This is a genomic window from Bradyrhizobium algeriense (genome assembly GCF_036924595.1).
Classification (GTDB): Bacteria; Pseudomonadota; Alphaproteobacteria; order Rhizobiales; family Xanthobacteraceae; genus Bradyrhizobium; species Bradyrhizobium algeriense.
This window is the reverse complement of the sequence record NZ_JAZHRV010000001.1, coordinates 3231761-3457681: the sequence shown is the minus strand read 5'-3', so window position 1 is coordinate 3457681 and position 225921 is coordinate 3231761. Positions and strand designations below refer to the sequence as shown.

Here is a 225921-nt window from a genome sequence, read left to right as displayed (position 1 = left end):
GATTTTTCCGGCGCGCTGGTCGAAATCGAGCAGGCCTGAACCCATGGCTTACAATGTCTCCACAGCGCTTGCGATCTACTTCGTGCTCTGGTGGGTCGTGCTGTTCGTGACGCTGCCGTTCGGCGTCCGCAGCCAGCACGAGGACGGCGAGGGCGCGCCCGGCACCGATCCCGGCGCACCGGTGATGGCGCGGATGGGCTACAAGCTGCTCTGGACCACGCTGATCTCGGGCGTGGTTTTCGGCATTGGGATGTGGGCGTATCATCAGGGCTACCTGAACATCGAACGGCTGTCGAAGCTGATGGGGCTGCCGTTTTGACCCCACACCGCGGGGCCCGGACACAAAATCTCGAAAACAACCCCATGCAAAGTAGAATGGGTCCCGCTTCCCAGTACTCACGCCGCTCGCGTCCGGGGCACCAGATGGACCGTCGTCGCGGCCCAGCCTAATCGCATTCCCGGCTAGTCGAACGCGACGCCTATCCGCTTGTCCGTTCGCCAGGCCACCCGGCAGTGGCGGCGCGTATGATCGCCCGAGACCACCAACCAGAAGCTGTCGGGGACGCCGACCGGACTGGCGACTTCGAGTGCAGCGCCGGTGTCCGATACATTCCGGATGGTGCAGTCGATGACGCCGCCGTTGAACTCGATGGAGCCTGCCTTCAATACCCGGTGCCGAGGTGCCGCGCGATGGTTTTCCAGAACCTGGAGCGGTTCAGGTGCCTTGGGCTCCGCGCCCTTCGCCGCTTGTTGCTCAAGCAACCCCTGGGCGTGCCGCGTTGCAGCCTCCATGGTCTCGTTGGTCAGCGTGGGCCTGATTCTGGCCCAGGCTAGCCGGAAGCGGACCTGGCAGTCCTTGTAATTGATGGCGGGCCCTCGGTCATTAGGGCTCGGGGGTAGCCCATAGACGGTGCAAGCCCACCACCAGTGCGGACCATCCGCCTGCTTCATTAACCGTCCGACCGGGAAGCCGCGCCAGACCACCTCATAGTCGTCGTCCTGGCGGGCGCCGCCGATGACGGTGGGCCGCAATGCAATCGCGTCTGGATTGTCACTAGTCACCGGATGTCCCTGATCCGATTTTGAAGGCCGAACGATACCGTTAGTCACATCTAGGCTATCGCGGCAATAGCCCGCTGGAGGGTTCCTTGGGTAGTATTCGGGTTCTGACAAATCCGGCGGGATCGGTTAATTTTGCACCGGTCCGTTCCGGCTGGGGGATATGATGAATTTTCAGCGTATTTTATTATTGCTTGTGGTTCTGCTCGCCGCCGGCCTCGCCGGATCGTTCTACATGAACTGGAAGACGCTGGGGCAGCTTCGGACCGTGAAGGCCTTCGTCGAGAGCTCGGTTTTCGCCGACGCGGTGGTCGCCTGTGAGAGGGCGCCGAGCACGACCCCGTTCAAATGGACCGGCGGCAAGCAGACCGCCGTCATCGGCCTGACTTCCGTCAAGCTGAACAAGGACACGATCTTCCCGAGCTACACGCTGGTCGCCGATAGCGTCTTTTGCGACTATGACCCCGTGAAGAAAAAGGCAGACATCGGATCGAACTTCCTGGAACGGGAAACATTCTAGGCTCGGTCGACTAGTGGTGCGTAAGCCAATGGCGTCGGAAGAAGCCGCAGGGATCATCGATCTCTACCAGCGCAAGGCATCGGACTGGATCGAGAGTCGCGGACGCACCAGACTGATTGAAAAAACCTGGCTCGATCGTTTCCGGGCGCTGCTGCCGCCGGCTGGTCCGATCCTCGATCTCGGCTGCGGATCCGCAGCGCCAATGGCGGCGTATCTGATCGAACTTGGTTATCCCGTCGTTGGCGTAGACTCATCCCCGGCCATGATCGATGTCTGCCGAAAACATTTTCCCAAGCAGGAATGGATCGTCGCCGATATGCGCCAGCTCGCCTTGCAGCGGAAGTTTTTCGGCATCGTTGCATGGGATAGTTTCTTTCACCTCTGCCATGACGACCAGCGCCAGATGTTTTCGGTATTTCGCGAGCATGCGGCACCGGAAGCGACACTGATGTTCACCAGCGGCCCCGCGCATGGGGAGGCGATCGGGAGTCTTGGAGGCGAGCCGTTGTATCATGCCAGCCTCGACCCGGCCGAATATCGTTCATTGCTCGATTGGAACGGGTTTCGCGTGGTGTCGCATGTCGTCGAGGACCCCGACTGCGGCGGCCACACCATCTGGCTCGCGCAGCTCATTTGAGACGCGAGGCGCAAATGCGGACGGTGAACGCTGGTTGCCGACAGCGTTTTGCGATTATGATCCGGTCAAGAAAAAGGCCGATATCGGATCGAATTTCCTGAACGGGAGTGCGTGGACCTCCCGCACCGGCATGGGGGGCAGAGAGGGATGAGTTCACAGCAGCGACCATTGGCTGATCCCCGGCCCGACGAATACCGAATCCTTCATGAAGCCGATCTGCGGGATTACCTTGCAGGGCTCCCGGCGATCGCAGCCCGTCTTGGCGGCGAACCGGCTTCCTGGTCGATCATCGAGGTCGGCGACGGCAACCTCAACCTCGTGTTCATCGTCAGGGGGACCGCGGGCGGCATCGCCGTCAAGCAGGCGCTGCCCTATGTGCGTCTCGTCGGCGAAAGCTGGCCGCTGCCACTGTCGCGCTCGCATTACGAATATCTCGCGCTCACGCATCAGGCGCGGCTGGCGCCCGGACTGGTGCCGGCCGTGCTGCATCACAACGAGGGATTAGCGCTCGTCGTGATGGAGTTGATCGAGCCGCATGTCATCATGCGCAGGGGGCTGATTGCCGGCGCGCTCTATCCGAATTTTGTCGGCGACATCGCCACCTTCATGGCGCGCACGCTGTTTTTCTCGTCCGACCTCGCGCTTCCTGCTGCCCAGAAGAAGGAGGGGATTGCGGCGTTCGCAGGCAACCATGCGCTCTGCAAGATATCAGAGGATCTGATCTTCACCGATCCCTACCGTGAGGCCGAGCAGAACCGCTGGACGCAGCCGTGGCTCGATGCGACGGCGGCCGCTTTTCGGGAAGACCTCGACCTGCACGCCGCGATTTCGCGTCTCAAGCTGAAGTTTCTGAACGCGCCGGAAGCGCTGATCCATGGCGACCTCCACACCGGCTCGATCATGGTGACGGAAGATTCGACGGTCGTGATCGATCCCGAATTCGCGTTCTATGGACCGATGGGTTTCGATATCGGCGCCGTCATCGCCAACCTCCTGATGGCCTATCTGGCCTCTGCCGGCCACGAAAGGTCGCCGGGCGAACGGCGGCTGTTCGAGGTCTGGCTGCTGGAAACGATCGAAAACGTCTGGACGGAGTTTTCCCACGAATTCCTCGAATTGTGGCGCACGGAAAGTCATGGCGACGCCTATCCCCTGACGCTGTTTCCGGGAACTGCCGGCGCGGCCCGCCTGGAGGCCGAACGGCAGGCCTATATGGCGCGGCTGTTCGGCGACACCGTGGGATTCGCGGCCGCAAAAATCATCCGCCGCATTCTGGGGCTGGCGCACAATGCCGATTTCGAACTGATCGAGGATGCAAAGCAGCGGGCGGTGTGCGAGGCGCGCAGCCTGCGGCTGGCGCGGGCGATGATGGTGGAGACGTTCCCAACCATCGGCGCTGTGACGAAGGCAGCGCGCGAGATCCGCGGCTGGCAGCCGGATTTTGCCAAATGAGAGCCGCCAGTGATGAAGAGCTTAACTCGCAGGTTCGGTCTGCTAGATTCTTCAACGCAAAATCGGTAACGCCGGATGGCCTTGGGCCATCTGCGGACATGCAAATGACGAAAGTCCGTCTGCTTCACGTCCAAGATCGCCGCTGCCGAGTCTGAACGGGAGCGAGAAACCAAGACACGTACGCGACAAGACAAGCAAAGATGACCCATGCAATCATCCCCACGGCTTCCCGCTTGGTATCAATTGAATACCAGCCGATCACCAGGAGAGGCAGCAAATAAGCGAGAGCAACCGTCCAAAGCGTCCATAGGCCGGCGCGGGTCAACACGAAGTAGATAAGTCCACCATAAAAGAACTGCACGATTAGGGCCGCACTAATTGTCACCCAACCAAGTCGAAAAATGGCACTCCAGGATCGCAAGGTTCCGTCGTCAAGCCACACCCAGAGCAGCATGAAGCCGATGAAGGCGATTGAAAACGCAGCGCTGGATGCAAGCCACGCGATTACTAGGTCTTTCATGGCAGCTCTAAGTCTCGCATCCTCGTATCCCCCCTTCGCCCCCTCGTGTGTCCTACTTCATACAAGCCGCCGTAGCCACCATGACGGCTTCTGTCCTCTGGAATGGCCATTCTGCTTCCCCAAAGACAGACACCTGTATTTATGAGTGTATGCCTTACTCCACCGCCCGTTCCCGCAATCGCTGCGCATAGACATTGATGATGAGCGCCGCCAGCAGGATCAGGCCGCGGATCAGGATCTTCAGAAAACTGTCGATATTGACGTGGTCGAGCCCGTTGTTGAGGACGCCGAGCACGAACAGGCCGACGATGGTGTTGCCGATGCCGCCGCGGCCGCCGAAGAGGCTGGTGCCGCCGACCACGACGGCGGCGATCGAATCCAGAAGATAAGTGTCGAACTCGTTCTGCTGCGCGCTGCCGAAATGCGCCACCCCGAGCATGCCGCCGATGCCGGCGCACACCGCCGAAATCACCATGACGCTGCCGAGGATGAGCTTGACGTTGAGGCCGGAATATTCCGCTGCCTCGCGGTTTCCGCCGACCATGTAGACGTAGCGGCCGAAGCGGGTGTAGGTCAGCACCAGATGGCCGCCGAGCAGCATCAGGGCTGCCACGATCACGATCCAGGGGATGCCGCCGATCGATGTCGATCCCAAGGTCGTCACCAGCGGGGGCACCTTGTAGGCGATCTGCCCGCGCACCAGCAGCGCCGAGATGCCGGCCGCGATCTGCATCATCGCCAGCGTCATGATGAAGGAGGGGATGCCGATCACCGTCAGCCCGAACGCGTTGACGAGGCCGAGCAGGGCACACAGCGCCAGCGCCAGCAGGATCGCGGCCCATCCGGGCATCGGGACGTTGGCGATGTTGACGTAGGATTCCTGTAGCGTGAAATAGGCGACCGCAATGCCGGTGACGTTGGCGATGGCGGCGATCGAAAGATCGATCTCGGCGCACAGGATCACGAAGGTGAGGCCGACGGCGATGATGCCGGTGACCGAAATCTGGGTGAGGATGTTGCCGAAATTGTCGAGCGTCGCAAACGAGGGGCTTGCTGCCGCGAAGAAGCTGAACAGGCAGATCAGCGTCAGGAACGGCGCGATGTTGCGCATCTGGGAACGCAACATCACGGCTAGCCCGCGAGGCCGTTTCCGATCCGCGGCGACTGTCACGCTTTCACCTGAAGTCATGTCGGTCTCCTCACGCCGCTTCCAGGAGGCGGTCCTTGCTGATCTGTTCGTTGGCAAACTCCCGGACCACCGCGCCGCGCTTGAGCACGATGACGCGGTCGGCGAGCGACAGCACCGTCTCCGGCTCGGTGGAGAGCACGATGATGGCAAGCCCCTTGGCGCGCAGATCTCTGACGATATGGATGACGTCGTTCTTGGCGCCGACATCCATGCCGCGGGTCGGCTCGCACAGCACCAGGAGCCGCGGCGGGTAGCTCAGCCACTTCGCCAGCGCCACCTTCTGCTGATTGCCGCCCGACAGCATGCCGAGATCGAGATCGACGGCTGCGGGCCTGATCCGCAACTGCTCGACCTGCCGGTTGGCGATCGCGCGCTCGCGCGACGGCTTGAGCAGCAGCGATGAAATGCGATCGAGGATGCTGATCGAGACGTTCTTGTAGACCGGCTCCTGCAGAAACAGCATGTCGCGCCGGCTCTCGGGAACGAAGGCGATCCCGGCGCGGCGGGCGCCGGCGGTGCTGCGGAAGGCTTTTTGTTCTCCGGCCACCGCCAGCGAGCCCTGGTCAGGCTTCATCTTGCCGAACAGGATCCGCGCCAGCTCGAGCTGGCCGCATCCCATAAAACCGTAGATGCCGAGCACCTCGCCGGCGCGGGCCTCGAACGAAACCTCGCGCAGGCGCCCGGCCAGCGACAGCCCGTTTGCGTTCAGCACCACCGGCTGATCGGTCGGCGGCGGCAGCATGATGTCGTGGATGTAGGTCTCTTCCAGCGCCTCGCGGCCCTTGCCGATCATCGCCTCGATGAGCGCCGGCTTGCTCGTCTCGGACGCGGCGGTCTCCGCGACCTTCCTGCCGTTGCGGAACACCGTCACGGTGTCGGAGACGCGCAGGATGTCCTCGATGAAATGCGAGATGAAGACGATGCTGGTGCCTTCGTCCCGCAGTCGTTTCAGCGTCGCGAACAGGCGCTCCACTTCGGGCGGCGACAGCGCCGAGGTCGGCTCGTCGAGGATGATGATCCGGGCGCCCGAGGACAGCACGCGGGCGATCTCGATCAGTTGCTGCAGGCCGATCGGCAGGTCGCCGAGCCGCGACATCGGATCGACGTCGATGCCGAACCGCTTCAATTGCTCGCCGGCCTCGCGCGCCATGCGCCGCCATTGCACGAGCCCCAAGCGGTTGGTCGGCTGGTTGCCGAGAAACACGTTCTCGGCCACCGTCAGGTCAGGGGCCACACTGAGTTCCTGATGCACCATCGCGATTCCCGCCGCATGCGCGTCGCGCACCGACCGAAAGCGGGTTTCCCTTCCGTCCAGCACGAGCCGGCCGGAAAAATCCGCATGCACGCCGGCGATGATCTTCATCAACGTGCTTTTTCCCGCGCCGTTCTCGCCGACGAGACCGTGGATCTCGCCGGCGGTGAGCGCAAAATCGACACCACGAAGCGCTTCGACACCGCCGAAAGCCTTCGTGATGTCGTGCAGTTCGAGGATGGGCTCAGGTCCCCTGGACATGCTGGCTCAGATCAGGAAGTGGTCCTCCATCCATTGCATGCCGGCTGCGTTGGCTTTCGTCACCACCGGGCCATCTGTGATCACATGCTTCGGGATACCCTGTCCGCTCTTCTCGCCCGCCGTCACTGCCGCGACGCCGGCGATGATGGCGCCGCCATGGATGCGGCAGGAGGGGTTGCGGACGGTCGCGAACATGCGGCCTTCGCTCACCGCCTGGATCGCCGGCGGCATGGCGTCGACACCGCCGATCAGGATGTTGGTGCGGTTGCGCGCCTTCATGATGTTGTAGGCGGCCAGCGCCATGTCATCATTGTGGAAGAAGGCCGCATCGATTTGCGGGTGCTTCGTCAGATAGGTCTCCCATAGCCGAGCTGTCTTCGAGACGTCCCAATCGGCGGGCTGGGTGTCGAGCACCTCGATATTGGGGAATTGCTTCACCACCGACTCGAAGCCTTTGGCGCGGCCTTGCGCGCCGGTATGGCCGAGCGCGCCCTGCGTCATGATGATCTTGCCCTTGCCGCCCATGGCATTGCAGAGCGCCTGCGTCACCGAAGCGCCCATGAATTCATTGTCGGGCGCCAGGAACGAATGAACCTTGATCTGGTCGAGCGGGGCGATCAGCGTGTCCATGTCGATCACGGGCGTGCCGGCGTCGATCATTTTCTGCACGGGCTGGGTCAGCGTGCCGATGCCGAACGCCTGGATGGCGACGAAGTCCCACTTCTGCGACGCCATATTGTCGATCGCGGCGCGCTGCTTGACCGCGTCGAGCTGGCCGTCGAACCAGGTGACTTCGACGTTGAACAGCTTGCCCCACCATTCCGCCGCCTGCTTGCCCTGGGCGCACCAGGTGGCCTGCAGGCCTGCATTGGAGAACGCCGCCTTCAGCGGTTTCTCCGAACGTGCCGCTGCCGCCAGCGCCGGGCTGACGCCCAACCCGCCGAGCAGGGCGGTTGCCGCACCGCCAGTCGCCGCCGCTTGAAGAAGATTACGCCTTGTCGTTGAGGATTTCTCAGTCCCTGACATCGCTCGCTCCCTCGTTGTCGTTGTTTTTTTACCGACGGCGTCGATTGCACGCACCGCGGATCGAGGCAGTCTTTCACACTCGGCGCCTTTGCGCCACCGGCTGACTTGACCGTCCGTATCAATGAGCTCCAGGAAACTCTAGTGCTCGTCGCTTCACTGCGCTGCAACGAGACTGTCGATGTCACCGAGCAATGTTCGCCACGCCGCATCGATTTCGTCCGACCAGTCCGCCCCGACGATTTCGCGCAGCGTCTGCGCGATGATGCCGAAGAACGCGACGAACAATTCGCGCGGCGTGCCAGCGCATGATCCGCCAAAGTGTGCGCGGTTTGGCGACAAGATCATGCGCCGATTCAAAAGATTAGCGCGCGATCGGACGCAAAATCGGCTTCCACTTTTGCTGATCGCGCGCGGGCATCGTGCGAGGAAACCTCGGAGATGATCTGGCGGAAATGGCCGGTGCGTTCGCCGGCAAAGTCCAGGATCGCGTCGATGGTGAGCGCCAGCATCGAACCCTTGACGAGTTCGCTGCCCTCGGTGCGGAACATCGTTCGTGCTTCGGGATGCGCGTCGAACAGGCGGCGATAGACCAGCGGCGTCAGATCCTCGCAGCGCCCGGCGGCCAGTACAAAACTTCGCTCGATCGGATTTGACGATGCCATCATTGTCGCTTGCGATCGCCGCGAAAAAAACGTCTCGAAAAAAAAGAGCAGGGCGCCAAGCCCTGCTCAAAAATTGTGTCGACCCTTAATTTCCCCGAAAATTTAGATTTGCTCTTGATTGTCGAGGCGACGCTGCTTGTGCGCGTCAGGGCTCCTCCCGAGACTTGGACCACCAAGCTTTGCCTCTCGGCCAGCCTGAGCTTGAATTGGTAGACCATCTTCTTCGCCTTGTCACCATTTTCGGCAACCTTTGTTCAAAATTCCAGCACTCTGCGAAATGATTGGGAATTTACTACTGATGGTTGTGGATTTAGCTGCAATACCCCCGAGGCTTGGTATTGGGGTAGGGCGCCTTGCCTGCGGCGCAAAATGCATCGCTTTTCGACAAGTTTACTCCTTGAAGCCGCAACATAGTTCCGGGAACCTGATCTCGACTTCGGACTCTCATGGTGATTAAGGTCTGAAGCGGATGGGATTGCGATGCGCCGGCGGCTGAAGAATTTTCTGCCAATCGTCCTTATTGCCCTGGCGGTGCAGATTTTCGCACCGATCGGCGCATGCTGGGCGGCGATCTTCGCGGCCTCCGATCCGCTCGCCGGCGCCGTCATCTGCCACGGCAATGGCGCGCCCGGCGCCGGGCAGACCGATCAGACCGGCCACCGCGCCCATGACGGATGCTGTTCGGTTTGCAGCGTGCTGCAGACCGGCGCGCCGGTCGATGTGCCGCAGATCGCGGCGATCGATGTCGATCGGGTTGCCGAGCGGGTGGCCTGGTTCGATTTTGCCTTCCGGCTGACGAACGCTCGCGCTGGTTCGCACGCGCAGGCGCGCGCGCCTCCCTCCATTTCCTGACGACCTGGAACACCCAATGATCGGTGCGGCGACTGCCGTGCCGGTTGGTGCAGTCATTCAAGCCGGCCAAAGAGCTGGCGTCAGGAATATCTTATGTATCGTTATCATGCCTTGGGTGGCGCGAGCCTGCTTGTCCTCGGCAGCGCGCTCTCACTCACGCCGTCGATCGCCGAGGCCCAGACGGCGCTGCCGGCAGTGACCGTCGACGCCCCGCGCGCAACGACCGCCAGACCTGCGGCCCGCAAGCCGGCCGTTCGCGCGTCTGCCCGAACGCAGGCGAGGCCGCCTTCGGCCAATCCGGCGCGATCAGCGTCGCTGACCGCGGGCATTACCCCGAGCGTGGCGCGCGCGCTGCTCTATCAGGCGCCCACCGGCCAGACCGAGACCACCATCGATCGCAGCCAGTGGGACAACCGGCCGGCGGTTACCGTGGCCGACGTGCTGCGCGAAAGCCCCGGCATCTCGGTCAAGCAGGGCAACGGGCCGCGGGATATCGGCATCTCGATTCGCGGTTCTAATGCCCGGAATGGTTTCGGTATCCGCAACCTCGTGATCTTCGACGATGGTTTTCCGGTCACGCAGCCCGACGGGCTTTCCCGCAGCGACCTGATCGATCCGCGCGCCTATGGCGCGATCGATGTCATCCGCGGGCCGTCGTCGGCGCTCTATGGCAATTATGCCACCGGCGGCGCGCTGAATTTTCGCACCCGCCCGGGCGGCACCATCGACGGGGTCGAATACGGCGTCGATGGCGGCAGTTTTGGTTATCTCAACAACTATCTTGCCGCAGGCAAGAAGGTCGGCAATTTCGAGTACTCGCTGTTTGCCAGCGACGCGCGGGGTGATGGATTTATCGGCAATAGCTGGTTCAACACCCAGACGGTGAATTTTCTCGGCACGCTGCATGCCACGCCCGATGACCGGTTTACGGTCAAGTTCATCAACAACAATCTCGATACCCGCCTTCCGCTCCGATACAGGCTCGACCAATTCTACTTAAATCCGTTCCAGCGCGGCTGCACGACGGGCGGAAACGCCGCGCCGGGATGTGCAACGGTTACTCTGAACAAGAACGGGTTCAACACAGCGGCGGGAACCGACGTGGAAACCGCCGTTCAGGCCGGCCTCGGCCGCACCGACCGCCGGACCATCGTGGGTGGGCGATGGGAGCACGATTTCGACAACACGACGACATGGCGAAATCAATTCGTGTTCGACGACCGCAACATCAGCCAGCCGACCGGAGGCACCAGCGCGATCGGCGATTTTCCGTCGTACAACTACATGAGCGACGTCACCAAGCGGGGCGAGATTTTCGGCTTGGAATCCACCACCTATTTCGGTGCGTTCTACAATACGCTCACCGCGTCGAGCGACTCGAGGTTCGTCATGCCGGGCGGCAACGCCACGCTTGGCAGGCTGCAGAGCAATACCTGGAGCGACACCACCAATTACGGTGTCCGCGCGCGCGAGGAATTGAAGCTGACGCCGCAACTGACCGCCATTGCCGGGATCGGATGGGAAACCACGCATCTGAAGGGCATCAATTCCGCCTACAATTACGGGACGTCGCCGGTCCCGAACCCGATAATCACCCCGACGATAGCCGACCGGCAATTCCAGAACACCGCACCCGAGCTGGCGCTGCTCTACAAGTTGAATCCCGAGTGGCTGTTCCGCGCGCGTGTCGCCACCGGATACGGCACCCCGCAGATCGGAAACCTCTTCGTCCTTTCGGACGGTACGCCCGGCAATAACACGCAACTCCAGACGCAAAAGAACCTCGGTTACGATCTCGGCTTCGACTGGACGCCAAACAGCGCACTTAAGTTCAGTGCGACCGGCTTCTACGAGTTCTTCCGCAACGAACTGGTGAGCCAAGCTACACCTGTCGCCGGCGTCAGCTACATGTTCAACGCGCCAAGATCCGAGCATCGCGGGGTGGAATTGGCCGCTGACTGGAAGTTCTATCCCGGTTGGCGCTTCACCGCGGCCTATACCTATCTCGATCAGTTCTACACCGAATATACGGAAGACATCAGAAGCCAGGGCGCAGGCGGTACCGTCTTCAGCTTCAACCGCGCCGGCAACAAGATTCCCGGCATCTCGCCGCACGAACTGACGGCGCGGCTTGGCTATGAACAGATGTGGGGGCCGCTTGCAGGGCTCGGGGCGTTTGTCGAGGTTCAGTGGAAGGATTCGTTCCACATGGACAACGCCAATTTGCAGAAGGCGCCCGGCTACGAACTGGTCAATCTCAACGTCCACTACAACACGGACCTCCAATCCGACTACTTCAAGTCGTTGAGCATGTACGTCGAAGTCAGGAACGTGTTCGACCGGACTTACGTTGCGTCCGCCAACAACATCGGCAATTCGGTCACGGCGGGCGTTCAAGGTCTCAGCAACACCGGTTCGATCTACGCCGGCTCGCCGCGCGCGTTCATGGCCGGCATGAGGCTGGCGTTCAAATGACCGGACAACCCTGCAGGAGGAGTAAGGCCATGCTGCGAATGAGTTTGCTCGCGACGCTCGCTTTCTCGCTTTGCCAGAGCGCAGCGCAGGCGCAAATGAGCCATCACCAGCATGCCTCGGAAGCGGCGTGTGAGGAGGTCGACTTGCGCTGCGCCTCGAAGGTGACGCCGGCCTTCGCGTCAGATGGAACGCTCTGGCTCGCCTGGATGGCCGGAGGCAGGATCTCGGTGGCGAGTTCGAGGGACAACGGGCGCAGCTTTTCGACGCCGGTTCAGGTGACCAAGGAAAAGCTCAAGCTCGATTGGGGACCGGATGCGCGTCCCCAGATCGTCGTCGACAAGCACGGCGGCATCGCACTGGCGTTTTCGATCTTCAGGGACAAGGCGTTCAACGGCCAGGTGCTCGCCACAAGGTCGATCGACGGCGGCCAAAGCTTTGCCGAGTTGCGGCCGATCACGTCGAGTAACGAGAGCCAGCGCTTTGCGACGCTCGGCCTCGATGCGGACGGTTCGGTATTCGCGGCCTGGATCGACAAGCGCAACCGGGTGCCTGCGCAGCAGGAGGGCAGGAAATACGAAGGCGCAGGGCTGTTCTTCTCGTCATCGAAAGACGGCGGCGCTGTTTATGCCGAGGCGCGGCTGGCAAGCGACAACACCTGCGAATGCTGCCGGCTCGGCCTGGCGTTCGCAGGCCCGGGCCGTCCCGTCGTCGTGTTCAGGAACATCTTCGACGGCGGTGTGCGGGATCACGCCGTCATGACGTTCGCCGATCCGGCGACGCCGGGCGAGGTTCGCCGCGTCAGCAACGACGACTGGCAGATTTCCGCGTGCCCGCATCATGGTCCCAGCCTTTCGATCTCTCCCGCGGGCGCCTACCACGTGGCCTGGTACACCAACGGCAAGGCCCGCAAGGGGCTGTTTTATGCGCGCTCACAGGACGAAGGCCGCACGTTCTCCGATCCGATTCCGCTCGGCCGCGCCGACCGCAATCCGACGCGGCCTTACGTGCTGACCGGCCAGCACGGCGCCACCATGGTCTGGAAGGAGTTCGACGGCGAGAAGACCTCGGTCAATGCGATGACCTCGCATGACGAGGGCAAGAGCTGGTCGACGCCGGTCACGATCGCCACGACGACTGATACCTCCGACCACCCGCTGCTGATCAGCGACGGACAGAAGACCTACCTGTCCTGGATGACCAAGGCCGACGGATATCGCCTGCTGCCGATCGGAGATGGATCATGAAACGCTGTCTGCTGGCTGCAATTTTCCTCGTTGCTTCTCTGGCCGCCGCGCCGGCAGCCGAGACGCCGTCCGAACTCAAGCCGTTTGTGCGCGGAAGCTGGCAGGAAATGCTGCGTTCGCACAAGGGGCGTCCGACGCTGGTGCATTTCTGGGGCGTCACCTGCGGCCCGTGCAAGGTCGAATTGCCGCTGCTCGGACAATTCATGAAGGACCATTCCGAGATCGATGTGGTGATGATCAGCGCCGATCTCGTTCCGAATCTACCGGGTGCCGCGCGCACGATGCTGGAGAAGGCGGGGCTGGGGTCGGCGGAGAACTGGATTTTCAACGACGGCTTTGTCGAACGCCTTCGGTTCGAGATCGATCCGTCTTGGCAAGGCGAGATCCCGCGCACGCTGCTGATCGCGCGTGACGGAACGGTCACCACGATCGAAGGTTCGGCCGAAGTATCGGACCTTGAAAAATGGCTCGTTCAGCAAAACGTCGCAGCGAGATGAGAGACATGCATAGTGGGCCGTCCAGCGACTCCGGCGCTTTGGGGTGAACATGCGACGGCGGCTGGAAGTCTTCATTCCAATCGTACTGCTCTCGATCATGGTGCAGTTGCTGGCGCCGATCGGGGCTTTTCGCGCCGTCGCTCATGCGATCTCCGATCCGCTTTATATGGCGACGATCTGTTCCGGCATGGCGTCCTCGCAGGACGCCTCAGAGACGACCACCGCCACGCCGCAGCACGGCGCCAATTGTTGCGGGTTCTGCGGCGTCAGCCACGGCGGCGCTGTTGCGGTCGATCCACCTATGAGATCGGAACGCGGATGAAGCGGCCCGATTACGCCTGGGAGCTCACGGCCTATCGCGCCAATATCCGCAACGAGCTGCAATGTCTCTTCGGCAACCTCACCGGAACCTGCAACGTTGCCAATGCCGATCGCACCATTCACCAGGGCATCGAAGCGGGGGCGGGTGCCGCGATCTTCCGCGGCATCTTCGACAACGGCCCGGCGCCCGACAAGCTCTGGCTGAATGTCGCCTACACGTTCAACGACTTCCGTTTCGACAACGATCCGAACTTCCGCAATAATCTCCTGCCTGGAGCTCCGCGCCACTATCTCCGCGCCGAGTTGCTATACAAGAATCCGAACGGCTTCTATTTCGGCCCCAATGTCGAATGGGTGCCGCAAGCCTATTTCGTCGACAGTGCGAATACGCTGAATACCGAGGCCTATGCGCTGTTGGGAATGAAGATGGGCTTCGACAATGGCGGGCCGGTGTCGGCCTATATCGAAGGGCGCAATCTCCTGAACAAGGCCTATATCGCAAGCACCAGCATCATCAACCAGGCCACCGCCACCTCGACCTTGTTCGAGCCTGGCAATGGAAGGGCTGTTTTTGCCGGGATGAAGTACAGATGGTAGGTATCCATCCGACGCAGACTAATGCGGAACCCGTTTGAACACGAAAGCCGAACCATGAAGAACATTACGCGCACGTTTGCTTGTGCCGCCGCCCTGTTTGCCCTCATGGGCGCGCCCGCGCACGCCCAGGAGGTCAAGGCCGGCGATCTCGTCATCACACAGGCCTGGAGCCGCGCCACGCCCGGAGGCGCCAAGATTGCCGGCGGCTATCTTACGATCGAGAACAAGGGCTCTGCGCCAGATCGCCTGATCAGCGGCTCCGGCGATTTCGCCGGCAAGGTCGAAATTCACGAGATGGCAATGAACAACGGCGTCATGACGATGCGGGCGCTCGACAAGGGGTTGCCGATCGAGCCGGGCAAGACCGTCAAGCTCGCGCCGGGTGGTTATCACTTAATGCTGATGGATCTGAAGAACCCGCTCAAGCAGGGAGAGAAGGTGCCGCTGACGCTGGAGTTCGAGAAAGCCGGGAAGGTCACATTGTCGCTCGACGTGCAGGGCGTCGGCGCGCAGGCGCCAGCGGGCGGCCAGTCGGGGCACGATCATTCCGGCATGAAGAAGTAAGGAACAGCCTATGTCGAAAATTGCTCCTGTCGTCATCACCCTTGCTGCGCTCGCTGTCTCTCCGGCGAGCGCCCACGTCACTCTCGAGAAGCGGCAGGCGCCGGTGGGCTCGTACTACAAGGCGGTGTTTGCCGTGCCGCACGGCTGCGCGGGATCGCCGACGGTCAAACTGCGGGTGCAGATTCCGGAAGGCGTGATCGGCATCAAGCCGATGCCCAAGCCCGGGTGGACCGTCGAGACGGTCAAGGGCAAATACGCCACCGAGTATGAGCATCACGGCAGCAAGGTTTCTGAAGGCGTCAAGGAAGTGGTGTGGAGCGGCGGCAAGGTCGTCGACGACAACTATGATGAATTCGTCTTCTCCAGCTTTCTCACCCCCGGGCTGAAGCCGGACACCACGCTGTATTTCCCCGTGGTGCAGGAATGCGAGCAGGGGGTCAGCCGCTGGATCGATATTCCCTCGGAAGGCCAGAGCGGCCATGGGCCTGGCAGCAAGACGCCGGCACCTGGCCTCAAGCTGATCGCGAAGCCGTAAAGCCATCCCGATGGCGCGCGTGCTCGCCAGCCTTGCCGCGCTGCTGTCGGCTCTGTGCATTGCGAGCGCCGCGTGGGCCCATGCGACGCTGCTGTCTTCGGAGCCGGCCGACGGCAGCGTGCTCACGCTGCCGCCGAAGATGGTGCAGTTGCACTTCAACGAGAGCGTCGCGCCGGCCGTGATCGGCATCATCGATGCCGGCGGCAAGGCGCGCGACGTCGCCACGCGCGCGGTCGGCCAATCCGTGCTGATCGTTCTGCCTGACGACCTGCCGCGGGGCACGCAAATCGTCAGCTATCGCGTGGTCTCGCAGGACGGTCATCCCGTAGCGGGATCGATGGTGTTTTCAATCGGCGCTGTGACCGGAGCCGCGCCGCCGGCGATGAAAAGTCCGCTGGCGGTACTGATCTGGTTGGCGCGGATCGGAGTTTATCTCGGGCTGTTTGCCGGTGTCGGCGGCGCCTTCTTCGCAACCTGGATCGGGCAGGGCCCGAGCGGGTCGATGGTCGGCCGCGGCGCGCTTGCTATCGGTCTCGTCAGTGCCGTGGCCTCGCTCGGCCTGCAAGGTCTTGATCTCCTCAACCTTCCCCTTGGCGGCATCGTGACGTCGGCGCCGTGGGCGAGTGCGCTCGCTACCTCCCTTGGGCCGTCATTGTTGATTGCGATCGTGGTGATGGCCATCGCCTGGTATGCGTGGAAAAGCCCCAGCATCCTGATCGCCGGGGTGTTGACCACGCTCGCGATAGTGGGCGTCGGGCTTTCGCTGGCAACCAGTGGTCATGCCGCGACCGCCTCGCCGCAATGGCTGACCCGGCCGTCGCTGTTCCTGCATGGCATAGCCGTAGCCTACTGGATCGGCGCGTTGGCGCCGCTGGCGGCCATGGTGCATCGGCGCAATGACGACCTGCCGCGTGTGCTCAAGCAGTTTTCAGGCCTAGCAATGCCGCTGGTCGCGCTCCTGGTGCTGAGCGGATTGGTGCTGTCCGTCATTCAGCTTGGAAGCCTGCGTGCGCTGATCGAAACCCAATACGGCATCCTTCTCTTGATCAAGCTGGCGCTGGTGATCCTGTTGCTCGGCCTTGCGGCGCTGAACCGGTTTCTCTGCACGCCTGCGGTCATTGCGAACTACGAGAACATCCGGCCGCTGCTGGGGTCGATCGTGCTGGAATGCGTTCTCGTCGTTGGCATCCTGGCCGTGGTCGCCGGCTGGCGCTTCACGCCGCCGCCGCGCGCCTCGGTGGTTCCAGTGGCGGCGCCGCTCTCGGTCCATATCCATACGGACGCGGCGATGTTTCAGGTGCTGGTTTCGCCGGGCAAGGTCGGCTCCAACGACTTCGTGCTGCAGTTGATGACGGGAGATGCCGCCCTGCTGCCGGCCAAGGAGGCTGTGCTGATCCTGAGCTTGCCGGAGCGCGGCATCGAGCCGATGGAGCGTCGCGCGACGCTCGGGCCGGACGGCTACTGGCATGTGCGCGGCGTGGCGCTGCCGCTGCCCGGCCGCTGGCGGATGCAGATCGATGCGCTGGTCACCGACTTCCAAAAGATCACGCTTCAAGATGAATTGCAGGTGCGTTGACACCGGTTCGCGGGGTATGACGCCGTTGTGAAGGCATGAGGACCACGAAGCCCAAAAACGGCCCGAAAATCCGCCTTTCCAGCTGCTTTTCACCGGCCCCGGCCTTGTATTTTCGCACCCGATCCGGTCTCACTGCACCTCTTCCGGTATCCCACTGATTCCTTGAGTTGTCCCATGCGGTTGTCGCGGTTTTTTCTACCCATCCTGAAAGAGAATCCGAAAGAGGCGGAGATCGTCTCGCATCGGCTGATGCTGCGCGCGGGCATGATGCGGCAGGAAGCGGCCGGCATCTACGCCTGGCTGCCGCTGGGCTTCCGGGTTTTGAAGAAGATCGAGCAGATCGTTCGTGAGGAACAGGACCGCGCCGGTGCGCTGGAACTGTTGATGCCGACGCTGCAGCTTGCCGACCTCTGGCGCGAGAGCGGCCGTTACGATGCCTATGGTCCGGAGATGCTGCGCATCACCGATCGCCACAAGCGCGAATTGCTGTACGGGCCGACCAATGAGGAAATGATCACCGAGATCTTTCGCGCTTACGTCAAATCCTACAAGAGCCTGCCGCTCAATCTCTATCACATCCAGTGGAAGTTCCGTGACGAGCAGCGCCCGCGGTTCGGCGTGATGCGCGGCCGCGAATTCCTGATGAAGGACGCTTACTCCTTCGACATCGACGAGGCGGCGGCGCGCCGTTCCTATAACCGGATGTTCGTGGCTTACCTGCGCACCTTCGCGCGGATGGGATTGAAGGCGATCCCGATGCGTGCCGAGACCGGCCCGATCGGCGGCGATCTCAGCCATGAATTCATCGTGCTGGCGGAAACCGGCGAGTCCGGCGTGTTCTGCAACAGCGACGTGCTCAACCTGCCGATCCCGCCCGATGACGTCGATTATGACGGTGATCTCACTGACATCATCAAGCAATGGACATCGGTCTATGCCGCGACCGAGGACGTCCACGATGCCGATCGCTACGAACGCGAAGTGCCGGCCGACAAGCGCGTCAATACGCGTGGCATCGAGGTCGGCCAGATCTTCTATTTCGGCACCAAATATTCCGACGCGATGAAGGCGCTGGTTGCCGGCGCCGACGGCGTCGACGTGCCGATCCATGGCGGCTCCTACGGTGTCGGCGTATCGCGCCTGGTCGGCGCCATCATCGAGGCCTGTCACGACGATGCCGGCATCAAATGGCCCGAAGCCGTGGCGCCGTTCACGGCTGTGATCCTGAACCTGAAGCAAGGGGATGCTGCCGTCGATGGCGCCTGCGAGAAGCTTTATCGCGAACTTCAGGCCAAGGGCGTCGACGTGCTCTATGACGATACCGACCAGCGCGCGGGCGCAAAGTTCGCTGCCGCCGACCTGATCGGTATCCCCTGGCAGATTCTGGTCGGGCCGAAGGGCCTCGCCGAGGGCAAGCTTGAGATCAAGCGGCGCAGCGACGGTTCGCGCGAAAATCTAAGCCCGGCGGAATTGGTGGCAAAGATAGCGGGATAAGATATCCACCGCGCTTGTAATGTTGGCCATTAAGGCCACATTTGGCCCGAATCATGGGATTATCGAGTAATGGATGAGACCATGAACGAGACAGCCCGCACCCCGCCTTTTGCGCCCTTCGAATGGCTGTTGTCCGGGCGTTATTTGCGCGCGCGTCGCAAGGAAGGCTTCATTTCGGTCATCGCCGGATTTTCCTTCCTCGGCATCATGCTCGGCGTCGCCACGCTGATCATCGTGATGGCTGTGATGAACGGCTTCCGCAAGGAACTGCTGGACAAGATCCTCGGGCTGAACGGGCATTTGCTGGTGCAACCGCTGGAATCGCCGTTGACCGACTGGAAGGACGTCGCCGAGCGCATCAGCCAGGTCGACGGCATCCGCCTTGCTGCGCCGGTCGTGGACGGTCAGGCACTGGCGTCCTCGGCCTTCAACGCCGCCGGCGTGCTGGTGCGCGGCATGCGGTCTGCGGACCTGAACAACCTCACCTCGATCGCCAAGAACATCAAGCAGGGCACGATGGAGGGATTTGACGAGGGGCAGGGCGTTATCATCGGGCGTCGGCTCGCCGATCAATTGTCGCTGCATGCCGGCGACACCATCACGCTGGTCGCGCCCAAGGGCGCGGTGACCCCGATGGGAACCACGCCGCGCATCAAACCTTACAAGGTGGCGGCCGTGTTCGAGATCGGCATGTCGGAATATGACGCCAGCTTCGTGTTCATGCCGCTGCCGGAGTCGCAGGCCTATTTCAACCGCAAGGAGGACGTGACCGCGATCGAGGTATTCACCAGCAACCCCGATCGAATCGACGCGTTCCGCAAGAGCGTGACGGAGGCCTCGGGGCGGCCAGTGTTCCTGGTCGACTGGCGGCAGCGCAACTCGACCTTCTTCAATGCGCTGCAGGTCGAGCGCAATGTGATGTTTTTGATCCTGACCATGATCGTGCTGGTTGCCGCGCTCAACATCGTTTCCGGCCTGATCATGCTGGTCAAGGACAAGGGGCAGGACATCGCCATCCTGCGCACCATGGGCGCCTCGCAGGGCTCGATCATGCGGATATTCCTGATCACGGGCGCTGCGATCGGTGTGGTCGGCACGCTGACCGGCTTCTTTGTCGGCATGCTGATCTGCCTGAACATCGAATCGATCCGGCAATTCCTGTCCTGGATGACCAACACAGAATTGTTCTCGCCGGAACTCTACTTCCTCTCCCGACTGCCGGCGGAAGTCGATTTCGGCGAGACCACCGCGGTCGTGATCATGGCGCTGACGCTGTCGTTCCTGGCGACGCTCTATCCGTCCTGGCGCGCCGCGCGGCTCGATCCCGTCGACGCGCTCCGGTATGAGTGAGGACGAGATGGCCGAGGAGGCAGAAGATGTACCGGTTATCTATCTCCACGAGATAAAACGCGAGTACAGGCAGGGCGAGGCGACGTTGACCATTCTCAACGGCGCCAAGCTCGCGCTGTGGGCGGGACAGTCGGTAGCGCTGGTGGCGCCGTCGGGTTCGGGCAAATCGACGCTGCTGCATATCGCGGGCCTGCTCGAAAGCCCCGATGACGGCGAGGTCTATGTCGCGGGCACGCCGACCTCGCAATTATCAGACATCGACCGCACCCAGATCCGGCGCTCCGACATCGGCTTTGTTTATCAGCAGCACCGGCTGCTGCCGGAATTCACCGCGCTCGAAAACGTGATGCTGCCGCAGATGATCCGCGGCCTCAAACGCGCCGAGACGATCAAGCGCTCGGAGGAGATCCTGTCCTATCTCGGCCTCGGCGACCGCATCACGCACCGGCCGGCCGAGCTATCCGGCGGCGAACAGCAGCGGGTTGCCATCGCGCGCGCGGTCGCCAATGCGCCGCGGGCGCTGCTGGCGGACGAGCCGACCGGAAACCTCGATCCGCACACCGCCGATCACGTCTTCAACGCGCTGATGCAGCTGGTGAAGGCGACGCAGGTCGCGATGCTGATCGCCACCCACAATATGGAACTGGCCGGCCGGATGGACCGGCGGGTGTCGCTGGTCGACGGCCAGGTCGTCGAACTGGAGTAGCGCATGATCCGGACCCGAAGGGCCGCGTTAGAGCAAAGTGGATCCGGTTTTCCGAAGAGATCATGCTCAATTAGAGCGTTTTCCAGCGAAGTGGAAACCGGTTCGCGTCAAGAAAACGCGTCAAAACAAGAATCTAGAGCCCCGTTCCGATTCAATCGGAACGGAAAAGGCTCTAGGGACGTCGTTCAATAAACGCCGCGCCTGCGCACCGGCCGATCCTGATACGCATTTGCAAAATATGGATTGACGACGCATTGCGCCGCGCGGCCCGAGGCTGACGCGTTGCATTGAGGAATCGACGTATAGCTGCACTCATAATAGGTGATCGGGCCGTAGACATGCAGGCAGACCGGATATCCTCCGCCATATGTCTGGGCGCGCGCCGGAGCTGCGGCCGAAATCGTTCCGATTGCGAGAATTGCCAAAGCCAGGATGCGCATCAGTATCTCCTACGGAATTGGCGGCTGCGGTCGGTCTGCATTTCCGCCTTGGCGCTGAAATAGGGATTCGCAGCGCAATACGCATCTCGCCCGGAGGCGGTTGCCTGACACTGCGTGCGCGACAAAAAACTGCATCGCCGAAAATCGCAGCTCTTGTGCTCAAATCAAACAGATAACGCTCAGTAGCCGTTGCGGTAGCGCTTGTAGCGGCGTGCCGAGGGATCTTGAGATGCATGTGCGAAATACGGATTGATCACGCATTGCGCCGGGCGGCCCGAGGCCGACGCGTTGCATTGAGGCAGGGTGTAATAGGTACAGTCGTAATAGCTGAGCCTGCCATAAACATGCAGGCAAACCGGATAGTTGGGATCGTAAGTCTGTGCCTGCGCCGGTACTGCGGCCGAGGCCGCTCCGATCGCCAAAATTGCCAAAGCCAGAATGCGCATCAGAATCTCCTTCCGTGTTGGCGGTTGCGATCGGTCTGCATGTCCGCCTTGGCGTTGAAATAGGGGTTCGCAGCGCAACTCGCATCTCGCCCGGAGGCGGTTGCCTGGCACTGCGCCAGCGTCGAAAAACTGCAATCGCCGACACCGGCGCCGAAATCGCAGCCCTTGATGCAGTAGGGAAATTCGCGCGCCGCAGCCGGCATCGCGACTGCTGCCGACACAGCAAAGGCCACCATTAGCGCCAGCCATGCCCTTCGCATGCATCCTCCGCCGGTAGCCCCAAGAACCTTCACCGGAAATCTTCAGTTGCTGAGCAGACGATCCACCTACGCCCGCGTCAAATCACGTTCCCGCGTTGAATGTCCCTTGACGATGCGCGGCGCGATGCGCTCTCGGCGGGCGCTCAGTATCTGCCGGTGCCGGGGGCGGGCGGCAGCGCACGGCCGGGCAGCGGGCGATACCCGGCGCGCGGCGGCGGTTCGCTCTCGCCGATATAATAGGGATTGGCGATGCAGTAGAGAAACCGTCCCGAAGCGGTCGCCTGGCACTGCTCGTAACTCGTGAAAGTGCAGTTGCTGAGGCCGGGGTGCTCGTCGCCCTGGATGCAGAACGGATATCGGGTGCCGACCGCTTCGGCAGGCGCGGCGCCGAGTGCGGCCAGTCCACTCGCGGCCAGCACGGCTAGTACAGTTTTACGCATTTCGAATCTCCTTGATCGTACTTCCGCGCGTTGCTGGTTCCATTTGCACCGACACAAGCCGCACCGGCGCAATCCCGTCAAGCCACTCTACATTGCAATACCGTCGCAAGGCGAATGTGAATTTTTTGCGGCGGGTTCCGGTGCAAAGTTTCGAGAAACGCCTGCAAGACAACATTAACTTACGTTCACACTGAGGCCATTTGGTGTGGGCTGTTGCAGTGAGGTTACAGCAATTCGAGCGAACGATGCTATGAGCATGCCTCGGCCTTGGGGGCTGTCAAAACGGAACGGGAATAAAAAGTATGAAGAAGGTTTTGCTTGTTACGGCCAGTCTGATCGCGCTCGGCGCGGCTGCGCCGGCACTCGCTGCGGATCTCGCTGCGCGTCCTTACACCAAGGCGCCTCCGATGGTCGCTGCTGTGTATGACTGGAGCGGATTCTACATCGGCGCCAACGGTGGCTATGGCACGAGCCACAACTGCTGGACCAACACCGCGGTCGGCGGCGTTCCGTTCACTCCGGCTTCCGAAGGTTGCCACGACGCTGACGGCGGCACCATCGGTGGTCAGGTCGGTTATCGCTGGCAGGCCGGCAACTGGGTGTTCGGCCTCGAAGCACAGGGCAACTGGGCCGACTTCAATGGTTCGAACCCCAGCAACCTCATTGTGCTGGGTGGCGTCAACCGCACCAAGATCGATGCGTTCGGCCTGTTCACCGGTCAGGTCGGCTACGCCGCCAACAACGTCCTGTTCTACGTCAAGGGCGGTGCAGCGGTCACCAACAACACCTATGAAGGTCTGTTCGCTGGTACCGTGCTCGATCGCGCCGAGGAAACCCGCTGGGGTGGCACCGTTGGCGCCGGCGTGGAATACGCCTTCGCTCCGAACTGGTCGTTCGGCGTCGAGTATAACCACCTGTTCATGGGCACAAACAACTATAACTTCACCGGCGTCGCGTTCGTGGGCAATAGCCGCAACGACGACATCAAGCAGGACGCTGACCTCGTCACCGCCCGTATCAACTATCGCTTCGGCGGCCCGGTCATCGGGAAGTACTGATCTCGCGCACAACTAGCGAAACAGAGAAGCCCCGGGGCGTTGTCCCGGGGCTTTTTTCTTGAGCGGAGCGGCCGATCAACCATCGGGATTTGCCGGCATAACTCCTTCAATCGAAACCTTTGGGTAGTGGGCAGTCTGACTGTGGCGGAGCTCTGGGCTGGAAAACGCGCGGGACGGCGCGCATATTTGGGAGATGGCAGATTTTGAAAAATGCTCCGGCGACCTGCGAAGATTGATTGGAATTGCTGACACCAATGGCGTCCCGATGGCCGAAAGGTCGATTGACGAATATATGGCCGCCACAGAGCCTTCCGATCGGACCGGCGCCCTTCAGGAGGTTCAGCGGGTGGTGCAGACCCATCGCGACGCGGCAACCTCCGGCGATCAGCGTGATTTCGCTGAGGTAGTGAACGATTACATTGAGAAGCTAATGAGGAGCTTCGAATGACCTCGGGTCTGGAATTAACCAGGTCAGTTTGATTATGGCAGAGTTCCGGGCTGGAAAACGGGCGGTTCCGGGCGCATATTTCGGGGATGGCGACAATTGTTCAATGCAATTGCGGCGCCGAGTACAGACGCACCGAAGAGAAGTTCTTGGTACCGCACACGGGTGACGCGATCTGCGTAGTCTGCGGCGCTGCGCTCGAATCGTGGTTGGAGTCTGACCGCGTTCCCTCATACGAACTTATTGAACGTCCACAGACAGAAAGTCGGCAGGACAAGCCGCCCCAAACCTAGGGATCCACCAACTCATCATCGCGATGCTGGAGCAGTGGGAGCTAGCGAACTTCAAGCCGAAGTATCAATTCGTGGTCCGACAATACGCAAAGAGGGCCGATCAAATTAACCACAGGGGCCACTTCTCAAACTGACCCGCTACCGGCCCTTGACTCCCGGAACAAAAAAGGAACAATGTTCCTCATATGTTCTCATATCGTAGGGAGTCGGACGATGTTGCGGATGTTTGTGGAAGAAGCGGCGGCGCTGGCGTCGATTACGCTGTTTGTCGCGATGATCGCGGTCTGGGCGCAGGTGATTCCGCAGCTTTGATGCGGATTGGAAACCTGATCCAGGCCGACCCAAGCCGTCTTGCGGACGGGTTGGGGAAAAGCCGGATGGCGGGCGCGGAAGCTGCGTTCCGCGTGGACTCGGCAAGGCCAAGGCATCACCATCGCGGTGGCGAGTCGGCGCGCATCAGCGGCCGATGATCGCTCCCCACCATGATGCAAGAGCCCGTTAAGCGACATGTCCAGTGCCGGATTCGTTCATCTCCACGTTCATTCGGCGTATTCGCTGCTGAAGGGCTCGATCAAGATCGCCAAGCTCGGCGAACTGGCGAAGGCCGACCGCCAGCCGGCCCTGGCGCTGACCGACACCGACAACATGTTCGGGGCGCTGGAATTCTCCGACAAGATGGCGGGCTACGGCATCCAGCCGATCGTCGGCTGCGAGCTCGCCGTCGATTTCGGCGATCAGGACCCGAACGCGCGCAATGCGCTGGCTTCAGCGCCGTCGCGAATCGTATTGCTGGCGGCGCGGGAGCGCGGCTACCGCAGCCTGATGCGGCTGAACTCGCGGGCGTTTCTGGAAACGCCGGTGCATCAATCCCCGCATATCAAGCTCGAATGGCTGGAAGACGATGCCGAGGATTTGATCGCGCTGACCGGCGGCCCCGACGGCCCGATTTCGCTGGCGCTGCATGCCGATCACTTGGCGCTCGCGACAGGGCGTTGCGACCGGCTGGCGAATCTGTTCGGCGATCGCCTCTATGTCGAATTGCAGCGCCACGGCATCGACAAGGAGCGCCGCGCCGAATCCGGCCTGATCGATCTCGCCTATGCCAAGGGATTGCCGCTGGTCGCGACCAACGAGCCATATTTCGCATCAAACGACGATTACGAAGCCCACGACGCGCTGTTGTGCATCGCCGGCGGCAAGCTGATCGCCGAGACCGATCGCGAGCAGCTCACGCCCGATCACCGCTTCAAGACCCGCGCCGAGATGGCGGTGCTGTTCGCCGACATTCCGGAAGCGCTGGCCTCCACGGTCGAGATCGCGGAGCGCTGCTCGTTTCGCCCGAAGACGCGAAAGCCGATCCTGCCGCGCTTCACGGTCGGCGCCGGCTCGGGCTCCGATGCGGAGAGCGAGGAGGCTGCGGAGCTGAAGCGCCAGGCCGAGGAGGGGCTCGCAAGGCGCCTGCAGGTTCACGGCCTGTCGCCCGGCACCACGGAAGAGGAATACCAAAAGCGTCTCGCCTTCGAGATCGATGTGATCAACCGCATGAACTATGCGGGCTACTTCCTGATCGTCTCGGACTTCATCAAATGGGCCAAGGCCCACGACATTCCGGTCGGTCCCGGCCGCGGCTCCGGCGCCGGTTCGCTGGTCGCCTATTCGCTCACAATCACCGATCTCGATCCGATCCGCTTCGGCCTGCTGTTCGAGCGCTTCCTCAATCCCGAACGCGTGTCGATGCCGGACTTCGACATCGACTTCTGCCAGGACCGCCGCGGCGAGGTGATCGACTACGTGCAAGAGCGCTACGGTCGCGACCAGGTGGCGCAGATCATCACCTTCGGGACCTTGCAGGCGAGGGGCGTGCTGCGCGACGTCGGCCGCGTGCTGCAGATGCCCTATGGGCAGGTCGACAAACTGACAAAACTGGTGCCGCAAAATCCGGCCGCGCCGGTGACGCTGGCGCAGGCGATCGAGAGCGAACCGAAGCTGCAGGCGTTCCGCGACGAGGACCCGGTGGTCGCGCGCGCCTTCGACATCGCCCAGCGCCTCGAAGGGCTGACGCGCCACGCATCGACCCACGCCGCCGGCATCGTGATCGGCGACCGGCCCTTGAGCGAACTGGTGCCGCTCTACCGCGATCCCAAATCCGACATGCCGGTGACCCAGTTCAACATGAAATGGGTCGAGCCGGCGGGGCTCGTGAAGTTCGACTTCCTCGGCCTGAAGACGCTGACCGTGCTCGACGTCGCGGTAAAACTGCTCAGGCAGCGCGACATCCAGGTCGATCTGCCGACGCTGCCGATCGACGATGCGCCGAGTTACCAGATGCTGGCGCGGGGCGACGTGGTCGGCGTGTTCCAGGTGGAAAGCCAGGGCATGCGTCGCGCGCTGATCGACATGCGCCCCGACCGCTTCGAGGACATCATCGCGCTGGTGGCGCTGTATCGCCCCGGCCCGATGGCCAACATCCCGACCTATTGCGCGCGCAAGCACGGCGACGAGGAGCCGGAATATCTGCATCCGATCCTGGAGCCGATCCTGAAGGAGACGTTCGGCGTCATCATCTATCAGGAACAGGTGATGCAGATCGCGCAGGTGATGGCCGGCTATTCGCTCGGCGACGCCGACCTGCTGCGCCGCGCGATGGGCAAGAAGATCCGCGCCGAGATGGAAAAGCAGCGCGCGATCTTCGTTGCCGGTGCGGTGAAGAACGGCGTGCCGAAGGGGCAGGCCGACACGATCTTCGAGCTGCTCGCAAAATTCGCCGACTACGGCTTCAACAAGAGCCACGCCGCGGCCTATGCGCTGGTGTCCTATCACACCGCCTACATGAAGGCGCATTACCCGGTGGAGTTTTTGGCGGCGTCGATGACGCTCGAACTCAACAACACCGACAAGCTGTCGGAATTTCGCGCCGAGGCGCAGCGGCTCGGCATCAAGGTCGAGGCGCCGAACATCAACCGTTCGGGCGCCACTTTCGAGGTCGGCGAGAACACGATCTACTATGCGCTGGCCGCGCTGAAGGGCGTCGGCCCGCAGGCGGTCGAGCAGATCGTGGAGGAGCGCAAGAAGGGCGCCTTCACCTCGCTTGCGGACTTCGCAGCAAGGGTCAATCCCCGCGCGGTCAACAAGCGCATCATCGAAAGCCTTGCCGCGGCCGGTGCATTCGACACGCTTGAATCCAACCGCGCGCGCGTCTTTGCCGGCGCCGATGCCATTCTCGCCGCCTGCCAGCGCAGCCATGAGGCGGCAACGATCGGTCAGAACGATATGTTCGGCAATGCGGCCGACGCGCCGACCATCATGCTGCCGCAGATCGAGCCCTGGCTGCCGGCCGAAAAACTCCGCCGTGAATACGACGCCGTCGGCTTTTTCCTGTCCGGCCATCCGCTCGACGACTATGCGACCGTGTTGAAGCGGCTGCGGGTGCAGTCCTGGGCGGAATTCTCGCGCGCCGTCAAAACCGGCGCGACCGCGGGCAAGGTCGCGGCCACTGTTGTGTCGCGGATGGAACGGCGCACCAAGACCGGCAACAAGATGGGCATCATGGGGCTGTCAGACCCGACCGGCCATTTCGAGGCGGTGCTGTTTTCGGAAGGGCTCGCGCAATACCGCGACGTGCTGGAGCCGGGGGCGGCCGTGTTGCTGCAGCTCGGCGCCGAACTGCAAGGCGAGGACGTGCGCGCCCGGGTGCTGCATGCCGAGCCGCTGGATGACGCCGCGGCCAAGACCCAAAAAGGCCTGCGGATTTTCGTTCGCGACCCCAAGCCGCTGGATTCCATCGCGCGCCGGCTCAACATGCCGGAAGCCGCCACGCCGGGCGGTCCGGCAAAGGGCCTGCCGGCCAAGCCTGCGCCCGCGCCATCGGGCGGCGCCGATGGTGACGTCTCGCTCGTCATCATGCTCGATCTGCAGACCGAGGTGGAAGTGAAGCTGCCGGGGCGCTTCAAGGTCTCGCCGCAGATCGCGGGCGCGATCAAGGCGGTTGCGGGCGTGGTGGACGTGCAGACGCTGTAGGCCGTAGCGTTTCCGGCGGTGCAACTAACCGATCCCGCGGACAATCGCGTAAGTTGTGTTGCAACCTCACCGCATTCCCGGCTATGCCCTTGCAGGGGATTAGTTTTGGGGGCGTTATGTTGGGGCGTGGAATCGCGTTGCTGTCGGGTGCGTTGTTGTTATCGGGGTGTATGACCGCCAAAGTCGGAACAGACTATGCGGCGATATCGCAGAAGATCGGTCCGCCGAAACCAGGGCTGTCCCGGGTGGTGGTGCTTCAGCAAAAGCGCGACGGCCTGTCCATGGCCCTTTGCGCCTGCGACGTGAAGCTGGACGGCAGTCCGATCGGCAAGGTGCTCGTAGGAAGCTACGCCTATGCCGATGTCCCGGCAGGCCCGCATCAGGTCACCGCGACCGAAGTGCTGTTTCCCGGCGAGACCAAGCGCGATTTCACCACGGCGCCCGGACGCACCTATTTCTTTCTGCTCAAGTCGAGCGCGAGGCATGACGCGGTAACCGGTACGACCATCGTTGCCGGATTGGCCGGCGCCGTGGTTGCCTCTGTCGTAACGTCCGGCAGCGACAATACAGGGCCGGCCGACCTCATTCCGCTGGACGAGTCGACGGCGAGAACGACGCTCGCCGAGCTGCAATTGGCAGATTAGGCCTCAGCTCAGGCCTGCCAATAGCCGAAAGCGCATTGTGCGCGGTTGCCCATCCCGCCGCACAATGACGCAGCTCGCAAATTCAAGAAGTTGTCATGCCTTTTGCGATGCCGTCCTGCCCGATCCGGCGTATAATCGAATCTAGGGGGAACTGTTCTGCATCACGTGAATACCACCTGAAATCGCAGTAACGGAGGTCCGCCATGAAAGTCAAAGACGCGATGCACAAGGGCGTCGACTGGGTCAGCCCCGACACGCCCATCACCGAAATCGCCAAACTGATGCGCGCACACGATATCGGCTGCATTCCGATCGGCGAGGACGACAAGCTGGTCGGGATGGTGACCGATCGCGACATCGTCTGCAAAGGGCTTGCCGGCAACGGTTTCGATGCCAGCCGCGCCAAGGCGAGCGACGTGATGACCGACGGCATCCACTGCTGCCGCGAGGACGATGATCTTGCGAAAGCGGTGCATCACATGGAGACGCTGAAAGTCCGCAGGTTGCCCGTGATCAACAAGAGCAAGCGGATGGTCGGCATGATCAGCCTGGGCGACATCAGCCAGTTCGCGCCTAGTGATTTGATGTCCGGGTACGTGAAGAGCGTGGCGGCTCATCATTGAAGCGCCGGCCTGTTGCGATCGAAGCGTCCTGAACGGCGCGCCCGCCCGTTCGACCGCGAACGGGTGCGGAGCACTCTGCTTGAAGCCGCTCGACCGCGCCAGCCCAGTCGGCCGAACGAGCGCTCTCAATCGTGCGTGCTGAAGTGGCCGCGCCAGGCCTTCGCCGTCAGTCGCGCGAATTGCTCGCCCTCCATGCGGATCAGCGTGGCGTGATCGCCGCTTTCCATGTAGATATGCCGTCGCGCATCGATGCTGTCGTCGACGATGACGTCCAGCCCGTAGCACTCGCCGAGCGGCGGTATGGCCCCGCGTTCGCAGTCCTCGAACAGCCGTTCGATTTCGTCTTCGCTCGCCAGGTCGACCTTGTGGCCGAGCTGACTTTTCAGGGCCGACAGATGCAGGTGATGGGAGGCCGGCAGGACGGCCATCATGTAGCCGCCGTCACGGCGCAGCACGACGGCCTTGGCCAGCGCCTCGCCCGGCACATGGCAGGCCTCGGCTGTGCGCGTCGATGACATGGTAGGGGCATGGGGGATCAGGTCGTAGGTGACGCTCTGATCCAGATATTTCTGCAGGGTCGGGGCAACGGTCATGGCAGTTCCTCCATTGCATGGGCAAACCGCACATCGGGAGGAACTCGCGCAGCCGCCTCACGATGCGGGCGAACACGATTAAGGCAAGAGGATACGCCCGCCGGGCGGTCGCGACAATGCGAATTTCGGTGCAGGAACCGGGCGGAGCGGGGACACAAGGCGTGATTTGACCGCGGCATGCCTTGCTGAGAGCGCATTTGTTCAAGACATGTTCAGCTTAACGCGCGTTCCATGCGGCGCTTGGGCGGCGACAGGGTGGAAACCATGCGGTTAGCAAGAAGTTTGTCGATCCTATCGGTGTGTCTCGTTGCAATGTCCGGACTGGCGGGACATTTGAACACCGCCGCAGCGCAGCAGACGGAAAAGCGCATTGCGCTGGTGGTCGGCAACGCCGCCTATGCGAAATCGCCGCTGGCGACCGCGGCCAACGATGCCGGCCTGATCGCGCAGACCTTGCAGGCGGCCGGCTTTGACGTGATCGGCGCCCGCGATCTCGATGGCGATACGCTGCGCAAGAGTTTTCGCGACTTCATCCAGAAAGCCGAAAGCTCGGGGCCGGACACGGTCGCGATGGTGTACCTGGCCGGCTACGGGCTGCAACTGGCGGGAGAGAACTATTTCGTGCCGGTCGATTCCGCGATCAACCGCGATACCGACGTGCCGATCGAGGCGCTGCGGACCGGGGACTACATCCGCCAGCTCGCCTCGCTGCCGCTGAAGGCCGGCATAGTCGTGCTGGACGCGGGGCGGCAACAGCCTTTCGTCAACGGACAGATCGCAAGCGGTCTCGCTTTGGTCGAGGCGGACCCGCACATGCTGATCGCATTCAACGCGGCGCCCGGAACGGTCGCGCCGGCCGAGCAGGGACCGTACGGCATCTACGCCCAGTCGCTGGCCGAGATGATCCGGACCGGCGGATTGCCGCTGCCGGAGGTTTTCAACCGCGTGCGGCTTCGCGTCAACGAGGCGAGCAAGGGCGCGCAGGTGCCCTGGGACAGCCAGAAGGTCGACGCGGCCTTCACGTTCTTCGAGCGCGCACCGGATGCGCCCGCAGCCGCAGCTACGCCGCCGGACCAGGTCGCCGCCGTCCGCAGCAAGCCGATCCGCGATCTCGGCGTGCAGGACGCCTACGCCGCGGTGCTGGAGCGCGACACGCTGCCGGCCTATGAGGATTTTCTCGCCGCCTATCCCGACGATCCGATGGCGAAGCGGGTCAGGGCGATCGCGGCGGCGCGGCGCGAAGCGATCACGTGGCGCCGCACCTACCGCGCCGACACGCCGAACGCCTATTGGTCGTATCTGCAACGCTATCCACGCGGGCCTCACGCCGCCGACGCGCGCCGCCGCCTTGCCATTCTTACCGCGCCGATCGAGCCGCCGCCGACATTTGATGTCATCGACTACGACGTGCCGCCGCCGCCACCGGAAGAGTTCATCTATATCGATCGGCCGGTGCTGGCCTTCGGCGATCCCGAGTTCGATTTTGTCCCGCCGCCTCCGCCGCCGGTCTACTACCTGCCGCCGCCGCCGGAGGATTTCGTGATACTGGAGCCGCCGCCGCCACCGATCGGGCTGTTCATCCTGCCGCAGCCGATCTTTGTGCCGATACCGGTCTATGTGCGGCCGCCGCGCTATGTGGCGCCGCCGCCGAACAACATCATCTTTGCGAACATCCACAACAGGGCCGTCATCAACAACGTGATCAACAGGCCGCAAACGCCTTTGCCGGCGGTCGGGCCTGGCGCCAGACCTATTGGACGCCCCGGCGCCCCGGAGGCGACAGTTGCGCCGGCGCAGCGTGGTGGCGCCACGCCGACATTGCCGCCTGCCGTCGCGCAGAGGGCCACGCTGATTCAGCAGGGCAGAGCGCCGGTACCGCCGAGCGCTACGATCAATCCTGCCGTGAGAACTGGTTTGCCCGGCGCTCCTGCGGGACCGACCGGGAGGCCGAACGCGACGCAGCCGGTGAACGCGCCGCCAGGCACGTCGCCTTCGACACAGCCCTCGCCGAGGATCAACGCCCTGCCGGTTCCAGGCGCCAGGGGCGCGCCGCCCGCGCCTCCAAGTGCTGCGGTATCACCGGGGACCGTGAATCCGAACGCTCGGCTTGCGCCGGGCGCGCCCCGTCCGGGATCGGCCGCACCGACTGCACCCAGCGCAGCTACCGGCTCCAGGCCCGCCATCGGGGCGACTGCTCCGACGGCTCCGGCTGGCCAGCAGCCAAGGGTGGCCGCGCCGCCACCCAGCGCCGCGGCGCCGCCGAAGCCGAGCGCTACCGTCGCTCCGAGACCTCAACTGCAGCCGGAATTGCGGCGAGGCCCGCCGCCGTCGGCCGTACAGGCGGCAAGGCCGCCGCCACCGCCGGCAGCCCGCGTCGCTCCGGCCCCTCCGCCCCCGCGGATGGCCGCGCCGCCGCCTGCACCGAGGATGGCCGCACCACCCCCGCCACCCCCGCGCATGGCCGCGCCGCCGCCGCCACCACCAAGGATGGCCGCGCCAGCGCCGCCGCCCCGAATGGCTGCTCCGCCCACACCGGCGCGCGCGGCGCATCCGGCGGCGGCCCGAGGGTGCCCGCCGGGTGCCCGATGCTGATTGTTAACGGGCCAGATCCTCGGATCTGGCCCGAAGGCGCCCTAAATCGTGGGGCTGGAAGGCCGAAAAACCGGCCTTATTTCCTTGCTTCTGGCTGGAATCCGGCTATACACCGCGCCATCTCACACGGAAACATGGCTCAAAAGGCCGTCCGGTGGCAGCCGGGCCATAAGGCTCGTTTGCTCACACGTTTCCGGAGGAACCAACCGGAGAATCATCACTATGTCGCTACCCGATTTTTCTATGCGTCAGCTGCTTGAAGCTGGCGTGCACTTTGGTCACCAATCGCACCGCTGGAATCCGAAAATGGCGGAGTTCATTTTCGGCGCCCGCAACAACATCCACATCATCGATCTCGCCCAGACCGTGCCGTTGCTGCACACCGCGCTGAAGGCGGTATCTGACACCGTCGCCAAGGGCGGCCGCATCCTGTTCGTCGGCACCAAGCGCCAGGCCCAGGACGGTGTTGCCGAAGCGGCCAAGCGCTCGGCGCAGTATTTCGTCAACTCGCGCTGGCTCGGCGGCACGCTGACCAACTGGAAGACGATCTCGGGTTCGATCAAGCGCCTGCGTCACCTCGATGAAGTGCTCTCGTCCGGCGAGGCCTCCTCCTACACCAAGAAGGAGCGACTGACGCTGCAGCGCGAGCGCGACAAGCTCGACCGTTCGCTTGGCGGCATCAAGGACATGGGCGGTCTTCCCGACATGATCTTCGTGATCGACACCAACAAGGAAGACATCGCGATCCAGGAAGCGCAGCGGCTCAACATTCCCGTTGCCGCGATCGTCGATACCAACTCCGACCCCAAGGGCATCACCTTCGTGGTGCCGGGCAATGACGACGCCGGCCGCGCCATCTCGCTGTATTGCGACCTGGTGGCCCGCGCCGCCATCGACGGCATCTCGCGCGCCCAGGGCGACCACGGCATCGACATCGGCGCCTCCGCTCAGCCGGCCCGCGAGGAAATTCCGGCCGCTCCCCAGCCGGCCGGCTTCCAGGGTCTGGCCGGTCCGCGCGGCACCGCCGACAACCTCAAGAAACTCACCGGCGTGTCGGGTGCGATCGAGAAGAAGCTCAACGACCTCGGCATCTTCCACTACTGGCAGCTCGCCGAGCTCGACCACGATACCGCGCACAAGATCGGCGAAGAGGTTGGTCTTCCGAGCCGCGCCGATGCCTGGGTTGCCCAGGCCAAGACGCTGACTGCGGAAGCGGAATAATCGGTACGCCGCGTGGCCGGGTCTTCCGGCCACCGGTTCTGCTCCCCAGATTACGACATTCCCTGTAGCTGACGGCGGCACGGCGCAAAGCGTGCGCCGCGCCCGCGGCCAACAGGCAAGAAGGATATTCGACGATGGCAACGATCACTGCGGCGATGGTCAAGGAACTGCGCGAGTCGACCGGCGCAGGCATGATGGACTGCAAGGCAGCGCTCACCGAAACCGCGGGCGACATGACGGCCGCGCAGGATTGGCTGCGCAAGAAGGGCCTGTCGAAGGCTGCCAAGAAGGCCGGCCGCGTCGCGGCGGAAGGTCTGATCGGCGCGGTGACCTCGGGCGTCAAGGGCGTCGTGGTCGAGGTCAACTCCGAGACCGATTTCGTTGCCCGCAACGAGCAGTTCCAGGGCCTCGTCAAGATGATCGCGCAGGTCGCGCTGCACAACGGCGCCGACGTCGAGACGATCAAGGCGGCCAAGGTTGGCGATGTCACCGTCGAGACCGCGATTTCGGACGCGATCGCGACCATCGGCGAGAACATGTCGCTGCGCCGCGCGACTTCGCTCGAAGTCGGCAAGGGCGTGGTGTCGAGCTATGTCCATGGCGCCGTGATCGATGGCGCCGGCAAGATGGGCGTGCTGGTCGCGCTGGAATCCACCGGCAAGACCGATGAGCTCACCCATCTCGGCCGTCAGCTGGCCATGCACGTCGCCGCGACCAATCCGCAGGCGCTGGATCCGTCCGGCCTCGATCCCGCGATCGTGACGCGGGAAAAGGACGTACTGGCCGACAAGTACCGCCAGCAGGGCAAGCCGGAGAACGTGATCGAGAAGATCGTCGAGTCCGGCCTGAAGACCTATTACAAGGAAGTCTGCCTGCTGGAGCAGGCGTTCATCCATGACGAAAAGGGCAAGTCGGTCGCCCAGGCGGTGAAGGAAGCCGAAGGCAAAATCGGCGCGCCGGTGAAGATTGCCGGATTTGTGCGCTATGCTCTCGGTGAGGGAATCGAAAAGCAGGAATCCGATTTCGCAGCCGAGGTCGCGGCGGCCAGCGGCAAGAAGTAACCGCTGCGGTCAAAACCTCCCGGCGCCAGCGCGCCGGAAGTCACCTGCGCGGGACAAGGAAGCGATAAGCAATGGCTGAGCCGGTCTATCGTCGCGTCGTGATCAAGCTCTCGGGCGAATATCTCGCCGGCAGCCACTTCTTCGGTATCGACCAGCCTACCGTTGACCGCATTGCCGACGATCTGATCGCGGCCCAGAAGCTTGGCGTCGAGGTGGCCGTCGTGATCGGCGGCGGCAACATCGTCCGCGGCGTGGAAGTCTCCTCGCGCGGCGTGTCGCGCCCGACCGGCGACACCATGGGCATGCTCGCCACCGTGATGAACTGCCTGGCGCTGGAGGCGGCGATCGAGCGCAAGGGGACGCCGGCGCGGACGCTGTCGGCGTTCGTGATGCCCGAGATTTCCGAGCTGTTCACCCGCAGTGCAGCGCACAAATACCTTTCCGAGGGCCGAATCGTCCTGCTCGGCGGTGGAACCGGCAATCCGTTCTTCACCACCGACACCACAGCGGTGTTGCGGGCGGCCGAGATCGGGGCCCAAGCCGTGCTCAAGGCCACCAATGTCGACGGCGTCTACAGCGCCGATCCCAAAAAGGACCCGTCGGCCAAGCGGTTCGATCGCCTGACGCATTCGCAGGCGATTGCCGGCGACTACAAGGTGATGGATGCGACCGCATTCGCGCTTGCCCGCGAGACGTCACTGCCTATCATCGTATTCTCGATCGCCGAGCCGGGTTCGATCGGCGCGATCCTGCGCGGCACCGGCCACGGCACGGTGGTTGCTGGCTGATACGCCGGTGCTGCTTCGAACCGCGGGCTTTAAGGCGCCGGCGGCTGGTTCCTAAGGAGGGGAGAGTGTTATGCCCACGCCCGGTTTTGACATCAACGAATTGAAGCGCCGCATGCAAGGCGCCACCCACTCGCTCAAGCACGAGCTGGGCGGCTTGCGGACCGGCCGCGCGGCGGCGTCCATGCTGGAGCCGGTGCAGGTTGAGGCTTACGGCTCGCACATGCCCCTCAACCAGCTTGCGACCGTCAGCGTGCCCGAGCCGCGCCTGCTCTCCGTGCAGGTATGGGACAAGTCGATGGTGAAGGCGGTGGAAAAGGCGATCGTCGATTCCAACCTCGGCCTCTCGCCCGCGACCGAAGGGCAGGTGCTGCGCTTGCGGATCCCCGAGCTCAACGAGGAGCGGCGCAAGGAACTGGTGAAAGTCGCGCATAAATACGCCGAAGCCGCCAAGGTTGCGGTCCGTCATGTTCGTCGTGACGGGCTGGATATCGTCAAGAAGCTCGAGAAGAATCACGAGATTTCCGAAGACGATCAGGAGCGGCTCGCCCACGAAGTGCAAAAGGCGACCGATGGAACGATTGCGGAAATCGATCAGTTGCTTGCGGCGAAGGAAAAGGAAATCCTCACCGTTTGACGGCAACGTACAAGAGTCGAGATTGGTCCTGGAATTCAGATAATGCCGAACGCCGCCGCCCCCGCCACGGAAGGACCGGATCGATCCGTCCCGTTGCATGTGGCGATCATCATGGACGGAAACGGGCGCTGGGCGGCAGCGCGCGGCTTGCCGCGCGCCGAAGGCCATCGCCGTGGCGTCGATGCGCTGCGTCGCGTCGTTCGCGCCGCCCATGAACTCGGCGTGCTTTACCTGACGATCTTTTCGTTCAGCTCCGAGAACTGGTCGCGGCCGGCGACCGAAATCGGCGATCTGTTCGGGCTGCTCCGCCGCTTCATCCGCAACGATCTGGCGACGCTGCATCGCGACGGCGTGCGCGTGCGTGTGATCGGGGAGCGGGAAGGGCTGGAGCCCGATATCTGCACGCTCTTGAATGAAGCCGAGGAACTGACCCGGGCCAACACCAAGCTCAATCTCGTCGTCGCCTTCAATTACGGATCGCGCCAGGAAATCGCCGGCGCTGCGCAGCGGCTGGCGCGCGAAGTGGCGGAGGGCAAGCGCGATCCGGCGTCGATCGACGCCGATGCGCTCGGCCGCTATCTCGATGCGCCTGATCTTCCCGATCCCGACCTGATCATCCGCACCAGCGGCGAGCAGCGGCTGTCGAACTTCCTGATGTGGCAGGCGGCCTATAGCGAACTTGTGTTCGTGCCGATCCACTGGCCGGATTTCGACAAGGCCGCGCTCGAAAGCGCCATTGCCGAATACGCCAGACGGGAACGCCGTTTCGGCGGTCTGGCCGCGAAAACCGGATCGTGACCGAGCCCGAGGCCGCGCCGGCGGCAGCGAGCCAACCCGAATCGCGCAATCTCGTCATGCGCATCGCCGTAGCCGCCGTGCTGATCCCGCTTGCGGTCGCGATCGCCTATGCGGGCGGCTGGCTCTGGACCGCGCTGGTGACGCTGGCTGCCATCGGCCTGTTCGTGGAATGGCTCGCGATCGTGGGTCTCGCCGGTGCTACCCGCGTGACGGTGCCGGGTGTGGCCGCGCTTGCTATCGCCGGGCTTTGCTTTGCGATTGGCCGGCTCGATGCCGCGCTGATCGTGCTCGGTGTCGGCCTTGTTGCGGTGGTGTCGATTGCGCCGGAGCGGCGAAGCTGGGCCGCGGCGGGATTTCTGTATGCGGCCGCGGCCGAGATCGCCTCGGTGCTGGTGCGTCTCGATCCCGTCAAGGGATTCGCCGCGCTGATGTTCGTGCTGTTGATCGTTTGGGTGACCGATAGCGGCGGCTATTTCGCGGGCCGAGGCATTGGCGGCCCAAAACTTTGGCCGCGCGTCAGCCCTAAGAAGACCTGGGCGGGCGCCGCCGGCGGATTTGCCGCCAGCCTAGCCGTGGCGGCCGGGTTTGCCGCGTTCGATCTAGGCAAAGTAGGGCCGTTATTGCTGCTTTCCGGGGCTCTTTCGGTCGTCTCACAGCTCGGCGACCTCTTCGAATCCGCCGTGAAGCGCCGTTTTGGCGTAAAGGACTCAAGTCACATTATTCCCGGCCACGGCGGGCTAATGGATCGCCTGGATGGATTTGTCGCAGCCGTTGTCGTGGCGGCTCTTTTCGGTCTTCTGCGGGGCGGCGCCGATGGCGTCGGCCGCGGTCTTATGGTTTGGTGAAACGATGAGCGCAGTTCCATTGCGTAACAACAAGGCCGTGGCGGCAGCCGCCCGCACGGTCACCGTGCTGGGCGCCACCGGTTCCATCGGCGACAGCACCATGGATTTGCTGCGCGGGGCGCGCGACCGCTATTCTGTCGAGGCGCTGACCGCGAATTCCAATGTCGAAGCGTTGGCCAAACTTGCCAAGGAATTCGGCGCGCGATTCGCAGCGATCGCCGACCCCGCGCGCCTTGGTGAACTGAAGGATGCGTTGGCCGGCACAGGCATCGAATGCGGCGCCGGCGAAAGCGCCATCATCGAGGCCGCGGCGCGTCCCGCCGACTGGGTGATGGCGGCGGTGAGCGGTGCAGCCGGATTGAAGCCGGCATTGGCCGCGGTCGACCGTGGCGCGGCCGTGGCGCTCGCCAACAAGGAATGCCTGGTTTGTGCCGGCGATTTCTTCATGCAGCGCGCGGCGAAAGCCGGCGCCTGCATCCTGCCGGCGGATTCTGAGCACAACGCGCTGTTTCAGGCACTCTCTTCCGGCAATCGCGAGGAACTGGTGCGTGTGATCATCACCGCCTCGGGCGGGCCGTTCCGCACCTGGGCGCCGGCCGACATCGAGCAGGCGACGCTGGAGCAGGCTCTGAAGCATCCGAACTGGAGCATGGGCCAGAAGATCACCATCGATTCGGCGTCGATGATGAACAAGGGCCTCGAAGTCATCGAAGCCTCCTATCTCTTCGCGCTGAGCGCCGACGAAATCGACGTTCTCGTCCATCCGCAGTCGATCATCCACGGCATGGTCGAATTCTCCGATCGCTCCGTGGTTGCACAGCTCGGCGCGCCCGACATGCGCATTCCGATTGCGCACTGCCTCGGATGGCCCGAACGAATCGTTGGCCCGTCGGCGAGGCTCGATCTCGCAAAAATCGGACAGCTGACCTTCGAGGCGCCGGATTTCGAGCGGTTCCCGGGCTTGCGTCTGGCCTACGAGGCGTTACGTACTGGACGTGGTGCGACCACGGTATTCAACGCTGCCAATGAGGTGGCGGTGGCGGCGTTCATTGCCGGAAAGATCAAGTTCGGGTCGATTGCGCGTCTTGTCGAAGCCACCATGAACGACTGGATTCGCGCCGGGAACCTTGCGCCTTTGAGCTCGGCCGACGACGCGATTGCCATTGACCATAACGCGCGAAATAGAGCCGCCTCCCTATTGCCTCAAATTGCCTTAAAGGCATCCTAGAGGGTTGGGGACGGAGCTTTTGGCTCTTGTCGAGGGGAACCTGATGTCAGAGTTTTTTCTAAGTAGTTTCAATACGTTGGGCCATGGACTCGTCGGCTACATCATTCCCTTCCTGTTCGTCCTGACCATCGTCGTCTTCTTCCATGAACTCGGCCACTTCCTGGTCGCCCGATGGGCGGGCGTGAAGGTGCTGACGTTCTCGCTCGGCTTCGGGCCGGAACTCGCCGGCTTCAACGATCGCCATGGCACGCGCTGGAAGATCTCCGCGATCCCGCTCGGCGGCTATGTGAAGTTCTTCGGCGACGAATCGGAAGCTTCGACGCCGGCCTCGGCCGAATCGCTCGCCGGCATGACCGAGGAGGAGCGGGCGGGCAGTTTCCATCACAAGAAAGTCGGCGCGCGCGCCGCTATCGTTGCCGCCGGTCCGATCGCGAATTTCATTCTGGCGATCGTCATCTTCACCTGTCTCTTCACTTTCTTCGGCAAGCCGAGCACGACGGCGCGCGTCGACAAGATCGAAGCCAGCAGCGCCGCCGAGCGGGCGGGCTTTCAGGTCGGCGACGTCGTCACTGCGATCGACGGCAAGAAGATCGGCAGCTTCTCCGACATGCAGCGCTCCGTCAGCGTTCGCGCCGGCGACACCCTGACCTTCACCGTCAAGCGTGGTGATTCCACGCTGCAATTGAAGGGCACGCCGGAACTGCGCGAAGTGAAGGATCCCTTCGGGAACACGCAGCGCCTCGGGATTCTCGGCATCACCCGCGCAACGTCGCCGGGCGAAGTGACCACCGAGAAAGTCGATCCGGCCAGCGCGCTTTGGCTGGGAATCAAGGAAACCTGGTTCGTCATCGACCAGACGCTCTCCTATATCGGCAACATCTTCACCGGGCGGGCGAGCGCGGACCAGATCGGCGGGCCGATTCGGATTGCGCAGATTTCGGGTCAGGTGGCCACGCTGGGACTGATTCCCTTGCTTCATCTGGCAGCGGTGCTGTCCATTTCGATCGGACTGCTGAATCTGTTCCCGGTGCCCCTGCTCGATGGCGGCCACCTTTTGTTCTACACGGCCGAGGTGCTGCGGGGGCGTCCTTTGTCGGAAAAGTCCCAGGAATACGGGTTCCGAGTCGGGCTGGTGTTAGTGCTGATGTTGATGGTGTTTGCCTTCTATAACGACTTCCATCAGGTGCCGTGGCTGAAGGGGCTGTTCGGGAGATCGTAGAAGCGGCTTTTTTGTGACGTTGCCCATTGGCAACGTCTTGGAATGAAAATGGAATCGCACCGCGATGTCTGGTTTGCCCCCCTGTCGAAATTGGCTACAAGCAATGCAACTTTGGGATTCTGCCGGTTCGTAGGGGTACGAGCCGGCAGTGCAATGACGAGGGCGCGTTGCGCATGATGTTGGGAATGCGAGTGCGGGGGGCTCTGCTGGGCGCTCTGATCATGGTGGCCGCGCCGATGGGGAGCGCGCTGGTGTCTGCGCCGGCTTCGGCCCAGACCGTGGCGTCGATCTCCGTTGAGGGGAACCGGCGTGTCGAGGTCGAGACCATCCGTTCCTATTTCAAGCCAGGCCCCGGCGGCCGGCTCGGGCAGGCCCAGATCGACGACGGCCTCAAGGCCCTGATCGAGACCGGCCTGTTCCAGGACGTGCGAATCAACCAGGTGGGCGGCCGGCTGGTCGTGACCGTGGTCGAAAACGCCGTGATCGGGCGCATCGCCTTCGAAGGTAACAAGAAGGTCAAGGACGAGCAGCTTTCGGCTGAAATCCAGTCCAAGCCGCGCGGCACGTTCTCGCGTCCGATGGTTCAGTCGGACGCCCAGCGCATCACCGAAATCTACCGGCGCTCCGGCCGCTATGACGTGCGCGTCACCCCTGAAATCATCGAGCAGCCGAACAACCGCGTCGATCTGATCTTCACGGTCACCGAAGGCACCAAGACAGGCATCAAGTCGATCGAGTTCGTCGGCAACGTCGCCTATTCGGCCTATCGCCTGAAGGACGTCATCAAGACGCGCGAATCCAACCTCTTGAGCTTCCTCGGCGGCGCCGACGTCTACGATCCCGACCGGGTCGAGGCCGACCGCGATCTGATTCGCCGCTTCTACCTCAAGAACGGTTATGCCGACGTGCAGGTGGTCGCCGCACTGACCGAGTATGACCCCGAGAAGAAGGGCTTCCTCGTCACCTTCAAGATCGATGAGGGGCAGCAATATCGCGTTGCCTCCGTCGACTTCCAGACCTCCATCGCGACCCTCGATGCCGCCTCGATGCGCAGCTTCTCGCGCGTCAACGTCGGCTCAGTCTACAATGCCGAGGCGCTTGAGAAGTCCGTCGAGGAAATGCAGATCGAGGCCTCGCGGCGCGGTTATGCCTTCGCTGTGGTGCGCCCGCGCGGCGATCGCAATTTCGAAGCGCACACCGTTTCGATCGTGTTCGCCGTCGATGAGGGCCCGCGAACCTATATCGAGCGCATCAACGTCCGCGGCAACACCCGCACCCGCGACTACGTGATTCGCCGCGAGTTCGACCTGTCCGAAGGCGATGCCTACAACCGCGCGCTGGTCGATCGTGCCGAGCGCCGGCTGAAGAACCTCGACTTCTTCAAGAGCGTGAAGATCCTGACCGAGCCGGGCTCGTCGACCGATCGCGTGATCCTGATCGTCGATCTCGAGGAGAAGTCGACCGGCGACTTCTCGGTGTCGGGCGGCTATTCGACCACGGACGGTGCATTGGCCGAAGTCAGCATCTCCGAGCGCAACTTCCTCGGCCGTGGCCTGTATGCGAAGGCGGCCGTGACCTACGGCCAGTACGCGCGCGGCGGTTCGCTGTCGTTCGTCGAACCTTATCTGCTGGACTACCGCGTCGCCCTCGGCCTCGATTTGTTTTATCGCGAGCAATTGGCCAACAGCTACATCTCCTACGGCACCAAGACGGCGGGCTTCAGCCCTCGGCTCGGCTTCACCCTGCGGGAAGATCTTGCGCTGCAGTTGCGCTACTCGATCTATCAGCAGGAAATCTCGCTGCCGAACAACCTTGCGAACTGCAACAACAATCCAGCGAACTCGCTGCTCGCGTTCAATCCAAGCCCCGCCTTCGCGAACGCGAACGGGATTGACCTGACATCCACAAACGGTCTCGGCTGCTACTTCGACGGCGAAGCCTCGCTGCCGATCCGCAGGGAACTGCAGAGCGGCAAGGCGCTGACCTCGTCGGTCGGCTACTCGCTGAACTACAACACGCTGGATAACAACAAGAACCCGACCGACGGCTTGCTGGTCGACTGGAAGCAGGACTTCGCCGGTGTCGGCGGCGACGTGAAGTACATCAAGTCGGCGATCGACGCGAAGTACTACAGCCCGCTGGTCGCCGATATCGTCGGACTGATCCATCTCCAGGGCGGCATGCTGAACCAGTTCGGCGGCAGCGAGCTGCGCATGCTGGATCATTTCCAGATGGGACCGAACCTGGTTCGCGGTTTTGCGCCTAACGGCATCGGTCCGCGCGATCTCAATCCGTTCGGCACGCGTGACGCACTCGGCGGCACCAAGTACTGGGGCGCTTCGTTCGAACTGCAGATGCCGTTCTGGTTCCTGCCGAAGGAAGTCGGGCTCAAGGGCTCGGTCTATGCCGACGCCGGCGGACTGTTCGACTACAAGGGGCCGACGTCCTGGGCGCAGACGGGCGAAGTCAATGTGCCTGGTTGCGTGCCGCCGACGCAGGCGACGGCGACGACCAATGCCAATCCCGGAACGTGTTTGGGATTGCAGTACGACAACGGCAATGTGGTCCGCACCTCGGTCGGTGTCGGCTTGATCTGGGCCTCGCCGTTCGGTCCGCTGCGCTTCGACTATGCGGTTCCGCTTACCAAGGGTCAGTTCGACCGCGTGCAAGAATTCAAGTTTGGCGGCGGCACATCGTTCTAAGGTATCTTGAAGCGAACGGACCCGATCGATCCGGCTCGGGTCCGCGTGACGAGAATGCCAGGGAACAAGAGGAGGGTTCGGCTCCGTTTTTCGGAGCCGGCGCTCCGGTGTGAAGGCCGGCCGGACTGCGACGGGTGGAATGGCGCAGCCGATATTTTTCAAGCAACCCCCTTCCTCGACGCTGACCGAGCTGGCCGCGTTGACGGGAGCGGTATTGGTCGACCCCACACGGGGCGGTCATGTGATCAGGGGCCTCGCTTCGCTCGACGAAGCCGGCCCCATGCATCTGGCGTTCTTCGACAACCTCAAATACGCCGATCAGCTCAAGGTGACCAAGGCTGGGGCCGTTCTCGTCAGCCCGCGTTTCGAGGCCCAGGTGCCCGCCCATGTGGCGGTATTGCGGGCCAGCCAGCCGTTCCGCGCCTTCGTGAAGCTGGCGCGCGAGTGGCATGCGGACGCGCTTCGTCCGCAATCCTGGTTCGACAATGACGGCATCGCGCCATCGGCGATCATCGACCCGTCGGCCCATCTGGAGGATGGCGTCATCGTCGATCCGCTCGCGGTGATCGGCCCCAGGGTCGAGATCGGCGCCGGCACCGTGATCGGCGCGGGCGCGGTGATCGGCGCCGACGTCAAGATCGGCCGCGACTGCAATGTCGGCGCTCGCACCGCGATCCAGTTCGCCCTGATCGGCAACAACGTCCTGATTCATCCCGCCTGCAGCATCGGTCAGGACGGCTATGGCTTCATCTTCTTCGGCCCCGAGGGGCACATCAAGGTGCCGCAGACCGGCCGGGTCCTGATCCAGAACGATGTCGAGGTCGGCGCCGGCACCACCATCGACCGCGGCAGCCTGCGGGATACGGTGATCGGCGAGGGCACCAAAATCGACAATCAGGTCCAGATCGGCCACAATGTAACCATCGGCAGGCACTGCCTGCTCGCGGCCCAGATCGGGCTCGCAGGCAGCCTGACGATCGGTGACAACGTCGCGCTGGGTGCGAAGGTGGGCATCAACAACCACCTCAAGATCGGCGACGGCGCCCAGGTAACGGCCATGAGTGCGGTCAAGGACGACATTCCGCCCAATGGTCGCTGGGGCGGCCATTTTGCCAAACCGACCAAGCAGTGGTTCAGGGAGATTGTTGCGGTGGAGCGACTGGCGCAGGGCGGCACGGCCGGTCCGAAAGGCGAGGGGCAGGAGTGATGGAGGAGGCAGCGGTCAGATTCGAACTCGTGGATATCAACGAGATCCTCAAGACGCTCCCGCATCGTTATCCGATGCTGCTGATCGACCGGGTGATCAAGATCCGGACCGATTACAGCGGTATCGGCATCAAGAACGTCACCTTCAACGAGCCGCCGTTCCTCGGCCACTTTCCCGATCGTCCGGTCTATCCCGGCGTGATGATGATCGAGGCCATGGCGCAGACCGCCGGCGTCATCGGCATCAAGTCGGTCGAGGGCACCGAGAAGCCGCGCGCGGTTTATTTCCTCACCATCGACAAGTGCAAATTCCGCAAGCCGGTGATGCCCGGCGACACCATCGAGTACCACATGCGCTCGATCGGCCGCCGCAAGGCGATGTGGTGGTTTCACGGCGACGCCAAGGTGAATGGCAGCGTGGTCGCGGAGGCCGACGTCGGCGCAATGCTGACGGATTGAATTCATCCGTCACACAACGGACGTCTTCCTGCTATCTTTATTCAATCGTTGGTAGTGGGACCCCGCCGAGGTCGCTTGACGACATTTTCCGAATAATTCGGGTTTGGGACCACGCTTCATTTTTAACGGAGGCGTTCCTTGAGCAAGCTTGCGTCTATTATTTCGTGTTTGGTCATTTTTCTGCTGATGTCGCCGCAAAGTTACGCGGCAGATCTGGGCGGCCTCGTATCGTCCCTCAAGGGTGGTGGCTATGTCATCGTTTTTCGGCACGGCGCTACCGACGATAGCCAGAAGGACATCTACCCCTTCAAATTCGACGACATGAGTGCGCAGCGGCAACTGAGCGAAAAGGGCCGCGAGCTGGCGCGCGAGCTTGGGGCAGCGCTGAAGAAATTGGGCGTGCCGATCGGCGAAGTCTACACAAGCCGGCTGAATCGGGCGGTTGAAACCGGCAAACTCATCGGCGGCAAGGATGTGTCGCCCGTGGATGAGTTGACCGACAGCAGCGCCGGCAGCGCGTCTGGAATGGCGAACCCCGACGGCAAGAACGCCAAGGCTGGACGCGCCGTGCGCGATCTCGTCAACGCGCCTCCGAAAGCCGGCGCCAATAATCTGGCGGTGACACACAAGACCAACGTCACCGACGCCTTCGGCAAGGAATTTGCGGATATCCGCGAAGGCGAGGCGCTCGTCTACAAGATCAGCAACTCGGGGCCGGCTGTCCTGGTTACGCGGGTGCAGCCTGGCGAATGGATTGCGCAGGCCGGTAGCTAGATTTCGGTCTCGCCTGGACCGGTGCCTGCGCGGGAGGCGGCCGTGTGATCTCCGATCGATGCACATAATATCTGCTGAACGCGAGGGAACTTCAGCCTCCCGACAGGTTTGTAGGTCGGTGGGTATTGTGGTTGCCGAGACGGGCCGCATGAAATCTCTCAGAACTGCCGTAGCGCTGATGGCCTCAACCGCTGTTCTTGTCGGGGTTGCAACGGCCCGCGATGATGGCCGCTACGCCAACTCCCCGCTAAAGTCCTGGTTCGACAGCCTCAGAAGCGGAAAGGGGCCATGTTGCTCCGATGCTGATGGCTCGGCCGTCGCCGATGTCGATTGGGAATCCAGGGATGGTCACTACCGGGTGCGGCTTGAGGGCCAATGGATCGACGTCCCCGACGATGCCGTCATCACCGAGCCAAACCGCGCCGGCCGGACCATGGTCTGGCCGATCAAGGGAGCCTACGGGATTTCGATTCGCTGCTTCCTGCCTGGTAGCATGACCTGATGACATTCTTGATGCCAGCGTGCCGCAACATGACGTAAAGATACGTCACTGGACAGTATTCGGATGCCGCGCTAACCACCGGAAAACGCGCGATATTCGCGCGTAACGGATGGGCTGGGCTGCTTGATGGGTACGATCGATCCAACCGCGCGGGTTGAGGATGGCGCTGTGATCGGCGAGGGGACGACAATCGGTCCCTATTGCATTATCGGCCGGAACGTCGTGATAGGCGAAAGCTGCAATCTGATTGCGCATGTGCATGTGATGGGTCATACGTCCATCGGCGCTGATTGCACGATCTCGCCTTTCGCGGTGCTCGGAGGGGCGCCGCAAGACCTGAGCTATCGCGGCGAGCCGACGCGGCTCGAAATCGGCTCCGGCTGCACCATTCGCGAAGGCGTGACCATGAATGTCGGCACCGTGAAAGGCGGCGGGCTGACTCGTGTCGGTGATGGCGGCTACTTCATGAACAACAGCCACGTCGGTCACGACTGCATGGTCGGCAATAACGTGATCTTTGCGACCTCGGCGACGCTGGGCGGTCACTGCGAGATCGGCGATTTCGTCTATATCGGCGGGCTCTCCGCCGTGCACCAGCTAACCCGGATCGGGCCGCAGGTGATGGTCGGCGGCGTCTGCGGCGTGCGCGGAGATATCATTCCATTCGGCCTCGCCAACGGTCAGTATGCTGCTCTCGAAGGGTTGAACATCATCGGCATGAAGCGCCGCAAGTTCACCAAGGAGCGGCTGGCGAAAGTGCGCGCGTTCTATCAAAGCCTGTTTCACGGCCCCGGCATCTTTGCCGAGCGGCTGAATTCAGTGCAGCCGCTCGCTGCAGAGGATCCGGCGATCGCCGAAATCCTCGCCTTCATCGCGCAAGGCAAGCATCGCGCGCTCTGTCTTCCGGCCGATAGCGGCAACAAGCATTGATGACGGGATCGCCGCAGCCATGATTTCCGCGGCTTCTGACATTTCATCACCGGTCGGCGTCATCGCAGGCGGCGGCGCCATGCCGTTCGCGGTGGCGGATTCGCTTAGCCGGCGCGGGATCGCGCCGGTGCTGTTCGCGCTGCGCGGCGCCTGCGATCCGGCGCGCGTCGAGCGCTTCCGCCATCACTGGATCTCGGTCGGGCAACTCGGCCGCGCCACAAAACTGTTCCGCAGCGAGGGCTGCCGCGACCTGATCTTCATCGGCACGCTGCTGCGCCCGGCGCTGTCGGAAATCCGGCTGGACTGGGGAACGATCCGCGTGCTCGGCCGCGTCTGGGCGGCGTTTCGCGGCGGCGACGATCATCTTCTGTCGGGGATCGGCCGCATCCTCGAACAGGACGGTTTTCGGATGGTCGGTATCCGGGATGTCGCCCCCGATATTCTGATGCCGGAGGGAAACATCGCCCGCGCCGCGCCCGATGCCGTTGCCGCCGCTGACATCGCCAAGGGGCGGGAGGTGCTCGGCGCGCTCGGGCCCTTCGACATCGGCCAGGCCGTGGTCGTGATCGACGGGCACGTGGTGGCGGTCGAGGACATCGAGGGCACTGACGGGCTGTTGGTTCGCGTGGCGCGGCTGCGTGAGGCCGGGCGCATTCGCGCCAAATCCGGCCGCGGCGTGCTGGTGAAGGCGCCCAAGAGCGGCCAGGATTTGCGCTTCGACCTGCCGGCCGTGGGCGCCAAGACCATCGAGGGCGCAGCCAAGGCCGGGCTCGCCGGCATCGCCGTGATCGCCGGCCATACGATTGCCGCGGACTCGCAAGCCTTGATCGAGGCCGCTGATAGCGCCGGCCTGTTCATCCAGGGCTTATCAGCGTGACGCCGTCTCGCACCACCGCCGGGATGGAGCGGAGGATATTTCTGATCGCGACGGAAGAGTCCGGCGATCGCCTCGGCGCCAATTTGATGAAAGTGCTGCGCCAGCGCCTTGGCGACGGGGTGCAGTTCGAAGGCGTCGGCGGCCGTGCGATGGCGCGCGAAGGCCTGGAGTCGCTGTTTCCGATCGAAGAGCTGTCGATCATCGGGCTTGCCGCCGTCGTCAAGGACCTGCCGAAGATCCTGGGCCTGATCAAGGAAACGGCCATCGCGGTGACGGAGGCGGCGCCGGATATTCTCGTCATCATCGACAGTCCGGACTTCACCCATCGCGTCGCCAAACGCGTTCGCGCCAAGGACCCCGGGATTCCGATCGTCGACTATGTGTCGCCCTCGGTCTGGGCATGGCGGCCCGGGCGGGCGCGCGCGATGGTGAAATATGTCGATCACGTGCTGGCGCTGCTGCCGTTCGAACCCGAGGCCTATCGCAGGCTGCACGGGCCGCCCTGCAGCTATGTCGGCCATCCCCTGACCGAGCAGCTGACTCAGCTGCGCCCGAACGTGGATGAAGCCGCGCGGCGGACGGAATCGCCGCCGGTTCTGCTGGTGCTGCCGGGAAGCCGGCGCAGCGAAATCCGCCACCACATGGCAGTGTTTGGTCAGGCGGTCGCTCGGCTGCAGGAGCAGGGCGTGACGTTCGAACTGGTGCTGCCGACCATGCCGCATCTGCAGGAGGCGGTCGTGGACGCGGTGAAGGGCTGGCCGGTGCAGCCCCAGGTCGTGATCGGCGAGCAGGAGAAGCGGGCCAAGTTCCGGATCGCGCATGCGGCGCTGGCCAAATCCGGCACGGTGACGCTGGAGCTGGCACTGGCCGGGGTGCCGATGGTGACGGCCTACCGGACCGGCACAATGGAGGCCTGGATCCTGCGCCGCGCCATCAAGGTGAACTCGGTGATCCTGGCCAATCTCGTGATCGGCGAGAACGTCATTCCCGAATTTCTGCAGGAAGACTGCACCCCGGAAAAACTCGCAGCCGCGCTGCGCGAGGTGTTGAGCGATTCTGAGTCACGACGAAAGCAACTCGAGGCCTTCGCCAAGATCGACGGGATCATGTCGACCGGCCACCAGCCACCCAGCGCCCGCGCCGCCGATATCGTGCTGGCGACGATGTGGCAGGCGCGGCGGGGGTAGGTTTCGGTAGTTTTGTAGGGTGGGCAAAGCGAAGCGTGCCCACCATCTCTCCTCAAGTGGTCCGCCATGGTGGGCACGCTTCGCTTTGCCCACCCTACAAGAAAAAGCCGGACGCGACGAGCGCATCCGGCTTTTCCGAATTGTCGTGCGACCAGCGCTTACTTCCGCTTCGCGATATCGACGTAATCGCGGCGGGCGACGCCGGTGTAGAGCTGGCGCGGACGGCCGATCTTCTGCTGCGGGTCCTCGATCATCTCGCTCCACTGGCTGATCCAGCCGACGGTGCGGGCGACCGCGAACAGCACGGTGAACATCGAGGTCGGGAAGCCCATCGCCTTCAGCGTGATGCCCGAATAGAAGTCGACGTTCGGATAGAGCTTGCGGTCGATGAAGTACTGGTCGGAGAGCGCGATCTTTTCCAATTCCAGCGCGACCTTCAGCATCGGATCGTCGCCATGGCCGGTCTCGGCCAGCACGGCGTGACACATCTTCTGCATGATCTTGGCGCGCGGATCGTAGTTCTTGTAGACGCGGTGGCCGAAGCCCATCAGGCGGACTTCGCTGTTCTTGTCCTTCACCTTGGCGATGAATTCCGGGATGTTGTCGACCGAACCGATCTCGGCGAGCATCGCGAGCGCGGCTTCATTGGCGCCGCCATGCGCCGGACCCCACAGGCAGGCGATGCCGGCGGCGATGCAGGCGAACGGGTTGGCGCCGGAGGAGCCGGCGATACGCACCGTCGAGGTCGAGGCATTCTGCTCGTGGTCGGCGTGCAGAATGAAGATCTTGTCGAGCGCGTCAGCCAGCACCGGATTGATCTTGTATTCCTCGCACGGCACCGCGAAGCACATGTGCAGGAAGTTCTCGGCAAAGGAGAGCGAGTTCTTCGGGTACATGAAGGGCTGGCCGATGGTGTATTTGAAGGCCATCGCGGCCAGCGTCGGCACCTTCGCGATCATCCGCATCGACGCGATCATGCGCTGCTTCGGATCGTTGATGTCGGTGCTATCGTGATAGAACGCGGCCAGCGCGCCGACGGCGGCAACCATGATCGCCATCGGATGGGCGTCGCGGCGGAAACCCTGGAAGAAGCGGGCCATCTGCTCGTGAACCATGGTGTGATGGATCACGCGGCTGTCGAAATCCTGCTTCTGGGCCGGCGTCGGAAGCTCCCCGTAAAGCAGCAAGTAGCAGGTCTCGAGGAAGTCGCCCTTCTCGGCGAGCTGCTCGATCGGGTAGCCGCGGTATTCGAGAATGCCGGCGTCGCCGTCGATATAGGTGATCTTCGACTGGCAGCTTCCGGTGGAGGTAAACCCGGGGTCGTAGGTGAACATCCCGGCCTGGGCGTAGAGCTTGGCGATGTCGATGACATCAGGCCCCACCGTGCCGCTGAGGATCGGGAAATCGTAGGTCTTGTTGCCTACCGTGAGCGTTGCAGTCTTGTTGCTGGATTTTGCGTCCATCGTGAATCCCCGATGAAATCGTTACGAAAAACCGCGCCGACCCTTGTGCCATTTCGCGGCAGCAGCAAGGGAAGCCGGATTGTCTAGAAGCGGCGCCAAAGGCGTAGCTTATTGCCCTGTGCACTGCAAGATGGCCGCGGACCCCCATATGGTAGGGGCTTAATTCGCCACCTGATCGGCCAGGCGGGCGAGGCATTCCTCCCGCCCCAGCACCGCCAAAACATCGAAAATTCCCGGCGAAGTCGTGCGTCCGGTCAACGCCACCCGGAGTGGCTGGGCGACGGCGCCGAGCTTGAGGTTGTTCTGCTCTGCGAAATTCCGCATGGCGGCTTCCGCGGTCTCGGCGCGCCAGTCGGTGACGGTCTCGAGCGCGGTCCGGAGCTGGCCGATCAGGATGCGGGTTTCCGGCGTCAGCATGGCGGCGGCCTTCGGCTCGACCTCAAGCGGACGGTCGGCGAAGATGAAGTAGGCGCCCGAGATCAGCTCGATCAGCGTCTTGGCGCGCTCCTTCAGGCTCGGCATCGCCCGCAACAATTGCGCGCGGGTGGTGTCGTTGAGTTTTGCCTTCAGCTCGGCGCCTTCGGGGACGTAATCCAGTACGCCCTCGAACTGGGACACCAGTTCAGCGTCATCGGCCTGGCGGATGTAGTGGCCGTTGAGGTTCTCAAGTTTCGCGAAATCGAACCGCGCCGCGGAGCGCCCGATCGCCGACAGGTCGAAGGCGTCGATCATTTCCTGCGTCGAGAAGATTTCCTGGTCGCCATGGCTCCAGCCGAGCCGGACCAGGTAATTGCGCAGCGCCGCCGGTAGATATCCCATGGCGCGGTAGGCCTCGACCCCGAGTGCGCCATGACGCTTCGACAGTTTTGCGCCGTCCGGCCCGTGGATCAGCGGGATGTGGGACATGTTCGGGATGTCCCAGCCGAGCGCGTCGTAGATCTGCTTCTGCCGCGCGGCGTTGATCAGATGGTCGTCGCCGCGGATGACGTGGGTGACACCCATGTCATGGTCGTCGACCACGACAGCCAGCATGTAGGTCGGGTTGCCGTCGCCACGCAGCAGCACGAGATCGTCGAGGTTCTCGTTCTGCCAGACCACGCGGCCCTGAACCTGGTCCTCGATCACGGTCTCGCCGGTCTGCGGGGCCTTGAGGCGGATGGTCGGCTTCATGCCTTCAGGCGCCTCTGCCGGATCGCGGTCCCGCCACAGTCCGTCATAGAGGCGGGTGCGGCCCTCGGCGCGCGCCTTCTCGCGCATCGCCGTCAGTTCCTCCGCGGTGGCGTAGCAGCGGTAAGCCTTGCCGCTGGCCAGCAATTGCTCGGCGGCCTCGCGGTGGCGGGCGACGCGGCTGAACTGGTAGATGACCTCGCCGTCCCAATCGAGCTCGAGCCACTTCAAGCCGTCGAGAATGGCTGCAATCGCAGGCTCGGTCGAGCGCTCGCGATCGGTATCCTCGATCCGCAGCAGCATCTTGCCGCCGGTCTTCCTGGCGTAAAGCCAGTTGAACAGCGCGGTGCGGGCGCCCCCGATGTGGAGGAAGCCGGTGGGCGAGGGGGCAAAGCGTGTGACGACGGGATCAGTCATTTACCGGGCGGGCTGAGGGGTGAATTGGCGGTGGTGTATAGCAGGAACATTGCATAACTAAAGCCTGGCCATTGGCAAAGTAGGCTTGGCTCACAAGGGCGAATTTGGCAGAAGGTTCGCCAATCCCTAACAGGAACCCAGGATGACCACAGAACCGGTAGCGGCAGAGGCGGGGCGCGATTTCATCCGCGACATCGTGCAGGCCGATCTCTCCTCCAAAAAACACAGCCGGATCGTGACCCGATTCCCGCCGGAGCCGAACGGCTACCTGCACATCGGCCATGCCAAGTCCATTGCCCTTAATTTCGGCATCGCGCAGGAGTTCGCCGGCAAGTGCCATCTGCGCTTCGACGACACCAACCCGACCAAGGAAGAGCAGGAATATATCGATTCCATCCAGGCCGACGTGCACTGGCTCGGCTATGACTGGGGAACCGATCTCTATTACGCTTCCGACTATTTCGAGCGCCTGTACGACTGGGCGGAAGGCCTGATCAAGGCCGGCCACGCCTATGTCGACGACCAGTCGCAGGAGGAAATCCGCGTCAACCGCGGCACGCTGACGGAACCCGGCAAGAACTCGCCCTTCCGCGACCGCACGGTGGAAGAAAACCTCGACCTCTTCAGGCGCATGAAGGCGGGTGAATTCCCGAACGGCACCCGCGTGCTGCGCGCCAGGATCGACATGGCCGCCGGCAACATCAACCTGCGCGACCCCGTGCTCTACCGCATCCTGCATGCCGAGCATCCGCGCACCGGCACCAAATGGTCGATCTATCCGAGCTACGACTATGCCCACGGCCAGTCGGACGCGATCGAAGGCATCACGCACTCGATCTGCACGCTGGAATTCGAGGACCACCGGCCGCTCTATGAATGGCTGCTCGACAAGCTGCCGGTGCCCTCAAAACCGCGGCAGTACGAATTCGCCCGGCTGAGCCTGACCTATACGCTGCTGTCGAAGCGCGTGCTGACGCAGCTCGTGCGTGACGGTCACGTTTTGGGATGGGATGATCCGCGCATGCCGACCATTGCCGGGTTGAAGCGGCGCGGCGTGCCGCCGGCGGCGGTGCGCGAATTCGTCAAGCGCATCGGGGTGGCTAAAGCCAACAGCGTGGTCGATGTCGGCATGCTGGAATTCTGCATTCGCGAGCACCTGAACAAGACTGCGCAGCGGCGGATGGCGGTGCTGCGGCCCTTGAAGGTCGTGATCGAGAATTATCCGGAAGGCCAGCTCGAGGAGCTGGAGGCCGTCAACCATCCCGACGATCCCGCCGCCGGCACGCGAAAGATTTCATTCGGCCGCGAGCTCTATATCGAGCGCGACGATTTCATGGAGAACCCGCCGAAGAAGTTCTTCCGCCTGTCGCCGGGAAATGAAGTGCGGCTGCGCTACGCCTATTTCGTCAAATGCACCGGCGTCATCAAGAACGATGCAGGCGAAGTCGTCGAACTCCGCTGCACCTACGATCCCGCCACCAAGGGCGGCAACGCGCCTGATGGACGCAAGGTCAAGGCCACCATGCACTGGCTGTCGGCCGCGCAGTCGGTGCCGGCGGAAATCCGCGTCTACAATCAGCTGTTCGCGAACCCGAGCCCGAATGCTGCGAATTTCGCCGCCGACCTCAATCCGGAGTCGCTGGAAGTATTGCCCGACGCGCGCATCGAACCTTCGGTGGCCGCTGATAATTCGGGCGAGGTGATGCAGTTCGAACGGCAGGGCTATTTCGTGCGCGACAAGGATTCGATGCCCGGCAAGCCCGTGTTCAACCGCACCATCGGCCTGCGCGACACCTTTGCGAAGGAAGTCGGCGGGAAGGGCTGAGGCTGCGTAGGGTGGGTGGGCAAAGCAAAGCGTGCCCACCATCTCTCCGCAAGCGAATGGAAAATCGTCAGCCATCACGTTTCGTCGAAGACGCCGCTGATTGAGCCGTAAGCCGGTTGCGTGTCATGACACGGTCCCTGCGTCATCCCGTTCTAGATGTCGTAATACAAATGAAACTCGTAAGGATGAGGACGCAGCCGGATCGGATCGATCTCTTTCTTGCGCTTGTAGTCGAGCCAGGTCTCGATCACGTCGCCGGTGAACACATCGCCGCGGAGCAGGAAAGCGTGATCGCGTTCGAGCGCGTCAAGCGCCTGATCCAGTGATCCGGGTGTCGACTTCACGTCCTTCGCCTCGGCGGGCGGCAGGTCATAAAGGTTCTTGTCGATCGGGCTGCCCGGATCGATCCGGCTGTTGATGCCGTCAAGGCCGGCCATCAGCATCGCGGCAAAGGCCAGATAGGGATTGCAGGAGGGATCCGGTGAGCGAAACTCAACCCGCTTTGCCCGCGGGTTCGGCGAATACATCGGAATCCGGCAGCAGGCTGAGCGGTTGCGCTGAGAATAGACCAGATTGATCGGAGCTTCGTAGCCCGGCACCAGGCGCCGATAGGAGTTCGTGGTGGGGGCGCAAAGCCCGCACAACGCCCAGGCGTGGGTCAACAGGCCGCCGATGTAGTAGCGGCCGAGCTGGCTCAACTCGGCATAGTCGCCCTTGTCGTAGAACAGATTGGTCTCGCCCTTCCACAGGGACTGGTGAACGTGCATCCCCGAGGCATTGTCCTCGAACAGCGGCTTCGGCATGAACGTTGCGGTCATGCCGTGCTCGCGGGCGGTGTTCTTCACCACGTATTTGTAGATCATCAGATTGTCCGCCATACGGGTGAGCGTAGTGAAGCGCATGTCGATCTCGTTCTGGCCGCCGGTCGCGACTTCATGGTGATGGGCTTCGATCTGTATGCCCAGCTGTTGCATCGTCAGCACCATTTCGGTGCGGAGAGCCTGCATGCTGTCGGTCGGGGGAACCGGAAAGTATCCCTCCTTCGGGCGCGGCTTGTGGCCCAGATTCGGCTCTTCCTCTTTGCCGCTATTCCAACTGCCTTCGCTGGAATCGATTTCGTGGAAGGCGAAATTGATGCCCTGCCCGTAGCGCACGTCGTCGAACACGAAGAACTCCGCCTCAGGGCCGAAGTAGCTCGTATCGGCGAGGCCGCTGCCCTTCAGGTAAGTTTCGGCCTTCTGGGCGATGTAACGGGCGTCACGGCTATAGGGTTGACCGGTCACGGGATCCCTGATGTTGCAGATCAGGACCAGGGTCGATGCAGGGGAATACGGGTCAAGGAAGGCTGTGGTCGGGTCGGGCACGACCAGCATGTCGCTTTCCTGAATTTCCTGGAAGCCGCGGATGGATGAGCCGTCGAATCCAATGCCTTCGCTGAGAGCATCGATATCAGCTGCACCCGGCGGGACGGAAAAATGCTGCCACACGCCAGGCAAGTCGGTGAAGCGCAGATCGATCATCTGCACCTCCTCTTCCCTGATCGCCTTCACGAGATCTTCGGCTGTTGCACACTTCGGAAACATGGCTTCACTCCTGTTATGGAGAGCCGCATCTTGGAGGTCGTGCTGCCATTCAGCCGCAGCGAAGCGGCTTGTGACTGGCTCACGTTCTGCGTTGCCGGCAGCTTCAGCTTTGGTGCGGTCCGCGCATGAGCTTCATGGCGTCTTCGATATGCCGCCAGGTTCTGGCCAGTTCGAGCTCGCCTTTTGCTTCGAGTTCGATGGCGTTCTGGGCAGCTTCGGCAATGGCCTTGGCGCCATGTGCTTCCAGCAATTGCCGCGCATAGTCGTGGATTTCGATTTCTCGCATGGCGTCATCCTCCGCTCGTTCCGCGCGCAACCGTGAATTCCAGTCGGGCCGAGAGCTGTAGACGTTGACACCTAGTCAAGCGCACCCAGTGTGCATCCTGCTGCGGCGCAATTGCAAGAGCGCTTTCCAGGGCGGTGGGCTGCCGGGATTGGATGGTGGCGCCGGCGCCTAGCAGCCCCGGCAAATGCTGCGCAGGGATTTGGCGAGCAGGGCATCCTCCTGCGACACCGGCTCATACGGCTTTTGCTGCGCCTGCTTGGCCTCGTCGGTTTTCTGCCGGGCGGTCCGTTCAGCATCCTGGCGCTTATAGCATGCCTCGCGCTCGGATCTCGCCTCGATGAAACGGCATTGTTCAGCCGCTGCAGCCGTGGTCGCCGAGGCGATAATCATGAGGGCGGATGAAAGGCAGGCGGCAAGCTTCATGCAGCGACTATAGTGCGAGCCGCAGCGCATTTCTTCAGGTTTCTGCCTGAACACGCAAAGCGCATGGAAGCTTTTAACGCAGGTCAATCAACGGCGGCGGAGTGCTCCCGGTGACATCAGATGCATCACCGGAGACGCGCCAGGCTGCTATTCCGAAGCATGCCGTGAGCGTGAGAGCCATCACGAGCAAAAGCATGCAAGAAAACTGGCTCACGTCGTGCTCCGCAACCGGCCTGAATTTCAGAGAACGAGCACGCTTTGCCGAGTCGGAAAATGCAGTTGGGCTGACCTAACGGTGGTTTTCCACGCGATCGAATTATCTTTTGGCGGAAAATCAGTCGGGAGAGGTCCCGTGGGTGTCGCGGCCCATTTCCTCAGGTTTCTGCATCCGTTCCGCTGCGGCCGCAATACACCGTCCGGTAGTCTTGTGATCTCCACGGGATCGTAAGGTGTAGACCGGGGTGGCGGAGCAGGGCGACATTTCGGGCCGGAAGCGGGGCTATGCCGGGACCTGGCCGCCGCGCGCGGCGGCGCCTATCGGCGGCCTCCTGCCGTCGCGTCCCGCTTTCTGGCCGCCGCTTATCGAAACCCTGCGCGTATGGGCTCGCGCCGAGGCTGGCGCCGGCCGCCTGCTGCCCTGGGTGCCCGTCGCGTTCGGCACCGGCATCGCCTTTTACTTCGCCGCCGACCATGAGCCGGTGCTCTCAGTCGCCGCCGTCGTGGCCATCGCGCTATGTGCGGTGGCGATTCTGCTGCGCCGGCAAAAATTCTTTCCGATCGCGGTGATGGTCGCAGCCGTCGCGGCGGGCTTTGCGATCGCGACGTGGAAGACGGCGCGGGTCGCGCATGGCGTGCTGGCGCGGCCGATGTTTTCGGTGTCGCTGACGGGCTTCGTCGAAACCCGCGACATCCGCGAACGCACCGACCGTTTTGTCCTGCGCGTCGTCACCATGGAGAGCGCGCGCGGGACGACCAGGCTCGAACGCGTGCGGCTGTCGGTGAAGAAGGGCACGGCGCCCGCGGTCGGCAGCTTTGTCGAGTTGAAGGCGCGGCTGTTGCCGCCGCTCACGCCGGTGCGGCCGGGCAGCTACGATTTCAGCCGCGACATGTTCTTCGCCGGCATCGGTGCCTCCGGCTTCGTGATGGGCGCGATCAAGACCGCGGAGGCGCCCGCCACCGGCGGTGGGCTGCGCCTGCGCTACTCGGCGTTGATGCAGGGCCTGCGCGACACGATCGACGCGCGGATCAGGACGACGCTGGAGGGCGACAAGCGCGCGATCGCCACCGCGCTGTTGACCGGGCGGCGCGACGCGATCTCGCCGCCGGTGAACGACGCGATGTTCATCTCAGGCCTCGGCCACGTGCTTTCGATCTCCGGCTATCACATGGCCGTCGTCGCCGGCGTCGTGTTCTTCGCGGTGCGGGCGCTGCTGGCGCTGTTTCCAACGCTCACGGTCGGTTACGCCATCAAGAAATGGTCGGCAGTGGCGGCGCTTGCGGCCGCCGCGTTCTATCTGCTGCTGTCGGGGGCGGAAGTGGCGACGCAGCGCTCCTTCTTCATGACGGCCGTGGTGCTGATCGCGGTCATGGTCGATCGCCGGGCGATCACGTTTCGCACGCTCGCGGTCGCGGCCCTGATCGTGCTGACGGTGGCACCGGAAGCACTGGTGCATCCGAGTTTTCAAATGTCTTTTGCCGCCACGCTGGGCCTGGTGGCGTTGGTGCAGATCGGCATGCCGCGCCTGTTCGCGGCGCCGGACAACACCGCAACCGCGCGGGCGGCGCTGTGGGGCGGTCGCGAACTCACGATGTTGTTGCTGGCCTCATTGGTGGCGGGGCTCGCGACCATGCCCTATGCGGCCTTTCACTTCCACCGCGTCACGCCTTATGGCGTGCTGGCCAATCTCGCGGCGATGCCGGTCGTCTCCGCGGTCGTGATGCCGGCGGGCCTGCTCGGCCTCGTCGCGATGCCGTTCGGCTTCGACCGGCTGTTCTGGGCGATCATGGGCGTCGGCATCGACTGGATGATCGCGGTGACCCAATGGGTCGCGGCGTTGCCCGGCGCGGTCGGCCGGGTGCCGGCGTTCGGCATCGGCCCGCTGATTGCGGCGAGCCTCGGCATCATTCTGCTCGGCCTGCTGCGCACGCCGCTGCGCTGGTCGGGCGCGGCGCTGGTGCTATCGGCGGCGCTGTGGGCGGCGAGGGTGCCGCAGCCGGATATTCTGGTCTCCGCCGACGGCCGCAATGTCGGCGTCCGCGGCCAGGATGGAAGGCTGCATCTGATGCATGCGGTGAAGGGCTCCCGGGATGCCTTCCTGCTGAAGGAGTGGCTGGCGGCGGATGCGGACGCACGCACAGCGGCCGATGCATCGCTCACCGCAGGTGTTTCATGCGACGACCTTGGCTGCGTGATGCAATCCGCCGCCGGCGGCCTGGTCGCGCAGGCGCACAAGCCCGAGGCGCTGGCGGACGATTGCGAGCGCGCGGCGCTCATTGTGACGCTGCGGCAGGTGCCCGCTTCATGCGCGGCTTCGGTCATCGATGCCGACCGGCTGCGGCGGCAGGGCGCGATGGCGTTGCGGCGAGGCCGTGAGGGATTTGTCGTCGAGGCGGCAAAACCCAGGGGGATCGATCGCCCGTGGTCGCCGGCCATCGCCGACGAGAGCGAGGCAGACGCCACCGTGCTTGCGCCACGCGTCGTGCCGCGCGCGGTCGACGCCACGCCGGCCGAGGCCGACCTTCAGGCGGAGGAGTAGAGCTCCAGCGAAAGCCTGCCCCGGACTTGATCCGGGGAGGAGACCGGTTCGCGTCAAGAAAACGCGTCAAATCAAAAAATCTAACCCCAGGGCTCTAGATGAATTTCAGTGCTCGTCGAGCGGGGGACTTGAGGGAGTGGCCGGTATTTCGAATGCGCCGAGGTGGAATTCCTCCGGCGCGTCGGGGGTCGACGGCAGGTTGACCAGCGTGAACGACGCCTCGGGGAATTGCCGCCAGATCGCGAGATCTTCGGCCGTGATAGTCAGCCAGCCGTACCGGAACATGTACCGTCCGGGCTCCGTGACGCGACCGGCTTTTTGCCATGTAACCTTGTTGACCACCGACTGCCCCTCGGCGCCCAGTTTCTCACAAAACCATATCACCACGATCCGCCGGCCTGAAACCGGCGGATCGCATGTGCGTCGTTTATCCGGTCACGATGGATCCGGCCCGAGGCGCCTCCGTCACCGCTTCCTTTGCCTTCGCCGACCGTTCGCCCTCGGTCACCGGCAATTGCAGCACGGTCGCGCGCTGGCCTTCGCAAAGCTGCGTCACCAGCACATGGCTTCCGTCAGGAAATTCGATCGCGTCATGATGGCGATCGGACACTTCGGGTTCAATCTGGTTGAACTTGCCGACCCGCCAGTCGGTGGTTCGCGTCCAGATCCATCGGTTGTCGTATCTGACGTCCTCGGTGAACGCCAGTTCGGTGCCGGGAAGCATGCAGACCGCCACTGCGGGCTCGCGTTCCGACGCAAAGCCGCGGGTCGATGTACCGCGGAATGTGGTGGTGATCAGCGTCTCGCCGACCTGGGCCGGTCGCGTTGCCACAGCATGCAGGCTATAGTCACACATCGGATGGCTCCCTCATTTGAGATAGCTGACCCGTGTCTTGAAGGAGGCACAGGCCTCTATCAGAGTAGACTTGGCGCAGAGCCTTTTCTTGTTTCTGGGCATTTCTGCGACGGACGCACTGCGCTTAAATCACAAACGCGATAACGCAGGTTAGTTCCCCACGCCCCACAAAAAACCTCGGCCGAAGGCCGGGGCCGTCGCAGTCCTGTCGGTAACCCGACCATTCAATACTTCCGGTACAGACCGATCAGCTTGCCCTGAATCCGGACCCGGTTCGGCGGCAGGATGCGCACTTCATAGGCAGCGTTGGCGGGCTCCAGCGCGATCGAGGCGCCACGGCGGCGGAAGCGTTTTAGCGTGGCTTCCTCCTCGTCGATCAGCGCCACCACGATGTCGCCGGTGTCGGCGGTTTCGTTGCGCTGGATCAGTGCCATGTCGCCGTCGAGAATGCCGGCGTCCACCATGGAATCGCCGCGCACTTCGAGCGCGTAATGCTCGCCGGAGCCGAGCATGTCGGGCGGCACGCTGATGGTGTGGCTGCGGGTCTGCAGCGCCTCGATCGGCGTACCGGCGGCGATCCGGCCCATCACGGGCACGGCGACCGGGCGGTTGCCGTCGTCCTCGCTGGCCGGCGCGCTTACGGGGCGTTTGCCGAGCGTGCCTTCGATGACGCTCGGCGTGAAGCCGCGGCGGCCGTTGCCGGCGGCAGCCAGCTCCGGCAGCTTGATGACTTCGATGGCGCGGGCGCGGTTGGGCAGGCGGCGGATGAAGCCGCGCTCCTCCAGCGCCGTAATGAGGCGGTGAATTCCGGATTTCGAGCGCAGATCGAGCGCATCCTTCATCTCGTCGAAGGAGGGCGGTACGCCGGCTTCCTTCAGCCGTTCATTGATGAAACGCAGAAGTTCATACTGTTTGCGCGTAAGCATCGCGAGCATTCCCCCGGTTGGTACAGTCTTTCGGTCCCGAATCTCCAGGGTCCATCGCGGGAGTCCCCAAAACTCCCAACCATAGACACTAGCAGTCGAAACAAATCATGAACGGACACTATATGTTCGATATGTGTTCCGCAACCACTTAATTTCAGGTGAACGCATTGCGGCTTCGGCTGAAGACACCCTCAAAGGCGCCGTTCAGGCGTCATTCCGGCAGCCGGAGCAGCTCGCAACGCGAACCCTTCGCGGCAGCCGGCGCGAACGGCGGACGTATCACAAGTGCCCGTGCCGCAGCGAGATTCCCCAATAGCGATGAGTCCTGGTGACTGACCGGCACCGCGATCAGCGTGCCGTCTTCGCGCGCTTCGAGGCGGGCCCGAAGATAGTCTTCACGCTGGTCGTTGGCAGCGAGATCGTGGCCCAGCAGGGCGCTTTCGCGCCGATGATGGACGGCGTCGCGGCCCGATAATGCACGAATCAACGGCACCAGAAACAGGAAGCCGCAGACATAGGAGGAGACGGGATTGCCGGGCAGGCCGATCACCCGCATCGTGCCCAGCCTGCCGTGCATCATCGGCTTGCCCGGCCGCATCGCGATGCGCCAGAACATCATGGCCGTCCCCTCGGCCTCCAGCGACCGCTTGACGAGGTCGTGGTCGCCGACCGAGGCGCCGCCCATGGTGATCAGGATATCCGCGTTTGCCTCGCGCGCACGGCGGATGCCTTGCGCGGTGGCATCGACCGTATCGGCGGCGATCCCGAGATCGACGACCTCGGCGCCCGCCGCCCGCGCCAGTGCTCGGATCCCGTAGCCGTTGGAATAGACGATCTGGCCTGGGCCGGGGGTAGCGCCCGGCATCACCAGCTCGTCGCCGGTGGCGAGCACTGCGACTTTCGGGCGGCGGTGCACCGCAAGCTCCGGATAGTTCATGCCGGCGGCGAGTGACAAATCGCGGTCGGTGAGGCGGCGCCCGCGCGTGAGCAGCACATCGCCCTCACGGAAATCGACGCCGGCGGGGCGGATATGCCGCCCTCGAACGGCGGCTTCGGTGATGGCGATGTGATCGCCGTCGATGGCCGTGTCTTCCTGGATGATGACGGCATCAGCGCCGTCAGGGATCACGCCGCCGGTGAAGATCCTCATCGCTTCGCCTTGGCCTACCTTCCGCTCGAACGGGCGGCCGGCGGCGACCTCGCCGATCACCTTCAGCCGCACCGAAAGATCGGCGGCATCGGCCGCGCGCACCGCATAGCCGTCCATCGCCGACATCGCCTGCGGCGGCTGCGTGCGCCGTGCCGCGACGTCGCGCGCCAGCACGCGATGCCAGGCATCGTCGAGCGCGACCATCTCTTCGGGCAACGGTTCGGCGCCGGCAAGGATTGCGGCAAGCGCATCGGCGACAGGCATCAAGGCCACGGGCAGACCTCCAGCAGCATGATCCGGAAAAGTGGACACCGGTTTTCCGAATAGATCACGCTCAAATCAAAGGGATAGAGCGGGATGACGGTTCAAAGAAACGTCATGCCGCTCTAGATCTCAAGTGCGGTCAGCGCCCTTGCCACGTCATCCGTCGATGTCACGTGGATGGCACAAAGGCCGCGCGCCCGCGCACCTTCGATATTGGCGGCCGAGTCGTCGAAGAACAGGATCCGCGACGCCGGCACACCGATCGCTTTTACCACATGATCATAGGCTTCCGCGTCGGGTTTGCGCAAACCGATGCTCGATGACAGGAATATCTCGCGGAAATGGCTGAGCACGTCGCCATAGGCCTGCGAGAAATGCGCGACATGGGCCGGATTGGTGTTGGAAAAAGCATAAAGCGGCAGGCGTTGTGCTGCGCCGGCCAGCAGCGGCGCAATTCCCGGCATCTCGCCGGTGAAGATCGCGTTCCAGCCTTCCAGGAACTGCGCGTCGGTGAGGCCGATGCCGAGCGACTGGCGCAGGCTCGCAAAGAACGCCGCGTCGTCGATCCGGCCGATCTCGTGATGCTTGAAACTGTCGTTGACGACAAAGCGCCTGGCGAGGTCGGCGGGCTCGCAGCCCGCGTGCCCTGCCCATTTCGCCATCACCTGATCGAAGCTGATGTCGAGCACGACACGGCCGAGGTCGAACAGCAACACGTCGACGGAGGAGGGCGCTGGCGGCAAATTCATGGCCATCGTTTACAAAACTGGTCAGCCATGGGCAACGGGCTGGACTGAATTCGGCCCGATCCGGCGTTTAAGCCGGTGCCGGAGCTGTGCTAAGCCTTGGCGCGAAAAAGGGAGTGCTGGTGGCATGAAAATCCTGGGCAGAATTTTGGGCGCTACATGTGTGATCGCCGCGCTGACCGGGCCCGTCTGGGCTCAGAATCCTATTCCCAGATACGGTGAGACCGACAAGGAAAAGTCGGCAACCGAAAAAGCGGCCGAAAGGGACGCCGAAAGGGCCTACAAGCGCTCGCTCGGCAATATCCCGGAGCAGAAGAGCACCGACCCCTGGGGAACCATGCGCAGCGACAGCGCGCCGCCGAAAGCGGCGGCCAAAGATACTGCCAAGGCGTCGCCGGCCAAGCCGAAAGCCAAATCTGCCGACGGCGCCGCAAAGTAGAAGACACTTCCCGGCGCCGGCACTTCCAGGTGCGATGCCGGGACAATGATGTCCGGGTGCGAGGAAACGACGGATGACGGAAACGCTGCTGTTTTCCCCGATGACGATCCGCGGCGTTACGCTGAAGAATCGCATCGTGGTGCCGCCGATGCATCAATATTCGGCCCAGAAGGGTTTTCCGACCGACTGGCACCTGATGAACGCGGGCAAATTCGCCGCCGGCGGCGCCGGCCTCGTGGTCGTGGAATCGACCAAGGTCGAGCGGCGCGGCTGTGGCACGGTCGGCGATCTCGGCATCTGGGACGACGGCTTTGTCGAACCGCTCGGCCGCCTCGCCAAATTCATCAGGCAGCAGAATTCGGTCGCCGGCATTCAGCTCGGCCATTCCGGCCGCAAGGCGCGCGCGACCCGGCCCTGGGAGGGCGATCGCCCGCTGCAGCGGACGCCCGAAATCGAGGATTGGGACGCCTGGCAGCCGGTGGCGCCGAGCGCCATCGCCCATAGCGAGAAATGGCCGGTGCCGAAGGCGCTGGCTCGGGGCGAGGTGAAAGACCTGGTGCAGGCCTGGGGCAGTGCTGCGTGGCGCGCGCACGAAGCGGGTTTTGACGTGCTGGAGCTGCACGGCGCGCACGGCTATCTCGTGCATCAGTTCCTGTCGGAGCGGTCGAACCAGCGCAGCGACGAATATGGCGGCTCCGAAGCCAATCGCATGCGTTTCATCACCGAAATCACTGAAGCGGTGCGTACGCATTGGCCGGACCACAAGCCGCTGTTCGTCCGCCTCTCGGTCGAGGACAATGCCGGATGGGGACCGGAGCAGAGCGCGCGGCTGGCAAAGATCCTCAAGGTGAAAGGCGTCGACGTCATCGACTGCTCGTCCGGCGGCATCACCGAGATGGCGCCGATCCTGGGCAAGGAAATCAAATACAGCTACCAAGTGCCGCTGTCTGAATATGTGAAACGCCATGCCGACATCATGACGATGGCGGTCGGCCTCATCATCCACGGCGACCAGGCCGAGCAGATCCTGCGCGAGCGCCAGGCTGATCTGATCGCGGTGGGGCGGGAAATCCTCAACAATCCCAATTGGCCGATGGACGCCGCGCTCAAGCTCGGCGTCGAGGGCCCATTCCGCAACGTTCCGCCGCAATTCGGCTACTGGCTGGGCACCCGCGCCAAGCGCGGTTTTGGAACCCGGCCCTCCACCCTGGCAAAACGGGCTGCAGGAAGCCGATTAGGCGACCGAATCCGTAGCCCGCAGGGGGCCACCGGGTCGCGCGAATGCGCGCCCGACGACGAGCGCAATTGCGCTCGCGCAGTGATGACAGGATTCGCGATATGCGGGTATTGGGGGAAGTAAGAGAATCCCGGATGTCGGTAGATTAAACTTGGCTACGCGCCGATCCGCTTCTCGAAGAACACACTGCTCGCAATGGATTGCGGTGCCATCATTGCGTAGGCGCCGAACGCCGGACACTCCCGGAACCCCATTCGCACATAGAGCCGCATCGCCGCGATCTGCCGGTCTCCCGTCTCCAGACGCAACATGGAGATCCCGGCACGACGGACCTCCGCTTCGATGCGGGCCAGGATAGCGTCTGCAACTCCCTGTCCCCGTGCGGTGTGCCGCACGTACATGCGCTTGACCTCCGCGAAATCGGGAAAGAGGGAGACGCCGCCGCAGCCCACCGCCGCTCCGTGTAATCTTGCGAGGAAGAATCGGACGTGTGGTTGAAAGATCGCATCGAGCGTCAATCCATGCCGCTGCTCAGGCGAATACTCCGCAGAGAGCACGGCCTCCAACTCACCGACAAGTGAGCGCACCTCGTCGGTCGCGGTCAGCGCAGGTTCGATCTGCACTTCATCTTTGTCGCCCATGGTTGCCCCCTTCGAACCCTGCGGAACCCGGCTCGGCCCATCCTACATTCGACAGGAAACTCAGCAAATTGTCGTCCACTCCCAATGAGAAAATTTTCCTTTTTTCAGGGTTTCAGATCATTTCGGAGCCGATAAGGCCTCGAAGGCCGTATCGCCCCGGGTCGACGTGCCTTGATCCGACCAAAAAGCCATTGTGAGTTGGCGGTGCCGGGACAGGGGCGCCGATTCACGGGAATCGTGGGCGTCCGCACAAAAGAATAAGGGACGCCCTATAATGCGCAGGAATTTTGCCTTTCTTCTCGGCACGGTGACGGGCGCGTGTCTGACTCTTCTCGTGACGGGACCGCAGGGGGCCAGTCTGGTGGCGGCGGCAAAGGCCGCGGCCCGTTCCGACGCCTACACCCAGCTCAATTTGTTCGGCAACGTGTTCGAGCGGATCAAGACCAGCTACGTCGAGAAGCCCGACGATTCCAAGCTGATGGAAGGCGCCATCAACGGCATGATCTCCGCGCTCGATCCTCATTCGCGCTACATGAATGAGAAGGGCTGGAGCGACATGCAGGAGACCACCCATGGCGAGTTCGGCGGGCTCGGCATCGAGGTCACGATGGAAGACGGCCTCGTCAAGGTGGTGACGCCGATCGACGAGACTCCCGCGGCGAAGGCCGGCATTCTGTCGGGCGACGTGATCACCCAGATCGATGACGAGCAGATTCAGGGCATGACGCTGGAACAGGCGGTGAGCCGGATGAAGGGCCCCGCCAACAGCAAGATCCGGCTGAAGGTCGCGCGCAAGGGTTCCGCCGCGCCGATCGATATTGCCATCGTGCGCGAGATCATCCGGGTGCGGCCGGTCCGCTACAAGACCGACAGCGGCGATATCGGCTACATCAGGATCACCCGCTTCAACGAGCAGACCACCGACGGCCTGAAAAAGGCCATCGCAAGCATTTCGAAGGAGATCCCCGCCGACAAGCTTGCGGGCTATGTCATAGACCTCCGCAACAATCCCGGCGGATTGCTCGACCAAGCCGTTTCCGTGTCGAGCGCCTTCATGACAAGGGGCGAGGTGGTTTCGACGCGCGGCAGAACTTCGGAGGAAACCCAGCGCTTCACCGCGCGCGGCGGCGACATCACCAAGGGCAAGCCGCTGGTCGTGCTGATCAATGGCGGCTCGGCTTCCGCGTCCGAGATCGTGGCCGGCGCCTTGCGCGACCACAAGCGCGCCACCCTGATCGGCACGCGCACCTTCGGCAAGGGCTCGGTGCAGACTATCATCCCGCTCGGCGCCGGCAACGGCGCGCTGGCGCTGACCACCGCGCGCTACTTCACCCCCTCGGGCCGCTCGATCCAGGCCCAGGGCATCGCGCCCGACGTCGAAGTGCTGCAGGAGGTGCCGGATGAACTCAAGAACCGCTCCGAGTTAAAGGGCGAAGCCTCGATGCGCGGCCATCTTGCGGCAGATGGCGCCGAGCAGGCCGGCTCGCAAGCCTGGGTTCCGCCGAACGACAAGGACGACAAGGCGCTGAACGCCGCGTTCAACCTGCTGCGCGGGGTGACGGTGAACGCGAATGCGCCGACGGCGGCGAAGCGGGCGGTGCCGAACTAGCGGCAGCCCGGCGCTAATAACGCTTTCGGAATTGCCTGCGTAGCCTGATGACAGGCTCCGCGATATCCGGGGCTCTGGTCTATCCCGCATGCCGCTGCGTTCATGCGGGCTACTGGCTTTCGTCTGCCCCGGCTACGACATCATGCCGATGCCCTTCGGCGGCACGCCTGAAGCCCCCGAACACAAAATCTCGAAAACAACCCCATGCAAAGTAGGATGGGTGTCCTTTTTTGAAACTCCGCCTCTGCCCCACCCGTAGCTCGCGTGCGAGATCGCTCACCAGGCCGGTTCCCGCCGCCTGCGCGTTCAAACGGAGTTGTCATGTCGAGAAATTGGACTTTGCTGATCCTGATCCTGTTCCTCGGTTCGAGCGGAACGCTGCAGGCAGAACCGCTCGATTCACCCGGCGTCGTGTATATCGACGGACAGCCGTGCAACCGCGCGTGCCAGTCCTACATGGACTGGTCTTACCGGGCATTGTCCGCCCGGCGCCACGAGGAACGCGATACCAGCGTCGCGGGACCGGATGAGGTGGAAATAGAACGGGTCGAACCGGCGGCTCGCCCGCGTTCGGCACGGCATGCCGCGCCGGTCGCCCGCAGTGTGCCGCACGCCGGCAAGGCGGCGTCGAATGGCAAGGCACCCGGCACAAAGGCGTCGAACAGCAAAAAGATCGCTGCACCCAACGCCGCGCCTCAAGCGGCGGGGAAGGAAATTCCGGCGGTCACGGCGGCTGTGACTACGCAAAAGGCCGCAGGCGAGACCGCCGCAGCCGTTCAAAAGCCGGAGCCCAAGGTCGAGGGCGCTGACCAGCCGGCGCAGACAGCCGTGATCGCCGCGCCGCAGCCCGACGAGGCTCCTGTGTCCAAGGCGGCCGCACCCGAGGTCAAGCCCGAGGCGAAGGCCGAGGTCGTGTTGCCGCCGCCGGCGACGCTCGATGTTGCCGCAGCGCCTGCTGCGCCGGCACCCGCCATGGCGTCCAGCAAGGCCAGGGAGATTGGAAAGGCCGCATCCTCATCGCTCGATGATCCGGACAATCTGGTTGCGCTCGTACTGGCGCGCCCTGAGATCAATTCGTTGTCCGACCTGAACAACAAGACCATCGCGATCACCGAGAAGCAATCCGCATCGAGCGGACGCGTCAGCGCCGCGCTGATGGCGGCCGGAGCCGCCGAAGTCCAGTTCAGCGAAGTAAAAGCCAGCGCGATCGACCGGCTGATCAGCGGCGAAGTCCCGGCCGCCGTCGTGCTTGCTACGCGCGAAGTGGCGAACCTGTTTCCCGAGGTCGAGGGGTTCCGGACGTTTCGGGTGCCGCTGAAGGCCCGGCTGTAGCGAGCAGAGCGTGGATGAGCGCAAGCGATATCCGCGGTCTTGGCTTATTCCTGCATATCGCAGCGCTCATTCGGGCTACTTGGTGTCACAAAAATTATCGTTTCTCACTCCAGGGGTGCAGTCCAGTGCACTTAATTCGCAGATGTTACAAAGGCGCGACGCCGCAATTGAGTGGCTTGTTACCGCAATTCATCAAGTTATCGTGAGAGCCCCGGAAACGCACGCGTGGATATGATTGGTAAAGTTGGTTAGCGCAGCGACGGCAAGGCAACGAATTGCATGTATGAGGGGTCAATGCCTGCACCCTGCAAGTTCGAGCTAAGTATCCTGAAGCACGATGAGAAAGCGCTGATGCAGACCTCTCATCACCCCGAAATTGGTGACGCGGATCGCGCGACACTCGAAAACCTGAGATCATCGCTCAGAAAACTCCGGGACAGAGAGCGCACGCTCGCCTTCCACCGGCGTCGGATCAGCAAAGGCACCGCCGAGCCGCGAGGCCAAAGCGCTTCGGGGACTGCCGAGCATTCTCTCCATCGCAAGCAGGTCTTCGTGGCTGCCCTGAAGCGGGTCAACAAGGAGCTCGCGCGTCTGCAAAAATTTGAGGCGAGGAAGGAACTGGGAGAAGCGGCTCGGCGAGCGCTTTCTCTTCGTAGGGCACAGCAGTTCTTCCGTCCGACAAATGAGCCAACTTCCCATGAAGGCATGAAGGCGATTCCGAGTCGCCGGCGAAGTATACTTCCGCGGTCAACAATTGGGCGGGTGTCACAGGCGAACAAGAGAGCGCAGGCCGCAAGAGATTCCCGCCGCTAGACGATCAGCGCCTTAACAAGAAAGCCCGCCGACCAGCGCGCTGGCGGGCTAACTTGATACGATTGTTCTCCTAGCCGTTATCTTTCGCTGACGTGTCGGGGCCTGCTTTTGTCGCGGCTTTCCGGGCAGACCAGCGCGCTCGAAGCCGCTTCAAGGCGCGGAACGTCACAGGGGCGACCGCCTGAAGCGCGAGAGAAGCACCTCCGGCAACCAGTCCCTTGACAAGAGAAAATGCCAAATCGGGCCAAAAGTACCACATGACCCCTGCGTCCTTCTTCACAGGGGCACCGCCGGCAGCCGTGGGCAGAAAAAATAAATAGAAAAGCCCCGTCCGTCGCCGGCGGGGCCCAGAAAATCCCTGTACGCGGTTATTCAGCGCACGCGAAACCTTTGGTTCACCCGCTCAAGGTGGACTCGAGAATAAGAGAGGCGCACATCACAGTGGCCGTGCGATTGAAACCGCGCATGACGATTCTCCTAAACGAAAATATGCGGCCCGTAGCTGAGTTGCATGCTTGATAGCGCAACCGCTCTCGAGACCGCGTGACGCGCTCCTGGCCAAGCCGACCGAGGGCGACCAACCAACTAACACAACCAGACCGAACGACTCCTGTCTGTGTGCCATTTCACAATTGAACGACGAGTTACAGGACCGCAGGACGGATTAGCCGAAGGCGTAATCCGCCGCCTCGTCGCTTAAGCGTCCCGGGGCCTTCCCACCGCGGGAATGCGGACGCATGTCCTCTCGGCTGTTTGAAAATTGAATCGGAGAACTCTCCGCGTCATTGCCTACGACAAACGCGAAGCGTTTGCGCAAGGAAGCGCAGGCGACGATTTGTCCGCCGTAATTCGAAGAGCGAAAGGAAGCGATCCGTTCTTTCTTTGCTCAGCGAGGAATGGGGTGGCTCGCAATGACCATAACAACGTCGCTCGAAAACTTTACGCCGGCTGCCAGGCGATTTTGGAAGTTCATTTCCAAACATTAATTCCCAAGCCAGCATCGTGTAATGCGGGAAACCCCATCTACGGCGGCGTGCGGCTTTGCGCTCAATCATCATCCTGGAGATTTTTTGTGATGGACCAACGTAACCTTGTTTCTCACGGGCAGCGGAAGCGCTCCCTGTTCTCGGCACGAAAAGTGGCATTGATGGCATCGGTCGTGACCGGGCTTGCGATGTATGGCTTCAGCGCGTCGCCCGATCGCATTGATATCCTTGGCAGCGCCGCCCATGCCCAGGCTGCTAACGCCGCATCGGGCGCCACCCAGCAGCCCCTTGGTTTTGCCGATGTGGTGGAGCGGGTGAAGCCGTCGGTGATCTCGGTCAAGGTCACGATGAAGGACAAGGCCGCTGACGCCAGCAACAAGGACGACGTCGACGAACAGGGCTCGCCCATGGAGCGCTTCTTTCGTCAGTTCGGCGGCCCGAACGGCGAATTTCAAAATCCCGAGCGCAACGGCCGGCATGGCACGATGGGACAAGGTTCCGGGTTCTTCATTTCGTCCGATGGATACGCGGTGACCAACAACCATGTCGTTGAAGGTGCCGACAAGGTCGAGGTAACGACGGACGCCGGAAAGACCTACACCGCGAAGGTCGTCGGGACGGATCCCCGGACAGACCTTGCCTTGATCAAGGTCGAAGGCAATTCAGATTTTTCGTTTGCGAAGCTTTCGGCGGGCAAGGCCAGGATTGGCGATTGGGTGCTTGCAGTCGGCAACCCGTTTGGCCTGGGTGGCACCGTAACCGCCGGTATCGTTTCGGCCCGCGGCCGTGACATCGGAAGCGGCCCTTACGACGATTTCATCCAGATCGACGCGCCCGTCAACAAGGGCAATTCGGGCGGCCCGACCTTCAATATGCAGGGTGAGGTCGTCGGCGTAAATACCGCGATCTATTCGCCATCCGGCGGCAGCGTCGGCATTGCATTTTCGATTCCGGCGGCGACTGTAAAGAACGTGATCGCCCAGCTGAAGGACAAGGGTAACGTCAGCCGCGGCTGGATCGGTGTTCAGGTTCAGCCGGTAACCCAAGATATCGCCGACGGCATGGGCTTGAAGCAAGCGCAGGGTGCGTTGGTAGCTGACCCGCAGAAGGACGGACCTGCAGCAAAGGCCGGCGTCGAAGCGGGCGACATCATCACTGCGGTAAATGGCCAGTCGGTCAAGGATGCCCGCGAACTCGCCCGCATCATCGGCGGCTTCGCACCTGGCAGCACAGTCAAGCTGGACGTTCTGCGCAATGGCAAGAGCAAGGTCGTCAGCCTGACCCTTGGCCAGTTGCCGAATGATCGGCAAGCCAAGGCCGACAGTGAAGGCGAGGGCAAAGGGTCGGGCAATGGTACCGACGTTGCGCAGCTAGGCCTTACGGTTGCTCCGGCGGGCAAGGTAGACGGTGCGGCTAAGGAAGGCGTCGTCATCACGAAGGTCGAACCGAAAAGCGCGGCTGCCAATCGCGGGGTCAAGAAGGGCGACGTTATTCTGGAGATTGCCGGAAAGAACGTCGCGAAGCCCGGCGACGTTGGCGCCGCGCTTGAAGCTGCGCGCGCCGACAAGAAGAGCAGTGTGCTGATGCGGCTTCGCTCGGGCGACGGGTCCCATTATGTCGCCGTGCCGCTCGCAAACGGCTAGGCAACTCAAATGGCAGGCGGCGGCTTTTCGCCGCTGCCTGCCACGCCCGTTGCCGCGGCGCCCGGTTCAGCATCTTCGGATATCGCGTATCACCAATGGCCAACAGCAGCGATACTCATTCTGCCGCCCGTTCGGATCTGGGTCAGGCGTGGTCCGATGCCTGGCATCTCTGGCGGATAATCATTCCGAGGCGATCGATTACCGGTCGGCTCGTCTGGGGAATGGTATGGCGGCGCAACCGTGGAGGGCGCTGGGTCTACAAGAAGTTTGTCGAGTATTCGGATGATCGTGATCAGAAATCTGTCTCCTAGACCGAGACCAGGTTGCATGAGAGAGCTTGCAAAGCGGCCCCGACATGCGTCCTGTACTTCACGCCGTCCGCGCCACCGGCTTGCGTCTGCGCGACCGGTTCACCCGCGCCGCCTCCGGGCCCTGCCGATCCGCAAACAGCAGCGGCCTGATGTCGGCCGCCGGCTTCGGCGGGCTGAACAGGTAGCCCTGCATTTCCGAACAGCCGAGTTCGCGCAGCAGTTCGCGTTGCGCCTCGGTCTCGACGCCTTCGGCCGTCGTCGTCATGTGGCGGTCGGCGGCGATGGTCACCACGGCCTGCACGATGCTGGACGATCCGTCCGGCTCGGCGATATCGGTGATGAAGCAGCGGTCGATCTTGATCTTGTCGAACGGAAAACGCTGCAGGTAGCTCAGCGAGGAATAGCCGGTGCCGAAATCGTCCAGCGCAATGCGGACCCCGATGGCGCGGAGGTCGTGCAGAACGGCAAGCGCCGCCTCGTCGTCGCGGATCAAGACTGCTTCGGTGATCTCGAGCTCCAGCCGGCTCGCGGCAAGGCCCGATTCGGCCAGCGCAGCCATCACCTTCAGCGCCAGCGTGCCGCTTCTGAATTGAACCGGCGAGACGTTGACCGCGAGCCTGATATTGCCGGGCCAGCTCACGGCTTCCTTGCATGCGGTGGTCAGCACCCACTCGCCGAGCCGATTGATCAGGCCGGTGTCCTCGGCAAGCGGGATGAACTCGGCGGGCGAAATCATGCCGCGCTGCGGATGGCGCCAACGCACCAGTGCCTCGCAGCCGGTGATCGCGTTGGTCTGCAGGTCGAGGCAGGGCTGGTAATAGACCTCGAAGCCGCCGTCGACGAGCGCCTGGCGCAGGTCTATTTCCAGGCTGCGGCGGGCGCGGACCTCGGCCTCCATGTCCGTTTCGAAGAAGCGATAGGTGCGGCGGCCGGCGGCCTTGGCCGCATACATCGCCAGGTCCGCGTTCTTCAGGATCCGGTCGATATCGGAACCGTCGCGCGGCGCCAGCGCGATGCCGATACTGGCGTCGGTGGTCACCTGATGGCCGAGGCATTGATAGGGCGAGCGGATCGCCTCGAAGATGCGGCTGACCAGCTTCATCACGTCGTCGGTATCCTCGATCCCGGTCTGAACGATGGCGAACTCGTCGCCGCCGAGCCGGGCCACGAAGTCGGTCTTGCGCGCGCAGGCGGCAAGGCTCGACGCGACCGATTTCAAAAGCTCGTCGCCGATCATGTGGCCGAGCGAGTCGTTGACGCTCTTGAATTCGTCGATGTCGATATAAAGCACCGCCAGTTGCCAGTCCGGCGCGGCGTGGGACAGTTCGCGCTTGAGCCATTCGTGGAACAGCGTGCGGTTCGGCAGGTCGGTCAGCGCGTCGTAATGGGCGAGGTGGGTGATGCGCTCCTCGGCGCGGCGGCGCTCGGTAATGTCTTCATGGGTCGCCAGCCATCCGCCGTCCGCCACCGGCTCGTTGACGACCTGGATCGAGCGTCCGTCGGGCGTCGATATGATCATGGCGTTGCGGTGCGAGATGTCGCGCAGCACCATCTCGACGTATTGACCGATGTCGCCGACGAACGAGCCGGTCTCCTTACGGTGGGCGATCACCTCGCGGAAGCTGCAACCCGGCTTCACCACGTCGGCCGAGAGGCCGTACATCTCGAGATACCGCTTGTTGCAGATGATGAGCCGCTGCTTCGCATCGAACAGCAGCAAGCCTTGCGTCATGTTGTTGACGGCGGTGTCGAGGCGCTGCTTCTCCAGCGACAGCCGCTGCTTCGACGTGCGGTGCTGATGCGACAGCTTGCGGACCACGAGAAGCAGTAGTGCGGCGATCGCGAGCACCGAAAGCCCGGTGACCGTGATCAGGATTGCGATCTGCTCGCGCCAGTCGGCCAGTGCAGCCGATGTCGCGGTTGAAGCGACGATCACGATCGGGAAATTCGTCAGCGTGCGCGACGAGATCAGCCGGTCCTCACCGTCTATCGGGCTGGCGAGGCGCGAAGTGCTGTGGGCCAGCTCGAACACCTGCCGCTGGGCGGCCGGGCCGGTCTTGAAGTTCTTGCCGATCATATCAGCCACGTGCGGATAACGGGCGAGCAGCGTGCCGTCGCTGTGGAACATGGCGATGGAGGCGCCGGGTCCGAGCGCTACGGTCGCAAAGAACTTCTCGAAGTTGACGGGTTCGATGCCCCGGCCGATGAGGCCGAGGAATTCGCCCTTCGGCCCGGTGACCTTGCGCGCGATCACCGTGGTCCAGACGCCGGTGACGCGGCTGTAAACCGGCTCGATCAGCATCTCCGGCGATTGCGCGCTCGACTTGAAGGTCCTGAAGAAAGCACGGTCCGCCGAGTTGACCGGCGGCACCGGCCAGGCGGCCGATGCGTTGATCAAATTGCCTTCGGCGTCGAAGACGTTGACGCCGCCGACATAGGACAATGCGTCGATCTTGGATTTCAGCATCAGATGGATGTCATGGCCGGACATGCGGCGCTTGTAGTTCTCGGGCGTCGCGATCCCGCTGGAACGCATGAACGCGATCAGGTCCTTCTGCACGACCTGGAAGTCTTCGAGCTGCTGGTCGAAATGGCCTGCCAGCAGCAGCACGGTGTTTTCCAGCTCGCGTTCGCTGCTGCGCAGCGCGCGCTCGCGGAAATTACCGGCCATGACGGTCGCGCCGATCGCGATGGCGGCGATCAGGAGTGTGCCGCCCAGGATCAACCAGCGGATCGGGCCGCCGCGGAAGGCGGACGCAATCCTGAAGGATGTTGTACCGGTCGAAACCATTGAGCGTGATCGCTGCCGAGAAAATGAACTTCCGGAATCGGAGTTCTCCCACCCCCGGCCCATGACTTCGATATCGCGCCGATATGGAATTGACGTTAGGAAGTCTGGTTAATGAAGCGTTACTCGGTGGTGGCGGGTTCCGTCGGCAACCACAGGGGAGCATGGAACCGGCAAGGTGCAACCAGGAAAAAATCGGCGCACCGCCTGCTCGCGGTCCGCCGATCGGAAGTGTGCGGGCGTGCCGGCCTCGTTAGATCCGGAGCCGTCACTGCATGCGTGTCGTGGATCTGTGCGTGCGTTTCCTCGCGATGCCGACCATCTGGCCGCTGTCCGGCAGGGCGTAGTCTTGGGGGTAACCTTGGGGGTAACCTTGGTTGAACCGCCGCGGATCGGTGTAGGGGTTGCCCGGACCCTTGTTCTGGCAGTTGGCGTTCGGATAGAAGAACGCGCAATAGCCGGGTTCGGAGATGACTTGCTGTGCGATGGCGGGTGCCGTCATCACAGCCAACGCAGCCGCGGCGCCCACAAGCCTGTATCTCGACATCGGATTCCTCCTTGTGAAGGTCCCGAAGGAAACAACCCCGCGCGCCCGGAGCGCATTCCTCGCCGCGCCGGTCACACAAGCGTGACGACGGGGATCCGGTCGCCGGGGCTCACCGCTCCGCGCGATAATGGCCGGACTTGCCGCCGATCTTCTCGACGAGATGGATGCCTTCGATGCGAACGCCGCGTTCGACCGCCTTGATCATATCGTAGATCGTGAGGCAGGCGACCGACACCGCGGTCAGCGCTTCCATCTCGACCCCGGTCGGGCCGGTGACCTTGACGGTGGCGCGGACGATGCAGCCGGGCAGTTTCCTGTCGGGCGTGATGTCGAGCGTCACCTTCGACAGCGCCAGCGGATGGCACAGCGGGATCAGTTCCGAGGTGCGCTTGGCCGCCATGATGCCGGCGATGCGGGCCGCGCCCAGCACGTCGCCCTTCTTGGCGTTGCCGGAGACGATCAGATCGAGCGTCGCCTTGTCCATGACCACGCGTCCCTCGGCCACCGCCGTGCGCTCGGTCGCTGCCTTGGCCGAGACGTCGACCATCCGCGCTTCGCCCGACGCATCGATATGGGTGAGGGCGGAGCCGCCTTTGGAAGCCTTGTCCTTGGAAGCCTTGCCGGCCATCTCTCAATCGGTCCCGGTCGCACGCGGCGTATTGACCCGCGTCAGCAGCGCGCGGGTTGCCGCCGTCACGTCAGCCTGCCGCATCAGGCTTTCGCCGACCAGGAAGGTCGACATGCCGACGCGCTCGAGCCGCGCCAGATCCGCAGGCGCAAAGATGCCGCTTTCGCCGACCATCAGGCGATCGCGCGGGATCAGCGGCGCCAGCGCCTCGCTGGTCGCCAGCGTGGTCTCGAAGGTCCGTAAGTTGCGGTTGTTGACGCCGATCATCGGCGAGCGAAGCTTTAGCGCGCGATCGAGTTCGGCCGGGTCGTGGATTTCGATCAGCACGTCCATGCCAAGCGCGATCGCTGCGTCCTCCAGATCCCTGGCGGTAGCATCGTCGAGCGAGGCCATGATGATCAGGATGCAGTCTGCGCCATGGGCGCGGGCTTCCACCACCTGATAGGTGTCGAACAAAAAGTCCTTGCGCAGTACCGGCAGGCCGGTCGCCGCGCGCGCGGCCACCATGAAGTCGAGATGGCCCTGGAACGAGGGCGCGTCCGTCAGCACCGACAGGCACGCTGCGCCGCCGGCCTCGTAGGCCTTTGCCAGCGCCGGAGGATCGAAATCGGCGCGGATCAGTCCCTTCGAGGGCGAGGCCTTCTTCACTTCCGCGATCAGCGCATAGTCGCCGCGTGCCAGCTTGTCGCGGATCGCGCGCAGAAAGCCGCGCGGCGGCGATGCTGTCTTGGCGCGGGCGTCGACCTCGGACAACGGATGCGCCCGCTTGGCGGCGGCGATTTCCTCGCGCTTGTAAGCCTTGATCTTGGTCAGGATATCGGACATCTCTGGCGCCCCTCGGATCAGCCGCGCGAGACCGCGATCAGGTGTTTCAGCCGCGCCGCTGCCGCGCCGCTGTCGAGCGATTTGGCGCCGATCGCGACGCCGTCCTTCAGGCCCTTGGCGCGGCCAGCCACAATCAGGGCAGCCGCGGCGTTCAACAGCGCGACGTCGCGATAGGCGCTCGGCTTGCCGTTGAGCACGCTCGAGAGCGCCAGCGCATTGGCGTCGGCGTCGCCGCCCTTCAGCGCGTCGACATTGCAACAGGTGAGGCCCGCGTCCTCCGGCGTCACCTCGAACGTGGTGATCTTGCCGTTGTCGAGGCTGGCGACGAAACTTGGCCCGGTGAGCGTGATTTCATCGAGCCCGTCGGAGCCATGCACGACCCAGACGGATTCGGAGCCGAGGTTTTTCAAGACCTGCGCCAGCGGCTGCACCCAGTGCCTGGAGAACACGCCGACCATCTGCCGCTTCACGCCGGCCGGATTGGAGAGCGGGCCGAGCAGGTTGAAGATCGTGCGGGTGGCGAGCTCGACCCGGGTCGGGCCGACGTTCTTCATGGCCGGATGATGCGCGGGCGCGAACATGAAGCCGATGCCGGCCTCGGCCACGCAGCGGCCGACCTGATCGGGCGTCAGGTCGATCTTGACGCCGAGCGAAGCCAGTACGTCGGCCGCGCCCGAGCGCGAGGACAGCGCGCGGTTGCCGTGCTTGGCGACGGGTACGCCGGCGCCCGCGACGATGAAGGCCGCGCAGGTCGAGACGTTGACCGAACCAGAGCCGTCGCCGCCGGTGCCGACCACGTCGACGGCGTCCGCGGGCGCCTGGACCCGCAGCATCTTGCCGCGCATCGCGGCCACCGCGCCGGTGATCTCGTCGACGGTTTCGCCGCGGACCCGCAGCGCCATCAACAGCCCGCCCATCTGCGAGGGCGTGGCCTCGCCGGACATCATGCTGTCGAAGGCGGAGGCAGCCTCCTCACGCGACAGCGTCGCGCCGGTGGCGACTTTTCCGATGATAGATTTGAGGTCGTCCATCGCTTGGGCTTTCAGGATTGGGTGTCGTCTTAGCAAGACCGGCGCAAACCTTGGACTGGTCTTGGCCGATCATGCTCAGTTGTTAGCGCCCGTCACCTGCGCGAAGGCGGCCTGGTTGATGGAGGTGCCGATCTCGGATTCGATCTTCGTCACGTATTGCGCGACCTGTTCGTCGGTCAGAGCGCGCTGCAGCGTGTCCTTCAGTTTCTTCAGTTCGTCAGAGGCGGCGTCGACCGGCGGCACGGTCACGTCGGTGACGCGGTACACGATCCACTCGCTGCCACCGGCACCCGGCGTCTGCCCGACGCCGTCCTTGGGCGTGCGGAACGCGGCCGTGATGGCGGCCGAGGGGACGCCTGAAAGCGAGGCGTCGCGGCGGAAGCCGGTCGCGGTCTCGACCTTCGCTCCGACCGCAGCCGCGACCTCGGCAAGCGTGCCGCCTTGCTCGAGCTTCTGGACCATCTCGGTTGCCTTCGCGCGCAGCTTGTTCGAAATCTGGTCTTCGCGCCATTTCGCCTCGACCTGGCTGCGAACCTCGTCGAGCGAGCGCTCGCGCGAGGGCGTGATGCCGAGCACGTCGTACCAGACATAGCCGCCGGCAAACTGGATCGGTTCATTATCGACGCCGACATCGCTGTTGAAGGCTTGCGAGACCACGTCGAGGCCGCGCGGAATGTTGGCCACCGGCTGGCCGTCGGGCGTGCGGCCGGAGCGATCGACGGCTTCGATCGTGACGGGGGTCAGGCCGAGCTTCTGCGAAGCCTCCACCACATTGGCGCCGCCAGAGCGCTCGTCTTCCATCTTGTTCTGGATTTCGCTAACCTTGGCGCGCGCGCGTTCGGTCGCGAGTTCCTTCTTTATCTGGGCTGCAACGCTTTCAAAGGTCGGCGTCGTGCCCGGCTCGATCTTGCCGACCTTGACCAGCGCCACGCCAAACCGCCCCTGCACGGGCTGGCTGATTTCACCCGATGGCAGCGAGAACGCCGCATCCGCAATCGCCGGATCGATGATCGCACTCTTTGCGATCATGCCGAGGTCGACGTCGGCCAGATTGAGATTGCGCTCTTTGGCGAGGTCATCGAACGACATTCCCGACGTGATGCGGCTGCGCGCGGCCTGCGCTTCGCCTTCGTTGGGAAACACGATCTGCGACACTTCGCGCCTCTCCGGCGTGCCGAGCCGGTCGCGATTTTGTTCGAAGACCTTCTTCGCGTCCTCGTCGGTGACCTCGGTCCATTTGCCGATCTCTTCGGGGCTTATCACGACAAAGGACAGCTTGCGATATTCGGGTGCGCGGAACTGGGTCTTGCGCTCCTCGAAATAGGCGGCCAGCGCCTCGGGCGAGGGGGGATCGATCGTGCCGGCCTGCGCGGCGTCGAGTTTGACGAACTCGATCGAGCGCTGTTCGTTCTGGAAGCGGGTCATGGCCTCGATCAGGACCTTCGGCGGCTCCACCCCGGTCGAGACGGTGCCGACGATCTGGCGGCGCAGCCCGACGCGCCGCTGTTCGGCGAGGTAGCGTTGCTCGGTGTAGCCGAACTGCCGGATCGTGGCCTGGAAGCGGGCGGGATCGAACTTGCCGCCCAATCCCCTGAAATTCGGATCGCTGTAGATCAACCGCATGGTTTCTTCCTGGGACTGGGCGAGCCCCATGCGCCGGGCTTCCTCATCCAGCGCGGCTTCGGCGATGGTCTGTTGCAGCACCTGCCGGTCGAGCCCGAAGGCGCGGGCCTGCTCCGAGGTCAGGGGGCGGCCGAAACTGCGGCCGAGCTGCTGCAGCTTTTCCGTGTAGATCTGGCGGAACTGCTCGGTCGAAATCTCGGTCTTGCCAACCTTGGCGAGCGACGACTGGCCGAACCCCTTGAAGATGTCGGCGATGCCCCAAACTGCGAAACTGACAATCAAAACGCCCATCACGGTGGCCATGACAATCTTGCCGAGCCAGTTTGATGAGGCTTTCCGAATTCCTCGAAGCATGGGTCCAACTTGTTTTTGCAGGAGAGGGGAACCGGGTCGTGCCCGGCGAAAATTCGATTCCGTTCAGGATCGACTTCCGCAACAGAGCGTCACCGAGTTGAAAACGCATCATAAAGTGGCAGCGCCCCCCTCGCAACCTCGCCTGTGGGGGCCATTTGAAGCGGTTAACGGCCTGGGGGATCGCCCAACCGGTATCTGGAACTGGTGGCGTGCCTCTGCTAGCGCATCTTTAACGCTGACATTTGCGGGATAATTGACATGACCGACGCCATCCGGCCCCTGATCGCGGGCAACTGGAAAATGAACGGCCTGAAATCCGCCCTGGGTGAATTCGAAGCAATGATTGCCGGCGCAGGCGCGCTGGCCGGCAAGGCCGACCTGCTGGTTTGCCCTCCGGCCACCCTGATCGCAGGCTTTGCCGACAGGGCGCGCGGTTCAAAACTCACCGTCGGGGCCCAGGATTGCCACGCGAAGGCTTCGGGCGCCCATACAGGCGATCTCTCGGCGGAAATGCTGGCGGATGCCGGCGCCAGCGCCATTATCGTTGGGCATTCGGAGCGGCGTGCCGACCATGGCGAGACCGACGCGCTGGTCCGGCAGAAGGTGGAAGCGGCCTGGCGGGCGGGCCTCGTGGCCATCGTGTGCATCGGCGAGACCCAGAAGCAGCGGGATGCCGGCCAGACGCTGGATGTCTGCGGCGGGCAGCTCGCGGGTTCGTTGCCGGATGGCGCTGCGGCGGCCAATCTGGTGGTGGCCTATGAGCCGGTCTGGGCGATCGGTACCGGGCTGACGCCGACGACCGGAGATGTCGAGCAAGTTCATCGGTTTATCCGGGGTGTTCTCACCGAGCGATTTAAGGCCGAGGGCGGCAAGATCCGAATTCTCTACGGTGGATCGGTAAAACCCTCCAACGCCGCGGAGTTGATGGCCGTCGCCAATGTCAACGGCGCGCTGGTCGGCGGCGCCAGCCTGAAGGCGACGGATTTTCTGGCAATTGCTGAGGCCTGCTGACTCAGGCGGGCACGCCTTGCTCTAGTCGCTTCCAGTAGATCAGCGTGCCCGTAAGTCCGCCATGGGGTTTGAACGCGTAGTCCGGAATCACGCCGGTCAGCTGGAATCCCATCCGCTCATATAGTCCCGCGGCGCCCTCGTCCTCGGCGGTATCGAGTACCAATAGCCAGCGGCCGCGCGCGATCGCGATGCACTCGGCCTCGCGCAAAAGCGCGGTAGCGATGCCGCGGTGGCGGTGACTGACGCGCGTCATCATCTTTGCGATTTCGGCGCGGTGCGGCTGGTTTGGCGGAAGATCGAGCAACAGCGTGACCGTGCCGATCAGCCTGTCGCCGTCAAAGGCGCCGAGGATGATCCGCTCGCCGCGGCCTGCCGCGCTGAGCGAGTTCGACCAGAACGCCTCGGCCGCCGCCTGCGACAGCGGATGCATGAAGCTGACCGAGCCGCCGTTCGCCACGGTTTCGATCAGGATTTCACTGAGCATCGCCCGAGTTTCGGGCGTAGGGTTCAAGGTTTTGATTTCAATATCCGACATCAGGATGAATTTCCGCGAGGTTCAGCTTCGATGATTGCGGGCGCGCGCGGCGCGCGCCTGCTTGATCTCTGCAATCCGTTCGACATCCTTGATCTGCAGGTGACGGCCGCGTTCGAGGATTTCCAGCGTGTATTCTTCGTAGGTGAGGCCCAGCCGCTCGGCTTTCCGGATGCGAAACGCGACGATGCCGGGCGAGGGATTTTTCCAGGCCGCGCGATGCGCCGCCTTCCAGTAGAAGTAATTTCCGATCCCTCCGTCGCCCCATTCCGGAATGTGCTCCTGATCGAGCGGCGGACCGCCATTGTGGCCGGCGGGAGAAGAGCTTGCCGGGCTGGCCGGTTCGATCGCCAAACCTTCGATCTTGAGCTCCGCCATCGCCAGCTAACTCCGGGCAAGGGCAACGACATAGGTGCAGGGCGCGGCGCTCTCGTTGGCAAACGTCACTTCCGCCGGAGGGCCGAACCCGAGACAGTCGCCGGCCCGGAGTTCGTGGCGTTCGCCACCGTCGATGAGGACGAGCGCGCCCGACAACACCCAGAGGACCTGGCGGATGCGTGCGTAGGACGATGCGGGCAGCGTCACGCGCTGCCTCGCCGGCATCTCGACCTTGATGATCTCGACGGGATGATCGGGCCGGTTGAATACCTGCGTGCGCAGATAGCCGGTTTCGGGATCGCGCCACACCGGCTGGTCGACGGCCCTTGAAAGACGTTCTCCCTGGCCTTCGGCGCGCAGCATCAGGCCGGCGAGGGTGAGGTCGAAGGCGCTGGCGAGCCGCACCAGCACGACTGCGGTCGGACTGACCTCGGCGCGCTCGATCTTGCTGATGGTTGCCTTGGACACCCCGGAGCGCTCCGCGAGGTCGGCCAGCGACCAGCCTCGGCTGTCGCGCTCGAGCCGCAGGCGATGGGCGAGCCGGGCGCTAAGATCGTCCACTATAGTATCCATTCGTCTATTATAAGAGAAATTGGTGCGACCTCAAGTCCGGATTCGAGGTCGGCCGGGAGCCGGGGACAACCTTGCCATCGCCCCTGCGGCAATTATCTCCGGGGCTGCGGTTGGGGGTGACAATGCCCCGTCCGATCGTGTAACACCGCGCAACTTCAGGAAAACCCGCAAGCTCTTGGTGCAGCCGAAGTCCGGCGCTGTCAGCTTGTGACGGAAGGTTTTTAAGATGCAGACCGTCATTATCGTTGTTCACCTCATGATCGTTTCGGTGCTGATCGGCGCCGTGCTGCTGCAGAAATCCGAAGGCGGTGGCCTCGGCATGGGCGGCGGCGCCGGCTTTATGTCGAGCCGCGGCACCGCCAATCTCCTGACGCGGACGACGGCGATCCTGGCGGGGATTTTCTTCGTGACCAGCATGACGCTGGCCTGGCTCGCCGGTGTCGACCGCAAGCCGGCATCGATCCTCGGCTCACCGACGACGCAGTCGCAGCCCGGTGGCGCGACGCCGGTCGCTCCGCCGACCTCCGGCGGCGTGCTCGATACGCTCAAGAAGGTGGATGAACAGCAGGGCCAGTCGGGCCCGCAGGCCCCGCGTTCGCAATAAAGCAGGGTGGCTATGCAGGACGGTCTCTACCGTCCTGCATCAGAACTTCCCATTAGTGCTCTGATATCGCTTTAAAATTCACGTCACCCACAGCCCGGCAGAATGTTCGCCCGTGCATGCGATTCGTTTTGGCGAATCGGGGCTGTGGCCTTAAAGGTTGAGTCCCATGGCGCGGTACATATTCATCACCGGCGGCGTGGTTTCTTCGCTCGGAAAGGGTCTGGCTTCGGCGGCACTCGGTGCCCTGCTGCAGGCTCGCGGGTACAAGGTCCGTCTCCGCAAACTTGACCCCTATCTCAACCTCGATCCCGGAACGATGTCGCCGTATCAGCACGGCGAAGTGTTCGTGACCGACGACGGTGCCGAGACCGATCTCGATCTCGGCCATTACGAGCGCTTCACCGGGCGTCCGGCCACCAAGGCCGACAACATCACCACCGGGCGCATCTACCAGGACATCATCACCAAGGAACGCCGCGGCGATTATCTCGGCGCGACCATTCAGGTCGTCCCGCACGTCACCAACGCGATCAAGGAATTCGTGCTCTCGGGCAATGACGAATATGATTTCGTGCTGGTCGAGATCGGCGGCACCGTCGGCGACATCGAAGGCCTGCCGTTCTTCGAAGCGATTCGTCAGCTCAAGAACGAACTGCCGCGGGATCACGCGGTGTATATTCACCTCACGCTGCTGCCGTTCATCCCGAGCGCCGGCGAACTGAAGACAAAGCCGACCCAGCACTCGGTGAAGGAACTGCGCTCGATCGGCATCCAGCCGGATATCCTGTTGTGCCGCACCGACCGTGAAATCCCGAAGGAAGAGCGGCGCAAGCTCGGGCTATTCTGCAACGTGCGCGAAAGCGCCGTGATCGAGGCGAGGGACGTCGATAATATCTACGCCGTGCCGGAGGCCTATCACGCCGCCGGCCTCGACGACGAGGTGCTGGCCGCGTTCGGCATCTCGCCAAAAATTCCGCCGGCGCTGCAGAGCTGGAACGTCATCAACGAGCGCGTGCGCAACCCGGAAGGCGCGGTGACCATTGCCATCGTCGGCAAGTACACCGGCATGAAGGACGCCTATAAATCGCTGATCGAGGCGCTCTCGCATGGCGGCATCGCCAACAAGGTGAAGGTCAATCTCGACTGGATCGAGAGTGAGGTGTTCGAGAACGAGGACCCGGCGCCGTTCCTCGAACACGTCAACGGAATCCTGGTGCCCGGCGGCTTCGGCCAGCGCGGCGCCGAGGGCAAGATCCGCGCGGCGCAGTTCGCCCGCGTGCGCGACGTGCCGTATTTCGGCATCTGCTTCGGCATGCAGATGGCTGTGATCGAAGCCGCGCGCAATCTCGTCGGCATCGAGGAAGCCAACTCCACCGAGTTCGGCCCGACCAGGGAGCCGCTGGTCGGCCTGATGACGGAATGGCTGCGCGGCAACGAGCTGGAGAAGCGCTCGAAATCCGGCGACCTCGGCGGCACCATGCGGCTTGGCGCATACCCTGCGGCGCTGAAGCGCGGCAGCCGTGTGTCGCAAGTCTACGGCGGCGCCACCGAGATTTCGGAACGCCATCGCCATCGCTACGAGGTCAATACGGCCTACAAGGACCGGCTTGAACAGCACGGCCTGCGCTTCTCAGGGCTTTCGCCCGACGGCGTGCTGCCGGAGATCGTCGAATACGAGGACCATCCCTGGTTCATCGGCGTGCAGTTCCACCCCGAGCTGAAGTCACGGCCGTTCGAGCCGCATCCGCTGTTTGCGTCGTTCATTCAGGCGGCGATGGCACAGTCGCGGCTGGTATAAGATCTGGTAGGTGGGCAAAGCGGCAGCGTGCCCACCATCTGGCCGCCTGCCCGGTTTTGGATGAGGTGCCATTTCTTCACCCGCCCCTTGAGGGGGCGGGTCGACGCGCGCAAAGCGCGCGGCGGGGCGGGGTGACGGTCGCTCCACATCAAACAGTGTGCGTGTTGAGAGACCGTCACCCCACCCCGTCTCACATTACGCTGCGCTCCATGTGAGCCGACCCGCCCCCTCAAGGGGCGGGTGAAGTGGGCTCTGCCTTTGACGAAGGCGCGGATTGTTGCGACAAACCCCCGCCGTGAACGGCAAGAACAATAATTGAAGGAGCAAAGCCGATGATCATGGAAATGCGCGTCTACCGCTGTCTGCCGGGCCGCTTGCCAGCGCTGATGAAGCGCTTCGATACGCTGACGCTGAAACTGTGGGACAAGCACGGCATCAAGCAGGCCGGCTTCTACACCACGCTGATCGGCACCTCCAATCAGGAACTGACCTATTTCGTCGCCTGGGATTCGCTCGCCGATCGCGAAAAGAAATGGACCGCATTCCAGTCCGATCCCGACTGGATCGCCGGCCGCGCCAAGAGCGAGGAGGACGGCCAGATCATCGACAATATCGTCAGCCAGTTGCTGGTGCCGACGGCGTTCTCCGCGGTAAAATAGGGCGACGCTGCAACCCTGATATTCGGGGGTTAAACGGGGTTGATCCTGAGGTCGCGGACCGGCATGGTCCGCGGCAGATACGAAGGAAAATCCCTTGAACGCGAAAGTAGATGCAGCCCCGGTCGTCTCGGTCGGCCCGGTCAAATTCGGCAATAGCTTGCCGATTTCGATCATTGCTGGGCCGTGCCAGCTCGAGAGCCGCGCGCACGGGCTGGAAGTCGCGAGCGCGCTGAAAGAGATCGCAGGTCGCCTCGGAATTGGCCTCGTCTACAAGACCTCGTTCGACAAGGCTAACCGCACCTCGGGATCGGCCGCGCGCGGCGTTGGCCTCGCGCAGGCCCTGCCGATCTTCGCCGAGATACGTTCGTCGCTCGGGCTACCCGTGCTCACCGACGTCCACGAGGCTGCGCAATGCGCCGAGGCCGCACAGGCGGTCGACGTGTTGCAGATTCCGGCCTTCCTGTGCCGTCAGACCGATCTGCTGCTGGCAGCCGCGGCGACCGGCAAGGTTGTCAACGTCAAGAAGGGCCAGTTCCTCGCGCCGTGGGAGATGGCGAACGTCGTCACCAAGGTCACCGGCGGTGGCAATCCAAATGTGCTGGTGACCGAGCGCGGCGCCTCGTTCGGTTACAATACATTGGTCTCCGACATGCGCGCGCTGCCGATCATGGCGCAAACCACGGGCGCGCCCGTTATCTTCGACGCCACCCATTCGGTGCAGCAGCCGGGCGGGAAGGGTACCTCGTCCGGGGGCCAGCGCGAATTCGTCCCCGTGCTGGCGCGCGCGGCGGTAGCCGTCGGCGTCGCCGGCGTGTTCATCGAGACCCATCCCGATCCCGACCGCGCGCCGTCGGACGGGCCTAACATGGTGCCGCTGCGCGAGTTCGAAGCGCTGGTGAAGCGGCTGATGGCGTTTGACGCGTTGGCTAAGAACGCTGCGCCGTGACCGCCACCAGCGGCATGCCGCCGGCGCTCAATATCATTGCACTCGCGACCTTTTCGGCAGCCCTGTCCGCCCGCGCGCTGGATCCGGTATTGCCGCACGTGGCCGCGGATTTTTCCGTCAGCATCGCTACCGCCGCCAGTTTCGCCGCCGCCTTTGCCTTCACCTTTGCCATCATCCAGCCCGTGCTCGGCGCCATGGCCGACATGTTCGGCAAGGCCCGGCTGATGATCGTCTGCCTGGTGCTGCTCGGGCTTGCCAATATTCTCGGCGCGATGGCGACCTCGTTCCCGCTGCTGTTCGCAAGCCGGATTCTCGCAGGCATCGGCTCCGGCGGCGTATTCCCGGTCTCGCTCAGCCTGACCAGCGATCTCGTCGGTCCCGAAAAACGCCAGGTCGCGATCAGTCGTACATTGGCGGGCGCGATGACCGGCAATCTGCTGGGGGCCTCCGCGTCCGGCCTGATCGGAGACTTTCTCGGCTGGCGCGGCGTGCTCGCCGTGCTCGGCGTTCTTGTCGTGCTGGCTTCGATCGCGGTGGCGGCCGGGTTTCGCGGTGCTGCGCTGACCCGTCCGCCGCGCACCGGCCTGTCAGCCCTCCTGCAAGGCTATCGCACGATTTTCACAAACCCGAATGCGCGCGTCTGCTACGGGGCCGTGTTCATTGAAGGCTGCTGCGTGCTCGGACTGTTTCCGTTCCTCGCGGCCTTCCTGTTCGAACTCGGCGAAACCTCGCTGTCGATCGCCGGCATCGTCATCGCGGGCTTCGCCGTCGGCGGGCTGTTCTACACCATGACGGTGTCGCGGTTTCTGCCGAGGATCGGCGTCAATGGCATGATGATCGGCGGCGCGGCGATGGTCGGCGTGCAGCTCATCGCGGTGGCGATGGGGCCGGAATGGAGATTGCAAACGCTCAGCCTGATTTTCATGGGCTGGGGGTTCTACATGATCCACGGCAGCCTGCAGGTATTCGCCAGCGAATTGTCGGCGGAAGCGCGCGCGACCGCGCTGTCGCTGCACGCGTTCTTTTTCTTCATGGGCCAGACCATCGGACCGATCGCCTACGGTTTCGGCATCCAGCACGCCGGCAAGGTCCCGACCTTGCTGACCGCAGCGGCCGTCATGATCGCGCTCGGCTTTGCCTGCGCAAAGCTGCTGCGCCAGACGCGGCCGGCGGACGCGGCGGCGACCTAGACGGCGCCCTCACAAGAATCCGATGATGTAATCGACCAGACAGACCATCGTGAAATAGGCGAGGGTGCCGAGGGCCAACAGGGCAACCGACAGCCACACCCACAAGGGTGTCGTTTCCTTGGTCATGTTGCCCAGACGTCGGCGCTGCGGTGCTGCTCGATGATCGCCATCAACCCGAGAATGGGGGAGAAAGCTTTGTGCATGTGCGGTGGTCGGTCGCAGAGGCCATCCGGTTCACGAAATGGGGCCTGATCGGCCTCGCGCGCGCAGGCCGCGCCTTATCCCTTGCCAAGTTTTCACATTGTGCAAAGATTGAACCGAGCTGATCGACCCAGTGCGTTAGTCCCGTTGTGAACGGAGGATTGCCATGAGCGAGTCGATTCACCCCAGCGCGCCCCATCACCTGCCGTCTTTCATCACCGCACCGGGTGACACCGACGTTCTGATGGTCGCCGTCGGCATTTTTCTGATCGTCGCCGTTCTCGCGGTCGGTAATTTCTATTTGCACCTGCACTCGTTGCCGGAGCGGATGGCCCACAAGTCGCAAAAATTCCAGTTTGAAATCGTGGCCGTGCTGGGCCTGCTGTCGCTGTTCACGCACAACCACCTGTTCTGGGTGATCGGCCTGTTCCTCGCGATGATCGACCTGCCGGACTTCAGCACGCCGCTGCGCAGAATTGCAGGATCGGTCGAAAAGATGGCTGGCGTTCCGCCTGAACCGGACCCAACCGAGGCGCCAGTTGGGGACACGGCGCACGCTGTCGCAACGGGCGAGGCCAAGGCCCGCATCGAGAAGGCCGGTGGCGCCAAGAGCGAAGTGCACAGCCATGCTTGAGCTACTTCTCTGCTCCCTCTTGACAATATTTCCGGACTATCTCTATCGCCGCTACCGGCAGGGCAAGCGCATCGGCCACGAGATCACGCTCTATTCGGTCTGGTTCGAACTGCGCTTTGGCATCATCGCCTGCCTGATGCTCACGGTCTCGCTGATCACGATGATCTTCTATTATCACCCGTCGACCACGTCGGCGACGTTGTTCTATCGGACCATTCCGATTGTGCCCGAAGTAGCCGGCCGAGTCGCGGAGGTTAACTTCGAACTCAGCGCGCCCGTCAAGCAAGGTGACGTGATTTTCAGGCTTGATAGCGCCAAGCAGGAAGCGTCGCTACTGACAGCCAGGCGCAAGATCGCCGAAGTCGATGCCGCCATGCTGGCAGCGCAAGCTGACATCCTCAAGGCGGAAGGCCAGCTTCAGGAGGCAAAAGGCGCGCTGCAGCAGGCGCAGGACGAACTCGACACCAAAAGCGAACTGCAGAAGCGCAACCCCGGAATCGTGCCGCAACGCGACATCGAAAAGCTCACGGTGGCCGTTGCGGGTCGCCAGGGCAGCCTCGACGCCGCGTCCGCTTCCAAACAGTCCGCGATGACGCGACTGACCGCTCTGCTACCGGCGGAGAAGGCGAGCGCAGAGGCGGCGTTGGCCGAAGCGCAGGTCGATCTGGACAAGACGTTTATTCGCGCCGGTGTCAACGGACGGGTCGAGCAGTTCGGTCTGAGGCGGGGTGATATCGTCAATCCAATGATACGGTCGGCCGGGGTTCTGATTCCCGAGGGTGCAGGACGGCGTGCTCTTATGGCAGGGTTTGGGCAGATCGAGGCTCAGGTCATGAAGGTCGGAATGGTGGCCGAGGCCACCTGCATTTCCAAGCCGTGGACGATCATTCCGATGGTGGTTACCAACGTGCAGGACTACATCGCGGCGGGCCAGTTCAGGGGCGGCGAACAACTGGTTGAGGCGCAGCAGGTCGTGCGTCCGGGTACCATTCTCGTTTTCATGGAACCGATCTACAAGGGCGGGCTGGAGGGCGTGACGCCGGGCAGCAGTTGTATAGCCAACGCCTATACCAGCAACCACGAACTGATCGCTTCAGGCAAAGTCGGTTCGTTCAAGAGCTTCGCGTTGCACGTCGTCGATGCCACCGGACTGGTGCACGCGATGCTGCTGCGCATTCAGGCGCTGCTGTTGCCGGTCAAGACGCTGGTGCTGAGCGGGCATTGAGCCCGCGAAGCTCCGACGTTGATGCAAGTTTGATGAAAGATAGTTGAGTGTCAGAGGCAGAGAATGTTCTCCTCAAAACCAAGCGCATCACGATCGATCGGTCGCAAATGCGTGGCATCGAGGCAGCGGTAACCACAATCCTCAAGGCGTTCAATGATCCGTCTGCCGTCCAGCGGCTTGGGGCGATTCAGATCGGTGAGGATCTCGCACAGGATCGGCACTTTGCGACCGCTCTTTGCCAGCACGCCTTGCATGCCGTCGAAGACCTCAGCCTCGAAACCTTCGACATCGATCTTGATAAGGCCGACGCGATCGAGATCGATTTTCCGCTCGCGTACATAACTATCGAAGGCGATAACCTCAACGGTGATATTTTCCGTGAGCTCGCTGGCGTGGTCGAGGAAGCCGGTAGCAAGTGAACTCGACCCGATATTGATATCGTAATTGTCGAAATTCTCCGCGCGTGGCGCGACGACGGCCATCGTGAAGGCGCCAGGCCGCGCGCCGCAGGCAACCTGATTGGCGATGACCCGATAATCGGGATTGAGCTCGGCGAGCCGTCGGACAAAGGTGAAATATTGCGGCACCGGCTCGAAGGCGTGCACCTCGCCGCTCTGGCCCACGAGCGACAAGCTATAGGCCGACCAGTAGCCGCAATTGGCGCCGATATCGACGAAGATATTGCCAGGAGCCAGGCAGCGCTTGAAGATGCGTTCGAGAAACATTTCGTGAGTATGGAAAAAGTACTTCTTCATCAGCCGATGCAATGACATGTCGATCTCGTGATGCACGCCGTTGAAGCGCGCGGTCGCGAGGCCCGTTGGCGGCGTTCTGAACTGCTCGATCGCGCGGCGCTGTACGATATCGGCAAGCCCGAGCGGATCGCTCGATGCATATTTCAGGAGGAAGCGGGCGGTCTTCCGGGCAATCATGGCGGCCTCGCGAACTTGATGTCGCGAACATGCGAACGATCTGTGGCTCGCAGTTGACCAATCTGTGGCGTCAATCGTTCGAGAGTTTTTTTCTCAGCCGTGAATTTCTGCGCCTGCGATGTATGCAATCATCATTGTCGCGGCCGTTTATTTCTCAACTGGGCCTCACTGGAGCATGATCCGGGAAAAGTGGGTACCGGTTTTCCGAAAAGATCATGCGTAAATCAAAGAGATAGAGTGGGATGACGATTCGAAGAAAAGTCATCCCGCTCTAGAGGCGTCCTCTGAAAGTTCCGCGCGCGCAGCAGAAGGCGTTCAAGCCATGCCCGAACGCTTGGCGTGCCTAACCCCGCCCGCGATACGGCGCGACGCCCTGGTCGGGCACCCACATGTCCTTGGGCAGTTTGCCGGTCTGCCAGAACACGTCGATCGGGATGCCGCCGCGCGGATACCAATAGCCGCCGATGCGCAGCCATTTCGGCTTGATCTCGGCCGCGATCCGCTTGCCGATCATGACCGTGCAATCCTCGTGAAAGGCGCCGTGATTGCGGAAGCTGGCGACATAGAGTTTGAGCGATTTGGACTCCAGGAGCCACTGGCCCGGCACATAATCGATCATCAGATGCGCGAAATCAGGTTGGCCCGTGACGGGGCAAATCGAGGTGAATTCCGGCGCGGTGAAGCGCACCAGATAATTGGTGTCCGCCTGCGGATTGGGCACGCGATCGAGCTGCGCCTTTTCCGGGCTGTCCGGCCATTCCACGGCGCGGCCGAGCTGCAATGATTTCTGCAATGATTTCTTGGCCATCATGATCGTCCTGTTGCGAGGGCTGACATGGACGCAAGCGCCGTGGCCGTCAACTGTTAGCGCGAGGAGGGATCCTCAAGAAACTTCACCAGCGCCTGCCGTTCGGCTACGTCCTCGATCCCGCGCATCGACATCCACAATCCCGGAAACATCGCGGCGGGATCGGCGAGGAAGGCTTCGAGGCGATTTGCGTCCCAGCGCACGCCCTCGTCGCGCGCCTTGCGCAGCACCGGCGAATAGTCGAATTCCGCGGCTCCGCCGACGGCGCGGCCGATCACGCCTGAGAGATTGGGGCCGGGCAGGTTGCGCTCAGCCGGATCGAGGCTGTGGCAGGCGCGGCAGGGCGCGAACGCCCGCACACCGTTTTCCTCCGCGATGGCGGGAGCCGGCAGGAGAAGCGGCAACAGCAGCGGGATTGCAAACAATCTCACGCAGGCGCGACCGTCTGTATCATGACGAGGCGGTCATTGCCGGATTCGCCGCCCCAGGTTTCGCCGGGCCGGCCGTCGAGCTGGCGCACATTCGCGCCCGATTTGTCGCTCGGGAACGCGTGGAACTTTTCGGTCACGGGATCGAAGCGCACAATCGCATTGGCGCCGAAATCGGTGAGCCAGACCTTGTCCTTGTCGTCGACGTAAACCGCATAGGCACGCGGACTTGTGCCGGGCAATTTCCACGCTTTCCAGGAGCCGTCGGCAGGATCGTGCACCGACACATTGCCGCTGTTCCATTCGCTGACCCAGATGCGGCCCTTCGAATCCGACCATACCCGGCGTGCGCCCTGGTTGGGTGTCGGCGGCTCGACCACGGTCGCGTTGCCGGTCGCCAGATCGATTTTGGCAATGTGGTTGCCGGCGAGCGAGGCGTACCAGATGTCGCCCTTCGGCGTGACCGTCATGCCGTAGGTGCCGCGCCCGCGCGGCGACTTGAACACGGTCATGTCGCCCGATTTCGGGTCGAGCCGGCCATAGATGCCGGACTGGCCGGTGAACCAGTAGATGCCGTTCTTGTCGAACACAGCGGTGTTGAGGTTGGCGTAGGTTTCCTTTTCGGGCAGGCGGAACAGTGTCACCTTGTGGTCGCCGGGGTCGACGCGCGCAATCGCGTTCTGGCCGCCCTCGGTTACCCAGGGCGCTCCATCAGGGCCGATGATGACGCCATGGGGAGCTGCCCCTTTGCCGAGGTCGACCAGTTTGTAGGAGCCGTCGCGGGGATCGAGACGTCCCAACGTGCCGTTGCGCTGGCCGCAGAACCAGATCGTGCCGTCGGGGGCAGGGGTGGTGTCGCGGGAGCCCATGCCTGATTTGACTGGATAATATTTGACGCGGAACGGGCCTTCCTGGGCGTCGGCGTGGCGCAGGAAGGCGGGCGCAGCGAGGACTCCAGCGGCGGCGGTTCCAAGAAACTGGCGGCGATTCATTGCGTTACCTCGGCTTATCAATGTGAAGGTTTGGACGCTGAGATCTACCTTTAAGCAGTTTATCCTGACGGGTTTCCGCCGTCCGGAAAAGGCGGCCCGTCAAGCGTTCACATTTGCTTGCTTGCCGTGTAAGACGCCCCCGAACCTGACCCACCACTCCCAGGAAAGTTTAAGACATGACCGCCATCGTCGACATCATTGGCCGCGAAATTCTCGATAGCCGGGGCAATCCCACCGTTGAAGTCGATGTGGTGCTGGAAGACGGCTCGATCGGCCGTGCCGCGGTGCCGTCCGGCGCTTCCACCGGCGCGCATGAGGCGGTCGAACTGCGCGACGGCGACAAGAAGCGCTATCTCGGCAAGGGCGTGCAGAAGGCGGTCGAGGCCGTCAACGGCGAAATCTTCGAGGCGCTGAGCGATCAGGCCGTCGAGGAACAGGTCCAGATCGACCAGATCATGATCGATCTCGACGGTACCCCGAACAAGAGCCGGCTTGGGGCCAACGCCATCCTCGGCGTCTCGCTGGCCTGCGCCAAGGCGGCGGCCGAATCCTTCGACATGCCGCTCTATCGCTATGTCGGCGGCACCTCGGCGCGGACCCTGCCGGTGCCGATGATGAACATCATCAATGGCGGCGCCCATGCCGACAATCCGATCGATTTCCAGGAATTCATGATCCTTCCCGTGGGGGCTGCGAGCTTCGCCGAAGCGCTGCGCTGCGGCTCGGAAATCTTCCACACGCTGCGTGGCGAACTGAAAAAGGCCGGCCATAACACCAATGTCGGCGACGAGGGCGGCTTTGCACCGAATATCCCGTCGGCGGACGCCGCGCTGGAGTTCGTGGTGAGCGCAATCGGAAAGGCCGGCTACAAGGCAGGCAGCGATGTGATGCTCGGGCTGGATTGCGCGGCGACCGAGTTCTTCAAGGACGGCGCTTACGTCTATGGCGGCGAGAACAAGACCCGCTCGCGCTCCGAGCAGGCGAAATATCTCGCCGATCTCGTCGCGCGCTATCCGATCGTCACCATCGAGGACGGCATGTCCGAAGACGACATGGACGGCTGGAAGGAGTTGACCGATTTGATCGGCAACAAGTGCCAGCTCGTGGGCGACGATTTGTTCGTCACCAACGTCACCCGCCTTGCCGACGGCATCAAGAACGGCCGCGCCAATTCGATCCTGATCAAGGTCAACCAGATCGGCACGTTGACGGAAACGCTCGCCGCCGTCGAACTGGCGCACAAGTACGGCTATACCTCCGTGATGTCGCACCGCTCCGGCGAAACGGAAGACTCCACCATCGCCGACCTCGCGGTCGCCACCAATTGCGGCCAGATCAAAACCGGCTCGCTGGCGCGCTCCGACCGTACCGCCAAATACAACCAGCTCCTGCGCATCGAGCAGCAGCTTGGCGAGCAGGCGAAATATGCTGGGAAGGCGGCGTTGAAGGCACTGGCGTAATGCAACGGCGCATCCAGATATAACCAACACAAACGGGGGAGGACGTACGATGAGCAACGGCAAGAGCGGGCTGCAACTGCGTTCGCTGCTCAAGAAGAGCGGCGAACTCGAACTGTCGCTGGTGGACGTCCCGACGCCTGAGCCGGCCGACGACGAAGTCGTGGTCCGGGTCGAGGCGACGCCGATCAACCCGTCCGATCTCGGGCTCCTGATCGGCCCGGCCGACATGTCGACCGCCAAGGTTTCAGGCAGCGAGGACACGCCTGTGGTCACCGCAAAAATGCCGGAAGCCGCCCTGCGGATGATGGCGGCGCGGCTCGACCAGTCGCTCCCCGTGGGCAACGAGGGCGCCGGCGTGGTGATCAGGACCGGTTCTTCGGATGCCGCCAAGGCGCTGATGGGCAAGAATGTCTCGATGATCGGCGGCGCGATGTACTCGCAGTATCGCACCATGAAGGTGCGGGACGTCATGGAGCTGCCAGCCGGCACCACGCCTGCCGACGGCGCGTCATGGTTCGTCAATCCGCTGACCGCGCTCGGCATGACCGAAACGATGCGGCGCGAAAATCACAAGGCGCTGGTGCACACGGCGGCCGCCTCGAACCTCGGGCAGATGCTCAACAAGATCTGCATCAAGGACGGCATCGGCCTCGTCAACATCGTGCGCAGCAAGGAGCAGGCGGATATACTGCACAAGATCGGCGCCAAGCATGTCGTCGATTCCACCGTAGACAGCTTCATGGACGATCTCACCAATGCGCTGGTGGAAACCGGCGCCACGATTGCGTTCGACGCCATCGGCGGCGGCAAGCTCGCGGGGCAGATCCTCACCTGCATGGAGAGCGCGGCCAACAAGACCGCCAAGGAATACAGCCGCTACGGCTCGAACGTGTACAAGCAGGTCTACATCTACGGCAGCCTCGACAACCGTCCGACCGAACTGAGCCGGGCGTTCGGCCTGACCTGGGGCGTCGGCGGCTGGCTGCTGACACCGTTCCTGCAGAAGATCGGCCCCGCCGAAATCGGTAAGCTGCGCCAGCGCGTCGCTTCCGAACTCAAGACCACCTTCGCCAGCCACTATACGCAGGTGGTGTCGCTGCAGGAGACGCTGCAGCTCTCCAACATCGCGGTCTACAACAAACGCGCCACCGGCGAGAAATTCCTGATCAACCCGAACAAGGGTTGACGACGACAGCAGGCGGCTCGCTTCCCTGGCAAATCCGGCTTGCGTTCTCCCGGCAACGGAGAACATTTGCGGCGCAAATGAATGCGGAACAACCGCAACCAGCTGCGGCTCTTCGGCCCATTGTGATTTGGTCGGCAAGAGTGAGGCGGAGTGCTTGTTCTACTCGCGCTGGAAAGCCAGGTTCCTGGAGCCCTTGTGACGTTCCAGTGCATGGCCGATCAGCACATCCATAAGGTCGGATTGTGATAACCCGCTGGCCTCCCATAGCCGCGGGTACATGCTGATATTGGTGAAGCCGGGAAGAGTATTGGCTTCGTTCACGAACACCTGCTGGCCGTTGAGAAAGAAATCGACGCGCGCCATTCCTTCACAGCCCAGCACGCGGAACGTCTTGATTGCGAATTCCCTGATGCGGTCGGCTACTGGAGGGGGCACATCGGCCGGAACCTGAAGAGCGGCGCCATCATCGTCGAGGTACTTCGCGTCGTAAGAATAGAAACCGTGCTTGTCGGCAGGGACGATCTCTCCGAGTTGCGACGCACGGATGTTGCCATTCGCGTCTTCAAGCACGGAGCACTCGATTTCCCGCACGGGGGCGACACATCGCTCAATCAATATCTTCCTGTCGAAGCGAAACGCCAACCCGCAGCAAGCTTCGAACTCTTGCGCGGTTCGAGCCTTCGATACACCCACCGACGAACCCATGTTGGCCGGCTTGACGAAGACCTCCGGCGAGCCAACGGCGCCGACCGCGTCGTCATACGTGAGCGGTGACATGGCCGACATTGCGACATAGGGCACGACCGGCAAGCCCGCATCGCGCATCAGCCGTTTTGCGATATCCTTGTCCATCGATGCGGCCGATCCCATCACACGCGAGCCTACGTAGGCCACGTCGCAGAGTTCGAGTGCGCCCTGAACCGTGCCATCCTCGCCGTTGGGGCCGTGCAAGACCGGGAAGAAGAGATCGAACGCCGGCAATTCCCGAATCCCTGCCGTATTCCGCTCAAGAACCAGTGTACGGCCATGTCCGCCCGGCAACAGGGTCAGCTGCGGTCCATCGTCCGGAATGGCCAGCGCAACAGCGCCGATGCCGGCGCCATTGCCCGCGTCGGCGACAATCCAGCGGCCATCCCTGGCGATGCCGATCAGCGTGACGTCATACCGGCTGGGGTCGAGGGAGCGAAGCACGTTCGCTGCGGACGCCCTGGATACGTCGTGCTCCGCGGAGCGCCCGCCGAACAGGATGGCGACCCTCGTTTTGCGTTCTGCCATCGTTTCGCTTCTCTTTGGTCGGCCGAAGATGCCGCGTTCTGCTTGCATATAGTCAAACGAACACGTCCGCAATTTGGCGCCGAAGCGGACCGGGCTGCGCGCCGGGACATCTCAGCTCCTGGCCCATCGCGTCATCGGTATGTCTGCTTCTGCGCCGCTTCCCGCACGGCCTTGTCCGTGTCCGCCCCGGACCCAAATCCCTCGGCGAGTTTCAAAAACGATGCGTTTCCAAAATTGCGCAGTCCATGCGCTTGCATCTATCTGGCGATATCGTTAGGTGAGGAGCAGGCGTCCAGCTTCACAAGGAAAATCCATGTCCCACACCATCGTCACCATCGTCGGCAGCCTCCGCAAGGAGAGTTTTTCGCTCAAGATCGCCAATGCGCTCGCAAAACTGGCGCCGGCATCGCTGAAGCTCGACGTGACGACGCTCGAAGGCATCTCCTTCTTCAACCAGGACCTGGAAGCCAATCCCCCGGCCGACTGGCTGGCGTTCCGCGAAAAGCTGCAGAAGTCGAACGGCGTGCTGTTCATCACGCCCGAATACAACCGCTCGATCCCCGGCGTGTTGAAGAACGCCATCGACGTCGCTTCGCGCCCATATGGCAAGAGCTCGTTCCTCGGCAAGCCGGTCGGCATTGTCAGCAACTCGCCCGGCGCGCTCGGCGGCGTCAGCGCGGCCAAGCATTTGCAGAACATCCTGCCCGGCATTGCCGGGCCGATCCTCGGCCAGCCCGAGATCTACCTCAATGGCGTCGGCGACGCCTTTGACGACAAGGGCCAGCTCACCAAGGAAGCCGTGCAGAAAGTGCTGCAGCAATATATCGCCGCCTTTGCGGCGTTCATCGAGAATCAGAATAAGTAACTGCGCTCTCGGCGTCATTGCGAGCGAAGCGAAGCAATCCATCTTGCCGCGGGCAAGATGGATTGCTTCGTCGCTTCGCTCCCTTGCGCAAACGCTTCGCGTTTGTCGCAGGCAATGACGGGGCGCCATTCATGCCCACGCTCACGCTCGCCGTCTTAGGATTCCATTAACCCGGCCGTCGCATCTTGGCGCATGGTCTCCCGCACGCGCCTGAAATCCATCCTGACCGGCCTCGCCCTCTACACGATGGCGGCGCTGATGGTCGGCTATTTCGGCGTCAACGCCTATACCGGCAAATACGGGCTGAACGCGCGCCAGGAACTCGATCAGGAGATCATCGCGCTGACCTCGGAACTGGCGCGGCTGAAGCGGGAGCGGGCGCAGGGCGAGCAGCGGGTGTCGCTGCTGCGGTCCGACCGGGTCGACCCTGATATGCTGGACGAGCGCGCACGCTTCCAGCTCGACTACGCCAACCCGCGCGATCTGGTCCGGACCATCAAGGCGAACTGATTTTCAAACTGCTTCACTAACGCGGTCTCATGCCGGCGTGTGTCCGCAAATTTCAAAAAATCGCCAAATCGATTTCGAAAATGTCTCGCTGCGCTGCAGTGCGGTATAGCAATATTTTCTCCAGCGCAGGCAATCCTTTCACGCCGGTTTGAGTTGGGTTAGAGAGGGCTGATCCGTCTCTCTCACCCGGAATTGCCATGGCTGCACCCAAGAAAAGCGTCGTCGCGAAGGAAACAGAGCAGGAGAAGGCAAACGGGTCCCCACCGGAATTCACCAAGGCGCAGGAGCTGGCCGCGCTGCGGGACATGCTATTGATCCGCCGCTTCGAGGAAAAGGCCGGCCAGCTCTACGGCATGGGCGCGATCGGCGGTTTCTGCCATCTCTATATCGGCCAGGAGGCCGTCGTGGTCGGCATGCAGATGGCCCTGAAGCAGGGCGACCAGGTCATAACCGGATACCGTGACCACGGCCACATGCTGGCCTGCGGGATGGACGCCAATGGCGTAATGGCCGAACTCACCGGACGTCGCGGCGGCTATTCCAAGGGCAAGGGCGGCTCCATGCACATGTTCAGCATGGAGAAGAATTTCTTCGGCGGCCACGGCATCGTCGGCGCCCAGGTTTCGCTCGGGACGGGTCTCGCCTTTGCCAACCGCTACCGCGGCAATGATTTCGTCAGCATCGCCTATTTCGGCGACGGCGCGTCCAATCAGGGCCAGGTCTACGAGAGCTTCAACATGGCGGAGCTGTGGAAGCTTCCGGTGATCTATGTGATCGAGAACAACCGCTACGCCATGGGCACGTCGGTGACGCGCTCCTCGGCCCTGACCGATTTTTCCAAACGCGGCGCCTCCTTCAACATTCCGGGCCAGCAGATCGACGGCATGGACGTCCGCGCCGTCAAGGCGGCGGGCGACGAGGCGGTCGCCTGGTGCCGCGCCGGCAAGGGGCCGTTCATCCTGGAAATGCAAACCTACCGCTACCGCGGCCACTCGATGTCCGATCCGGCCAAATACCGGACCCGCGAAGAGGTCGAGAAGATCCGCACCGATCAGGATCCGATCGAGCAGGTTCGCAATCGTCTCCTGGCCGCCAAGGTCAGCGAGCAGGAATTGAAGGCCATCGACGCCGAGGTGCGCGAGATCGTCAACGCCGCGGCGGATTTCGCCCAGCGCGATCCCGAGCCCGATCCTTCCGAGCTCTGGACCGACATCTACAGGTAGTTCAACCAATATTCCGCAAAAGTGGGACCGGTTCTGCGACTCTGGCGACGTGCAAACCAAACCAGCGCAGAACCAACTGACGAGTGATTTCGGGAGCCGATATGCCCATTCAAGTGCTGATGCCTGCGCTGTCGCCCACCATGGAAAAGGGCAACCTTGCGAAGTGGCTGAAGAAGGAAGGCGAGACGATCAAGTCGGGCGATGTCATCGCCGAGATCGAAACCGACAAGGCGACGATGGAAGTCGAGGCGACCGATGAGGGCACGCTCGGCAGGATATTGATCCCCGAAGGCACCGCCGACGTCGCAGTCAATACGCCGATCGCGACTATTCTGTCCGACGGCGAGAGCGCCGCCGATCTCGGCAAGGCGGCCGCACCCGCGCCAGCGGCGAAGGCCGCGGAATCAGCACCATCAGCCGAAGCGAAGGCGGAGGCGCCCCAGCCGAAGGCCGAGGCAAAGGCGCCGCCGGCCGCCGTCGCCGAACCCGATCCGGAAGTCCCTGCCGGCACCGAGATGATCACCCAGACCATCCGCGAAGCGCTGCGCGATGCGATGGCCGAGGAGATGCGGCGCGACGCCGATGTGTTCGTGATGGGCGAAGAGGTCGCGGAATATCAGGGCGCCTACAAGGTCACGCAGGGCCTGCTGCAGGAGTTCGGCGCGCGGCGCGTCATCGATACGCCGATCACCGAGCACGGCTTTGCCGGCGTCGGCGTCGGTGCTGCGATGTCGGGGCTGAAGCCGATCGTCGAATTCATGACCTTCAACTTCGCCATGCAGGCGATCGACCAGATCATCAACTCCGCGGCCAAGACGCTGTACATGTCGGGCGGCCAGATGGGTTGCTCGATCGTGTTCCGCGGCCCGAACGGCGCCGCCGCCCGCGTCGCCGCCCAGCACAGCCAGGATTACTCGGCCTGGTACTCACAGATTCCGGGGTTGAAGGTGATCGCGCCGTTCTCGGCCGCCGACTACAAGGGGCTGCTGAAGGCCGCGATCCGCGATCCCAATCCGGTCATCTTCCTCGAAAACGAGGTTTTGTACGGCCACACCGGCGAGGTGCCGAAGCTCGACGATTACGTGATCCCGATCGGCAAGGCGCGGATCGTGCGGTCAGGCAAGGACGTGACGCTGATCTCGTGGTCGAACGGCATGACCTACGCGCTGAAGGCCGCCGACGAACTCGCCAAGGAAGGCATCGAGGCCGAGGTGATCGACCTGCGCACGCTGCGTCCGATGGATACCGAGACCATCGTTGCATCCGTGAAGAAGACCGGCCGCGCGGTGACGGTGGAGGAGGGTTGGCAGCAATCCGGCGTCGGCGCCGAGATCGCCGCCCGCATCATGGAGCACGCCTTCGACTATCTCGACGCGCCGGTCGCGCGCGTATCCGGCAAGGACGTGCCGATGCCTTATGCGGCCAACCTCGAGAAGCTCGCATTGCCCAACGTGGCCGAGGTGGTCGCGGCCGCCAAAGCCGTTGCCTATCGGTAGGTCGATATGGCCGGTCCCAACGAACAGCCGTTGCCGCCCGACGTCATCGGCCGCGAGGATGCCGTCGAAGTGCTGCGCGCCTTCGTGGTCGACGGCGGGCTCTCGATCGCGTTCCAGCGCGCATTCGAGGAGCCTGACATGTGGGGCATGCTTCTGGTCGATATCGCGCGCCACGCTGCCCGCGCCTATGCCCGCGAGAGCGGCTACACCGAAGACGAGGCGCTGACGCGTATCGTCGACATGTTCGAAGCCGAAATCAACCGGCCGACCGATATGGGCTCAACCATGCCCCGGTCGCAACAGGGTCACTGACAATGCCGATCAACATTTTGATGCCCGCGCTGTCGCCCACGATGGAAAAGGGCAACCTTGCCAAGTGGCTCAAGAAAGAGGGCGACAAGGTCAAGTCCGGCGACGTGATCGCCGAGATCGAGACCGACAAGGCGACGATGGAAGTCGAGGCGGTCGATGAGGGTACGATTGCGAAGATTCTGGTGCCTGAAGGGACCCAGGACGTTCCGGTCAACGATATCATCGCGGTCCTGGCCGGTGACGGCGAGGACGTGAAGGCGGCAAGCGCCGGAGCAGGGGCCGCGCCGGCACCAAAGGCCGCCGAAGCGCCCGCCGCAAAACCGGCGCCGGCAGCTGCCGCCGCGCCCGCGCCAAAACCCGCGGCAACCGGGCCGACGCAGGCTGCGGCGCCGCAGGCGGCGGCCTCCGCTTCGCAAGGCAATGGCCACGCCCGCATCTTCTCGTCGCCTTTGGCGCGCCGCCTCGCCAAGGACGCCGGCATTGACCTTTCGCGCATCAACGGCTCCGGCCCGCATGGCCGCGTCGTCGCCCGCGACGTCGAGGGCGCGAAATCCGGCAAGGGCCTGAAGGCCCCGGCCGCCGCGCCCGCGGCGGGTCCGAGCCTCGCGCCCGGGATGTCGGACAAGCAGATCCTGGCTTTGTTCGAGGAAGGCTCCTACGAGGTGGTGCCGCATGACGGCATGCGCCGCACCATCGCGCAGCGCCTCACCGCCTCGGTGCAGACCGTGCCGGTGTTCTACCTGACGATGGACTGCGACATCGGCAAGCTCCTGGTCGCGCGCGAGGAGATCAACGCCGCCGCGCCCAAGGACAAGGAAAAGAAGCCGCTCTACAAGCTCTCGGTCAACGATTTCGTCATCAAGGCGATGGCGGTCGCGCTGCAAAAAATTCCGAATTGCAATGTGAGCTGGACCGAAGGCGGCATGCTCAAGCACAAGCATTCCGACATCGGCGTGGCGGTCGCCATGCCGGGCGGCCTGATCACACCGATCATCCGCAAGGCGGAGACCAAGACGCTGTCGGCAATATCCGCCGAGATGAAGGATTATGCGGCCCGCGCGCGGGCGCGAAAACTGAAGCCGGAAGAATATCAGGGCGGCACCACGGCGGTGTCGAACCTCGGCATGTACGGCATCAATCACTTCACCGCCGTGATCAATCCGCCGCATGCGACGATCCTCGCCGTCGGCACCAGCGAGGAGCGCCCGGTAGTCCGCGCGGGCAAGATCGAGATCGCGCAGATGATGAGCGTCACGCTGTCCTGCGATCACCGCGCCATCGACGGCGCGCTCGGCGCCGAGCTGATCGGGGCGTTCAAGCAGTTGATCGAAAACCCCGTGATGATGATGGTATGAGGCGATGCGTCTCGCCTCGGCTCACGTGATAGCGTTGGTCGTATATAGCTGCGCACTCTATGGCTGCTTCGCCTTCCTTTTGGGCATCTCCGGCGATTTGCGATCGGGCTTCAGGTTTGAATTCAAGGCTTTTGAGTTCGCCATAATCTACATGATGTTTATCGGGCCATTTGCCTTAATTCTCATGCTTGTCTATTTCGCCGCGCTAAGAGCCCGGATACTCGCCATCGTTATTCTGCTTGTGTCATCGATCGTGCTCGGTATCGGTTTCCTGTTCAAAAATTCGATGATCAGTGGCGACCACTATCTATTGATCAGTATCGTTTGGGCCGGTGTGACGGCAGCGCTGGCACACCACCTCGTCTATGCCGCGCTCAGACCGCGCGTGATTAAGGAGTCGGTATCGCATGCCTGACACATCCTTCGACGTCATCATTATCGGCTCCGGCCCCGGCGGCTACGTCACCGCGATCCGTGCAGCCCAGCTCGGCTTCAAGACGGCGATCATCGAAAAGTCCTATCTCGGCGGCATCTGCCTGAACTGGGGCTGCATCCCGACCAAGGCGCTCTTACGCTCGGCTGAGATCTACCATTACATGCAGCACGCCAAGGATTACGGGCTCTCCGCCGAAAAGGTCTCGTTCGATCCTAAGGCCGTCGTGGCGCGCTCGCGTGGCGTCTCAAAACGCCTCAATGACGGCGTTGGCTTCCTGATGAAGAAGAACAAGGTGACGGTGATCTGGGGCGATGCCTCGATCGACGCGCCGGGCAAGATCACGGTGAAGAAGTCCGATGTCGAGGCGCCGAAGGGCGCGCTGGGCGAGGGGGCGTATCAAGCCAAACACATCATCCTCGCGACCGGCGCGCGGCCGCGCGTACTGCCGGGGCTCGAGCCGGACAAGAAACTGGTCTGGACCTATTTCGAGGCGATGGTGCCGGAGCGGATGCCGAAGTCGCTGCTGGTGGTGGGTTCCGGCGCGATCGGCATCGAGTTCGCCTCGTTCTTCCACACCATGGGTGCCGACGTCACCGTGGTCGAGGTGCTGCCGCAGATCCTCCCCGTCGAGGACGACGAGATCGCCGGCCTCGCCCGCAAACGGTTCGAGAAGCAGGGGATCAAGATCCTCAGCAACACCAAAGTCACAAAACTGGAGAAGAAGGCCGACAGTGTCGTCGCCACCATCGACGACGGCAAGAAGCCCCAAACGGTCGAGTTCGAGCGCGTGATTTCTGCGGTCGGCGTGGTCGGCAACATCGAAGGCCTTGGGCTGGAGAAGCTCGGCGTCAAGACCGATCGCGGCTGCGTCGTGATCGACGGCTACGGCAAGACCAGCGTGCCCGGCATTTACGCCATCGGCGACGTCGCGGGGCCGCCGATGCTGGCGCACAAGGCCGAGCATGAAGGCGTGGTCTGCGTCGAGGCGATCAAGGGCCTTCATCCGCATGCCATGGACAAGAACCTCATTCCGGGCTGCACCTATTGCCACCCGCAGATCGCTTCCGTCGGCCTGACTGAAGAGAGAGCGAAAGAGGGCGGCCGCGAAATCCGCGTCGGCCGCTTCCCGTTCGTCGGCAACGGCAAGGCGATTGCGCTCGGCGAGGATCAGGGCCTGATCAAGGTGATCTTCGACAACAAGACCGGGCAACTGCTCGGCGCGCACATGATCGGCGCCGAAGTGACCGAGCTTATCCAGGGCTACGTGGTCGCCATGAACCTGGAGACGACGGAAGAAGAGCTGATGCACACGGTATTCCCGCATCCGACGCTGTCGGAGATGATGAAGGAAGCCGTGCTGGACGCTTATGGACGCGTGCTGAACATGTAAGGCGTGGTCCCACCGGTCGCGCCCAACAAGAAACGAAAGAGCAATCCGTGAAAGACAATGACAATCTGACCATCGAACGTCCGACGTTCGTGACCCATCTCGAATGCGCGATGGAGGGCGATCACTATGCCGCCGACCAGATTCATAACCTGTCCAAGGTCGGCAAGCCGCTCCTGGTGCGCTATGACCTTGCGGGCGTGAAGACGGCGCTGACCAAGGACGCGCTTGCACAGCGCCCCGCCGATATGTGGCGCTACCGCGAGCTGCTGCCGGTCCGAAAAGTTTCTGACATCGTCAGCCTCGGCGAAGTCATGACGCCGCTCATTCGTCTGCCGAAGCTTGCAAAGAAGCTCGGTGGGGCTGAGATCATCGTCAAGGATGAGGGGCGCCTTCCCACCGGCTCGTTCAAGGCCCGCGGCCTGGTGATGGCGGTGTCGATGGGCAAGGCGCTCGGCATCAGGCACATGGCGATGCCGACCAACGGCAATGCCGGCGCGGCGCTGGCGGCCTACGCGACCTCCTGCGGCATCAAGACCACGATCTTCTGCCCGGCCGATACGCCGGAAGTGAACGTCAGCGAGATCGAGCTGCAGGGCGCCACCGTCTACCGTGTCAACGGCCTGATCGATGATTGCGGCAAGATCGTCGGCGAGGGCAAAGCAAAGGCCGGCTGGTTCGATACCTCGACGCTGAAGGAACCGTACCGGATCGAAGGCAAGAAGACGATGGGTCTGGAGCTCGCCGAACAGCTCGGCTGGGAGGTGCCCGACGTGATCTTCTATCCGACCGGCGGCGGTACTGGTTTGATCGGCATGTGGAAGGCTTTTGCCGAGCTGGAGGCGATCGGCTTCATCGGCGCGAAGCGGCCGCGGATGGTGGCGGTGCAGGCGTCGGGCTGCGCGCCGATGGTGCGCGCCTTCGAGAACGGCACCGAGCACGCGCCGCGCTGGGAAGATGCCCACACCATCGCATCAGGCATTCGCGTGCCGCAGGCGGTCGGAGATTTTCTTATCCTGCGCGCGGTCCGTGAGAGCAAGGGATTTGCGATTGCGGTCCCGGATGAGAAGATTTCTGCTGCGCTCAACGAAGTGGCGCGCGAGGAAGGCCTGCTGTTGTGTCCGGAAGGGGCGGCGACGTATGCTGCTTACCAGCAAAGCCTTGCCGACGGCCGCGTGACGAAAAACGATCGTGTCATGCTGTTCAATTGCGCGACAGGGCTTAAATATCCGCTGCCGCCGGTCACGCGTACGCTCGATCGACACAAGCCGATCGACTACGCAAAGCTCTGACTGTCGCGCGGCGGGATGTGATGGGAGCATGAGATGCGAAAGATCATTCTGGCCGCGATTGCAGTGTTGGCATTCGGCGGCGCCGCGGCCGCGCAAAACTTTCCATCGCGTCCCATCACCATCATTGTGCCGTTCTCCGCCGGCGGCCCGTCGGATGCGATGGCGCGGATTCTCGCCGAGCGCATGAAGGCCACGCTCGGCGAGCAGGTCCTGGTCGAGAACGTGACAGGGGCGGGCGGATCGGTTGGGGTCGGCCGTGCGGTACGCTCGCCGCCTGACGGTTACGCGATCAGTTTCGGCCATCTCGGCACCCACGTTGCCAACGGCGCGATCTACAAGCTCGGCTACGATCTCGTCACCGATCTCGAACCGGTCGCGTTGCTGCCGAGCAACCCGATGATCATCGTCAGCAAGAACGCGGTCCCGGCGAAATCGCTGAAGGAATTCATCGCTTGGCTGAAGGCGCAGCCAGCGCCGCCGACGGCCGGTACCGCGGGCGCGGGCTCCGGAAGCCACATCGCCGGGCTCTATTTCGAGAACGTCGCCGGCGTCAAACTGCAATACGTGCCATATCGCGGCACCGGCCCCGCAATGAACGATCTCGTCGCCGGCCAGATCGATTTGATCGTCGACCAGACTTCGAACTCGATCGGGCAGGTGCGCGCCGGCAACATCCGCGCCTATGCCATCACCGACAGCAAGCGCGTGGAATCCGCCTCCGACATTCCGACCGTCGACGAGGCGGGGTTGCCCGGATTCCACATGACGCTGTGGTCCGGCCTTTGGGTGCCCAAGGGCACGCCAAAGGACGTCGTCGCAAAGCTGAATGTCGCGGCAGTTGACGCCCTGAATGATCCGGCCGTGCGCAAGCAGCTCGAAAACCTCGGTCTGCAGATGCCGCCGAAGGACAAGCTCACGCCCGAAGCGCTCGGCGCCTGGCAGAAGACCGAGATCGAAAAATGGTGGCCGATGATCAAGGCCGCCAACGTCAAGGTGGACTAGCCCCGGATGCGCACGCGGACGAATGTGCAAGACCGGGGACCGGGAACCTACCGTTAGCACGGACGTTAGCGCTCTTACACGTATACGGAGCGCACAATGGCTGACAATGACAACCGACGGAAGGGCACAATCGGGCTCATTCTCGGCGGAATCATCGCAGTGGCTGCCGCGGCATTCATTCTCACCGGCGGGCAATTGGGCGGGGTTAAAGAAGTGACCAACGATGCTGACCTTGCGCCGGTCGCGCCCGGAAAGAAATAGTGTGAAGATGGATCGGTGAGTGTGCGGCGACCAATCGTGGCTGCCCCGTCACAACTTCACCGGCCGGCGGCCGGCAGCGGCGCCGCATTCACCTCCTGCGTCACGACGCGCTGGTCGACCTTCGACGTCACCGCGGGGTCGTTGTCAAACCGCACGCGGTAGACCGCCAAATTCTCAATCACGCGCTGGACGTAGTTTCGCGTTTCGGAAAACGGAATCCGCTCGACCCAGTCGACCGCGTCGACCGTGGGGTCACGCGGATCGCCATGGGCCTTGACCCAGTCCCGCACCCGGCCCCGGCCGGCGTTGTAGCCGGCAAAGGTCATGATGTGATTGCCCTTGTATTCGCTCAGCAGCGCGCTCAGTTCGGCGGCGCCCATTTGCGTGTTGTAGACCGGGTCGGAAACCATGCGGTCCCAGTCATAGCTGATGCCAAAGCGCTTGGCGGTATCGCGTCCCGCTTCCGGCGTCACCTGCATCAGGCCGACCGCATCCGCCGCAGACTTGTCGCGCTGGTCGAACGCGCTCTCCGTGCGCGCCACCGAATAAATCATGCTGTGCTCGATTTCGGGGGCGAGCTGGCGGTGCGGCGGAATGCCGATGGTGGGAAAGGCATAATGGTCGAGCGGCAGTCCGCGGCCGAGCGAGGGCTTTCCGACCTGCAGCATCGCGCGGGCGTCGTTGCGGCGGCCGGTGAGTTCGCCGAGCGCTTCGAGCAGAGCAACATCAGAGCTTTGTTCGCCGAGATCGGCGGCAAAATAGAGCACGATATCGCGTTCGCCGATCTCGTAGAGCATGTCGGCGGCGCGCACGCGTTCGTCCGTGGCCGAAGCATCGGCGGACGCGAGAACGGGCGAGGGCGCGCGCAGTTCGATCTGGCCGCGGCCAAGCCTGGCGCGCGCGAGCTGGCCGTAATAGGCGGTCGGGTAGCGGGCGGCCGCTTCATAGCTCGCACGCATCGCATCCGTCTGGCCAAGGGCTTCGGCCGCGCGTCCGCGCCAGTAGTTGGCCCGTGCCAGCACGATCGGATTGGCCTGTCCCTCATCGATGTGGGCGAAATGCCGGGCGGCGGTGGCGGGATCGTCGAGATAGCGCAAGGCGATCCAGCCGCACATGAAGTGGACATCGGCGCGGTAATATTCATTGTCCGGCGCGGCGGCGGGACGGACCACATCGTAGGCGGTCTGGAACTTGTCCTGATCAAGCAGCTTGCGGGCGAGCATGCGCCGCTCGCGCCACCATTGATCGGTGTCCTGCAGCGCCATGGTCTCTGGTGCCGCGGCCAGCATCAGGCGGGCCGCATCGTCAATGCGGTTTTGAGCGAGCATCCACTGGATCCGGCAAAGGGTGTAGCCGAGATCCTGCCGTGCCTCGGCTGCGACATCGTCGAGCGCATCCAGCGCCTTGTCCGCTTTTCCCTTGACCGCGGCACAGGCCTTCACGATCGCAAGCTCGTCGTCGCCGAGGCGCTTCGCGGCGCGCTTCGCGCCGGCGAGGTCCTTGGCGCCGATGCGCCTGTCCATGCGCGCACGGTGGTCGTCGCGGGTTAGAAGATCGCCGAACGTCTCGAGCGCTGCGGCCTCCAGGGGCTCCGACAATTCGTCCGATCGCCATGCGTCGCGGGCCAGCCGAGCCGCGCCGTCCCGATCACCCTCTGCGAGCAGCACGCGCGCCAGCGCCAACTTGCCCTTGGCACTTGTGGGTCGATCGCCAATGAAGCCGCGGACCGTCGCCGCATCGCTGCGCTGCTCCCACAGCCGCGCCTCTGCGCGCCGGCGCAGCAACGCGGTGCTCGGCCATTCCGGTTTGGCGGCGATGAACGCCGCGTAGCGGCTGAAAGTCGCGGTCGTCGCCGGGTGGCGCAGGATGAACCACTCGACGAGCTTCTGCGCCGCCGGGTCCGCGATCCTGTTCCTTATGGCCGTCGCCTCTTCGGTCTTTGCCTTGCGCGCGAGATCGATGGCTTCCTTCACCAGCGCAAGATCGCCCGTCAGCGGAGCTATGGCCTCGCTGGGAGCAGGCGAAGCCTTCGACGGCTTCGGCTTGCGTTGTGCGGAAGCGTGTTTGGCGTGCCGGCGTTTCCCGGACGCAGCGCTGCGATGAGGATGAGCCTCCTTCACGTGCGACTTCCTGGTCGCTTCGTGCGCCTTCTGGGTGTGTGGCTTATGGCTGGCCCGCGCGGTCGCATCCGTCGAGAAGAGGGCGAGCCCAGCTACCGTGAAAAAACAAGACAGCGAGCGTAAGCACCGGTTCATTCCATGGTCCCCCTGCGAAACCCACGTCACAAACGCCGTCAAAGCCAAGAGATCGCACGATGCTTGTGGCCTTGACCTGTTCGAAAGATGCCACAACCCAAGATTTGCAATTGTCACTTCAAGGCAACAAACGCGTGCAAAATGAGGCGAATGGGAATGGAACCCAACAGTTCCCGGCGTAACGCCGCGCAGTCGTGCCAATAAGGAATTCCAAGGCTTACGCCAGATAGCGGCGCGTGGCATCGCTTCGACCGCGGACGAAGCGGCGGATTAGCCGCTATGCGCACGTGGAGAAGCGAATGTCGCTATCGTGCGCCGGACGACGGGTCGCGCGAATGCGCGCCCAGTGACGAGCGCAACTGCGCTCGCACAGTGATGACAGGCTCCGCGACATCCGGGATTTTCGAAGTTTCCCGCATATCGCTGCGCTCTTGCGGCTACGCGATCGATACCCAGCGGCGCGCGAGCAGTGGGACCCATCCACGCAGTCCAGCGCCCGGTGATGATTGAATCGACACCGGACGCTGGAGGACAAGGGCCGGGAGGCGGCCCTTGTCCGTGATCGTGCCTTGTTGTTTTCGGCTTAGCCGTACATGGCCATGTTGGCCATCGCCGTCGCTTCATTGTGGTGGCCGCCGTCGGTGCCGCCACCAGCTAGCACGCCGTCGTCCTCCAGTTCGAAGTGCGCGCCGTTGAGTTCGCCCACCTTCTCGTAGGCGCCATATACCGTCTGGGTAACATTGATGTCGCTTTGCTTCACCAGGTTGCCGTAGACCGTGATGGTGCCGAGCAGATCCTCGTCATGGGCGCCGGCGTTGCCTTGCTGGCTGATGACGGTGATCACGCTGTAGTCGTTCTTGCCGTCGCCGTTGCTGTCCTTGTGCTCGATCGACTTGACCTCGGCGGTGTGCGCCGAGATTTCGATCTTGTCGCCTTGGGCGCGATTGAAGTCGCGGATCACGTCGTTGCCGAAGCCGTCGACCCAGTGATCGTGCGTGGCGCCGTTCTCGCCGGTCACGCCAACCCAGTCGATGGTGCCGTCGGCATTGACGTGCTTGGCGACAATCTCGTCCTTGGCGTTCACCATACCTTCGAAGCGGAAGGTATCGCCGCCAGCGCCGCCGGTGAGGGTGTCGTTGACCGCCTTGAACGCGGCGGTTTCTTCAGCGAAGATCTGCGTCGTGCCGTCCTGTGCCGCGACCATCTCGCCGGCATCCGATCGGCTGAGCAACACGTCGTTGCCGGTGCCGCCATCCATCCGGTCGGCGCCGAAGCCGCCGACGAGAAGATCGGCGCCGGAGCCGCCCGAGAGGTTGTCATTGCCCGAGCCGCCCCACACCTTGTCAGCGCCGGAGCCGCCATTGAGCGTGTCGTTGCCGGCCATGCCTGCGAGCGTGTCTTCCTTGGCACCCCCGGACAACATGTTGTTGCCGGTTGTCCCGTTCAGATGATCATGGTCGGAGCTGCCGCCGCCGAACCTAGCGAAGAAATCCTCGAAGCGGCTGTTGTCGAGGAAGCCGTTCAGATTGAAGCGTGCCATTATTCAAACCTCTTACTCAGAGGCCTCACGAACTACAAACGACCACCACGGATTTTGGGAATCGTGAAGTGATGCGCGCGGGCAAGACGTGAGGCGTGACTCCTCACCCGCATCGAAGGAAGAACAGCAAAACGGGCCCGTGACTGGACCTGCACGCGGCGGATTTGCGCAGGGTAGGGGCAATATGGTGACGCGAAAGGCATCCCTGCGATCCGTCTTCAGCGCAGCGGTCGCTTCCGCCAGCAATCAAAACCTCTGCGACAAATCGCGCACGACGTTGTTATGTCTTGCGTCTGAACGATAAGTCCACTGACCGCGCGTGTCATAGGCCGCGTCGTCACGTGGCGAAAGCTGGCGCAAAAAGTGCCGGCCGCACAAAAATGACGCGATCCCCTTCGAACACGATTGATGTCAGGCGTTGTAATTTTCAGTGGGCGCAATCGCGATTCTCACGATCGGCTGCTGCAGGGATGTGATTCGAATCGCATCTTGCGATTCCAAATCGCATCTTGCGATTCTCGGCGGCGCGTGGGTTGTCGCAAATTCGGTTTGGCCGCGCGATGACGTGCGCGAATCTCGCGTTGGAGAAACTTCTCCATCGATCGCCCTCAGGTTGTGACCGGCGCTCGCAATGGAGGCCAGTCGAAGCGGGCGGCGGGGGCGGCTTCGATAAAGCCAAATAAAGGTTGCCGCCGGGCCACGATTGTTGCGTGACCGCAACAGTAAGCGAACATTTGGTTAACCACCCCGCCCGCCTCTTGCTTGCGCCGCTTTTTGGCCACACCCCTCCATGAAACCATTTCTTTCATAGCTGATTGGCCTCAGCACCGGTGAAGGCGACGGGAAATTGCTCCCGAGACCGACACGAGATGGCTGGGGAAAACAGGTTTCGCGGATGGACGCCAAAACCGACATCAAGAAGAGGTTGCCGAGCCGTCACGTGACGGAGGGGCCGGAGCGCGCGCCCCATCGGTCCTATCTCTACGCGATGGGGCTGACCACCCAGCAGATCCACCAGCCTTTCGTCGGCGTCGCGTCCTGCTGGAACGAGGCCGCGCCCTGCAATATCTCGTTGATGCGCCAGGCGCAGGCGGTCAAGAAGGGCGTCGCGGCCGCCGGCGGCACCCCGCGCGAATTCTGCACCATCACCGTGACCGATGGGATCGCCATGGGCCATGACGGCATGCGCTCGTCGCTGCCGTCCCGCGAATGCATCGCCGACTCGGTTGAACTGACCGTCCGTGGCCATGCCTATGACGCCTTGGTCGGGCTTGCCGGCTGCGACAAATCGCTGCCAGGCATGATGATGGCAATGGTCCGGCTCAACGTGCCCTCGATCTTCATTTATGGCGGATCGATTCTGCCGGGCAATTTCCGTGGCCAGCAGGTCACAGTGCAGGACATGTTCGAGGCCGTCGGCAAGCATTCAGTCGGCGAAATGTCGGACGCTGACCTCGATGAAATCGAGCGGGTGGCCTGCCCCTCGGCAGGGGCGTGCGGTGCACAATTCACCGCCAACACCATGGCGACGGTATCCGAGGCGATCGGTCTGGCCCTGCCGTACTCGGCTGGGGCGCCAGCGCCTTACGAAATTCGTGACGCGTTTTGCTCGGCCGCCGGCGAGAAGGTTCTGGAGCTGATCGCAGCCAATATCCGGCCGCGCGACATTGTCACCCGCCGCTCGCTGGAGAATGCCGCCGCCGTGGTTGCGGCCTCCGGCGGATCGACCAATGCTGCGCTGCACCTACCGGCCATTGCGCATGAGTGCGGCATTAAGTTTGACTTATTCGACGTCGCCGAAATCTTCAAAAAGACACCGTATGTCGCGGATTTGAAGCCAGGGGGCCGTTATGTTGCCAAAGACATGTTCGAGGTTGGCGGCATACCGCTTCTGATGAAAACGCTGCTCGACAATGGCCACCTCCACGGAGATTGCATCACCGTCACAGGCCGTACGATCGCCGAAAACCTCAAAAGCGTGAAGTGGAATCCGCACCAGGATGTGGTGCGGTCCGCCGACAACCCGATCACCGTCACGGGCGGCGTTGTCGGGTTGAAGGGTAATCTCGCGCCGGAGGGTGCGATCGTGAAGGTCGCGGGTATGTCGAAGCTGAAATTTACCGGTCCTGCCCGTTGCTTCGATCGCGAAGAGGACGCCTTCGAGTCGGTCCAGAAGCGGACCTACAAGGAAGGCGAGGTCATCGTGATCCGCTACGAGGGGCCGCGCGGCGGTCCCGGCATGCGGGAGATGCTCTCGACCACGGCGGCGCTGACCGGGCAGGGGATGGGCGGCAAGGTCGCCCTGATCACCGACGGCCGGTTCTCCGGCGCCACCCGCGGGTTCTGCATTGGCCATGTCGGGCCGGAGGCGGCCGTGGGCGGTCCGATCGCCCTGTTGCAAAATGGTGACATTATCGAGATCGACGCCGAGGTCGGAATCCTTAACGTAAAATTGACCGACGCCGAACTCGCCGAACGTAAAACCAAATGGGCGCCTCGACAGACTAACCACACGTCGGGTGCGCTATGGAAATATGCCCAACAGGTTGGGCCGGCGGTGGATGGGGCTGTGACCCATCCTGGCGGTGCGCACGAGAAACAGTGTTATGCGGACATCTAGGCGTATCATTCTTGCGTTGATGCTGGGGGCCACGCCGGTGGCGGCTCCTGGATTCGCATTTGATGGCGCGCCGGTGAAGCCGGACGCCACGCTGCCCATGGGGAGCCAGCCCGCCGCCGCGCAAGCCGTCACGGCCCAGGCCCTGAAGAAGGTCCCGCCCGCAGCGCCGACGGCGACTGCGGTTGCCGCGTCCTCGCTGACTTCGCTGCAATACGCCGCCGAGGGTGGCCATCCCGTCGCGCAGTGGAAGCTCGGCCGGATGTATGCCGATGGCAATGGCGTCATCCAGGACGATCTGCGCGCCTTCGAATATTTCAGCCGCATCGCCAACGCGCATGCCGAGGACAGCCCGTCGGCGCCGCAGGCGACGATCGTCGCCAACGCCTTCGTGGCGCTGGGGCGCTACTACCTCAACGGCATCCCGAATTCCAAGGTCAAGCCCGATACCGATCGCGCACGGGAGATGTTCTCCTATGCCGCGTCCTATTTCGGCAACGCCGACGCGCAGTACGATCTGGCGCGGCTTTACCTGAAGACGCCGGACGCCTCGCGGGACGATTTCCGCTACGGCGCGCGCTGGCTTGGTCTGGCCGCCCAGAAGGGCCAGCATCAGGCGCAGGCGATGCTCGGCCAGATGCTGTTCAACGGCGACCGGCTGCCGCGGCAGGCGGCCCGTGGCCTGATGTGGCTGACGCTGGCGCGCGACAATGCGGCCCCCGACGAGAGCTGGATCCGCGAAAGCTACAACCGCGCTTTCGCCAAGGCCTCCGACGACGACCGCGCCACGGCACTGCAGATGCTCGAGCACTGGGTGCAGGGCAAGCGGGACTGAGCGGCGCTAGCCGATTTGTAGGGTGGGCAAAGGCGCTCTTGCGCCGTGCCCACCATCCTTCTTTCCGGATCGATCATGAGTGGTGGGAGCCTGTCATCACTGTGCGAGCGCAGTTGCGCTCGTCACTGGGCGCGCATTCGCGCGACCCGGTGGCTTTGCCCAACCTACAAACTGGCATGATCTGCCCAGCTACCGCGAAGCGACAATCCGGACAGCCGGCGTTCGTGCCGAATTTGCCTGTCGGCACTCCGTCGTCAACATAACCGGCCGACTGATAGAAGCGATGCGCCGTCTTGGTGCTTGTGAGCGCGCAGCGGCTGTTGCCGCGCTCCACCGCTCTGGCTTCGAGCGCGCTGAGCAGGCACGGCTGACGCCGCGAAATCGTGCACCGGGCGCCACGTAGTTCAGCGTGATCTCGCCTGCGTCCGTCACGGATCCCACCCCGAGGATCGCATCGCCCTCGACGGCGAGCAGGAGCGAGTTTCCAGGTTGTCGTGCCCATGCGGCCACGATATCCGGCGTCTTGTTGGCCAGCCACGCATTCAGGATCGCCGGATCGTTGCGGTGATCGGCAACGCATAAGCGGGAGATCGATTCTCTCAGGACATGGCAGGCCGCGACGGCGTCTACGGGCGCAGCATCCCGAATCGCCACCATTGCCGCGCCTGTCCCGCTCAAGCCGTCTCCAGGTCGAAATCCGCCCACACCGGCACGTGGTCGGACGGCTTCTCCCAGGCGCGCACGTAGCTGTCCACGCCGACATTGGTCAGGCGGTCGCTGGCCTGTGGCGACAGCAGGAGATGGTCGATTCGAAGGCCCCAGTTCTTCTGCCAGGCGCCCGCCTGATAGTCCCAGAAGGTGTAGAGGTTTGGCTCGTCGGTCACCGCGCGCAGCGCATCCGTCAGCCCGAGGCCGAGGAGGGACTGGAAGGCCTCGCGGGTTTGGGGACGGAACAGCGCGTCGTTGGCCCAGGCCGCGGGGTTATAGACATCGCGAGCAGCCGGAATGACGTTGAAGTCGCCTGCGAGCACCAGCGGCTCTTCCGCTTTAAGCCGCTCCTTCGAATACTCAAGAAGGCGCGACATCCATTTGAGTTTATAGGGATATTTGTCCGTATCCGGCGGGTTTCCGTTGGGCAGATAGAGGCAGGCGATCCGCATCACGCCGGTCTTCAGCGTCACCACGCCTTCGAGGAACCGGGCATGGGCGTCCTCGTCGTCGCCGGCCAGGCCCGATTTGGTCTCGTCGAACGGCAGCTTCGACAGGAGCGCGACGCCGTTGAAAGTCTTCTGGCCGTGGGTGACGACGTTATAGCCGAGCGATTCGATCTCCAGCCGCGGGAACGCCTCGTCCACGCATTTGATTTCCTGCAGGCAGACGATGTCTGGCGAGGTCTCCCTGAGCCAGGTCAGGAGATGGTCGACCCGCTGCCGGATCGAATTAACGTTCCAGGTTGCAATGCGCATGAAATGGCTCGGGATTGTAACTACACATTTTCTGGCAGTGGCATACCATGTGCAGCGAGGCTGTGATAACCGTTTAGAAATAAGGCGCAATCATTGCCGTCAAGGGGCAGGAGAGAACCGTCCCGTCCTTTAGGACTGGCGGGCGTGAAAAAATATGAAAAAACGTACCTTGATACTTCTTGCCGGCGCGGTCGGCATCGCTGCCGCGGCGGGTTTCATCACCCGCTCCTCCTGGATGGGCGGCAGCAGCAGCGCCCAGGGCCCGCAGCGGCCGCGGATGGTATCCGTCGAGCTGGCCAAGGCGGAGCGCAAAGCCATGCCCGTCGACGTCGACGCGATCGGCATGGTGACACCGATCTCCAGCGTGGCGTTGAAATCGCGGCTGGAAACCACCATCGTCGCGGTGCACTTCGAGGACGGCGCCAAGGTCAGCGAAGGCGATCTGCTGTTCACGCTCGACAGCCGCCAGATCGACGCACAGATCGAACAAGCCGAGGGCGTGCTGGCCAGGGACCATGCGCAGCTCGAGGGTGCCCAGCGCGACCTCCGCCGCTTCACCGATCTCGTCGGCAAGGGCGCGACTACGCAGGTCAATGTCGACAACGCTAAAACGCAGTCCGACATCCTGGCCGGCTCCATCAAGGCCAATCAGGCTGCGCTCGACAATCTGAAGGTCCAGAAAAGCTACACCACGATCCGCGCGCCGTTCGCGGGGCGCATCAGCGTCGCCAATGTGAAGGTCGGCAATTTCGTGCGCCCGGCCGATACCACTCCGCTTGCGGTCATCAACCAGATGGCGCCAGTTTACGTGACCTTCGCGGTTCCGCAGCGCGTGCTGGTGGATCTGCGCGAGTCCATGGCCAAGGGTGCCTCTGGCGTCACCGCGACCATTCCGGGCCGCCAACACTCCGAGACCGGCAAGATCGCGATGGTCGAAAACACCGTGGATATGGCCACCGGCATGGTCACCGTGCGCGGCATCATGAACAATGAGAACGAGAGTTTGTGGCCGGGGACGTTGGTCGCGGCCAAGCTCATCATCCGCAGCGAGGATTCGATCGTGGTGCCGACGGTTGCCGTGCAGCGCAGCCAGAGCGGTAATTTCGTCTTCGTGGTCAAGGACGGTGCCGCCAAGGTCCAGCCGGTCAAGGTCGACCGCACCGCGCAGGGCTTGTCGGTGATCTCGGAAGGGCTCGCCGGCGGCGAAAGCGTCGTCGTCGACGGGCAGCTGCTGCTGTCGGACGGAACGCGGATCGAGCCGCGGGCCAAAAAGGCCGGAGCGTAACCGATGACGCTCTCCGAACTCTGTATCCGCCGGCCGGTCATGACGACGCTGATCACGGCGTCGATCATCGCGTTCGGCATTTTCGGCTTCCGCCTGCTGCCGGTCTCGGCGCTGCCGCGGGTCGATTTCCCGACCATTGCCGTCACCGCGACCCTGCCTGGCGCGAGCGCGGACACCATGGCGGCCTCGGTCGCCGGCGTCATCGAGCGCCAGCTCTCGACGGTTGCCGGCATCTCCTCGATGTCGTCGAACTCGTCGCAGGGCATCAGCACCATCACCATCCAGTTCGATCTCAACCGCAACATCGACGCCGCGGCGCTCGACGTGCAGACTGCGCTGACGATTGCGCAGCGCCGGTTACCGGTCGAGATGATCATCCCGCCGAGCTTCCGCAAAGTGAACCCGGCCGATTTCCCTGTTCTGTTCGTCGTGCTCAATTCGTCGACGCTGCCGCTGTCGGCGGTCCACGAATATGGCGACATCACCATCGGCCAGACGCTCTCGCAGATTCCTGGCGTCGCTCAGGTCAGTGTCTACGGCGCGCAGAAGTTCGCCATTCGCGTCCAGGCCGACCCTGAGGCCGCTGCGGCCCGCGGGTTGTCGCTCGAGGACATCAGGACGGCGGTGTCCCGCGCCAATTCCTCGACGCCCGTTGGCACGCTGAACGGGCCGAAGCAGGACGTGGCGCTGCAGGCCTCGGGCCAGATGGACAAGGCGATTGATTATCGCCAGATCGTAGTGGCCTGGCGCAACGGTTCCCCGGTCAAGCTCGACGAGGTCGCGCGGATCTACGACAGCGTCGAGAACGAGCGGATTGCGAGCTGGCTGAATGACGAGCGCGCCATCGTGCTGGGTATTCAGAAGCAGCCGGACGCCAACACCGTGGCGGTGGTCGATTCCATTCTGGCCAAGTTCCCGGTGCTGCGGGCGCAGATCCCGCCATCGGTGTCGATCAACGTGCTGATGGACCGCTCCATTTCCATCCGCCAGGCCGTGGCCGACGTCGAGGAGACGCTGCTGATCGCGATCGCCCTGGTCATCCTGGTGATCTTCCTGTTCCTGCGTTCGGCGTCCGCGACCTTCATTCCGGCGCTGGCGGTTCCAATTTCGCTGTTCGGCACCTGCGCGGTGATGTACGCGCTCGACTATTCCATCAACAACATGACGCTGCTGGCGCTGACGCTTTCGGTCGGCTTCGTGGTCGACGACGCCATCGTCATGCTGGAGAACATCGTCCGCCACATCGAGCATGGCATGCGGCCGTTCGAGGCTGCGCTGAAGGGCGCCCGCGAGATCGGTTTCACCATCATCTCGATCACGTTCTCGCTGATCGCCGTGTTCATTCCGGTGCTGTTGATGGGCGGTATCGTCGGCCGCGTGTTCCGCGAATTCGCCGTCACCGTATCGGTTGCGATCATCGTGTCTGGCTTCGTGTCGCTGACCCTGACGCCGATGCTGTGCGCGCGTGTGCTGCGGGCCCATGACGCGACCAAGCGGCCGAATGTCGTGCTTCGCGTCTTCGAGGCGATGTTCGAATCCTGGCTGCGCGCCTATGAGTGGACGCTCGACTGGGTGCTGGCCCGGAAATTCCTGATGCTGATGGTGACGCTGGCCACTCTGGGCGGCACCGTCTACCTCTACATGATCGTGCCGAAGGGCTTCTTCCCGCAGGAGGACACCGGCTTCCTGATCGGTGTGACCGAAGCCGCCACCGATACTTCCTTCGAGGCGATGAAGGAGCGGCAGCAAGCGCTGGTCGGCGTGCTGAGATCCGACCCCGCGGTGGAGTACATCAACTCCACCGTCGGCGCCGGCGGGCCCAACGCGACGGCGAATTACGGACGTCTGTTCATCGCGCTGAAGCCGAAGAAGGAGCGCGACAACCTCAACACGATCATCGGCCGGCTGCGACTCAAGGCCCGCGATATCCCGGGCATGCAGGCGTTCTTCCAGCCGATCCAGAACCTCAATATCGGCGGCCGGATTTCCAAGAGCCAGTATCAATACGTGATGCAGAGCGGCGACACCGAGTCGCTGTACCGGCTGGCGCCTGAGATGCGCGAGAAGATCGAGAAGCTGCCCGGTCTGCTCGACGTCACCACCGACCTCTACATCAAGAATCCGCAGATGACGGTCGACATCGACCGCGAAAAGGCCGCGGTCTACGGCATCACCGTCGATCAGGTGCGTAACCAACTCTACAACGCCTACGGCTCGCGCCAGGTCGGCACCATCTACATGCCGTCGAATGACTACCAGATCATCCTGGAAGTGCAGCCGCAGTTCCGGGTCGATCCGTCGGATCTCTCCAAGCTCTACATGAAGACCCAGAACAACCAGACCATTCCGCTGTCGGCGGTGGCAAAACTGGTTCCGACGGTCGGTCCGCTGCAGATCAACCACCAGGCCCAACAGCCGGCGGTGACGATCTCCTTCAACCTCGCGCCCGGCAATTCGCTGGGCTACGCAGTCGACAAGATCACCGAGCTCGAGCAGACCTCGAACCTTCCGGCGACCATCGCCACCGGCTTCTCCGGCACCGCGCAAGTGTTCCAGGATTCGCTGCGCGGGCAGGGTGTCCTGATCCTCGCCGCTGTTTTCGCCGCCTTCGTCATCCTCGGCATTCTCTACGAGAGCTTCATCCACCCGATCACCATCATCTCGGGCCTGCCGTCGGCCGGCATCGGCGCGATCCTCACCCTGATGCTGTTCGGGATGGAAATGTCTGTCATTGCGATGATCGGCATCGTGATGCTGGTCGGCATCGTCAAGAAGAACGCCATCATGATGGTGGATTTTGCGCTGGAGCGCCGCCGCGTTGGCCTGAGCGCCGAGCACGCCATTCGCGAGGCAGCGCTGCTGCGCTTCCGCCCGATCATGATGACGACATTTGCCGCGATCTTCGGCACATTGCCGATCGCGCTCGGCGCCGGCGCCGGCGCCGAATTGCGCCAGCCGCTCGGCATCGCCGTCGTCGGTGGTCTCTGCCTGTCGCAGCTGCTGACGCTCTACATCACGCCGGTCGTCTACATCTATCTCGACCGCATCGACCGCCGCCTGCGTCGCAAGCTCGAACCGCAACTGGAAGAAGCGGGCGACGAGCGTCCGCACGTAGTCGCCGCCGAATGATGACGTTTGGACGCGTGATGCGGTCGGCTGCGCGGGGCGTCGCGATGCTAATCGCGCTGGCGTTCATCGTCGGCCCGGCCCGCGCCGACGAGCCAATCGAAATCTTCGACGCCCATATGCACTACAATTGGGAGCCAAAACCCCATTACAGCGTCGATGAAGTGCTGGCGCTGTTCAAAAAACACCGCGTCACCGGCATCCTCGCGACCAGCCGCCCGAACACCGGTACGCATGCGCTGATGGACGCCAAGCCGCAGGGCCTGCAGGTCGTCCCGTTCATCAGGCCCTACCGCGTGCGCGCGGACATCCAGACCTGGTTCGGCGATCCCTTCATTTTCGACCTCGTGCAGGAGGAATTCAAACGCGGCTATTACCGCGGCATCGGCGAATTCCACATCTCGGGCAAGGCGGCCGAAAACGAGTGGGTGAAGAAGACTGTCGATTTCGCTGTTGAGCACGACCTTTACCTGCACGCCCACGCCGATGATGTCGCCGTGGAAATCCTGATGCGCCACAACCCGCGCGCCCGCATCATCTGGGCCCATACCGGCTTCGGCCTGTCGACCGACCGCGTTTCGGAAATGCTGTCAAAATATCCAAAGCTGTGGGGCGAACTGTCCTACCGCGGCGGCATCGTCGACGGCAGCGGCAAGCTGACGGCGGAATGGCGCGCGCTGTTCGAGCGCTATCCGGACCGTTTCCTGCTCGGCTCCGACACCTGGATCAGCGAGCGCTGGCAGAGCTACGGCGACATCATCGCCGGGTATCGGGCGTGGCTCGCGCAGTTGCCGCCGAAGATTGCGGTGCAGATCGCCAATGGCAATGCGAAGGCGCTGTTCGGCAGCGAGCGCTGAGCGCAAGGCGCGAAGGTCGCCTCAATCCGCAAAGCGCGCAGCCAAAAGCTCGCATCCGGCGATATCGTCGAAGCGAAACCCCGAAGTGATCAGACGCACGGTGACGTTCTATGGGGCGCTGATAGGCGCGCTGTGGTTCCAACGCTGTGAGGGCAGGTTTCATCGCCGAAAGTGGCGCAGGAGGTTCCCGGAGGTTTTCTTGGGCCATTGACGGCATCATTATCCGGTTTCTGACAAAGCCCCAGGATTTGGCTGCCGCGCCCAGAATTGCCGTGGAATTACTTTTTTGGAACCGCTCCCTGCCGGTGAAAGTCACGGGCTAAGGAGGCTGAACCTTTCTTCCGTCGTCAAGACCCATAATTGTGTCCGAGCCTGCATGCTGGACAATCCCAGGAACGTCAGCCGCTGGCGAGGCACGGCAAGCATTCCACATCAGCAAACGCAGGAGGAGCACATGCGCAAGTCTCTCGCCGTTTTCCTTTCCAGCGTAGCTCTGACCATTGCGGCGTCGACCGCTCTAGCCGGAGAGCAGGTGCTAGAGTTCAAGCTCATCGTCAAGCCTATCGATGTCAAGGTAACGGAGGCAGCAAACGTCGAAGGACAGACGGTCTTGTCCGGCAAATTTTTTGGCGTCACCGTCTTCAAGGACGGCCGTATCGGGGTGAAAGATTTCGTTCATTCCGCAGACTTGCTCAAAGGCTCGGGACCCTACTACGGCTACAGCACCTACACGTTCGAGGAGGGCTCGATCACGGCGCGTTACACCGGCGCGGTCAAAGACGGCCGGTCAAACGGCGAATATACGATCCTCTCGGGCACGGGTGCCTATGCGAACGCTAAGGGCACGGGCACCATCGAAGGCGCGCCGAATCCGTTCAAGGACGTCAATCTCTTCAACATAAAACTGGTCGTTAGAACGCCCGGCACGTAGCAGGCCTTACACGCAGACGCGCCGCCGTCACTTTGGTGCCGTGAGGCGCGGCTTTGCTCATGCGCATGAGTGCTCAATCCGCGAACTGGCCCGCCGCCTTGATGATCGGCGCCCAGCGATCGACCTCGCTGATCAATTTCGCCTTCAGGGCTTCGGGCGTCGCTTCGTTCTGCGGCACGGGCTCGGTGTTGATGTCGTTGAACCGCTTCACCAGATCGGGGTCGCGCAGCGCTTCCTGCAGTGTCTTGGATAGTTTTTGGACGATGTCGTCGGGCGTGCCCTTGGGTGCATAGATGCCGTGCCACGCGCCGAGCTCAAAGCCTTTCAGGCCGGACTCGTCGGCAGCCGGAAGGTCGGGCATCGACGCCAGCCGCGTCTTCGTGGTGATGGCATAGGCCTTGATCAGCTTCGAGGCGATCGGGCCCGTGGTGTTGGTGGTCTGGTCGCAGGAGAGGTCGATCTGCTTGGCGATCAGATCGTTCATGATGGGGGCATTGCCCTTGTATGGCACGGTGAGAATTTCTTTGCCGATCGCGTTCATGAACAACAAGCCGCAGAGATGCGATGCGGCGCCGAGGCCGGCGTTGCCAAAGGTCATCTTGTCGCCATTGGCCTTGATGTAGGTGACGAGTTCGGCGAGCGCATTGGGCGGCAGGTCGGGACGGCCGATGATCGTCATCGGCGCGTTGGTGACGAGGCCGATCGGCGCGAACGCCGTCTTGGTGTCGTAGGCGAGCTTGCGATAGAGCGTCGCCGCCGTGGAGATGCCGATGTGGTGGATCAGGATCGTGTAGCCGTCCGGTTCGGCGCGCGAGGCGCGCGTCGCCGCGATGGTGCCGCCGGCGCCTGTGGCGTTCTCGACGACAATCGTCTGTCCGAGCAGTTTCGACATCGATTGCGCAGTCACCCGCGCCACCGTGTCGGTGGCGCCCCCGGCGGCGAACGGGACCAGCAGCGTGATCGGCCGGTTCGGATAGTTTTGCGCGAGGCCTGCGGAACTGACCATGGCGAATGCGAGCGCAATGGCGGCTGTCTTCTTCTTTTGCATTAACGCCTCCCTGGGTTCTTGTTCTGATTTGTCTCGCGGGCTTTCTGCCTCACGATCGATCCGTCATGACCGATGACCGGCCGTCACACGTTGGAGCTATGGATCGCCTCCACGACAGCCTCGGTCACATCCTTCGTCGTTGCGGTGCCGCCAACATCGGGCGTCGTGATGCCCGCGCCCGTGACCGTCTCCACCGCGCGCATCAGCCGGGCCGACGCCTCGGCTTCGCCGAGATGATCGAGCATCTGCGATGCCGTCCAGAAGCTCGCAACCGGGTTGGCGATGCCCTTGCCAGTGATATCGAACGCCGAGCCATGGATCGGCTCGAACATCGAAGGGAAGCGCCGCTCGGGATCGATGTTCGCGGTCGGGGCCACACCGAGGCTGCCGGCCAGCGCGCCGGCGAGGTCGGAGAGGATGTCGGCGTGGAGATTGGTCGCCACGATGGTATCTAGACTCTGCGGCTTCAGCGTCATCCGCACCGTCATCGCATCGACCAGCATCTTGTCCCAGGTGACATCTGGGAATTCCTTCGAGACCTCGTCGGCGATCTCGTCCCACATCACCATGCCGTGCCGCTGCGCATTCGATTTTGTAACCACGGTGAGGAATTTTCGCGGGCGCGACTGCGCCAGCTTGAAGGCGTAGCGCATGATGCGCTGGACCCCGACGCGGGTGAAGACGGCGACTTCGGTGCCGACTTCCTCCGGCAGGCCGCGATGCACCCGCCCGCCACAGCCGGCGTATTCGCCTTCGGAATTTTCACGCACGATCACCCAGTCGAGATCGCCGGGGCCGGCATGGCGCAGCGGCGAGGTGATGCCGGGCAGGATCCTGGTCGGCCGGACATTGGCGTATTGGTCAAAGCCCTGGCAGATCGGCAGGCGCAGGCCCCACAGCGTGATGTGATCAGGGACATCGGGTGCGCCGACCGCGCCGAAGTAGATCGCGTCGAATTTCTTCAGCGTGGTGAGCGCATCCGCAGGCATCATCACGCCGTGCTTGCGGTAATAGGCGGAACCCCAATCGAAGGTTTCGACGTTGAATTTCACATCGCCCAGGCGCTTCTGCAGGCTTTCGAGCGCGGTGACGCCGGCGGCGATGACCTCGGGACCGATCCCGTCGGCCGGAATTGCCGCGATTGAATATTCACGCATCGAAATCTTCCTGAACCAGCTTGCAGCGCGAGAGCTTGCGGCCTCGGACGAGGGGAGGCAATTGCCTCGCGTTTATACAAAAAATTGATATAATCGGAAACGGGAGGACCGATGGACCTGCATCACTTGCGCTGCTTCGTGGCGGCGGCCGAGGAATTGCATTTCGGCAGGGCGGCGCAGCGGCTCGACATGCTGCCGTCGGCGCTCGGCCGCTTCATCCGCTTGCTCGAAGACGATCTCGGCACGCGGCTGATGACGCGCACGACGCGAAGCGTCGCGCTGACGGACGATGGCGCCGTGCTGCTGAAGGAAGCGCGAACGTTGCTGGCGCAGGCCGATGCGCTGGCCGGCCGTTTTCGCACGCGCGGCCGCAAACGGGCCGCGATCATTCGCGTCGGCGCCATCGACAGCGCCGCCGCCGGCCTGTTGCCCCGGCTGCTCCATGATTTCCGCAAGCGGCAGCCCGATGTCACCGTGCAACTGGTCGAGGAGAAGACGGTCCGCCTGCTGCCGCGTCTGTTGTCCGGCCGGCTCGACCTCGCCTTCGTGCGCCCGCCGGAGCGGCCCGACAAGCGGCTCGAGTTTCTGTTCCTGTTGCACGAGACCGCCGTCGTCGCGGTCGCCGAGCGTCATCCGCTCGCAACGCGGAGGCGCGTGACCATCGCCGATCTCGAGAACGCGCCGTTGATCGTGCCCGAACGCCGCTCGCGTCCGCACAGCCATGATCTCACCATGAAACTGTTCGCCGAAGCCGGATGCGAGGCGCGCGTCGCCCAGATCGCCGATGAAAAACAGACCATCGTCAATCTGGTTTCCGCAGGATTGGGCGTCGCCATCGTCCCGCGCTGGACCTCGCGCATGGCAACGCGCGGCGTCCGCTTCATCCGCCTTGCAGCCTCCGACATGAACAAGCTGCCGCTGGCCGCCGCCTTCGCGCGGGGAACCCGCGATCCCGTGCGCGACGACGTGCTGGCGATGCTGAAAGCCGACTTGCCGCGCTACGCGCGGGAGGCGTAGAGCGCCAACCGTCATTGCAAGCGCAGCGAAGCAATCCATGTCTCCGCGTGTGGCGCTATGGATTGCTTCGCTGCGCTTGCAATGACGTGGATGGGCCGCGGCGCGCTGGATAGCTCACCTTCGCGGGAAATGATAACCGCATCCGGGCTACAAGATTCTCAGACCGAAAAGCTCGTCCCGCAACCACACGACGCGGTCGCATTCGGATTGACCACGCGGAACGAGGCGCCGATCAGGTCATCCACGAAATCGACTTCGGAGCCGGCGAGGAATGGCACCGAGGCCGGATCGACCAGCACCACCGCGCCCTCGCGCGCGATCACAAGGTCGTCCTCGGCCTTGGCATGGTCGACGTCGAATTTGTACTGGAAGCCGGAGCAGCCGCCGCCCTCGACGGAGATGCGCAGCATGGCGCCGTCGCCTTCGACTTTAAGGATTTCGCCGATACGGCGGGCGGCCCGCTCGCTGACGGTGATGGCAGTAGTCATGGCATGCTCTCCGGCCCGTCATACCCAATTCATTTGGTATGGTGGGCCATACTTGGTATGGCCGGTCAGACATAGTTAAGTGCGTAATCTCGCGGAATCAAATGGATAAGGACTAAAAAATCGTGTCGGTCGGAATGGCTGCCCCCCGTGCGCCTTATGGCTGCGACCCCGATTCCAGCCGCGGCCGGCTGTTTGCGGAGCCGCCGAGCCGAACCCGCAGCCCGTTCCGGCGGGATTGCGACCGGGTGATCCATTCCACCGCCTTCCGCCGGCTCAAGCACAAGACCCAGGTGTTTGTGTTCCACGAGGGTGACCATTACCGCACCCGGCTGACCCATTCGCTGGAAGTGGCGCAGATTGCGCGTGCGCTGGCCCGGCAACTCGGCCTCGACGAGGATCTGACCGAAACGCTGGCGCTGGCCCATGACCTCGGCCATCCCCCGTTCGGCCACGCCGGCGAGCGGGCGCTCGACAAATGCCTCGCCGCCCATGGCGGCTTCGACCACAACGCACAGGCGCTGCGGGTGGTGACCTCGCTGGAGCATCGCTACCCCGAGTTCGACGGGCTGAACCTGACTTGGGAAACGCTGGAGGGCATCGTCAAGCATAACGGCCCGCTGACCGCGCCGGACGGGGCCCCGGCCGGCCCGTACCGCGAAAGCGGGATTCCGGTCGGCATCGCCGATTTCAATCAGAAGTTCGATCTGGAGCTGTGGAGTTACGCCTCGCTGGAGGCACAGGCCGCGGCCTTTGCCGACGATATCGCCTATGACGCCCATGACATCGACGATGGTCTGCGCGCCGGCCTGTTCGGCGTCGATGATTTGAAGGTCATGCCGCTTACGGCCGCGATCATCGCCGAGATCGACCGGCATTATCCCAATCTCGACGACGCCAGGCGCGGCGCGGAACTGGTGCGCGAGCTGATTTCCTACATGATCGGGGCGGTCATGTCGGAGGCGGGCAGGCGGCTTGCGGCGGGGAAGCCGCAATCGGCCCATGACGTCCGTCACCACCATCAGCCGCTGATCGCCTTTCCGCCCGCGGTCGCCGAGGAGGAAGCCGCGATCAAGGCGTTCCTGAAAGTGCATATGTACCGCCACCACCGCGTCATGCGGGTGATGGGCGAGGCGGAAGGGATCCTGTTCGACCTGTTCGCGCGCTACCAGACCTCCCCGGACGACCTGCCGGCGGAATGGGTCGAGGGCACCGAGCGCGAGAGCGAGGGCGAGCGGGCCCGCCGGATCGGCAATTTCATCGCCGGAATGACCGACCGTTTCGCCTTAATCGAGCACCAAAGGCTTTTTGACTCGACCCCGGATTTGCGTTAGGCGGCGGCCATGTCCGACAAGCCAGCTTCACAACATCTGTTTGCCGACGCGCTGGTGCGCGTGCAGGCGATCTGCGCCGCGCTCGCGGCCGAGGGCCAATGGCCCGCCGACATCGATTTCTCCCGCGTCGTGGTCGAGCCGCCGCGCGATGCCAGCCATGGCGACATGGCGACCAATGCCGCAATGGTGCTCGCCAAGGACGCCAAGGCAAAACCGCGCGAACTCGCCGATAAAATCGCGGAAAAATTGCGCGCCGACGATCTGGTGGCTTCCGTCGAGGTCGCCGGGCCCGGCTTCATCAATCTCACTTTGAAGCCCGAGGTCTGGGCGGGCGAACTGCTCACGATGCTGCGCGAAGGCGCGGCTTACGGCAAAAGCGCGGTCGGCCACGGCGCCAAGGTCGATGTCGAATACGTCTCGGCCAATCCGACCGGACCGATGCATGTCGGCCACTGCCGGGGTGCGGTGTTCGGCGACGCGCTGTGCGGTCTGCTTGACTTTGCCGGCTACGACGTCACGCGCGAATATTACATCAACGACGCTGGCGCGCAGGTCGACGTGCTCGCGCGCTCGGCATTCCTGCGCTACCGGGAAGCGCTTGGCGAAATCATCGGCGAGATTCCGGAAGGGCTCTATCCCGGCGATTACCTCGTGCCGGTCGGGCAGGCGCTGGCGGCCGAGCATGGCGACAAGTTGAAGGCGATGCCGGAGGCATCATGGCTGCCAATCGTCCGCAATAAGTCCATCGCCATGATGATGGACATGATCAAGGGTGATCTCGCCGCGCTCAACATCAAGCATGACGTGTTCTTCTCGGAGCGGTCGCTGATCGAGACCGGCAACAACAAGGTCACCGAGACCATCGATTTCCTGCGCGCCAAGGGTGATATCTACGAAGGCCGCCTGCCGCCGCCGAAAGGCAAGCCGGTCGAGGATTACGAGGACCGCATCCAGACGCTGTTCCGCGCCACCGCCTATGGCGATGACGTCGACCGTCCGCTGATCAAGTCGGACGGCTCCTACACCTATTTCGCTGCCGATATCGCCTACCACAAGAACAAGGTCGACCGCGGCTTCCTCGACATAATCAACGTGTTCGGCGCCGATCACGGCGGCTACATCAAGCGCATGCAGGCGGCAGTGAAGGGCATCAGCGGCGGCAAGGCTGCGCTCGACGTCAAGGTTGTGCAACTGGTGCGGCTGCTGCGAGCCGGCGAGCAGGTGCGGATGTCGAAACGCTCCGGCGATTTCGTCACGCTGCGCGAAGTGGTGGACGAGGTCGGCTCGGATGCTGTGCGGTTCATGATGCTGTTCCGCAAGAACGACGCCGTGCTCGATTTCGACCTCGCCAAGGTGCGCGAACAATCGAAGGACAACCCCGTCTTCTACGTCCAGTACGGGCATGCCCGCGGCCATTCGATCTTCAAGAACGCCCGTGAGGTGGTTCCAGAACTGCCGGAGGACGATGCCGCCCGGTCGGCTTGGCTGGGGGACGCCCCGGTGGACCTGCTGACCGATCCGGCCGAACTGGACCTTTTGAAACGGCTGGCGCTGTATCCCAGAATAATCGAGGCTGCGGCGGTGGCACATGAGCCGCACCGAATCGCGTTTTATCTATATGATTTGGCCAGTGAATTTCATGCGTTATGGACGAAAGGGCGGGATTTGCCCTATTTACGCTTCATTATAACTAATGATGCAGAGATCACGAGGGCGCGACTGGCGATGGTTCAGGGCGTCGTCTCGGTTCTGGCATCGGGCTTAGCCGTTCTCGGCGTCCACGCCCCGACCGAGATGCGGTAGGCAGGGGCGAAGGCCTTCACGAATGGGGGTTCGTGGGGTATCTGGCAGGGGCCACGCTCGTCATGGTTTGTTTGACATGGCGAGTTGGCGCTGTCCCGTAGGGGATGCATCATCACGATGGCTAATCGATATCAGGACCGACCTTTTCCCTCCGCCGACGAAGATCGCGGCGAGAGTGATCCGCTTGCCGAGCTCGCAAGGCTGATCGGGCAGAATGATCCGCTCGGGGCCGCGGCCAAACCCGCGCCGCGCCCGCTGCAGTCGCGGGCCAACGTGCGCCCACAGCAATATGATCCGCCGGAAGAGCTGCCCGATGCTCCTCCGAGCCCGCCGGCATGGATGCAGCGCGCGCGCCACGAAACCCCGCTGCCTCCGCCGCCGCTGCCGCAGGAATACAATCAGAAATACGATGACGACCAGAAATACGATGACGAGCCGGAGTACCAGCCGGCGCCGGTGCATCCCTTGCATCGCTACGCAGCCCAGCCGCCACAGGTGCCCGCGTATCAAGCGCCGCCCGCGCAGGACTACGACGAGCAGCCTCAGCAATATGCCGACGAGCCGCAGCAGGACCCGTCGCGCTACGACGATGCGCTGTATGGGCGGTTAGAGACCGGCGAGCACGACTATCAGCGCGATCCGGCCTATCCGGACGATCCCTACGCTTACCAGGGCGAATATGAGGAAGAGCCCGCGCCGAAGAAGCGCTCGAGCGGCCTGGTGACGGTTGCCGCCGTGCTGGCGCTGGCCGTGGTGGGGACGGGGGCTGCCTTTGCCTATCGCACCTTTGTCGGGTCGCCCCGCTCGGGCGAGCCGCCGATCATCAGGGCCGACAACAGCCCGACCAAGGTGGTGCCGGCGCAGTCCGACGCAAGTGCCGCCAAGAACCCTGACCGCATGCTGTCAGGCGATGGCGGCGAGAGGCTGGTGTCGCGCGAAGAGACGCCCGTCGACGTCAATTCCCGCTCGGGGGCACCCCGCGTGGTGTTTCCGCCGTTGAACCAGAACGCCAACCCGCCGCCGGCCTCAAGTGTATCGCCGTCGGCGCCGATGCCTGCCGCCACCGGTACGATGCCGAACAACGAGCCGCGCAGGATCAAGACGCTCGCCGTCAAGGGCGACGCCGCTGACAATGGCGGCATCCCGGCAGGCGCCAGCGCGCCGCCGCCGAAGCCGCCGACGCGAAGCGTTGCTGCCCCGGCCGCGGCTCCCGCTGCCCCGCCGGCGCGTAACCCGGCTTCCGCCAATGCCAGCGCCAACACGCCGATGTCGCTCGCGCCTCAGGCGTCCGAATCGGAGTCGTCAACCCGCGTGGCTGCGACCAACCCCACGCAAACCGCGCCGGCTGCAGCTTCCGAGGGTGGGGGCAGTTTTCTGGTATCGGTGACGTCGCAGGACAGCGAATCCGCGGCCAGGGAGTCGTTCCGCGCGGCGCAGGGCAAGTATGCGTCCGTGCTCGGTTCCCGTTCGCCTGTCATCAGGCGGGTGGATCTGGCTGATGGGAAGACCAAGTATCGCGCCATGGTCGGCCCGTACCGCACGCGGCAGGAGGCCGTGCAGTTCTGCACCGAGCTGAAGTCTGCCGGCGGGCAGTGCTTTATCCCGTAGAATTATCTCCGGTTTCCTTGACCGCGGAGCCGTGAGGGGCCTAATCGGCCCCCATGAGCAGCCGCGCATTCATCACAGGCGTATCGGGACTGGAACTCAGCGCCACGGAGCGCGAGTTCATCCGTGCCGAGCGCCCATGGGGCTTCATCCTGTTCAAACGCAATGTCGAGACGCCAAGTCAAGTATCTGACCTCGTTGGCGAATTGCGGGATTGTGTAGGCGAGGCGGATGCCCCGGTGCTGATCGACCAGGAGGGCGGGCGGGTGGCCCGGCTGGGGCCGCCGCATTGGCCGGTCTATCCGCCCGGCGCCGCCTTCGGGGCGCTGTACGACCTCGACAAGGCGCTGGGGCTGAAGGCTGCGCGGCTCAGCTCGCGCCTGATCGCGGCCGACCTGATCGACCTCGGCGTCACCGTCGACTGCCTACCGCTGGCGGATGTCCCGGTGGCCGGGGCCGACGCCGTGATCGGCAACCGGGCCTATGGAACCGAGCCGGGCAAGGTCGCAGCAATCGCCCGCGCTGTTACCGAGGGGTTGGAGCAGGGTGGCGTCCTGCCCGTCCTGAAGCACATTCCCGGCCATGGACGGGCCACTGCGGATAGCCATTTGAGGCTCCCGACCGTTGATACGTCGCGAGAAGAGCTGGATCGGACCGATTTCGCCGCCTTTCAACCGCTGGCGGACCTGCCGATGGCCATGACCGCACATGTTGTGTTTAGCGCATTAGACCCCGCCCAACCGGCGACGACTTCTGCGACAATCATCCGGCAGGTGATTCGCGGCGTAATTGGGTTCCAAGGCTTGTTGATGAGTGATGACGTGTCCATGAATGCATTGGCGGGATCGATCGCCGAGCGGACCCGCGCCATCGTCAACGCCGGCTGCGACATGGTCCTGCATTGCAACGGCAAGCTCGACGAGATGCGCGATGTGGCGCGCGAGACGCCGGAGCTGGCGGGCGAAGCGCTGGATCGAGCCACTCGGGCGCTGGCCTCGCGAAAACAGCCTGAGCCCTTCGACCGGCAGGCGGCACGGGCTGAACTGGAAGCGTTGACGGATCGGGTAGGAACGGCATGACCGCGGAAATTCTATCGTTTGAAACCGGACGGCCCGCCGAAATCCCCGACGGCGAGGCGGCGCTGGTTGTCGACGTGGAGGGGTATGAGGGCCCGCTCGACCTGCTGCTGACGCTGGCGCGGCAGCAGAAAGTCGATCTCGCCAAGATTTCGATTCTGGCGCTGGCCGATCAGTATCTGACGTTCATCGAGGCCGCGCGAAAGATCCGCCTCGAACTCGCGGCCGACTACCTCGTGATGGCCGCCTGGCTGGCATACCTGAAATCGCGCCTGCTGCTGCCCGAACCGCCGACGCCGGACGGACCGAGCGCGGAGGAAATGGCGACCGCGCTCGCCAACCGGCTGCGGCGGCTCGAGGCCATCCGCGAAGCCGCCAACCGGCTGATGAACCGGCCGCAGTTCCAGCGCGATATCTTTCCGCGCGGTAATCCGGAATCGATCGCCGAAATCAAGCATCCCAAATTCACCGCCACGCTGTTCGACCTGCTCACGGCCTATGCCGTGCAGCGTCAGCAGCGCGTGCTGGCGACGGTGCATCTGGCCAAGCGCACGGTGTGGTCGCTGGCTGAAGCGCGCGCCTCGCTGGAGCGGCTGGTCGGCATGACCGAAGCCGAAGACTGGAGCTGCCTCGACGATTACCTGCTCAGCTACGTGGTCGATCCCTCGCAGCGGGCGACGGTGTTCGCGTCGAGCTTCGCTGCAGCACTCGAACTGGTGCGCGAAGGCGAGATGGAATTGAACCAGAAAGAGGCGTTCGCGCCGCTGTATTTTCGTAAGCGTCCGCCGCAGGCAGCGATGCCCGCGCCGGATATGACGGTCGAGTAGTGGAAGGAGACCTAGCCATGGCAAGCCTGGCGGAAAAACGCATGGAAGATGCCGAGGATCATCCCATCGACCAGAACACCGAAGTTGAGGCGCGGCCCGAGGAATTGCGGCTTCTCGAAGCGCTGCTGTTTGCCTCTGCCGAGCCGATCGATCAGGCGGCGCTTGCCAAGCGCATGCCCGATGGCGTCGACGTCAAGGCAGCGCTGGCGCAACTGCAGGCGGAATATGCCCCGCGCGGCGTCAATCTGGTGCGCGTCGCCAACAAATGGACGTTTCGCACCGCGGGCGATCTGTCGTGGCTGATGACGCGCGAAAGCACGGAGACGCGGCGCCTGTCGCGGGCGGCGATCGAGGTGCTCGCGATCATCGCCTATCACCAGCCGGTGACGCGTGCCGAGATCGAGGATATCCGCGGCGTGATCACATCCAAGGGAACACTCGACGTGCTCCTGGAAACCGGCTGGATCCGCCCCCGTGGCCGCCGCAAGACGCCGGGCCGGCCGCTGACCTTCGGCACAACGGAAGCGTTCCTGTCGCAGTTCAGCCTGGAAGCGCTCGGCGACCTGCCGGGCCTGGAAGAGCTAAAGGGGACGGGGCTACTGGATTCGCGGCTGCCTTCCGGCTTCAGCGTTCCGACGCCGTCGGACGACGCGGCACTGCGTGAGGACGAGGATCCGCTCGACGCCGGCGATACTCTGGAACTCCTGCTGGCACCGGCCGCCGAGCCCGAAGAGAGCGGTGGAGCTGGTTCTGAAGGCTCAACCGGCTAGCCCCGCAAGCGGGGTTAATGATAGCCATAATCCGTAGCCGCGACAGCGATTTGCCGCGGCAGGGGTCCTTGTTTTTGACACCTCTCGGGCCTACCTTCCGCCAAAGCTTGGCCGGAAACCGGCCGTCTCTTTTGGAGGGTTGCAGGATGGGTTCGCTTAGCATTTGGCACTGGATCGTCGTGATCGCAGTGGTCCTGCTGTTGTTCGGCCGTGGCAAGATTTCCGACCTGATGGGTGATGTTGCAAATGGCATCAAGGCCTTCAAGAAGGGCATGCAGGACGACGAGAAGGCGCCCGAAAAGCCGGCCGAGCCGGTGAAGACCATCGATCACAATGCGACGCCGGCGCCGACGGCGGCACGGACGGATGTCGGCAGCAAGGCTGTCTGAACCCAGGCATCTTGAACCAGGCGTCGGTTGAAAGCCGGTTTGAGAAAAGGCGCGGGCGTCCCCAAATCTTGCTAGATAGGGATTTGGGCGCGGACGTCTCGTGCGAGCGGAAGAATTCATGTTCGACATCGGGTGGAGTGAACTGGTCGTCATCGCGGTTGTCGCGCTGATTGCCATCGGCCCGAAAGAGCTGCCGGGCGTGTTGCGCATGGTCGGGCAATGGATGGGCAAGGCGCGCAAGATGGCGTCCGAATTCCAGGGCCAGTTCCAGGAGGCCATGCGGGAGGCCGAAATGGCCGACCTCAAGAAGAGCTTTGACGAGGTCAAGGACGTGGCGACAGGCCTCTCCCCCGCCAACGTCATGACCTCGCTGCAGAAGGACGTCAGCGACGCCCTGCAGATCGGCGACATCGACAAGCCCGCCACCGCTCCCAACGATGCCCAGGTGGCGTCCGCGATCGGCGAACCCGTTACCCCGACCACGCCGGCCGCACCGACGCCGGAGACCTTCGCCGAAGCCGAGGCGCATGCGGCGGCGTCCGAGCCGCTGGCGATCACGCGTGAAGTTCAGGCGGCGGCGCAGGATATCGCGCCGGCGGCGCCTGACGTTCTCAAGGACGCCAAAGCGTCATGACCATCGAGGACATCGAGGCCAGCAAGGCGCCGTTGATGGATCATTTGATCGAGCTGCGCTCGCGGCTGATCAAGGCGCTGTTGGCCTTCGGCATAGCGTTCATCTTCTGCTTCTTCTTCGCCAAGCAGATCTACAACGTGCTGGTCTGGCCGTTCGTCTGGGTCGCGGGCGCCGAAAATTCGAAATTCATCTACACCGCGCTGTTGGAATATTTCCTGACCCAGTTGAAGCTGGCGATGTTCGGCGCTGCCTTCATCTCGTTCCCGATCGTTGCCGGGCAGATCTACATGTTCGTGGCGCCCGGCCTCTACAAGCACGAGCGCGGCGCGTTCCTGCCTTACCTGGTCGCCACGCCGTTCTTTTTCCTGCTCGGCTCGCTCCTGGTTTACTTCATCGTGCTGCCGATGCTGGTGCGGTTCTCGCTCGGCATGCAACAGATGGGCGGCGACGAAACCGCGCAGATCCAGTTGTTGCCGAAGGTCGGCGAGTATCTGTCGCTAATGATGTCGCTGATCTTCGCCTTCGGCATCGCATTCCAGCTGCCGGTGATCCTGACGCTTTTGGGGAGGATCGGCATCGTCACCTCGCAGATGCTTCGCGAGAAGCGGCGCTATTTCATCGTCATCGCCTTCGTGATCGCCGCCGTCCTGACGCCGCCCGACGTGATCAGCCAAGCCTCGCTCGCGATACCGCTGCTGCTGCTCTACGAGGGCGCCATCGTTGCCGTCCGCATGGTGGAAAAGAAGGCCGCGGCCGCGCAGGCCTCGACCACGCCTCCGCCCGCCAGCCCGCCCCCGGAAGCCAATCCGGCCGAGTAGGGGCGCTTCCGCCGCGTTTTCCCTATCATTGCGCCGTGCTGCCTGTGATTCGTCATGCCCGGGCTTGACCCGGGCATCCGCGACTTGGTCTAAGGCACCAAAGACGTGGATGGCCGGGACAAGCCCGGCCATGACGCAGGAATTGTGGCCATGCACGACATCAAATCGATCCGCGACAACCCCCAGGCGTTCGACGCCGGACTGAAGCGCCGCGGGCTGGCGCCATTGTCGGCTACGCTGCTGGCGATCGACGAAAAACGCCGTGCGGCGATCCTGGCGTCCGAGCAGGCGCAGGCGCGGCGCAATTCGGCGTCGAAGGAAATCGGCGAGGCCAAGAAGGCCAAGGACGACGCGCGCGCCAACAGACTGATGTCGGAAGTCGCCGAGCTCAAGACTACGATGCCGGAGCTTGAGCTTGCTGCGAAGACCGCGGATGAGGAACTGGCGAAAGAACTGGCCGCGATTCCGAACCTGCCGCTCGACGACGTGCCCGAAGGCGCAGACGAGCACGGCAATGTGCAGCGTCACGTCTACGGCAAGATCCGCAACTACGCCTTTACGACGAAGCCGCATGATGATCTCGGCGGCGCGCTCGGCTACATGGATTTCGAAGCGGCCGCGAAATTATCCGGCGCGCGCTTCGTGGTGCTGAAGAAGGGGCTGGCGCGGCTGGAGCGCGCAATCGGTCAGTTCATGCTCGATCTCCACACCGGCGAGCATGGTTACACCGAGATCAACCCGCCGCTATTGGTGCGCAACGACGTGATGTTCGGCACGGGCCAATTGCCGAAATTCGAGGACGACCAGTTCTGGGCCATCAAGGGCGAATTGCTTGTGGCGCCCGACGAGCGGTTGAAGACCGAGCGTCTCGGGCTCATTCCCACCGCTGAAGTCTCGCTGACCAACCTCGTCCGCGAATCCATTGTCGACGAAAAAGAACTGCCGATGCGGCTGACCGCGCTGACGCCGTGCTTCCGCGCGGAAGCGGGTGCGGCGGGCCGCGATACCCGCGGCATGATCCGGCAGCATCAATTTACAAAGGTCGAGCTGGTCTCGATCGCAACCCCCGAGACCAGCCGTGACGAGCATGAGCGTATGTTGTCCTGCGCCGAGGAAGTGCTCAAACGGCTCGATCTGCACTACCGCGTGATGACGTTGTGCTCCGGCGACATGGGTTTCTCCGCGCAAAAGACCTACGACATCGAGGTCTGGATGCCCGGGCAGGGCGAGGGCGGCGCTTACCGCGAAATTTCGAGCTGCTCGGTGTGCGGCGACTTCCAGGCGCGCCGCATGGACGCGCGCTCGCGTGGGCCCGACGGCAAGCCGCGTTTCGTTCATACGCTGAACGGCTCCGGCACGGCGGTCGGCCGCGCGCTGATTGCGGTCATGGAAACCTATCAGCAGGAAAACGGCGCGATCGCGGTGCCCGACGTGTTGCAGCCCTATATGGGCGGGCTCAAGACCATCGAGCGGGACAAATAGCGCAAGGCAAAATGGCATTGCATCGCGACATCTTTTGGATCGGGAGGCAATGGGCTGTTACCGGCCACGGGATGCAGTTGATCGACCAGCGGTTGATGGGCGCCTTCGATATCGAAGTGGCGCGCCTGTGGGACGACGATCTGATTGCGCGCACGCGTGCCAAGGAGTGGCTCAACGCTGCGGATTTCGACAAGGGGCTGGCGGTTGCGCGAACGCGACATCCGCATCTGCAGGCCGGATCGATGTCGGTGGTCGCCCCGCAGGTGCCGGCGACCGAGCCGATCGCGCCGCCGCCGGCTGCGAAGCCGGAAGTGCCGAAGTTTGAAGCGCCGAAGCTTGAACGGCCCGCTCCCGTGCAGCCCTCGCATCCAGCAGAACCGCAAGTGCTTGAGAGCCCGCCGCCCGTTGCCATCGAGCCGCCAAAGCAGGAATCGCCGGACCTGCAGATGAAAATCGATGGCGGCGCCAGATTCGCGCGCCCTTGGCGGGTCTGGATGAAGAAAACATGAGGAAATCGGCCGGTTTGCCTCAGCCGCGATAGCCGGATAAGACGACGCCCAAAGGCAAGCGCCTGCCCCGACCTGAACCAGAAGGCATTTTGACGGATGCGAATTCTCTGCACCAACGACGACGGCATTCATGCGCCGGGGTTGAAGATCGTCGAGGAAATCGCCCGCGCGCTGTCCGACGACGTCTGGATCGTGGCGCCGGAGCTCGATCAGTCCGGCGTCTCGCATTCGTTGTCGCTGAACGATCCCTTGCGGCTGCGCGAAGTCGGTCCGCGCCATTTCGCGGTGCGGGGCACGCCGACCGATTGCGTGATCATGGGCTCGCGCCACATCCTCGGCGAGAAGATGCCGGATCTGGTGCTGTCCGGCGTCAACAAGGGCCGCAACGTCGCCGAGGACGTGGTCTATTCCGGCACCATCGCCGGCGCCCTTGAAGGCACGATCCTGGGAATCCCGTCGTTTGCGCTGAGCCAGGAATTTTCCATCGAGACCCGTCACGCGCCGCTGTGGGACACCGCGCTGAAACTCGGCCCCGATATCCTGCGCAAGGTGATCGATGCGGGCGTGCCGAAAAATACTGTGATCAACGTCAACTTTCCCCGCCTGCACGCCCGACCAGGTCAAGGGCGTGCGCGTGACGCGTCAAGGCAAGCGCAACCTCGGCTTCCTCAAAGTCGACAAGCGCCACGATGGCCGCGGCAATCCCTATTTCTGGATCGGCTTCGAGCGCGCGGCGATGATGGACACGCCGGCCGAAGGCACCGATCTGGCCGCACTTGCGGCGCGCTACGTATCGGTCACGCCGCTGCGGCTCGATCGGACCGATGAGGTGTTCTCGGAAGAATTGACGACGACGTTGAAGTAGGCTCGCCGAGGCGCGCAACGGCAATCCGGTTAAACGATCGGCAAGGACGGCGCATCGTCCTTTCCCCAAACGTTGAAGGTTGCTTCCCATTTGGCGATTTCGTCGCCCCGCATGGTGAGGAGTTCGATCCCGCGGCCTTCCATTTGGCGCCCGTCCAATCCGTCCTCCCATTCAGCATCCCAATGGCAAACGATGACGTTACCTGACACGGCGCGCAACTGTTTCTGCAACCGGTAATTCTTTTGGCGTGCGAACCGTGCCCTCAGAAATGCTTCGAGCGGTGCCCTGCCATGTGTTTCGGGAAAGTCAGCAAATCGGACTACGACATCCGAAGCGAAGGTTTTCATGACTTCTGAAATATCGCCTGTGTTTAGCAACCGCTGGGCACGCGAAAGCACGGCTTCAGCGTCGCCAAACGTAAGTTCTCTAATAGCTCGATCTGCCGCCATATCGTACTCCTGAAGTGCGACCTACACGGCCGCGTGACAGATCGAGCGTGAGATATTCATGCGACAGATTCTGTCAGTAGTGATGTCAGGCCGGATCCGGAAGGCCTTCAATTTCGCGCCATTCCTTGATCAGGGCTCGGCGCCGTCGCGGATATCTTTCCCCCACCTCGGCGAACCCAACGATCCGGTCGGTCCGGAAATGACGGTAGCTCTCGCGAAGTTCACACCAGGCGGCGAGTAATCGAATGCGTGCGCAGAACGTGATTGAAATCGGCCATATTCGCCGGTCGGTGGCAGCGCCATCTCTGTCGTGGTAGGCGATCCGGACCTTTTGCTCGGTTCGGATGGCGTTCCGAAGGGGTGCCAGATTCATGCGATCGACCATGGCTGGTACGATAGGGCCTGCGAAAAGTCCTGACGCATCGACCTCGTTGCTCTGGCCGCCGGCAACACGGCGGTGATCTTTGCGAATGCGTCGTGCGCAGCCTTCGCCAAGGCAGGGTCGGCGGCCCGCGCCACCATGCTCGAACCAAGCATCAGCGCCTCGATCTCGTCACGGGAGAACATCAGCGGCGGCAGGGTAAAGCCGGGTCGGAGTACATAGCCGATCCCGGCTCCGCCTTCGATCGGCGCGCCTTGCGCGATCAGCGTTTGCATGTCGCGATAAATGGTGCGCAGCGAAACATCGAGTTCATCGGCAAGTCGCGCTCCACTCACCGGGCGGCGGTATCGCCGCAGTGTCTGGATCAAGTCGAGCAGCCTTGCTGTTCGTGACATGCAAGCATCTCTTGTCATTCCGGTGTTCGCCGGGACACGATAGCCGTTATGCGGCCTAAACCGGCGCGCTCTTCATCGTAGCGGCGATCACCTGCGCCAGCGTTTCCAGCTGGAACGGCTTCTGCAGTGCGGGGCGGTCGCGATATTCCTGGGGCAGGCCGGAGGAGCCGTAGCCGGTCGCAAAGATAAACGGGAGGTTGCGCGCCGTGATAAGCTCGGCGACCGGCGTGATCACCTTGCCGTTGACGTTGACGTCGAGAATGGCGAGATCGAATTCGGTCGATTGCACCAGCTTGACCGCTTCGCCGATTTCGCCGGCCTCGGCAGCTACGCTGTGGCCCAGCTCTTCCAGCATGTCAGCGACCATCATCCGGATCATCACCTCGTCTTCGACGAGGAAAACAGAACAGCCCACCGGCCGTGTCGCTATCATGAGGGGAATCCTTGCCCTTCCAAGGCTTTGAGGTTCGCAAAAAACACCCCTTGGCGCAACGTCGACATGAACCGGCACGCATTTAAGCAAAGACTCCGGCTGTGGATTTGCCGTGCCCTAACGCCGGGGGCGCAACAACAGTTCCGGTAGCCGGAACCGAAATCTTGAGGAAATTCTTCCTTAAGTGCGCGGACGCTATTACATCTCGGCAGGGCCTGAGCCCGCCGCGAGACCGCAATGTCGCAAGAACCGCCCGAGAAGATGATGTTTCAGCTCACCCTGCGGCGGCGGGGGATCAGCGACCAGGCGGTACTGCGCGCCATGGAAGAGGTGCCGCGGGAGGTTTTCGTGGCGGCTGGCGACCGCGGTCACGCCTATCGCGACAGCGCGCTCGGCATCGCCTGCGGGCAGACCATCAGCCAGCCCTTCGTGGTGGCCTACATGACCGAGCAGTTGCAGCTGCGGAAGGACCATAAGGTGCTCGAGATCGGTACCGGCTCCGGCTATCAGGCCGCGGTGCTGTCGCGGCTGTGCGCGCATGTCCTGACCATCGAGCGCTATCGGACGCTGGCGGACACGGCCCGCGACCGGCTCGAAGCGCTCGGCTATTTCAATATCGAGGTGATGTATGGCGACGGCTTCGACATTCCGCCGGGCGCCGGCGATTTCGATCGCATCATCGTCACCGCCGCGATGGAGCAAATCCCCGATACCCTGCAGCGGCGGCTTGAGCCCGGCGGCATCCTGATCGCACCGGTCGGCCCGCATCACGGCACCCAGACGCTGGTCAGGGTGACCAGGAAAGATAGCGGTTTCGAGCGCAAGGAATTGGTCGATGTCCGCTTCGTCCCGGCGCTGCCGGGAATTGCGCGCGAGCTGTAGAATCCCGGATTGGCGGTTCCCGCCAACATCTTATTCCAAGGGTTAAGCGGTTATTTACTCGGTCAGTGTTTACTCAAAACAGTATTTTGTTGCGTACGAGTGAGTAACCATGTCCCGTGTCGCCGAGTTGCTTCGCTCGCGTCGGATGCCGCAGGTCGCGGTGCTGACGCTGATGTCAGTCGGCTTTGCCGGCTGCAGCGCCGATATGCAGACGCGCTTTTCCGATAGCTCGTTCTCCAATCCCTTTGCCTCGCAGCCCGAAGCCACCGGTTCGGTGCGCCCGCCCACCGCTGAACGCCGCGAGCTGCCGCAATACGACCGGCCGCAGGCGTCTGCGCCGCAATTCCAGTCCCAGGCTCTGCCGCCGCCCGCCGTCGTTGCACCGCACGCTTATCCGGCCAGCTCTGGCGGGGTGTCGGGAGGAGGGCGCGGGGTTTCGTCCTATGCGCCGCCATCCCAGCCGCCGATCGAGACCACCGCCACGGTACCGCCGCGCTCGGTCGCGGCCGCGCGCCCGGCTGCGCCGAATGGCACCTCGATCATCGTCGGCACCAGCGACACGCTCGACATTCTGGCCAAACGCTACAACGTTTCAGCCGCCGCGATCCTGCAGGCCAACGGCTACAAGGGCCCGCGGGTGCTGTCGCCCGGCCAGCAACTGATCATTCCGCGGCAGACGGCGGTGGCTGCGGCCGCGCCGGCGCTTGCGCCGGCGGCCAGCAAGCCGGTTGCCGCCGCGGCTGCGCCGTCGAGCGTCCATATCGTCAATCGCGGCGATACGCTGATGAGCATCGCGCGCCGCAATCACGTCCCGGTTGCCGAACTCGCCAAGGCCAACAATCTCGATCAGTCCGCCAAGCTCAGCCTCGGCATGAAGCTCACCGTGCCCGGTTCGAAGTCCGCGGCCGTCGCGCCAGTGGCGCAGCCCGTCGTCGCCGCAGTACCTGCCCAGCCGGTCGCCCCGGTTGCGGCGCCTGCCACCAAGATGGCCGCAGCCGGCGGTCCGCCGCAGGCCGCGCGGCTGGCACAGGCGACCACCAATGTTGCCGAAGAAAAGCCCGTCGTCGAAGCCGCGTCGGTCAAATCAAGCGAAGCCACCGGCGCGCTGCCGACCTTCCGCTGGCCGGTGCGCGGCAAGGTGATCACGAGCTACGGCGCCAAGACCAACGGCAAATCGAATGACGGTATCAACCTGGCGGTGCCGGAAGGCACGCCGGTGAAAGCCGCGGAAGATGGCGTGGTTGCCTATTCCGGCAACGAGCTCAAGGGTTACGGCAATCTGGTTCTGGTGCGGCACTCCAACGGGTACGTCACCGCATATGCCCATGCGAGTGAACTGATGGTGAAGCGCGGGGATACGATCAAGCGCGGCCAGATCATTGCCAAATCGGGTCAATCGGGCGAGGTGGGGTCGCCGCAGCTCCACTTCGAGATCCGCAAGGGATCTTCTCCGGTTGACCCGCTTCAATTCCTGAACGGGGCGTGAGGCGAGCGTACCCCGGATGCAGCCAACGGGCTACGGGCTCTACTTCCCGGAAAGCCGCACGCCCAGCCGTCCCGCCAGTTCCTGCGTGAACTGCCAGGCCACGCGGCCCGAGCGAGAGCCGCGCGTGGTCGACCATTCCAGCGCTTCGCGCTCCAGCTCTTCGTCGGCCATCGCGATGCCGAAATGGCCGCAATAGCCCCGCACCATCGCCAGATATTCATCCTGGCTGCAGCGGTGGAAGCCGAGCCAAAGCCCGAAGCGATCCGACAGCGAGACTTTCTCCTCGACCGCTTCACCCGGGTTGATCGCGGTTGAGCGTTCGTTCTCGATCATCTCGCGCGCCAGCAGGTGCCGCCGGTTCGAGGTCGCGTAGAGGATGACGTTGTCGGGGCGTCCCTCGATACCGCCTTCCAGCACCGCCTTCAGCGATTTGTAGGAGGCGTCGTTGCCGTCGAAGGAGAGGTCGTCGCAGAACACGATGAAGCGGAAATCGGAGCTGCGCAGGAGATCCATCAGGCCGGGCAGGCTCTCGATATCCTCGCGGTGGATCTCGATCAGCTTGAGCCGGTCGGCCGGCTTGCGGTCGATGTTGATATTGGCGTGAGTGGCCTTCACCAGCGACGACTTGCCCATGCCGCGCGCGCCCCATAGCAGCGCGTTGTTCGCGGGCAGCCCGTCGGCAAAGCGCTCGGTGTTTTCGATCAGGATGTCGCGCACCTGGTCGATACCCCTAAGCAGCCCAAGGTCGACGCGGCTGACCCGCGGCACCGACGAAAGCCGTCCGTCCGGATGCCAGACAAAGGCGTCCGCAGAACCGAACTGCTCAAGGGTGGCCGTCGCCGGGGAGGCCGCGGAAAGGTGGACGGCGATGGCTTCCAGCGCCGTGGCGATCCGCTCGGCGGTGGCGCCGTTGAGGCTGTTTGCCGGACGTTTTGTCGCGGTTTTCGCAACGGCTCGCGAGGCCGCTCTGGGGGCAGTGCGCGCCGCTGTTTGAGCCGCGGTTTTCTTGGCTTTTTTCGACATTTTTGCAGTTCCTGACCGCGCAGCCTTAACGGGCCTTGGAAGGTCCCGCAAGCGGCCTAAATGAGAGGGGCCGGCCACGTTGCAATTGGGCCCGCCGCCGCTATAGTCCGCGCGAATTTGCCCGGGACAGGCGATTTGCCCAAGGCGCTAAGCCCAGGCATGGCCGGTTCTTTTCCGTCTCACGAGGATTGTTCGATGCTGATTACCCCTGCGTACGCCCAGGCTGCAGCCGGCGGCGATGCGAACAGCATGTTGATGTCGCTGCTGCCATTCGCGCTGATCTTCGTGATCATGTATTTCCTGATTCTGCGCCCGCAGCAGAAGAAGGTGAAGGATCATCAGGAACTGGTCAAAAACATCCGGCGCGGCGACACCGTCGTCACCTCGGGCGGCCTGGTCGGCAAGGTGACCAAGGTGGTCGACGACGACCAGATCGAGTTCGAGATTTCGGACGGCGTCCGTGTGCGGCAGATGCGGCAGATGATTTCGGGCGTCCGCGCCAAGGGCGAGCCGGCCAAGGAAAAGAGTGAGAGCAAGGACGAGACGTCCGCGAGCTGAGTTTTCCGCGCCGCTTGCCGCGGCGCATTTTCCTGGATCAGACGGGTCAACTCGATGTTGTATTTCTCGCGGTGGAAGGCGCTGGCGATCATTCTGACCGCGCTGATCGTCTGCCTGTTCGCGGTTCCGAACTTCTTTTCCCAGGAGAGAGTGAAGACCTGGCCGCTCTGGGCGCAGCGCCACATCGTGCTCGGCCTCGATTTGCAGGGCGGCTCGTACCTGCTGCTCGAAGTCGATTCCAACTACGTGAAGAAGGAAAAGCTCGACCAGGTGCGCGATGAGGTCCGCCGCGTACTGCGCGACGCCAAGATCGGCTATACTGGCCTTTCCGTCCGCGGCGACGCCGCCGAAGTCCGCGTCAAGGAGAGTGACCAGCAGGCGGCCCTCACCAAGCTGCGCGAGCTGTCGCAGCCGCTCGGCGGTCTGCTCGGCTCCTCAGGGCAGCGCAGCCTCGAAGTTTCGGACGCCGGCGGCGGCCTGTTCCGTCTCACCGTGCCGCAAGCCGCCATTACCGAACGCATCCGGCAAACGATTGAACAGTCGATCCAGATCGTCGAGCGCCGTATCAACGAATTGGGCACGGTCGAGCCCTTGATCCAGCGGCAAGGCACCGATCGTATCCTGGTCCAGGTGCCGGGATTGCAGGATCCAACCGACCTGAAGCGCATCCTTGGCCAGACCGCCAAGATGGAATTCCGCATGGTCGATCCGTCGGTGTCGCCGGATCAGGTTCAGTCGGGGCGGGGAGTTTCGGCGGATTCGGAAGTCTTGATGAGCGAGCAATCGCCCAAGGTTCCCTACGTCATCAAGCGGCAGGTGCTGGTGTCGGGCGGCGACCTGACCGACGCGCAGCCGGGCTTCGACCAGCGCACCAACGAGCCGATCGTGAACTTCAAGTTCAACAGTTCGGGCTCGCGCAAATTCGCGCAGGCGACGTCGGAAAATGTCGGGCAACCCTTTGCCATCGTCCTCGACAACAAGGTGATATCCGCACCCGTGATCCGCGAGCCGATCACCGGCGGCCAGGGGCAGATTTCCGGCAGCTTCACGGTGCAGGCGGCCAACGAGCTCGCGCTGCTAATGCGCGCCGGCGCACTGCCGGCGCCGCTGACCGTGATCGAGGAGCGCACCGTCGGTCCCGGCCTCGGCCAGGACTCGATCGAGAAGGGCAAACTCGCTGCCTACATCGGCTCGATCATGGTCATTTTGTTCATGCTGGTGACCTACCGCCTGTTCGGCGTGTTCGCCAACGTCGCGGTGGCCATCAATGTCGCGATGATCTTCGGCATCCTGTCGCTGCTTAACGCCACGCTGACCTTGCCCGGCATCGCCGGCGTCGTGCTGACGGTCGGCATCGCCGTCGACTCCAACGTGCTGATCTATGAGCGCATCCGCGAAGAGCTACGTCACGGGCGAACCCCGATTTCGGCGATCGACGCGGGATTCCGCCGCGCATTGGCGACAATTCTGGACTCCAACATCACCACCTTCATCGCCGCTGCGGTGCTGTTCTATATCGGCACCGGGCCGGTCCGCGGCTTTGCCGTCACGCTCGGCATCGGCATCATCACCACGGTCTTCACCGCGTTTACGCTCACCAGCCTGATCGTCGCCGGTTGGGTGCGGTGGAAGCGACCGAAGACCGTGCCGATTTAAGGAATAGCTGTGACTGATTACGTTCTCATTGGTCTGGGCATTCTGATCGTCGTGCTGACGGTGGTCGCGGTGCTCGATCTCTTGCCGCCGCTGCGCATCGTCCCCGACGACACGCATTTCGATTTCACGCGCTTTCGCCGCATCAGCTTTCCGATCTCGGCGGCGCTCTCGATCGTCGCGATCGTGCTGTTCTTCACCCATGGCCTGAATTTCGGCATCGACTTCCGGGGCGGTACGCTGCTGGAAGTGCAGAACAAGTCCGGCCCGGCCGATATCGGCGCGATGCGCGCAAGGCTGAGCACGCTCGGTCTCGGCGACATCCAGCTGCAGCAGTTCGGCGGTCCCTCGGACGTGCTGATCCGGGTGGCCGAGCAGCCGGGCGGCGATGCCGCGCAGCAGGCGGCAGTGCAGAAGGTTCGCGGCGCGCTCGGCGATAGCGTCGAATACCGCCGCGTCGAAGTGGTTGGGCCGCGCGTTTCCGGCGAACTTTTGGCCTACGGCATGGTCGGCCTGATGCTCGCGATCATCGCGATCCTGGTCTATCTCTGGTTCCGATTCGAATGGCAGTTCGCATTGGGCGCCATGATCGCCAACGTCCACGATATCGTGCTGACGATCGGCTTCATGTCGATCTCCCAGGTCGATTTCGACCTCACCAGTATCGCGGCGCTCCTGACCATTCTCGGCTACTCCCTGAACGACACGGTCGTGATCTACGACCGCATCAGGGAAATGCTGCGGCGGTACAAGAAAATGCCGATGCCGCAGCTTTTGAACGAATCCATCAATTCGACATTGTCGCGTTCGATCATCACCCACGTCACGGTGACGCTGGCATTGCTCGCGCTGCTGCTGTTCGGCGGCCACGCGATCCACAGCTTCACGGCGGTCATGATGTTCGGCGTGGTGCTGGTCGGCACCTATACCTCGATCTTCATCGCCGCGCCGATCCTGATCTATCTCGGCGTTGGTGAGCACCGCGACGCCCCGGATAAGCCTACGAAGAAGTAAGTCATGGCCACATCCTCGGACGCCCCGCATCTTCCGAGGTCGGCGCCGATCGAAGCCTACGGCAAGGGCGGCTTCGCGTTCGCCGAGATGTCGCATCGCGGCTCGCTGCTGTGCCTGCCGGACGGCATATGGGCCTGGCAGGTTACGAAACCGGCCGAGATCGACGAATATTCGCTGGCGCGCGTCTTCAAGGCCGCCAATTCCATCGATACGCTGATCGTCGGCACCGGCACTGAAGTCTGGGTGCCGCCGCGGGACCTCCGTGAGGCGCTGCGCGCCGTGCGCGTGGTGCTCGATGCGATGCAGACGGGGCCCGCGATCCGCACCTACAACATCATGCTGGGCGAGCGCCGGCGCGTCGCGGCGGCGTTGATCGCGGTGCCATGAGCGGGGCGGCGACGTCGAAAGAGTCCGCCGCGTTCTGCGCCGATCTGGTGCGCACGCACGACTTTGCCCGCTATGCGTCGACGCTGTTCCTGCCACAGATCCAGCGCCGCGCGTTGCTGTCGGTCTACGCCTTCAATGTCGAGATATCGCGCGTGCGCGAGCAGGTCAGCCAGCCGCTGCCGGGCGAGATGCGGCTGCAATGGTGGACCGACATGCTGGAAGGCGCCGGCCATGGCGGCGTCGAAGGCAATCCGGTCGCGGCCGAACTGTTGCAGACGATCGGTGAATTCCACCTGCCGATCGAACTGCTGTCGCGGCTGATCGAGGAGCATCAGTTCGACCTCTACAACGATCCGATGCCGTCGATGGCGGCGCTGGAAGGGTACGTCACCGACACCTCCGCGGCGCTGTTCTCGCTCGGCGCGCGGATCGCGGGGCAGCCATCGGCCGTGATCGACCATCTCGCGCGCCATGCCGGACTGGCCCAGGGCATGGCGCATGTGATCGCGGCGCTGCCGCTCGATGCCGCGCGGCGACAGCTATTCCTGCCGCTGCAATTGCTGCAGCAACACGGCAGCGGGATGGAGGAAGTTTTTTCGGGCAAGCAGACGCCGCGGGCGCGTGCCGCGATCGACCAGTTGGTGGGAGAGGTCCGAAAGCATCTCCTCACTGCCTTCGAACTGCTGATACATGTGCCGCCGCAGGCGCGGCCGGTGTTCCTTCCGCTGGCGCTGATCCACCGCGACCTGAAGCGCATGTCACGCGCTGACTTCGATCCCTTCGTGCCGCAGGCGACGTCGCGGTTGCGGACCCTGTGGACGCTGTGGCGGGCATCGCGGACGAGGGAGTTCGGCGGGTAAGAAACACGTCGATCCAGCGATGGCGGAAAATGTAGGGTGGGCAAAGCGCAGCGTGCCCACCATCTGCAGATCAGGATGACGCTGGATGGTGGGCACGGCACTGCGTGCCTTTGCCCACCCTACGATTCTTGCCGCAATGACGCTGGAGTGCCTACCGCAAATTCAACTCGCTGCTCTCGAAATTGAACCGATCGCGCAAGTTCTTCCGGCTCTCCAGAATATCCTTCAGGAACGCGCGGTCGACCTCGCTCTTGATCAGCGGCTCGATCAGATCGATCTGGTTCATCGCGACGAGTTGCAGGATCTCGGTGCGCGGCTTGCCGGCGGCATCGCGCGGCAAGGCGTGCACCACCTGGATATGCTCCGGCGGCTTGACGCCCTTGGCTGCGGCGAGGTCGCTGCGCAACTGCTTTTCCAGCGCGACCTTGTCGGCCTCGACGAAGGCGTACAGCCCGACGCCGGTGCGGCGGTCGGCGAATGCGACGATGGCGGTGTCGCGCACGTCAGGGTTCTTTCTGATCAGCTCGATCAGGACAGGCGCGTCGTTGACCAGCCGGCGGCCGCCGCCTTCGCGATCGGTGAAGTTGAACAGGCCGCGGGTGATGGCCTGGTAGACCTTCTTGCCGGTCTTGAGCCAGATGCTGGCGACAAAGGATTTGCGCGCGAGAATCTTGCGCTCCATCGGCGTCAGCGCCTGTGGCGCATAGCTGCGCTTGTGCTTCAGCAGATGCCGCAGGTCCTCATAGGCCGCGATCCGGAACAGGCGGCTTCTTGTCTTGAAGCAGGCGGCCAGTTGAAAATCGGTCACATAGGCGCGGCCGTTGCTGCCACGCAGCCAGTTCTGTTCCTTGGCGAGATCATTATGGCAGATGCCAGCGCGGTGCAGCTTGCGAAGCGCGAGCTTGGCGGAGCGGAAATAGGCGAGGTCGCCATGGGGTTTTGCCAGATGCAGCGCGACGCCGTCGATGAAGCCGCGCACCAGCGCGCTTCGGCCGGCCCAGAGCAGCTTCGGGCCGGCGTCGAGATCGCGCGCCAGCGCCAGCGCGCGGCGCTCGCGGGCGAACAGATGGCGGGCGAGCGGATAGGACCACAGCGGTACCTGATCGAGCCGGCGCAGCACCGCGTCAACCTCGCCGGCATCATCGCGAAAGCGGCCGCGTTCGACGGTCGAGAACACGTCGCGCTTCAGCAGCACGCCTTCGGTCCATCGCGCCGACAGGATCGCGGCGTCGTCCTTGGGCAAACTCATGGTGCTAAGCCGCCGCCGCTACACGAAGATGATCGGCGATCCAGCGATCGAGATCAGCCAGCGCCCGAGCGCTAAGCGCCTGCTTTTTTGCCACCGTCTTCTCGTTGCCGCGCAGCCGCGTGCCATCCGTTTTCTTGGTCGGCAAGCTCGCAAGCGGCGGGAACAGCCCGAAATTGATGTTCATGGGTTGGAATGAGCGCGTTCCGGCCTCAATCGTCTCGATGTGGCCGCCTGTGATATGCCCGAGCAGCGACCCCAGCGCCGTGGTCACCGGCGGCGGTTCGAGCGACTGCTCCCGGGCGTTCGCCGCGGCGTAAAGGCCTGCTATCAGGCCGATGCTGGCGGATTCCACATAGCCCTCGCAGCCGGTCATCTGCCCGGCAAAGCGCAGCCGTGGCTGCGCGCGCAGCCGCAACTGCCCATCGAGGAGTTTTGGCGAGTTCAGGAAGGTGTTGCGGTGCAGGCCGCCGAGCCGTGCGAATTCGGCGTTCTCGAGGCCCGGAATGGTACGGAACACGCGCTGTTGCGCGCCATAGTTCAGCTTGGTCTGGAAACCGACGATGTTGTAGAGCGTGCCGAGCTTGTTGTCCTGCCGCAGTTGCACGATAGCGTAGGGCTTGACCGTCGGATTGTGCGGATTGGTCAATCCGACCGGCTTCATCGGTCCGTGCCGCAGCGTCTCGTGGCCGCGCTCGGCCATCACTTCGACCGGCAGGCAGCCGTCGAAATAGGGCGTGTTGGTCTCCCAGTCCTTGAACTCGACCTTCTCGCCGGCCAGCAGCGCGGCAACGAAAGCGTCGTACTGCTCCTTGGTCATTGGGCAGTTGATGTAGTCCGCGCCGGTGCCGCCCGGCCCGATCTTGTCGTAGCGCGACTGAAACCACGCCACCGACATGTCGATGGAATCCTTGTGCACGATCGGCGCGATCGCATCGAAGAACGCCAGCGCGCTCTCATCCGTCAGCTCGCGAATCGCCTCGGCCAGCGGCGCCGAGGTGAGGGGGCCGGTCGCGACGATCACGTTGGCCCAGTCGGCGGGCGGCAGACCGGTGATTTCGGTCCGGTCGATCTCGATCAGGGGATGGTCGTGCAGGGCCCGGGTGACGGCTGCGGAAAACCCGTCGCGGTCGACCGCCAGCGCCCCGCCCGCGGGCACCTGATTGGCATCGGCGCAGCGCATGATCAGCGAGCCCAGCCGGCGCATCTCGGCATGCAGCAGGCCGACGGCGTTGTTGGCGGCATCGTCCGAGCGAAACGAGTTGGAGCAGACGAGCTCGGCCAATCCTTCGGTGCGGTGCGCTTCGGTCATCCGCAACGGGCGCATCTCGTGCAGGACGACGCGAACGCCCGCATTGGCGACCTGCCAGGCGGCTTCCGAACCGGCAAGACCGCCGCCAATCACATGGACGGTGTCAGTTTGGGGAGTGGAGGAAATCATGTGCGAAGGGTTAGCGCGTTTTCGCGCCAAGCGCACCTGCCATGGCGTTTTCGAGCGAAGCATGCCCTCGGACTTGATCCGGGGTGGATGCCGGTTCGCGAAGAAAACGCGTCAAACTAGCGGCCAGAAACGACAACGCCCGCAGCGGGGCGGGCGTTATCCCTTCGTCGGGCAGCCGAACAGAGATCAGCCGGCATAGTTCCCGGCGGCAACGCGCGGAATGTCCGAACGATCGAGGCCGATATCGGCCAGTTCGCGATCGCTGAGCTGGGACAGTTCGCTGACATTGCGCTGATAATCCCGGAACGCCTGGATCATGCGGATGAGCGAAAGTAACATCGTAGTCTCCTTGAATTAGTGATTCAGCCTTTAGGGTGCGGCCTCATCGTTGAAATGAATATAGAGCCGAATACTGCAGTGCGGAAGTTCCTATGTTGCGATGCAGCTAATCCTAAAACGCATGACGACGGTAAGAGCCGCTTAACTTTTCAGTATGGCTGAAAAATCGGTCGGCTCGTCCGCCCCATCGGTGTTTCACCCATTGAAAATAACACCGTAAATTTAGGAGCTTACTGTCATTTCCAAATTAACCTCGCTGTCGGCCAAATAGCGATCAGGAGGGCTCGACTGCAAGTCCGTGAGTGCGTGCAGCGCACAAAATATGCCTCAAAGCGAGATTTTTGGAATCTTCTTATGCGCGAATCGCATGTGACGCACTGATTATGAATGAACAAATATTCATTTTTACGAGTGACGATCAGTTTCTGATTTCATCGCCCAAAAAGGCGCCAGCGATGGCCGGCTAATGGTGGATACGCTCGCGCGAAGCCAACAACGGGCGCAGACCTGAGGGAAAGGGCCGATCGCTGTGGCAGGCTCTTGAGTGGTTGCCAAGTCTAAGGCGCCCGCGAAAGCTGCGTTGCGAAGTGGGCGATGGTCTTGGCGTAGACCTCGCTCTTGTTCCACTCCTTGATCGCAGCGAAATTGGCGCTGCCGGGCTCCCAGTCCTTGCCGCGTTGCCAGCCGTGGCCGGCGAGGAAGTTGGCGGTCGAGGCCAGTACGTCCGGGGGGCTGCGCAGCAGATCGCGGCGTCCGTTGCTGTCGAAATCGACCGCGAACTTGATGTAGGACGACGGCATGAACTGGGTCTGGCCGATTTCGCCCGCCCATGCGCCGCGCAAATCCTGTGGCGCGATATCGCCGCGCTCGACGATGCGCAGCGCATCCATCAGCTCGGCCTTGAACAGGTCGGTGCGGCGGCAGTCATAGGCCAGCGTCGCCAGCGAGCGCAGCGTCGGGAATTTTCCGATGTTGACGCCGAAATCGGTCTCCAGGCCCCAGATCGCCACCAGCACTTCGCCGGGCACGCCATAAGCCTGTTCGATGCGCCCGAGCACCGAGCCGTATTGCTTGAGCATGTTGGCGCCGCGGGTCAGCCGGGGCGGAACCATGCGGCCGGAGAATTCCTCAAACGTCTGGCTGAACACTTTCTGCGAATGGTCGCGGGCCAGCACGCTCTTGTCGAGCGTAACGCCGGTCAGGCCAGCCTGAATGGCGGAAGCCGCGATCCCTTTGGCGGCAGCTTCTTTCTTGAAATCTTCCAGCCACGTTTCGAACGGGCCCGTGCCGCAGGGCGCCGCCAATGCGGACGCCGCAGAAGTCAGCAACAGGGCGCCCACGGTCAGGGCGCGCAGAGAAAGGCGAGAAATCATCGTGCCGTTCGCTCCACAATCGATGCATCATCGATGGTTAGTGTCCACGTCACGTCGAATGTTCGAAGCAAGATCGGCCAAAACAAGGCTGATGTCGTTGCCCTCAATGGCTTTCCGTTGAAGATGCTCAATTCATCGTTAGTGAGCGGTGAACGACGCCACCGCCGGTCGGTTCGGCCGGCGGTATGATCGATCGGGTTCCATGCAAGCCTATGCGCTGTCCTTGCGCCGCCAGGGGAACAGATTGGCCGGGAAATCGGCCGCAGGCTTGCGTTCGCGATGCGCGCGGGGCGGAAGTGGCTGCGGATTGAGTTCCGGCTCAATCGTCTCCCGATAGAGATGCCACGTGGCGTGCCCGAGCAGGGGGATGACGACGGCAAGGCCGAGGAAGGCCGGCAACGATCCCGCCACCAGCAGCACCGCGACGATCAAGCCCCAGGCCGCCATCGGTACGGGATTTCGTGCGACCGCGCGCAGCGAGGTCACCATCGCATCGCCGGCGCCGGCATGACGGTCGAGCATCAAGGGGAACGACACCACACTGATGCACAGCGCGGCAAGGGCGAACAGGAAGCCGACACCGCAGCCAACCACGATCAGCCACCAACCCTGTGGTGTCGTCAGCACGCGTTCGGCGAAATCGGAAGCACCGGTCGCGCCCGCATAGCCGAACGCGGCGATGTAGATCGCTTGCGCGGTTGCTACCCATGTCACGAACAGCGCCAGCAACAGTACACCTAACCCGAGCATCGCGCCGAACGATGGCGAGCGTACGACCTCGAGCGCATCCCAGGCGCTTGCCGGTTCGCCGCGTTCGCGACGGCGGCTCATTTCGTAGAGGCCGAGCGCAGCAAACGGGCCGAGCAGGGCAAAGCCCGCGGCGAGCGGAAACAACAGCGGCAGAACCGAATAGCCGTGCACGGCGCGCGCCAGCATCAGTCCGAGCACGGGATAGATGATGCACAGGATGATGGCGTGGCTTGGAACGGCTTTGAAATCTTCCCAGCCGCGCTGCAAGGCCCGATGGAGGTCTGATAGGCCGATGGTTCGGATGACGGGCGCACCGGCGGCGTCTGGTCCACTCTGCGCCATCGATGTGACATTGCCGTGATAGGTCGCCATGGTCGCTGTCTCCCTCGCGGTCGCATCACGCGCCAACCGAAGGACGCCAACGCGCCATTTCATAAAACGATCACGATCAGGCCAGACGCGAAGACGGATGGGGAACTGGCCATGTCGCGAACTGAGACAGCAGCGTACTCCCAAACAGCGACAAACGCACTCACGCTTCGGTGAATGTTTCATTGGCAAGCTTCATCCGGCTGGCTAGACTTGCGAGCGATCCCGGCGTGGTGCTGCCGGTCAAACAGTGCCACCAAGACTCACCCCATCCTCAAGTCATTGGGAGCGAACAATGAGCATTTTCGGAAAAATCATGAGCGCGATTTTCGGCACCAAGGCAGACGCTGCGCCGGCTGGCGGCGGCGCAGCCGCGGAGGCTGGATCGTCCGGTGGGGCCGCTGCACCAGCCGCCGCGACCGTCGACGTCGCGCCGATCCTGGACAAGGCGGTCGCTGCCAAAGGCGAGAAACTGGCGTGGCGCACCTCGATCGTCGACCTGATGAAAGCGCTCGACATCGATTCCAGCTTTGCTGCCCGCAAGGATCTCGCGAAAGAGCTCGGCTACACCGGCGACAGCAACGACTCCGCCAGCATGAACATCTGGCTGCACAAGCAGGTCATGGCCAAGCTGGCCGCCAATGGCGGCAAGCTGCCACCCGATATCAAGCACTGACGCTTCGCCCGGCTCACACAAGCGAAAGGCCCGCGCGGCGACGCGGGCCTTCTTTTTTCTTTGGTGCGATTTTCTTTGGTGCGATTGCAATGCAACAACGCGCAAACGGTATCCACTTCGTGAGGAAAACCCAGTAGCTTCGGGCCGACAAAAAGACGCGCAAAACAAGGAGAACGCCAATGAGCAATGTCGATCGCAGGACCATCCTGGCAACGGGTGCGCTGGCGCTGGCCGGTGCCGGCATGGAGGTCGGCACGGCCGCAGCGCAGGCCGGCCCGAAATCGATTTTTCCGGTTGGCACGACGACCATCCCGATCGTGGGTGAGACCGACGTGTTTCCGGTGCGGCGGATCTATTGCATCGGGCGAAACTATGCCGCGCATGCGCGCGAAATGGGTTCTGACCCCAATCGCGAGCCGCCGTTCTTCTTTCAGAAGCCGACCGACGCGATCCAGAATGTCGCGCTCGACACGGTCGCCGATCATCCATACCCCTCGCTCACCAAGAACTACCATTACGAGGTCGAACTGGTGGCGGCGCTGAAATCCGGCGGTACCAATATTCCCGCGGAGAAAGCGCTCGACCACGTTTACGGCTATGCGCTCGGTCTCGACATGACGCGGCGCGATCTACAGCGTGCAATGGGGGATGAGAAGAAGCCATGGGAAATCGGCAAGAGCTTTGATCGCTCCGCCGTGCTCGGGCCGATTCACCCCGCTGCCAAGACCGGACATTTCACCAAGGGCGCGATTTCGCTGGCGTTGAACGGCACGGTCAAGCAGAACTCCGATCTGCGCAATATGATCTGGAACGTGGCGGAGCAGATCGCCAAGCTTTCGGAAGCCTTCGAACTCAAGCCGGGCGACATCATCTATTCGGGCACGCCGGAAAATGTCGGCCCGGTCGTGAAGGGCGATGTGCTGTTGTGCAAGCTCGAAGGCCTGCCGGATATGTCGATCCGGATCGTTTGAGAATACCATCCCCACCGTCGTCGCCCCTGCGAACGTTCGCAGGGACGATGGCGATTTGCGAAGGTGCGCTGGCTCACCCCGCCAGATCGGCAAATTCCGGGTTTCTGCGCAGATAATCCACGACGAACCCGCAGCCGGCGATCACCGTGCGGCCGTCGGCGCGGATCAGCTCGAGCGCGCCCCTGACCAGTTCGGAAGCGATGCCGCGGCCACGCAACGCGCGGGGCGTTTCGGTATGGGTGATGATGACCGCCGAGGGGGTAACGCGATAGTTCGCGAACGCCACATCCCCGTCGACGTCGAGTTCGAAGCGATTTTGAGCCTTGTTGTCGCGGACGGCGGCCATGCAGCGATTCCCGGATGATTGACCGTTTCATGTAGGGACATGTACCCGCCGATACAAACCGGCGACAACGCAGGTGCGGATTTCCGCAAGGTGCTGGGATCAGTCCGGGCCTGGGCCATAGCTTGAAGCGGCTCGGTGCGGCGCAATAAAGTGCGGTGCCCACGGTTCGCGCGTGCAAGATCTTTGCAGGCGGGCCTTGCAGCGGGGTGTGGGGTTCCTACGTCTTTCGAATGACATACGCCGCCGAAGCGGCCGGGTCTGGGTTCGATATCGGTAAATGCTGTGATCGCGGCCGCCGACGTATGCCTCTTTTTTCAAGGGGAGGTTACAATGTCGGGCTTTGGTTTCTTCAGCAAACATCGCACGTGGGAAGACTGGTTCGGCATGCTCCTTGGCGTGCTGATCGTGGTATCGCCGTGGTTTCCTTTCTCAAGCCACGACGTGATGGACTCCGAACGCAGCACCATGATCCTCAACACGTTCGTGATCGGCATGCTGGTGTTCGGTCTGGCTCAGCTCGAATATGTCGCACTGCAGCGCTGGGAGGAGATAGGCGAGATCGCGCTCGGCCTCTGGCTGATCGCCTCACCGTTCATCCTCGGCTACTCCGGTGACGACATACTTCGGGCCTGGCATGTCGCCCTCGGTGCAATCGTCGTCCTGCTGGGTGCGCTTCAGCTCTGGCAGGATTGGCGCTTGAGCGACCAGGAACTGGCCAACCATCCGCAGTAATTGCGGGCAGGGCCCGCCGGCCCCATCCGTGACCGGCGGCGGGCCTTCGACTCAAATCCTAGTACTTCAATGAATCGACAAGCAGGGCGCGGACCGACCACGGGCTGCCGTCGACGGCGCCCTTGATGTCGTCGATCTTCCACTGGCCGGCCTCGTGGATAAAATCGTAGCGGATGGTCTTGTCGGCCGGGTTGGCGCGCGCATTCCGCTGATGACTTTCGGTCGTGACGGCGACGGTCGCCTTGTCGGCTCCCTGCTTCTCGGCAGCCACCTTGAAGGAATTCACGTCGGGATCCTGCGAATTGGAGACGGGATCGAAATCCACCGGCCCGCCGTCGCCCTTGCGCGTGCGGGCATCCGCCTTGGCCCAGAGTGCGACCAGCGAATTCGACAGGTATTTGGTTCTGCTAGCCTTGGTCTGGATCACAAACGTGCCGCCGCCATCGCCCTTGCCCCTGGCCACGCGGGTGTAGATGGCGGTCAGGATGCCGGCGGGCTCGTCGGCCGCGCCCGCGCGGCGCGGCAGCATAGCGGCCAGCAGGGCGGCTGCGCCTGATAATATCAGCTTTCGACGGGTAACCATGGTGACCCCTTAAATCGTTTGAGCTGCTTATGGACGGGAAGACGGGGCTGGCTATGGTGATGCCCGCAACGCTTGCCGGGAGATTAGCATGGCCAATGAAAAGGGCCCCAACATCAAGAAGAAGCAGAAATGCAAGAATTGCGAGGGCAAGGGCCTGCTGAAGAAGGGCGACAAGGTCGTAAAATGCCAGCGCTGCAAGGGGACCGGCGTGCGGTGAATGCCGCCCAGTCGCCGCGACGCGTGGCCCGCGGTCGCTGTGGATGACCCACCGCGCGCTGGCAGGCGCAAGGCTTTCTGCTACGAGGCTTTCTGCTACGAGGCTTTCTGCTACGAGGCTTTCTGCTATCGTTGCGACGAGGTGTTCTATGTCTGTTTTTCGAAGCGTGATGGTTGATTCCCAGTGACTGAAACCGTGACTATTCCCACCCCGCGCGGCGGCATGGCGCGGATGTCGCGCCGGGTGATGAATCTGGCGCATATGCTGACCCAGAATGCCCGCCGCCATGGCGACCGCACGGGCTTCATCTGGGGCGACAAATCCTGGACCTGGCGCGAGATCGATCGTTCCGTCTCCGCGCTGGCAGCGGGCCTCGCTGCGCGGGGCGTCGTCAAGGGCGACCGCATCCTGGTCCATTCCAAGAATTGCGACGAGATGTTCTGGTCGATGTTCGCGGCCTTTCGCCTCGGCGCGGTCTGGGTGCCGACCAATTTCCGCCTGATGCCGGACGAGGTCGCCTATCTCGCCACCGCTTCCGGTGCGAAGGCGTTTCTGTGCCATGGTGATTTCCCCGACCACGCCAAGGCTGCGGCCAATCCGGCGCTCGAATTCATCTGGCGGATCGGCGAGGGCACGTTTGGCGAGAAGGCGGTGAGCGAGGTGATCGCGTCGCAGGCCGGCGCCAGGGTCGAGAATGCGGCGGTCGATTACGACGATCCCTGCTGGTTCTTCTTCACCTCCGGCACCACCGGCCGCTCCAAGGCGGCGGTGCTCACCCACGGCCAGATGGCCTTTGTGGTGACAAATCATCTCGCCGACCTGATGCCGGGTACGACCGAGACCGATGCTTCGCTGGTGGTCGCGCCGCTGTCGCATGGCGCCGGCGTGCACCAGCTCGTGCAGGCCGCGCGCGGCGTGCCGACCATCCTGCTGCCGTCCGAAAAATTCGACATCGCCGAAGCGTTCCGGCTGATCGAGGCGCATCGCGTCAGCAACATTTTTACCGTGCCGACCATTTTGAAGATGATGGTCGAGCATCCTTCCGTCGACAAATACGACCATTCCTCGCTGCGCTTCGTGATCTATGCCGGCGCGCCGATGTATCGCGAGGATCAGAAGGCGGCGCTGAACAAGCTCGGCCCGGTGCTGGTGCAATATTTCGGGCTCGGCGAAGTCACCGGCAACATCACGGTCATGCCGGCCAATCTGCACGATCCCGAGGACGGCCCGCAGGCCCGCATCGGCACCTGCGGCTTCGAGCGCACGGGTATGCAGGTCTCGATCCAGGGCGACGACGGGCGCGAGCTCAAAGCCTTCGAGACCGGCGAGATCTGCGTGATCGGTCCCGCCGTATTCGCCGGCTATTACGACAACCCCGAAGCCAACGCGAAGGCGTTCCGCGACGGCTGGTTTCGTACCGGCGATCTCGGCCACATGGACGAGGAGGGATTCGTCTATATCACCGGCCGTGCCTCGGACATGTACATCTCGGGCGGCTCCAATATCTATCCGCGCGAGGTCGAGGAGAAAATTCTCACGCACCCGGCGATCGGCGAGGTTGCCGTGCTCGGCGTGCCCGACCCGTTCTGGGGCGAGGTGGGCGTCGCCGTCTGCGTCGCGCGCGAGGGCGCGGCTGAAGTGAGCGAGGCGGAGCTGGCCGCATTCCTGGCGCCGAAGGTGCCGCGTTACAAGATGCCGAAGCGCTTCTTCTTCTGGGAGGCGTTGCCGAAGTCCGGCTACGGCAAGATTCCGAAGCGGCTGGTCCGCGATGAACTCGAGGCGCGAGGGTTGCTTGAGCTCGTTGCGAAGTCGACGGGTACCTGAGGGATGCGCAGCATTGACCAGCCCGGCGCGCCCGCGCCCGAACGCATCCAATGGGTCGAGGCGCGGGGACGGGCGTTCTCATTCACGCTTGCCGCCGGCCTGCCGCTGCTCGAGGCCGCGCGCCGCGGCTTTGCCGAGGCGGGATTTTCAGGCGGCGTGCTGAGCATGCGGGGAGGGGCGCTGGGGCCCTTTGCCTATGTGATGCCGGCGCTGTCGAAGACCGGCGCCAATGCGGCATTCTACAGCGACACCTTTCGGCCCTCCGGTATCACGCGGCTGAAGCTTGGCGCGATGACGCTTGGCGAGCGCGACGGTGCGCCGTTCTTTCATTGCCACGGGCTGTGGACCGAGACCGATGGACGACTGCACGGCGGCCACATCCTTCCCGAGGAGAGCATCGTCGCCGAATCGTTCGCGGTGGAAGCGTTCGGAATCGACGGTGCGATGTTTGCGGCCGATCCCGATCCCGAGACCAATTTCAAATTGTTCGGTCCCGTCGGGCGCGCCGGCACCGATGTGAAGGCCGACAGCCGCGCCTTCGCGCTGCGGCTGCGGCCGAATCAGGATTTTGCCGTGGCGCTGGAGACCTTCTGCCGGCAGCACGGAATTTTGCGCGCGCGGATTCACGGCGGCGTTGGCTCCACCATCGGCGCGCATTTCACCGATGGCCGAACCGTCGTGCCGTTTGCGACCGAGCTAGCGATTAAGTCCGGCAGTGTCGCGCCCGGCGCTGACGGCACGCTGCAGGCGGAGCTCGATGTCGCGCTGGTCGATTATCTCGGCGGCATCGCCGAGGGCCGGCTGATGCGCGGCGACAACCCGGTGCTGATGACGATGGAGCTGGTGCTCGAGGCGGTGTGAGCTTTCGTAAGCGCGGTAGGGTGGGCAAAGGCGCGTTAGCGCCGTGCCCACCATCTCTCGAAGAGCGTCATGCTGAATGGTGGGCACGCTTGCGCTTTGCCCACCCTACGCAGCTACGTAACTAGGTTGCCATCTTACCGGAAGTGATAGTTCACGCCGACCTTGATGGTGTGGAAGTCGAAGCTGCCGGAGTCCAGCGGTTGGCCGTCGAATTTGTAGGTCTCGCTACCGAGGCTGGTGTACATGTATTCGGCCTTGGCCGACCAACTCGGCGTGAACAAATATTCGAGGCCGCCGCCGATGGTGTAGCCGGTATGAGTCTGGCTGTCCGAAAACGTTATGACGCCGTCCGTGAAGGACGTCTTGGCGTTGGCCCATGCAAAACCACCCTTGGCGTAGAGGAGGGCTGCATCGACGGCGAAACCGGCGCGGCCGGTCACGCTGCCGAACGCATTGGTCTTGTTTTCCTGTGTAACGCCGACGTCCACGAGGAAGCTGTCCTTGATGCTGGCGCCCGCGGCGTCGACTTCGACACCGAAGACGAACTGGCTGCCCGGAAGTTGCCAGTTGTAGCCGACCGTGCCGCCACCGAAGCCGCCGCTGCCGGCGTCGGTCTCCCAGCCGAAGCCGCCCATTGCGCCGATATAGAAGCCGGACCAGTTATACGCCGGAGACACCACCGCCGGAGGGGCCTTGGTGTAGGGCCGCGCCTGCATGTCGGCGGCCGAGGCCGCGGTCGCGACCGAGAGAGCCACGCCAGCCAGAAGTAGTCGTTTCATGTTTTGTCCCCTAAAGTTGAACACTCGTATAACCCCCTGCGGGCTCGATAGCGAACCGATCGCACCGGCATGGTGACGTATCGTTTGTGGAAGAGGACGCGAACGCGCCCCCAAAGAGCCGTCTGCAAGCGACGTTTGCGCAGATGTGAGAACGATCGCTTGCGTATTAACCATACGATGCATATGCCGGCAAAAATTGGACCGAAGCGCGTCCGCGCATTGGCGCGGGCAGGTTGCTATTTCGACAGCACTGCGGCGGCGTGTGGGGTGAGACGCGTTTTGAATCTGCGAGAGAAGCGACGGCGTTCGCGGAATTGAAATCATCATAGTCGCGTGCGCGCGTGTACAGTATGCGCCGCGGCCTCTCCACGTCATTGCGAGCGAAGCGAAGCAATCCACTCTTTCTTTGCGGCAGCGAAATAGATTGCTTCGCTTCGCTCGCAATGACGGTGGATATAGTTTCGCGATCTCGCAGCGTTGTTCGCCCCGGGGAAATCGGCGTTTTGGCGCAGCGGCTCCGGACGGTAATTGGCGGTCCAGACGGATTGCCCGTCCTGCGCCACGTCGCTTCAACGCCGCTTGCGGACGTGAACATTGATGTCGAGATCGATCTCGCTGACGCAGGTCTGCGTCGTGCGGTGCGAGCCGCCCTCATGCCAGCGGCCCTCGCGCGCGTGGGCGTTTTTGACACCAGCCAGCTTCAGACATCGCCATTGCGGCAGCGGCCCTGAGCTCTCGCCGCCGAACTGCCAGGCCAGCACGACCTCTTCGCCGCGTCTGTTGGTGCCGATGATGTGCGGGCACAGTTCGCGGATGCGGCTATCATAGTCGCAGATGACCTGCTGCTCGCCGAGGATGGCGTTGCGGAAGAGGGTGTAGGTGGCGCTTTGCATCGGGGTGGCGTGCCATCTAGGATTGTACGACGTTCCCTGTATAACCATCACGAACGACATTGTTTCCCCCGGGATCCGAGCCCATGGCTTCCAGACGCAATCGCCCGATCAATCTGCCGGCGCCGTATCTCAAGCGCATCTGGCTCGAGCCATCGCGGATCACCAACCGCGAGGCCTATCCGTTCTGCTTGCCCTTGCTGCGCGACGATTTTGAGCTGAGCTTTGATAAGGCGATCACGATCATCGTCGGCGAGAATGGCACCGGCAAATCCACCTTGCTCGAGGGCATCGCCGTGCTCGCCGGCTATGACGAAGCCGGCGGCGGCAAGGGGTACATGACGGTCGACCACTCATGGGCGTTGGAAAAAATGGGGGGACAATTGTCCAGCGCGTTGCGGGCGAGCTGGCTACCCAAAATCACCAATGGCTGGTTTTTCCGCGCCGAAAGCTTTTTCTCGGTTGCCCGATACTTGGACGAGATGGCCCAGAAATATCCAATGGGAGGAGGCCCTCCGCCGGACTTCCTGTCCCATTCCCACGGTGAAGGGTTTTTGCGTTTCTTCGAGGAGCGTTGCCAGAAGCAGGGTATCTTTATTTTCGACGAACCGGAATCCGCGCTGTCGCCCGCGCGCCAGATCGAGTTTTTGAAGCTGATGCGGCGGATGGAGAATATCGGCCATTGCCAGATCATCATGGCGACGCATTCGCCTGTCCTGATGGCGTATCCCAACGCGAGGCTGTTGCGGCTGACGAAGTACGGCCTGGAGCCGGTGACGGTGCGGGAAACCGATCACTACAAGGTCATGCGCGAGTTTTGCGAGGATCCGGCGGGGTTTGTGCAGGCGGCGATCGAGGAGTGAGCCGTTGGCTCTACCCGTCCTACGATATTAGCCAACGCAATGCCGCGCGTCGCGGCGGCGCCACAAACCAGCCTCCTTTGGTCTGAAAATGCGCTACGATAACGCCGCTGCGCGGCTAGCGTGGGCCAACAAGACAATGAGGAAGCGACATGAGGACGACGCTCGCGAGGGTGGGGGCCGTGGTGGCGGCGCTGGCAGTGATAGGCGTAGCCTGGGCGCATGGGCCGACCCGCCAGAAGGTGCGGGAATCGATCGAGATCAACGCGCCGCCGGCCAAGGTGTGGGCCGTGATCGGCAATTTCCAGGACATGAACTGGCTGCAGCCGGTCAGCAAGACCGAGGGCACCAAGGGCAACGAGATCGAGGCTACGCGACGCTTGACGCTGGCTGATGGAGCGACCGTCGATGAGGAGCTCTACAAATACGATGCCGAGAAGATGACCTATTCGTACCGGATCACCGCCGTGGATGTGAAGGTGCTGCCGGTCACCAACTATTCGTCCACCCTGACGGTCACGCCCAGCGCCGACGGCAAGGGGAGCAGCCTGGAGTGGGCCGGCGCGTTCTATCGCGGTTTTCCGAACAACGATCCGCCGCTGGAGCTGAGCGACGAGGCTGCTGTGAAGGCGGTGAGCGGGCTCTACAAAGCGGGCCTCGAGGCGCTGAAGAAGAAGGTCGAAAGCGGAAGCTGATCGTGCGGGCGATCGTTCTGGCGGCGCTCGTCGCCAGCATCGGTACCGCCTGGGCCGGGCAGGCGCGGGCCGAGGAGGCCTTCGTCACCAATCAGCTCAGCGAAAACCTGACGGTCGTGGATCTCACGTCCTTGCAACCGGTCGCGACCATCGCGATCGGCGGCAAGCCTGCGGGCGTCGCCATCACGCCGGATGGACGCTTCGCCTATGTGACGAGCCCCGATGCCAAGGCGCTGACGGTGGTCGATGCCGCCGCACGCCGGATCATCGGGAAGATCAACACCGGCGGCGGTCCGCTCGGTGTCGCCGTGGCGCCGGATGGCGCAACAGTTTATGTCGCCGACTGGTACGCCGCGGCGGTGCGGGTGATCGATCCGAAAGAACAGCGCGTTGTCGCCGATATCGCGGTCGGCGCCTCGCCGTCGGGGCTCGCGGTGACGCCGGACGGGCGGCTCCTGCTCTCGGCGGACCGTGACGCCGATAGCGTGTCCGTCATCGACACCGCGACGCGCCAGCGGCGGGCCACGATCAAGGTCGGGGAGCGCCCGTTTGGCATCACCATCGATGCCGATGGCCGGCGGGCCTACACCGCGAATGTCGGATCGAACGACGTCTCCGTGATCGACATCGCAGATAACAGCGAGATCGGGCGTGTGAAGACGGGCTTGCGCCCCTATGCGGTCGCGCTCGCGCAAGGGCGCGGCTTTGTCACCGACCAGTATGACGGCACCGTCAGCGTGTTCGATCTTGCCACGCTTCAGCCGGTCAAGCGCATCACTGTAGGCGATTACCCGGAAGGGATCGCGGCGACCGCGGACGGCCGGCGCATCATCGTGGCGAACTGGGAGAGCAACTCGATCAGCGTGATCGATGCGGTCGAACTGAAGGTGACCGAAGAGATCAAGGTCGGCGACGGGCCGCGGGCGTTCGGGGCGTTCTTGCGGCGGTAGCCGGGGAGGGCGCGCCGTCAGGGCGTTCGGCATTGCAATAGATCAAGCAGCTGTAGCCCGCATGAGCGAAGCGACATGCGGGTGGAGCTTGCGTGCAGGACCCCGGATATCGAGCCAACCGTGCTGCTGCACCGCGACGACGCGACGCCCCGCATGCCGGGCTGGTTTGTGCTATAATGGCGGGAGAACGAGAGAAAAACAGGGAGGACGCCATGCCTCATACCCTGGTGCCCAGTGATCGCGTCGAGCACGCGCACGTTTACGGGCGCGACGGCACAAAACTCGGCTCAATCGAACGGCTGATGCTCGACAAGGTAAGCGGAACGGTGGCTTACGCCGTGATCAAGACTGGAGGGCTGCTCGGCAGCCACCATCATTGTCCGATCCGGTGGGACGCCCTCCGATTTGATTCCGCGCGTCAGGCCTTCCAATCCGACGTGACGCTGGAGGACCTGCGCGCAGGCCCGTCCGAGCTCGATGAAGAGGCCTTCGACTGGGGCGACCGTTCACGCCCGCATCCGCATTATTGGACGGTGTAGGGCGACGCCTCGCAGAGTCGGCCTTTCCAGTTTTGGACGGCCGCCTCGAACGAGTTTGTGCGCGGCTACCGGGGTATGGCTCACCTCGAGCGAAACAAGCCGGCCAATGGCGAGGACGCAGCCTCGTGTGTCTCACTCGGGAACGGGTTGAGACTGGGGGCTGTGTGCGATCCGTTCTCCCTGAGAAGTTTCACGGATACGGAGGCTGCCCCGGTAGGCCGCCCTTGACTATCTCATCAATGACACTGGCTTTCCAGACAATGCCGAGTTGCAGTCCCATTGGATCATCTCCAATGCGTCCAGAGTACACGCCTAGAAAGGTATCGGCCTGACCGATGATCTCCTCTCCGGAGAGCGAGCCTGGTGTGCTTGTAACCCCTCTCGGAACAATGATGCCTGATCGTCGAACGATCACCGGGGCCCCTGACATTCCTTTTCGCGTGGCGGTATCAACGAGGATCTTCGGTAGCTGATCAATATCGACGGAAGGCTGGCTTGCAATGGAGCCGCGCTTCCAAATGGCGAGTTCATGACCGCCGTCTACTCCGCCTGGATATCCAAGCACGAAAACGTCGTCCCCTACTTGTGGTTCGAAGTCGACGAAGCTCCCGAGAGAATTTACGGGCAAGCTTGCGAGGGAGGAATCCATACCTGCGATTTTGATGGCGACTACGTCAACTCTGTTTCCGAAAACTGAATGCTCAAGCCAGCTAGGCACTCCACCATCATTGTAAAGTGGGATGCTGTAACGCTTTCTTTTCAACATTGTTCTGCCATCAGATGTGGTATCTGCCTTAAACAGGAGTGGCAGTTCGACATGAGTTGGTTGAATAGCCGACTTGCTCAGGCTTTGGCCGTTAATGGGGTCCAATCCAGTAACGTTATGCCAATTGGTTATTAGGTAAGCGCTTCCATCATGCTGCCAAAGGAAGCCGCTCGCTATTCGGCATCGATATCATTCCCTACGTCAATCCGTCGCTTTATCCTCAGCTTCACCGGCGAATAAGTAAGCATGGCGCACCTTACTGCGAGAGTGCTGGCTTAGTTCACTCCGCCGCCTCGCTCGCGCTGCTGCTCTTCCTCGGCTTCCCATCCGCCTTCTTCAGCACCGGGGCCAAAAACTTCCCCGTATAGCTCCGCGGCGCTTTCACGATATCTTCCGGCGGGCCCCAGGCGACGATTTCGCCGCCGCCGTCGCCGCCTTCGGGGCCGAGGTCGATCACCCAGTCGGCGGTCTTGATGACTTCGAGATTGTGCTCGATCACGACCACCGTGTTGCCCTGCGAGACCAGCTCGTGCAGCACTTCCAGAAGCTTTGCGACGTCGTGGAAATGAAGCCCGGTGGTGGGCTCGTCCAGGATGTAGAGCGTGCGGCCGGTGGCGCGCTTTGACAGCTCCTTCGCCAGCTTGACGCGCTGGGCTTCGCCGCCGGAGAGCGTCGTCGCCTGCTGGCCGACGTGGATATAGTCGAGGCCGACGCGGTGCAGCGTTTTAAAGGTCTCGCGGACGCGGGGAACGGCCTTGAAGAATTCGGCGGCTTCTTCCACCGTCATGTCGAGCACGTCGGCGATGCTCTTGCCCTTGAACAGGACTTCGAGCGTTTCGCGGTTGTAGCGCTTGCCCTTGCAGGTGTCGCAGGTGACGTAGACGTCGGGCAAGAAGTGCATCTCGATCTTGATGACGCCGTCGCCCTGGCAGGCCTCGCAGCGGCCGCCCTTGACGTTGAAGGAGAACCGTCCCGGCTCGTAGCCGCGCGCCTTGGCTTCGGGAAGGCCGGCGAACCATTCGCGGATCGGCGTGAACGCGCCGGTATAGGTCGCGGGGTTCGAGCGCGGGGTGCGGCCGATCGGCGACTGGTCGATGTCGATGATCTTGTCGATATGCTCCAGCCCTTCGATGCGGTCGTGGGGGGCGGCGCCTTCGCTGGCGTTGTTGAGTTTGCGGGCGATGGCCTTGTAGAGCGTGTCGATCAGGAGCGTCGACTTGCCGCCGCCGGAGACGCCGGTAACGCAGGTGAACAGCCCGAGCGGGATTTCCGCCGAGACGTTCTTTAAGTTATTGCCGCGGGCGTTGACGACCTTGATGGTGCGCCGGTGGTTCGGCGGCTTGCGCTCGGGGATCGCCACCGACATCTCGCCGGTGAGGTATTTGCCCGTCAGCGATTTCGGGTTCTTCATGATTTCGGCTGGCGTGCCCTGCGCCACGATGTGGCCGCCATGCATGCCGGCGCCGGGGCCGATATCGAGCACGTAATCCGCGAGCCGGATCGCGTCCTCGTCATGTTCGACCACGATCACGGTGTTGCCGAGGTCGCGCAGCCGCTTCAGCGTTTCCAATAGCCGCGCGTTGTCGCGCTGGTGCAGGCCGATCGAGGGCTCGTCCAGCACATAAAGCACGCCGGTCAATCCCGAACCGATCTGCGAGGCGAGGCGGATGCGCTGGCTTTCGCCGCCGGACAGCGTGCCGGAGGCGCGGGAGAGCGTGAGATAGTTCAGGCCGACGTCGAGCAGGAACGACAGCCGCTCGCGGATCTCCTTCAGCACCCGCGTGGCGATCTCGTTCTGCTGCGTGTTGAGCGCTTTCGGCACGCTCTCGAACCACTCGCCGGCGCGAAGCACCGACAATTCCGAGATTTCGCCGATATGCTTGCCGCCGATCTTGACGCACAGCGCCTCGGGCTTGAGGCGATGGCCGTTACAGCCGGCGCAGGGGATGTCGGAGAAATATTTTGCCAGCTCCTCGCGCGCCCATTCGCTCTCGGTCTCGCGGTAGCGGCGCTCGAGATTGGTGATGACGCCCTCGAACGGCTTTTTGGTATCGTAGGATCGGACGCCGTCCTCGTAGGAGAATTTTATCTCGTCGTCGCCGGAGCCGTGCAGCAATGCTGCCTGCGTCTTCTTCGGCAGGTCCTTCCACTTGGTGTCGAGCGTGAACTTGTAGAATTTGCCGAGCGCTGTCAGCGTCTGGATGTAATAGGGCGAGGACGATTTGGCCCACGGCGCGATCGCGCCCTTGCGCAGCGTCATCTCCTTGTCGGGAATGACGAGGTCCTCGTCGATATGCTGCTCGACGCCGAGGCCGCCGCAGGCGGGGCAGGCGCCGTAGGGGTTGTTGAACGAGAACAGCCGCGGCTCGATCTCGGGGATAGTGAAGCCGGAAACCGGGCAGGCGAATTTTTCCGAAAACAAAATGCGCTCAGGCCCGCTCTTGTCGTGGATCTTTGCGGTCTTCTTGTCGGACTTTTTCTCTTCCGCAGCACCCGCCGGCGCGTCGGCGTATTCGATCACAGCCAAGCCCTCGGCGAGCTTCAGCGCGGTCTCAAAACTTTCGGCGAGGCGCTGGCCGATGTCCGGGCGGACCACGATGCGGTCGACGACGACGTCGATATCGTGCGGGAATTTTTTGTCCAGGGTCGGCGCCTCCGCCAGCTCATAGAAGGTGCCGTCGATCTTGACGCGCTGAAAGCCCTTCTTGAGCCATTCGGCGAGCTCCTTCTTGTACTCGCCCTTGCGGCCGCGCACGACCGGCGCGAGCAGATAGAGGCGGGTGCCTTCGGGCAGCGCCAGCACGCGGTCGACCATCTGCGAGACGATCTGGCTTTCGATCGGCAGCCCCGTGGCGGGCGAATAGGGCACGCCGACGCGCGCCCACAGCAGGCGCATATAGTCGTAGATCTCGGTGACGGTGCCGACGGTGGAGCGCGGGTTCTTCGACGTCGTCTTCTGCTCGATCGAGATCGCGGGCGACAGGCCGTCGATCTGGTCGACATCCGGCTTCTGCATCATCTCGAGGAACTGGCGCGCATAGGCCGACAGCGATTCGACGTAGCGGCGTTGTCCCTCGGCATAGATGGTGTCGAACGCGAGCGAGGATTTGCCGGAGCCGGACAGGCCGGTGAACACCACGAGCTTGTCGCGGGGAATTTCGAGATCGACGTTCTTGAGATTGTGCTCGCGCGCACCGCGGATGGTTATCGCGCGCGATGCGGAGCCGGCGGGTGGTTGGCGCTTCGCCCTTAGCACTTCATCCATATCGGCATTTCCAGGCGCGCAGGTCGCGCGCCGAGTTGGGCGCGCATTGCCGGCTGGAAACCGGGATCAGGCGCCGATGATTGAAAGTCGGAACATAGGAAGAACGACAGAAAATATCCAGTGCCGCGCGCGAATCATCAACGGATTGTTTTCGCCGAGATATTTTTGGCAGCAGCAGTCAGTAGTGCCGCAAAAAAAAAGGCCGGCGCAAGGCCGGCCTTTTCTCAATTTCGGGAACTCAGGTGACGCGGAGATTAGTACCCGCCGAATTTGTAGTTGATGCGAGCGGTGACGATATCAACATCCTGACGGATGCGGCTCTGGGCCACCAGCGTGCCAGCCGGGAAGACGACGCCGTTGCTCACGAAGTTATAGGTCTTGTCCTGCATGAACATGTGATTGTATTCGATGCCGGCCGACCAGTTCGGGGCGAAGCCATATTCCAGGCCGACGCCGACCACGCCACCCCAACGGGTGTCATCGACGCTGTTGGCGAGCTGGACACCGGTGCCGGTCGCGAGCACGCGGTAGCGATCGGAGGTCACGGCGGCGCCGCCCTTGAGGTAGAACAGTACGTTGTTCGCGGCGTAGCCGACCTGACCGGTGAACAGTCCGAAGGCATCGACACGAGTGTCGTTGGTGAACGCCGGAAGCAGCGGGATCGCATTGCTGCCGTGGAAGTCAGCCCAGTTGCCCTGCGCTTCCACGCCGAACACCCACGAAGCAGCCTGCCAGCGGTAGCCGATCTGACCACCGACGGTGCCGCCGGTTGCGTCATGGCTGCCCTCCGAGAAAGCGATGCCGAGGCTGGTCTCGTCCCAACGGTTGCGGCTCGATCCCCAGCCGCCGTTAACGCCAGCGTAGAAGCCGCTCCAGTTGTACACCGCAACCGCCATCGCTGGTGCTTTGGTATATGGCCGTGCGGCAAGGTCTGCGGCAGTCGCGGGGGCGATTCCAAGCGCGATCAGAGCGGTGGTCGTCAACAAAACTTTCTTCACGTTTCTTCCTTTCAGCATTTCCAACGCAACTGCAGGAGTGGTCAATTTGAGGTTGCCTGCGCATATAGCGTGAAGAGATCGCAGAATGCTGTCGCCGAAAAACCACATCCGCGGCAAAAGTAGGTAATATGCAACCGTGGCGGGTATGACTATCCCGCAGTACAACCAAACAAAAAAGGCCGGCGTGAAGCCGGCCTTTTCGATTCCGTTCGTTGAAAGCGAAGATCAGTACCTCGCCGCGATGCCCGGGCCGCCGAAGCGGTAGTTGATGCGGGCGGTGACGATATCGACGTCCTGAGTGATGCGGTCGTTGCCGAGGAAGGCGCCGGTCGCGTCGACAAAGGTGTGGGTGCGGTCCTGCATGAACAGGTGATTGTACTCGACGCCGACCGACCAGTTCGGGGCGAAGCCGAATTCGATGCCCGCGCCGACCACGGCACCCCAGCGGGTGTCGTCGCCGGTGGTGGCAGCCAAGACGCCCGTGGGAACATCAAAGACGCGGAAACGATCCGCCGTAACGGCCGCACCGCCCTTGACGTAGAACAGCACGTTGTTGGCGGCGTAACCGATCTGGCCCGTGATCAGGCCGAACGCATCGATGCGCGACTCGTTACGGGCGGCGGGGAAAAGCAGGCTCACATTGCTGCCCTGGAAGTCGGCCCAGTTGCCCTGGCCTTCAACACCGAACACCCAGGTGCCGGCCTGCCAGCGATAACCGATCTGACCGCCGACGGTGCCGCCGTCTGCGTCATGGCAACCCTCGGCCCCGATGAACGCGCCGGTCACGTCGACGAAATCCCAGCACTTGCGGCTCGTACCCCAGCCGCCGTTGGCGCCGATGTAGAAGCCGCTCCAGTCGTACACGACGGCGACCGGCGCCGGCGGGGCCTTGGTGTAAGGCCGTGCCGCGAGGTCAGCCGCCGCCGCAGGGGCGGCGAACGCGATGAGGGCAACCGTACTCAAGAAAACCTTTTTCATGGGTCTATCTCCAGCTCTTCCGCTTTCCGTTGGTCCCGAAGCGTTTCGAAATGACGCGAGCATTCGCGCCGTTCGACAACCTCTATATCGCGACTCGCCCGGAAATGGTGTCGCCGGAATGCAACATGTACAAACGAAGTGTATTTACCCAAGCTAATGATTTACCTGCCATATTCACGATACCGTGCGGAACTTTCGGGTTCCATTTCGGAAGGTTTTCGGTTCCCCGTGAGTTCCCGGTAATCGCGCTTGGGTTGCATCGTGAGAACCGGGCCAGATATTAGGTGCTGGCGGGAACAAAGCTGGAACGGCTGCGGGGGCGATGCTATATGTGGATAACCGCCGGCTTGCCGAGGGATCGCTAAGTCGGCGGAGCCTGCGAGTGTATAGGGTCGTTCGAATGTCCGGAAACGGACGCAGAAGGCGGACAAGCAACAGGTCAAGAATTGAAGGCGGCCGGCACTTGGCGGGTCCGACCAGTAATTTTTGCCAGTGATTTTTTGCCGGCGATTTTTTGCCGGCGATATCGAGTGGAGAGCGGCGATGGCGGGAAGCGTGAACAAGGTGATTCTGATCGGCAACCTCGGCAAGGATCCTGAAATCCGGCGGACACAGGACGGGCGGCCGATTGCCAATCTGAGCATCGCGACGTCGGAGACATGGCGCGACAAGGGCACCGGCGAGCGTAAGGAAAAGACCGAGTGGCACCGCGTCGTGATTTTCTCCGAACCGCTTTGCAAGATTGTCGAGCAGTATCTGAAGAAGGGCGCCAAGGTTTACATCGAGGGCGCGCTGCAGACCCGCAAATGGACCGACCAGAGCGGCGTCGAGAAATACTCGACCGAAGTCGTGCTGCAGGGTTTTAACTCGACCCTGACGATGCTGGATGGCCGCAGCGGCGGCGGTGGCGGCAGTTTCGGCTCCGACGATTCAGGCGATTTCGGCTCCAGCAGTCCGGCCAGTTCCGCGCCGCGCCGGGCCGTGGCGGCCGGTGCCCGCAACAGCGACATGGACGACGACATCCCGTTCTGAATCGGGGTCTTCGCCCGGCACATTGGCTCGCAAGAAATTCTCTTGCGAGAACTGGCATCTGCGCCTGCGTTACGACTGATGCGCCGGCGCAAGAACCGGCCGCATTCCGGCTGAAAAGCCGTTTCTTGTATTGCGCCGGGGGCAGACGCGTCGCGATCCGGGCCCGCGGGCGGTTGGCCCGGCCGTTATGTTATTAATATTTACATGAGGTATTTCACTTAAGCTGATCGCTGCCTCGAACGCCAATCGGTCTTCCTCCGGGAACCACCGCCATGACCCTCGCGCCGCTGCTGGATGCCGCTCCCGCGATCCCCGTTCATGCCTTCGCGGCAATGGCCGCTTTCGCCCTTGGCCTCGTCCAGTTCGCTGCGCCGAAGGGCACGCTGCCGCATCGGACGGTCGGCTGGATCTGGGTCGGCCTGATGGCTGTCGTCGCCGCCAGCTCGTTCTGGATCCACGAGATCCGCTTGCTCGGCCCATGGAGCCCGATCCATCTGCTGTCGATCTTCACGCTGATCGTGCTGCCGATCGCGGTGTGGAGAGCCAGGCGCCATCGGATCGCCGATCATCGCCGGATCATGACGATGATTTTTGGGGGCGCGCTGGTCATTGCCGGGCTGTTCACATTCCTTCCGGGGCGGATCATGCATACGGTGGTTTTCGGCCATTAAGCCGCCGCAAAAAGCGTCGCTTGGACCCGCTGTTTGCGGTCCCGAAAAAGCTCGCTCCCGCGAGCCCCATGCAAGGCGCTTCCGATCCCCGTAAGTCCATGAAAAAACGAGCGGAAAAAGAGCCGATCCGGAGCGCTTCGGGGTGGTTATCGGACCCCCGATGCGCTATATGATTCTCGACTGAGAATTGACCGGATTTCCCCTTTGTCTGACCCTGAAGATAACACGCCCGGCGAGCCGCCGGAGCCCTCTGATATTCGTCCCGTTTCCATCCTCGACGAGATGAAACGCTCCTACCTCGATTACGCCATGAGCGTGATCGTGGCGCGGGCGTTGCCGGACGCGCGCGACGGGCTCAAGCCCGTGCATCGCCGCATCTTGTATTCGATGTACGAGCAGGGGCACACGCCCGACAAGAAGTACGTCAAGTCCGCGCGCGTCGTCGGTGACGTGATCGGTAAGTATCATCCGCACGGCGACCAGTCGATTTACGACGCCATGGTCCGGATGGCGCAGGATTTCTCCATGCGTGTGCCGCTGATCGACGGGCAGGGCAATTTCGGCTCGGTCGACGGCGATCCGCCCGCGGCGTATCGATATACCGAAGCCCGTCTGACCCGATCGGCGCTTGAAGTTCTTGGCGATATCGACAAGGACACTGTCGATTTCCAGCCAAACTACGACAGTTCCGAGAAGGAGCCGTCGGTTCTGCCGGCAAGGTTCCCGAACCTGCTGGTCAACGGCGCCGGCGGCATCGCCGTAGGCATGGCGACCAACATCCCCCCGCACAATCTCGGCGAAGTCATTGATGCCTGCACGGCGCTGATCGACAACCCCGCGCTCGGCATCGACGATCTCATCAACATTATTCCGGGACCAGATTTTCCGACCGGCGGCATCATTCTCGGGCGCCAGGGAATTCGCTCGGCCTATCACCTGGGCCGCGGCTCCATCGTGATGCGCGGCAAGGTCACGATCGATACTATTCGCAAGGATCGTGAAGCGATCATCATCACCGAGATTCCCTTTCAGATAAACAAGGCCACGATGGTCGAGCGCATCGCCGAGTTGGTGCGCGAAAAGAAGATCGAAGGCGTCGCCGATCTGCGCGACGAATCCGACCGCGACGGCTTCCGCGTCGTCATCGAGTTGAAGCGCGAAGCGATGGCGGACGTCGTGCTCAATCAGCTCTATCGCTTCACGCCGCTGCAGACGAACTTCCCGGCCAACATGCTTGCGCTAGATTCTGGCCGCCCGCAGACGATGAATCTGAAAGATCTGCTGACGCTGTTCATCGCGTTCCGCGAGCAGGTCATCACCCGTCGGACCAAGTTCCTGCTCAACAAGGCCCGCGACCGCGCCCATATCCTGGTCGGTCTTGCAATCGCGGTCGCCAATATCGACGAGATCATTCGCGTCATCAGAACCTCGCCCGATCCGAACACCGCGCGCGATACCTTGATGTCGCGCGATTGGCCGGCCAGGGACGTGGAAGCGATGATTACGCTGATCGACGACCCGCGGCACCGGATGGCGCCCGACGGCACCGCACGGCTATCGCTCGAGCAGGCCAAGGCCATTCTCGAGCTGCGACTGCAGCGCCTGACCGCGCTCGGCCGCGAGGAAATTTCCGAGGAGCTTGACAAGCTCGCAGTGGAAATCGCCGATTACCTCGACATCCTGCGGTCGCGCGCGCGCGTGCAGGCCATCGTCAAGACTGAACTCGCCGACGTGAAAGACGAATTCGCCACCCCTCGCAGGACCGTCATTATCGAGCAGGAAGGCGAGGTCGAGGACGAGGACCTTATCCAGCGCGAGGACATGGTGGTCACGGTCTCGCACGCCGGCTACGTCAAGCGCGTCCCGCTCTCGACCTATCGCGCCCAGCGGCGCGGCGGCAAGGGACGGGCGGGCATGCAGACCCGCGACGAGGATTTTGTCTCCAGGCTGTTCGTGGCCTCGACCCACACGCCGGTGCTGTTCTTCTCCTCCCGCGGCCAGGTCTACAAGGAAAAGGTCTGGCGGCTGCCGGTGGCTGCTCCCAACGCGCGCGGCAAGGCGCTGATCAACATCCTGCCGCTGGAACAGGGCGAGCGCATCACCACCATCATGCCGCTGCCGGAGGATGAATCTTCCTGGGGCAATCTCGATGTGATGTTCGCTACGACAGGCGGCACCGTTCGCCGCAACAAGCTGTCCGACTTCGTCGATGTCCGCCGCTCCGGCATCATCGCCATGAAGCTCGGGGAGGGCGAGGCGATCGTCGACGTGCAGATCTGCACCGAACACGACGACGTGCTGCTGACGGCGGCCGGCGGCCAGTGCATCCGCTTCCCCGTCACCGATGTCCGCGTCTTCACCGGCCGCACCTCGATGGGCGTGCGCGGCATCGCGCTCGCTGAAAACGACACGCTGATCTCGCTGGCGATCCTGCGCCATGTCGAGACGACCTCGGACGAACGGTCGGCTTACCTCAAGATGCGCCGTGCGGTGGCAGGCGAGGCCGCGACCGAGGAAACCGCCGAGGCGGAGACCGAGGAGGCGTCGACCGCGATCCAGCTTTCTTCCGATCGCTACGTCGAGATGTCGGCGCAGGAGCAGGTCGTCTTGACGGTGTCCGTCAACGGCTACGGCAAGCGCACGTCATCTTACGAGTACCGCACCACCGGTCGCGGTGGCAAAGGCATCGTCGCGATGTCCGTCAACAACCGCAACGGCAAGCTGGTGGCGTCATTCCCCGTGGAGCACAGCGATCAGATCATGCTGGTGACCGACAAGGGCCAGTTGATCCGCTGCCCGGTCGAGGACATCCGCATCGCCGGCCGCTCGACGCAAGGCGTCATCGTGTTCGATACCGCCGAGGACGAGCACGTGGTGTCGGTCGAGCATATCGGTGACGACGGGGAGAACGGTGAGAACGGCAACGGGGCGTAAGCTCCGGTCTTGTGCGTAGCCCGGGTGGAGCGAAGCGCAACCCGGGATCACCCCGTCCGCTGCAAGACTTTCCCCGGATTGCGCTGCGCTCGATCCGGGCTACGAACGCTGGAACCATGCCCTTACATTTCATTCTTGTGGCAGGACCTCTGGTCCGGGCGTCAAGCTGGGAGCCAACGGCCGAATGCCTGCGGGCGGCGGGATGTCATGTTCAGGTACCTGACGTATTGGCCCATCACCGTTCGCCGCCGTCCTGGAGCGCATGGACTTCCCAACTTCTGGAGCACATCACCGGCGGCCATGAACCAATTGTGGTGGGCCATAGTTCGGCGAGTGTGCTGGCTGCCGACCTTGCGACCAGGTTGCCCGCGCGGGGAATAATCGTCGTGGATGGGGAAGTGCCTCCATCGCAAGGCGCAGCCTTCCCGGTCAGGCCCGCCCTTCACGACTTCATCAAGGGCCTCGCCGAACCCGACGGCATGCTTCCGATCTGGTCGAGATGGTTTGCGCGCGATATGCAGCGCATGTCTCTTGTCGGTGTGGATGTCCTGGCGCGCGATGCGGTGGCATTCGCCCGGTTTGAAAGTGAACTTCCACGGATGCACATCGGTTGGTTCGACGACACGATCGAACTCGCCGATTGGGACCACATCCCTGCCGGTTTCATCCAGACTTCAGCGATCTGTGATCACGCAGCCATTGCCGCGCAACGACGTGGCTGGCCGGTTACGAACCTGCACGGCACGCATTTGCATCCGACGCTTCATCCAGCAGAGACGGCAAGCGCCATTCTCGCCATGTCGCGTCAACTCGTTTCCGGCGGTTAGCTGTAGCCCGGGTGGAGCCAACGGGTCGCGCGAATGCGCGCCCGATGACAGGCTCCGCGCAACCCGGGATCAGCCTATCCGCTGGCGAGATCTCACCCCGGATCTCGCTGCGCTACATCCGGGCTACGACGCTCCATCCGGGTTCCCGCTCACGGTAAACCTGCCCTTAACCATAGATTGTTACCATTTGCTGTGTCCGGGTGGTGACCGTCCGGCCAAACGGGAGCGGATATCATGCCCGTCGAAATGCTGACTTACGCCGAACTGGGTGAAAGGCTCACAGTTTCCCCAGAGGCGGCCCGTGCTCTGGTGAAACGACACCGCTGGCCGCGCTCCCGCTCCAACGACGGGAAAACGCTTGTCCAGGTCGATCTCAGCGAATTCAGCCATTCCCCAATATCCCGTCCGCCGCAAGCTCAGGCCGGTCACCAGGTGGTCACCGCCTTCAAGCAACAAATTGAGATCTTGCAGACTGAGCTGGCAGATATGAAGGTGATTGCCAACGGCTATCGGGCTGACTTTGAGAGAGAATGCGAACGCACGAACAAGCTCCTGGCCGAACTGCTCAAAGTCAGCACGGAAAGCGTGGGAGCCCGGGAAAAGGCCGCTCTGCTCGAAGGGAAGCTATCGATGCTGACGCAACCTTGGCGACGTCGGCTGATCGATGCTTTCACCCTTGCGCTGCCACAAGTCGCCTCCAACCCTCGCGAGAGCGCCGGCCCGGTAGCCCAGTCACGGAATTGATCCGACTTGCCGACGTGCCGGGCTCCGCCGCGATTGGCACAAACCTGCACATCATTCCGGCTCTGCCATTTCTGACCTGAATGTTCAGTCCGGCTTATCTCTGAAATGGTGTGCTTGTTGGTGTCGACAGGAAGTCACTTGCTCGCCTTCGAACTGGCGCTCCTCACTACAATGCACGCCGACTCGCCCTCGCATTAAATCGTGCAACCAGCATGGCTTCCCGGAGGGGCCGGTTCGAGCCCAAGACGAAGACGAGGCCCAGCGCCATCAGCAGCACGCCAAGCCAGGTTGCCATCCAGCCCGGGCCGTCATCGGCCGCCTCGGCGTTCGGAAAGGCGACCGGCGCTGCAGCGGCAGGAGGCACGGAGGCGGCAACAGCGTCGCTGGCGGCTGGTGCGGCTGCCAGAAGCGTCTCTGCGTCGAGCTGGCGCGATGTGGGTTGGTCAAGCGTGAACTTATCGGTCGCGCGGTTGGCGACCGGTGGCGGCGGCACGAAGGCTGCGGCCCCCGTAGTCGGGAGGGAAGCGGCATCGACCATCCTAAGCTCGGGCGCGGGCTGCGTCGGCTGAGACGTTGCCGCTGGTGCGGAGTGCAGCAACTCCGCACGCGCATCCATGACCGCCTTGCGCCGTGCGGCCTCATTCTCCTCGACTGCCGCGATCCGAGGCTTAGCGGCGCGATGACGAACCTGCTTTACCGTCGCGGTCCCCTCGGCAGCCTGGAACCAGCACTTGTGGCGCCCCTCAGAACGATAGACCCAGCGCTGCCCCTCCGCGGTCGACGTACCGGGTCGCGGCAAGCACTCCCTTTCCTTTTCTGCGGAAGCGGGCTCAGGGGCCGGCTGGGGTGGAGAGACATTGAACAGGTCTGCAAGAGGATTCGAAGACGCAGGCGAAGTCGGAAGACCTGCGAGAAGGACAAAGGCAGTGATGCAAGATCGCAGATGACCGGACATGAGAACCCCGGAGTTGCGCCCCCGCGGAAACGATCTTTGGCCGTGACCTGGGTCACAATGCGGCTCAAATCCGGCAAGGGGACGGATTTATTCTGGTCCGGAACCGAGATTGAGGCCAGGGTGCCGTCCTGCAGCTTCGTGTGTCCTGGTTCGTCTTTGGCGGGGCGCATCGATCCTCCCAAGTATTTATCGTTTTGCTTATCGTTTGATGTGACGGGCGAGCACGCGGTCCACCATCGCCCCGGCCGTTCCGAGATAGTTGGACGGTTCGCACAAGGCGGCGAGCCGATCGTGGGGCAGGGCGGATGCGATCGCCGGACGCCGCAGCAATGCCTCAAGGAGCGCGTCGCCACGGTCGAACGCATCGCGGCAGGCGGCATAAACCTCGTCATGCGCAAGCTGACGGCCAAGCGCGGGCGCGAGACCCATCATGACCGCTTCGGCGACGATCAGCCCGCGGGTGGAATCGAGGTTTCGTTTCATCGCCGCCTGATCGACGATCAGGCCGGAAAGCATGAATTGCGCCTGCGAAAGCGAGCCGGCCGTGAGAAGACAGACCTGGGGCAGTGCGAGCCATTCGCAGTGCCAGGGCCCGGTGGCGCGCTCGAGATCTTGCACCATGCTGTCGAGCATCAGCGAAGCCGCGTCGCGGGACATCTTTGCGTTGGCCAGCAAAACTTCCGACGAGATCGGGTTGCGCTTCTGCGGCATGGTCGAGGACGCGCCGCGATGCGAGGAGAACGGCTCGAACACCTCGCCGATCTCGGTTGCCATCAGGATCATGACGTCATAGCCGATCTTGCCGAGCGCGCCGCAGATCACCGCAAGCGTCTGCACCATCTCGACCAGCCCGTCGCGGGCGACGTGCCAGGTAATATCAGGCTCGGCAAGACCGAGGGCGCGCGCATAGGCGGCGCGCACATCCAGTCCGCGGTCCCCGAGTGAGGCCAGCGTCCCCACGGCGCCACCCAGTTGCGCCTGAAGGGCGCGCGGCCTGGCTTGTTCGAGCCGTTCGGCCGAGCGCTGCAGCGCCGAGAGCCAGACCGCAACCTTGTGCCCGAACGTGATCGGCAGGGCCTGCTGAAGATGGGTTCGTCCCGCCATCGGCGTATCGCGATGCAGGCGGGCGAGATCTGCCAGCGTGGCCATGACCTCGGCGAGCTGGGCTTCGATCAGCGCCACCGCTTCGCGCAGTTGCAGCACCGTCGCCGTGTCCATGATGTCCTGGGTGGTCGCCCCCCAATGCACATAGCGGCCGGCTTCGCCGAGTTGCTCCGAGAGCTGGCGCACCAGGCCGACGATGGGATAGCCGACATTTTCAGTGTCGCGCTTCAACTGCTCGCTATCGAGCACGACGGTCGGGGCCTGACGCGCGATCGCCTGTGCTGCCTCTGGCGGAATCACGCCGGCTTCGCCCTGGGCCACGGCAAGCGCCACTTCGGCTTGCACATAGGCTTTGAGCTGAGCTTCGTCGGAAAATGCCGACCGCATGGCCGGCGTCGAGAACACGTCGCGATAGAGGACGCTGTCGAACATCGTGCTGGCCATGCGTTTGTTTCAATCCCCCTTAATAGCGAGAACCGTCCGAGATGCCAATTTACGAGGATATCGCCCGCGATTGCTGGAGGCGATTGACCGGGGCCAGTACCCCGTCGGCGGCCTGATACCGACCGAGCTGGAGCTTGCCGCGCGCTACGATGTGAGCCGGCGGACCGTGCGTGCGGCGATGCGTCGGCTCACCGAGCTTGGGGCGGTTTCGCGCCGAAAAGGGTCCGGCACGCGGGTGGAGACGCGCGAACGTCCGCAGGAAAGTTTTCAGCAGACGCTCGGCTCTTTGGGCGATCTCGTGGCGCTGGCTGCCGCGACGGATCGCGACATCAGAAGCATCGGCACCGTCGTGATGGATCGCAAGGCGGCGCGGCGCTTCGGCTGTCAGCCGGGCTCGCGCTGGCTGCGGATCGCCTACGCGCGTGCATCGACAAAGCCCAGGAGCCCGCCATTGGCCCGGGTCGACTGCTATGTCGAAGAAAGCCATGCGGACGCCGTGAGCGACATCAAAAAGGATCGCCGCCTGGTCTGCGACATGATCGCAGACAGTTACGGCGTGATCGCCTCCGAAGTGCATCAAACGGTTGCGGCGACCGTGCTTCCGAACGAGTTTGCCAAGCCGGTGGGGGCAGAAGCCGGATCGTCCGCGCTCGAAGTCATCCGCCGATATCTGGACGCGCACGGCCGCCTGTTCGAAATCTCGGAAAGCATCCATCCCGTCGGTCGGTACGTCGTGACGTCGGTGCTCAAGCGCGTCGGCAATCCGGGGACGGCATACGGCAGCGCGACGCGATCTTCCGGCAAGACGAAATCGCGCGCCTGAAGGGATTCAACTAGATCCCATCGCGCCTTAGCCGTTCGATTTGCTCGGGTTGCTGCTCTAGTTGCCATGCCAGCATATCCAAACGATCGGCCCCAAAGAAAATCTCGCCGTGCGCCACAAAACTCGGCACGCCGAAGATACCTACTTCGTACGCCTGCATGGATTGCGTAACCAACTCGCTCCGTGCCCTCGGCGAGACAGCAGACTCAATCACCGTCTCGTCGAGCGCGGCAGATATCAAGCAATTTACCAGGACCTCGCGGGCGCCGATGTCACTGCGATGTTGCCACATCGCCTCGAAGACCATGTCAATAAACCGATCGTGAGGAATGCCTTCTTGCGCGAGCCGAAGCGCGACGCACAAGGCCGGCACGGGATCAGGACGAGGTTGATGCAGCGGTGACAATGGTGCGCCCAGGAAGTTCGCTGATCGCCGGATGTCGGCCAGGAAGTGCTTTCGCTTCGGCGGTGGCAGCGGATCGACATACGGTGCCATCGGCTCGCGTCCAGCCTGCAAGTTCAGCAGAACGTCAATCGAAACCGGGTTCCATCGCCATTTCCACGCTGACAACGCCTGCCGTCGGCGGATTCGCCACCAGGCCAAGTAGGCGTAGGGCGATCTGAAGTCGTAGTAGATATCTATCGGTGCGGCCATTGCCACAATGCTACGTGCACCGTGTCCGCGATGCTTCGATCCCGGTCGAAGGATGACTGGAACATGATCCAGGACGCGCAGGACGGCGGTCAGAACGCAAATGGCGAGGAGGGGGGCATCCCTACTCGCCAATACTGCGGTTGCTTGGAGGTTGGTCGGAACGAAAATTGTGCCGTTACGGCGTCCGGTCGGCGGTAACCAGGCGCGCTTCTTTCACCAGCGACTTAGAGCCGGCGGTGCGGAGGCAGGAAGCTTCGAAATTCGGCCAGGCTTGCTGCGAGCAATCCTTGCCAACGGTGCGGATATCGAGGCGGTCACCCTTGGCAAGCGCCTGCGGAACACTGGCTTCGACCTGGGGGGCAAAGCCGGGCAATACGGTCAGCGCGGCGGCAATGAAGGCAGCAGCAGCAATTGCGGAAAAAGCCTTGATCATGACGGTCCCCTGTCATGGGCCTTTGCGGCCCGTCGTTCGTTGGGTGGACTTGTAGCCAGCGCAAGTTTCCGGCCGTCTTCACGGCGTGCGAAAATGGTTTCGTCCCGGCCGAGTTTTGTTTCGTCGGCCATTGGCGGACGAAACATTGGCGGCTCGCCCAGGAGACGCTTTGGTCCCGGGACTAGTTCATTGGCCGATCCGAAATAAAAAGCCGCCCCAGCGGGGAACTGGACCCGGCTTGCCGGGCCGCCCGGGTCGGGGTAGAGGGGGTTATGCCCCGTGTCGCGCTCTATCCCGGCTCATTCGATCCCGTCACCAACGGCCATCTGGACGTGGTGAGGCATGCCGTCACCTTGTGCGACCGCCTGATCGTCGCCCTGGCGGTCAATTCCAGTAAAAAGCCGTTGTTCTCGACCGAAGAACGCCTGGCCATGCTTCAGGAAGTCTGCGGACCCATCGCCCAGAAGGCTGGCTGTGCCTTTGAGTGCGCGACTTATGACAACCTTACTGTCACGGCGGCCCGGAAGGCGGGCGCGACCATCATGATTCGCGGCCTGCGTGACGGCACCGATCTTGACTACGAGATGCAACTCGCCGGCATGAACGAGACCATGGCGCCCGAGGTACATACGGTATTCGTTCCGGCTTCCCCGGCGGTCCGCCCGATCACCGCCACACTGGTGCGCCAAATCGCTCAGATGGGTGGGGATTTCTCAGCTTTCGTGCCGTCATCGGTCGCAGCCCAGCTCAAGGCCAAATTCGCCAGCTAGCCTTCCCCGTCGGCCCTTTTCTACTCGACCTCTTGATCCGGAGTTTTCATGATCCGCATTCTCGCACTCGTCGCCGCGCTCGTCTGCGCGGTCCCCGCCATCGCCCAGCCGCTGCCCGCCAATCTCGACAAGGCGAATGCGATCGTGATCGACACCACCAAGGGCCGCATCGTGATCAAGCTGCGGAACGACATCGCGCCCCAGCATGCCGAGCGCATCAAGCTCCTGGCGCGCGAGGGCTATTACAACAACGTGCCGTTCCATCGCGTGATCGAGGGCTTTATGGCGCAGACCGGCGACGGCAAGAATTTCAACGGCACCGGCGGTTCGAAACATCCGAACCTGGCGGCCGAATTCTCCAACGTGCCGTTCAAGCGCGGCATCGTCGGGATGGCGCGTGCGAGCGATCCCAACTCCGCCAATTCGCAGTTCTTCATCATGTTCGCCGAAGGCGCCTCGCTGAACGGCAAGTACACCGTGATCGGCGAAGTGGTGTCGGGCATGGATGTGGTCGACAAGATCAAGCGCGGCGAACCTGTGGCCGATCCCGACAAGATGGTGAAGGTGCAGGTCGCATCCGACGTCAAGTGAGGCGATGATTTCGGCGCGCCGCAAGCGGTTCATCTGGTTTGCCGCCGCTTTGTTGTGGCTTGCGCCGGCGGCGTACGCGCAGGCCCAGCCGCAACAGCTCAACACCATCAAGGACGTCTTTGCCAAATTGTATTCGTGCTGGCAGCCCCCGCCTGCCTCGCGAGCCAACCCGATGGACATCACGGTCATCGTCAGTTTCAACCGCGCAGGCGCCATTCTCGGTCAACCCAAGATTACCTATGAATCCGCAAATGCCGGCGATAACGACCGGATCGCGTACCGAATTGCCGTAATGGAGACATTGCAACGTTGTGCGCCGTTGCCATTTACCGAGGGACTGGGCGGTGCGGTTGCCGGCCGGCCTTTCGCGGTCACTTTCAGATCCCGCAAACGTCCACCCAAACCTGAAGAGAAAAGAGCATGGCTGATACAGAAAATACTTTGATTCTTGAAACCACCCAGGGCCCCGTCACCATCGAAATGCGTCCCGACCTGGCGCCGGGCCATGTCGCCCGCATCAAGGAACTGGTGCGCGAGGGATTTTACGACGGCATCGTGTTCCACCGCGTGATCGAGGGCTTCATGGCGCAGACCGGCTGTCCGCACGGCACCGGCACCGGTGGTTCCGGCCAGAAGCTGAAGGCCGAATTCAACAAGGAACCGCATGTGCGCGGCACCACCTCGATGGCCCGCGCCGCGAGCCCGGATTCCGGCGACAGCCAGTTCTTCATCTGCTTCGACGACGCCTCCTTCCTCAACGGCCAGTACACGGTCTGGGGCAAGGTCACCTCGGGCATGGAGAACGTCGACAAGATCAAGCGCGGCGAGCCGGTGCAGAATCCGGACAAGATCGTCAAGGCGCGGATGGCCGTCGACGCGGCTTGATTTCAACCCGTCATTCCGGAGGCCGCGCAACGCGCGGCAATCCGGAATCTCGAGATTCCCCGATGCGCAATTGCGCATCTGAGGTTCACGCTTCGCGTGCCCCGTAACGCCAAGTGAGGCGCACCCGCGCCATGCGCACCGATCTCTTCGACTTCGAACTCCCCGCCACGAGCATCGCGCTGCGGCCCGCGAGCCCGCGTGATGCTGCGCGCATGCTGGTGCTGCGGCCGGATGGCGTGTTGTGCGACCGCACCATCTCCGAGCTTCCGCAATGGCTGCAGCCCGGCGACCAGCTCGTCGTCAACGACACCAAGGTGATTTCCGCCCAGCTTAGGGGGCGCCGCATCGGCCGCGAGACCGAGCCGAAGATCGAGGCGACGCTGATCAAGCGGCTGGACGGCTCGCGCTGGCGCGCGCTGGTCAAGCCGGCGAAGAAGCTCGCGCCCGGCGACATCGTTCGCTTCGGCAATGAAGGCAAGGTCTGCCTGCTCGGTCATCTCGATGCGCAGGTCGAGGCCAAGGGCGACGAGGGCGAGATTACGCTCTCATTCTCGTTTCACGGGCCGGCGCTGGATCAGGCCATCGCCGATCTCGGCACGCCGCCGCTGCCGCCCTACATCGCGTCGAAGCGCACGCCCGACGATCGCGATGCCGCCGACTACCAGACCATGTTCGCGGCCAATGAAGGCGCCGTCGCGGCGCCCACGGCGGGACTGCATTTCACGCCTGAGCTCGAGGCGGCGCTGCGCGGCCGCGGCGTCGAACTGCACCGGCTGACCTTGCATGTCGGGGCAGGGACCTTCCTGCCGGTCAAGGTGGAGGAGACCTCCGAGCACAGGATGCATGCCGAGTGGGGTTCGATATCGGCTGATACCGCATCCGCACTGAATGCCGCTCGCGCCAAGGGTGGGCGCATCGTTGCGGTCGGCACCACGTCGCTGCGGCTATTGGAGAGCGCTGCGACCGAGGACGGTATCATCCAGCCGTTCGACGGCGAGACCTCGATCTTCATCACGCCGGGCTATCGATTTCGCGCCGTCGATATCCTCTTGACCAATTTCCACCTGCCGCGCTCGACGCTGTTCATGCTGGTGTCCGCCTTCTCAGGGCTGGACACGATGAAGCAGGCCTATGCGCATGCGATTGCGGCGGGGTACCGGTTCTATTCCTATGGGGACGCCTGCCTGCTGTTTCGTGGACAGCATTAGGGCGGGCCGGGGCTACACCCACATTCTCAAAGAAAGCCCGCCAATGAGGGCGGGCAAAGTTTTCAGGGAGGAAGCGCTCTGACAAAGAAGCGCCACGGTTGTGTCTCTGCGATTCGGTCGATGTCGCCAAGATCGTAGTACTACCGGTCTCTCACTCATCTGCGCTGCGGGCGTCCGGCGGTCGCAGCTGCTTTCGCGCGAAACGCATAGGTGCCGGCAAGTTTGCGCGCCGACGATGAGGTTCCAACGCTTCCTGGCGTCGGATAGGGTGCGCGCGATCATCTGGAGAATTTCATGAACATGTCGGGTATTTTTGCGCGCATCGTCGCGCTGATCGGCGCCGTCGCGCTGCTGTGGCGCCGTCTGGAGGGATCTGCGCCTGCGCCGGCCTGGGGCAACGCGCCGGCTATCCCGGCAGCGAAGCCGCAAGGCGCCATCCCGACGCTCAAGATGCCGACGGCCCAGGGCTGGAGCAAAGGGCAAAAGCCCACGGCAGCACCCGGGCTCAAGGTCAACGCGTTTGCGAAAGATCTGGACCACCCGCGCTGGATCAACGTGCTGCCCAATGGCGACGTGCTCATCGCAGAATCGACGCAGATTGCAGGACCGCCCAGGAGCGTGTTCCACTATGCGATGCAGGCGACGATGCGGCGCGCCGCGGCGCTCGGCGTCAGCGCCGACCGCATCACCTTGTTGCGCGATCCTGATGGTGACGGCGTTGCCGAAGGACGCGGAATTTTCATGGAAGGGCTGAGCCAGCCGTTCGGCATGGCGCTGGTCGGCGACACCTTCTATGTCGGCAACACCGATGGCGTGGTCGCCTTTCCGTATGCGGCGGGCGCGGACCGCATCACCGCCGAGGGACGCAAACTCGTGGCGTTCAAGCCGAGCGGACACTGGACGCGGAGCCTGCTGCCGAGCGCGGACGGCAAGAAACTCTATGCCGGCGTCGGCTCGCTCAGCAACATCGCCGAGAACGGCATGGAAGTGGAGGAAGGCCGCGCCGCGATCTATGAGCTCGATCTGGCTGGCGGCACGAGCCGTATCTTCGCCAGCGGCCTTCGTAACGCCGTGGGCCTCGCATGGGAGCCCAACACAAGCGTGCTCTGGACCGTCGTCAACGAGCGCGATGGCCTCGGCGACGAGACGCCGCCGGACTATCTGACGTCAGTGCGCGACGGCGGTTTCTACGGCTGGCCCTATTGCTACTGGGGACAGACGGTGGACGACCGCGTGCCGCAGGATCCGGCCATGGTCGCGAAAGCGATCCAACCGGACTATGCACTCGGCGGCCACACGGCTTCGCTCGGCCTGTGCTGGATGCCATCAGGCACGCTTCCCGGTTTTCCGGACGGCATGGTGATCGGCCAGCACGGCTCCTGGAATCGCAGCACGCTGAGCGGCTACGCCGTCGTTTTCGTGCCGTTCGAGAACGGACGCCCGTCCGGTCCGCCGCGGGATATTTTGACCGGGTTTCTCGCACCCGACGAGAAGGTCTCCTACGGACGACCGGTCGGCGTCACGCTCGGCCCCGACGGCTCGCTGCTGGTGGCTGATGATGTCGGCAACGTGATCTGGCGCGTGACGGGCGCATAGGTTCGGTAGGGCGGGCAAAGCGAAGCGTGCCCACCATCGCGAGCCGAGCGCTCGATGGTGGGCACCGCGCGAAGTGCGCCTTTGCCCACCCTGCACACCTCAACCTCACGCCATCGCGCGTTGCGGCAGCAGCTCCGCGATCTGGATCGCGTTGAGCGCCGCGCCCTTCAGGAGTTGGTCGGCCGACACGAACATCGAGATTGAGTGGCCGCTAGCATCGCTGAGATCCCGACGGATACGGCCGACCAGGACGTCGTCCTGTCCTGACGCATCGATCGGCATCGGGAAGTAGTTCCTGGCGCGGTCGTCGACGATCTTGACGCCCGGTGCGCTGGCCAGGATCGCGCGCACGTCATGCTCGGTGATAGGCCTTTCGCATTCGAAGGTGATCGCTTCGCAATGGGCGCGCAGCACCGGGACGCGGACGCAGGTGACGCCGATGGCGATCTGCTCGTCCTCGAAGATCTTGCGGGTCTCCTTGATCACCTTGGTTTCTTCGCCGTTGTAGCCGGTCTCGGGATCGACTTCGGTGTTGTGGCTGAAGACGTTGAACGCGTAGGGAAGCGGGATGACCTTGGGCGTGAACGGCCGGCCGTCGAGATAGGCGCGCGTCGATTCCACGAGCTCTTCCATCGCCGCCGCACCGGCGCCGCTCGCCGCCTGATAGGTCGACACGATCATGCGCTTGATGCGGTTTTGCTTGTGGATCGGCCACAGCGGCACCAGCGCCGTGATCGCTGAACAGTTCGGAACGGCGATGATGCCCTTGTGCTCGCGGATACGGCCCGCGTTGATCTCGGGGATCACCAGCGGCACGTTCGGATCCATCCGGAAGGCCGAGGAGTTGTCTACCACGACGGCGCCGGCCTTCACCGCTGCGGGGGCGAACTTGCGCGAAATGCCCCCGCCGGCCGAGAACAGCGCGATATCGACGCCTTCGAACGACTTTTCGGTGAGCTCCTCGATCACGATTCTCTCACCGCGGAAGTCGATGGTTTTGCCCGCCGAGCGGGCGCTGGCCAGCGCCTTGAGCTTGCGGACCGGGAAGGCGCGCCTGTCCATGGTGGCGATGAATTCGGCGCCGACCGCGCCGGTTACACCGGCAATGGCTACAACGGGTTGGTGGCTCACGGGTCTATCCTCTTTGGTTGAGCATCATGGCTTGCGGGCAATAAAAAAGCCCCGGTCCTTTTCAGGCGGGGCTTCGGTTCAGATAATGCGATCGTTCGACTACGCGCGCACGGCTCCCGAGCCCCCGGAGGGTGCTTTGGTTTTCGCGGTCGCTTTGGTCGAAGTCGTCATGGCGCGGACTTATGCGGCAGACAAGCGCCGCCGTCAACGGGTTTTGGCCCTATCCGGGCTGCAACGGGGTTAGACGAGCCCCGTCATCGCCGCCTTGCGGCGCCAGGAGGCTTGAGGATTACCTCCTTCAGGTCGCTGCCACTCATGACGACAATCGCGAAATTCAGCCGGCTGTGTTCGCGGATCAGGCCGCCGCTGATGGCCTTGCCGGCCGCCGCCTGCTCGGCCACGCGAACGGCATCCGCCAGGCGGTGCCGGATCGTTCTGAGTGCAACGAGGTTGCTGCGGTCCTCGGCATCGAGCTCCTTCAGGGGCAGGGCGGCTTCGCCGCCGACGATCTTGCCGGTCGTGGCGTCGACGGCGTGGTGCCAGATGCGGTCGTTGTGAAGGGTCTTTACCCGGTAAACCGGTGAATCCGATGCGCCGTCGAAGCTGACATCGGCGGTCGTCGCACCGGCGTGCAGGGCTTCGGCAATGGCCATCGCCTGGCTGAGCGAGATCGCCGAGCCACGGAAGAGCTCAAGCTCCCGGTTGACCGCCTGCTGGCCGGATGCAGCGCTCTCCTCGGCCTCATTGCGGAGCGAGGTCGGCTCGCCGCGCGACGACGCGACAGCATAGACCGGAGCAGGGAGGATGACCGCCACCAGGGCGGCTGCAAGCAACTGTCTCCAACAGGGCGCACCCATGTTTGCAGTCTCCATCCTTGAGCCTGTCTCTGCCGGCGGACGGGCCGGATCGTCGCGAAAGAAAGCGCGGCCGACCCCTTGGAGGCATACGGGTCGGCCGCAGAGCGTCGCAAAAGGGACTGTACCGCCGTTTGCGGCGATCGAAGCGGCGCGAGCCCCGCTGGGACTGGAAAGCAGGACCCGCACTTCGCTTATAACAAAACCATACCGTATCGTTTTATTTTGGTCAACGAGGCCGCCATGCCGCAACCCACGTGAAACTCCGTTCTCACGGAATTGTCAGCGGGAAGGGCGCCGCCTGATGGTTCCTTTGGACTGAACGCGGCTCGATGGCCCAAGCGCTCCGGCCAGGAACAGCCTGATCGCCAAGCGCATGCGTTTTTCGGCGGACTTCATCTCCAGCGGCGTTCCGAACGTCGCCATGCGGTGCGTGTGACCGACGACCACGTCGAGAAAAACCTCGGCCGCGATGCCGGTATCCTCGACGTCCATAGCGCCTTGTGCGACCAAACGATCAAAGAAGCGCGCGGTCGTGGAAACGGCCTTCAACCAGCCTTCTTCTTTGCCAAGTTTGGCAATGTCGGGAAAGTTGATGGCCTGTGACGTCATCATGCGGCTGAACGCGACGGCATCGGGTCCGCAGGTGAACGTCAGCATCTCGCGCCCGACCTCTATCAGGCGCTGCTCGACCGAAATGTCCGAAGAACGCGTGATCTGCGCCTCCGCCGCTTCAGCAAGCGGAGCAAGCCAGCGCGCAATCTCGCGCCTCAGCACTTCCGCAAAAAGCCCGCGCTTGTCGCCGTAGCGCGAATAGACGGTGGGCTTGCTGACCCGGGCTGCTTCCGCAACCGCATCAAGCGAGGTCGCGTCGTAGCCCCGGTCCAAAAAAAGACGGGTGGCAACGTCGATCAGCCGCTGATCGCGCTCGACGGCGGCGCTCTTCGTCGGCCGGCCGCCGCGCGACTTCGGGACGTCTCGTTTCGCCGGTCTGGCTTTGGTCGCAGTCAATCCCATGCCCATTGATTCCTGCGCGGTCGTGAAACTCCTCATTGCTCTATAACGCGCAGTAAGAGGGGCGTCATCGCCAATCTGGCCGAATTGGCCATATCGTCAACGGTCCAGGAAAGTCGTCGTTCCGCTCCTGCGTGGCTCACGGAAGCGTCGAGGTCCAGGCCCGGCCCGACGCAGCCTTCTCATAGCCATGCTGATAAAGCGCGCGCATATAGGCGGTGTCGAACCCTTCTGAGCGCGATGCGGGATAGTCGCGCTCAATGTAGGACAGATGGAAGCCCCACCGATTGCGCTTGGCGAAATCGTAGGTCGAGAAGATCACCGAGCGCGTCTGGGACTGGGTGATCGACGACAGGCTGCGTGAAGCGACATCGAGCGTGCTGTTGGACACGAGCTCGAACGTTCGTTCCAGCTTCTTGTTGACGAGGATGTAGATATTCATCCGGCTGTTTCCGGGCAGGCGGCCCTGGAAGAGCAGGGCATCCGGCAGCGTCAGGACTGGAGCGGTCACGCCGCCATCGACATGCATCTCCTCGAAGCGCCGGCCCTGGCCCTCGGCTTCGATCAGGATGGGCGGGAAAACCAGGGGAATGCTGGCGGAGGCCGCCATCACGTCGCGAAACAGGCGCAGCGCCTCGGGCGAACCGATCGCGGCGATCTTCCCCATGTCCCAAACGACCGTGCGCTGGGTGTCGAGATCGGTCGTCACCACGAGCAGTTTTCGGCCCTTGGCATTTTCGCGTGCAACGGCGGCCAGGATCTCCGGCCCGACATAGCGGGCCACCAGTTCGCGCAGTCGCTTATTGCCGAACAGGCCGGATCCGAAGAGCACGCGGATGATGCTGGGATCATCGAGCAGGCTGGAAGCTATGCCGCTGGTGTAGACCTCCTTCAGCGTGTCGTCGTATTGGGAGCCGAGAAACGCAAAAGGCGCAATCAGGCCGCCGGTGCTCACGCCTGAGACGACCGAGAAGGTCGGGCGGGTGCCGGCCGCGGTCCAGCCGTTCAACACGCCCACGCCATAGGCGCCATCGGCGCCGCCGCCGGAGAGCGCAAGATAGGTCATGGTTGAGGAGCGGTCGTCCTTCTCGAAACGGAATTTTGTGACGGGTTCGTCGGCGTAGCGCCGCAGGCCGTCGATATCGAGCACGCGGGAGCCGGACGCATCCGCAGCGCTGTAGGGCGTCCGCGGCAGGGATGTGCAGGCAGCCAGCGCGAGGCTGCAGAGCAAGATGGCTGACCGGAGCAGGCGTGAGCCTGTCCTCCTGATCCGGCGGTCGGAGAGGATTGATCCAGTCAGGAAAGAGAGGGAGGGCATTCGCCGCCAGTCACCATACACACGCACTTGCCGCCGCCGGCCTCATCGCCAGCGGCGTTTCGTGCCCGGTTCATAAAACTATACGGTATCGTTTTGTTTGACAAGAGGCGAAGGGCGCTCTGGGCGGCTCAATGGTGTCCGGCGTGGGACACGGGCTGCTCTGGAGCGCGCACTGGTGGATGAATCTGACGCTTGGGTGCCGACGCCCACACGCGAAATCGATCAAACGTGAACGTCACCTTAGCTTGGATCGTCGGATCCCAACCGTTGGTCAGGAGTCCGTTTCACATATCACTGCATCGCACTAACTGACGCTATGTGCCAACAACCGACGTTCGATATATCGTCCTCGTTCGCATCTCGGAACCACGTCACGCACGCCGTAGGCGGTCTCCACTGACCGTCGAGGATGGGAATCCCGCCCAGTAGGCGCGAATGTAAAGCGAGAACTGGCCACTCGCGAGTAGCCAGTTGCTCTCCCTGTCTACGCCCGGCGATTTGGCGCCGGCGTACAACGTCAGCGAATCGTCCTGACATTGAACATTCCCTTCGCAGGGAATGTTGGCAGCCACTTTCTTTGCGCGGGTCGGTGTAGAGGTCGAAAAGGCAGCGCCGGACAGACCGGGCTTTTCGCCCACCCATACGCGCTTTTTAGTGTTACCTGGCGCTTGCGCGCCAGGTTGCCGGTTCGCAGGGAGGATTATTCCACGAACCACCGGCAAACTGGCCAGCGTCTGGAGCCCGGATGCAATGAACGATGCGGGAGGGATGGACGACTGCGCGGTTTTTGTCGTACCACGCCGCCCTGGTGCCTGAGCCCCGGGTTGCCGGTTCGCAGGGAGGATTATTCCACGAACCTCCGGCAAACTGGCCAACGTCTGGAGCCCGGATGCAGTGAACGACGCGGGAGGGATGGATAACTGCGCCGTTTTTGTCGTACCACGCCGCCATGGCTGGACTAGCGAACATGGCCGCGGCGATCAGTCCTACCGAAACAAGCTTACTCATTTGCGCGTCTCCATATGATATCAGTGATGGAATGACTGCGCCGATGGACATGATCAAGTGTTGATCTATATCAACCTCGTTCCCGAATACGGCGGCTGATGACCGCCCTCGGTCAATCGCTACTGAAATGGGGTATCCGCGCGACGTCCGCTTTCCTCCCAATAGCTACCGTAATATCGCGCCGCAACAACTGAGCCAAAGTGCCGAGTTTTATTCAATAGCAAGGGAGCCCGAGTGCTTCCGTGTTGGGCACCAAGCGTCACATTTCATCCACCAGGCGGTTGATTGGCCGTTCTCGGCACGCAATAAGCAGCGCCATGAGTCTTCCCAATCATTTCGAATTGCTCGCCACCAATGGTGCGGCACGCACCGGCCGCCTGACCACGCCGCATGGCGTGGTGCAGACGCCTGCCTTCATGCCGGTCGGCACCGCAGGTGCGATGAAGGGCCTGCACTGGCGCGAGGTGCGCGATGCCGGCACCGATATCGTGCTCGGCAATACCTATCACCTGATGCTGCGGCCGGGCGCCGAGCGGATCGCCGCGCTCGGCGGTCTGCAAGCCTTCACCGGCTGGAACGGGCCGATGCTGACGGACTCCGGCGGCTTCCAGGTGATGTCGCTGTCGGACCTGCGCAAGGTGAGCGAGAAGGCCGTGACCTTCCGTTCGCATATTGACGGCGCCAAGGTCGAACTGTCACCGGAACGGTCGATCGAGGTGCAGCGGCTGCTCGGCGCGGACATCGCCATGCAGATGGACGAGTGCGTGCGGCTGCCGGCTACGCGCGACGACATCGAACGCGCGATGCGGCTGTCGTTGCGCTGGGCCGAGCGCAGCAAGCGCGCCTTCGAGACCGCGCCAGATGGTTACATGCTGTTCGGCATCGTGCAGGGCGGCGACATCCCCGAGATGCGCCATATCAGCGCGCGCGAACTGGTCAAGATCGGTTTCCACGGCTACGCGATCGGCGGACTTGCGGTCGGCGAGCCGCAGGCCGTGATGCTTGCGATGATCGATGAAACCGCGCCGGCGCTTCCTGTGGATTGCCCGCGTTATCTGATGGGTGTCGGCACGCCCGAGGATTTGCTGGAGGCGGTGGCGCGCGGCATCGACATGTTCGACTGCGTGATGCCGACCCGCAACGGCCGTCACGGCATGGCGTTCACCCGCTTCGGCCAGATCAATCTGCGCAACGCCCGCCACGCCGACGATCCGCGGCCGCTCGATGAGGAAAGCGAATGGCCGGCGACGCGAGACTATTCCCGCGCCTATCTGCATCATCTGGTCAGGTCGGGAGAAACACTCGGCGCCATGCTGCTGTCGGAAATCAACGTGGCGTATTACCAGCACCTGATGCGGGGCATGCGCGAAGCGATTTCACAGGGAATTTTTGCTGACTTCCGCGAACGCACGCGCGCAGGCTGGGCGAAGGGCGATATACCGCCGCGCTAGGGTGAGGAGCTCGCCACGCGTTCCGAAGGAGAGGTACTGTCGACCGCCAACCTGGATCGAATTGTTCTTGCAATGCCAAAGCCGATTAATGTCGCGAAGAACACCGGCGGAAAATCGAATATCTGGGAAATCAAGATGCCGTCGGGCAGGCCGCGGTCGATCGAGAAATAATAGCCGATCGGCAAGCTGACCGCTGCGCACCAGGTCCAGTCTTTACCCACCCATCCGATCGTCGCGCCGAGCGCGACGAGGCAGGGAAGCGCAGCAGAGAAGAGAATGATCAGCCACATTATGAATAGACGGAGCCCCGCAAATTTTAATCCGGTTACGATGATTGCGCCAACGATCAGGACGGCCAGAATCTTCGGCAGATAGCTCGTCACCTTAGCGAAATCGAATGCGAAAAAGCCGCGCGATGCATCATCCCGCGTCGTCGGCCAATCATCGAGCGGCGTGGCTGGCAGACGGCTGGACACAAAGTGCGTCACGAACAGTATCGTGGGGCCAGCCACGATGCTGCTTGCGATCAAAGCAACAAAGTGGAACATGAGCATGACGACGACCGTTCCAGCCGAAGACAGGACCAGTTGCACCAGCACCGAGGGTATCTCACCCGCGGTCAACATCGGCAACAGCAGATAGACGCCGCCAAGTCCTGGGCAGAAGATCGAAATGAACAGGGCGAAAAGCTCTATTCGCAACAGCGCAAACGATCCCCTGAAGAACCTTCGCATCGGCCCTTGAGGTATTTGCCGGGGCCATGTGCCGTACGCAAACAGCGCCGTAAGGACCATGGGGACCCAGACCGGCGACCAATGCGTCGTCTGAGGCAGTGGCTGGTCGAGATGGAGGCCGCCGATCACCTTCGGCTCGGTCGCATAGGACAGGATGGTCTGCCACAGAAAATAGGCGAAGTACGCCGCGAACAATGCAGCCGCTATTTTTCCGGCCCTGATGATCTTGTACTCGGTCAAGTCAAATGACAGCATCGGCATTGCTCAGCTCTCAGCATGGCTGTGGTTCGCCAAATCTGCAGTTCAGCAACGCCGGGAGCTCACGCTGCGTCGGTTCCATTTGGACCTGGATGCGGTCAGTTGCGGAAAGCTCCTTGCCAAGCTCCGCCAACCGCGCCCTTGCTTTGTCGTTGCGGCCCTCCCGGTTGGCCATCTGGTACATTGCGTAGATCGCCTTTACGTCGCGGACCCCGCCAAGACCATTGTCCAGCGCGCTGGCGTAAGCCATCGCGCAGGAGGCGTTGCTGGTTTGGTCGACGCAGCGCTTCAGGATTTCGATGCCTTTTGCAACGTCAGTATTTCCGGTTCGTGCCCCAAAGTTGATGTAGAAGTTTGCGAGTAGCTCAATCGCATGAGGCTCGTTACGCTGCGCGGCGAGGTCGAGCCATTTCAGGGCATCGGACGGATCGTCGGTAACTCCTGCAATATAGGCTTGCATTCTCCGCGTTCCGACCATCGCCTGGGCTTCCGCATCGCCCTGGCCGGCGGCCTTTTCAGCCAGCCGGTCGCCCTCGACCACGTCTTTAGCGACGCCCCGCCCGGTGTAATAGAGATCGGCAAGGAACAACGTTGCCCTTACGTCGCCGCGGTCGGCGGCAAAGCCGAAATATTTTAAGGCGAGGCCGGGATCGATGGTGCCCATCCAGCCCGAAAGATATCCTTGTCCGACCACGCGTGCGGCATCGATATCCCCCTTCGCCGCCGCGCTCAGGATAAGCTTCTGCCCCTTTTCAAGATCGTGCTGCAGTCCCGGTGTGCCGATGATGTGCAGTACGCCGAGCACCGCCATCGACTTCGGATCGGATTTTTCCGCAGCCTGCTCCAGGTAGCGCGCGCCGGCGCGAAGCATCCCGTCTTGCGGTTGCGCCATCGTAGCCAGTCCGCGCACCAGCAGGACGTGGGGATGATCCGCAGGTGCCGGCTGCAGCAGCTCCAGCGCCTTGTTCGACTTCTTGTTCCGGTACGCGTGCCATGCCTCGGCAAGCAGGGTTCGAAGCGGTTCGGGATCGTTGGCAAAATAGCGTTCATCGAGGCCGAGTTCGTTCAGCTTCGGCGCAAGGTTGCTTCGCCGCGCGAACTTCACGATGTCGTTTTGATCCGGGAGGGCTTGCGCGGTATGCGCCGGACTGACGGCGCTGCGTGCGGCCTTGCCGATTACGGAGAGAGATTGATAGCCGTGAATGAAGAACAGCACTACGGCGCCAATCACCGCGAACTCGCAGAAGTTGCGAAACGTATTGTCGGTCGAGTACAGATCGATCAGGAGGCGGAATGCCGGCTTCTTGTCGGACGGCAGTATGTGCGACTGACCGGCCATTATTGCCGTGCCATCGCGCGCTGCACGTTCAGCACCGGTTGTTCGCGGCTGCCGCGAACGCTTTCGACGCTGACCTTATCGCCATCCTGGATCAGGCGGATTTCGGCAGCGCCCGCGCCGCGCGCTTCGATCAGGCCGTCTGTGATCTGGCGTTCGATCGCGCGCGTCATGTCGCGCACGCCGCCTTGCATGCGGCCGGAAAGCGCGTCGATCGCCTGCATCAGGATCTGCGGATCGATGCCGCCGCCGGCGATCTTCAAATTGAATTGCTGCGCGATTCCTTCGATCTCCAGCGCAACCACGCGCGCGATGTCCAGCCCCTTGAGCGGCCGGAACGCAAATACGTCGTCGATGCGGGAGAGCACCTCAGGGGCGAACTGGGCGTCGGCGAGGGCGGCTTTTGCCAATCTGCCGATCTCTTCGGCGGACTCGTTGGTCTGTTCGGCGATCTCGGCGATGCGCCGCGACGCCGCATTGGTGGTCAGGACGAAGATTGCCTCATTGGTGGAAACGCGGGCGCCGTCGCTGACTTCGGTAATGAAGCCGTCATTCCACGCCGTCAGGAATCGTTTGTGTACCTCTGGATGGGCTTTCTCGAATTCGTCGAGGAGCACGACGGCGTTAGGCACGTCCCGTAGCGCAGCGGTCAGCGCACCATAGCTGTTCGATCCGACGTAACCGCGGGCCTGACCGAACAGGCTTGCGGCCGCATGGGGCTGGCCGAACTGGCTCATGTCGAAAAAGTGCAGATGGCTTCGGGCGCCGTACAGTTCTTCGGAAAGGATTTTTGCGAAATGCGTCTTGCCGACGCCGGGCGCGCCGGCCAGGCAAAACACCGCGACGGGCTTGTCCAGCCGTTTGGCGGCGATACGCCGTCGCAACTGCTGCGCAATAGCCTTGATGGCTTCGTCCTGCCCGATCACCTTGGCGCGAACGCGCTCGGCGAGGTCTTCGGCATCGATCGTGATCAGGTTCTGGCTGCGCTTTTCGTAGGCCTCCTCCAGACTGGTCTTGTTGGAGAGCCGATCGAGAATGTCCATGACGAACCTCGGGAGGTAAGAGCCTTTGTAAAGGAAGATGGCGATCGCTGCGCCGCCAGCGCCGATCACCAGCGTGATGGCGAGTGGGAGAGATGCGTGATCGATGGTGATCAACGCGAGTAACAGCAGCAGCCGGCCGAGCCAGGGATTCATTCCGGTCATGGCACGACCTCGATACGTTCGCCGGGCCGCAGGATGCGCATCGGCATTACGCCGGCGCCGGTCGCAAAGGCGATGGTGACACCGCCGGCCACGCCATCGCGGACTGCCGTGACATGGATCGGCGCGCCGTCCTCGAGGGTGACCGCCACCGGCGTCCAGCTCTTGGTCAGCACGACCTGCTGGATCAGCCCCGAGCCCTCGACCGCGATCGTATCGCCATCCGGATCGATGCTGTCCGTAAAGACGATCCAACCGATGCGACGTTTTCCTTCGAGGACAGCGTGTGCGATCTCGGCCCGCTGCGCCGTCGGCACCTTGAGTGCAGCAACGGCGGCGGCGACGCCCGCGTGGTTATCCGGGGCAACGAACGTCACGATGTTGGCCGAGAGCTCCTCGGGACGCGACGGCGCCGTTCCGACTTCTGAATGGTCGATACCGGTCGACGCGTAAACGCCGCCGCCGATGACGCCAAGCAACAGCAGGATGGGCGCAAGCCGAGACGCTTGCCTCGCCGCCAGTGGCAGCGGCGGCGCAAGCTCTGGCTCGTCGTCTGCAGATGTCATGCTCGTCCCCGAAAATTGCCCGGAGAGGTTGCATGGCGCGTGGAAGCGGCAGGTTAATTTCGCGAGCCTGCTCACTGCCCCGCAAGGAGATGGTTAGTGCCTACTAAGGCGGTTCGTTCAATTTGAATGATTTGCGCCGGATTGGGACTGGTGCCGAGGTTGGCGGCAGAGCGCGCCGCGCTAGGGTGAAGTTGCCGGAGCGCGTGTGGACTTTCGGCCAAGCAGGATAATGACGGCTGCCAGAAGTTGAATCAGGGCAATGAGCGCGAACGGGAACTGATAATCGGCTGTCGTGTCACGCATGGCGCCAATGATGGCCGGTGCGAATGCAAATACCCCCTGATTGATGGCGACAATCAGCGCCACCGCGGTGGCGACATCCTCGCGTTCGAACTCCTTCTGTACGATCAATGGTGGGAGTGAGGTCAGATTGCCGATGCCGAGACCGAACAGAACGCACCCAAGCGTGAGACCCATCCATCCGCTGGCGAAAATCAACAACAGGACACCGCCGATCTGCACGGCAAAGTTGGCGGCAGCCGCGAACCGGCGATCATGCTCGCCGATCCACTTGCCGGCCGCGATCCGGCCAATGACGGCACATACCGTCGCCAGGCTGACAAGAAGCCCGGCATGCTCAATTCCAAGCTCCGGCGTAAGACGAGCCACCAGGTGGGCCAGCAGGCCGATCTGGGCGAAGAGTCCGAGCGAGAAAGCTGCCGAAATCGTGATGAAACGCGCGGATCGAACGATCTCGATGCGAGTCCGTCTCGGCTCCGGTCTCGCTCCCGCCTGATGCGAGGCGTCGCCGTCTGGCGCCAGCCCCATGTCCTCAGGGGATTTGGTCAGGAACCTGACGCAGAGGTACGCGACTGTGGCGACCATGCAGCCACCGATCAGGAGCGCGGCGGACGGAAATCCGATCGATCGTATCAACCAGACCCACAGCGGCACGAACAGCACGCCGCCGACGCTGGCGCCGTTGAACGCAAGTGCTATCGCCATCGGCCGGTCGCGATCGAACCATCTTGCCACGATGGCGTTCAGTGCTGCGCCGCTCGTTAAGGCCCAACCAGCCCCGCTCGGGATTGCCGCGGCGAACAACTGCCACGGCTCGCGCGCGCCGGACCACAGGATCAGGCCGGCCGCCGTGAGGACTGCGCCAAGGAACGTCGTTTTGGCTATTCCAAGCCTGCGATGTATCTCGGGCAAGCAGGCAATGACGATAGCGCTGAGCAGGAAGTGGCCGGTGACGGCCAACGAAATCTGCGAGATCGGCCAGCCCCGCGTTTGGTGCAGCGATTGAAGAAACACGGAAGGGCCGTAGAATCCGATGCCCCAGGCAAACACGGCGATTGCGAACGCCGACCAGGCAACTGACCATCCAAAGAACCGGCTCGCAGCGACCATTGTTTCCGTTTTCCCGAAACATAAGATGGGCACGAGGTAGCATCAGGAGTGCGCGATGGCTCGCCGCAATCGGACTCGGTCGTCGGCAAGAACCAGGGTCGGCAATCTGGACCTAGCAACCTGCGAGAGGGCGCGCGTCAGCCGCGATCGACGATTTGACGGTCGGTTCTTCTCAGGCGTCAGGACAACGCGCATCTACTGTCGTCCGGTCTGCCCGGTTCGCCCCGCGAAGGCGGAAAACGTGTCGTTTTATCCATCGGCAGCGGCCGCGGAGCGCGCTGGATTTCGGCCGTGCCTGCGTTGCCGGCCAGAGACGGCGCCATTCTCTCCGGCATGGAAGGGTTCATTGGCGACCGTCGAGCGCGCGGTCCGGCTGATCAATGAGGGCGCACTCGATCGCGCGCCGGTTGAAGTGTTCGCGGCCAGCCTTGGCGTGGGCGCGCGGCATCTTACCCGATTATTCGACAAGCATCTCGGCGCCAGCCCCGGTCAGATTGCCAGGACGGCACGCGTGCAGCGGGCGAAGCGACTTTTGGATAATACCAAATTGCCGATGATCGAGATTGCGTTGCTGGCGGGGTTCCGCAGCCTGCGTCGCTTCAATGCGGTCTTTGCAGAAGTGTACAAGCGTCCCCCGACCGAAATTCGGCGGGCGCAGCGGAACGGTTAGAAATCTTGGGATCAAAAACAAACGCGCGCCGGGTGGGCGCGCGGTGACATCGCTTCGACAGTTTAAGTCAATTACAGGCGAACCTCTTGACCGAATGTTTGGTCACGAATCCGTAACCGCAGGTGTCGCAGGTCCAGAGATAGCTGATCACGTTGTCGTTGAGGTAGGCGGAAGCTTCCGCAGCCACCATGGTATCGGCGCACACAGGGCACGTCGGCAGATCACAGCCGCGCGGATCGGGCTTATACGCTACGGTCGACAGGATTTCAGCAATAGCTGGCATCGTGACCCTCCTTCGCGATCTGAACTTCTGGGGGACCTCTGGCTCAGTTCGCGACGAAAGTATAACCAAAACCCTTGACGATGTCGCAACACAAATGAGTTGATTTCGCGATATTTAGCGACGTTCTTGTTTGCAATGCAGCGAACTCTTCGCTCCGGCAATTCCGACTTGCGCATCGGTGCGGCCGCCTCCTAAGTAAGAGAGCCGCCAATTCCCCGCACATGATTTGTTACAGGAGTGTTGAGATGGATGCGTCGTCAGTAACGAGTGCAGTGCAACGTCCGGGGCGGGGCCGGGTTTTCGATTCTATCGTCGATGCGATCGGCGACACGCCGATTGTCCGCCTGCGCAAATTGCCGGAGGCGCATGGTGTTAGCGCAACCATCCTGGCCAAGCTCGAATATTTCAACCCCGCCGCGAGCGTGAAAGACCGCATCGGCGCGGCGATGGTGATCGCGATGGAGAAAGCCGGCGTGATCAACGCCGACACCGTGCTGATCGAGCCGACGTCAGGCAATACCGGTATCGCGCTCGCCTTCGTCGCGGCCTCGCGCGGCTACCGGCTGAAACTGGTGATGCCGGAATCGATGTCGATCGAGCGGCGCAAGATGCTGGCCTTCCTCGGCGCCGAGATCATCCTGACGCCGGCAGCCCAGGGCATGAAGGGCTCGATCGCGACCGCGGAGGAACTGGTGCGGACCACGCCCAACGCCGTGATGCCGCAGCAGTTCAAGAACCTCGCCAACCCCGAAATTCACCGCCGCACCACGGCGGAAGAAATCTGGAACGACACCGGCGGCAATATCGATTTCTTCGTCGCCGGCGTCGGCACCGGCGGCACCATTACCGGCGTCGGACAGGTGCTCAAGCCGCGCAAGCCGTCGTTGCGGATCGTCGCTGTCGAGCCGGAGGAAAGCCCGGTACTGTCGGGCGGGCAGCATACGCCGCATAAGATTCAAGGCATCGGCGCCGGCTTCGTTCCGGACATTCTGGATCGCTCTGTTATCGACGAGATCGTTAGGGTCAACGGGCCGACTGCGATCGAGATGTCGCGCGCACTGGCGCGCATGGAAGGCATTCCCGGCGGCATTTCCTCGGGCGCCGCGATCGCGGCGGCACTCGAGATCGGCAAAAGGCCCGAGAGCGCCGGCAAGACCATCCTCGCGATCGTGCCGTCATTCTCCGAGCGTTATTTGTCAACCGCACTGTTTGAAGGAATCTAGCGATGGCGGACCAGCCGCGGCGGCCGAGAACCCTGAACGACGCGCGCACCGAGGCTGAGGCGGCGTTCAAGCGCACCACCACCAAGGTGGCGGAAGCGCCGCCGAAGACGCCCACGCTTCCCGGCGTGAGGGAATTGGTCTCGCTGCGCATCGATCAGGATGTGCTGGAATATTTCCAGGAGGGCGGCCCCGGCTGGCAGGACCGCATCAACGAGGCATTGCGAAAGGCCGCGGGCAAATAGATCGCCGCGAGCATTTTAATTTTGCGAAGCGTAGAATGAAAAAGGCCCGGGATGAACCCGGGCCTTTTTGTAAATGGATCGCTTGCGCCTTAGCGTAGCATGCCGCCCACGACGCCGCCGATGAAGCGCCCGGCGCCGGCGGGGTCAGGACCGGGCGCACTGTGCTGGCGCGGTTGCGGTTGAGCTTGCACTTGCGGTTGAGCTTGCGGTGGGCTGCTGGCACGGCGCTTGGCAGGACGCTCCTCGTCGGAACTCGCGGTCGGCGCGGCCGCGACGATCTCGGTCAGCAGCGCCTTGTGCTGCAGCTTGTTGAGGTAGCCGCTCTTGGGATAGCCGCGGGCGGCCTGCCAGCGCGCGATCACGCCGCGGGTGGCCGGATCGAACTGGCCAGTGGCCTTGGTGTCGAAGCCGAGCCCGGTGAGGCGGCGCTGCACGTCGCGGCGCTGGCCCTTGTCGAGGCCGATCTGGTCCTCGGTGGTCTGGTCCGCTTCCTCCTTGAAGGTCGCGGGATCGATGCCGGTGCTCAGGTTGCGGGTGGCATCGGGTTTGGGACCGGACTCAAGCGAAGCAATGCGCGACAAGGCCAGCGAGCGGAACTGACCGTTGGGATAGTTGGTCAGATAGGCGTTGAGTTCTTCCGGCTTGTTGGAATCCTTGATCGAGCGCCAGAACTCCAGTTCCACGTCCGACGCCTTTGAAGCGGACCCCGCCGGCGCTGCCGCCGCCACGGCGCCAGGCGCGGGCGCGCCGTTCAGGTAGACCGTACCGATCAGGTTGGTGTGACCCCAGGGCAATTGTCCCTTGTTGGTCTCCTCATTGACCTGGGCGCGGACCTTAGTCATCGCCTGCTGGATCTCGACACCGGGCTGGGTGAGGTTGGCGAGCAGGGCGCGCGTGAACGGGCTGTTGCTACCTTCCTGGCCGTCGAGCGCGGTCTGGCCCGGGCCGGTCGCGAACGCGATCAGCGTGCCTTCGCCGGATTTCATTTCGGCCAGACCCGTCTGCACGTTGACGCTGCGGGTCGCGGCGTTCGACTTGATCTTGGCTGCAAACGGGTTGTCGCGGCAGGCATCGAGGAACACCAGCTTGACCTTGGCGTCGCCCATGGTCTGCTCGAGGGTGAGGTCGATGTTGATCGCGGCGCCGAGCTTGACGTCCATTTCGGATTTGATGTCGGCGTCGATCGGCAACAGATAGTTGGTGCCGGAGATGGCAATGCCGTGACCGGCGTAGAAGAACAGCGCGACGTCGGCGCCTTGCGCCTTCTTGCCGAAGTCGAGCAGCCGCTCGGTCATCTTGTCGCGCGTGAGATTGGAGCCCTCGACGACTTCGAATCCGACATTGCGCAGTGTCGCGGCTATCGCTTTCGCATCGACCGACGGGTTCGGCAGCGGGGCGACGTTCTTGTAGGCGCCGTTACCGACGACGAAGGCAACACGCTTGTCGGCGCTGGCTGTGCCCGCCGTAAAAAGCATGCAGATGGCGGACAAAATGAGGGTTGGGTAGCGCATAGGAAATCCCCCTGCAGAATCGATAAAGGCTTTGGTTCTAACTCTAGACGGACAGTACCGAAAATCACCCGCTTCGCGCCACAAAAAAGCGGGCGAATAACCAAATCCGGGGCCATCCGTTACCGTTGTGCCACGCGCTGTCGCGTGATCTAGATCACAGCCCGGCAAATAAATTTCAGCTTTGGGCGGATGCCTTAGTCGAAGGATTCGGTTTTAGGTTCAACAGATTGCCGGTGAGGATCAGCGCCGCGCCGAGCACGGTGAACAGGTCCAGCCGTTCCGAATAGATCAGGCAGCCGGCGGCGGCGCTCAGTGGAACCCGCAGAAAATCCATCGGGATCACCACAGTGGCATCCGCATGCAGCATCGCGCGCGCCATGCAGTAGTGGGAGAACGTGCCGCAAAACGCGATCACCACGACCCAGCCCCACAGATAGGTCGGCGGCCACGTCCAGACGTAGAGCGCGGGAAAGAGACCTGCCACCGATTGCACCACCAGCATCCAGAACATGATCGAGAGCGGCTGCTCGGTCCGGGTGAGCGACTTGACCATCGCGACCGACACGCCGAATCCGACGGCTGCGGCAAGCGCGATCAACTGGCCCGGATTGACCTCGCTGGTGGCGGGGCGAACGATCACGACGACACCGACGATGCCGAGCACGATCGCCGCGATCTTCCAGATCGTCATGCGCTCGCCGAGAAACGTCACGGCCAGGATCGCGGTCCAGATCGGCATGGTGAATTCGATCGCCACCACCTGGCCGATCGGGATCAGCGTCAGCGCAAAGAACCAGCCGAGCTGCGCGCCGTAGTGGATGAGGTTGCGCGCCACGTGCTGCGGCAGTCGCGTCGTCTTCATCGCGCCAAATCCGCCGCTGGCGCGGATCAGCGGGTACAGCATCAGGAAGCCGAGGATCGAGCGCATCTCCATGAGCTGGAACACGTTGATCTCGCGCGCCGCCTCGCGTCCGGCGACCGCCATGATCAGCATCAGGCTGAGCCAGCCGGCCATCCACAGCGCGGCCAGGGTTTTGGATTGTGTGCGGTCCATTCGGCAGGAGATCGGTTGAGGGCAGACCGGTATCGGCGAGCACGCCACAATTTGCAATGCGTATATGCAGCGGGGCAGCGATGCGCCGACCCAATTTCACTGTGGGAGCGCGCCTCCGTTCAATGCTAAGGGATCGTCCAACATTGTCGGTCACGGGAATTGAGGAGGACTTACGCATGCGTATCTTGCAACCGGCCGAATGGTCGAAACCCCGCGGCTTCTCGCACGGTGTCGAGGTGGACGGTCCCGGCAAATGGATTGTGCTGGCCGGCCAGACCGGCGGCGACGAGAAGGGCGATTATGCCCCTGACATGGCCGCCCAGGTCGGTACGGCGCTGAAGCGCATCGTCAAGCTGCTCGGAGAAGCCGGCGCGGGACCGGAGCACATCGTGCGCCTGACCTGGTATCTGACCAGCCGCAGCGAATACGAAGCCGCAGGTCCCGGCATCGGCGCAGCCTGGAAGGAAACGCTCGGCCGCAATTTCCCGCCATCGACGCTGCTCTACATCGACGGGCTGGTCGACGTCAGGGCCAAGGTCGAAATCGAAGTCACCGCCTATGTGCCCAAGCCCTAGAGCCCAAGGCCTAGTGCCAAAGGCTTAGTGGCCAAGGCGGAACCAGACATCACAAGGAGCGGGCGCTTTCCACGTCAGGCGCGCCGGAAAAGACAAAAGGATATCGTGAGCCAATGACCAGTCGATCGACCTCTGCAGACTTCGTGACCGCCTTCGCAACCGGCTGGCCCGAGCACCAGCCCGACATCATGGTGCTGTCGCTGACCACCCAGCGGGGCGTGCAGGATTTTGCGTTCAACAAGGAGCAGGCTTTGTTGATCGCCAAGACGATCAAGGAGACCGCGGCGAAGCTCGAGAAGCCAAAGACGAGTTAGTGCGACGGCACAACTGTCATCGCCAGCCTTGTGCGCAATTGCGCACTGGAGCGGGCGAGCCAGTATTCCAGAGATGTTATGACTGAAACGCCAGGGCGCGGCGTACTGGGTACCCCGCTTTCGCGGGGTACGACAGCCAGGCCTACTTCGACAGCGAGATATTGGCAGCGCGGAACTGGCTGTCGGCCTTCATGGCGATGTGCTGCTTGTTGCCGGTGGTCTTCAGCGCGATGCTGGCGCCGAAGCCCGCCGCCTGGGCGATCACCTGGAAGCTGCCGTTGGCGCCACGGCCCTGGATGTTGCCGCCGACATTGCGGCTGGTCTCGCTCCAGGTGCCGCTGACTTCGCCGCCCGCCGCGACCACCGCCGCTTGCAGGTTGAACCGGTAGGCGTCGCTGGCGCAGGTGAGGACCATTTCCATGGTGGGGCCGTTCACCTTGTAGGTCGCTCGGCAGCGGATCCGTTCGCTCGAACCGTCATCCAGCGTCACGGTGCCGGGGCCGGACCAGGTGCCGGCCATGCCGGCGAACGCACTAGACTGGGCGTAGCTCGTGGAGGCGGCGAAGGCCGTCAAAAAAAACGCGACGGCTGCGAATGTCAGCCGCCGCGCTTTGGCGAAAAATTCTGAAGTCTGGCTTGCCCTACTGACGGGACGCTTCCCATCGACCGCTGCACGCGACACCAGCTGAAGCCCCATTCCATTTCCCCGATCCGGAGTTGCCACTGAGTTGACCGTTCGCATATGCACCATTGATCGAGACTCGCACAAGTCCCCCGCTGCCGACGCTGCCGGAAACCGGACCGCCCGAAATCTTGCCGTCGGCGACATTCACGGTCGACGTAGTCTGCGCATCGCAACTGCCCGTTTTTGTGACAACGGTAACCTGCCAAAGGCCGTCATAGGGCGACTGGGCGGAGGCTGGAGCTGCGGCCAAGGTCGCGGCGGCGGCAAGAAACGAGGCAAACAAAATGTCGCTGATGCGATTGGCGCGCATGGATCAATTCCTTGAGATGTGTGTGATGGCGTGCCTTATCTGGTCACAATGTGTCCAAACTTGGGTGCGACGCAATACTGTGGAAAGTTCCCGGGATTTCAAACACATCAAGGTGAATCTGGTTCCGGTCGGGGAACGAAAAAATCGTCCCTTTGATGCCAAATTCGGCGCGAACCGGCTTGAGGTATTTTGGTAAGGGTCAGTCCTTGCCGTCGGACAGGCTCGGCGCTTGGGTGGCGAATTCTTCCTCCTGCGGCGTAGCAGGGAGGTTGTGGTGGGTCCTGGCGTGAAAGATGACGTCAGCGAGCAGTTTCTGGCCCAGCGGGGCCAGCGCGCGCTCCCAGAGCTCGCGGGCGGTCTCTCCCTTTCTGACGAAGACCCACTCCTGCGCGGCGATGGCGCCGGCATCCATCCGGTCGGCGAGGTGGTAGACCGTGCCGCCCGTGATCGGATCGCCTTCCTTGATGGTCCATTCCACGGCGGCGATGCCGCGATGCCGGGGCAGGAGCGAAGGGTGATAGCCGATGCCGCCGAGTTTGGCGGCAGCCAGCGCTTCCCTGGTGACGCGGGCATGGCTATGGGCGGTCACGATCAGGTCGGTATTGGGTGCGATTTCCGATGCGACCACGCGTTTCGGATCGGCCTGCACGACGACCTCGATCCCGGCGGCCCGCGCGGCAGCGGCAAGCCGGTCCTCGCCATCGTGAACGACGACGAGGACGATATCGACCCCGTGTTGGCGCAGCGTATTGAATGTCGTCACGCCGAAATGGCGGGAACCGACCAGGGTGATCCGCATGTGTTCTGTCCGTCGTCGTTAATCAGGCCGGTATGCCGATAGCACACCATGGCGGCCTGTTTCGACGCCGGCCCCGGGGCGTTGGGGTTATCAACAGGGTGGCGCATAGCGTTTTCCAGCGAAGTGGAGGCCGGTTCGCGGCAGGAAAACGCATCAAATCAGAAATCTAGCCTTTGACGGCGCAACTCGGGTAGGGCGCGGCCTCGCCGCGGATCGGCTGCAACTGGCATAGGCCAGTTCTCGTCATCGCAGATTCCCCCCAATGCGCCTGTGACTATCGGGCGGAGCTTGGGCACCCGCCAGCGTGAGTGGCATCACAGCGGCAACGAACGACGCAGCGCTACGGTTCGGGCCAAGATTAGCAACCACGGACTATCAGCATGAAACGCTTTCTGATCTTCGCCGCCGTCGCGCCGCCGCTTGGCTTCATCGTCGCGTTCTGGGTGATGCTGCAGATTGCCAATTGGCTTGCGGGCAGCCCGACCACGTTCGATGTCGCCCAAATCATGATGCTGCCGACGATATATCTGGTCGGGTTGATCCCGGCGCTATCGGCCGCGTGGTTCGACCATGCGCTGGCAAGGCGCAACGTCTCGTACCGCATCGCGCTCACGGCGCTGTTCGGCTACACGATCAGCTACCTGCCGTTTGCAGCGGCGTTCTGGATCGGCTTCGGCCACGGTCCGTATGTCCTGCTGCTTGGCCTCATCGGCGCGGTGCCGTCAGCGCTGTGTTCGTGGCTGGCGGCCGAACGGCAGGCGCCTGACCTTGTTCCGTCACCATGAAAGGATTCGCAGCGCTGGCCGGGAGTAGGCCGGGATCGGTTGCTGGACCGGCTCGGACTGTTGTTCGGCCGCCATCTGCAGCCGTGCCCGCAGGTCGGCGCTGCACTGCTTCATCTGGTTGCGCAACTCGCGCCGGCTGAAGGTGGTGAGGGAGGGATCGCCAAGCTGCCGCCAGGCAGCGCGCAGCCACTGCTGCAGGGCGTGGATATCGGAATCGAGGACCTCAGGCTGGTTCATTGCCGCCGAAATCTCAAAACGTGACCGCGCCATGATTAGGTCTGATTCTTTCGCCGACGCCTACTCCGTAGCAGGACGGACGGCAGAAAAAGCCGACGCGCTGGAAGCAGAGGATCTGGAGCCAAGGATCTGGAGCCAACGGAACGCGCGCCCCATATGATCGTTGCATGAGGGCCTCCTGGAGCGATCTCGATGTCCCGCAATCCGGCGCTTGTTCTTTTCGTGGCGCTCGCCCTGATCGCCCCCGCCAGGGCATTCGCACAATTGACGCCGCCAGCCGGCTCGGCCGGCGCCGGCAACTCGTCGATATCAGGTGTACCGTTCGGCCCGGCCAATCCCAGGGCGCTCTCCGATCCCAGCGGCATCGGCAACGCCGCGAATATCCCGCCGCTCAGGCCCAACCCTCCACCGCCGCCCGTCTCCTACGGATCGGTTGATCAGCCGGCGCGGGCACGCCTGGTGACGCCGCCCTATGCGGGCGCTTCGCAGCGGATCATCAGCCCGCGTCAGGCTCGCCAGCAAAAGCCGCCGGTTCGGCGGCGGACGCGACCGGAGGTGAGCAGTTTCACGGGGATCTGCCGGGGTTGCTAGAGCGTGATCCGGAAAAGTAGCCCCCGCCGGGTTTTCCCTCGCGACAAACGCGGAGCGTTTGCCCGGAGATCATGCTCTATCGGTCGAATTGCGATCCATTCCGCAAGCAGCGACCACGCAAGGAAACGGCCGTTTCGATGCCCGGCCTTCGCGGGGAACGATTTTCTCTTGCTGGACTTAAGAGCTTGGCGGTCATGCGTGCTGATCCTGCATGTGCTGATGCCGAGTATCGTGTGATGCAAGATTGCCCCCACGGGGCAGGATTAGCGGGAATGAACATCCAGCAACGGACGGCCAAGACTCTTTCCCCGCCGGGCCAGTCCGCCACTCCGGACGTCGCTCGGGCGCTTCGCGAACGAAGGCTGCGCGCGCGCGAAGAGAGGCTGGCTGTCAAAGCCGAACAGGCGCTGGCGCGCCGCAGCCAAGAGCAGGCGGCCCTGTTCCACTTCTCCGAAAAGCTCCAATACGCCACGTCACTTCCAGATGTTTACGACGCCGGCCTGGATGCCATCCTCGCGGCACTCGCCTGCGAGCGCGCCTCCATCCTCCTGTTTGACGACAGCGATGCGATGCGTTTCGTCGGATGGCGGGGCCTGTCGGACGGGTACCGGATGGCCGTCGAAGGCCATTCGCCATGGAACAGGGACGAAGCAAATCCGCGTCCGGTCACCTTCGAGGATATCGGCGTTTCAGCACTTTCGGATGCGCTCAAGGAAACGATCGCGCAAGAACATATCGCAGCGGTTGCTTTTATTCCGATCATGATCGGCGGCCGGCTCGCCGGAAAGTTCATGGCCTATTACGACAGGCCGCATCACTTCGTCGAACCGGAGATCGACGTCGCGTTGACGCTGGCGCGGCAACTGGGCTTCGGCATCGCGAGATTGAGGACGGAACAGGCGCGGTGCGCCGCCGAAGAGCGTGCGAGGCAGCTCGTGTCCATCGTGGAATCCTCCGACGATGCGATCATCAGCAAGGACCTGGACGGGATCATCCGGAGCTGGAATCCAGGCGCCGAGCGGCTGTTCGGCTATACGGCCGGCGAGGCGATCGGCAAGCCCGTGACCATTCTTTTCCCGCCAGGACACGAGGATGAGGAACTCGGGATACTCGCGCGCATCGCGCGCGGCGAACGCATCCACCATTATGAAACCGTTCGCCGGCGCAAGGACGGCAGCCTTCTGGATATTTCGCTGACCGTCTCGCCCGTGTGCGACGGCACGGGGCGCATTGTCGGCGCATCGAAGATCGCCCGCGACATCACCGATCGCAAGGACGCCGAACGCAAGCTTCGGGAGAGCGAGCAGCGTCTCACCGAATTGCTCGCGGCTATACCGGCCGCGATCTACACGACCGACGCGCAGGGGAAAATTACCTATTTCAACCAGGCGGCGGTCGAATTCTCCGGCCGGACGCCGACACTCGGCAGCGACGAATGGTGCGTCACCTGGAAGCTGTTCATGCCGGACGGCACGCCGCTCCCGCACGATGAGTGTCCGATGGCTATCGCGCTCAGGGAAGGGCGCGCCGTGCGTGGCGCCGAAGCGGTCGCCGAGCGGCCGGACGGGACACGGGTGCCCTTCATTCCGTTCCCGACGCCGCTGCGGGATGCTTTCGGCAGGATCACCGGCGCCATCAACATGCTGGTGGATATCAGCGAGCGGCGGCAGGCGGAAACCCAGCAGCGGCTTCTGCTCGATGAACTCAACCATCGCACCAAGAACAACATGCAGATGCTGCAGTCGCTGCTGTTCTGCGCGGCAAGGACCGCGCACAGCGAGGAGGCGCGGAAAGTCCTGAAGGAAGCCAGCGCGCGGATCGCGGCGATGGCGGCGGCGCAGCGTGTGCTGTACGGCCGCAGCGATGCAAGCCATTTCGCAGCGGAAGAATTCCTGCCGGCGGTCTGCGAAACCATCCGGCAATTGCTGCCGGATGCGCGAATTGAATGCGGCATTGCGCGCGGCGTGCTTTCCAACGACGTGGCGATGCCGCTCGCACTGATATTGAACGAGCTGCTGACAAACGCCGTAAAGCACGGCGTCAAGGATCATGCGAGGCAGGGCGTCCGGGTCAACTTGACCGGCGAGGGCGGGCGGCTGGCGCTCTGCGTCGAGGATGACGGGGAAGGGTTCGACCTCGAGGAGGTACGCAAGACCTCGTCCGGACTGCAACTCGTGCTCGGCCTCGCGCGCCAGCTGCACGGAACGCTCTACGTCACGAAAAATCCCTCGCGGGCGTGCCTCGATTTCCCCGCTGCGAAAATCTAGAGCGGTGATCGATGACGCCTCAGCAGCGCGCAGGGCATTTTGCGTTGCCGTCCAAGCCGGACCGGAACCCGCCGCCTGCCGAAGAGGCTCGGCGGATAGAAGACAAGAAGGGCCCGCTACGCGTTCTCGTCGTCGAGGATGATTTTCTGATCGCCATGCAAACCGAAGTCGCGCTGACGGCAGCCGGCTTTGAGGTTGTCGGGCCGGCCATGACCGCCGAGGAAGCCGTCGCGCTGGCCGGCGAGGCGCAACCGACGCTCGCCGTGATGGACATTCGTCTCGCCAGCACCCGCGACGGCATCGACGCCGCACGGCAACTCTATCAGGACTTCGCCATTCGCTGCATCTTTGCGACCGCGCATGACGATGCGCACACGCGCGGACGCGCCGAACCCTATGCCCCGCTCGGATGGCTGCCGAAGCCGTACACCATGGCTTCGCTCGTCGCGGTGGTTGCCGAAGCTGTCGCGGAGCTGCGCCGCCGACCGTAGCGCTCCGGCAAGCGCGCTTGCAGGTGCTTTCCCGTTCCCGATCCGCTTCAGTCGACCGGAAGGCTCAGTCCCGATAGTAGTACCGGCCCCGCGGCGGGCGTTGGTAGTACCCGTCGCCGTAATACTGTTGACGCCCCTGCTGATATTGCGGCGGTACCATCCCGTTCGGGTAACATTGGCCATCCCTGACATCGAGGTCGGCGCCATGGCCACAAGGAACGGGGTAGCGGCCGCCGCGATAGTAACGCGGATATTGCCTTGCGGCCTGGTCCTGCGGCGGCAGATAGCCGTTCGGATAGCAGAGGCCATCGCGCGCGCTCAGATCCCAGCCATGGCCGCATGGCGGCGGATGGGCGGGGACACCGTATTGCACGGCTTGAGGCAAGACAGGTGCATCCAAGACGGGTGCAACAGCGCTTCCAGGCGTCATGCTCAACTGAACGGCCAGTGCTGCGGCGGCAATGCTGACGATCATGGTCCTTCTCCGATCAAACCAGAAGCTGCCGGCGTCTCCACGACGTGCTTACCGGTCGCTGCGTTGCGTCCATACAAAACGCGCGCTGAATATCCGGTGAACGCATTTCAAGTATCGGAAGTCAAATCCCTGCAACGGCCGCCACGGGACAGCCGCTGTACGGCGAACAGCTGTTTAGCGTCGCCGCGCTAGCGCATTTCGTAGTAGCCGTTTCGTCGATAGTGATAGCCCGGGCGGCCTTCCTGATACTGCCGCGGCACCGTGCCCGTCGGGTAGCAGAGCCCATCGCGAATATCGCTGTCTGCGCCGTGACCACATGGTACCGGGCGCCGGCCGCCGCCGTACTCCAGGGGATAATACCGGCCCGATTGAAACCGCGGCGGCACCGTCCCGTTCGGGTAGCACTTGCCGTCCCGCTCATCGAGATCGTAACCGTGGCCGCACGGCGGCGGACGGCCGTCACGGCGGTACCGGATTTCATGGGCCAAGGGCGTGCTTTCGTTAGGCGAATGGGCTGGTACTCCAAATTGTAGCGCGAGGGCTATGCCGGCAATGCTGGCGAACATCTTTCGGTCCCTCCGGTGAACACTCAATCTCCCTGCGGCCGATCTTCGCTCCGGAAATGGCCAGGGGAAAGTGCGTTTCCATATCGATGCTGTGTGTGCGCTCGGGAAGGCCCGGCCTACCGAAATTATGACGTCCTTCCGGAGCGACGTTCCTGCGGCAGTCGGTAGGCGACACAGGAAGGAGACTATCACGCAATGGCGGCTGAACAGGCAACCGCCGCGCATTCAGCGGAGCAGAGGTTGGCAGCCCGAGGCGGGAAAACAAAAGGCCGCCCGGAGGCGGCCTTTAATGCTGATGCCGGTAGAGGATCAGGCTTGTTGAAGATCAGCCTTGTTGAGGATCAGGCTTGGCGAGGCGCGACCGCCCCGCTTTCGTCCGCCCCCGTCGCTCAGGTCGTCCGCGCGGGAATATCCAGCGATGTCAGGCCAACGTTTCTTCATCCCGACGGCAATCTTTTGGACCAGTCGGTTTCCACACTGAAGAAACGGCGTGAACGACGCCCGACGTTCCGCTCTCAATCGTGCGCGGTGGCGTCGAAGATATCTTTTGGATCGCGTATGCATGAGGCATCGCTCCAAGCTCGATAGTCATTAACAAAAAGGCGCCGACCGGAAAGCGGCCCGAGGATGTTCTGGCAGCAAAAAAGCGACGCCTGTTTAATCTGTTTAATTTAATAGTTGAATGTGGCAATAATGTCACCATCCGGAACCAAGGTCAATCGATTTAATCACGGTTAAATTGCGCGACCGCCGGGGAGCGCTTTTCCACTTTTCCCGGCTCTTTCTTTCCGAATACGATTGGGATGGGACGTCGCTGGACCGAGCTGTTGAGACATCTGGCTCAACGATAATCCGCGCCAAGGATAGCCGAACTGACTAACCGCACCGTGGGCGGGTTCGCGTTCGAGGCTTACAAAACGGCGCCCACCTTGATGTGTGCGGATAGTTCCAGCACAGGTCGCTCTAATTTCCGGGCCGCGTCAGCGACCGATTCCCGTACATTCACGAGCACTATTCCGGATGCCTGCTTCCAGATTGCCAAGTCGGCGGCACTGTCTCCCGCGTAAATGAAACCCCCGGGGAACGCTTCTTCCAAGATCCGTGCTTTTGCGGCACCCTTGTAGTTTCTTTCGCCGTCAGACGCGAATACACGATCAATAAATCCGAGCTTGGATGCTACCGTTGTGGCGATCGCAACATCGGCGGCTGTTGCAATGACGACCGTTCGGCCTGCATTCTTCTCACGAATTGCCAAGTCGACCACCTCCTTGTGAAATTGTACGCTTGCCCATTCGACGTGATATCGCGCAGCGAGTTGACTTTTCAGGAAGGCGCGACCGCGCGTCAACCATCCGGCACAGCTTATCGCAATTAGCGGATTGCGGCGAATATTGGCGATAAAGCTCTTGAAGAGCATGTCACCTGCAATCAGCGTCCCATCCATATCCAGAACCAACGGCATTGAGATGGGAAGACCCAGCAGCAAATCGGGCGCACTTCGCATGCAATTCTCACAGTAGGTTAGCTGTATCAGCTAGATTGATGAAATATTCTCAAGGGCGTTTCGCATCTGCAGTGTTCCCGCGAAACACCACAAAATGCGACATGGAAAAGTTCACGCCGAAGGCCACAACGATGGAGACGAGTTTTGATGTCAACACGCCGGCATAGTGGGAGAGTACCACGAGGGTGGTTGTTGCCACGATCACGCCTAAAATGCCTGAGGCCGCAAAGCGGAAATAATGGCGCCAGCTAAATGCTCCTCCGGTTTCTCGACCGAACGTGATCTTTGTGTTCATTGCGTAAGAGCCGGTGACGGCTACTGCCCAGGCCAGAACGTTGGACATGATCAGTGGCAGCTGCAGCAGCTTGTAGGCGACAGTGAATACGGTGGCGTCCACGGCGACATTTAACACGCCGATCGAGGCAAAGCTCATTAGCTTTGCAAGCACGCTGCCTCTACGCCACGCGTCGATAATTTGGATCAGAATAAGTTCCATGGTCGCAGAGTTTATCGACCCGGCCTGGCAAAGTCCGCGCCATTGTTCCGACATGCTAAACAAAAAACCGCCAGAAGGCGGTCTTTCTAGTCTCGAACTGTTCTCTGATCACGCGGCGAGTGCCGTGACTTTGCGCTTAGAACAATGCCGTCAAGCGGAGTATGATCGCTTGAGGGTATTGCCGGTGTGGGTTCGGACATCAGGAAATTGTCCGGTGTCTAGTCACTAGACGATCTGAATGGCATCGCAACAAAAGTCGTCTGTTAAGCTTGATGTCCGCGCTGCGAGTTAATTCAGGAATTAACGATCGAGGCACTCGATGGCAGGGTACCGAGCCTTCAGCGTTGTGAAGCACTAACTGCGGTGACCGCGATGAACATTAGTGTAGCAAGGATTCCAAGGCCGATAAGCATGGCGGATACTCCTAGGTGCTTACGCAGAATATTACGTTTCCGAGACAAATAAGCGTGCGCAAAGAACATGCGTTCGATGAAAACATTGGGCATCACGCTGCATAAGGGATGGGCGGGTACATGTATGCGCAGATGTGCACCTGGGAGCCAAAAAGACTTCCGGCAGGAAGTCTCACTTTACGCTTTATCCTTGAAGAATAAGTCCACGGTTTTCAGAATGTCGTTGAGCGGGAAATAAGTGGAGTTCTCCCTCTGGTCGCCGACGACGAAGCCAAATCTTACGCCGATGTTTTCACTCCAGTCCCGCTGCGTCGCAGTAAACCGGCCCGGAGGCTGAAGAAGAAGGAGGGCGCTTCCTCGCGGAAGCGAATAAGCGCCGTGGTATGTTTGGCTTCCCTCAACTGAAACTACTATTTTGGCTGAGACGAGGTGGGACAAAATTCGATCAAGGCTATCCGTCCTAATGTCCAGAATTGTAAATCCCCTGCGGGAAAGCTCGTCAATGATCTCTTGTTCGTTTGCGACCGGTCGCGACGCTCCGGTGTTGCCGCGCTTCAGGTATATTAGATAGTTGCCGACGGAAGGCTCAAATTGCGCCAGTATCTTGCGCCGCAGCTCAAGTTGACGATGCCTCTTGAGCGATGTTTGTGCGAAGTCTTGAAAAAGAATCAAGTGTTCAATGTGAGCCCGGTCTGTCGCAGTCCAATCCTGTCCGAAGATCCGTGCGTATAGTGGCCTGTGTTCAAAGGACGAATTCGGCGAACAGCAAACCGGCTTGCTGTATCGTTCCGCAAGCATGTAAGCGAGAACATCATCGGCAAGCCAATGACCGAAATAGGTGCTTCCGGCTGCAGAACTGGAGATAGCGCCGGTATCAAGGTGGACAATCTTCTTGCTTAGCGCAGCGTTCTTTTTCCCGATCACGTGCCTCATGCGCCCTGCATAGATGCTGCCATCCAACAGTACGGCGTCTTTGATGTGGTAGGCGATCGTTGGCGCGCTTCTGACGGTTCTACGCAAGACGTGATCTATTTCGGCGTCCAGATGAGACTCGGCCGGTGTTCCAAGAATTTTTTCAATCTGGCCATCCAGGAAAACTGACGGGTTGAGTTCCGAATCTTCACTCGCACAAAGAACCTCTTGCTCAAATGCGATGTCGGCGGGACTCGCCGGACCTCCAAAAAAGCGGCGCACATTCCTTAGTAACGGGGCCGCATGAAGCGGGATCAGCAATTTCGTCTCCGCAATAACACTAAAGTTGCAAACAATAATTCATCAGCAATCCGCAAGTAAGGCTCTCTCGACCAACTCAACTAACGCCTTTGCTGTAATCAATAACTTCAAGGCAATTCGGCCGCAGATCAACCCAGCCAACAGAGCCGCGCTGTGCACGTCTAAATGCGCAGATATCGTACCAGCTTCAGTCCGGGAGTCTATCCAGCGGCACCACGGCTTGTCGTGCCTTCGCCGCCCTACACAAATGATGGCGTCCATCCGAACACGGCGGGATATGCGCTGGTGCAGGCCGCAAACGTCTATCCTGCGACAGCACAGTGCCAGCAGTTCGGATGGGGATCTCGATCAGGCGGTCCTACGCATTTCACCAGGATGGCTCTGAACCCTTGCGGCGTGCTGGAAAGCGGCCTCAACAGCGGCTTGTGGTGACGACGACCGGCGGGACGCGGGGCCTCGGTCCCGCGCCCTCCGTTTGGCATGATGTTCGCATCCCCTGTCGCATCCTGTCTTGGAGCTCACATGGGCGAAGTTGTGCGATTTATCCCAAAGTCTGATCTCGACCGGGCTCGTTTAATTCGAGAGGCCCGCGCGATATACGAGCGCATATTCCCGACGACTGAGCCCGTCAGGGAGCAGCGGGACGACCCCAAGGAATGAGCTTTGCAACGCGGTGATGATGGGCCGCACGATGACGTAGAGGGCGACAACGCTGCCCAATGTGATCGCTGCATCTGCCGGCGCAATCACGCGCTTGGTGGAGACGCGAATGCCGCGGAACCACGAAGATATCCGACGCCAAGGCGATGCACATTCTTGCGCGGGCGCGGACGCGCAATCAATCTCGCCAGAACTTCTCGCCCTCGAACCTCGCATAGCGAATTGAGGGTTAGCCCGCCGGTTCACGCTGGCGGGCCCGCATCGCAGCTTCCTGAAGGGGCACCCCAAAAGATCCGATTGGACACCCAATAGAGCAGGTACGGGGTACCCTGCCATTTGCTATCAAGTGGATGTGCCGAACTTGTTTCTCGGCACTGACGCATAATCCTTACTTGCGGCCCCAGCCCCCAAGCCCGCTGGGGCCGTATTTTGGTTGGCGGCGTCTTGCAGTCTACAGCGCCCGAGCACCTGCCCAATGGCGCTGGCTAGCTTTGCCGCGAGGAAGCGGGGCTCACTGGCATCCGATGCAAGCTTAAGAAATCGTTAGTCTCAGGTTGCTACGAATTTCCCAATCGCGGAAACCCGCCCAAGCCCCCGCGAGAGTGCGAAACCCGCCGATCTCAACCCGGCGGGTTTCTGCATGACGCGCAATTCTGCCAAGAATCACACCCAGCTTGAATAGGCCATTCCGGTGGGTGAACCGCAGTGGTAAGGCCCGGCGTATGTCGTCCGGCAACGTCGTGCGTCGGGCCGCCTCGACTTTCGAGGGCTGCCAACCGTGGCGGCGTTACTCCATCTGCTTGGCTTCGATGTGAATAATATATAGCGGCCGTCTGGCTTCGTCGGTCACCTCCAAGGTCGACCGGGCCTAAGATTGCCGTCTATGGCTTTGAAAATCTCGCCAGCGGTGATGGTAGCCTGCCGCCAAGCAGCTTCCTTGTCGGGGAGGTTGTCGCCCTTCGGTCCCGCGCTCTAATTCGAGGCCGACCATTGACCTATCTCAAGGGATTTATTCACGGGGAATGTTTGTTGAACGCCATGGATCGCAGCACCTTGTACTTCCGGTTCTCGCTGATCTGGTTGGCCCTACTGGCAGCCACCGGATTCGCGCTCTTGCTGTTCACGTAGACGGATGCGCCTGATCTGAGCGGGAACATTGCCACTTATTCCCGAATTGTAGGTAAGTGCCTTTGATCCTGATTGCCCCGAGGCACACACCTGGCGGCCCCAGCCTTCCCCCTGGGGCCGTTTCTTTGAGCGCACGTGGACGGCTAATCTATGCGCATGATCCGTACTCTTACGGACCAAATTCCGATTCCTAGGTAACAAAGCGAACCGACGTTTGTTCTATTCTGATCTAAGATGTTCGCGTTTCATCACGTTCGGAATGTTTGCGAATCGCCCGGCCCAAAGCCGGGCTTTCGTTTGAGAAAAGAAACGGCCCCAGCAGGGGGCTTAAGGCTGGGGCCGTCATTCCAATGCGCCAGGCGGCAAAGCCGGCGCGTACCTAAAACGCACTCCGGCTCCTCTCGTTCCGGTTTTTCCCGAAGCTCGATGTAGAGTCTGGTACCGGACAGACGGCTGAAGGGCGGGGAACTTTAATGGCCTCATAGGGAGGCAGCGCCATGGGAAAACGGGGACGCATCAAAAACGAGAAGACGTTTGAAGAGCGACTGGCGGAAGAGGCCCGACGCTTTAAAGAGGCAGCAGATAAGCTCCCTCACGGCCCGGCCCGGGAACTACTTCTACGGCGGGCTCGCCAGGCTGAGACGGCCGCTCACATCAATGAGTGGCTGAGATCGCCCGGACTGCAATCCCCCACCTCATCGGGAAACTTGCTGCCGGATCAGGAGAAGTAAGGCCGCCTCAGTCGGCGGCCTCTTTCGTGCGGGCCCGGGACGGCCTCGCAGACTTGCCCCTGCGCTGGCGCCGATCGGCCGGCACAACGACAGAAGCCGCAAGATGAATGATCTCTGAAATCCCAAACTTCGCGATTAGCTGCGCAACTCGCCGCTGATCCCCGATGTCCTCAACGAAAACCGAAACTCCGGATGGTATTGCCCATTTGAAGCCCGACGAAAAATCATCGATCACGACGGGTAGTTCGCCACCATCGGCAAGTTCGTACACCATGTGGCTCCCAATGTATCCGGCACCGCCGGTGATAAGGATCGCCATTGCTATCGCCTAAGGAGACCTGATTTGAAACTTCGGAACAAAGTTCCCTTCAGGAGTGTTATGCCCATGCCAAGGACAACACTCGAGGTGTGCTGGGGGTTCGGTCCCGATTAAGCGATTTAGCTGGGTGTCGCCTGATGTGATGCAGGCGGCGGTGTCGGCCGATGGCAGAACCGTCTGCGTCTCGATCCGCCGCTTGAAAATCCTCGTGCAGCCGCTCGATCGCATTGGTGGTAGTAGCGATGTTGGCGATTCCGCCGCGCGAATTCCCACAACATTTCCAGGCGGCACCAGTGCCGTTGTCATGCAACCAGTTAAGGACAATGCATGGCGCTTGAACAGGTGGATGGCGACGGCTCTGGGTTTGCGAGGCCGAAACTCGGCCTCGCATTTGCTGCTCGCCATGCCGAGACGTTGCTCGTGCTCCTTGTGCTGAGCGTGGCCTTGGTCATCGGGCTTGCGACCGCCGCGGATTACGGGCTGTCGACCGACGAATTCAACACCGACGATTACGGCCCCAAGGCGCTTGCCTGGTACACGAGCGCCTTTGCGGACCGGTCTCAGTTCGAGACGGTCGAAGAGTATCTGTGGATGTATGGACCGTGGTTTCAGATGCTCGTCGCGGCCGTGCAGTCGCTTGAGCTCGCGAGCCCGATCACGGTCCGGCACGCCATGACCTTCCTGTTCGGCCTCGCTGGGCTCGCCGCCGTCGTGCCGATGGCCCGGCTCACGGTCGGGCACTGGGCTGGGTTGACGGCGCTAACCCTGTGCCTGCTGACCGGCTACCTGTACGGCAACCTGTTCTTTGCCCCCATTGACGTGCCGTTCCTGTTCGCCATGAGCTGGTCGACGCTCGCGATCGTCCTGATGCTGCGGCAGGAAGTGCCGAGCTGGCGCCTGACCCTTGCGACCGGCCTTGCCTCTGGCCTCGCCATCGCGACTCGCACCGGCGGGGTGATCACGCACGCCTACCTCGTCGGTGGCATGAGCCTGTGCGCGCTCGAGGCGCTGCTGCGCCATGGCCGCGCGGGCCGTGGCCAATTGCGCCAGATCGCCTTGCATACGCTGCTCGTCATCCTCGTCGCCTGGCTGACGGCGATTGCGCTCTGGCCGTGGTTGCAGACTGGACATCCGCTTATGCAATTCCTCGAGGCCTATCGGCACTTTGCTACGCTCGACACCTCGTTCGAATTCCAGAACTGGGGCCGGCGCACGTTCACCGATAAACTGCCCGCCTGGTACATCCCCGGACAGCTCGTGGCGCGTTTGCCCGAGGGCTTTTTGGCGCTGCTGTTGCTCGGCATGGCGGTCTGGATCGGTGCTGCAGGGTCGTGGATGCGCGCCGCCCTCGGCGCCCTGCGTCGGTCCGGCGTCGTGGGACTGCGACCAGTCGCGGCCGAGCTCGTGGAATCGCGCGCGGTGCTGGTCGTCAGTGTGGCGGCGTTCGGGCCCATCGGGGTGCTCATCCTGCAGGGCTCGACGCTCTATGACGGTGTCCGTCACGTATTGTTCGTGATCCCAATGCTCGCCATCGTGGCCGCGCGCGGGCTGACGAGCCTCTTGCCCTTCTTGCGACGCCTCCCGATTGTGTCCGCGGTCCTCGGGGTCGCGCACACGGCCGTCATCGTGGTGATGCTCGTCATCCTTCATCCGCTCGAATATATCGCAATGAACAGTCTGGCAGGCGGCGTAGCCGGCGCTTACGGCCGATTCGACCTCGACTATTGGGGCATGGCGGCTCCCGAGGCGCTGCGCCGCCTCGAGAGTCGAATTGACGCCGAAGGCCGGTTCGCGGGCGATCCACCGCGCGTGCTGGTCTGTCTGGGCTGGCGCGAGCAACTGGCCGGCGTGATGTTCCGTCGCAACTGGATTGCCGAAACCGATCTGCGCAAGGCCGACTACCTGATCGCCACCGAGCGTTGGCCCTGTGCCGACGGCACGTCGGCCGTGCTGGTTGATGAGGTCACACGATTTGGCCGCCCGTTCGCCCAGATCTATGCCAATCGTCGCGGACTCGGCGACTGACGCCAAGTCCCGGCGCGACTTGGCAACGGCATCTACTTCTTCGCCTGCAATTCGATCGGGGGCGCCTCGGCCTTTCGGCCCAACATGACCGGGCGACGTTTTCGCGGCGGGCCTGGCTCACGCCGGCTCTCCTTGGCGCGATCGATCGCGACGGCGCGCGCCAGCCGCGTGATCATATCGAGCTGCAACCGCAACTTGAGATGCAAATTGAGCATGATGAGCAGGCTGATCACGACCCAGGTGTAGAGGATGAGGTCGGAGCCGCGGCCGATTCCCACGATGGCCGCAAGGGCGGTGGCATGCTCCGGTACCCAGACGAAGTAGAGGCCGGCGAGCGCAGCGCTGCTCGCGAGCAGGCCGATGATCGGCACCGTCCGATGCGCCGACCAGGCGTAGACCAGAACCAGCGCCAGAATGGCCGTCAACAACAGCTGCGCGATCATCGGTAGAGCCTCCGCGCAAACAGATCGATCAGGATGGCCAGCGCATCGGTGATGCGTTGACCCTTGGCCAGCGAATAGGCGCTGTACTCGATGTTCACCGGCACCTCGACAAAACGCAGGCGGCTCTGCGCGATCTGGTGCAGGATCTCGGACGCGTGCGCCATTCGGTTCTGTCGCAAGGAGATCGCGCGGGCGCCGCGCGCGGTCATCGCCCGTAGGCCATTGTGGGTGTCGGTGACCGGAAGTCCGGTGCTCGCGCGTGTGAACCAGAGCGCGGCGCTGAGCAGGATGTGGCGCGACACCGGCAGATTTGCCGTCGCGCCGGCGAGAAAGCGGCTGCCGAGCGCGAAATCGATGCCGGGCGGCTCGATCGCCGCGAGCAGCGCCGCGATGGCCACGGGGGAGTGCTGGCCGTCGGCGTCGAACGTGACGAGCGCATCCGCACGCTGCTCGAGGGCGTAGTCGATGCCGGTCTGCAGCGCGGCGCCCTGTCCGAGGTTGACCGGATGCCGGACCACTATCGCGCCTGCGAGCAACGCGACGTCGCCGGTCCGGTCACTGGAGCCATCATCGACCACGACGACCGCGTATCCGGCGCGGCGAATACCGGACACGACGCTGCCGATCACCGGCGCTTCATTGTACGCCGCGACAACGACCCAGGGATTGCGAATCCGGCCGGTCATGTCTCATCAACCCACAACAAGAACAAACCACAACAAGGCCGCAGGCGATCACCGCGATTCCCAACCGGGAGACGCGCCGCCAGCAATGCGATCTGGCCGCGGTTGACTGTCATCGGGGGCTCGTATCCGGACATGGTGGCGCCTTGCTCAAGACCACGCGCATCGCATCGAACAGGTTCACTGGAATGGCGAACTGGTTGCCGGTCGGGCTGGCCGCGAACTTGCGGCCGAGCATGCGACCGACCTGGAAGGCGATCAGCGAGAACGGCACGAATTTCCAGGGGTAATCGGAACTCTCGACGCGAAAGCCGACCGAATGGGCCAGAGACGCGATGCTGGCACGATTAAAGAACCACAGGTGCTGGGGAGGCGTCATCAAGCGCCAGTGCGCGCCGGTCGACCGCGCCGCCAAGGAGCCGAAGTCTCCGGTCGTCAGCACGATGATTCCGTCCGGCCGGAGATGGTCCGCGAGCAGCGCGAGGGCTTCCTGCGGGTCGGGCAGATGCTCGATGACGTCGAGGAGGACGATAACATCCAAGGTGCCAAGCGGCTCGAGAGTCGCTTCGTTCAGCATGCCGCAGACGACGTTCAAGCCGAGATCGCCAGCATGGGCAGCAGCCGACTCCGCCGGCTCGATGCCACTCACCTCAAATCCCGCGCGGCGGGCTTCATCGAGAAAAAAGCCGTAGGCGCAACCGATCTCGAGCAGGCAACCTTGTGGCTTGCGGTGCTGGATGAACTCGACCGTGCGGGCGAACTCGCGCCGTAGCACGGGTTCGGCGCCGCGATAATCGGCGTAGCCGTCGGACTGACGGCCGGAAAAGTAGCCATCGTCATAATAAGCGAGGGGATCGAAGCTCGATGCCTCGGTGCGTCCCAGTCCGCAGTCTCGACACTGAAAGATGTCGCAACCGTTCTTGATGTAAAGAAACCGATGCAGCGTCGCCCGACTGCACGCCGGACACTTAAGCGTAAGCGCATTTCGGTCGTTTCGCATCAGCACATGCGTCCCCAAAAAGCGTTTCTTCCGTGCGAAAAAACGCTTCCGATGCCGAACTGTTCCGGTTGGCGAACGGCCACGGGGTCGCAGGCTGCCTTGTCTGGGCTTCGAATATTGGCCCTGTCGCGTCAACCGCGACCCGGTCAGAGTCTTATTTCTTTCGACAATGCCTCAGATGGTTAGGTGCAACGCGAAGGGGCCAACCTTGGACGCCGATCCGAGCGAACATCGTTGGCCTGCTCGACTTGGCGATCAGCATCAGCGCTTCGATGGCGGCTTGCCATTCCGGCAAGGCGGATTCCTTGCTTGGGAGGCCGGTGATGTAGTCGGCGGAATCGAGCAGGGTCACGAACTTGCCGCCGTCCGCCAGCGCGATCGGCTCGTCAAACTTGCGGCTCCACCCTGACGAACGCTCCGACATTGCGCTCGCCCCAAGGATATCCAACCCCAGGCCGCCGGGCGGGCAAGGGCTACGCCAGATCCGAAACTATTTGGTCAGGTGCGCCACCATGGCCTCACAGGCCTTCTCGGCTTCCGCAAACGTCTTGAAGGGTGATCCACCTATCCGGATGGCGGGCCTGTTGAAATCGATGGAGCGCCAAGAAGCTACAAAGCCAGGTTGTCCGTGGAGTCCAGGACCACTGCGACTCTCATTACTGATTACAAATGAGAAGCCGCTCTCGCTTGCGCTCCATATTTCTAGCTCCTCTGTCGCGGGAGCGACGCGGCTGAAGTGCAGGGGCATTCCACCATCCAGACAACCCTTAAACGGCTCCAGCCTGTTGGAAGCTGGAGCCGTCAACCCTCGAAGGGGTTTTCTTCCGGTGGGGCTTTGGGGGCTAGAACCGGAAGCCATAATAGATTCATTTCGAGGCCATCCGTTCCATCGCTCTGCCGTTTTTCCCGAAACTCGATGTAGAGTCCGGTTCCGGACAGACGGGTGAGCGGCGCGGGATTTTAATTGGCGTCGTGGGGGCGGGGCCGCGATGCGTCAGCAATTAAAGACAGCAGAGTCGCCGATTAAACGGCAAGCCGCAGACGCCTTGCGGCGCGCCCGCAAGCTTCCAGTCGGCCACGCCAGAAACGACCTGAGGCAACTGGCGCTTGGACTTCGCTGGCTCGAAAAGAGAGGGTCCGTTGCCATCGTGCAAGATCGCGATGGCATCCTGGAGATAGCGAGGCAAGTCTAAGCTGAGGCAGCCTTACGCAATCGTTCCGCCCGCGCATTTGCGCCGCTGGGACGAATAACAGTGCACCCACCCCCGGCGTAGGCGAGGCTTGCTCTTGGTATAACTCGCTGATCGTTTCATGCGGAACCTGTTACGCAACGCAAGGCCGAGCAGGAAGAGCAACACCACGCCGGATGTCGATTCCCGGCCGGCTGGGAGTGCTTGGATAAACCACGAGGCTGGGCGATCACCAACCGATTCGACGGGAATGCATTCGACACGCATCAAGCTTCCAGACGGGACAGTCGTCGGCATCGCAAAGTCCCACCCGAGAGAGTCAACGACCGAAGTGTGGTGCGTGTGATCGAGGCCCTGGAAGAATGAAGGTTGCGTTGGCTATGCGCGCTGCCTCTGCCACGGCTTGTGAGAGTCGGAGGAATCGAACTAAGTGTTTGATTTCATTGGTGAGCGCGGAGGGACTCGAACCCTCGACCCCATGATTAAAAGTCACGTGCTCTACCACCTGAGCTACGCGCTCACTCGCCGCGCTGTGTAGGGGGAGGGCCCCTGCGGGTCAATAGTGCCGGCGCGACAAAAGCGGCACTCGCGTAATCCAAATTTTCTTTGTGCCCGTGACGCTTAGCAAGGCTTGTTGAAGCGGACGGGACCTCTTCATCCACCGTCAGTTCGCCTCGCGGCGAATTTCCGACGCCACCGGCTGGGACTGGCTGCCGACCGCCGGCAGGCTGACCGGGCGCAGCCCGATCAGTTCCGCCGTCCGCACCGCGCTGTTGCGCCAGAAGGCGAAGGAATTGGCGCGGGAGTTTTCCAGCAGCGCGATCGAGACGGCGGCCAGGAACGGCAGGCTCTGCAGCACCAGGACGCCGGCGAAGATGTAGATCTCGCGCACCTGCTTGTAGCCGTTCGTCACGACCAGCACGGTGGCGCCGATCAGCAGCAGCACGCCGAGCACGGCCTCCCAGAACGCCTGGAACTCGATCGACATCACCGACAGGCCGCCCTTGGAGGTGCGGGCGAACGGCAGATGCTCGGTGATCAGGCCCTGGGCCACCGCGCGCGACACCGTCCATTGCACGCTCATCGCCGCGATCATGGCGCCCAGCATCTGGCCGGCTTTGACATGCACGCGGAGCCGATACAGCGCCACGAAATGGATCAGCGAGACGACAAAGGAGGCGATGATCGGCAAAGTGAGAATCTTGTCGGGGATGGCGATGTCGGCAAACGCCACGATCGGCACCCAGATCAGGTTGAGGATCGCCACCAGTACGCCGAGGCTTTCGGCCCCCAGCCAGTTCAGCCAGCCGAGCGAGAATTCGCGGCGCTGATCAGGCGTCAACCGGCTCGCGCCGGGCAGGAAGCGCCGCCAGTGCTTCTTGACGATCTGGAAGCCGCCATAGGCCCAGCGGTGGCGCTGCTTCTTGAAGGCCTCATAGGTGTCCGGCAGCAGGCCATGGCCGTAGCGGTGGTTGGTGTAATGCGTCAGCCAGCCGTGCTCGATGATCGCGAGACCGAGGTCAGTATCCTCGCAGATGGTGTCGCCGGCCCAGCCGCCCGCCATGTCCATCGCCGCGCGGCGGATCAGGCACATCGTGCCGTGCACGATGATGGCGTTGCATTCGTTGCGCTGGACCATGCCGATGTCGAAGAACCCGGCATACTCGCCGTTCATGATGTAGTGCATCAGCGAACGGTCGCCATCGCGATGTTCCTGCGGCGCCTGCACGAGGCCGACGCGCGGATCGGCGAACACCGGCACCAGATCCTTCAGCCAGTCCGGCTGCACCACATAGTCGGCGTCGATGATGCCGATGATCTCGGCATCCGCCGCGGTGCGGTCCATGGCGATGCGCAGCGCGCCGGCCTTGAAGCCCTTGACCTTCTCGGCGTTGATGAACTTGAAGCGCTCACCGAGCGTGCGGCAGTGGTCCTGAATCGGCTGCCAGAACTCCGGATCGGGCGTGTTGTTGATGATGACCACGCATTCGAAGTTCGGATAGTCGAGCCGCGACACCGCATCCAGCGTCTGCTTCAGCATCTCGACCGGCTCGAAATAGGCGGGGATATGGATCGAGACTTTCGGGAAGGCGACGTTCTCGCCGATGGTGGCTGGCGCCAGCGGCGCGCTCTTCGTGATCAGCCGGCGCGGACCGCGGCCGAAGGCAATCGCCGCGATTTCGTCGATGCGCGCCATTGCGATCAGGACCAGCGGCACCAGCAGGATCAGGCCGAGCGTCAGCGCAAACGCCGAGCCGAACACGAAATAGTGCCCGGCCCAGTAGGCGAACACGGTGGAAGCCCAGGCGCCGACGCCGTTGGCCGCGGCTGAAAGCACCACGGCCTGCATGACGGTCGGCTGCTCGAGCCGCAGGATCGGCAGCGACATCAGGATGCCGACCAGGAGCGCGATCGCCGCCAGCTTCCAGTAGTTCTCGTTCACGATCGGGCCGCTCCACGCGAATTTCGGTTCGCGGGACGCATCGAGAATGCCCCAATAGGGTCCGACGCCGCCTTCGAAGAACTTCCAAGGCTGATCGATCGCCTCGACGATGTTGTAGTCCATGCCGATGGCTTCGGCGCGGGTGACGAAATTGCGCAGCACCGAGGCCTGTTCGAACGGTCCGGGCTCGGCGTTCCTCAAATTGTATCCGGCGCTCGGCCAGCCGAATTCGGCAATGACGATCCGTTTTCCCGGAAACTGGTCGCGCAGCAGCTGGAACATCGCCACGGCCTGATCGACGGCCTGCTTGGCGGTGAAGTTTTCCCAATAGGGCAGCACGTGCGCGGCGATGAAATCGACGGAGGAAGCAAGCTCCGGATTGTCGCGCCAGATGTTCCAGATCTCGCCGGTCGTCACGGGGACGTTGACGGACTTCTTCACCTGCTTGATCAGCTCGATCAGGTCGTCGATCTTCTGCTCGCCGCGGAAAATGGTTTCGTTGCCAACGACGATGCCGTTGACGTTGCTGTTGCGCTTGGCCAGCGTGATCGCTGCCTCGATCTCGCGTTTGTTGCGATCGGAATTCTTGTCGATCCAGGCGCCGACGGTGACCTTCAGGCCGAACTCGGCGGCGATCGGCGGCACCAGTTCGACGCCGCCGGTCGAGGAGTAGAGACGAATCGCGCGCGTGATCGTCGACAGCTTCTTCAGGTCGGCGCGGATCTTTTCGATCTGCGGAATATTGTCGACGTCGGGATGCGCCGATCCCTCGAACGGCGCATAGGAGACGCTTGGCAAAATGCCTCTGAAATCGGGTGCCGGCTGCTTTTCCTGAAACAGGCCCCACAGCCCGGCGTGAGCCGCGGTCACAAACAGCAGAACGGCAACGACGGCGCGCATTGGCAGCTAAACCATACGGGGCTGCGATTGATGGGAAGCGAACCTGTCCCCTAGGTTCGACCGACACGGCAGCATCATAAGGATAGTCCTGCCCTGCGAATTCACAACTGGTATGACGCCATGACTTTTTTAAGGACGGCGTTTTGAGCGCGCGGCCAATCCAAACGCCAAACGCCGGACAAATAGGATCGTTCCGCTGAACGAATCCTGAATGGCGGGCAGCTATTTCGCCGGCGGGGCGGGGCTGGCGCTGGGGGTCGGCGAGGGCGAAGCGGCCGCTGCTGGCGCCGCATTGCCGGCGGTCGCAGG

At 62.9% G+C, this 225921-nt stretch carries 217 protein-coding genes, 1 tRNA gene and 8 pseudogenes (2 of these 226 only partly in view); 131 read left to right on the top strand and 95 right to left on the bottom strand.

Features of this window, described 5'->3' with window-relative positions:
- Both mce and V1286_RS17040 read left to right on the top strand, forming a co-directional pair.
- Positions 1-39, top strand: partial view of a methylmalonyl-CoA epimerase gene (gene mce / locus V1286_RS17045; RefSeq protein ID WP_108516251.1) — the 3' portion only. Its footprint begins 366 nt before the window's first position; only the last 39 of its 405 coding nucleotides appear in the window; the start codon falls outside the window, past its left edge; its stop codon occupies positions 37-39.
- A 4-nt stretch (positions 40-43) separates the two neighbouring features.
- Complete coding sequence (locus V1286_RS17040; protein WP_334481145.1) at positions 44-319, top strand: DUF1467 family protein; 276 nt, start codon at positions 44-46, stop codon at positions 317-319.
- A gap of 143 nt (positions 320-462) precedes the next feature.
- On the opposite strand, the gene V1286_RS17035 is transcribed toward V1286_RS17040, so the two are convergent.
- Positions 463-702, bottom strand: a complete 240-nt coding sequence (locus tag V1286_RS17035) for a PilZ domain-containing protein (RefSeq protein WP_334489710.1) — start codon at positions 700-702, stop codon at positions 463-465.
- A gap of 523 nt (positions 703-1225) precedes the next feature.
- On the opposite strand from V1286_RS17035, the gene V1286_RS17030 reads away from it, so the two are divergent.
- The 3 genes from V1286_RS17030 to mtnK all read left to right on the top strand — a co-directional run bounded on the left by V1286_RS17030 (position 1226) and on the right by mtnK (position 3668).
- Positions 1226-1579: a hypothetical protein gene (locus V1286_RS17030; RefSeq protein WP_334481143.1), complete on the top strand. Its 354-nt coding sequence runs from the start codon at positions 1226-1228 to the stop codon at positions 1577-1579.
- 28 nt (positions 1580-1607) lie between these two features.
- Entirely contained in the window at positions 1608-2216 is a 609-nt protein-coding gene (locus tag V1286_RS17025; RefSeq protein ID WP_334481141.1) for a class I SAM-dependent DNA methyltransferase, read from the top strand.
- Between the two features lie 147 nt (positions 2217-2363).
- On the top strand, positions 2364-3668 hold the full coding sequence (gene mtnK / locus V1286_RS17020) for an S-methyl-5-thioribose kinase (protein ID WP_334481139.1): 1305 nt from the start codon (positions 2364-2366) through the stop codon (positions 3666-3668).
- A 124-nt stretch (positions 3669-3792) separates the two neighbouring features.
- Here mtnK and V1286_RS17015 read toward each other — a convergent pair whose 3' ends face one another.
- From V1286_RS17015 to V1286_RS16990, 6 genes and pseudogenes are all read right to left on the bottom strand, one after another.
- Positions 3793-4188 carry a hypothetical protein gene (locus V1286_RS17015; RefSeq protein WP_334481137.1) on the bottom strand — a complete coding sequence of 132 codons (396 nt, stop codon included), beginning with the start codon at positions 4186-4188 and terminating at the stop codon, positions 3793-3795.
- 154 nt (positions 4189-4342) lie between these two features.
- Complete coding sequence (locus tag V1286_RS17010; protein ID WP_334481135.1) at positions 4343-5377, bottom strand: ABC transporter permease; 1035 nt, start codon at positions 5375-5377, stop codon at positions 4343-4345.
- Between the two features lie 10 nt (positions 5378-5387).
- Entirely contained in the window at positions 5388-6890 is a 1503-nt protein-coding gene (locus V1286_RS17005; protein WP_334481133.1) for a sugar ABC transporter ATP-binding protein, read from the bottom strand.
- Positions 6891-6896: 6 nt separating this feature from the next.
- Positions 6897-7916, bottom strand: a complete 1020-nt coding sequence (locus V1286_RS17000) for a sugar ABC transporter substrate-binding protein (protein WP_334481132.1) — start codon at positions 7914-7916, stop codon at positions 6897-6899.
- 153 nt (positions 7917-8069) lie between these two features.
- Positions 8070-8261 (bottom strand): globin family protein, encoded by a 192-nt coding sequence (locus tag V1286_RS16995; RefSeq protein WP_334481131.1) that lies wholly within the window; start codon positions 8259-8261, stop codon positions 8070-8072.
- A gap of 66 nt (positions 8262-8327) precedes the next feature.
- Positions 8328-8581 (bottom strand): annotated as a pseudogene (locus tag V1286_RS16990) (globin); the annotation flags it as partial.
- Between the two features lie 477 nt (positions 8582-9058).
- Between V1286_RS16990 and V1286_RS16985 the strand changes: the two are divergent.
- The 12 genes and pseudogenes from V1286_RS16985 (at position 9059) to V1286_RS16930 (ending at position 20789) form a co-directional block, all read left to right on the top strand.
- Positions 9059-9430 carry a DUF2946 domain-containing protein gene (locus V1286_RS16985; protein WP_334481130.1) on the top strand — a complete coding sequence of 124 codons (372 nt, stop codon included), beginning with the start codon at positions 9059-9061 and terminating at the stop codon, positions 9428-9430.
- Between the two features lie 93 nt (positions 9431-9523).
- Positions 9524-11905 (top strand): TonB-dependent receptor, encoded by a 2382-nt coding sequence (locus V1286_RS16980; protein WP_334481128.1) that lies wholly within the window; start codon positions 9524-9526, stop codon positions 11903-11905.
- 29 nt (positions 11906-11934) lie between these two features.
- Complete coding sequence (locus V1286_RS16975) at positions 11935-13149, top strand: sialidase family protein (protein ID WP_334481126.1); 1215 nt, start codon at positions 11935-11937, stop codon at positions 13147-13149.
- Positions 13146-13646: a TlpA family protein disulfide reductase gene (locus tag V1286_RS16970; protein ID WP_334481125.1), complete on the top strand. Its 501-nt coding sequence runs from the start codon at positions 13146-13148 to the stop codon at positions 13644-13646. The genes V1286_RS16975 and V1286_RS16970 overlap by 4 nt, the downstream gene beginning before the upstream one ends.
- A 49-nt stretch (positions 13647-13695) precedes the next feature.
- Positions 13696-13968: a DUF2946 family protein gene (locus V1286_RS16965; protein ID WP_334481124.1), complete on the top strand. Its 273-nt coding sequence runs from the start codon at positions 13696-13698 to the stop codon at positions 13966-13968.
- Positions 13941-14564 (top strand): annotated as a pseudogene (locus V1286_RS16960) (TonB-dependent receptor domain-containing protein); the annotation flags it as partial. The gene V1286_RS16965 and the pseudogene V1286_RS16960, both read left to right, overlap by 28 nt.
- Before the next feature lie 54 nt (positions 14565-14618).
- Entirely contained in the window at positions 14619-15128 is a 510-nt protein-coding gene (locus V1286_RS16955; protein WP_334481123.1) for a copper chaperone PCu(A)C, read from the top strand.
- Between the two features lie 10 nt (positions 15129-15138).
- Complete coding sequence (locus V1286_RS16950; RefSeq protein ID WP_334481121.1) at positions 15139-15663, top strand: YcnI family copper-binding membrane protein; 525 nt, start codon at positions 15139-15141, stop codon at positions 15661-15663.
- A 10-nt stretch (positions 15664-15673) separates the two neighbouring features.
- Positions 15674-17239 carry a copper resistance CopC/CopD family protein gene (locus V1286_RS16945; RefSeq protein ID WP_334481119.1) on the top strand — a complete coding sequence of 522 codons (1566 nt, stop codon included), beginning with the start codon at positions 15674-15676 and terminating at the stop codon, positions 17237-17239.
- Between the two features lie 174 nt (positions 17240-17413).
- Complete coding sequence (proS, locus tag V1286_RS16940; protein ID WP_334481118.1) at positions 17414-18733, top strand: proline--tRNA ligase; 1320 nt, start codon at positions 17414-17416, stop codon at positions 18731-18733.
- Between the two features lie 69 nt (positions 18734-18802).
- A complete protein-coding gene (locus V1286_RS16935; protein WP_334481116.1) occupies positions 18803-20083 on the top strand; it encodes a lipoprotein-releasing ABC transporter permease subunit in 1281 nt (426 codons plus the stop codon).
- Positions 20084-20090: 7 nt separating this feature from the next.
- Positions 20091-20789: an ABC transporter ATP-binding protein gene (locus V1286_RS16930; RefSeq protein WP_334481115.1), complete on the top strand. Its 699-nt coding sequence runs from the start codon at positions 20091-20093 to the stop codon at positions 20787-20789.
- Positions 20790-20974: 185 nt separating this feature from the next.
- Here the strand turns inward: V1286_RS16930 and V1286_RS16925 are convergent, their stop codons facing one another.
- The 5 genes from V1286_RS16925 to V1286_RS16905 all read right to left on the bottom strand — a co-directional run bounded on the left by V1286_RS16925 (position 20975) and on the right by V1286_RS16905 (position 22375).
- Entirely contained in the window at positions 20975-21229 is a 255-nt protein-coding gene (locus tag V1286_RS16925; protein ID WP_334481114.1) for a DUF3551 domain-containing protein, read from the bottom strand.
- Entirely contained in the window at positions 21229-21354 is a 126-nt protein-coding gene (locus V1286_RS16920) for a DUF3551 domain-containing protein (protein ID WP_334481113.1), read from the bottom strand. The genes V1286_RS16925 and V1286_RS16920 overlap by 1 nt, the downstream gene beginning before the upstream one ends.
- Before the next feature lie 54 nt (positions 21355-21408).
- On the bottom strand, positions 21409-21675 hold the full coding sequence (locus tag V1286_RS16915; RefSeq protein ID WP_334481112.1) for a DUF3551 domain-containing protein: 267 nt from the start codon (positions 21673-21675) through the stop codon (positions 21409-21411).
- On the bottom strand, positions 21675-21935 hold the full coding sequence (locus V1286_RS16910; protein ID WP_334481111.1) for a DUF3551 domain-containing protein: 261 nt from the start codon (positions 21933-21935) through the stop codon (positions 21675-21677). The genes V1286_RS16915 and V1286_RS16910 overlap by 1 nt, the downstream gene beginning before the upstream one ends.
- A gap of 143 nt (positions 21936-22078) precedes the next feature.
- Entirely contained in the window at positions 22079-22375 is a 297-nt protein-coding gene (locus V1286_RS16905; protein ID WP_334481110.1) for a DUF3551 domain-containing protein, read from the bottom strand.
- 302 nt (positions 22376-22677) lie between these two features.
- Between V1286_RS16905 and V1286_RS16900 the strand changes: the two genes are divergently transcribed.
- The 5 genes from V1286_RS16900 to V1286_RS16880 all read left to right on the top strand — a co-directional run bounded on the left by V1286_RS16900 (position 22678) and on the right by V1286_RS16880 (position 29455).
- Entirely contained in the window at positions 22678-23433 is a 756-nt protein-coding gene (locus tag V1286_RS16900) for an outer membrane protein (protein WP_334481108.1), read from the top strand.
- 193 nt (positions 23434-23626) lie between these two features.
- Positions 23627-23881 carry a hypothetical protein gene (locus V1286_RS16895; protein ID WP_108516190.1) on the top strand — a complete coding sequence of 85 codons (255 nt, stop codon included), beginning with the start codon at positions 23627-23629 and terminating at the stop codon, positions 23879-23881.
- A 797-nt stretch (positions 23882-24678) separates the two neighbouring features.
- Entirely contained in the window at positions 24679-28188 is a 3510-nt protein-coding gene (gene dnaE / locus V1286_RS16890) for a DNA polymerase III subunit alpha (protein ID WP_334481105.1), read from the top strand.
- Positions 28189-28358: 170 nt separating this feature from the next.
- Positions 28359-28832: a DUF2846 domain-containing protein gene (locus tag V1286_RS16885; protein WP_334481103.1), complete on the top strand. Its 474-nt coding sequence runs from the start codon at positions 28359-28361 to the stop codon at positions 28830-28832.
- A 203-nt stretch (positions 28833-29035) separates the two neighbouring features.
- Positions 29036-29455, top strand: coding sequence for a CBS domain-containing protein (locus V1286_RS16880; RefSeq protein ID WP_334481102.1), 420 nt, complete (start codon positions 29036-29038; stop codon positions 29453-29455).
- A gap of 125 nt (positions 29456-29580) precedes the next feature.
- On the opposite strand, the gene V1286_RS16875 is transcribed toward V1286_RS16880, so the two are convergent.
- Complete coding sequence (locus V1286_RS16875) at positions 29581-30048, bottom strand: aminoacyl-tRNA deacylase (protein WP_108516180.1); 468 nt, start codon at positions 30046-30048, stop codon at positions 29581-29583.
- 264 nt (positions 30049-30312) lie between these two features.
- Between V1286_RS16875 and V1286_RS16870 the strand changes: the two genes are divergently transcribed.
- From V1286_RS16870 to lpxB, 17 genes are all read left to right on the top strand, one after another.
- Entirely contained in the window at positions 30313-32640 is a 2328-nt protein-coding gene (locus V1286_RS16870) for a caspase family protein (RefSeq protein WP_417021151.1), read from the top strand.
- Positions 32641-32862: 222 nt separating this feature from the next.
- Positions 32863-33861, top strand: a complete 999-nt coding sequence (locus V1286_RS16865) for a 30S ribosomal protein S2 (RefSeq protein WP_334481101.1) — start codon at positions 32863-32865, stop codon at positions 33859-33861.
- 134 nt (positions 33862-33995) lie between these two features.
- Positions 33996-34922 carry a translation elongation factor Ts gene (gene tsf, locus V1286_RS16860; protein WP_334481100.1) on the top strand — a complete coding sequence of 309 codons (927 nt, stop codon included), beginning with the start codon at positions 33996-33998 and terminating at the stop codon, positions 34920-34922.
- 71 nt (positions 34923-34993) lie between these two features.
- Positions 34994-35710, top strand: a complete 717-nt coding sequence (gene pyrH / locus V1286_RS16855; protein ID WP_334481099.1) for a UMP kinase — start codon at positions 34994-34996, stop codon at positions 35708-35710.
- A 70-nt stretch (positions 35711-35780) separates the two neighbouring features.
- A complete protein-coding gene (frr, locus tag V1286_RS16850) occupies positions 35781-36344 on the top strand; it encodes a ribosome recycling factor (protein WP_334359821.1) in 564 nt (187 codons plus the stop codon).
- A 42-nt stretch (positions 36345-36386) separates the two neighbouring features.
- Complete coding sequence (locus tag V1286_RS16845) at positions 36387-37142, top strand: isoprenyl transferase (protein ID WP_247515371.1); 756 nt, start codon at positions 36387-36389, stop codon at positions 37140-37142.
- On the top strand, positions 37139-37987 hold the full coding sequence (locus V1286_RS16840) for a phosphatidate cytidylyltransferase (RefSeq protein WP_334481098.1): 849 nt from the start codon (positions 37139-37141) through the stop codon (positions 37985-37987). Before V1286_RS16845 ends, V1286_RS16840 begins: the two co-directional genes overlap by 4 nt.
- 4 nt (positions 37988-37991) lie before the next feature.
- The gene (gene dxr, locus V1286_RS16835) at positions 37992-39215 is read left to right on the top strand and encodes a 1-deoxy-D-xylulose-5-phosphate reductoisomerase (RefSeq protein ID WP_334481097.1); all 1224 of its coding nucleotides are present in this window, start codon (positions 37992-37994) and stop codon (positions 39213-39215) included.
- A 43-nt stretch (positions 39216-39258) separates the two neighbouring features.
- Positions 39259-40434: an RIP metalloprotease RseP gene (rseP, locus tag V1286_RS16830; protein ID WP_334481096.1), complete on the top strand. Its 1176-nt coding sequence runs from the start codon at positions 39259-39261 to the stop codon at positions 40432-40434.
- Positions 40435-40607: 173 nt separating this feature from the next.
- Positions 40608-43136 (top strand): outer membrane protein assembly factor BamA, encoded by a 2529-nt coding sequence (bamA, locus tag V1286_RS16825; RefSeq protein WP_334481094.1) that lies wholly within the window; start codon positions 40608-40610, stop codon positions 43134-43136.
- 139 nt (positions 43137-43275) lie between these two features.
- A complete protein-coding gene (gene lpxD, locus V1286_RS16820; protein ID WP_334481093.1) occupies positions 43276-44343 on the top strand; it encodes a UDP-3-O-(3-hydroxymyristoyl)glucosamine N-acyltransferase in 1068 nt (355 codons plus the stop codon).
- On the top strand, positions 44343-44801 hold the full coding sequence (gene fabZ / locus V1286_RS16815; RefSeq protein WP_334481091.1) for a 3-hydroxyacyl-ACP dehydratase FabZ: 459 nt from the start codon (positions 44343-44345) through the stop codon (positions 44799-44801). Before lpxD ends, fabZ begins: the two co-directional genes overlap by 1 nt.
- Before the next feature lie 138 nt (positions 44802-44939).
- A complete protein-coding gene (locus V1286_RS16810; RefSeq protein WP_334481090.1) occupies positions 44940-45575 on the top strand; it encodes a histidine phosphatase family protein in 636 nt (211 codons plus the stop codon).
- A 178-nt stretch (positions 45576-45753) separates the two neighbouring features.
- Complete coding sequence (locus V1286_RS16805) at positions 45754-46077, top strand: hypothetical protein (RefSeq protein WP_334489706.1); 324 nt, start codon at positions 45754-45756, stop codon at positions 46075-46077.
- A gap of 126 nt (positions 46078-46203) precedes the next feature.
- On the top strand, positions 46204-47007 hold the full coding sequence (gene lpxA, locus V1286_RS16800) for an acyl-ACP--UDP-N-acetylglucosamine O-acyltransferase (RefSeq protein WP_334481088.1): 804 nt from the start codon (positions 46204-46206) through the stop codon (positions 47005-47007).
- Positions 47008-47026: 19 nt separating this feature from the next.
- Positions 47027-47884 carry an LpxI family protein gene (locus V1286_RS16795; protein WP_334481086.1) on the top strand — a complete coding sequence of 286 codons (858 nt, stop codon included), beginning with the start codon at positions 47027-47029 and terminating at the stop codon, positions 47882-47884.
- 23 nt (positions 47885-47907) lie between these two features.
- Entirely contained in the window at positions 47908-49071 is a 1164-nt protein-coding gene (gene lpxB, locus V1286_RS16790) for a lipid-A-disaccharide synthase (RefSeq protein ID WP_334489704.1), read from the top strand.
- Between the two features lie 158 nt (positions 49072-49229).
- Here lpxB and gltA read toward each other — a convergent pair whose 3' ends face one another.
- Both gltA and gltX read right to left on the bottom strand, forming a co-directional pair.
- On the bottom strand, positions 49230-50534 hold the full coding sequence (gene gltA / locus V1286_RS16785; RefSeq protein ID WP_334481084.1) for a citrate synthase: 1305 nt from the start codon (positions 50532-50534) through the stop codon (positions 49230-49232).
- A 159-nt stretch (positions 50535-50693) separates the two neighbouring features.
- The gene (gene gltX, locus V1286_RS16780) at positions 50694-52118 is read right to left on the bottom strand and encodes a glutamate--tRNA ligase (RefSeq protein WP_334481083.1); all 1425 of its coding nucleotides are present in this window, start codon (positions 52116-52118) and stop codon (positions 50694-50696) included.
- A 142-nt stretch (positions 52119-52260) separates the two neighbouring features.
- Between gltX and V1286_RS16775 the strand changes: the two genes are divergently transcribed.
- Positions 52261-53943, top strand: a complete 1683-nt coding sequence (locus tag V1286_RS16775; protein ID WP_334481082.1) for a glutamine--tRNA ligase/YqeY domain fusion protein — start codon at positions 52261-52263, stop codon at positions 53941-53943.
- Positions 53944-54095: 152 nt separating this feature from the next.
- On the opposite strand, the gene glnA is transcribed toward V1286_RS16775, so the two are convergent.
- The 3 genes from glnA to V1286_RS16760 form a co-directional block, all read right to left on the bottom strand.
- Positions 54096-55526, bottom strand: coding sequence for a type I glutamate--ammonia ligase (glnA, locus tag V1286_RS16770; RefSeq protein ID WP_334481081.1), 1431 nt, complete (start codon positions 55524-55526; stop codon positions 54096-54098).
- 103 nt (positions 55527-55629) lie between these two features.
- Entirely contained in the window at positions 55630-55812 is a 183-nt protein-coding gene (locus tag V1286_RS16765; RefSeq protein WP_190241850.1) for a hypothetical protein, read from the bottom strand.
- A gap of 168 nt (positions 55813-55980) precedes the next feature.
- Positions 55981-56235 (bottom strand): hypothetical protein, encoded by a 255-nt coding sequence (locus V1286_RS16760; protein WP_334481079.1) that lies wholly within the window; start codon positions 56233-56235, stop codon positions 55981-55983.
- Between the two features lie 461 nt (positions 56236-56696).
- On the opposite strand from V1286_RS16760, the gene V1286_RS16755 reads away from it, so the two are divergent.
- Positions 56697-58991 carry a ComEC/Rec2 family competence protein gene (locus V1286_RS16755; protein WP_334481078.1) on the top strand — a complete coding sequence of 765 codons (2295 nt, stop codon included), beginning with the start codon at positions 56697-56699 and terminating at the stop codon, positions 58989-58991.
- Positions 58992-59096: 105 nt separating this feature from the next.
- Here V1286_RS16755 and V1286_RS16750 read toward each other — a convergent pair whose 3' ends face one another.
- From V1286_RS16750 to V1286_RS16730, 5 genes are all read right to left on the bottom strand, one after another.
- Positions 59097-59333, bottom strand: coding sequence for a hypothetical protein (locus V1286_RS16750; protein ID WP_108516343.1), 237 nt, complete (start codon positions 59331-59333; stop codon positions 59097-59099).
- A gap of 85 nt (positions 59334-59418) precedes the next feature.
- Entirely contained in the window at positions 59419-59847 is a 429-nt protein-coding gene (locus V1286_RS16745; protein ID WP_108516112.1) for a hypothetical protein, read from the bottom strand.
- Between the two features lie 224 nt (positions 59848-60071).
- A complete protein-coding gene (gene lexA / locus V1286_RS16740) occupies positions 60072-60773 on the bottom strand; it encodes a transcriptional repressor LexA (RefSeq protein ID WP_334481076.1) in 702 nt (233 codons plus the stop codon).
- Between the two features lie 211 nt (positions 60774-60984).
- Positions 60985-62196 (bottom strand): molybdopterin molybdotransferase MoeA, encoded by a 1212-nt coding sequence (locus tag V1286_RS16735; RefSeq protein WP_334481073.1) that lies wholly within the window; start codon positions 62194-62196, stop codon positions 60985-60987.
- A gap of 113 nt (positions 62197-62309) precedes the next feature.
- Entirely contained in the window at positions 62310-62936 is a 627-nt protein-coding gene (locus V1286_RS16730; RefSeq protein WP_334481072.1) for an HAD family hydrolase, read from the bottom strand.
- Here V1286_RS16730 and V1286_RS16725 point away from each other — a divergent pair.
- Positions 62935-63372 (top strand): hypothetical protein, encoded by a 438-nt coding sequence (locus tag V1286_RS16725; protein WP_334481070.1) that lies wholly within the window; start codon positions 62935-62937, stop codon positions 63370-63372. The two genes, V1286_RS16730 and V1286_RS16725, sit on opposite strands and share 2 nt — an antisense overlap.
- 73 nt (positions 63373-63445) lie before the next feature.
- Complete coding sequence (locus V1286_RS16720) at positions 63446-64732, top strand: NADH:flavin oxidoreductase/NADH oxidase (protein ID WP_334481069.1); 1287 nt, start codon at positions 63446-63448, stop codon at positions 64730-64732.
- A 32-nt stretch (positions 64733-64764) separates the two neighbouring features.
- Here V1286_RS16720 and V1286_RS16715 read toward each other — a convergent pair whose 3' ends face one another.
- Positions 64765-65250 carry a GNAT family N-acetyltransferase gene (locus V1286_RS16715; RefSeq protein ID WP_334481068.1) on the bottom strand — a complete coding sequence of 162 codons (486 nt, stop codon included), beginning with the start codon at positions 65248-65250 and terminating at the stop codon, positions 64765-64767.
- 274 nt (positions 65251-65524) lie between these two features.
- Between V1286_RS16715 and V1286_RS16710 the strand changes: the two genes are divergently transcribed.
- The 4 genes from V1286_RS16710 to V1286_RS16695 all read left to right on the top strand — a co-directional run bounded on the left by V1286_RS16710 (position 65525) and on the right by V1286_RS16695 (position 71633).
- Positions 65525-66859 carry a S41 family peptidase gene (locus V1286_RS16710; RefSeq protein WP_334481066.1) on the top strand — a complete coding sequence of 445 codons (1335 nt, stop codon included), beginning with the start codon at positions 65525-65527 and terminating at the stop codon, positions 66857-66859.
- A 321-nt stretch (positions 66860-67180) separates the two neighbouring features.
- The gene (locus V1286_RS16705) at positions 67181-68191 is read left to right on the top strand and encodes a hypothetical protein (protein WP_334481064.1); all 1011 of its coding nucleotides are present in this window, start codon (positions 67181-67183) and stop codon (positions 68189-68191) included.
- A 294-nt stretch (positions 68192-68485) separates the two neighbouring features.
- Positions 68486-69004, top strand: a complete 519-nt coding sequence (locus tag V1286_RS16700; protein WP_334481063.1) for a hypothetical protein — start codon at positions 68486-68488, stop codon at positions 69002-69004.
- A 1075-nt stretch (positions 69005-70079) separates the two neighbouring features.
- Positions 70080-71633, top strand: a complete 1554-nt coding sequence (locus V1286_RS16695; RefSeq protein WP_334489702.1) for a Do family serine endopeptidase — start codon at positions 70080-70082, stop codon at positions 71631-71633.
- A gap of 369 nt (positions 71634-72002) precedes the next feature.
- On the opposite strand, the gene V1286_RS16690 is transcribed toward V1286_RS16695, so the two are convergent.
- From V1286_RS16690 to V1286_RS16665, 6 genes are all read right to left on the bottom strand, one after another.
- Positions 72003-74735, bottom strand: a complete 2733-nt coding sequence (locus V1286_RS16690) for a bifunctional diguanylate cyclase/phosphodiesterase (protein WP_334481061.1) — start codon at positions 74733-74735, stop codon at positions 72003-72005.
- Positions 74736-75000: 265 nt separating this feature from the next.
- Positions 75001-75279, bottom strand: coding sequence for a hypothetical protein (locus V1286_RS16685; RefSeq protein ID WP_334481058.1), 279 nt, complete (start codon positions 75277-75279; stop codon positions 75001-75003).
- A gap of 109 nt (positions 75280-75388) precedes the next feature.
- A complete protein-coding gene (gene moaC / locus V1286_RS16680) occupies positions 75389-75907 on the bottom strand; it encodes a cyclic pyranopterin monophosphate synthase MoaC (RefSeq protein ID WP_334481057.1) in 519 nt (172 codons plus the stop codon).
- A 3-nt stretch (positions 75908-75910) separates the two neighbouring features.
- Positions 75911-76732: an indole-3-glycerol phosphate synthase TrpC gene (gene trpC, locus V1286_RS16675; RefSeq protein WP_334481055.1), complete on the bottom strand. Its 822-nt coding sequence runs from the start codon at positions 76730-76732 to the stop codon at positions 75911-75913.
- Between the two features lie 17 nt (positions 76733-76749).
- Positions 76750-77763, bottom strand: coding sequence for an anthranilate phosphoribosyltransferase (gene trpD, locus V1286_RS16670; RefSeq protein ID WP_334481054.1), 1014 nt, complete (start codon positions 77761-77763; stop codon positions 76750-76752).
- A 75-nt stretch (positions 77764-77838) separates the two neighbouring features.
- Positions 77839-79740: a peptidylprolyl isomerase gene (locus tag V1286_RS16665; RefSeq protein WP_334481052.1), complete on the bottom strand. Its 1902-nt coding sequence runs from the start codon at positions 79738-79740 to the stop codon at positions 77839-77841.
- Positions 79741-79998: 258 nt separating this feature from the next.
- Between V1286_RS16665 and tpiA the strand changes: the two genes are divergently transcribed.
- On the top strand, positions 79999-80751 hold the full coding sequence (tpiA, locus tag V1286_RS16660; protein ID WP_334481051.1) for a triose-phosphate isomerase: 753 nt from the start codon (positions 79999-80001) through the stop codon (positions 80749-80751).
- A 1-nt stretch (position 80752) separates the two neighbouring features.
- Here the strand turns inward: tpiA and V1286_RS16655 are convergent, their stop codons facing one another.
- Genes V1286_RS16655 through V1286_RS16645 form a run of 3 tightly spaced genes read right to left on the bottom strand, consistent with a single transcriptional unit; the run spans position 80753 to position 82234 of the window.
- Positions 80753-81286: a GNAT family N-acetyltransferase gene (locus tag V1286_RS16655; protein WP_334481050.1), complete on the bottom strand. Its 534-nt coding sequence runs from the start codon at positions 81284-81286 to the stop codon at positions 80753-80755.
- Between the two features lie 21 nt (positions 81287-81307).
- Positions 81308-81661 (bottom strand): hypothetical protein, encoded by a 354-nt coding sequence (locus V1286_RS16650; protein WP_334481049.1) that lies wholly within the window; start codon positions 81659-81661, stop codon positions 81308-81310.
- A gap of 6 nt (positions 81662-81667) precedes the next feature.
- Entirely contained in the window at positions 81668-82234 is a 567-nt protein-coding gene (locus V1286_RS16645) for a helix-turn-helix domain-containing protein (protein WP_334481048.1), read from the bottom strand.
- 226 nt (positions 82235-82460) lie between these two features.
- Between V1286_RS16645 and secG the strand changes: the two genes are divergently transcribed.
- The 7 genes from secG (at position 82461) to V1286_RS16610 (ending at position 89491) form a co-directional block, all read left to right on the top strand.
- On the top strand, positions 82461-82838 hold the full coding sequence (gene secG, locus V1286_RS16640) for a preprotein translocase subunit SecG (protein ID WP_334481046.1): 378 nt from the start codon (positions 82461-82463) through the stop codon (positions 82836-82838).
- Positions 82839-83004: 166 nt separating this feature from the next.
- Complete coding sequence (locus V1286_RS16635; RefSeq protein ID WP_334481044.1) at positions 83005-84636, top strand: CTP synthase; 1632 nt, start codon at positions 83005-83007, stop codon at positions 84634-84636.
- A gap of 332 nt (positions 84637-84968) precedes the next feature.
- Positions 84969-85295 carry an NIPSNAP family protein gene (locus tag V1286_RS16630; RefSeq protein WP_057834587.1) on the top strand — a complete coding sequence of 109 codons (327 nt, stop codon included), beginning with the start codon at positions 84969-84971 and terminating at the stop codon, positions 85293-85295.
- Positions 85296-85389: 94 nt separating this feature from the next.
- Positions 85390-86241 carry a 3-deoxy-8-phosphooctulonate synthase gene (kdsA, locus tag V1286_RS16625; protein ID WP_334481042.1) on the top strand — a complete coding sequence of 284 codons (852 nt, stop codon included), beginning with the start codon at positions 85390-85392 and terminating at the stop codon, positions 86239-86241.
- A gap of 14 nt (positions 86242-86255) precedes the next feature.
- Entirely contained in the window at positions 86256-87431 is a 1176-nt protein-coding gene (locus V1286_RS16620) for an MFS transporter (RefSeq protein ID WP_334489699.1), read from the top strand.
- Between the two features lie 367 nt (positions 87432-87798).
- Positions 87799-88266, top strand: a complete 468-nt coding sequence (locus tag V1286_RS16615) for a hypothetical protein (protein WP_334481040.1) — start codon at positions 87799-87801, stop codon at positions 88264-88266.
- A complete protein-coding gene (locus tag V1286_RS16610) occupies positions 88259-89491 on the top strand; it encodes an HlyD family secretion protein (RefSeq protein ID WP_334481038.1) in 1233 nt (410 codons plus the stop codon). Before V1286_RS16615 ends, V1286_RS16610 begins: the two co-directional genes overlap by 8 nt.
- Positions 89492-89541: 50 nt before the next feature.
- On the opposite strand, the gene V1286_RS16605 is transcribed toward V1286_RS16610, so the two are convergent.
- The 4 genes from V1286_RS16605 to V1286_RS16590 all read right to left on the bottom strand — a co-directional run bounded on the left by V1286_RS16605 (position 89542) and on the right by V1286_RS16590 (position 92651).
- The gene (locus V1286_RS16605) at positions 89542-90423 is read right to left on the bottom strand and encodes an FkbM family methyltransferase (RefSeq protein ID WP_334481036.1); all 882 of its coding nucleotides are present in this window, start codon (positions 90421-90423) and stop codon (positions 89542-89544) included.
- Positions 90424-90766: 343 nt separating this feature from the next.
- Positions 90767-91231 (bottom strand): preQ(1) synthase, encoded by a 465-nt coding sequence (gene queF / locus V1286_RS16600; RefSeq protein WP_334481034.1) that lies wholly within the window; start codon positions 91229-91231, stop codon positions 90767-90769.
- A 56-nt stretch (positions 91232-91287) separates the two neighbouring features.
- Positions 91288-91662, bottom strand: coding sequence for a c-type cytochrome (locus V1286_RS16595; protein ID WP_334481033.1), 375 nt, complete (start codon positions 91660-91662; stop codon positions 91288-91290).
- On the bottom strand, positions 91659-92651 hold the full coding sequence (locus V1286_RS16590; protein ID WP_334481031.1) for a Vgb family protein: 993 nt from the start codon (positions 92649-92651) through the stop codon (positions 91659-91661). Before V1286_RS16590 ends, V1286_RS16595 begins: the two co-directional genes overlap by 4 nt.
- A 176-nt stretch (positions 92652-92827) precedes the next feature.
- Between V1286_RS16590 and eno the strand changes: the two genes are divergently transcribed.
- Positions 92828-94111: a phosphopyruvate hydratase gene (gene eno, locus V1286_RS16585; RefSeq protein ID WP_334481030.1), complete on the top strand. Its 1284-nt coding sequence runs from the start codon at positions 92828-92830 to the stop codon at positions 94109-94111.
- A gap of 49 nt (positions 94112-94160) precedes the next feature.
- Positions 94161-95297: a zinc-binding dehydrogenase gene (locus tag V1286_RS16580; protein WP_334481029.1), complete on the top strand. Its 1137-nt coding sequence runs from the start codon at positions 94161-94163 to the stop codon at positions 95295-95297.
- A 159-nt stretch (positions 95298-95456) separates the two neighbouring features.
- On the opposite strand, the gene V1286_RS16575 is transcribed toward V1286_RS16580, so the two are convergent.
- Complete coding sequence (locus tag V1286_RS16575; protein ID WP_334481028.1) at positions 95457-96572, bottom strand: D-alanine--D-alanine ligase family protein; 1116 nt, start codon at positions 96570-96572, stop codon at positions 95457-95459.
- Between the two features lie 313 nt (positions 96573-96885).
- Here V1286_RS16575 and V1286_RS16570 point away from each other — a divergent pair, with 313 nt between their 5' ends.
- From V1286_RS16570 to V1286_RS16520, 11 genes are all read left to right on the top strand, one after another.
- Positions 96886-97437: an NADPH-dependent FMN reductase gene (locus V1286_RS16570; RefSeq protein ID WP_334481026.1), complete on the top strand. Its 552-nt coding sequence runs from the start codon at positions 96886-96888 to the stop codon at positions 97435-97437.
- A gap of 192 nt (positions 97438-97629) precedes the next feature.
- The gene (locus V1286_RS16565) at positions 97630-97947 is read left to right on the top strand and encodes an FtsB family cell division protein (RefSeq protein WP_334481025.1); all 318 of its coding nucleotides are present in this window, start codon (positions 97630-97632) and stop codon (positions 97945-97947) included.
- Between the two features lie 197 nt (positions 97948-98144).
- On the top strand, positions 98145-99170 hold the full coding sequence (gene pdhA / locus V1286_RS16560; protein ID WP_334481024.1) for a pyruvate dehydrogenase (acetyl-transferring) E1 component subunit alpha: 1026 nt from the start codon (positions 98145-98147) through the stop codon (positions 99168-99170).
- A 101-nt stretch (positions 99171-99271) separates the two neighbouring features.
- A complete protein-coding gene (locus tag V1286_RS16555; protein WP_334481023.1) occupies positions 99272-100666 on the top strand; it encodes a pyruvate dehydrogenase complex E1 component subunit beta in 1395 nt (464 codons plus the stop codon).
- Between the two features lie 6 nt (positions 100667-100672).
- A complete protein-coding gene (locus V1286_RS16550; RefSeq protein WP_108516035.1) occupies positions 100673-100978 on the top strand; it encodes a DUF5076 domain-containing protein in 306 nt (101 codons plus the stop codon).
- Between the two features lie 2 nt (positions 100979-100980).
- Positions 100981-102333: a pyruvate dehydrogenase complex dihydrolipoamide acetyltransferase gene (locus V1286_RS16545; protein WP_334481021.1), complete on the top strand. Its 1353-nt coding sequence runs from the start codon at positions 100981-100983 to the stop codon at positions 102331-102333.
- Between the two features lie 4 nt (positions 102334-102337).
- The gene (locus V1286_RS16540; protein WP_334481020.1) at positions 102338-102748 is read left to right on the top strand and encodes a hypothetical protein; all 411 of its coding nucleotides are present in this window, start codon (positions 102338-102340) and stop codon (positions 102746-102748) included.
- Positions 102741-104159, top strand: a complete 1419-nt coding sequence (gene lpdA, locus V1286_RS16535) for a dihydrolipoyl dehydrogenase (RefSeq protein WP_334481018.1) — start codon at positions 102741-102743, stop codon at positions 104157-104159. The genes V1286_RS16540 and lpdA overlap by 8 nt, the downstream gene beginning before the upstream one ends.
- A 47-nt stretch (positions 104160-104206) precedes the next feature.
- Positions 104207-105448, top strand: a complete 1242-nt coding sequence (locus tag V1286_RS16530; protein ID WP_334481017.1) for a threonine synthase — start codon at positions 104207-104209, stop codon at positions 105446-105448.
- A 33-nt stretch (positions 105449-105481) separates the two neighbouring features.
- Positions 105482-106450 carry a tripartite tricarboxylate transporter substrate binding protein BugD gene (locus V1286_RS16525; protein ID WP_334481015.1) on the top strand — a complete coding sequence of 323 codons (969 nt, stop codon included), beginning with the start codon at positions 105482-105484 and terminating at the stop codon, positions 106448-106450.
- 96 nt (positions 106451-106546) lie between these two features.
- The gene (locus V1286_RS16520; RefSeq protein ID WP_247786312.1) at positions 106547-106711 is read left to right on the top strand and encodes a hypothetical protein; all 165 of its coding nucleotides are present in this window, start codon (positions 106547-106549) and stop codon (positions 106709-106711) included.
- 56 nt (positions 106712-106767) lie between these two features.
- On the opposite strand, the gene V1286_RS16515 is transcribed toward V1286_RS16520, so the two are convergent.
- Positions 106768-108966, bottom strand: a complete 2199-nt coding sequence (locus V1286_RS16515) for a lytic transglycosylase domain-containing protein (RefSeq protein ID WP_334481013.1) — start codon at positions 108964-108966, stop codon at positions 106768-106770.
- Between the two features lie 583 nt (positions 108967-109549).
- Positions 109550-110506, bottom strand: coding sequence for a calcium-binding protein (locus tag V1286_RS16510; protein ID WP_334481012.1), 957 nt, complete (start codon positions 110504-110506; stop codon positions 109550-109552).
- 895 nt (positions 110507-111401) lie between these two features.
- On the opposite strand from V1286_RS16510, the gene ilvD reads away from it, so the two are divergent.
- Positions 111402-113126, top strand: coding sequence for a dihydroxy-acid dehydratase (ilvD, locus tag V1286_RS16505; protein ID WP_108516012.1), 1725 nt, complete (start codon positions 111402-111404; stop codon positions 113124-113126).
- The gene (locus tag V1286_RS16500) at positions 113113-113958 is read left to right on the top strand and encodes a tetratricopeptide repeat protein (protein ID WP_334481011.1); all 846 of its coding nucleotides are present in this window, start codon (positions 113113-113115) and stop codon (positions 113956-113958) included. Before ilvD ends, V1286_RS16500 begins: the two co-directional genes overlap by 14 nt.
- 189 nt (positions 113959-114147) lie before the next feature.
- Here V1286_RS16500 and V1286_RS16495 read toward each other — a convergent pair whose 3' ends face one another.
- Together V1286_RS16495 and xth are read right to left on the bottom strand one after the other, a co-directional pair.
- The gene (locus V1286_RS16495) at positions 114148-114636 is read right to left on the bottom strand and encodes a hypothetical protein (protein ID WP_334481010.1); all 489 of its coding nucleotides are present in this window, start codon (positions 114634-114636) and stop codon (positions 114148-114150) included.
- Positions 114633-115424 (bottom strand): exodeoxyribonuclease III, encoded by a 792-nt coding sequence (gene xth, locus V1286_RS16490; RefSeq protein ID WP_334481007.1) that lies wholly within the window; start codon positions 115422-115424, stop codon positions 114633-114635. The genes V1286_RS16495 and xth overlap by 4 nt, the downstream gene beginning before the upstream one ends.
- Before the next feature lie 154 nt (positions 115425-115578).
- Between xth and V1286_RS16485 the strand changes: the two genes are divergently transcribed.
- The 4 genes from V1286_RS16485 to V1286_RS16470 all read left to right on the top strand — a co-directional run bounded on the left by V1286_RS16485 (position 115579) and on the right by V1286_RS16470 (position 121623).
- Positions 115579-116709: an efflux RND transporter periplasmic adaptor subunit gene (locus V1286_RS16485; RefSeq protein ID WP_334481006.1), complete on the top strand. Its 1131-nt coding sequence runs from the start codon at positions 115579-115581 to the stop codon at positions 116707-116709.
- A 3-nt stretch (positions 116710-116712) separates the two neighbouring features.
- A complete protein-coding gene (locus tag V1286_RS16480; RefSeq protein WP_334481005.1) occupies positions 116713-119838 on the top strand; it encodes an efflux RND transporter permease subunit in 3126 nt (1041 codons plus the stop codon).
- Between the two features lie 17 nt (positions 119839-119855).
- Positions 119856-120692 (top strand): amidohydrolase family protein, encoded by an 837-nt coding sequence (locus V1286_RS16475; protein WP_334481003.1) that lies wholly within the window; start codon positions 119856-119858, stop codon positions 120690-120692.
- 376 nt (positions 120693-121068) lie between these two features.
- On the top strand, positions 121069-121623 hold the full coding sequence (locus V1286_RS16470; protein WP_334481001.1) for a hypothetical protein: 555 nt from the start codon (positions 121069-121071) through the stop codon (positions 121621-121623).
- Positions 121624-121696: 73 nt separating this feature from the next.
- On the opposite strand, the gene V1286_RS16465 is transcribed toward V1286_RS16470, so the two are convergent.
- Together V1286_RS16465 and V1286_RS16460 are read right to left on the bottom strand one after the other, a co-directional pair.
- Positions 121697-122671 carry a tripartite tricarboxylate transporter substrate binding protein BugD gene (locus tag V1286_RS16465; protein ID WP_417021150.1) on the bottom strand — a complete coding sequence of 325 codons (975 nt, stop codon included), beginning with the start codon at positions 122669-122671 and terminating at the stop codon, positions 121697-121699.
- A gap of 83 nt (positions 122672-122754) precedes the next feature.
- Positions 122755-123828, bottom strand: a complete 1074-nt coding sequence (locus V1286_RS16460; protein ID WP_334481000.1) for a tartrate dehydrogenase — start codon at positions 123826-123828, stop codon at positions 122755-122757.
- Positions 123829-123939: 111 nt separating this feature from the next.
- On the opposite strand from V1286_RS16460, the gene V1286_RS16455 reads away from it, so the two are divergent.
- On the top strand, positions 123940-124845 hold the full coding sequence (locus V1286_RS16455) for a LysR family transcriptional regulator (protein WP_334480999.1): 906 nt from the start codon (positions 123940-123942) through the stop codon (positions 124843-124845).
- A gap of 158 nt (positions 124846-125003) precedes the next feature.
- Here the strand turns inward: V1286_RS16455 and erpA are convergent, their stop codons facing one another.
- Positions 125004-125333: an iron-sulfur cluster insertion protein ErpA gene (gene erpA, locus V1286_RS16450; RefSeq protein ID WP_108515995.1), complete on the bottom strand. Its 330-nt coding sequence runs from the start codon at positions 125331-125333 to the stop codon at positions 125004-125006.
- A gap of 122 nt (positions 125334-125455) precedes the next feature.
- Here erpA and V1286_RS16445 point away from each other — a divergent pair, with 122 nt between their 5' ends.
- The 12 genes and pseudogenes from V1286_RS16445 (at position 125456) to surE (ending at position 137442) form a co-directional block, all read left to right on the top strand.
- A complete protein-coding gene (locus V1286_RS16445) occupies positions 125456-126664 on the top strand; it encodes a deoxyguanosinetriphosphate triphosphohydrolase (RefSeq protein ID WP_334480997.1) in 1209 nt (402 codons plus the stop codon).
- A gap of 9 nt (positions 126665-126673) precedes the next feature.
- Positions 126674-128467: an arginine--tRNA ligase gene (argS, locus tag V1286_RS16440; RefSeq protein ID WP_334480996.1), complete on the top strand. Its 1794-nt coding sequence runs from the start codon at positions 126674-126676 to the stop codon at positions 128465-128467.
- A 117-nt stretch (positions 128468-128584) separates the two neighbouring features.
- A complete protein-coding gene (locus V1286_RS16435; protein ID WP_334480994.1) occupies positions 128585-130075 on the top strand; it encodes an SPOR domain-containing protein in 1491 nt (496 codons plus the stop codon).
- A gap of 53 nt (positions 130076-130128) precedes the next feature.
- Complete coding sequence (gene nagZ, locus V1286_RS16430) at positions 130129-131151, top strand: beta-N-acetylhexosaminidase (protein WP_334480992.1); 1023 nt, start codon at positions 130129-130131, stop codon at positions 131149-131151.
- Positions 131148-131975, top strand: a complete 828-nt coding sequence (locus V1286_RS16425; protein ID WP_334480990.1) for a segregation and condensation protein A — start codon at positions 131148-131150, stop codon at positions 131973-131975. Before nagZ ends, V1286_RS16425 begins: the two co-directional genes overlap by 4 nt.
- Positions 131976-131992: 17 nt before the next feature.
- Positions 131993-132745 (top strand): SMC-Scp complex subunit ScpB, encoded by a 753-nt coding sequence (gene scpB / locus V1286_RS16420; protein WP_334480988.1) that lies wholly within the window; start codon positions 131993-131995, stop codon positions 132743-132745.
- Positions 132746-132891: 146 nt separating this feature from the next.
- The gene (locus V1286_RS16415) at positions 132892-133134 is read left to right on the top strand and encodes a twin-arginine translocase TatA/TatE family subunit (RefSeq protein ID WP_057854630.1); all 243 of its coding nucleotides are present in this window, start codon (positions 132892-132894) and stop codon (positions 133132-133134) included.
- Between the two features lie 118 nt (positions 133135-133252).
- Positions 133253-133768, top strand: coding sequence for a Sec-independent protein translocase protein TatB (tatB, locus tag V1286_RS16410; protein WP_334480985.1), 516 nt, complete (start codon positions 133253-133255; stop codon positions 133766-133768).
- A complete protein-coding gene (gene tatC / locus V1286_RS16405; RefSeq protein ID WP_334480984.1) occupies positions 133765-134586 on the top strand; it encodes a twin-arginine translocase subunit TatC in 822 nt (273 codons plus the stop codon). The genes tatB and tatC overlap by 4 nt, the downstream gene beginning before the upstream one ends.
- Before the next feature lie 150 nt (positions 134587-134736).
- Positions 134737-136068: a serine--tRNA ligase gene (gene serS / locus V1286_RS16400; protein ID WP_334480982.1), complete on the top strand. Its 1332-nt coding sequence runs from the start codon at positions 134737-134739 to the stop codon at positions 136066-136068.
- 11 nt (positions 136069-136079) lie between these two features.
- Positions 136080-136577 carry a hypothetical protein gene (locus V1286_RS38935; RefSeq protein WP_417021149.1) on the top strand — a complete coding sequence of 166 codons (498 nt, stop codon included), beginning with the start codon at positions 136080-136082 and terminating at the stop codon, positions 136575-136577.
- A gap of 96 nt (positions 136578-136673) precedes the next feature.
- Positions 136674-137442, top strand: a pseudogene (gene surE / locus V1286_RS16390) (5'/3'-nucleotidase SurE).
- Between the two features lie 29 nt (positions 137443-137471).
- Here the strand turns inward: surE and V1286_RS16385 are convergent.
- The 3 genes and pseudogenes from V1286_RS16385 to V1286_RS16375 form a co-directional block, all read right to left on the bottom strand.
- Positions 137472-137891, bottom strand: a complete 420-nt coding sequence (locus V1286_RS16385) for a nuclear transport factor 2 family protein (protein ID WP_334480981.1) — start codon at positions 137889-137891, stop codon at positions 137472-137474.
- An 85-nt stretch (positions 137892-137976) separates the two neighbouring features.
- A pseudogene (locus V1286_RS16380) lies at positions 137977-138668 on the bottom strand (helix-turn-helix transcriptional regulator).
- A gap of 55 nt (positions 138669-138723) precedes the next feature.
- A complete protein-coding gene (locus V1286_RS16375) occupies positions 138724-139101 on the bottom strand; it encodes a response regulator (protein ID WP_334480979.1) in 378 nt (125 codons plus the stop codon).
- Positions 139102-139338: 237 nt separating this feature from the next.
- Here V1286_RS16375 and V1286_RS16370 point away from each other — a divergent pair, with 237 nt between their 5' ends.
- On the top strand, positions 139339-139983 hold the full coding sequence (locus V1286_RS16370) for a protein-L-isoaspartate(D-aspartate) O-methyltransferase (RefSeq protein WP_417021148.1): 645 nt from the start codon (positions 139339-139341) through the stop codon (positions 139981-139983).
- A 109-nt stretch (positions 139984-140092) separates the two neighbouring features.
- The gene (locus tag V1286_RS16365) at positions 140093-141469 is read left to right on the top strand and encodes a peptidoglycan DD-metalloendopeptidase family protein (RefSeq protein ID WP_334480977.1); all 1377 of its coding nucleotides are present in this window, start codon (positions 140093-140095) and stop codon (positions 141467-141469) included.
- A 39-nt stretch (positions 141470-141508) separates the two neighbouring features.
- On the opposite strand, the gene V1286_RS16360 is transcribed toward V1286_RS16365, so the two are convergent.
- The gene (locus V1286_RS16360; protein WP_334480975.1) at positions 141509-142492 is read right to left on the bottom strand and encodes an ATP-binding protein; all 984 of its coding nucleotides are present in this window, start codon (positions 142490-142492) and stop codon (positions 141509-141511) included.
- Positions 142493-142687: 195 nt separating this feature from the next.
- On the opposite strand from V1286_RS16360, the gene yajC reads away from it, so the two are divergent.
- From yajC to V1286_RS16335, 5 genes are read left to right on the top strand one after another with little or no spacing between them, the layout of a single operon-like run.
- Positions 142688-143050 carry a preprotein translocase subunit YajC gene (gene yajC / locus V1286_RS16355; RefSeq protein ID WP_108515959.1) on the top strand — a complete coding sequence of 121 codons (363 nt, stop codon included), beginning with the start codon at positions 142688-142690 and terminating at the stop codon, positions 143048-143050.
- Between the two features lie 54 nt (positions 143051-143104).
- Entirely contained in the window at positions 143105-144706 is a 1602-nt protein-coding gene (secD, locus tag V1286_RS16350; RefSeq protein ID WP_334480973.1) for a protein translocase subunit SecD, read from the top strand.
- A 9-nt stretch (positions 144707-144715) separates the two neighbouring features.
- Entirely contained in the window at positions 144716-145717 is a 1002-nt protein-coding gene (gene secF, locus V1286_RS16345) for a protein translocase subunit SecF (RefSeq protein ID WP_334480971.1), read from the top strand.
- Between the two features lie 3 nt (positions 145718-145720).
- On the top strand, positions 145721-146104 hold the full coding sequence (locus V1286_RS16340) for an Mth938-like domain-containing protein (RefSeq protein ID WP_334480969.1): 384 nt from the start codon (positions 145721-145723) through the stop codon (positions 146102-146104).
- Positions 146101-146964, top strand: coding sequence for a phytoene/squalene synthase family protein (locus tag V1286_RS16335; protein WP_334480967.1), 864 nt, complete (start codon positions 146101-146103; stop codon positions 146962-146964). The genes V1286_RS16340 and V1286_RS16335 overlap by 4 nt, the downstream gene beginning before the upstream one ends.
- A 151-nt stretch (positions 146965-147115) precedes the next feature.
- On the opposite strand, the gene V1286_RS16330 is transcribed toward V1286_RS16335, so the two are convergent.
- The 5 genes from V1286_RS16330 to V1286_RS16310 form a co-directional block, all read right to left on the bottom strand.
- Complete coding sequence (locus V1286_RS16330; protein ID WP_334480965.1) at positions 147116-148213, bottom strand: serine/threonine protein kinase; 1098 nt, start codon at positions 148211-148213, stop codon at positions 147116-147118.
- A gap of 4 nt (positions 148214-148217) precedes the next feature.
- Complete coding sequence (gene trmFO, locus V1286_RS16325) at positions 148218-149651, bottom strand: methylenetetrahydrofolate--tRNA-(uracil(54)-C(5))-methyltransferase (FADH(2)-oxidizing) TrmFO (RefSeq protein WP_334480963.1); 1434 nt, start codon at positions 149649-149651, stop codon at positions 148218-148220.
- Between the two features lie 186 nt (positions 149652-149837).
- Complete coding sequence (locus tag V1286_RS16320; RefSeq protein WP_334480961.1) at positions 149838-149990, bottom strand: DUF1127 domain-containing protein; 153 nt, start codon at positions 149988-149990, stop codon at positions 149838-149840.
- A gap of 557 nt (positions 149991-150547) precedes the next feature.
- Positions 150548-151363, bottom strand: a complete 816-nt coding sequence (locus V1286_RS16315; RefSeq protein WP_334480959.1) for a lytic murein transglycosylase — start codon at positions 151361-151363, stop codon at positions 150548-150550.
- Between the two features lie 210 nt (positions 151364-151573).
- Positions 151574-152485, bottom strand: a complete 912-nt coding sequence (locus tag V1286_RS16310; RefSeq protein ID WP_334480957.1) for a DUF2189 domain-containing protein — start codon at positions 152483-152485, stop codon at positions 151574-151576.
- A gap of 292 nt (positions 152486-152777) precedes the next feature.
- Here V1286_RS16310 and V1286_RS16305 point away from each other — a divergent pair, with 292 nt between their 5' ends.
- Positions 152778-153158: a DUF3597 domain-containing protein gene (locus V1286_RS16305; RefSeq protein WP_057855857.1), complete on the top strand. Its 381-nt coding sequence runs from the start codon at positions 152778-152780 to the stop codon at positions 153156-153158.
- Between the two features lie 179 nt (positions 153159-153337).
- Positions 153338-154129 carry a fumarylacetoacetate hydrolase family protein gene (locus tag V1286_RS16300; protein ID WP_334480952.1) on the top strand — a complete coding sequence of 264 codons (792 nt, stop codon included), beginning with the start codon at positions 153338-153340 and terminating at the stop codon, positions 154127-154129.
- A gap of 73 nt (positions 154130-154202) precedes the next feature.
- On the opposite strand, the gene V1286_RS16295 is transcribed toward V1286_RS16300, so the two are convergent.
- Positions 154203-154475 carry a GNAT family N-acetyltransferase gene (locus tag V1286_RS16295; RefSeq protein WP_334480950.1) on the bottom strand — a complete coding sequence of 91 codons (273 nt, stop codon included), beginning with the start codon at positions 154473-154475 and terminating at the stop codon, positions 154203-154205.
- Between the two features lie 330 nt (positions 154476-154805).
- On the opposite strand from V1286_RS16295, the gene V1286_RS16290 reads away from it, so the two are divergent.
- On the top strand, positions 154806-155207 hold the full coding sequence (locus tag V1286_RS16290) for an SPW repeat protein (protein ID WP_334480948.1): 402 nt from the start codon (positions 154806-154808) through the stop codon (positions 155205-155207).
- Positions 155208-155265: 58 nt separating this feature from the next.
- Here V1286_RS16290 and V1286_RS16285 read toward each other — a convergent pair whose 3' ends face one another.
- Complete coding sequence (locus tag V1286_RS16285) at positions 155266-155790, bottom strand: DUF3828 domain-containing protein (RefSeq protein ID WP_334480946.1); 525 nt, start codon at positions 155788-155790, stop codon at positions 155266-155268.
- Positions 155791-155878: 88 nt separating this feature from the next.
- On the opposite strand from V1286_RS16285, the gene V1286_RS16280 reads away from it, so the two are divergent.
- From V1286_RS16280 to V1286_RS16270, 3 genes are all read left to right on the top strand, one after another.
- Positions 155879-156007, top strand: a complete 129-nt coding sequence (locus tag V1286_RS16280) for a hypothetical protein (protein ID WP_256473423.1) — start codon at positions 155879-155881, stop codon at positions 156005-156007.
- Between the two features lie 183 nt (positions 156008-156190).
- The gene (locus tag V1286_RS16275) at positions 156191-157831 is read left to right on the top strand and encodes an acyl-CoA synthetase (RefSeq protein ID WP_417021147.1); all 1641 of its coding nucleotides are present in this window, start codon (positions 156191-156193) and stop codon (positions 157829-157831) included.
- Positions 157832-157834: 3 nt separating this feature from the next.
- A complete protein-coding gene (locus V1286_RS16270) occupies positions 157835-158692 on the top strand; it encodes a PCC domain-containing protein (RefSeq protein ID WP_334480940.1) in 858 nt (285 codons plus the stop codon).
- Positions 158693-158826: 134 nt separating this feature from the next.
- Here V1286_RS16270 and V1286_RS16265 read toward each other — a convergent pair whose 3' ends face one another.
- Entirely contained in the window at positions 158827-159471 is a 645-nt protein-coding gene (locus tag V1286_RS16265; protein ID WP_334480939.1) for an outer membrane protein, read from the bottom strand.
- 569 nt (positions 159472-160040) lie between these two features.
- Positions 160041-160424: a hypothetical protein gene (locus V1286_RS16260; RefSeq protein WP_334480938.1), complete on the bottom strand. Its 384-nt coding sequence runs from the start codon at positions 160422-160424 to the stop codon at positions 160041-160043.
- 134 nt (positions 160425-160558) lie between these two features.
- Here V1286_RS16260 and V1286_RS38930 point away from each other — a divergent pair.
- From V1286_RS38930 to V1286_RS16240, 5 genes and pseudogenes are all read left to right on the top strand, one after another.
- Positions 160559-160660 (top strand): annotated as a pseudogene (locus V1286_RS38930) (AAA family ATPase); the annotation flags it as partial.
- A 39-nt stretch (positions 160661-160699) separates the two neighbouring features.
- Positions 160700-161224, top strand: a complete 525-nt coding sequence (locus V1286_RS16255) for an AAA family ATPase (protein WP_417021261.1) — start codon at positions 160700-160702, stop codon at positions 161222-161224.
- A gap of 149 nt (positions 161225-161373) precedes the next feature.
- A complete protein-coding gene (locus tag V1286_RS16250; RefSeq protein WP_334480936.1) occupies positions 161374-161916 on the top strand; it encodes an SRPBCC family protein in 543 nt (180 codons plus the stop codon).
- A 2-nt stretch (positions 161917-161918) separates the two neighbouring features.
- Positions 161919-162866: a YVTN family beta-propeller repeat protein gene (locus V1286_RS16245; protein WP_334480935.1), complete on the top strand. Its 948-nt coding sequence runs from the start codon at positions 161919-161921 to the stop codon at positions 162864-162866.
- A 212-nt stretch (positions 162867-163078) separates the two neighbouring features.
- The gene (locus V1286_RS16240) at positions 163079-163405 is read left to right on the top strand and encodes a PRC-barrel domain-containing protein (RefSeq protein ID WP_334480933.1); all 327 of its coding nucleotides are present in this window, start codon (positions 163079-163081) and stop codon (positions 163403-163405) included.
- Between the two features lie 190 nt (positions 163406-163595).
- On the opposite strand, the gene V1286_RS16235 is transcribed toward V1286_RS16240, so the two are convergent.
- From V1286_RS16235 to V1286_RS16220, 4 genes are all read right to left on the bottom strand, one after another.
- On the bottom strand, positions 163596-164348 hold the full coding sequence (locus V1286_RS16235) for a trypsin-like peptidase domain-containing protein (protein ID WP_334489693.1): 753 nt from the start codon (positions 164346-164348) through the stop codon (positions 163596-163598).
- 103 nt (positions 164349-164451) lie between these two features.
- Positions 164452-167436, bottom strand: a complete 2985-nt coding sequence (uvrA, locus tag V1286_RS16230; protein WP_334480932.1) for an excinuclease ABC subunit UvrA — start codon at positions 167434-167436, stop codon at positions 164452-164454.
- A gap of 254 nt (positions 167437-167690) precedes the next feature.
- Positions 167691-168434, bottom strand: coding sequence for an outer membrane protein (locus V1286_RS16225; protein WP_334480930.1), 744 nt, complete (start codon positions 168432-168434; stop codon positions 167691-167693).
- A 225-nt stretch (positions 168435-168659) separates the two neighbouring features.
- Positions 168660-169412: an outer membrane protein gene (locus V1286_RS16220; RefSeq protein WP_334480928.1), complete on the bottom strand. Its 753-nt coding sequence runs from the start codon at positions 169410-169412 to the stop codon at positions 168660-168662.
- A 543-nt stretch (positions 169413-169955) separates the two neighbouring features.
- Here V1286_RS16220 and V1286_RS16215 point away from each other — a divergent pair.
- The 5 genes from V1286_RS16215 (at position 169956) to V1286_RS16195 (ending at position 175620) form a co-directional block, all read left to right on the top strand.
- Positions 169956-170444: a single-stranded DNA-binding protein gene (locus V1286_RS16215; RefSeq protein ID WP_334480927.1), complete on the top strand. Its 489-nt coding sequence runs from the start codon at positions 169956-169958 to the stop codon at positions 170442-170444.
- Positions 170445-170716: 272 nt separating this feature from the next.
- Positions 170717-171115: a DUF2306 domain-containing protein gene (locus V1286_RS16210; protein ID WP_334480925.1), complete on the top strand. Its 399-nt coding sequence runs from the start codon at positions 170717-170719 to the stop codon at positions 171113-171115.
- A gap of 204 nt (positions 171116-171319) precedes the next feature.
- Positions 171320-174049: a DNA gyrase subunit A gene (gene gyrA / locus V1286_RS16205; RefSeq protein ID WP_334480924.1), complete on the top strand. Its 2730-nt coding sequence runs from the start codon at positions 171320-171322 to the stop codon at positions 174047-174049.
- A gap of 116 nt (positions 174050-174165) precedes the next feature.
- Complete coding sequence (locus V1286_RS16200) at positions 174166-174876, top strand: alpha/beta hydrolase (protein ID WP_334489692.1); 711 nt, start codon at positions 174166-174168, stop codon at positions 174874-174876.
- A 234-nt stretch (positions 174877-175110) separates the two neighbouring features.
- The gene (locus V1286_RS16195; protein ID WP_334480922.1) at positions 175111-175620 is read left to right on the top strand and encodes a hypothetical protein; all 510 of its coding nucleotides are present in this window, start codon (positions 175111-175113) and stop codon (positions 175618-175620) included.
- Between the two features lie 166 nt (positions 175621-175786).
- On the opposite strand, the gene V1286_RS16190 is transcribed toward V1286_RS16195, so the two are convergent.
- Positions 175787-176419 (bottom strand): hypothetical protein, encoded by a 633-nt coding sequence (locus tag V1286_RS16190; RefSeq protein WP_334480920.1) that lies wholly within the window; start codon positions 176417-176419, stop codon positions 175787-175789.
- A 354-nt stretch (positions 176420-176773) separates the two neighbouring features.
- Entirely contained in the window at positions 176774-178123 is a 1350-nt protein-coding gene (gene pcaB / locus V1286_RS16185) for a 3-carboxy-cis,cis-muconate cycloisomerase (RefSeq protein ID WP_334480918.1), read from the bottom strand.
- 70 nt (positions 178124-178193) lie between these two features.
- Here pcaB and V1286_RS16180 point away from each other — a divergent pair, with 70 nt between their 5' ends.
- Positions 178194-178946: a GntR family transcriptional regulator gene (locus tag V1286_RS16180; RefSeq protein ID WP_334480916.1), complete on the top strand. Its 753-nt coding sequence runs from the start codon at positions 178194-178196 to the stop codon at positions 178944-178946.
- A 10-nt stretch (positions 178947-178956) separates the two neighbouring features.
- Here the strand turns inward: V1286_RS16180 and V1286_RS16175 are convergent, their stop codons facing one another.
- Together V1286_RS16175 and V1286_RS16170 are read right to left on the bottom strand one after the other, a co-directional pair.
- Positions 178957-179601 carry a 2-hydroxychromene-2-carboxylate isomerase gene (locus V1286_RS16175; RefSeq protein WP_334480914.1) on the bottom strand — a complete coding sequence of 215 codons (645 nt, stop codon included), beginning with the start codon at positions 179599-179601 and terminating at the stop codon, positions 178957-178959.
- Positions 179602-179776: 175 nt separating this feature from the next.
- Entirely contained in the window at positions 179777-180034 is a 258-nt protein-coding gene (locus V1286_RS16170; protein ID WP_334480912.1) for a hypothetical protein, read from the bottom strand.
- Positions 180035-180306: 272 nt separating this feature from the next.
- Here V1286_RS16170 and coaD point away from each other — a divergent pair, with 272 nt between their 5' ends.
- The 6 genes from coaD to V1286_RS16140 all read left to right on the top strand — a co-directional run bounded on the left by coaD (position 180307) and on the right by V1286_RS16140 (position 185084).
- Positions 180307-180804, top strand: coding sequence for a pantetheine-phosphate adenylyltransferase (coaD, locus tag V1286_RS16165; RefSeq protein ID WP_334480910.1), 498 nt, complete (start codon positions 180307-180309; stop codon positions 180802-180804).
- Positions 180805-180852: 48 nt separating this feature from the next.
- Positions 180853-181395: a peptidylprolyl isomerase gene (locus V1286_RS16160; protein ID WP_334480909.1), complete on the top strand. Its 543-nt coding sequence runs from the start codon at positions 180853-180855 to the stop codon at positions 181393-181395.
- Between the two features lie 4 nt (positions 181396-181399).
- Complete coding sequence (locus V1286_RS16155; RefSeq protein ID WP_334480908.1) at positions 181400-181840, top strand: hypothetical protein; 441 nt, start codon at positions 181400-181402, stop codon at positions 181838-181840.
- The gene (locus V1286_RS16150) at positions 181816-182280 is read left to right on the top strand and encodes a peptidylprolyl isomerase (RefSeq protein ID WP_108515875.1); all 465 of its coding nucleotides are present in this window, start codon (positions 181816-181818) and stop codon (positions 182278-182280) included. The genes V1286_RS16155 and V1286_RS16150 overlap by 25 nt, the downstream gene beginning before the upstream one ends.
- 131 nt (positions 182281-182411) lie before the next feature.
- Positions 182412-183488 (top strand): tRNA preQ1(34) S-adenosylmethionine ribosyltransferase-isomerase QueA, encoded by a 1077-nt coding sequence (gene queA, locus V1286_RS16145; RefSeq protein ID WP_334480907.1) that lies wholly within the window; start codon positions 182412-182414, stop codon positions 183486-183488.
- 294 nt (positions 183489-183782) lie between these two features.
- On the top strand, positions 183783-185084 hold the full coding sequence (locus V1286_RS16140; protein ID WP_334480906.1) for a PQQ-dependent sugar dehydrogenase: 1302 nt from the start codon (positions 183783-183785) through the stop codon (positions 185082-185084).
- A 105-nt stretch (positions 185085-185189) separates the two neighbouring features.
- On the opposite strand, the gene V1286_RS16135 is transcribed toward V1286_RS16140, so the two are convergent.
- The 4 genes from V1286_RS16135 to V1286_RS16120 form a co-directional block, all read right to left on the bottom strand.
- Positions 185190-186215, bottom strand: a complete 1026-nt coding sequence (locus V1286_RS16135) for an aspartate-semialdehyde dehydrogenase (protein WP_334480905.1) — start codon at positions 186213-186215, stop codon at positions 185190-185192.
- Between the two features lie 254 nt (positions 186216-186469).
- Complete coding sequence (locus V1286_RS16130) at positions 186470-187048, bottom strand: PepSY domain-containing protein (protein WP_334480904.1); 579 nt, start codon at positions 187046-187048, stop codon at positions 186470-186472.
- 303 nt (positions 187049-187351) lie between these two features.
- Positions 187352-188086, bottom strand: a complete 735-nt coding sequence (locus V1286_RS16125) for a TetR/AcrR family transcriptional regulator (protein WP_108515859.1) — start codon at positions 188084-188086, stop codon at positions 187352-187354.
- A gap of 136 nt (positions 188087-188222) precedes the next feature.
- On the bottom strand, positions 188223-189314 hold the full coding sequence (locus tag V1286_RS16120; protein ID WP_417021146.1) for a patatin-like phospholipase family protein: 1092 nt from the start codon (positions 189312-189314) through the stop codon (positions 188223-188225).
- Between the two features lie 1412 nt (positions 189315-190726).
- Here V1286_RS16120 and tgt point away from each other — a divergent pair.
- On the top strand, positions 190727-191860 hold the full coding sequence (gene tgt, locus V1286_RS16115) for a tRNA guanosine(34) transglycosylase Tgt (RefSeq protein ID WP_334480901.1): 1134 nt from the start codon (positions 190727-190729) through the stop codon (positions 191858-191860).
- On the opposite strand, the gene V1286_RS16110 is transcribed toward tgt, so the two are convergent.
- The 5 genes from V1286_RS16110 to V1286_RS16090 all read right to left on the bottom strand — a co-directional run bounded on the left by V1286_RS16110 (position 191857) and on the right by V1286_RS16090 (position 197366).
- On the bottom strand, positions 191857-192855 hold the full coding sequence (locus V1286_RS16110; RefSeq protein WP_334480899.1) for a hypothetical protein: 999 nt from the start codon (positions 192853-192855) through the stop codon (positions 191857-191859). The two genes, tgt and V1286_RS16110, sit on opposite strands and share 4 nt — an antisense overlap.
- 10 nt (positions 192856-192865) lie before the next feature.
- Positions 192866-194191 carry a tetratricopeptide repeat protein gene (locus V1286_RS16105; RefSeq protein WP_334480898.1) on the bottom strand — a complete coding sequence of 442 codons (1326 nt, stop codon included), beginning with the start codon at positions 194189-194191 and terminating at the stop codon, positions 192866-192868.
- Positions 194191-195393, bottom strand: a complete 1203-nt coding sequence (locus V1286_RS16100) for an AAA family ATPase (protein ID WP_334480897.1) — start codon at positions 195391-195393, stop codon at positions 194191-194193. The genes V1286_RS16105 and V1286_RS16100 overlap by 1 nt, the downstream gene beginning before the upstream one ends.
- Positions 195390-195956 (bottom strand): hypothetical protein, encoded by a 567-nt coding sequence (locus V1286_RS16095; RefSeq protein ID WP_334480895.1) that lies wholly within the window; start codon positions 195954-195956, stop codon positions 195390-195392. Before V1286_RS16095 ends, V1286_RS16100 begins: the two co-directional genes overlap by 4 nt.
- Before the next feature lie 180 nt (positions 195957-196136).
- Complete coding sequence (locus V1286_RS16090; protein WP_334480893.1) at positions 196137-197366, bottom strand: MFS transporter; 1230 nt, start codon at positions 197364-197366, stop codon at positions 196137-196139.
- A gap of 55 nt (positions 197367-197421) precedes the next feature.
- On the opposite strand from V1286_RS16090, the pseudogene V1286_RS16085 reads away from it, so the two are divergent.
- Positions 197422-197667 (top strand): annotated as a pseudogene (locus V1286_RS16085) (Ada metal-binding domain-containing protein); the annotation flags it as partial.
- A gap of 45 nt (positions 197668-197712) precedes the next feature.
- Positions 197713-198036 carry a helix-turn-helix transcriptional regulator gene (locus tag V1286_RS16080; RefSeq protein ID WP_334489691.1) on the top strand — a complete coding sequence of 108 codons (324 nt, stop codon included), beginning with the start codon at positions 197713-197715 and terminating at the stop codon, positions 198034-198036.
- 67 nt (positions 198037-198103) lie between these two features.
- Here the strand turns inward: V1286_RS16080 and V1286_RS16075 are convergent, their stop codons facing one another.
- Positions 198104-198319, bottom strand: a complete 216-nt coding sequence (locus tag V1286_RS16075) for a hypothetical protein (protein ID WP_108515848.1) — start codon at positions 198317-198319, stop codon at positions 198104-198106.
- A gap of 245 nt (positions 198320-198564) precedes the next feature.
- Here V1286_RS16075 and cysK point away from each other — a divergent pair, with 245 nt between their 5' ends.
- Together cysK and V1286_RS16065 are read left to right on the top strand one after the other, a co-directional pair.
- A complete protein-coding gene (gene cysK / locus V1286_RS16070) occupies positions 198565-199542 on the top strand; it encodes a cysteine synthase A (RefSeq protein ID WP_334480892.1) in 978 nt (325 codons plus the stop codon).
- Between the two features lie 2 nt (positions 199543-199544).
- Positions 199545-199784 (top strand): BrnA antitoxin family protein, encoded by a 240-nt coding sequence (locus V1286_RS16065; protein WP_108515844.1) that lies wholly within the window; start codon positions 199545-199547, stop codon positions 199782-199784.
- Positions 199785-199873: 89 nt separating this feature from the next.
- Here V1286_RS16065 and V1286_RS16060 read toward each other — a convergent pair whose 3' ends face one another.
- Both V1286_RS16060 and V1286_RS16055 read right to left on the bottom strand, forming a co-directional pair.
- Positions 199874-201295, bottom strand: coding sequence for a caspase family protein (locus V1286_RS16060; protein WP_334480890.1), 1422 nt, complete (start codon positions 201293-201295; stop codon positions 199874-199876).
- Positions 201296-201470: 175 nt separating this feature from the next.
- Entirely contained in the window at positions 201471-202349 is an 879-nt protein-coding gene (locus V1286_RS16055; RefSeq protein WP_334480889.1) for a DMT family transporter, read from the bottom strand.
- Positions 202350-202525: 176 nt separating this feature from the next.
- Here V1286_RS16055 and V1286_RS16050 point away from each other — a divergent pair, with 176 nt between their 5' ends.
- Both V1286_RS16050 and V1286_RS16045 read left to right on the top strand, forming a co-directional pair.
- On the top strand, positions 202526-202924 hold the full coding sequence (locus V1286_RS16050; RefSeq protein WP_334480888.1) for a RidA family protein: 399 nt from the start codon (positions 202526-202528) through the stop codon (positions 202922-202924).
- 113 nt (positions 202925-203037) lie between these two features.
- The gene (locus V1286_RS16045; protein WP_108515834.1) at positions 203038-203238 is read left to right on the top strand and encodes a hypothetical protein; all 201 of its coding nucleotides are present in this window, start codon (positions 203038-203040) and stop codon (positions 203236-203238) included.
- 142 nt (positions 203239-203380) lie between these two features.
- Here the strand turns inward: V1286_RS16045 and V1286_RS16040 are convergent, their stop codons facing one another.
- From V1286_RS16040 to V1286_RS16030, 3 genes are all read right to left on the bottom strand, one after another.
- Positions 203381-203935, bottom strand: coding sequence for a hypothetical protein (locus V1286_RS16040; protein ID WP_417021145.1), 555 nt, complete (start codon positions 203933-203935; stop codon positions 203381-203383).
- The gene (locus V1286_RS16035) at positions 203880-204233 is read right to left on the bottom strand and encodes a hypothetical protein (protein WP_108515832.1); all 354 of its coding nucleotides are present in this window, start codon (positions 204231-204233) and stop codon (positions 203880-203882) included. The genes V1286_RS16040 and V1286_RS16035 overlap by 56 nt, the downstream gene beginning before the upstream one ends.
- Before the next feature lie 199 nt (positions 204234-204432).
- The gene (locus V1286_RS16030) at positions 204433-205032 is read right to left on the bottom strand and encodes a formyltransferase family protein (protein ID WP_334480887.1); all 600 of its coding nucleotides are present in this window, start codon (positions 205030-205032) and stop codon (positions 204433-204435) included.
- A 380-nt stretch (positions 205033-205412) separates the two neighbouring features.
- Between V1286_RS16030 and V1286_RS16025 the strand changes: the two genes are divergently transcribed.
- Entirely contained in the window at positions 205413-205817 is a 405-nt protein-coding gene (locus V1286_RS16025) for a DUF5413 family protein (RefSeq protein ID WP_108515827.1), read from the top strand.
- Here the strand turns inward: V1286_RS16025 and V1286_RS16020 are convergent.
- The gene (locus tag V1286_RS16020; protein ID WP_334480886.1) at positions 205809-206054 is read right to left on the bottom strand and encodes a hypothetical protein; all 246 of its coding nucleotides are present in this window, start codon (positions 206052-206054) and stop codon (positions 205809-205811) included. The two genes, V1286_RS16025 and V1286_RS16020, sit on opposite strands and share 9 nt — an antisense overlap.
- 192 nt (positions 206055-206246) lie before the next feature.
- Between V1286_RS16020 and V1286_RS16015 the strand changes: the two genes are divergently transcribed.
- The 5 genes and pseudogenes from V1286_RS16015 (at position 206247) to V1286_RS16005 (ending at position 209403) form a co-directional block, all read left to right on the top strand.
- The gene (locus tag V1286_RS16015; protein ID WP_334480885.1) at positions 206247-206645 is read left to right on the top strand and encodes a hypothetical protein; all 399 of its coding nucleotides are present in this window, start codon (positions 206247-206249) and stop codon (positions 206643-206645) included.
- Between the two features lie 71 nt (positions 206646-206716).
- A pseudogene (locus V1286_RS38925) lies at positions 206717-207511 on the top strand (GAF domain-containing protein); the annotation flags it as partial.
- A 48-nt stretch (positions 207512-207559) separates the two neighbouring features.
- Positions 207560-208507, top strand: a pseudogene (locus V1286_RS38920) (PAS domain S-box protein); the annotation flags it as partial.
- Entirely contained in the window at positions 208490-208912 is a 423-nt protein-coding gene (locus tag V1286_RS38915) for an ATP-binding protein (protein WP_465249082.1), read from the top strand. The pseudogene V1286_RS38920 and the gene V1286_RS38915, both read left to right, overlap by 18 nt.
- 11 nt (positions 208913-208923) lie before the next feature.
- The gene (locus V1286_RS16005; protein WP_334480883.1) at positions 208924-209403 is read left to right on the top strand and encodes a response regulator; all 480 of its coding nucleotides are present in this window, start codon (positions 208924-208926) and stop codon (positions 209401-209403) included.
- A gap of 64 nt (positions 209404-209467) precedes the next feature.
- Here V1286_RS16005 and V1286_RS16000 read toward each other — a convergent pair whose 3' ends face one another.
- The 6 genes from V1286_RS16000 to V1286_RS15975 form a co-directional block, all read right to left on the bottom strand.
- A complete protein-coding gene (locus V1286_RS16000; protein ID WP_334480882.1) occupies positions 209468-209878 on the bottom strand; it encodes a hypothetical protein in 411 nt (136 codons plus the stop codon).
- 188 nt (positions 209879-210066) lie between these two features.
- On the bottom strand, positions 210067-210444 hold the full coding sequence (locus V1286_RS15995; protein ID WP_334480881.1) for a hypothetical protein: 378 nt from the start codon (positions 210442-210444) through the stop codon (positions 210067-210069).
- Positions 210445-211354: 910 nt separating this feature from the next.
- A complete protein-coding gene (locus V1286_RS15990) occupies positions 211355-211948 on the bottom strand; it encodes a haloacid dehalogenase-like hydrolase (RefSeq protein WP_334480880.1) in 594 nt (197 codons plus the stop codon).
- A gap of 49 nt (positions 211949-211997) precedes the next feature.
- On the bottom strand, positions 211998-212444 hold the full coding sequence (locus V1286_RS15985; RefSeq protein ID WP_334480879.1) for a GtrA family protein: 447 nt from the start codon (positions 212442-212444) through the stop codon (positions 211998-212000).
- A 590-nt stretch (positions 212445-213034) separates the two neighbouring features.
- Positions 213035-214090 (bottom strand): glycosyltransferase family 61 protein, encoded by a 1056-nt coding sequence (locus V1286_RS15980; protein WP_334480878.1) that lies wholly within the window; start codon positions 214088-214090, stop codon positions 213035-213037.
- Between the two features lie 2526 nt (positions 214091-216616).
- Positions 216617-216928, bottom strand: a complete 312-nt coding sequence (locus tag V1286_RS15975) for an NAD-dependent epimerase/dehydratase family protein (protein WP_334480877.1) — start codon at positions 216926-216928, stop codon at positions 216617-216619.
- Positions 216929-217255: 327 nt separating this feature from the next.
- On the opposite strand from V1286_RS15975, the gene V1286_RS15970 reads away from it, so the two are divergent.
- On the top strand, positions 217256-218953 hold the full coding sequence (locus V1286_RS15970) for a hypothetical protein (protein WP_334480876.1): 1698 nt from the start codon (positions 217256-217258) through the stop codon (positions 218951-218953).
- Between the two features lie 32 nt (positions 218954-218985).
- Here V1286_RS15970 and V1286_RS15965 read toward each other — a convergent pair whose 3' ends face one another.
- The 7 genes from V1286_RS15965 to V1286_RS15935 all read right to left on the bottom strand — a co-directional run.
- A complete protein-coding gene (locus V1286_RS15965) occupies positions 218986-219396 on the bottom strand; it encodes a DUF2304 domain-containing protein (protein WP_334480875.1) in 411 nt (136 codons plus the stop codon).
- A complete protein-coding gene (locus tag V1286_RS15960) occupies positions 219393-220082 on the bottom strand; it encodes a glycosyltransferase family 2 protein (protein WP_334480874.1) in 690 nt (229 codons plus the stop codon). The genes V1286_RS15965 and V1286_RS15960 overlap by 4 nt, the downstream gene beginning before the upstream one ends.
- A 109-nt stretch (positions 220083-220191) precedes the next feature.
- Positions 220192-221079: a class I SAM-dependent methyltransferase gene (locus V1286_RS15955; RefSeq protein ID WP_334489687.1), complete on the bottom strand. Its 888-nt coding sequence runs from the start codon at positions 221077-221079 to the stop codon at positions 220192-220194.
- Positions 221080-221233: 154 nt separating this feature from the next.
- Positions 221234-221503, bottom strand: a complete 270-nt coding sequence (locus tag V1286_RS15950; RefSeq protein WP_334480873.1) for a hypothetical protein — start codon at positions 221501-221503, stop codon at positions 221234-221236.
- Positions 221504-222713: 1210 nt separating this feature from the next.
- Positions 222714-222789: transfer RNA gene (locus V1286_RS15945), tRNA-Lys, on the bottom strand.
- A 144-nt stretch (positions 222790-222933) separates the two neighbouring features.
- Complete coding sequence (locus tag V1286_RS15940) at positions 222934-225612, bottom strand: glycosyltransferase (RefSeq protein WP_334480872.1); 2679 nt, start codon at positions 225610-225612, stop codon at positions 222934-222936.
- A gap of 222 nt (positions 225613-225834) precedes the next feature.
- A protein-coding gene (locus V1286_RS15935) for a beta-1-3, beta-1-6-glucan biosynthesis protein (RefSeq protein WP_334480871.1) crosses the window boundary here: on the bottom strand, positions 225835-225921 show its 3' portion. 486 nt of this gene lie beyond the right edge of the window; the window shows 87 of its 573 coding nt (coding positions 487-573); the start codon falls outside the window, past its right edge; its stop codon occupies positions 225835-225837.

What these genes read in the sequence shown, in the direction of transcription:
- V1286_RS17040 (WP_334481145.1), top strand. Translation starts at nt 44, where the DNA reads ATGGCTTACAATGTCTCCACAGCGCTTGCGATCTACTTCGTGCTCTGG.
- V1286_RS17030 (WP_334481143.1), top strand. Translation starts at nt 1,226, where the DNA reads ATGAATTTTCAGCGTATTTTATTATTGCTTGTGGTTCTGCTCGCCGCC.
- V1286_RS17025 (WP_334481141.1), top strand. Translation starts at nt 1,608, where the DNA reads ATGGCGTCGGAAGAAGCCGCAGGGATCATCGATCTCTACCAGCGCAAG.
- mtnK (WP_334481139.1), top strand. Translation starts at nt 2,364, where the DNA reads ATGAGTTCACAGCAGCGACCATTGGCTGATCCCCGGCCCGACGAATAC.
- V1286_RS17015 (WP_334481137.1), bottom strand. Translation starts at nt 4,188, where the DNA reads ATGAAAGACCTAGTAATCGCGTGGCTTGCATCCAGCGCTGCGTTTTCA.
- V1286_RS17010 (WP_334481135.1), bottom strand. Translation starts at nt 5,377, where the DNA reads ATGACTTCAGGTGAAAGCGTGACAGTCGCCGCGGATCGGAAACGGCCT.
- V1286_RS17005 (WP_334481133.1), bottom strand. Translation starts at nt 6,890, where the DNA reads ATGTCCAGGGGACCTGAGCCCATCCTCGAACTGCACGACATCACGAAG.
- V1286_RS17000 (WP_334481132.1), bottom strand. Translation starts at nt 7,916, where the DNA reads ATGTCAGGGACTGAGAAATCCTCAACGACAAGGCGTAATCTTCTTCAA.
- V1286_RS16995 (WP_334481131.1), bottom strand. Translation starts at nt 8,261, where the DNA reads ATGATCTTGTCGCCAAACCGCGCACACTTTGGCGGATCATGCGCTGGC.
- V1286_RS16985 (WP_334481130.1), top strand. Translation starts at nt 9,059, where the DNA reads ATGCGCCGGCGGCTGAAGAATTTTCTGCCAATCGTCCTTATTGCCCTG.
- V1286_RS16980 (WP_334481128.1), top strand. Translation starts at nt 9,524, where the DNA reads ATGTATCGTTATCATGCCTTGGGTGGCGCGAGCCTGCTTGTCCTCGGC.
- V1286_RS16975 (WP_334481126.1), top strand. Translation starts at nt 11,935, where the DNA reads ATGCTGCGAATGAGTTTGCTCGCGACGCTCGCTTTCTCGCTTTGCCAG.
- V1286_RS16970 (WP_334481125.1), top strand. Translation starts at nt 13,146, where the DNA reads ATGAAACGCTGTCTGCTGGCTGCAATTTTCCTCGTTGCTTCTCTGGCC.
- V1286_RS16965 (WP_334481124.1), top strand. Translation starts at nt 13,696, where the DNA reads ATGCGACGGCGGCTGGAAGTCTTCATTCCAATCGTACTGCTCTCGATC.
- V1286_RS16955 (WP_334481123.1), top strand. Translation starts at nt 14,619, where the DNA reads ATGAAGAACATTACGCGCACGTTTGCTTGTGCCGCCGCCCTGTTTGCC.
- V1286_RS16950 (WP_334481121.1), top strand. Translation starts at nt 15,139, where the DNA reads ATGTCGAAAATTGCTCCTGTCGTCATCACCCTTGCTGCGCTCGCTGTC.
- V1286_RS16945 (WP_334481119.1), top strand. Translation starts at nt 15,674, where the DNA reads ATGGCGCGCGTGCTCGCCAGCCTTGCCGCGCTGCTGTCGGCTCTGTGC.
- proS (WP_334481118.1), top strand. Translation starts at nt 17,414, where the DNA reads ATGCGGTTGTCGCGGTTTTTTCTACCCATCCTGAAAGAGAATCCGAAA.
- V1286_RS16935 (WP_334481116.1), top strand. Translation starts at nt 18,803, where the DNA reads ATGGATGAGACCATGAACGAGACAGCCCGCACCCCGCCTTTTGCGCCC.
- V1286_RS16930 (WP_334481115.1), top strand. Translation starts at nt 20,091, where the DNA reads ATGGCCGAGGAGGCAGAAGATGTACCGGTTATCTATCTCCACGAGATA.
- V1286_RS16925 (WP_334481114.1), bottom strand. Translation starts at nt 21,229, where the DNA reads ATGCGCATCCTGGCTTTGGCAATTCTCGCAATCGGAACGATTTCGGCC.
- V1286_RS16915 (WP_334481112.1), bottom strand. Translation starts at nt 21,675, where the DNA reads ATGCGCATTCTGGCTTTGGCAATTTTGGCGATCGGAGCGGCCTCGGCC.
- V1286_RS16910 (WP_334481111.1), bottom strand. Translation starts at nt 21,935, where the DNA reads ATGCGAAGGGCATGGCTGGCGCTAATGGTGGCCTTTGCTGTGTCGGCA.
- V1286_RS16905 (WP_334481110.1), bottom strand. Translation starts at nt 22,375, where the DNA reads ATGCGTAAAACTGTACTAGCCGTGCTGGCCGCGAGTGGACTGGCCGCA.
- V1286_RS16900 (WP_334481108.1), top strand. Translation starts at nt 22,678, where the DNA reads ATGAAGAAGGTTTTGCTTGTTACGGCCAGTCTGATCGCGCTCGGCGCG.
- V1286_RS16895 (WP_108516190.1), top strand. Translation starts at nt 23,627, where the DNA reads ATGGCAGATTTTGAAAAATGCTCCGGCGACCTGCGAAGATTGATTGGA.
- dnaE (WP_334481105.1), top strand. Translation starts at nt 24,679, where the DNA reads ATGTCCAGTGCCGGATTCGTTCATCTCCACGTTCATTCGGCGTATTCG.
- V1286_RS16885 (WP_334481103.1), top strand. Translation starts at nt 28,359, where the DNA reads ATGACCGCCAAAGTCGGAACAGACTATGCGGCGATATCGCAGAAGATC.
- V1286_RS16880 (WP_334481102.1), top strand. Translation starts at nt 29,036, where the DNA reads ATGAAAGTCAAAGACGCGATGCACAAGGGCGTCGACTGGGTCAGCCCC.
- V1286_RS16875 (WP_108516180.1), bottom strand. Translation starts at nt 30,048, where the DNA reads ATGACCGTTGCCCCGACCCTGCAGAAATATCTGGATCAGAGCGTCACC.
- V1286_RS16870 (WP_417021151.1), top strand. Translation starts at nt 30,313, where the DNA reads ATGCGGTTAGCAAGAAGTTTGTCGATCCTATCGGTGTGTCTCGTTGCA.
- V1286_RS16865 (WP_334481101.1), top strand. Translation starts at nt 32,863, where the DNA reads ATGTCGCTACCCGATTTTTCTATGCGTCAGCTGCTTGAAGCTGGCGTG.
- tsf (WP_334481100.1), top strand. Translation starts at nt 33,996, where the DNA reads ATGGCAACGATCACTGCGGCGATGGTCAAGGAACTGCGCGAGTCGACC.
- pyrH (WP_334481099.1), top strand. Translation starts at nt 34,994, where the DNA reads ATGGCTGAGCCGGTCTATCGTCGCGTCGTGATCAAGCTCTCGGGCGAA.
- frr (WP_334359821.1), top strand. Translation starts at nt 35,781, where the DNA reads ATGCCCACGCCCGGTTTTGACATCAACGAATTGAAGCGCCGCATGCAA.
- V1286_RS16845 (WP_247515371.1), top strand. Translation starts at nt 36,387, where the DNA reads ATGCCGAACGCCGCCGCCCCCGCCACGGAAGGACCGGATCGATCCGTC.
- dxr (WP_334481097.1), top strand. Translation starts at nt 37,992, where the DNA reads ATGAGCGCAGTTCCATTGCGTAACAACAAGGCCGTGGCGGCAGCCGCC.
- rseP (WP_334481096.1), top strand. Translation starts at nt 39,259, where the DNA reads ATGTCAGAGTTTTTTCTAAGTAGTTTCAATACGTTGGGCCATGGACTC.
- bamA (WP_334481094.1), top strand. Translation starts at nt 40,608, where the DNA reads ATGATGTTGGGAATGCGAGTGCGGGGGGCTCTGCTGGGCGCTCTGATC.
- lpxD (WP_334481093.1), top strand. Translation starts at nt 43,276, where the DNA reads ATGGCGCAGCCGATATTTTTCAAGCAACCCCCTTCCTCGACGCTGACC.
- fabZ (WP_334481091.1), top strand. Translation starts at nt 44,343, where the DNA reads ATGGAGGAGGCAGCGGTCAGATTCGAACTCGTGGATATCAACGAGATC.
- V1286_RS16805 (WP_334489706.1), top strand. Translation starts at nt 45,754, where the DNA reads ATGGCCTCAACCGCTGTTCTTGTCGGGGTTGCAACGGCCCGCGATGAT.
- lpxA (WP_334481088.1), top strand. Translation starts at nt 46,204, where the DNA reads ATGGGTACGATCGATCCAACCGCGCGGGTTGAGGATGGCGCTGTGATC.
- V1286_RS16795 (WP_334481086.1), top strand. Translation starts at nt 47,027, where the DNA reads ATGATTTCCGCGGCTTCTGACATTTCATCACCGGTCGGCGTCATCGCA.
- lpxB (WP_334489704.1), top strand. Translation starts at nt 47,908, where the DNA reads ATGGAGCGGAGGATATTTCTGATCGCGACGGAAGAGTCCGGCGATCGC.
- gltA (WP_334481084.1), bottom strand. Translation starts at nt 50,534, where the DNA reads ATGGACGCAAAATCCAGCAACAAGACTGCAACGCTCACGGTAGGCAAC.
- gltX (WP_334481083.1), bottom strand. Translation starts at nt 52,118, where the DNA reads ATGACTGATCCCGTCGTCACACGCTTTGCCCCCTCGCCCACCGGCTTC.
- V1286_RS16775 (WP_334481082.1), top strand. Translation starts at nt 52,261, where the DNA reads ATGACCACAGAACCGGTAGCGGCAGAGGCGGGGCGCGATTTCATCCGC.
- glnA (WP_334481081.1), bottom strand. Translation starts at nt 55,526, where the DNA reads ATGTTTCCGAAGTGTGCAACAGCCGAAGATCTCGTGAAGGCGATCAGG.
- V1286_RS16765 (WP_190241850.1), bottom strand. Translation starts at nt 55,812, where the DNA reads ATGCGAGAAATCGAAATCCACGACTATGCGCGGCAATTGCTGGAAGCA.
- V1286_RS16760 (WP_334481079.1), bottom strand. Translation starts at nt 56,235, where the DNA reads ATGAAGCTTGCCGCCTGCCTTTCATCCGCCCTCATGATTATCGCCTCG.
- V1286_RS16745 (WP_108516112.1), bottom strand. Translation starts at nt 59,847, where the DNA reads ATGTGTGACTATAGCCTGCATGCTGTGGCAACGCGACCGGCCCAGGTC.
- lexA (WP_334481076.1), bottom strand. Translation starts at nt 60,773, where the DNA reads ATGCTTACGCGCAAACAGTATGAACTTCTGCGTTTCATCAATGAACGG.
- V1286_RS16725 (WP_334481070.1), top strand. Translation starts at nt 62,935, where the DNA reads ATGGCCATCGTTTACAAAACTGGTCAGCCATGGGCAACGGGCTGGACT.
- V1286_RS16730 (WP_334481072.1), bottom strand. Translation starts at nt 62,936, where the DNA reads ATGAATTTGCCGCCAGCGCCCTCCTCCGTCGACGTGTTGCTGTTCGAC.
- V1286_RS16720 (WP_334481069.1), top strand. Translation starts at nt 63,446, where the DNA reads ATGACGGAAACGCTGCTGTTTTCCCCGATGACGATCCGCGGCGTTACG.
- V1286_RS16715 (WP_334481068.1), bottom strand. Translation starts at nt 65,250, where the DNA reads ATGGGCGACAAAGATGAAGTGCAGATCGAACCTGCGCTGACCGCGACC.
- V1286_RS16710 (WP_334481066.1), top strand. Translation starts at nt 65,525, where the DNA reads ATGCGCAGGAATTTTGCCTTTCTTCTCGGCACGGTGACGGGCGCGTGT.
- V1286_RS16705 (WP_334481064.1), top strand. Translation starts at nt 67,181, where the DNA reads ATGTCGAGAAATTGGACTTTGCTGATCCTGATCCTGTTCCTCGGTTCG.
- V1286_RS16700 (WP_334481063.1), top strand. Translation starts at nt 68,486, where the DNA reads ATGCCTGCACCCTGCAAGTTCGAGCTAAGTATCCTGAAGCACGATGAG.
- V1286_RS16695 (WP_334489702.1), top strand. Translation starts at nt 70,080, where the DNA reads ATGGACCAACGTAACCTTGTTTCTCACGGGCAGCGGAAGCGCTCCCTG.
- V1286_RS16690 (WP_334481061.1), bottom strand. Translation starts at nt 74,735, where the DNA reads ATGGTTTCGACCGGTACAACATCCTTCAGGATTGCGTCCGCCTTCCGC.
- V1286_RS16685 (WP_334481058.1), bottom strand. Translation starts at nt 75,279, where the DNA reads ATGTCGAGATACAGGCTTGTGGGCGCCGCGGCTGCGTTGGCTGTGATG.
- moaC (WP_334481057.1), bottom strand. Translation starts at nt 75,907, where the DNA reads ATGGCCGGCAAGGCTTCCAAGGACAAGGCTTCCAAAGGCGGCTCCGCC.
- trpC (WP_334481055.1), bottom strand. Translation starts at nt 76,732, where the DNA reads ATGTCCGATATCCTGACCAAGATCAAGGCTTACAAGCGCGAGGAAATC.
- trpD (WP_334481054.1), bottom strand. Translation starts at nt 77,763, where the DNA reads ATGGACGACCTCAAATCTATCATCGGAAAAGTCGCCACCGGCGCGACG.
- V1286_RS16665 (WP_334481052.1), bottom strand. Translation starts at nt 79,740, where the DNA reads ATGCTTCGAGGAATTCGGAAAGCCTCATCAAACTGGCTCGGCAAGATT.
- tpiA (WP_334481051.1), top strand. Translation starts at nt 79,999, where the DNA reads ATGACCGACGCCATCCGGCCCCTGATCGCGGGCAACTGGAAAATGAAC.
- V1286_RS16655 (WP_334481050.1), bottom strand. Translation starts at nt 81,286, where the DNA reads ATGTCGGATATTGAAATCAAAACCTTGAACCCTACGCCCGAAACTCGG.
- V1286_RS16650 (WP_334481049.1), bottom strand. Translation starts at nt 81,661, where the DNA reads ATGGCGGAGCTCAAGATCGAAGGTTTGGCGATCGAACCGGCCAGCCCG.
- V1286_RS16645 (WP_334481048.1), bottom strand. Translation starts at nt 82,234, where the DNA reads ATGGATACTATAGTGGACGATCTTAGCGCCCGGCTCGCCCATCGCCTG.
- secG (WP_334481046.1), top strand. Translation starts at nt 82,461, where the DNA reads ATGCAGACCGTCATTATCGTTGTTCACCTCATGATCGTTTCGGTGCTG.
- V1286_RS16635 (WP_334481044.1), top strand. Translation starts at nt 83,005, where the DNA reads ATGGCGCGGTACATATTCATCACCGGCGGCGTGGTTTCTTCGCTCGGA.
- V1286_RS16630 (WP_057834587.1), top strand. Translation starts at nt 84,969, where the DNA reads ATGATCATGGAAATGCGCGTCTACCGCTGTCTGCCGGGCCGCTTGCCA.
- V1286_RS16620 (WP_334489699.1), top strand. Translation starts at nt 86,256, where the DNA reads ATGCCGCCGGCGCTCAATATCATTGCACTCGCGACCTTTTCGGCAGCC.
- V1286_RS16615 (WP_334481040.1), top strand. Translation starts at nt 87,799, where the DNA reads ATGAGCGAGTCGATTCACCCCAGCGCGCCCCATCACCTGCCGTCTTTC.
- V1286_RS16610 (WP_334481038.1), top strand. Translation starts at nt 88,259, where the DNA reads ATGCTTGAGCTACTTCTCTGCTCCCTCTTGACAATATTTCCGGACTAT.
- V1286_RS16605 (WP_334481036.1), bottom strand. Translation starts at nt 90,423, where the DNA reads ATGATTGCCCGGAAGACCGCCCGCTTCCTCCTGAAATATGCATCGAGC.
- queF (WP_334481034.1), bottom strand. Translation starts at nt 91,231, where the DNA reads ATGGCCAAGAAATCATTGCAGAAATCATTGCAGCTCGGCCGCGCCGTG.
- V1286_RS16590 (WP_334481031.1), bottom strand. Translation starts at nt 92,651, where the DNA reads ATGAATCGCCGCCAGTTTCTTGGAACCGCCGCCGCTGGAGTCCTCGCT.
- eno (WP_334481030.1), top strand. Translation starts at nt 92,828, where the DNA reads ATGACCGCCATCGTCGACATCATTGGCCGCGAAATTCTCGATAGCCGG.
- V1286_RS16580 (WP_334481029.1), top strand. Translation starts at nt 94,161, where the DNA reads ATGAGCAACGGCAAGAGCGGGCTGCAACTGCGTTCGCTGCTCAAGAAG.
- V1286_RS16575 (WP_334481028.1), bottom strand. Translation starts at nt 96,572, where the DNA reads ATGGCAGAACGCAAAACGAGGGTCGCCATCCTGTTCGGCGGGCGCTCC.
- V1286_RS16570 (WP_334481026.1), top strand. Translation starts at nt 96,886, where the DNA reads ATGTCCCACACCATCGTCACCATCGTCGGCAGCCTCCGCAAGGAGAGT.
- V1286_RS16565 (WP_334481025.1), top strand. Translation starts at nt 97,630, where the DNA reads ATGGTCTCCCGCACGCGCCTGAAATCCATCCTGACCGGCCTCGCCCTC.
- pdhA (WP_334481024.1), top strand. Translation starts at nt 98,145, where the DNA reads ATGGCTGCACCCAAGAAAAGCGTCGTCGCGAAGGAAACAGAGCAGGAG.
- V1286_RS16555 (WP_334481023.1), top strand. Translation starts at nt 99,272, where the DNA reads ATGCCCATTCAAGTGCTGATGCCTGCGCTGTCGCCCACCATGGAAAAG.
- V1286_RS16550 (WP_108516035.1), top strand. Translation starts at nt 100,673, where the DNA reads ATGGCCGGTCCCAACGAACAGCCGTTGCCGCCCGACGTCATCGGCCGC.
- V1286_RS16545 (WP_334481021.1), top strand. Translation starts at nt 100,981, where the DNA reads ATGCCGATCAACATTTTGATGCCCGCGCTGTCGCCCACGATGGAAAAG.
- V1286_RS16540 (WP_334481020.1), top strand. Translation starts at nt 102,338, where the DNA reads ATGCGTCTCGCCTCGGCTCACGTGATAGCGTTGGTCGTATATAGCTGC.
- lpdA (WP_334481018.1), top strand. Translation starts at nt 102,741, where the DNA reads ATGCCTGACACATCCTTCGACGTCATCATTATCGGCTCCGGCCCCGGC.
- V1286_RS16525 (WP_334481015.1), top strand. Translation starts at nt 105,482, where the DNA reads ATGCGAAAGATCATTCTGGCCGCGATTGCAGTGTTGGCATTCGGCGGC.
- V1286_RS16520 (WP_247786312.1), top strand. Translation starts at nt 106,547, where the DNA reads ATGGCTGACAATGACAACCGACGGAAGGGCACAATCGGGCTCATTCTC.
- V1286_RS16515 (WP_334481013.1), bottom strand. Translation starts at nt 108,966, where the DNA reads ATGAACCGGTGCTTACGCTCGCTGTCTTGTTTTTTCACGGTAGCTGGG.
- V1286_RS16510 (WP_334481012.1), bottom strand. Translation starts at nt 110,506, where the DNA reads ATGGCACGCTTCAATCTGAACGGCTTCCTCGACAACAGCCGCTTCGAG.
- ilvD (WP_108516012.1), top strand. Translation starts at nt 111,402, where the DNA reads ATGGACGCCAAAACCGACATCAAGAAGAGGTTGCCGAGCCGTCACGTG.
- V1286_RS16500 (WP_334481011.1), top strand. Translation starts at nt 113,113, where the DNA reads ATGCGGACATCTAGGCGTATCATTCTTGCGTTGATGCTGGGGGCCACG.
- xth (WP_334481007.1), bottom strand. Translation starts at nt 115,424, where the DNA reads ATGCGCATTGCAACCTGGAACGTTAATTCGATCCGGCAGCGGGTCGAC.
- V1286_RS16485 (WP_334481006.1), top strand. Translation starts at nt 115,579, where the DNA reads ATGAAAAAACGTACCTTGATACTTCTTGCCGGCGCGGTCGGCATCGCT.
- V1286_RS16480 (WP_334481005.1), top strand. Translation starts at nt 116,713, where the DNA reads ATGACGCTCTCCGAACTCTGTATCCGCCGGCCGGTCATGACGACGCTG.
- V1286_RS16475 (WP_334481003.1), top strand. Translation starts at nt 119,856, where the DNA reads ATGCGGTCGGCTGCGCGGGGCGTCGCGATGCTAATCGCGCTGGCGTTC.
- V1286_RS16470 (WP_334481001.1), top strand. Translation starts at nt 121,069, where the DNA reads ATGCTGGACAATCCCAGGAACGTCAGCCGCTGGCGAGGCACGGCAAGC.
- V1286_RS16465 (WP_417021150.1), bottom strand. Translation starts at nt 122,671, where the DNA reads ATGCAAAAGAAGAAGACAGCCGCCATTGCGCTCGCATTCGCCATGGTC.
- V1286_RS16460 (WP_334481000.1), bottom strand. Translation starts at nt 123,828, where the DNA reads ATGCGTGAATATTCAATCGCGGCAATTCCGGCCGACGGGATCGGTCCC.
- V1286_RS16455 (WP_334480999.1), top strand. Translation starts at nt 123,940, where the DNA reads ATGGACCTGCATCACTTGCGCTGCTTCGTGGCGGCGGCCGAGGAATTG.
- erpA (WP_108515995.1), bottom strand. Translation starts at nt 125,333, where the DNA reads ATGACTACTGCCATCACCGTCAGCGAGCGGGCCGCCCGCCGTATCGGC.
- argS (WP_334480996.1), top strand. Translation starts at nt 126,674, where the DNA reads ATGTCCGACAAGCCAGCTTCACAACATCTGTTTGCCGACGCGCTGGTG.
- V1286_RS16435 (WP_334480994.1), top strand. Translation starts at nt 128,585, where the DNA reads ATGGCTAATCGATATCAGGACCGACCTTTTCCCTCCGCCGACGAAGAT.
- nagZ (WP_334480992.1), top strand. Translation starts at nt 130,129, where the DNA reads ATGAGCAGCCGCGCATTCATCACAGGCGTATCGGGACTGGAACTCAGC.
- V1286_RS16425 (WP_334480990.1), top strand. Translation starts at nt 131,148, where the DNA reads ATGACCGCGGAAATTCTATCGTTTGAAACCGGACGGCCCGCCGAAATC.
- scpB (WP_334480988.1), top strand. Translation starts at nt 131,993, where the DNA reads ATGGCAAGCCTGGCGGAAAAACGCATGGAAGATGCCGAGGATCATCCC.
- V1286_RS16415 (WP_057854630.1), top strand. Translation starts at nt 132,892, where the DNA reads ATGGGTTCGCTTAGCATTTGGCACTGGATCGTCGTGATCGCAGTGGTC.
- tatB (WP_334480985.1), top strand. Translation starts at nt 133,253, where the DNA reads ATGTTCGACATCGGGTGGAGTGAACTGGTCGTCATCGCGGTTGTCGCG.
- tatC (WP_334480984.1), top strand. Translation starts at nt 133,765, where the DNA reads ATGACCATCGAGGACATCGAGGCCAGCAAGGCGCCGTTGATGGATCAT.
- serS (WP_334480982.1), top strand. Translation starts at nt 134,737, where the DNA reads ATGCACGACATCAAATCGATCCGCGACAACCCCCAGGCGTTCGACGCC.
- V1286_RS38935 (WP_417021149.1), top strand. Translation starts at nt 136,080, where the DNA reads ATGGCATTGCATCGCGACATCTTTTGGATCGGGAGGCAATGGGCTGTT.
- V1286_RS16385 (WP_334480981.1), bottom strand. Translation starts at nt 137,891, where the DNA reads ATGGCGGCAGATCGAGCTATTAGAGAACTTACGTTTGGCGACGCTGAA.
- V1286_RS16375 (WP_334480979.1), bottom strand. Translation starts at nt 139,101, where the DNA reads ATGATAGCGACACGGCCGGTGGGCTGTTCTGTTTTCCTCGTCGAAGAC.
- V1286_RS16370 (WP_417021148.1), top strand. Translation starts at nt 139,339, where the DNA reads ATGTCGCAAGAACCGCCCGAGAAGATGATGTTTCAGCTCACCCTGCGG.
- V1286_RS16365 (WP_334480977.1), top strand. Translation starts at nt 140,093, where the DNA reads ATGTCCCGTGTCGCCGAGTTGCTTCGCTCGCGTCGGATGCCGCAGGTC.
- V1286_RS16360 (WP_334480975.1), bottom strand. Translation starts at nt 142,492, where the DNA reads ATGTCGAAAAAAGCCAAGAAAACCGCGGCTCAAACAGCGGCGCGCACT.
- yajC (WP_108515959.1), top strand. Translation starts at nt 142,688, where the DNA reads ATGCTGATTACCCCTGCGTACGCCCAGGCTGCAGCCGGCGGCGATGCG.
- secD (WP_334480973.1), top strand. Translation starts at nt 143,105, where the DNA reads ATGTTGTATTTCTCGCGGTGGAAGGCGCTGGCGATCATTCTGACCGCG.
- V1286_RS16340 (WP_334480969.1), top strand. Translation starts at nt 145,721, where the DNA reads ATGGCCACATCCTCGGACGCCCCGCATCTTCCGAGGTCGGCGCCGATC.
- V1286_RS16335 (WP_334480967.1), top strand. Translation starts at nt 146,101, where the DNA reads ATGAGCGGGGCGGCGACGTCGAAAGAGTCCGCCGCGTTCTGCGCCGAT.
- V1286_RS16330 (WP_334480965.1), bottom strand. Translation starts at nt 148,213, where the DNA reads ATGAGTTTGCCCAAGGACGACGCCGCGATCCTGTCGGCGCGATGGACC.
- trmFO (WP_334480963.1), bottom strand. Translation starts at nt 149,651, where the DNA reads ATGATTTCCTCCACTCCCCAAACTGACACCGTCCATGTGATTGGCGGC.
- V1286_RS16320 (WP_334480961.1), bottom strand. Translation starts at nt 149,990, where the DNA reads ATGTTACTTTCGCTCATCCGCATGATCCAGGCGTTCCGGGATTATCAG.
- V1286_RS16315 (WP_334480959.1), bottom strand. Translation starts at nt 151,363, where the DNA reads ATGATTTCTCGCCTTTCTCTGCGCGCCCTGACCGTGGGCGCCCTGTTG.
- V1286_RS16310 (WP_334480957.1), bottom strand. Translation starts at nt 152,485, where the DNA reads ATGGCGACCTATCACGGCAATGTCACATCGATGGCGCAGAGTGGACCA.
- V1286_RS16305 (WP_057855857.1), top strand. Translation starts at nt 152,778, where the DNA reads ATGAGCATTTTCGGAAAAATCATGAGCGCGATTTTCGGCACCAAGGCA.
- V1286_RS16300 (WP_334480952.1), top strand. Translation starts at nt 153,338, where the DNA reads ATGAGCAATGTCGATCGCAGGACCATCCTGGCAACGGGTGCGCTGGCG.
- V1286_RS16295 (WP_334480950.1), bottom strand. Translation starts at nt 154,475, where the DNA reads ATGGCCGCCGTCCGCGACAACAAGGCTCAAAATCGCTTCGAACTCGAC.
- V1286_RS16290 (WP_334480948.1), top strand. Translation starts at nt 154,806, where the DNA reads ATGTCGGGCTTTGGTTTCTTCAGCAAACATCGCACGTGGGAAGACTGG.
- V1286_RS16285 (WP_334480946.1), bottom strand. Translation starts at nt 155,790, where the DNA reads ATGGTTACCCGTCGAAAGCTGATATTATCAGGCGCAGCCGCCCTGCTG.
- V1286_RS16280 (WP_256473423.1), top strand. Translation starts at nt 155,879, where the DNA reads ATGGCCAATGAAAAGGGCCCCAACATCAAGAAGAAGCAGAAATGCAAG.
- V1286_RS16270 (WP_334480940.1), top strand. Translation starts at nt 157,835, where the DNA reads ATGCGCAGCATTGACCAGCCCGGCGCGCCCGCGCCCGAACGCATCCAA.
- V1286_RS16265 (WP_334480939.1), bottom strand. Translation starts at nt 159,471, where the DNA reads ATGAAACGACTACTTCTGGCTGGCGTGGCTCTCTCGGTCGCGACCGCG.
- V1286_RS16260 (WP_334480938.1), bottom strand. Translation starts at nt 160,424, where the DNA reads ATGTCGTTCGTGATGGTTATACAGGGAACGTCGTACAATCCTAGATGG.
- V1286_RS16255 (WP_417021261.1), top strand. Translation starts at nt 160,700, where the DNA reads ATGACGGTCGACCACTCATGGGCGTTGGAAAAAATGGGGGGACAATTG.
- V1286_RS16250 (WP_334480936.1), top strand. Translation starts at nt 161,374, where the DNA reads ATGAGGACGACGCTCGCGAGGGTGGGGGCCGTGGTGGCGGCGCTGGCA.
- V1286_RS16240 (WP_334480933.1), top strand. Translation starts at nt 163,079, where the DNA reads ATGCCTCATACCCTGGTGCCCAGTGATCGCGTCGAGCACGCGCACGTT.
- uvrA (WP_334480932.1), bottom strand. Translation starts at nt 167,436, where the DNA reads ATGGATGAAGTGCTAAGGGCGAAGCGCCAACCACCCGCCGGCTCCGCA.
- V1286_RS16220 (WP_334480928.1), bottom strand. Translation starts at nt 169,412, where the DNA reads ATGAAAAAGGTTTTCTTGAGTACGGTTGCCCTCATCGCGTTCGCCGCC.
- V1286_RS16215 (WP_334480927.1), top strand. Translation starts at nt 169,956, where the DNA reads ATGGCGGGAAGCGTGAACAAGGTGATTCTGATCGGCAACCTCGGCAAG.
- V1286_RS16210 (WP_334480925.1), top strand. Translation starts at nt 170,717, where the DNA reads ATGACCCTCGCGCCGCTGCTGGATGCCGCTCCCGCGATCCCCGTTCAT.
- V1286_RS16200 (WP_334489692.1), top strand. Translation starts at nt 174,166, where the DNA reads ATGCCCTTACATTTCATTCTTGTGGCAGGACCTCTGGTCCGGGCGTCA.
- V1286_RS16195 (WP_334480922.1), top strand. Translation starts at nt 175,111, where the DNA reads ATGCCCGTCGAAATGCTGACTTACGCCGAACTGGGTGAAAGGCTCACA.
- pcaB (WP_334480918.1), bottom strand. Translation starts at nt 178,123, where the DNA reads ATGGCCAGCACGATGTTCGACAGCGTCCTCTATCGCGACGTGTTCTCG.
- V1286_RS16175 (WP_334480914.1), bottom strand. Translation starts at nt 179,601, where the DNA reads ATGGCCGCACCGATAGATATCTACTACGACTTCAGATCGCCCTACGCC.
- V1286_RS16170 (WP_334480912.1), bottom strand. Translation starts at nt 180,034, where the DNA reads ATGATCAAGGCTTTTTCCGCAATTGCTGCTGCTGCCTTCATTGCCGCC.
- coaD (WP_334480910.1), top strand. Translation starts at nt 180,307, where the DNA reads ATGCCCCGTGTCGCGCTCTATCCCGGCTCATTCGATCCCGTCACCAAC.
- V1286_RS16160 (WP_334480909.1), top strand. Translation starts at nt 180,853, where the DNA reads ATGATCCGCATTCTCGCACTCGTCGCCGCGCTCGTCTGCGCGGTCCCC.
- V1286_RS16155 (WP_334480908.1), top strand. Translation starts at nt 181,400, where the DNA reads ATGATTTCGGCGCGCCGCAAGCGGTTCATCTGGTTTGCCGCCGCTTTG.
- V1286_RS16150 (WP_108515875.1), top strand. Translation starts at nt 181,816, where the DNA reads ATGGCTGATACAGAAAATACTTTGATTCTTGAAACCACCCAGGGCCCC.
- queA (WP_334480907.1), top strand. Translation starts at nt 182,412, where the DNA reads ATGCGCACCGATCTCTTCGACTTCGAACTCCCCGCCACGAGCATCGCG.
- V1286_RS16140 (WP_334480906.1), top strand. Translation starts at nt 183,783, where the DNA reads ATGAACATGTCGGGTATTTTTGCGCGCATCGTCGCGCTGATCGGCGCC.
- V1286_RS16125 (WP_108515859.1), bottom strand. Translation starts at nt 188,086, where the DNA reads ATGGGATTGACTGCGACCAAAGCCAGACCGGCGAAACGAGACGTCCCG.
- tgt (WP_334480901.1), top strand. Translation starts at nt 190,727, where the DNA reads ATGAGTCTTCCCAATCATTTCGAATTGCTCGCCACCAATGGTGCGGCA.
- V1286_RS16110 (WP_334480899.1), bottom strand. Translation starts at nt 192,855, where the DNA reads ATGCCGATGCTGTCATTTGACTTGACCGAGTACAAGATCATCAGGGCC.
- V1286_RS16105 (WP_334480898.1), bottom strand. Translation starts at nt 194,191, where the DNA reads ATGGCCGGTCAGTCGCACATACTGCCGTCCGACAAGAAGCCGGCATTC.
- V1286_RS16100 (WP_334480897.1), bottom strand. Translation starts at nt 195,393, where the DNA reads ATGACCGGAATGAATCCCTGGCTCGGCCGGCTGCTGCTGTTACTCGCG.
- V1286_RS16095 (WP_334480895.1), bottom strand. Translation starts at nt 195,956, where the DNA reads ATGACATCTGCAGACGACGAGCCAGAGCTTGCGCCGCCGCTGCCACTG.
- V1286_RS16090 (WP_334480893.1), bottom strand. Translation starts at nt 197,366, where the DNA reads ATGGTCGCTGCGAGCCGGTTCTTTGGATGGTCAGTTGCCTGGTCGGCG.
- V1286_RS16075 (WP_108515848.1), bottom strand. Translation starts at nt 198,319, where the DNA reads ATGCCAGCTATTGCTGAAATCCTGTCGACCGTAGCGTATAAGCCCGAT.
- cysK (WP_334480892.1), top strand. Translation starts at nt 198,565, where the DNA reads ATGGATGCGTCGTCAGTAACGAGTGCAGTGCAACGTCCGGGGCGGGGC.
- V1286_RS16065 (WP_108515844.1), top strand. Translation starts at nt 199,545, where the DNA reads ATGGCGGACCAGCCGCGGCGGCCGAGAACCCTGAACGACGCGCGCACC.
- V1286_RS16060 (WP_334480890.1), bottom strand. Translation starts at nt 201,295, where the DNA reads ATGCGCTACCCAACCCTCATTTTGTCCGCCATCTGCATGCTTTTTACG.
- V1286_RS16055 (WP_334480889.1), bottom strand. Translation starts at nt 202,349, where the DNA reads ATGGACCGCACACAATCCAAAACCCTGGCCGCGCTGTGGATGGCCGGC.
- V1286_RS16050 (WP_334480888.1), top strand. Translation starts at nt 202,526, where the DNA reads ATGCGTATCTTGCAACCGGCCGAATGGTCGAAACCCCGCGGCTTCTCG.
- V1286_RS16045 (WP_108515834.1), top strand. Translation starts at nt 203,038, where the DNA reads ATGACCAGTCGATCGACCTCTGCAGACTTCGTGACCGCCTTCGCAACC.
- V1286_RS16040 (WP_417021145.1), bottom strand. Translation starts at nt 203,935, where the DNA reads ATGGGGCTTCAGCTGGTGTCGCGTGCAGCGGTCGATGGGAAGCGTCCC.
- V1286_RS16035 (WP_108515832.1), bottom strand. Translation starts at nt 204,233, where the DNA reads ATGCGCGCCAATCGCATCAGCGACATTTTGTTTGCCTCGTTTCTTGCC.
- V1286_RS16030 (WP_334480887.1), bottom strand. Translation starts at nt 205,032, where the DNA reads ATGCGGATCACCCTGGTCGGTTCCCGCCATTTCGGCGTGACGACATTC.
- V1286_RS16025 (WP_108515827.1), top strand. Translation starts at nt 205,413, where the DNA reads ATGAAACGCTTTCTGATCTTCGCCGCCGTCGCGCCGCCGCTTGGCTTC.
- V1286_RS16020 (WP_334480886.1), bottom strand. Translation starts at nt 206,054, where the DNA reads ATGAACCAGCCTGAGGTCCTCGATTCCGATATCCACGCCCTGCAGCAG.
- V1286_RS16015 (WP_334480885.1), top strand. Translation starts at nt 206,247, where the DNA reads ATGTCCCGCAATCCGGCGCTTGTTCTTTTCGTGGCGCTCGCCCTGATC.
- V1286_RS16005 (WP_334480883.1), top strand. Translation starts at nt 208,924, where the DNA reads ATGACGCCTCAGCAGCGCGCAGGGCATTTTGCGTTGCCGTCCAAGCCG.
- V1286_RS16000 (WP_334480882.1), bottom strand. Translation starts at nt 209,878, where the DNA reads ATGATCGTCAGCATTGCCGCCGCAGCACTGGCCGTTCAGTTGAGCATG.
- V1286_RS15995 (WP_334480881.1), bottom strand. Translation starts at nt 210,444, where the DNA reads ATGTTCGCCAGCATTGCCGGCATAGCCCTCGCGCTACAATTTGGAGTA.
- V1286_RS15990 (WP_334480880.1), bottom strand. Translation starts at nt 211,948, where the DNA reads ATGCGAAGTGCGCCCGATTTGCTGCTGGGTCTTCCCATCTCAATGCCG.
- V1286_RS15985 (WP_334480879.1), bottom strand. Translation starts at nt 212,444, where the DNA reads ATGGAACTTATTCTGATCCAAATTATCGACGCGTGGCGTAGAGGCAGC.
- V1286_RS15975 (WP_334480877.1), bottom strand. Translation starts at nt 216,928, where the DNA reads ATGGCGATCCTTATCACCGGCGGTGCCGGATACATTGGGAGCCACATG.
- V1286_RS15970 (WP_334480876.1), top strand. Translation starts at nt 217,256, where the DNA reads ATGGCGCTTGAACAGGTGGATGGCGACGGCTCTGGGTTTGCGAGGCCG.
- V1286_RS15965 (WP_334480875.1), bottom strand. Translation starts at nt 219,396, where the DNA reads ATGATCGCGCAGCTGTTGTTGACGGCCATTCTGGCGCTGGTTCTGGTC.
- V1286_RS15960 (WP_334480874.1), bottom strand. Translation starts at nt 220,082, where the DNA reads ATGACCGGCCGGATTCGCAATCCCTGGGTCGTTGTCGCGGCGTACAAT.
- V1286_RS15955 (WP_334489687.1), bottom strand. Translation starts at nt 221,079, where the DNA reads ATGCGAAACGACCGAAATGCGCTTACGCTTAAGTGTCCGGCGTGCAGT.
- V1286_RS15950 (WP_334480873.1), bottom strand. Translation starts at nt 221,503, where the DNA reads ATGTCGGAGCGTTCGTCAGGGTGGAGCCGCAAGTTTGACGAGCCGATC.
- V1286_RS15940 (WP_334480872.1), bottom strand. Translation starts at nt 225,612, where the DNA reads ATGCGCGCCGTCGTTGCCGTTCTGCTGTTTGTGACCGCGGCTCACGCC.